The sequence below is a fragment of the Nocardioides imazamoxiresistens genome, from assembly GCF_032378595.1.
Classification (GTDB): Bacteria; Actinomycetota; Actinomycetes; order Propionibacteriales; family Nocardioidaceae; genus Nocardioides; species Nocardioides imazamoxiresistens.
Map to the genome: position 1 here is coordinate 1 of NZ_JAVYII010000008.1, position 174166 is coordinate 174166.

The 174166-nt window shown below is 74.3% G+C and carries 175 protein-coding genes and 1 riboswitch; of the genes, 115 read left to right on the plus strand and 60 right to left on the minus strand.

Features of this window, described 5'->3' with window-relative positions; translation table 11 throughout:
• The first annotated feature begins 45 nt into the window (after positions 1-45).
• Positions 46-149, plus strand: a riboswitch (TPP riboswitch).
• From RDV89_RS16505 to RDV89_RS16525, 5 genes are all read left to right on the plus strand, one after another.
• Complete coding sequence (locus tag RDV89_RS16505) at positions 141-1214, plus strand: thiamine ABC transporter substrate-binding protein (RefSeq protein WP_315734693.1); 1074 nt, start codon at positions 141-143, stop codon at positions 1212-1214. (Overlaps the previous riboswitch by 9 nt.)
• Entirely contained in the window at positions 1193-2857 is a 1665-nt protein-coding gene (locus tag RDV89_RS16510) for an ABC transporter permease (protein WP_315734695.1), read from the plus strand. The genes RDV89_RS16505 and RDV89_RS16510 overlap by 22 nt, the downstream gene beginning before the upstream one ends.
• On the plus strand, positions 2857-3801 hold the full coding sequence (locus RDV89_RS16515; RefSeq protein WP_315734697.1) for an ABC transporter ATP-binding protein: 945 nt from the start codon (positions 2857-2859) through the stop codon (positions 3799-3801). Before RDV89_RS16510 ends, RDV89_RS16515 begins: the two co-directional genes overlap by 1 nt.
• A gap of 10 nt (positions 3802-3811) precedes the next feature.
• Complete coding sequence (locus tag RDV89_RS16520) at positions 3812-4966, plus strand: phosphatase PAP2 family protein (protein ID WP_315734698.1); 1155 nt, start codon at positions 3812-3814, stop codon at positions 4964-4966.
• Positions 4967-5015: 49 nt separating this feature from the next.
• On the plus strand, positions 5016-7094 hold the full coding sequence (locus RDV89_RS16525) for an acyl-CoA dehydrogenase family protein (RefSeq protein ID WP_315734700.1): 2079 nt from the start codon (positions 5016-5018) through the stop codon (positions 7092-7094).
• A gap of 275 nt (positions 7095-7369) precedes the next feature.
• Here the strand turns inward: RDV89_RS16525 and RDV89_RS16530 are convergent, their stop codons facing one another.
• Positions 7370-7867, minus strand: coding sequence for an inorganic diphosphatase (locus RDV89_RS16530; RefSeq protein WP_315734702.1), 498 nt, complete (start codon positions 7865-7867; stop codon positions 7370-7372).
• A gap of 105 nt (positions 7868-7972) precedes the next feature.
• Between RDV89_RS16530 and dacB the strand changes: the two genes are divergently transcribed.
• From dacB to RDV89_RS16625, 19 genes are all read left to right on the plus strand, one after another.
• Positions 7973-9523, plus strand: a complete 1551-nt coding sequence (gene dacB, locus RDV89_RS16535) for a D-alanyl-D-alanine carboxypeptidase/D-alanyl-D-alanine endopeptidase (protein ID WP_315734704.1) — start codon at positions 7973-7975, stop codon at positions 9521-9523.
• 10 nt (positions 9524-9533) lie between these two features.
• Positions 9534-10613, plus strand: a complete 1080-nt coding sequence (locus RDV89_RS16540; protein ID WP_315734706.1) for a zinc-dependent metalloprotease — start codon at positions 9534-9536, stop codon at positions 10611-10613.
• A 29-nt stretch (positions 10614-10642) separates the two neighbouring features.
• Complete coding sequence (gene tilS, locus RDV89_RS16545; protein ID WP_315734708.1) at positions 10643-11659, plus strand: tRNA lysidine(34) synthetase TilS; 1017 nt, start codon at positions 10643-10645, stop codon at positions 11657-11659.
• A 48-nt stretch (positions 11660-11707) separates the two neighbouring features.
• Positions 11708-12259 carry a hypoxanthine phosphoribosyltransferase gene (hpt, locus tag RDV89_RS16550; protein WP_315734710.1) on the plus strand — a complete coding sequence of 184 codons (552 nt, stop codon included), beginning with the start codon at positions 11708-11710 and terminating at the stop codon, positions 12257-12259.
• 173 nt (positions 12260-12432) lie between these two features.
• Entirely contained in the window at positions 12433-14508 is a 2076-nt protein-coding gene (gene ftsH / locus RDV89_RS16555; protein ID WP_315734712.1) for an ATP-dependent zinc metalloprotease FtsH, read from the plus strand.
• Positions 14505-15116 carry a GTP cyclohydrolase I FolE gene (gene folE / locus RDV89_RS16560; RefSeq protein WP_315734714.1) on the plus strand — a complete coding sequence of 204 codons (612 nt, stop codon included), beginning with the start codon at positions 14505-14507 and terminating at the stop codon, positions 15114-15116. The genes ftsH and folE overlap by 4 nt, the downstream gene beginning before the upstream one ends.
• 35 nt (positions 15117-15151) lie before the next feature.
• Positions 15152-16006 carry a dihydropteroate synthase gene (folP, locus tag RDV89_RS16565; protein ID WP_315735115.1) on the plus strand — a complete coding sequence of 285 codons (855 nt, stop codon included), beginning with the start codon at positions 15152-15154 and terminating at the stop codon, positions 16004-16006.
• Positions 16003-16371, plus strand: a complete 369-nt coding sequence (gene folB, locus RDV89_RS16570; RefSeq protein WP_315734715.1) for a dihydroneopterin aldolase — start codon at positions 16003-16005, stop codon at positions 16369-16371. The genes folP and folB overlap by 4 nt, the downstream gene beginning before the upstream one ends.
• The gene (gene folK, locus RDV89_RS16575) at positions 16368-16940 is read left to right on the plus strand and encodes a 2-amino-4-hydroxy-6-hydroxymethyldihydropteridine diphosphokinase (protein ID WP_315734717.1); all 573 of its coding nucleotides are present in this window, start codon (positions 16368-16370) and stop codon (positions 16938-16940) included. The genes folB and folK overlap by 4 nt, the downstream gene beginning before the upstream one ends.
• 22 nt (positions 16941-16962) lie before the next feature.
• Positions 16963-17409, plus strand: a complete 447-nt coding sequence (locus tag RDV89_RS16580; RefSeq protein ID WP_315734719.1) for a DUF3180 domain-containing protein — start codon at positions 16963-16965, stop codon at positions 17407-17409.
• Between the two features lie 10 nt (positions 17410-17419).
• Entirely contained in the window at positions 17420-18025 is a 606-nt protein-coding gene (locus tag RDV89_RS16585) for a hypothetical protein (protein ID WP_315734721.1), read from the plus strand.
• An 82-nt stretch (positions 18026-18107) separates the two neighbouring features.
• Positions 18108-19202 carry a GNAT family N-acetyltransferase gene (locus RDV89_RS16590; RefSeq protein WP_315734723.1) on the plus strand — a complete coding sequence of 365 codons (1095 nt, stop codon included), beginning with the start codon at positions 18108-18110 and terminating at the stop codon, positions 19200-19202.
• A 10-nt stretch (positions 19203-19212) separates the two neighbouring features.
• Positions 19213-19974, plus strand: a complete 762-nt coding sequence (locus RDV89_RS16595; protein WP_315734725.1) for a hypothetical protein — start codon at positions 19213-19215, stop codon at positions 19972-19974.
• 223 nt (positions 19975-20197) lie between these two features.
• On the plus strand, positions 20198-21175 hold the full coding sequence (locus RDV89_RS16600; RefSeq protein WP_315734727.1) for a Rossmann-like and DUF2520 domain-containing protein: 978 nt from the start codon (positions 20198-20200) through the stop codon (positions 21173-21175).
• Complete coding sequence (panC, locus tag RDV89_RS16605; protein WP_315734729.1) at positions 21172-22122, plus strand: pantoate--beta-alanine ligase; 951 nt, start codon at positions 21172-21174, stop codon at positions 22120-22122. Before RDV89_RS16600 ends, panC begins: the two co-directional genes overlap by 4 nt.
• Positions 22122-22541, plus strand: coding sequence for an aspartate 1-decarboxylase (gene panD / locus RDV89_RS16610; RefSeq protein WP_315734731.1), 420 nt, complete (start codon positions 22122-22124; stop codon positions 22539-22541). Before panC ends, panD begins: the two co-directional genes overlap by 1 nt.
• 36 nt (positions 22542-22577) lie before the next feature.
• Positions 22578-24281 (plus strand): L-aspartate oxidase, encoded by a 1704-nt coding sequence (locus RDV89_RS16615; RefSeq protein WP_315734733.1) that lies wholly within the window; start codon positions 22578-22580, stop codon positions 24279-24281.
• On the plus strand, positions 24281-25201 hold the full coding sequence (nadC, locus tag RDV89_RS16620) for a carboxylating nicotinate-nucleotide diphosphorylase (RefSeq protein ID WP_315734734.1): 921 nt from the start codon (positions 24281-24283) through the stop codon (positions 25199-25201). The genes RDV89_RS16615 and nadC overlap by 1 nt, the downstream gene beginning before the upstream one ends.
• Entirely contained in the window at positions 25198-26040 is an 843-nt protein-coding gene (locus RDV89_RS16625) for a type III pantothenate kinase (protein WP_315734736.1), read from the plus strand. The genes nadC and RDV89_RS16625 overlap by 4 nt, the downstream gene beginning before the upstream one ends.
• A 3-nt stretch (positions 26041-26043) precedes the next feature.
• Here the strand turns inward: RDV89_RS16625 and bla are convergent, their stop codons facing one another.
• Entirely contained in the window at positions 26044-27024 is a 981-nt protein-coding gene (gene bla / locus RDV89_RS16630) for a class A beta-lactamase (RefSeq protein WP_315734738.1), read from the minus strand.
• Positions 27025-27105: 81 nt separating this feature from the next.
• On the opposite strand from bla, the gene RDV89_RS16635 reads away from it, so the two are divergent.
• The 4 genes from RDV89_RS16635 (at position 27106) to RDV89_RS16650 (ending at position 32168) form a co-directional block, all read left to right on the plus strand.
• A complete protein-coding gene (locus RDV89_RS16635) occupies positions 27106-28014 on the plus strand; it encodes a LysR family transcriptional regulator (protein ID WP_315734740.1) in 909 nt (302 codons plus the stop codon).
• Positions 28011-28898 carry a serine hydrolase gene (locus tag RDV89_RS16640; protein WP_315734742.1) on the plus strand — a complete coding sequence of 296 codons (888 nt, stop codon included), beginning with the start codon at positions 28011-28013 and terminating at the stop codon, positions 28896-28898. Before RDV89_RS16635 ends, RDV89_RS16640 begins: the two co-directional genes overlap by 4 nt.
• A gap of 137 nt (positions 28899-29035) precedes the next feature.
• Positions 29036-29374 carry a histone-like nucleoid-structuring protein Lsr2 gene (locus RDV89_RS16645; protein ID WP_315734743.1) on the plus strand — a complete coding sequence of 113 codons (339 nt, stop codon included), beginning with the start codon at positions 29036-29038 and terminating at the stop codon, positions 29372-29374.
• Positions 29375-29588: 214 nt separating this feature from the next.
• Positions 29589-32168, plus strand: a complete 2580-nt coding sequence (locus tag RDV89_RS16650; RefSeq protein ID WP_315734745.1) for an ATP-dependent Clp protease ATP-binding subunit — start codon at positions 29589-29591, stop codon at positions 32166-32168.
• Between the two features lie 115 nt (positions 32169-32283).
• Here the strand turns inward: RDV89_RS16650 and RDV89_RS16655 are convergent, their stop codons facing one another.
• Positions 32284-33183: an HhH-GPD family protein gene (locus RDV89_RS16655; protein WP_438823297.1), complete on the minus strand. Its 900-nt coding sequence runs from the start codon at positions 33181-33183 to the stop codon at positions 32284-32286.
• A 104-nt stretch (positions 33184-33287) separates the two neighbouring features.
• Between RDV89_RS16655 and RDV89_RS16660 the strand changes: the two genes are divergently transcribed.
• On the plus strand, positions 33288-34019 hold the full coding sequence (locus tag RDV89_RS16660; RefSeq protein WP_315734747.1) for a hypothetical protein: 732 nt from the start codon (positions 33288-33290) through the stop codon (positions 34017-34019).
• A gap of 11 nt (positions 34020-34030) precedes the next feature.
• On the opposite strand, the gene RDV89_RS16665 is transcribed toward RDV89_RS16660, so the two are convergent.
• Complete coding sequence (locus RDV89_RS16665) at positions 34031-36454, minus strand: transglycosylase domain-containing protein (RefSeq protein WP_315734749.1); 2424 nt, start codon at positions 36452-36454, stop codon at positions 34031-34033.
• A gap of 254 nt (positions 36455-36708) precedes the next feature.
• On the opposite strand from RDV89_RS16665, the gene RDV89_RS16670 reads away from it, so the two are divergent.
• Positions 36709-37005, plus strand: coding sequence for a WhiB family transcriptional regulator (locus RDV89_RS16670; RefSeq protein ID WP_315734751.1), 297 nt, complete (start codon positions 36709-36711; stop codon positions 37003-37005).
• A 93-nt stretch (positions 37006-37098) separates the two neighbouring features.
• Here RDV89_RS16670 and RDV89_RS16675 read toward each other — a convergent pair whose 3' ends face one another.
• From RDV89_RS16675 to bagA, 3 genes are read right to left on the minus strand one after another with little or no spacing between them, the layout of a single operon-like run.
• Entirely contained in the window at positions 37099-37752 is a 654-nt protein-coding gene (locus RDV89_RS16675) for a Pr6Pr family membrane protein (RefSeq protein WP_315734753.1), read from the minus strand.
• A gap of 27 nt (positions 37753-37779) precedes the next feature.
• Complete coding sequence (gene bagB, locus RDV89_RS16680) at positions 37780-38994, minus strand: ArsA family ATPase (protein ID WP_315735119.1); 1215 nt, start codon at positions 38992-38994, stop codon at positions 37780-37782.
• 44 nt (positions 38995-39038) lie between these two features.
• The gene (bagA, locus tag RDV89_RS16685; RefSeq protein WP_438823294.1) at positions 39039-40106 is read right to left on the minus strand and encodes an ATPase BagA; all 1068 of its coding nucleotides are present in this window, start codon (positions 40104-40106) and stop codon (positions 39039-39041) included.
• 74 nt (positions 40107-40180) lie between these two features.
• Between bagA and RDV89_RS16690 the strand changes: the two genes are divergently transcribed.
• Positions 40181-40477 carry a YciI family protein gene (locus RDV89_RS16690; protein WP_315734756.1) on the plus strand — a complete coding sequence of 99 codons (297 nt, stop codon included), beginning with the start codon at positions 40181-40183 and terminating at the stop codon, positions 40475-40477.
• A gap of 276 nt (positions 40478-40753) precedes the next feature.
• Here RDV89_RS16690 and RDV89_RS16695 read toward each other — a convergent pair whose 3' ends face one another.
• The 4 genes from RDV89_RS16695 to RDV89_RS16710 all read right to left on the minus strand — a co-directional run bounded on the left by RDV89_RS16695 (position 40754) and on the right by RDV89_RS16710 (position 46184).
• Entirely contained in the window at positions 40754-43303 is a 2550-nt protein-coding gene (locus tag RDV89_RS16695; protein ID WP_315734758.1) for an FtsX-like permease family protein, read from the minus strand.
• Complete coding sequence (locus RDV89_RS16700) at positions 43300-44085, minus strand: ABC transporter ATP-binding protein (RefSeq protein WP_315734760.1); 786 nt, start codon at positions 44083-44085, stop codon at positions 43300-43302. Before RDV89_RS16700 ends, RDV89_RS16695 begins: the two co-directional genes overlap by 4 nt.
• Positions 44086-44241: 156 nt before the next feature.
• Positions 44242-45000: a response regulator gene (locus tag RDV89_RS16705; RefSeq protein ID WP_315735120.1), complete on the minus strand. Its 759-nt coding sequence runs from the start codon at positions 44998-45000 to the stop codon at positions 44242-44244.
• A 2-nt stretch (positions 45001-45002) separates the two neighbouring features.
• Complete coding sequence (locus RDV89_RS16710; protein ID WP_315734762.1) at positions 45003-46184, minus strand: sensor histidine kinase; 1182 nt, start codon at positions 46182-46184, stop codon at positions 45003-45005.
• A 90-nt stretch (positions 46185-46274) separates the two neighbouring features.
• On the opposite strand from RDV89_RS16710, the gene RDV89_RS16715 reads away from it, so the two are divergent.
• Genes RDV89_RS16715 through RDV89_RS16735 form a run of 5 tightly spaced genes read left to right on the plus strand, consistent with a single transcriptional unit; the run spans position 46275 to position 49983 of the window.
• On the plus strand, positions 46275-47597 hold the full coding sequence (locus tag RDV89_RS16715; RefSeq protein ID WP_315734763.1) for an Nramp family divalent metal transporter: 1323 nt from the start codon (positions 46275-46277) through the stop codon (positions 47595-47597).
• A 51-nt stretch (positions 47598-47648) separates the two neighbouring features.
• Positions 47649-47804: a Sp36 family protein gene (gene sp36 / locus RDV89_RS16720; RefSeq protein WP_315734765.1), complete on the plus strand. Its 156-nt coding sequence runs from the start codon at positions 47649-47651 to the stop codon at positions 47802-47804.
• Between the two features lie 4 nt (positions 47805-47808).
• A complete protein-coding gene (locus RDV89_RS16725) occupies positions 47809-48267 on the plus strand; it encodes a RidA family protein (RefSeq protein ID WP_315734767.1) in 459 nt (152 codons plus the stop codon).
• 4 nt (positions 48268-48271) lie between these two features.
• Positions 48272-49180 carry an NUDIX hydrolase gene (locus RDV89_RS16730; RefSeq protein ID WP_315734769.1) on the plus strand — a complete coding sequence of 303 codons (909 nt, stop codon included), beginning with the start codon at positions 48272-48274 and terminating at the stop codon, positions 49178-49180.
• Positions 49177-49983, plus strand: a complete 807-nt coding sequence (locus tag RDV89_RS16735; protein WP_438823295.1) for an MBL fold metallo-hydrolase — start codon at positions 49177-49179, stop codon at positions 49981-49983. The genes RDV89_RS16730 and RDV89_RS16735 overlap by 4 nt, the downstream gene beginning before the upstream one ends.
• Positions 49984-50061: 78 nt before the next feature.
• On the opposite strand, the gene RDV89_RS16740 is transcribed toward RDV89_RS16735, so the two are convergent.
• Positions 50062-50739 (minus strand): Crp/Fnr family transcriptional regulator, encoded by a 678-nt coding sequence (locus RDV89_RS16740; protein ID WP_315734771.1) that lies wholly within the window; start codon positions 50737-50739, stop codon positions 50062-50064.
• A gap of 144 nt (positions 50740-50883) precedes the next feature.
• Here RDV89_RS16740 and nth point away from each other — a divergent pair, with 144 nt between their 5' ends.
• Genes nth through RDV89_RS16760 form a run of 4 tightly spaced genes read left to right on the plus strand, consistent with a single transcriptional unit; the run spans position 50884 to position 54252 of the window.
• On the plus strand, positions 50884-51579 hold the full coding sequence (gene nth, locus RDV89_RS16745) for an endonuclease III (RefSeq protein ID WP_315734773.1): 696 nt from the start codon (positions 50884-50886) through the stop codon (positions 51577-51579).
• Complete coding sequence (locus RDV89_RS16750) at positions 51576-52274, plus strand: TlpA family protein disulfide reductase (protein WP_315734775.1); 699 nt, start codon at positions 51576-51578, stop codon at positions 52272-52274. Before nth ends, RDV89_RS16750 begins: the two co-directional genes overlap by 4 nt.
• Positions 52271-53056 carry an NUDIX hydrolase gene (locus tag RDV89_RS16755; RefSeq protein ID WP_315734777.1) on the plus strand — a complete coding sequence of 262 codons (786 nt, stop codon included), beginning with the start codon at positions 52271-52273 and terminating at the stop codon, positions 53054-53056. Before RDV89_RS16750 ends, RDV89_RS16755 begins: the two co-directional genes overlap by 4 nt.
• Positions 53053-54252, plus strand: coding sequence for a MarP family serine protease (locus tag RDV89_RS16760; RefSeq protein ID WP_315734779.1), 1200 nt, complete (start codon positions 53053-53055; stop codon positions 54250-54252). The genes RDV89_RS16755 and RDV89_RS16760 overlap by 4 nt, the downstream gene beginning before the upstream one ends.
• Positions 54253-54292: 40 nt before the next feature.
• Here RDV89_RS16760 and RDV89_RS16765 read toward each other — a convergent pair whose 3' ends face one another.
• The 4 genes from RDV89_RS16765 to RDV89_RS16780 all read right to left on the minus strand — a co-directional run bounded on the left by RDV89_RS16765 (position 54293) and on the right by RDV89_RS16780 (position 58956).
• Complete coding sequence (locus RDV89_RS16765) at positions 54293-54703, minus strand: phage holin family protein (RefSeq protein WP_315734781.1); 411 nt, start codon at positions 54701-54703, stop codon at positions 54293-54295.
• Between the two features lie 146 nt (positions 54704-54849).
• Positions 54850-56823: an acetate--CoA ligase gene (gene acs / locus RDV89_RS16770; protein WP_315734783.1), complete on the minus strand. Its 1974-nt coding sequence runs from the start codon at positions 56821-56823 to the stop codon at positions 54850-54852.
• A 190-nt stretch (positions 56824-57013) separates the two neighbouring features.
• Entirely contained in the window at positions 57014-58609 is a 1596-nt protein-coding gene (locus RDV89_RS16775; protein ID WP_315734785.1) for a monocarboxylic acid transporter, read from the minus strand.
• Positions 58606-58956, minus strand: coding sequence for a DUF485 domain-containing protein (locus tag RDV89_RS16780; protein WP_315734787.1), 351 nt, complete (start codon positions 58954-58956; stop codon positions 58606-58608). Before RDV89_RS16780 ends, RDV89_RS16775 begins: the two co-directional genes overlap by 4 nt.
• A 182-nt stretch (positions 58957-59138) precedes the next feature.
• On the opposite strand from RDV89_RS16780, the gene RDV89_RS16785 reads away from it, so the two are divergent.
• Positions 59139-59921, plus strand: a complete 783-nt coding sequence (locus tag RDV89_RS16785) for an MBL fold metallo-hydrolase (protein ID WP_315734789.1) — start codon at positions 59139-59141, stop codon at positions 59919-59921.
• A 46-nt stretch (positions 59922-59967) separates the two neighbouring features.
• Here the strand turns inward: RDV89_RS16785 and RDV89_RS16790 are convergent, their stop codons facing one another.
• The 5 genes from RDV89_RS16790 to RDV89_RS16810 are packed head-to-tail and all read right to left on the minus strand — an operon-like array spanning position 59968 to position 65007.
• Positions 59968-61527 carry a sodium/solute symporter gene (locus RDV89_RS16790; RefSeq protein ID WP_315734791.1) on the minus strand — a complete coding sequence of 520 codons (1560 nt, stop codon included), beginning with the start codon at positions 61525-61527 and terminating at the stop codon, positions 59968-59970.
• A complete protein-coding gene (locus tag RDV89_RS16795; protein WP_315734793.1) occupies positions 61524-61976 on the minus strand; it encodes a DUF485 domain-containing protein in 453 nt (150 codons plus the stop codon). The genes RDV89_RS16790 and RDV89_RS16795 overlap by 4 nt, the downstream gene beginning before the upstream one ends.
• Positions 61960-62718, minus strand: coding sequence for a LytR/AlgR family response regulator transcription factor (locus RDV89_RS16800; RefSeq protein WP_315734795.1), 759 nt, complete (start codon positions 62716-62718; stop codon positions 61960-61962). Before RDV89_RS16800 ends, RDV89_RS16795 begins: the two co-directional genes overlap by 17 nt.
• Positions 62719-62744: 26 nt before the next feature.
• Positions 62745-63908: a sensor histidine kinase gene (locus tag RDV89_RS16805; RefSeq protein ID WP_315734797.1), complete on the minus strand. Its 1164-nt coding sequence runs from the start codon at positions 63906-63908 to the stop codon at positions 62745-62747.
• 7 nt (positions 63909-63915) lie between these two features.
• Positions 63916-65007 (minus strand): hypothetical protein, encoded by a 1092-nt coding sequence (locus RDV89_RS16810; protein WP_315734799.1) that lies wholly within the window; start codon positions 65005-65007, stop codon positions 63916-63918.
• A 133-nt stretch (positions 65008-65140) separates the two neighbouring features.
• Here RDV89_RS16810 and RDV89_RS16815 point away from each other — a divergent pair, with 133 nt between their 5' ends.
• On the plus strand, positions 65141-67486 hold the full coding sequence (locus RDV89_RS16815; protein WP_315734801.1) for a bifunctional metallophosphatase/5'-nucleotidase: 2346 nt from the start codon (positions 65141-65143) through the stop codon (positions 67484-67486).
• Positions 67487-67576: 90 nt separating this feature from the next.
• Here RDV89_RS16815 and RDV89_RS16820 read toward each other — a convergent pair whose 3' ends face one another.
• Positions 67577-67969 carry a hypothetical protein gene (locus RDV89_RS16820; RefSeq protein WP_315734803.1) on the minus strand — a complete coding sequence of 131 codons (393 nt, stop codon included), beginning with the start codon at positions 67967-67969 and terminating at the stop codon, positions 67577-67579.
• Positions 67970-68085: 116 nt separating this feature from the next.
• Between RDV89_RS16820 and RDV89_RS16825 the strand changes: the two genes are divergently transcribed.
• A complete protein-coding gene (locus RDV89_RS16825; protein WP_315734805.1) occupies positions 68086-68850 on the plus strand; it encodes a Fic family protein in 765 nt (254 codons plus the stop codon).
• Positions 68851-69112: 262 nt separating this feature from the next.
• On the opposite strand, the gene RDV89_RS16830 is transcribed toward RDV89_RS16825, so the two are convergent.
• The 4 genes from RDV89_RS16830 to RDV89_RS16845 are packed head-to-tail and all read right to left on the minus strand — an operon-like array spanning position 69113 to position 72280.
• Positions 69113-69907, minus strand: a complete 795-nt coding sequence (locus tag RDV89_RS16830; RefSeq protein ID WP_315734807.1) for an HAD family hydrolase — start codon at positions 69905-69907, stop codon at positions 69113-69115.
• A 23-nt stretch (positions 69908-69930) separates the two neighbouring features.
• The gene (locus RDV89_RS16835; RefSeq protein ID WP_315734809.1) at positions 69931-70287 is read right to left on the minus strand and encodes a hypothetical protein; all 357 of its coding nucleotides are present in this window, start codon (positions 70285-70287) and stop codon (positions 69931-69933) included.
• Positions 70288-70319: 32 nt separating this feature from the next.
• Entirely contained in the window at positions 70320-71729 is a 1410-nt protein-coding gene (locus RDV89_RS16840) for an alpha/beta hydrolase family protein (RefSeq protein WP_315734811.1), read from the minus strand.
• Positions 71729-72280 carry a hypothetical protein gene (locus RDV89_RS16845; RefSeq protein WP_315734813.1) on the minus strand — a complete coding sequence of 184 codons (552 nt, stop codon included), beginning with the start codon at positions 72278-72280 and terminating at the stop codon, positions 71729-71731. Before RDV89_RS16845 ends, RDV89_RS16840 begins: the two co-directional genes overlap by 1 nt.
• Before the next feature lie 167 nt (positions 72281-72447).
• Here RDV89_RS16845 and ssd point away from each other — a divergent pair, with 167 nt between their 5' ends.
• The 7 genes from ssd (at position 72448) to RDV89_RS16880 (ending at position 77537) form a co-directional block, all read left to right on the plus strand.
• Positions 72448-73584, plus strand: coding sequence for a septum site-determining protein Ssd (ssd, locus tag RDV89_RS16850; RefSeq protein WP_315734815.1), 1137 nt, complete (start codon positions 72448-72450; stop codon positions 73582-73584).
• Positions 73581-74768 carry a TadA family conjugal transfer-associated ATPase gene (locus tag RDV89_RS16855; RefSeq protein WP_315734817.1) on the plus strand — a complete coding sequence of 396 codons (1188 nt, stop codon included), beginning with the start codon at positions 73581-73583 and terminating at the stop codon, positions 74766-74768. The genes ssd and RDV89_RS16855 overlap by 4 nt, the downstream gene beginning before the upstream one ends.
• Positions 74765-75634, plus strand: a complete 870-nt coding sequence (locus RDV89_RS16860; RefSeq protein ID WP_315734819.1) for a type II secretion system F family protein — start codon at positions 74765-74767, stop codon at positions 75632-75634. Before RDV89_RS16855 ends, RDV89_RS16860 begins: the two co-directional genes overlap by 4 nt.
• On the plus strand, positions 75631-76407 hold the full coding sequence (locus RDV89_RS16865) for a type II secretion system F family protein (protein ID WP_315734820.1): 777 nt from the start codon (positions 75631-75633) through the stop codon (positions 76405-76407). Before RDV89_RS16860 ends, RDV89_RS16865 begins: the two co-directional genes overlap by 4 nt.
• Positions 76408-76594: 187 nt before the next feature.
• On the plus strand, positions 76595-76798 hold the full coding sequence (locus RDV89_RS16870; RefSeq protein WP_315734821.1) for a DUF4244 domain-containing protein: 204 nt from the start codon (positions 76595-76597) through the stop codon (positions 76796-76798).
• A complete protein-coding gene (locus tag RDV89_RS16875) occupies positions 76798-77181 on the plus strand; it encodes a TadE family type IV pilus minor pilin (protein ID WP_315734822.1) in 384 nt (127 codons plus the stop codon). Before RDV89_RS16870 ends, RDV89_RS16875 begins: the two co-directional genes overlap by 1 nt.
• Positions 77178-77537 (plus strand): Rv3654c family TadE-like protein, encoded by a 360-nt coding sequence (locus RDV89_RS16880; protein ID WP_315734824.1) that lies wholly within the window; start codon positions 77178-77180, stop codon positions 77535-77537. Before RDV89_RS16875 ends, RDV89_RS16880 begins: the two co-directional genes overlap by 4 nt.
• Here RDV89_RS16880 and RDV89_RS16885 read toward each other — a convergent pair.
• A complete protein-coding gene (locus tag RDV89_RS16885) occupies positions 77498-79852 on the minus strand; it encodes a DEAD/DEAH box helicase (protein ID WP_315734825.1) in 2355 nt (784 codons plus the stop codon). The two genes, RDV89_RS16880 and RDV89_RS16885, sit on opposite strands and share 40 nt — an antisense overlap.
• A 187-nt stretch (positions 79853-80039) precedes the next feature.
• Here RDV89_RS16885 and RDV89_RS16890 point away from each other — a divergent pair, with 187 nt between their 5' ends.
• The 7 genes from RDV89_RS16890 to pstB all read left to right on the plus strand — a co-directional run bounded on the left by RDV89_RS16890 (position 80040) and on the right by pstB (position 86011).
• The gene (locus RDV89_RS16890; protein ID WP_315734827.1) at positions 80040-80387 is read left to right on the plus strand and encodes an STAS domain-containing protein; all 348 of its coding nucleotides are present in this window, start codon (positions 80040-80042) and stop codon (positions 80385-80387) included.
• A gap of 167 nt (positions 80388-80554) precedes the next feature.
• Complete coding sequence (locus RDV89_RS16895) at positions 80555-80749, plus strand: hypothetical protein (RefSeq protein WP_315734829.1); 195 nt, start codon at positions 80555-80557, stop codon at positions 80747-80749.
• A 44-nt stretch (positions 80750-80793) separates the two neighbouring features.
• The gene (locus RDV89_RS16900; protein WP_315734831.1) at positions 80794-81744 is read left to right on the plus strand and encodes an NUDIX hydrolase; all 951 of its coding nucleotides are present in this window, start codon (positions 80794-80796) and stop codon (positions 81742-81744) included.
• Between the two features lie 205 nt (positions 81745-81949).
• Entirely contained in the window at positions 81950-83059 is a 1110-nt protein-coding gene (pstS, locus tag RDV89_RS16905) for a phosphate ABC transporter substrate-binding protein PstS (RefSeq protein WP_315734833.1), read from the plus strand.
• Between the two features lie 107 nt (positions 83060-83166).
• Entirely contained in the window at positions 83167-84129 is a 963-nt protein-coding gene (gene pstC / locus RDV89_RS16910) for a phosphate ABC transporter permease subunit PstC (protein ID WP_315734835.1), read from the plus strand.
• The gene (gene pstA / locus RDV89_RS16915; RefSeq protein ID WP_315734837.1) at positions 84126-85205 is read left to right on the plus strand and encodes a phosphate ABC transporter permease PstA; all 1080 of its coding nucleotides are present in this window, start codon (positions 84126-84128) and stop codon (positions 85203-85205) included. Before pstC ends, pstA begins: the two co-directional genes overlap by 4 nt.
• Before the next feature lie 26 nt (positions 85206-85231).
• Positions 85232-86011 carry a phosphate ABC transporter ATP-binding protein PstB gene (gene pstB, locus RDV89_RS16920; protein WP_315734839.1) on the plus strand — a complete coding sequence of 260 codons (780 nt, stop codon included), beginning with the start codon at positions 85232-85234 and terminating at the stop codon, positions 86009-86011.
• A 123-nt stretch (positions 86012-86134) separates the two neighbouring features.
• Here pstB and RDV89_RS16925 read toward each other — a convergent pair whose 3' ends face one another.
• The 5 genes from RDV89_RS16925 to RDV89_RS16945 all read right to left on the minus strand — a co-directional run bounded on the left by RDV89_RS16925 (position 86135) and on the right by RDV89_RS16945 (position 90939).
• A complete protein-coding gene (locus RDV89_RS16925; protein WP_315734841.1) occupies positions 86135-86338 on the minus strand; it encodes a helix-turn-helix domain-containing protein in 204 nt (67 codons plus the stop codon).
• Positions 86338-86823 carry a DUF2975 domain-containing protein gene (locus RDV89_RS16930; RefSeq protein ID WP_315734842.1) on the minus strand — a complete coding sequence of 162 codons (486 nt, stop codon included), beginning with the start codon at positions 86821-86823 and terminating at the stop codon, positions 86338-86340. The genes RDV89_RS16925 and RDV89_RS16930 overlap by 1 nt, the downstream gene beginning before the upstream one ends.
• Before the next feature lie 115 nt (positions 86824-86938).
• On the minus strand, positions 86939-87961 hold the full coding sequence (locus tag RDV89_RS16935) for an inorganic phosphate transporter (protein WP_315734844.1): 1023 nt from the start codon (positions 87959-87961) through the stop codon (positions 86939-86941).
• Between the two features lie 2 nt (positions 87962-87963).
• Complete coding sequence (locus RDV89_RS16940; protein ID WP_315734846.1) at positions 87964-88581, minus strand: DUF47 domain-containing protein; 618 nt, start codon at positions 88579-88581, stop codon at positions 87964-87966.
• A gap of 174 nt (positions 88582-88755) precedes the next feature.
• Complete coding sequence (locus tag RDV89_RS16945) at positions 88756-90939, minus strand: RNA degradosome polyphosphate kinase (protein WP_315734847.1); 2184 nt, start codon at positions 90937-90939, stop codon at positions 88756-88758.
• Positions 90940-91027: 88 nt separating this feature from the next.
• Between RDV89_RS16945 and RDV89_RS16950 the strand changes: the two genes are divergently transcribed.
• Both RDV89_RS16950 and RDV89_RS16955 read left to right on the plus strand, forming a co-directional pair.
• Complete coding sequence (locus RDV89_RS16950; protein WP_315734849.1) at positions 91028-92116, plus strand: alpha/beta hydrolase; 1089 nt, start codon at positions 91028-91030, stop codon at positions 92114-92116.
• Positions 92113-92790 carry an SGNH/GDSL hydrolase family protein gene (locus RDV89_RS16955; RefSeq protein WP_315734851.1) on the plus strand — a complete coding sequence of 226 codons (678 nt, stop codon included), beginning with the start codon at positions 92113-92115 and terminating at the stop codon, positions 92788-92790. The genes RDV89_RS16950 and RDV89_RS16955 overlap by 4 nt, the downstream gene beginning before the upstream one ends.
• Before the next feature lie 4 nt (positions 92791-92794).
• Here the strand turns inward: RDV89_RS16955 and mshD are convergent, their stop codons facing one another.
• Both mshD and RDV89_RS16965 read right to left on the minus strand, forming a co-directional pair.
• Positions 92795-93727, minus strand: a complete 933-nt coding sequence (mshD, locus tag RDV89_RS16960) for a mycothiol synthase (RefSeq protein WP_315734853.1) — start codon at positions 93725-93727, stop codon at positions 92795-92797.
• Between the two features lie 66 nt (positions 93728-93793).
• Positions 93794-94510: a response regulator transcription factor gene (locus tag RDV89_RS16965; protein WP_315734854.1), complete on the minus strand. Its 717-nt coding sequence runs from the start codon at positions 94508-94510 to the stop codon at positions 93794-93796.
• An 86-nt stretch (positions 94511-94596) separates the two neighbouring features.
• Between RDV89_RS16965 and RDV89_RS16970 the strand changes: the two genes are divergently transcribed.
• The gene (locus RDV89_RS16970; RefSeq protein WP_315734856.1) at positions 94597-94896 is read left to right on the plus strand and encodes a MoaD/ThiS family protein; all 300 of its coding nucleotides are present in this window, start codon (positions 94597-94599) and stop codon (positions 94894-94896) included.
• A 35-nt stretch (positions 94897-94931) separates the two neighbouring features.
• Here RDV89_RS16970 and radA read toward each other — a convergent pair whose 3' ends face one another.
• Positions 94932-96332, minus strand: a complete 1401-nt coding sequence (gene radA / locus RDV89_RS16975; RefSeq protein WP_315734858.1) for a DNA repair protein RadA — start codon at positions 96330-96332, stop codon at positions 94932-94934.
• Between the two features lie 191 nt (positions 96333-96523).
• Here radA and RDV89_RS16980 point away from each other — a divergent pair, with 191 nt between their 5' ends.
• Positions 96524-97585 (plus strand): LacI family DNA-binding transcriptional regulator, encoded by a 1062-nt coding sequence (locus tag RDV89_RS16980; protein WP_315734860.1) that lies wholly within the window; start codon positions 96524-96526, stop codon positions 97583-97585.
• Between the two features lie 29 nt (positions 97586-97614).
• On the opposite strand, the gene RDV89_RS16985 is transcribed toward RDV89_RS16980, so the two are convergent.
• The 3 genes from RDV89_RS16985 to RDV89_RS16995 all read right to left on the minus strand — a co-directional run bounded on the left by RDV89_RS16985 (position 97615) and on the right by RDV89_RS16995 (position 99897).
• Positions 97615-98355: a class I SAM-dependent methyltransferase gene (locus tag RDV89_RS16985; protein ID WP_315734862.1), complete on the minus strand. Its 741-nt coding sequence runs from the start codon at positions 98353-98355 to the stop codon at positions 97615-97617.
• A gap of 8 nt (positions 98356-98363) precedes the next feature.
• Positions 98364-99002 (minus strand): VOC family protein, encoded by a 639-nt coding sequence (locus RDV89_RS16990; protein ID WP_315734864.1) that lies wholly within the window; start codon positions 99000-99002, stop codon positions 98364-98366.
• A 100-nt stretch (positions 99003-99102) separates the two neighbouring features.
• Positions 99103-99897: a DUF3109 family protein gene (locus RDV89_RS16995; protein ID WP_315734866.1), complete on the minus strand. Its 795-nt coding sequence runs from the start codon at positions 99895-99897 to the stop codon at positions 99103-99105.
• Positions 99898-99967: 70 nt separating this feature from the next.
• Between RDV89_RS16995 and RDV89_RS17000 the strand changes: the two genes are divergently transcribed.
• From RDV89_RS17000 to proC, 4 genes are all read left to right on the plus strand, one after another.
• Complete coding sequence (locus RDV89_RS17000; protein ID WP_315734868.1) at positions 99968-100903, plus strand: Ppx/GppA family phosphatase; 936 nt, start codon at positions 99968-99970, stop codon at positions 100901-100903.
• Between the two features lie 13 nt (positions 100904-100916).
• Positions 100917-101723: a sugar phosphate isomerase/epimerase family protein gene (locus RDV89_RS17005; protein ID WP_315734870.1), complete on the plus strand. Its 807-nt coding sequence runs from the start codon at positions 100917-100919 to the stop codon at positions 101721-101723.
• Positions 101724-101757: 34 nt separating this feature from the next.
• Positions 101758-102693, plus strand: coding sequence for a proline dehydrogenase family protein (locus RDV89_RS17010; RefSeq protein ID WP_315734872.1), 936 nt, complete (start codon positions 101758-101760; stop codon positions 102691-102693).
• A 78-nt stretch (positions 102694-102771) separates the two neighbouring features.
• A complete protein-coding gene (gene proC, locus RDV89_RS17015; RefSeq protein ID WP_315734873.1) occupies positions 102772-103605 on the plus strand; it encodes a pyrroline-5-carboxylate reductase in 834 nt (277 codons plus the stop codon).
• A 27-nt stretch (positions 103606-103632) separates the two neighbouring features.
• On the opposite strand, the gene RDV89_RS17020 is transcribed toward proC, so the two are convergent.
• Positions 103633-104343: an HAD family hydrolase gene (locus tag RDV89_RS17020; protein ID WP_315734875.1), complete on the minus strand. Its 711-nt coding sequence runs from the start codon at positions 104341-104343 to the stop codon at positions 103633-103635.
• A 249-nt stretch (positions 104344-104592) separates the two neighbouring features.
• Here RDV89_RS17020 and RDV89_RS17025 point away from each other — a divergent pair, with 249 nt between their 5' ends.
• From RDV89_RS17025 to RDV89_RS17040, 4 genes are all read left to right on the plus strand, one after another.
• Positions 104593-104805 (plus strand): helix-turn-helix domain-containing protein, encoded by a 213-nt coding sequence (locus tag RDV89_RS17025; protein WP_315734877.1) that lies wholly within the window; start codon positions 104593-104595, stop codon positions 104803-104805.
• A gap of 141 nt (positions 104806-104946) precedes the next feature.
• Positions 104947-105048 (plus strand): 30S ribosomal protein bS22, encoded by a 102-nt coding sequence (locus RDV89_RS17030; RefSeq protein WP_008356322.1) that lies wholly within the window; start codon positions 104947-104949, stop codon positions 105046-105048.
• Between the two features lie 42 nt (positions 105049-105090).
• Positions 105091-106146, plus strand: a complete 1056-nt coding sequence (locus tag RDV89_RS17035; protein WP_315734926.1) for an NAD-dependent epimerase/dehydratase family protein — start codon at positions 105091-105093, stop codon at positions 106144-106146.
• The gene (locus RDV89_RS17040) at positions 106139-107380 is read left to right on the plus strand and encodes a lysophospholipid acyltransferase family protein (RefSeq protein ID WP_315734928.1); all 1242 of its coding nucleotides are present in this window, start codon (positions 106139-106141) and stop codon (positions 107378-107380) included. Before RDV89_RS17035 ends, RDV89_RS17040 begins: the two co-directional genes overlap by 8 nt.
• Before the next feature lie 20 nt (positions 107381-107400).
• Here RDV89_RS17040 and RDV89_RS17045 read toward each other — a convergent pair whose 3' ends face one another.
• From RDV89_RS17045 to RDV89_RS17055, 3 genes are all read right to left on the minus strand, one after another.
• Complete coding sequence (locus tag RDV89_RS17045) at positions 107401-108651, minus strand: DUF5667 domain-containing protein (RefSeq protein ID WP_315734930.1); 1251 nt, start codon at positions 108649-108651, stop codon at positions 107401-107403.
• A gap of 109 nt (positions 108652-108760) precedes the next feature.
• Positions 108761-109615: a sigma-70 family RNA polymerase sigma factor gene (locus RDV89_RS17050; protein WP_315734932.1), complete on the minus strand. Its 855-nt coding sequence runs from the start codon at positions 109613-109615 to the stop codon at positions 108761-108763.
• Between the two features lie 129 nt (positions 109616-109744).
• Positions 109745-110665: an HAD family hydrolase gene (locus tag RDV89_RS17055; RefSeq protein WP_438823296.1), complete on the minus strand. Its 921-nt coding sequence runs from the start codon at positions 110663-110665 to the stop codon at positions 109745-109747.
• 15 nt (positions 110666-110680) lie between these two features.
• Between RDV89_RS17055 and RDV89_RS17060 the strand changes: the two genes are divergently transcribed.
• The 10 genes from RDV89_RS17060 to hemB all read left to right on the plus strand — a co-directional run bounded on the left by RDV89_RS17060 (position 110681) and on the right by hemB (position 120433).
• Positions 110681-110956 (plus strand): glutaredoxin family protein, encoded by a 276-nt coding sequence (locus RDV89_RS17060; protein ID WP_315734934.1) that lies wholly within the window; start codon positions 110681-110683, stop codon positions 110954-110956.
• Between the two features lie 77 nt (positions 110957-111033).
• Positions 111034-111618: a hypothetical protein gene (locus RDV89_RS17065; RefSeq protein ID WP_315734936.1), complete on the plus strand. Its 585-nt coding sequence runs from the start codon at positions 111034-111036 to the stop codon at positions 111616-111618.
• Positions 111615-113117: a hypothetical protein gene (locus tag RDV89_RS17070; RefSeq protein WP_315734938.1), complete on the plus strand. Its 1503-nt coding sequence runs from the start codon at positions 111615-111617 to the stop codon at positions 113115-113117. The genes RDV89_RS17065 and RDV89_RS17070 overlap by 4 nt, the downstream gene beginning before the upstream one ends.
• Positions 113114-114211 (plus strand): glycosyltransferase family 2 protein, encoded by a 1098-nt coding sequence (locus RDV89_RS17075; RefSeq protein ID WP_315734939.1) that lies wholly within the window; start codon positions 113114-113116, stop codon positions 114209-114211. The genes RDV89_RS17070 and RDV89_RS17075 overlap by 4 nt, the downstream gene beginning before the upstream one ends.
• Positions 114208-114621, plus strand: a complete 414-nt coding sequence (locus tag RDV89_RS17080; protein WP_315734941.1) for a GtrA family protein — start codon at positions 114208-114210, stop codon at positions 114619-114621. Before RDV89_RS17075 ends, RDV89_RS17080 begins: the two co-directional genes overlap by 4 nt.
• 125 nt (positions 114622-114746) lie before the next feature.
• Positions 114747-115472 (plus strand): redox-sensing transcriptional repressor Rex, encoded by a 726-nt coding sequence (locus RDV89_RS17085; protein ID WP_315734943.1) that lies wholly within the window; start codon positions 114747-114749, stop codon positions 115470-115472.
• Positions 115469-116773 carry a glutamyl-tRNA reductase gene (locus RDV89_RS17090; protein ID WP_315734945.1) on the plus strand — a complete coding sequence of 435 codons (1305 nt, stop codon included), beginning with the start codon at positions 115469-115471 and terminating at the stop codon, positions 116771-116773. Before RDV89_RS17085 ends, RDV89_RS17090 begins: the two co-directional genes overlap by 4 nt.
• Complete coding sequence (gene hemC, locus RDV89_RS17095) at positions 116770-117732, plus strand: hydroxymethylbilane synthase (protein WP_315734947.1); 963 nt, start codon at positions 116770-116772, stop codon at positions 117730-117732. The genes RDV89_RS17090 and hemC overlap by 4 nt, the downstream gene beginning before the upstream one ends.
• Positions 117729-119426, plus strand: coding sequence for a bifunctional uroporphyrinogen-III C-methyltransferase/uroporphyrinogen-III synthase (locus RDV89_RS17100; protein ID WP_315734948.1), 1698 nt, complete (start codon positions 117729-117731; stop codon positions 119424-119426). Before hemC ends, RDV89_RS17100 begins: the two co-directional genes overlap by 4 nt.
• Positions 119423-120433: a porphobilinogen synthase gene (hemB, locus tag RDV89_RS17105; RefSeq protein ID WP_315735126.1), complete on the plus strand. Its 1011-nt coding sequence runs from the start codon at positions 119423-119425 to the stop codon at positions 120431-120433. The genes RDV89_RS17100 and hemB overlap by 4 nt, the downstream gene beginning before the upstream one ends.
• Before the next feature lie 91 nt (positions 120434-120524).
• On the opposite strand, the gene RDV89_RS17110 is transcribed toward hemB, so the two are convergent.
• Positions 120525-121850, minus strand: coding sequence for a lytic transglycosylase domain-containing protein (locus tag RDV89_RS17110; protein ID WP_315734949.1), 1326 nt, complete (start codon positions 121848-121850; stop codon positions 120525-120527).
• Positions 121851-122061: 211 nt separating this feature from the next.
• Here RDV89_RS17110 and hemL point away from each other — a divergent pair, with 211 nt between their 5' ends.
• From hemL to ccsB, 6 genes are all read left to right on the plus strand, one after another.
• Entirely contained in the window at positions 122062-123408 is a 1347-nt protein-coding gene (gene hemL, locus RDV89_RS17115) for a glutamate-1-semialdehyde 2,1-aminomutase (RefSeq protein ID WP_315734952.1), read from the plus strand.
• A 29-nt stretch (positions 123409-123437) separates the two neighbouring features.
• Positions 123438-124142 (plus strand): histidine phosphatase family protein, encoded by a 705-nt coding sequence (locus tag RDV89_RS17120; RefSeq protein WP_315734954.1) that lies wholly within the window; start codon positions 123438-123440, stop codon positions 124140-124142.
• Complete coding sequence (locus tag RDV89_RS17125) at positions 124139-124744, plus strand: TlpA family protein disulfide reductase (protein ID WP_315734956.1); 606 nt, start codon at positions 124139-124141, stop codon at positions 124742-124744. Before RDV89_RS17120 ends, RDV89_RS17125 begins: the two co-directional genes overlap by 4 nt.
• A 63-nt stretch (positions 124745-124807) precedes the next feature.
• Complete coding sequence (locus tag RDV89_RS17130) at positions 124808-125566, plus strand: cytochrome c biogenesis CcdA family protein (protein WP_315735128.1); 759 nt, start codon at positions 124808-124810, stop codon at positions 125564-125566.
• A complete protein-coding gene (gene resB, locus RDV89_RS17135) occupies positions 125563-127194 on the plus strand; it encodes a cytochrome c biogenesis protein ResB (RefSeq protein WP_315734958.1) in 1632 nt (543 codons plus the stop codon). The genes RDV89_RS17130 and resB overlap by 4 nt, the downstream gene beginning before the upstream one ends.
• On the plus strand, positions 127191-128234 hold the full coding sequence (gene ccsB, locus RDV89_RS17140; protein WP_315734960.1) for a c-type cytochrome biogenesis protein CcsB: 1044 nt from the start codon (positions 127191-127193) through the stop codon (positions 128232-128234). The genes resB and ccsB overlap by 4 nt, the downstream gene beginning before the upstream one ends.
• Before the next feature lie 93 nt (positions 128235-128327).
• On the opposite strand, the gene RDV89_RS17145 is transcribed toward ccsB, so the two are convergent.
• The gene (locus RDV89_RS17145) at positions 128328-128645 is read right to left on the minus strand and encodes a hypothetical protein (RefSeq protein ID WP_315734962.1); all 318 of its coding nucleotides are present in this window, start codon (positions 128643-128645) and stop codon (positions 128328-128330) included.
• A gap of 57 nt (positions 128646-128702) precedes the next feature.
• Between RDV89_RS17145 and RDV89_RS17150 the strand changes: the two genes are divergently transcribed.
• Complete coding sequence (locus RDV89_RS17150; protein ID WP_315734964.1) at positions 128703-128972, plus strand: DUF4229 domain-containing protein; 270 nt, start codon at positions 128703-128705, stop codon at positions 128970-128972.
• Position 128973: 1 nt separating this feature from the next.
• The gene (gene cds1 / locus RDV89_RS17155) at positions 128974-130074 is read left to right on the plus strand and encodes an L-cysteine desulfhydrase Cds1 (protein WP_315734966.1); all 1101 of its coding nucleotides are present in this window, start codon (positions 128974-128976) and stop codon (positions 130072-130074) included.
• A gap of 7 nt (positions 130075-130081) precedes the next feature.
• Here cds1 and RDV89_RS17160 read toward each other — a convergent pair whose 3' ends face one another.
• The 3 genes from RDV89_RS17160 to RDV89_RS17170 all read right to left on the minus strand — a co-directional run bounded on the left by RDV89_RS17160 (position 130082) and on the right by RDV89_RS17170 (position 131444).
• Positions 130082-130216: a hypothetical protein gene (locus RDV89_RS17160; RefSeq protein ID WP_315734968.1), complete on the minus strand. Its 135-nt coding sequence runs from the start codon at positions 130214-130216 to the stop codon at positions 130082-130084.
• Positions 130217-130280: 64 nt separating this feature from the next.
• On the minus strand, positions 130281-130538 hold the full coding sequence (locus RDV89_RS17165; RefSeq protein WP_315734970.1) for a hypothetical protein: 258 nt from the start codon (positions 130536-130538) through the stop codon (positions 130281-130283).
• A 15-nt stretch (positions 130539-130553) separates the two neighbouring features.
• Entirely contained in the window at positions 130554-131444 is an 891-nt protein-coding gene (locus RDV89_RS17170) for a 1,4-dihydroxy-2-naphthoate polyprenyltransferase (RefSeq protein WP_315734972.1), read from the minus strand.
• A gap of 43 nt (positions 131445-131487) precedes the next feature.
• Here RDV89_RS17170 and RDV89_RS17175 point away from each other — a divergent pair, with 43 nt between their 5' ends.
• Genes RDV89_RS17175 through menD form a run of 3 tightly spaced genes read left to right on the plus strand, consistent with a single transcriptional unit; the run spans position 131488 to position 135232 of the window.
• Positions 131488-132564 (plus strand): AMP-binding protein, encoded by a 1077-nt coding sequence (locus tag RDV89_RS17175; RefSeq protein WP_315734974.1) that lies wholly within the window; start codon positions 131488-131490, stop codon positions 132562-132564.
• The gene (locus tag RDV89_RS17180; protein ID WP_315734976.1) at positions 132561-133544 is read left to right on the plus strand and encodes an o-succinylbenzoate synthase; all 984 of its coding nucleotides are present in this window, start codon (positions 132561-132563) and stop codon (positions 133542-133544) included. Before RDV89_RS17175 ends, RDV89_RS17180 begins: the two co-directional genes overlap by 4 nt.
• Positions 133541-135232 carry a 2-succinyl-5-enolpyruvyl-6-hydroxy-3-cyclohexene-1-carboxylic-acid synthase gene (gene menD / locus RDV89_RS17185; RefSeq protein WP_315734977.1) on the plus strand — a complete coding sequence of 564 codons (1692 nt, stop codon included), beginning with the start codon at positions 133541-133543 and terminating at the stop codon, positions 135230-135232. Before RDV89_RS17180 ends, menD begins: the two co-directional genes overlap by 4 nt.
• Here menD and RDV89_RS17190 read toward each other — a convergent pair.
• Positions 135220-136062, minus strand: coding sequence for a helix-turn-helix domain-containing protein (locus RDV89_RS17190; protein ID WP_315734979.1), 843 nt, complete (start codon positions 136060-136062; stop codon positions 135220-135222). The two genes, menD and RDV89_RS17190, sit on opposite strands and share 13 nt — an antisense overlap.
• Positions 136063-136198: 136 nt before the next feature.
• Between RDV89_RS17190 and RDV89_RS17195 the strand changes: the two genes are divergently transcribed.
• Positions 136199-137251, plus strand: coding sequence for an NAD(P)-dependent alcohol dehydrogenase (locus tag RDV89_RS17195; RefSeq protein WP_315734981.1), 1053 nt, complete (start codon positions 136199-136201; stop codon positions 137249-137251).
• Here RDV89_RS17195 and RDV89_RS17200 read toward each other — a convergent pair.
• Positions 137212-137799: a GNAT family N-acetyltransferase gene (locus RDV89_RS17200; protein WP_315734983.1), complete on the minus strand. Its 588-nt coding sequence runs from the start codon at positions 137797-137799 to the stop codon at positions 137212-137214. The genes RDV89_RS17195 and RDV89_RS17200 overlap by 40 nt on opposite strands.
• Before the next feature lie 63 nt (positions 137800-137862).
• Here RDV89_RS17200 and RDV89_RS17205 point away from each other — a divergent pair, with 63 nt between their 5' ends.
• Positions 137863-138786: a 2-hydroxyacid dehydrogenase gene (locus RDV89_RS17205; RefSeq protein WP_315734985.1), complete on the plus strand. Its 924-nt coding sequence runs from the start codon at positions 137863-137865 to the stop codon at positions 138784-138786.
• A 14-nt stretch (positions 138787-138800) separates the two neighbouring features.
• Here RDV89_RS17205 and RDV89_RS17210 read toward each other — a convergent pair whose 3' ends face one another.
• Positions 138801-139013: a hypothetical protein gene (locus tag RDV89_RS17210; RefSeq protein WP_315734987.1), complete on the minus strand. Its 213-nt coding sequence runs from the start codon at positions 139011-139013 to the stop codon at positions 138801-138803.
• 19 nt (positions 139014-139032) lie between these two features.
• Positions 139033-140307, minus strand: coding sequence for an APC family permease (locus tag RDV89_RS17215; RefSeq protein ID WP_315734989.1), 1275 nt, complete (start codon positions 140305-140307; stop codon positions 139033-139035).
• A 69-nt stretch (positions 140308-140376) separates the two neighbouring features.
• On the opposite strand from RDV89_RS17215, the gene RDV89_RS17220 reads away from it, so the two are divergent.
• Together RDV89_RS17220 and RDV89_RS17225 are read left to right on the plus strand one after the other, a co-directional pair.
• A complete protein-coding gene (locus RDV89_RS17220) occupies positions 140377-141018 on the plus strand; it encodes an MBL fold metallo-hydrolase (RefSeq protein WP_315734991.1) in 642 nt (213 codons plus the stop codon).
• A 130-nt stretch (positions 141019-141148) separates the two neighbouring features.
• Positions 141149-142492, plus strand: coding sequence for an FAD-dependent oxidoreductase (locus RDV89_RS17225; protein WP_315734993.1), 1344 nt, complete (start codon positions 141149-141151; stop codon positions 142490-142492).
• A 79-nt stretch (positions 142493-142571) separates the two neighbouring features.
• Here RDV89_RS17225 and RDV89_RS17230 read toward each other — a convergent pair whose 3' ends face one another.
• Positions 142572-143906 (minus strand): isochorismate synthase, encoded by a 1335-nt coding sequence (locus tag RDV89_RS17230; RefSeq protein ID WP_315734994.1) that lies wholly within the window; start codon positions 143904-143906, stop codon positions 142572-142574.
• 66 nt (positions 143907-143972) lie between these two features.
• Here RDV89_RS17230 and RDV89_RS17235 point away from each other — a divergent pair, with 66 nt between their 5' ends.
• Positions 143973-144641, plus strand: coding sequence for a hypothetical protein (locus RDV89_RS17235; RefSeq protein ID WP_315734996.1), 669 nt, complete (start codon positions 143973-143975; stop codon positions 144639-144641).
• Between the two features lie 10 nt (positions 144642-144651).
• Here the strand turns inward: RDV89_RS17235 and RDV89_RS17240 are convergent, their stop codons facing one another.
• Positions 144652-145524 carry a L,D-transpeptidase family protein gene (locus RDV89_RS17240; protein ID WP_315734998.1) on the minus strand — a complete coding sequence of 291 codons (873 nt, stop codon included), beginning with the start codon at positions 145522-145524 and terminating at the stop codon, positions 144652-144654.
• A gap of 117 nt (positions 145525-145641) precedes the next feature.
• On the opposite strand from RDV89_RS17240, the gene RDV89_RS17245 reads away from it, so the two are divergent.
• On the plus strand, positions 145642-146331 hold the full coding sequence (locus tag RDV89_RS17245; protein WP_315735000.1) for a demethylmenaquinone methyltransferase: 690 nt from the start codon (positions 145642-145644) through the stop codon (positions 146329-146331).
• 169 nt (positions 146332-146500) lie between these two features.
• On the opposite strand, the gene RDV89_RS17250 is transcribed toward RDV89_RS17245, so the two are convergent.
• Positions 146501-146803, minus strand: a complete 303-nt coding sequence (locus RDV89_RS17250) for a hypothetical protein (protein ID WP_315735002.1) — start codon at positions 146801-146803, stop codon at positions 146501-146503.
• A 252-nt stretch (positions 146804-147055) separates the two neighbouring features.
• Here RDV89_RS17250 and RDV89_RS17255 point away from each other — a divergent pair, with 252 nt between their 5' ends.
• The 15 genes from RDV89_RS17255 (at position 147056) to RDV89_RS17325 (ending at position 163915) form a co-directional block, all read left to right on the plus strand.
• On the plus strand, positions 147056-147415 hold the full coding sequence (locus RDV89_RS17255; protein ID WP_315735004.1) for an NADH-quinone oxidoreductase subunit A: 360 nt from the start codon (positions 147056-147058) through the stop codon (positions 147413-147415).
• Between the two features lie 4 nt (positions 147416-147419).
• Positions 147420-147974 carry a NuoB/complex I 20 kDa subunit family protein gene (locus tag RDV89_RS17260; RefSeq protein WP_315735006.1) on the plus strand — a complete coding sequence of 185 codons (555 nt, stop codon included), beginning with the start codon at positions 147420-147422 and terminating at the stop codon, positions 147972-147974.
• Positions 147971-148693 carry an NADH-quinone oxidoreductase subunit C gene (locus tag RDV89_RS17265; RefSeq protein ID WP_315735008.1) on the plus strand — a complete coding sequence of 241 codons (723 nt, stop codon included), beginning with the start codon at positions 147971-147973 and terminating at the stop codon, positions 148691-148693. Before RDV89_RS17260 ends, RDV89_RS17265 begins: the two co-directional genes overlap by 4 nt.
• Positions 148690-150042: an NADH-quinone oxidoreductase subunit D gene (locus tag RDV89_RS17270; RefSeq protein ID WP_315735010.1), complete on the plus strand. Its 1353-nt coding sequence runs from the start codon at positions 148690-148692 to the stop codon at positions 150040-150042. Before RDV89_RS17265 ends, RDV89_RS17270 begins: the two co-directional genes overlap by 4 nt.
• A complete protein-coding gene (nuoE, locus tag RDV89_RS17275; protein ID WP_315735012.1) occupies positions 150039-150839 on the plus strand; it encodes an NADH-quinone oxidoreductase subunit NuoE in 801 nt (266 codons plus the stop codon). Before RDV89_RS17270 ends, nuoE begins: the two co-directional genes overlap by 4 nt.
• Positions 150832-152175, plus strand: coding sequence for an NADH-quinone oxidoreductase subunit NuoF (gene nuoF, locus RDV89_RS17280; protein ID WP_315735014.1), 1344 nt, complete (start codon positions 150832-150834; stop codon positions 152173-152175). The genes nuoE and nuoF overlap by 8 nt, the downstream gene beginning before the upstream one ends.
• Positions 152172-154631 carry an NADH-quinone oxidoreductase subunit G gene (locus RDV89_RS17285; RefSeq protein ID WP_315735016.1) on the plus strand — a complete coding sequence of 820 codons (2460 nt, stop codon included), beginning with the start codon at positions 152172-152174 and terminating at the stop codon, positions 154629-154631. Before nuoF ends, RDV89_RS17285 begins: the two co-directional genes overlap by 4 nt.
• A gap of 5 nt (positions 154632-154636) precedes the next feature.
• The gene (nuoH, locus tag RDV89_RS17290; RefSeq protein WP_438823298.1) at positions 154637-155902 is read left to right on the plus strand and encodes an NADH-quinone oxidoreductase subunit NuoH; all 1266 of its coding nucleotides are present in this window, start codon (positions 154637-154639) and stop codon (positions 155900-155902) included.
• Entirely contained in the window at positions 155899-156498 is a 600-nt protein-coding gene (gene nuoI / locus RDV89_RS17295; RefSeq protein WP_315735019.1) for an NADH-quinone oxidoreductase subunit NuoI, read from the plus strand. The genes nuoH and nuoI overlap by 4 nt, the downstream gene beginning before the upstream one ends.
• On the plus strand, positions 156495-157364 hold the full coding sequence (locus RDV89_RS17300) for an NADH-quinone oxidoreductase subunit J (RefSeq protein ID WP_315735021.1): 870 nt from the start codon (positions 156495-156497) through the stop codon (positions 157362-157364). Before nuoI ends, RDV89_RS17300 begins: the two co-directional genes overlap by 4 nt.
• Entirely contained in the window at positions 157364-157666 is a 303-nt protein-coding gene (gene nuoK, locus RDV89_RS17305) for an NADH-quinone oxidoreductase subunit NuoK (RefSeq protein ID WP_315735023.1), read from the plus strand. The genes RDV89_RS17300 and nuoK overlap by 1 nt, the downstream gene beginning before the upstream one ends.
• 10 nt (positions 157667-157676) lie before the next feature.
• Positions 157677-159617, plus strand: coding sequence for an NADH-quinone oxidoreductase subunit L (nuoL, locus tag RDV89_RS17310; RefSeq protein ID WP_315735025.1), 1941 nt, complete (start codon positions 157677-157679; stop codon positions 159615-159617).
• On the plus strand, positions 159617-161266 hold the full coding sequence (locus RDV89_RS17315) for a complex I subunit 4 family protein (RefSeq protein ID WP_315735027.1): 1650 nt from the start codon (positions 159617-159619) through the stop codon (positions 161264-161266). Before nuoL ends, RDV89_RS17315 begins: the two co-directional genes overlap by 1 nt.
• Before the next feature lies 1 nt (position 161267).
• On the plus strand, positions 161268-162902 hold the full coding sequence (gene nuoN, locus RDV89_RS17320; RefSeq protein ID WP_315735029.1) for an NADH-quinone oxidoreductase subunit NuoN: 1635 nt from the start codon (positions 161268-161270) through the stop codon (positions 162900-162902).
• 68 nt (positions 162903-162970) lie between these two features.
• Complete coding sequence (locus RDV89_RS17325) at positions 162971-163915, plus strand: polyprenyl synthetase family protein (protein ID WP_438823299.1); 945 nt, start codon at positions 162971-162973, stop codon at positions 163913-163915.
• Positions 163916-164096: 181 nt separating this feature from the next.
• Here RDV89_RS17325 and RDV89_RS17330 read toward each other — a convergent pair whose 3' ends face one another.
• On the minus strand, positions 164097-166193 hold the full coding sequence (locus tag RDV89_RS17330) for a PhoX family protein (protein ID WP_315735033.1): 2097 nt from the start codon (positions 166191-166193) through the stop codon (positions 164097-164099).
• A gap of 121 nt (positions 166194-166314) precedes the next feature.
• Entirely contained in the window at positions 166315-167238 is a 924-nt protein-coding gene (gene rarD / locus RDV89_RS17335) for an EamA family transporter RarD (protein ID WP_315735035.1), read from the minus strand.
• Positions 167239-167401: 163 nt separating this feature from the next.
• Between rarD and RDV89_RS17340 the strand changes: the two genes are divergently transcribed.
• From RDV89_RS17340 to RDV89_RS17355, 4 genes are read left to right on the plus strand one after another with little or no spacing between them, the layout of a single operon-like run.
• Complete coding sequence (locus tag RDV89_RS17340) at positions 167402-168430, plus strand: extracellular solute-binding protein (protein WP_315735037.1); 1029 nt, start codon at positions 167402-167404, stop codon at positions 168428-168430.
• Positions 168427-169278 carry a sulfate ABC transporter permease subunit CysT gene (gene cysT / locus RDV89_RS17345; RefSeq protein WP_315735039.1) on the plus strand — a complete coding sequence of 284 codons (852 nt, stop codon included), beginning with the start codon at positions 168427-168429 and terminating at the stop codon, positions 169276-169278. The genes RDV89_RS17340 and cysT overlap by 4 nt, the downstream gene beginning before the upstream one ends.
• A complete protein-coding gene (locus RDV89_RS17350; protein WP_315735041.1) occupies positions 169271-170119 on the plus strand; it encodes a sulfate ABC transporter permease in 849 nt (282 codons plus the stop codon). The genes cysT and RDV89_RS17350 overlap by 8 nt, the downstream gene beginning before the upstream one ends.
• Entirely contained in the window at positions 170116-171138 is a 1023-nt protein-coding gene (locus RDV89_RS17355; protein ID WP_315735043.1) for a sulfate/molybdate ABC transporter ATP-binding protein, read from the plus strand. The genes RDV89_RS17350 and RDV89_RS17355 overlap by 4 nt, the downstream gene beginning before the upstream one ends.
• Before the next feature lie 25 nt (positions 171139-171163).
• Here RDV89_RS17355 and RDV89_RS17360 read toward each other — a convergent pair whose 3' ends face one another.
• From RDV89_RS17360 to RDV89_RS17375, 4 genes are all read right to left on the minus strand, one after another.
• Positions 171164-171505 carry a DUF202 domain-containing protein gene (locus RDV89_RS17360; protein ID WP_315735044.1) on the minus strand — a complete coding sequence of 114 codons (342 nt, stop codon included), beginning with the start codon at positions 171503-171505 and terminating at the stop codon, positions 171164-171166.
• 18 nt (positions 171506-171523) lie between these two features.
• The gene (locus RDV89_RS17365) at positions 171524-171892 is read right to left on the minus strand and encodes a YidH family protein (protein WP_315735046.1); all 369 of its coding nucleotides are present in this window, start codon (positions 171890-171892) and stop codon (positions 171524-171526) included.
• Positions 171893-172014: 122 nt separating this feature from the next.
• Positions 172015-173391, minus strand: a complete 1377-nt coding sequence (locus tag RDV89_RS17370; RefSeq protein ID WP_315735048.1) for an MFS transporter — start codon at positions 173389-173391, stop codon at positions 172015-172017.
• A gap of 166 nt (positions 173392-173557) precedes the next feature.
• Complete coding sequence (locus RDV89_RS17375) at positions 173558-174049, minus strand: YajQ family cyclic di-GMP-binding protein (protein ID WP_315735050.1); 492 nt, start codon at positions 174047-174049, stop codon at positions 173558-173560.
• Positions 174050-174166: the final 117 nt, after the last annotated feature.

The window sequence follows — 174166 nt, forward strand, 5'->3', positions numbered from 1 at the left end:
GCCCGGCCCCGCCCCGCCCCGCCCGGCGCCCCGGCGTAGGGTGGGGGCACACGACAGGGGAGCGCCCAGGCGCTGAGAGTGCGGAACCGCCGCAGACCCTCGAACCTGCTCCGGTTAGCACCGGCGAAGGGAGTCAACCGATGAGGCACACCCATGCCCGCACCACCCGCCTGAGGCTCGCGGCGCCGCTGGTCGCCGCGGCGATCGCCGCCCCGGCCCTGAGCGCCTGCTCGCTGGCGGGCGGCGACGGCGGCGCGGACGACGGGACGCCGACCGTGGTGCTGCTGGCGCACGAGTCGTTCCAGCTGCCCGACGAGCTGGTCGAGGCGTTCGAGTCCGAGCACGACGTCGAGCTGGAGGTCCGCCAGCCCGGCGACGCGGGCGCGATCGTCACCGAGGTCGCGCTCAACCCCGACGACTCGGGCGCCGACGTGATCTTCGGCGTCGACAACACGCTCGCCAGCCGGCTGCTCGACGTCGACGCGGTCGTCGACTTCGAGGGCGAGCTGCCGTCCGGCGCCGAGGCGTACGCCCTCGACGACCCGCGCCTGGTCCCGATCGACAGCGGCGACGTGTGCGTCAACGTGGACACCCAGTGGTTCGCCGACCGCGGCATCGTCGAGCCCACCTCGCTCGACGACCTGCTCGACCCCACCTACGACGAGCTCTTCACGACCCCCGGCCCCGTCGCCTCCAGCCCCGGCCTGGCCTTCCTGCTGGCCACGATCGCGGCGTACGGCGAGGACGGGTGGCAGGAGTACTGGCAGGGCCTGCTCGACAACGGCACCGAGGTCGTGGCCGGCTGGAGCGACGCCTACGAGGGTTCCTTCAGCGCGGGCGGCGGGGGCGGCCAGCGCCCGATCGTGCTGTCGTACGCCTCCTCCCCGGCCTTCACGGTGACCGAGGACGGCTCCGCGACCACGACCCGCGCGCTGCTCGACGCCTGCTTCGCGCAGACCGAGTTCGCCGGCGTCCTCGCCGGCGCCGACGAGCCGGAGCTGGCGCAGGACCTCGTGACCTGGCTGCTGTCGGAGGACGTCCAGGCGGCGCTGCCCGACAGCATGTACGTCTACCCCGTCCGCGACGACGTCGAGCTGCCGGAGGCGTGGGCCGAGTTCGCGCCCCTGCCCGAGGAGACGCTGTCGCTGCCCGCGGACGAGATCGCGGCCAACCGCGAGGAGTGGATCGGCCAGTGGCGGGACCTGGTCGAGTAGTCGCGCCGCGCTGGCCGGCGCTGGCGGCGCTCGCCGCCCTGCCGCTGGCCGTGCTGCTGGTCTTCTTCGTCCTCCCCGTGGGGGCGATGCTCCTGCGTGGGCTCGCCCCCGACGGCCACCTCGACCTGGGGGCCGCGCTCGAGGTGCTCGGTCGCGACCGCACGCGCCGGGTGCTGTGGTTCACGCTCTGGTCGGCCGGTCTGGGCACGCTGCTGGCCCTGCTGCTGGGCCTGCCGGCGGCGTACGCCCTGCACCGCCTGGCCTTCCCGGGGGCCGCGCTGCTGCGCGCCCTGGTCCTGGTGCCCTTCGTGCTGCCCACCGTCGTCGTCGGCGCCGCGTTCCGGGCGCTGCTCGGCGAGGGCGGGTGGCTGGCGTTCCTCGGCTGGGACGGGACGCCGGCGGCGATCGTCGCCGCCCTCGTCTTCTTCAACGTCGCCGTCGTCGTGCGGGTCGTCGGCGGCGCCTGGGCCTCGCTGGACCGGCGCGCGGAGGAGGCGGCGGCGGCCCTCGGCGCCTCGCCGGCGCGGGTGCTGGCGACCGTGACGCTGCCCGCGCTGCGCACCGCGATCACCTCCGCGGCGGTCGTCGTCTTCCTGTTCTGCTCCACCGCGTTCGGCGTCGTGCTCACCCTCGGCGGTCTGCGCCACGCGACGGTGGAGACCGAGATCTACCTGCTGACCCGGGCGTTCGACCTGCCCGCGGCCGCGTGCCTGGCGCTGGTGCAGGTCGTCACGGTCGTGCTCCTGCTGCTCCTCGTGGGCCGGCTGCGGCCTGCCGAGGAGACCGTGGACCGTGCGCCGGTCGCGCCGCGGGGCGTACGCCGGGGCGACCTGCCCGCGCTCGGCGCGACGTTGCTGGTGGCCGCGGGTCTCGTGGTGCCGATGGCCGCCCTCGTGGTGGCGTCGCTGCAGGTGCGCGGGACGTGGACGCTCGGCAACTTCCGGGCGCTGCAGCAGCCGGACGTCAGCACGGCCCTCGTGGTGCCGGTGACCGAGGCCCTGCGCAACTCCCTGCAGGTCGCCGTGGACGCCACCTGGATGGCGCTGCTGCTGGGCGTGCTGGTCAGCCTGGTCGTCACCCGCCGGGCCCGGGGCCGCGGGGAGCGGGTGGTGCGCCGGGTGCTGGACGGGTTCTTCATGCTGCCGCTCGGCGTCTCGGCGGTCGTGCTCGGGTTCGGCCTGCTGGTCACCGTCGCGCGGCCGCCGCTGGCGCTGCGCGACGAGCCCCTGCTGGTGCCGCTCGTGCAGGCGCTGGTGGCGCTGCCGCTGGTGGTGCGCACCCTCGTGCCGGTGCTCGCCGGCATCGACGACCGGCAGCGCCAGGCCGCGGCCTCGCTGGGGGCCTCGCCCGCCCGGACGCTGCTCGTCGTCGACCTGCCGGTGGTGTGGCGACCCCTGCTGGCGGCCGGCGGGTTCGCGTTCGCGGTCTCGCTGGGGGAGTTCGGGGCCACGTCGTTCCTCTCGCGGCCCGACCACCCGACCCTGCCGGTGGTGATCGGCCGGCTGCTCGGCTCGCCCGGCCAGGTGGGGGAGCAGTCGAACGCCGGGATGGCGATGGCCGCGGCCGTCGTGCTGGCGGTGTGCGTGACCGTGGTGATGCTGCTGGTCGAGCGCCTGCGGGTGCCGAGCCTGGGGGAGGTCTGATGACGCTGGTCCTCGACGGGGTGACGGTGGCGTACGACGGGGTGCCCGCCCTGCGCGACGCCTCGCTCGAGCTGCCCCGCGGCGAGGTGCTCGCCGTGCTCGGGCCCTCGGGCAGCGGCAAGTCGACGCTGCTGCGCGCCGTCGCCGGGCTCGAGCCCCTGGCCGCGGGGACCGTGACGTTCGACGGCGCCGACCTGGCGGGCGTACCCGTGCACCGGCGGGGGTTCGCGCTGATGTTCCAGGACGGACAGCTGTTCGGGCACCTCAGCGTCGCACGCAACGTCGCGTACCCCCTGCGTCTGCCGGGCCGGCGCCGCGCCCGCGCCGCGACCCGCGCCCGCGTCGCGGAGCTGCTCGAGCTGGTCGGCCTGGGCGGGTACGCCGACCGCCTGCCCGGCACCCTCTCCGGCGGCGAGCGCCAGCGGGTCGCGCTGGCCCGGGCGCTCGCCTGCGACCCGCGGTTGCTGCTGCTCGACGAGCCGCTGTCCGCGCTCGACCGCGGCCTGCGGGAGCGCCTCGCCGGCGACGTGCGACGGATCCTCGTCGAGGCCGGCACCACCGCGCTGCTGGTCACCCACGACGTGGACGAGGCGTACGCCGTCGCCGACCGGCTCGCGCTCGTGCGCGACGCCGCCGTGGTGCAGTCGGGCACGGTGGCCGTGGTGGACGCCGCGCCCGTCGACGAGCGGGCCGCACGGCAGCTGGGGTACGCCCACGTCCTCGACGGCCGGGCGGTGCGACGGGGAGCCTGGCGCCTGGCCCCGGGGCCGGACGGCCTCGAGGGGGAGTCCGCGGGGGTGGTGCGCACCGGCGTCGGGCCGCGGCTGCGGGTCGTCGTCGCGGGCACCGGGGAGCTCGAGGTCCCGCTGGCCGGCGCCCCGGCCCCGCCGGTCGGGGCGAGGGTGCGCGTGGTGCCCGACCCGGAGGGTGTCGCCTACCTCTAGACTCGCCTGCGTGTATCGCCGCGCCTACGTCCTGCTGATCGGGGTTGCAGCGACGATGGCGGTGCTGGCGTTCGTCACCGCCCTGTCGCTGGGCCGCAGCGTCATCGACCCCGAGGGCTTCCTCGGGCCCGGTTGGCTGCGCTTCCCGCTGCTGGTCGGTCTCGCGCTGTTCGTCGACCTCGTGCCCCGGGCGCTGTGGCGCTCGCGGCTGCGCGTCGGCCAGGTCCCCGAGCTGGTCAAGCAGCGGTGGAAGGAGCACTGGACGCGCGAGCGGTTCACCCTCGTGGCGCTCGGCATCGGCTGCTTCTACGTCACCTACGCCTGCTACCGGAACCTGAAGTCGTTCCTGCCGTTCGTGCTCGGCGACCGGAAGTACGACACCGAGCTGCACGCGCTCGACCGGATCCTGTTCCTGGGCAACGACCCGTCGGCCGTGCTGCACACGCTCTTCGGCTTCACCTGGTTCGAGCAGCTGATCTCCACGATCTACCTGTGGTACCTGCCGATGGTGCCTGTCCTGGTCGCCGTGTGGGTGATCTGGTCGCGCAACATCTCGTTCGGCTACTGGTTCGTGACCTCGCAGGTCATCGCCTGGACCCTCGGCACGGCCAGCTACTACATGCTGCCCGCGCTCGGCCCGAAGTTCGCGTTCCCCTGGCTCTACGCCGACATCGACACCGGCGCGAGCGACCTGGCCGACTCGTTGTTCTACTCCCGCACCAACGTGCTGTGGAACGCCAGCGACGGCCTGCAGTCGACGGCCGCGTTCGCGAGCCTGCACACCGCGATCACCCTGCTGTGGGCGCTGATGGTGCAGTACACGATCCGCAGCCGGATCATCCACTGGATCTTCTGGGGCAACTTCGGCCTCACGATCATCGCCACGCTCTACTTCGGCTGGCACTACGTCGCCGACGACATCGCCGGCGCCATGATCGCGGTGGTCGCCTTCTACGTCGGTGGAGTGGCGAGCGGGCAGAAGTTCGAACGAAGAGGCCTGTCCGGCCTGTCCAGCCACCCCACGACGACCAGCTCCAAGGTGCCGGTCGGCGCCGACGGCAAGGACGTCGACGTGCGGGTCGAGACCGACGAGGAGCGCTCGCCGGAGGCCTCGCGGCTCAACCTGCGCAAGCGGCGCCCCGCCGCGGACCCGCAGCAGGAGTAGCAGCCCACGGGGCCTGGGACCGGCTGGTACCGGCCGGTAGTTTCGGTGCATGGCCACCGACGTCGCGCGCTCGCCGGAGCGCTCCGCACCCCACGACATCGCTCCCGACCCGGTCGCGCTGCAGGCGATCCTGGACGGCCGCTACGCCGAGGTCCGCGACCTCGTCCGCCGCAACCTGGTCGAGCACGCCGGGCTGCTGGACGAGGTCGACGACCTCGACCGCGACACCTACCGCGACCGCGTCCTCGAGGTCGTGCAGAAGGTCGCCGCCACCGGCCAGACCGGGTTCGGCTTCCCGACCGAGCACGGGGGCGGCGGCGACATCGGCGCCTCCGTGGCCGCGTTCGAGACCCTCGCCTACGGCGACCTGTCGGTCCTGGTCAAGGTGGGCGTGCAGTTCGGGCTCTTCGGCGGCGCGGTCCTGCAGCTGGGCACCCGCCGCCACCACGAGGCGTACCTGCGTCGCATCATCGACGGCAGCCTGCTGGGCTCCTTCGCGATGACCGAGTCGGGCCACGGCTCCAACGTGCAGGCGCTCGAGACCACCGCGACGTTCGACCTCGCGACCGACGAGTTCGTCCTGCGCACGCCGCACGACGCGGCGCGCAAGGACTACATCGGCAACGCGGCCCGGCACGCCGAGGTGGCGGTCGTCTTCGCGCAGCTGCACATCGCCGGCGACAGCCAGGGCGTGCACGCGTTCGTCGTGCCGATCCGGGTGCGCGACGAGGACGACCGGCTCGTGCCGGCGCCCGGCGTGCGCATCGAGGACTGCGGTCACAAGATGGGCCTGCAGGGCGTCGACAACGGTCGGATCTGGTTCGACGACGTGCGGATCCCCCGCGAGAACCTGCTGGACCGCTTCGCGACCGTGTCCGAGGCCGGGGTCTACGACTCCGAGATCGAGAGCCCCGGGCGCCGCTTCTTCACCACGATCGGCACGCTGGTCCAGGGCCGCGTCAGCGTCGGCGGGGCCGCGATCAACGCCTCGAAGGTCGCCATGACGCTTGCAGTGCGCTACGCCGAGCGCCGCCGCCAGTTCGAGGCCTCGGGCGAGCAGGAGGAGCTGCTGCTCGACTACGGCCTGCACCAGCGCCGGCTGCTGCCGCTGCTGGCGGCGACGTACGCCCTGCACGCCGCGCAGGAGGAGGTCGCCGGCGACCTGCACGCGGTGTTCTCGGGCGAGCGCACCGACGACCGCTCGCGGCGCGCGCTGGAGTCCGCGGCGGCCGGGCTCAAGGCGTACGGCACCTGGCACGCGACGCGCACCATCCAGGAGTGCCGCGAGGCGTGCGGCGGCGCGGGCTACCTGTCGGCCAGCCGGTTCGCCGCGCTCAAGGCCGACACGGACGTGTTCACGACGTTCGAGGGCGACAACCACGTGCTGCTGCAGCTCGTCGCGAAGGGCCTGCTGACCGACTACGCCAGCGACTTCCAGGACGCCGACCAGCTCGGGATGGTGCGGCTCGTCGGCGGGCTGGCCCTCGACGAGGTCGTCAAGCGCACCCGGGCCCACCAGCTGCTCGAGCGGGTCCGCGGGCTGCTGCCGAGCGGCGACGAGGACGAGGACGAGACCGGCGTGCTGGACACGTCGTACCAGCTCGCCATGCTGCGCTACCGCGAGGAGCAGGTCATCGCCTCGGCCGCGCGGCGCCTGAAGAGCGGCGTGGACGACGGGATCGAGCCCGGCGAGGTGTTCTCGCGGGTGCAGGCGCACGTCATCGCCGCGGCCCGCGCCCACGTCGAGCGCACGGTGCTCGAGGCGTTCGTCGCGAAGGTCGAGTCGCTGCCCGAGGGCGACGAGCGGCGCGTGATGGGCATGCTGCTCGACCTGCACGCGCTGTCGCTGATCGAGGCGGACCGGGCGTGGTTCCTCGAGCACGGCCGGATGTCGTCGGCGCGTGCGAAGCAGGTGCGCCGCGAGGTCGACCACCTGTGCCGGCGGCTGCGGCCGCACGCGCGGGTGCTCGTCGACGCGTTCGCCGTGCCCGAGGAGGTGCTGCGCGCCCCCGACCTGCTCGGCCCCGTCGTCGTCGCGGGCGAGCAGGGCGCCGCCGAGGTCCCCGGCCACCACCCCCTCGGCGAGACCGCCGAGATGGTCGCGGAGAAGGTCCCGGACGACGCCTGACCCGGTCTGCGTCGAGTTGCGGGTTGTGCCGCTGTACGCGCGTCGAGTTGCGGGTTGTGCCTGGGTACGCGCGTCGAGTTGCGGGTTACGCCGCGTCTCGCGGTCCGAGCCGCGCTCGACGGCCAGGGCGCGGCGTAACCCGCAACTCGACGGCCAGGGCGCGGCGCAACCCGCAACTCGACGCAGCCCGAACCGCAGCCCGAACCGCAGCCCGGGACGCGACGAGGGCGGGCACCCGGACCGGGTGCCCGCCCTCGGCGGTGTGCTGACGCGGGTCAGTACTTGCTGCCGTTGTCCTTGAAGCGCTGGAACGAGGCGGCGACCTCGGCCTGCGCGGCCTCGGCGCCGACCCAGTCGGCGCCCTCGACCGACTTGTTGGGCTCGAGGGCCTTGTAGACCTCGAAGAAGTGCTTGATCTCGAGCAGGTCGAAGTTCGAGACGTCGCCGAGGTCCTTGTAGTGCTGGTAGCGCGGGTCGCCCGCGGGCACGCACAGGACCTTGTCGTCGCCGCCGGCCTCGTCGGTCATGCGGAACATGCCGATCGCGCGGGCCTTGATCAGGCAGCCCGGGAAGGTCGGCTGCAGCAGGATCACCATGGCGTCCAGCGGGTCGCCGTCCTGGCCGAGGGTGTCCTCGATGTAGCCGTAGTCGGTCGGGTACTGCGTCGCCGTGAACAGGGTCCGGTCCAGGCGGAGGCGACCGGAGTGGTGGTCCACCTCGTACTTGTTCCGCTCGCCCTTCGGGATCTCCACGAGTACGTCGAACTCGAGCACGCTGTTGCCTTCCGCGTTGCGGCCGCGCCGGCGCGGCCGATGTCTGGGTGGCCCTCGTTCTCGCGCACAATGTCGCCGGACCGATCGAACTAGAGGTGATCCTAGGTGTCACGGAGCAAGCACCGCAGGCGGGGCGGCAAGGTCGCGGCCCTCGCGGTCGTCCTGCTGCTCGTCGTGGCAGCCGCGGGACTGGGCGTCTGGCGCCTCGACCTGGTCGATCGGTGGACCGGCGGCCCCTCCGACGAGGCGGGCGACCCCGCCGACGTCCCGCCGCCGGACGGGCTCGAGCTGCCCGACCCCGCCGAGCCCGACCCGCTGCTGGCGGCGAGCACGGGCGCGGGGACGGTGGTCGACCAGGACGCCGTCGCCGCGGCGCTCGCGCCCTTCGTCGCCGACGAGGACCTCGGCCCCCAGGTGCTGGTCGCCGTCGCGCCGCTGGGCGAGGGGGAGGCGTACGTCTCCGGTCCCGACCGCGTCATGCCCGCCTCCACCACCAAGCTGCTGACCTCGGTCGCGGCGCTCGAGGCCCTCGGCCCCGACCGGACCTTCAGCACCACCGTCGTCGACGGCGGCGACGTCGGCGAGGCCGCCGGGGGTACGCCCTCCGGCGTGCGGCGCGTGGTCCTCGTCGGGGGTGGCGACCCGCTGCTCGTGCGCGAGCCGGTCGCGCCCGACGCGCCGGGCACCTACCCGGCCCGCGCGTCGCTGCGCGAGCTGGCCACCGCGACGGCGGAGGGGCTGCGCGCGCAGGGCGTCACCAGCGTCGAGGTCGCCTACGACGCGGGCCTGTTCACCGGCGCGGGCTACACCCCGGCCTGGCCCGCCAGCTACGGCCCCGACGACGTCGTCGCCCCGATCGGCGCCCTGTGGGCCGACCGGGGCCGCGCGGCCGACGACGAGGACGAGGTCGTCGCGGACCCGGCGCTCGACGCCGCCGCCTGGTACGCCGCCGCGCTCGCCCAGGCGGGGATCCAGGTCGTGGGCGACCCGGTCGCGGGCCTCGGCGGGAACGGCGAGACGCTCGCCGCCGTCGAGAGCGCGCCCGTCGAGGAGATCGTCGAGCGCCTGCTCGCGACCAGTGACAACGAGACCACCGAGGTGCTGGCCCACCACGTCGGCCTGGCGGCCGCGGGAGCCGGGTCCTTCGAGGGCGGCGCCGAGGGCGTGCGCAGCACCCTCGCCGACCTCGGCGTCGACCTGGGCGCCGACGTGCTGCGCGACGGGTCGGGGCTCTCCCGGGAGAACCTGCTCTCCGCGGGCACCCTGCTCGGGGTGCTCGGGCTGGCGGCGTCGGCGGAGCACCCGGAGCTGCGGGCCGCGCTGACCGGGATGCCGGTAGGCGGCTGGAACGGCTCGCTGACCAACCGCTTCGCCGAGCAGCCCGCGGGGCTGGGCACCGTGCGGGCCAAGACGGGGACGCTCACCGGCGTGCAGGGGCTCGCGGGCGTCGTCCAGGACGCCACCGGCACGCCGCTGCGCTTCGTCGTGATCGCCGACCGGGTCGGCGTCGACGACGCGCTCGACGGACGCGAGGCCGTGGACGGCGCCGCCGCGGCGATCGCGGCCTGCACCTGCAGCTCGACCGGGTCGACCGGGTCGACCGGGTCGACCGGCTCGACGACGAGCCCGACGGACGCCCCTTCGGCGTCCCCGTAGGGTCGCCAGCATGTCGTCCGTACGCCCGTCGGTGGACTGGGACCTCGCGGCCCGGCTCGGCGCCCGCCTCGCCCCGCCCCCGCCCCGCATCCCCGCCGACGAGGTCGCCGCCCTGGTCGAGGGCCTGCGTGCCGACGCGATCCGCTCCACCGGCCTGGTGCGCGACTTCACGGGCCTCGACGCCCGCGAGGACGCCGCGCCCGTGCTCGTCGTCGACCGGCCCCGTTGGGTCGAGGCGAACACCCAGAGCTTCGCGGCGCTGCTGCAGCCCTTCCTCGACCGGCTGGGCGAGGGCAAGGAGGGCGACGACGGCCCGATCACGCTGCCGGAGCCGGTGCGCCGGGCCGGCGCCGCCGTCGGCGCCCGGGTGACGGGCACGGAGGTCGGCACGCTGCTGGGCTTCCTCTCGGGCAAGGTGCTCGGCCAGTTCGACCCGTTCGCCCCGACCGACGTGGCGCCCGACGGCCGGCTGCTGCTGGTCGCGCCGAACGTGTGGCAGGTGGCCGAGCAGATCGGCGCCCGCAAGGACGACTTCCGGCTCTGGGTCTGCCTGCACGAGGAGACCCACCGCGTGCAGTTCACGACCGTGCCGTGGCTGGCCGACCACCTGCGCGCCCAGGTGCAGCAGCTGGCCGGGACGCTCGACCCCTCCTCCGCCCTGGAGGACGCGCTGACGCGGGCCGTGGAGGCCGTGCGCGCCGGCGGTCGCGGCTCGCTGGTCGAGATGCTGAGCACCCCGGAGCAGCGCGAGGTGATCGACCGCGTCACGGGCGTGATGTCGCTGCTGGAGGGCCACGCCGACGTCGTGATGGACGGGGTCGGTCCCACGGTGATCCCGACCGTGCGCCGCATCCGCGCCTCGTTCGAGCGCCGCCGTGACGGCATCGGGTTCCTCGACCGCACGGTGCGCCGCCTGCTGGGGCTGGACGCCAAGATGGCGCAGTACCGCGACGGGGCGGCCTTCGTCCGCGCCGTCGTCGACCGGGTCGGCATGGACGAGTTCAACGCCGTCTGGTCCTCGCCCCACACGCTGCCCTCGCGCTCCGAGATCGCCGACCCGCACGCGTGGGTCGACCGCGTGCTGGGCTGAGCGGACGCCCACGCAGTGAGCCGCGCCCGGTGAGCCTCGACCCCGCGCTGGCGGCGGTGCGCGCGGGCGTACGCCGTGACCTCGCGACCGCAGGAGCGCCCGCCACGGTGGTCGTCGCGTGCAGCGGCGGCGCCGACTCGCTCGCGCTGCTCGCGGCCACCGTCTTCGTCTGCTCGCGCTCGCGCGACGCCCTCGGGTCCCGGGTCGTCGGCGCGGTCGTCGACCACGGCCTGCAGGACGGCTCGGGGGAGCACACCGCCCGGGTCGTCGAGCAGATGGCGGCGCTCGGCGCCGACGAGACGCTGTCGGCCCGGGTGCGGGTCGAGGGCGGCGGCCAGGGGGTCGAGGCGGCGGCGCGCGAGGCGCGGTACGCCGTGCTGGGCCAGGTCGCGGAGTCGTACGCGGCGGGCGCGGTGCTGCTGGGCCACACGCTCGACGACCAGGCGGAGACGGTGCTGCTCGGCCTGGCCCGCGGGTCCGGGGGTCGCTCGGTGGCCGGGATGCGGCGCGCGTTCGGCGTGTTCCGCCGGCCGCTGCTCGACGTGACCCGGGAGGAGACCGAGGCGGCCTGCCGCGCCGAGGGTGTCGCGTGGTGGGAGGACCCGCACAACAGCGACCCTCGGTTCACCCGCTCGCGGCTGCGCGAGCGCGTGCTGCCCGTGCTCGCCGAGGAGCTCAACCCCCGGGTGCGGCACAACCTGGCGCGCACCGCGGACCTGCTGCGCGCCGACGCGGAGGCCCTCGACGAGCTCGCGGACCAGGCGTACGCCCGGGCGGCCCGCGGCGCGGGGCAGGACACCGTCGTCGACCTCGCGGCGCTCGACGGCAGCCCGGCCGCGGTCCGGACGCGGGTGCTGCGTCTCGCCGCGCTGGCCGCGGGGGCGGTGGACGCCGAGCTGTTCGCGGTCCACGTGGACGCGCTGGCGCGGCTCGCCGTGGCGCCCGGCGGCTCGCAGGTGCAGCTGCCGGGGCACGTCACGGCGCGGCGGACGCCGGGGGCCGCGACCGTGACCTTCGGGCCCACGGGCCCGGCCCGCGCGGTCTGACCCTGCCGGTCTGACCCCGGGGGCGGACCTGTGGCAGGCTTGCCGACCGTGGACGCCTCCTCCGTAGAGAACGACCTGGTCGACATCCTCTTCACCGAGGAGCAGATCCTCGAGAAGCTGGACGAGATGGCCCGCCGGATCGAGGCGGACTACGAGGGGCAGGAGCTGCTCGTCGTCGGCGTCCTGCGCGGCGCGATCATGGTGATGGCCGACCTGTCCCGGGCGCTGACCCGCCACGTCGAGACCGACTGGATGGCGGTCTCCTCCTACGGCTCCGGCACCAAGTCGAGCGGCGTGGTGCGCATCCTCAAGGACCTCGACACCGACATCTCGGGCAAGCACGTGCTCGTCGTCGACGAGATCATCGACACCGGCCTGACGCTGAGCTGGCTGATCTCCAACCTGACCAGCCGCGGCCCCGCCAGCGTCGAGATCGCCACCCTGCTGCGCAAGCCGGAGGCGCTCGCCATGCCGGTGACCCCGAAGTACGTCGGGTGGGACATCCCCAACGAGTTCGTCGTCGGCTACGGCCTCGACTACCAGGAGCGCTACCGCAACCTGCGCTGCATCGGCACCCTGGCGCCGCACGTCTACTCCTGACCGTCGCCGACCGCCCCGGCCAGCTCCGGCCGGGCCGGCCCGCCGGGCCGTTCGGCCCCCCGAGGTTGCGCCGTGCGGCAGAATCGCCGCAGACAACCCGAGGGGCAGCGCCGTGCGGCTCCGGCCGGCGACCACGTCCCGACCCTCACCCGTCCGTGTAGTGGAAGAAGCCTGTGAAGCGTTTGTTCAAGGGGCCCTGGCTCTGGATCGTCATCGCCGTGGTCGGTGTGCTCCTCGCGCTGCAGTTCCTCGTCTCGGGCGACGCGTCCGACGAGATCAGCACGTCGCGCATGGAGAAGTACGTCGCCGACGGCCAGGTCAGCGAGATCACCTTCGTCGACGGTGAGCAGCGGATCGAGGCGGTGCTCGACGACGACGTCGACCGCGAGGGTGGGCGCGACGTGGTCGCGTACTACGTCCAGGGCCAGCAGGGCGGCATCATCGAGGCCGTCGACGAGCAGGTCGCCGAGGGCACGATCGAGCGGTCCAACTCCGAGAACCCGCAGCCCAGCCTGCTGGGCTCGCTGCTCGTCAGCATCCTGCCGTTCATCATCATCCTCGCCCTCTTCATCTTCCTGATGAACCAGGTGCAGGGCGGCGGCCGCGGCGTCATGCAGTTCGCCAAGTCCAAGGCGAAGCTGATCACCAAGGACATGCCGAAGACGACGTTCGCCGACGTCGCCGGCTGCGACGAGGCGATCGAGGAGCTCGGCGAGATCAAGGAGTTCCTCTCCGAGCCCGCCAAGTTCCAGGCCGTCGGCGCGAAGATCCCCAAGGGCGTGCTGCTCTACGGGCCCCCCGGCACCGGCAAGACCCTCCTCGCACGCGCCGTCGCCGGCGAGGCGGGCGTGCCCTTCTACTCGATCTCCGGCTCCGACTTCGTCGAGATGTTCGTCGGCGTCGGCGCGAGCCGCGTGCGTGATCTGTTCGAGCAGGCGAAGGAGAACGCCCCGGCGATCGTCTTCATCGACGAGATCGACGCCGTCGGTCGCCACCGCGGCGCCGGCATGGGCGGCGGCCACGACGAGCGGGAGCAGACGCTCAACCAGCTGCTCGTCGAGATGGACGGCTTCGACGTGCGCGGCGGCGTCATCCTCATCGCCGCCACGAACCGCCCGGACGTGCTCGACCCGGCGCTGCTGCGCCCGGGCCGCTTCGACCGCCAGATCCAGGTCGACGCCCCGGACCTCTCGGGCCGCCACCGGATCCTGCAGGTGCACTCGCGCGGCAAGCCGCTGGCCGAGGGCATCGACCTGATGTCGGTCGCCCGCCGCACCCCCGGCTTCTCCGGCGCCGACCTCGCCAACGTCCTCAACGAGGCGGCGCTGCTGACCGCCCGTTCCAGCGGGAAGCTGATCACCGCGGCGCACCTCGACGAGGCCATCGACCGCGTGATCGCCGGCCCGCAGCGCCGCACGCGCCTGATGAACGAGCACGAGAAGCTCGTGACGGCCTACCACGAGGGCGGCCACGCGCTCGTCGCCGCGGCCCTCCCGGGCAACGACCCCGTGCACAAGGTGACGATCCTGCCGCGCGGTCGCGCGCTCGGCTACACGATGGTCCTGCCGGACGAGGACAAGTACTCCCAGACGCGCAGCGAGATGCTCGACAAGCTGGCGTACATGCTGGGCGGGCGCGCCGCGGAGGAGCTGATCTTCCACGACCCGACGACCGGCGCCGGCAACGACATCGAGAAGGCGACGAACGTCGCCCGCGCGATGGTCACGCAGTACGGCATGACCGAGCGCCTCGGCGCCATCAAGCTGGGCGAGTCGAACTCCGAGCCGTTCCTCGGCCGCGACCTCGGCCACTCGCGCAACTACTCCGAGGACGTCGCGGCGATCGTCGACGAGGAGACGAAGATCCTCCTCACGACGGCCCACCAGGAGGCCTTCGACATCCTCGAGGAGAACCGGGACGTCCTCGACGCCCTGGTGCTCGCGCTGCTCGAGCGCGAGACCCTCGACAAGGCCGAGATCGCCGCGGTGTTCGAGCCGCTGCGGATGCGTCCGCGCCGTCCCGCGTGGACGGGCTCGCCGACGCGCAACCCCTCCGAGGTCCCGCCCGTCCAGATCCCGCAGGCTGTGCGCGACCGGGCCCGCGAGGGCGCCGTCGACCTCGGCAAGGGCGAGCAGGGCGCCACGATCATCACGCCGCCCGGCTCCGGCGGCGACCTGCACGGCGGCACGCCGGGCCCCGAGGGTCCGGCCTCGCCGGGCCCGTTCCCCCCGGGCACGGGCGCGCCGTGATCTCGCCGATCGGCCTCGAGGACCCGGCCGAGCGGCCGCCGTTCGACCACGACCGCGCCGAGGCCGCGGTGCGCGAGTTGCTGGCGGCGATCGGCGAGGACCCCGACCGCGAGGGCCTGGCGGACACCCCGGCGCGCGTGGCGCGGGCGTACGCCGAGCTCACCGCCGGTCTGCGCCAGCAGCCGGAGGACGTGCTGACCACGACGTTCGACATCGGGCACGACGAGATGGTGCTCGTGCGCGACATCGAGCTGTGGAGCATGTGCGAGCACCACCTGGTGCCGTTCACGGGCGTCGCCCACGTCGGGTACATCCCGTCGGAGTCCGGGAAGATCACCGGCCTGTCGAAGCTGGCCCGCCTCGTCGACGTCTACGCGAAGCGCCCGCAGGTGCAGGAGCGGCTGACCACCCAGGTCGCCGACGCACTGATGAGCATCCTCGAGCCCCGCGGCTGCATCGTCGTGATCGAGGCCGAGCACCTGTGCATGACGATGCGCGGCGTGCGCAAGGCCGGCGCCCGCACGCTCACCTCGGCCGTGCGCGGGATGATGCACAACCCCGCCACGCGCGCCGAGGCGATGGCGCTGATCCACAGCCCGCGGCACTGACCGTCGTGAGCGTGCACCCCGCACGGCCGCTCGTCATGGGCGTCGTCAACGTCACCCCCGACTCGTTCTCGGACGGGGGGCGCTGGGCCGAGGCCGACGCCGCCGTGCGGCACGGTCTCGCGCTGCTCGAGCAGGGCGCCGACCTCCTCGACATCGGGGGCGAGTCGACCCGCCCCGGCGCCACCCGTCCGCTGCTGGCCGAGGAGCTGGACCGCGTCGTGCCGGTGATCCGCGACCTCACGGCCGCCGGCGCCACGGTGTCCGTCGACACCATGCGCGCCGAGGTCGCCGAGGCCGCGCTCGCCGCGGGCGCGACGATCGTCAACGACGTCTCCGGCGGCATCGCCGACCCCCGCATCCTCGACGTCGCCGCGGCTGGCGGGGCGACCTACGTCGCCATGCACTGGCGCGCCCACGCCGCCGAGATGCAGCGCTTCGCGCACTACCCGCGCGGGGTCGTCGTCGAGGTCGTCGACGAGCTGCGGGTACGCCGCGACGCCGCGCTCGCCGCGGGTGTCGCCCCCGAGCGCCTCGTGCTCGACCCCGGTCTCGGCTTCGCGAAGCACGCCGGCCAGAACTGGGAGCTGCTCGCCGGGCTGCCGCAGCTGGCCGCCCTCGGCCACCGGGTGCTGGTCGGCGGGAGCCGCAAGACCTTCCTGGGCCGGTTGCTGGGCGAGGGCGACGGCCTGCGTCCCGTGCCCGAGCGCGAGCACGCGACCGCCGCCCTCAGCCTGTTGCTCGCCGACGCCGACGTGTGGTGCGTTCGGGTCCACGACGTGCGGGCGACCTGCGACGCCCTCGCCGTGCGGGGGGCCTGGCGGGCCGCACAGGCGGGCGTGCCGGCAGCCGCGCAGGCGGGCGTACCCACCGACCAGGAGGAGCAGCGATGACCGACGAGCTCGCCGTGCGCGGCATCGAGTGCTTCGCGCACCACGGCGTCTTCCCCGACGAGCGCCGCGACGGGCAGCGGTTCGTGGTCGACCTCGTGCTGGGTCTCGACACGGGTCCCGCGGCTCGGTCCGACGACTTGCACGACACCGTGGACTACGGAAGTCTCACCATGGCGGTGAAGGCCGCCGTCGAGTCCGACCCCGTCGACCTCGTCGAGACGGTCGCCCAGCGGATCGCTGACGTGTGCCTCTCGGAGGGTCGTGTTGAATGGGTCAGGGTGACCCTCCACAAGCCGGAGGCGCCCATCACCGCGACGTTCTCCGACGTCGCTCTGACGATCGAACGGAAACGAGGCCGAAGGTGACCGAGACCCCGAACCCGCACATCATCGATGCCGACACGCTGACGGGCGAGATGCGCCCGATCCGTCGCACGGTGATCTCGCTGGGATCGAACCTGGGTGACCGCTTCGCGAACCTCCAGGGTGCCGTCGACGCGCTCGCGGACACGCCCGACGTGTGGATCACCGGTGTCTCGGCGGTCTACGAGACGGCGCCGGTCGCGTCCCCCGACGGCTCGGAGGACTTCCTCAACGCGGTCGTCCTCTTCGACACGACGCTGTCGGCGGCCCGCCTGGTGGACCGCGTGCAGGCGATCGAGGACGCGTACGGTCGCGAGCGCGACGGCATCGTCAACGCGCCCCGCACGCTCGACGTCGACCTGATCGTCGTCGGCGACCGCCGCAGCAAGGAGGACTGGCTGCAGCTCCCGCACCCGCGCGCCGCCGAGCGCGCGTTCGTCCTGCAGCCGTGGTTCGACCTCGAGCCCGACGCCGAGATCCCCGACTTCGGCAAGGTGGCCGACCTGCTCGCCGCCGTCGGCGACCAGGGCGTCCGCCGTCGTGACGACCTCGTCCTCTCCACCCCCTCCTGAGCCCGAGCCGCCCGCGGGGCGGTTGCGGCCGCTCGGCCCGGGGGTCCTGACCGGCTGGCTCGTCGTCGGGCTGGTCGGCGGGTGGCTGGTGCGGCGCGCGCTCGGCGCCCTCGACGTGGCGGTGCCGGCGGTGTCGTGGACCCAGGTGCTCGTCCTCGCGTTCGTCGCCGCGGTGCTGGCGGGCACGGCGTACGCCACCCGCCGCAGCGTCGAGCGCACCCGCGCGGAGCTCTCGGCCGACCACGCCGTCAACCGCCTGGTGCTCGCGCGGGCCTCGGCCCTGGTGGGCGCGCTGCTGCTGGGCGGGTACGCCGGCCACGCCGTCAGCTGGATGGGTGCCGCGTCGCAGGTGGCCGACGAACGGATGCTCCGGGCGCTGGTCGCCGCGCTCGCCGGCGCGGCCGTGCTGGTCGCGGCGCTGCTCCTGGAACGCGCGTGTCGCGTCCGATCGGGGCCCCCCGCGGCCTAGGGTTGACACCATGGCTTCCCCCAACGCCCGCCGCCGGCAACGCAGCACGCGTGTCGCTGTCGCCGTCGGCCTCCTCGTTGCCTCCGGGCTGCTCGTCGCAGCCACGGTGCCGACGGGCTCCTTCGCCGCGGTGCTCGCCGCAGCGACCGTCGCCGTGCTCCTCGGTGCCGCCGCCCTCCGCATCGTCCACTCCGAGCTGATGACCTCCCGACGTCTCGCGCAGGCCGACCGGTCCGCGCAGGCGAAGGAGTACGCGGCGCTCGCCTCGGCGCGAGCCGACGAGAACGCCGAGTTCGTCACCTCCATGACCGAGCGCCTCGCCGACCGCGACGCCGACCTCACCGAGCGCCGCAAGGAGGTGACGGACCTCGAGGAGGCCGTCGCCCTCGCGCAGACGAATGTGGTCGAGCTGACCCGTCGCGCCGACGCCGAGACCAAGCGCGCCGACGCCGCCGTCGCCGAGCGGGACGACCTCCGCAAGCGGCTCGCCGCCGCGGAGGAGCGCGCCGCCGAGGCGATCGTCCGGCTCGCCGAGCTGGAGCAGGAGCTCGACGTCGTGCGCGCCGAGCTGGTGGCGTGGGAGAGCACCCACGTGGACATGCGCAAGCACGCCTGAGCGACCCGCTCGCGGCACCACGCGCCCCCGCTCCCGGGACACCGGGGGCGGGGGCGCGAGCCGTTGCGGCACAATCAGGCGGGTGATCCCGCCCGAGAGCAGGTTCGAGTCCGACCCCGAGGAGCTCCTCCCGAGCGACCCGTCGTTGCCGGAGGGGTGGTCGGTCGACACCGTCGACCCGGCCTCCGTCGCCGACGTCGAACGGTTGACGGAGCTGCTGCGCGGCCACGAGACCGCGGGTCGGGGGTATCCCAGCGCCGGCACCGACGACGTCCTGCTGGAGATCTCCGACCTCGGCACCCGCACCCGCGCCAACGTCGTGGTGCGCGACCCCGAGGGGGCGATCCAGGCCTGGGGCAGCGTCCACGACCGGGCGGCCGGCCGGATGCTGTTCGTGCACGTCGTGGCCCGCGGTCTCCTGCACACCGACGCCGCCCGCTGCGCCCGCGTGCTGTTCGCGTGGGCCGACGGCCAGGCCCGGGAGGTCGGGGCGGCGCGCGGCCTCGACGTCCAGCAGATCGACACGGGGGCCTTCGCCGACGACCCCCGCCAGCACGCGTGGCTGGGGGCCGCGGGCTACGAGCGCGTACGCGCCTGGTGGCAGATGACGCGTCCCGTGGACGCCGACGAGTCCGGCCTCGTGCCCGACCCGGAGCGCTGGGAGAAGAACGGAGTCGTGTTCCGCGCGGTCGGTCGCGCGGGCGACGGGATGCCCGCCGACGCCGACCTGCGGGCCGTGCACCAGGTGCTCGAGGGCGCGTTCACCGACCACTTCAACTCCCGCGAGGAGACGTTCGCGGAGTTCGTGCACCGGCTGCGCCAGGACCCCGGCCACCGCTGGGACCACTGGTGGCTGGCCGAGATCGTCGACGGCGAGGGCGGGGACGCCGAGCCCGCGGGCGCGCTGGTCGCGACCGAGAGCGAGTCGGAGGACGGGCCGAGCGGGTCGTACGTCGACTACCTCGGCGTGCTGTCGAACGCCCGGGGCCGCGGCGTCGCGAAGGGCCTGCTGACCACCGTCATCGCGGACGCCGCGCTGCGCGGGCGCGACCGGGTCGGCCTCGAGGTCGACGCGGACTCGCCCACCGGCGCCGACGGCCTCTACACCTCGATGGGGTGGACGACCTCGTACATGACGCAGTCCTGGCACCGCGACGTCCCCGTCGCCGACGTCTGAGCAGCGCCCGGTGAGCCCGACCAGCCTCGGCATGCCGGCGCTGCCGCCGCCGAGCGAGCCCACGTGGAAGAACGCGTGGGACGCGGCGCTGTACGGCGCGGGCGGCGGCTACCTGCGTTCCCACCCGCCGACCCTGCTGCAGGCCACGGACGCCGTCCTCGACCTGCTCACCACGCTGCGTCCCGACGAGCTCGTGCTGCTCGGGTCGGTCGGGGCGCTGACGCCCGCGATCGTGCGAGCGCTGCCCGCGACCGCGATCCGCTTCGACCTCCAGGCGGGGTTCGCCGGCACGGTGCTGGCCGGCGACTGGCTCGCCCACGTGCCGACGCACGTCATCCAGGTCGACCCCGACGGCTACCCGCGCCTGGTGCACGTCGACCCCATCACCGGACGCGAGCGCCTCGGCGCGCGCCTCGCGGAGACGGGCGTGCCCCAGCAGATCGGGCGCTGGCTCCAGGAGTGGTGGCCGGTGGCCGAGCAGGGGCCGGGCGCGCGGGCCGAGGTGGGCACCGCCCGCGACGCCGCGTGGCGCGACGTCGTGCGCAACCTGGGCGTGGGCGGGACGGCGATCGCGCTGGAGCACGGGCACGTACGCTCCGCCCGACCGTCCGCGGGCACCTTGCGCTCGCCGGGTGCGGACGCCGCCGTCCTCGTGCCCGACGGGTCGCGCGACATCGTGGCCGACGTCGCCCTCGACGCGGTCGCGGCGGCCGCCGGCTCCGCGGTGGTGGACCACGACGGCCCGACCCGGATCGTGCACCACGCCCCCTGACCCCCGCGCCCTGCGCGCCCCCCGCTTCCCCCGCGTCCCCTCCGCCCGCTCGGCGCGTGAGCCAGGTCACCCGGGTACCGGTACCGCCGGGGGAAGGGCGGGCGTACCGTTCCGGTTGCACAGAAGCGGGACCACCCGGCCCCGCGCAGTTCGAGATGACGTCCGGTACCCACACCGGCCCCGCGAGGGGTGGTCGGAGGGACGGGAACGAGAGGTTCGGACCATGTCCTCATCCGGGACACCCCTGTCCTGCTCCGGCAGCGACGCTCCGCTGCGGGTCGGCGCCATCGGCGCGGGCCGCGTCGGCGCCGTCCTGACCCGGGCCCTGGCCGACGCCGGCCACCACGTCGTCGCCGTCTCCGGCGAGTCCGACGCCTCCCGCGAGCGCGCGGCCGCGCTGCTGCCGGGCGTACCCCTCGCGAAGCCCTCGGACGTCGCGCGCGCGGCCGACCTGCTGCTGCTCACGGTCCCCGACGACATGCTCGGCAACGTCGTGCAGGTGCTCGCGGCCGCCGGCGCGCTGCGCCCGGGCCAGCTGCTCGCCCACACCTCCGGCGCCCACGGCCTCGCGGTCCTCGCGCCCGCCGCGGCCGTCGGCGCCCGCACGCTCGCGCTGCACCCGGCGCTCACCTTCACCGGCACCGCGACGGACCTGCCGCGGCTGCGCGGCTGCGCGTACGGCGTGACCGTGGCCGCCGCGGAGCGCCCGCTGGCCGAGCGGCTCGTCGCCGACGTCGGCGGCAGGCCGCTCTGGGTGGCCGAGGAGCACCGGGCGCTCTACCACGCCGCACTGGCCCACGGCGCGAACCACCTCGTCACCCTGGTCGCCCAGGCCCGCGAGATCCTCGCCGCCGCCACCGACCGGGGGACCGGCACCCCGGGCGACGCGGCCGAGCTGGAGGCCGTGCTGCGCCCGCTGCTCGGCGCCGCTCTCGACAACGCGCTGCGCCACGGCGACGCCGCCCTCACCGGCCCGGTCGCGCGCGGCGACGTCGCCACGGTCGCGCGCCACGTCGAGGAGCTCGAGGCGCACGCGCCGCAGGCATCGGCGTCCTACGCCGCGCTGGCCCGCGCCACCGTCGACCGCGTCACCACCGACGGCCGGCTCCTGCCGATCCGGGCCCGCCGCCTCCTGGAGGTGCTCGGCGGGCGCCGCAGCGCCGGCCGCGGCGCCCGCCCCGACCACGAGGAGCAGTCGTGACCACCCCGACCACCACCCCGACCACCACCACGGCCCCGGCGCTCGCCCCCACCCGCGAGTCCCTGCGCCGCGAGCTCGCCCTGGCGCGCGGGCGCGGCGGACGCGTCGCCCTGGTGCCCACGATGGGGGCGCTGCACGACGGCCACGCCAGCCTGGTGCGCACGGCCCGCGAGCTCGTCGGACCCGAGGGTGCCGTGGTCGTCTCCGTGTTCGTCAACCCGCTGCAGTTCGGTGCGGGCGAGGACCTCGACCGCTACCCCCGCACGCTGGACGCCGACCTGGCGGTCTGCGCCGAGGCGGGCGCCGACGTGGTGTTCGCGCCGGCGGTCGACGAGGTCTACCCGGGCGGCGACCCCCAGGTCACCGTCGAGCCGGGGCCACTGGGCACCCTGCTGGAGGGTGCGGTGCGTCCCGGACACTTCCGCGGCGTCCTCACGGTGGTGGCCAAGCTGTTCGGCCTGGTCCAGCCCGACGTCGCGGTCTTCGGCGAGAAGGACTACCAGCAGCTGGCGCTGATCCGGCGCATGGCCGCCGACCTGTGCCTGCCGGTCGAGGTCGTCGGCGCACCGACGGTCCGCGAGCCCGACGGCCTCGCGCTCAGCTCCCGCAACCGCTACCTCGACGCCGAGCAGCGTCGCCTCGCCACCACGCTGTCGCGGGCGCTCGACGCGGCGCGCGAGCGGGAGGCGTACGGACCGGGCGCGGCGCGCGAGGCCGCGCTCGAGGTCCTCGCGTCCCAGCCGGCCGTGGAGACCGACTACCTCGTGGTGACCGAGGACGACCTCGGCGAGGTCGACCCCGCCCGGCCCGGGCGCCGCAGCGGCCGGGTGCTCGTCGCGGCCCGGCTCGGCACCACGCGCCTGATCGACAACCTGCCCCTCGAGATCCCCTCCCCGAACCAGATCCGGAACCAGATCCAGCCCGACCCGACCCTGGAGACGCACTGATGCTGCGCACCATGATGAAGAGCAAGATCCACCGCGCGACCGTGACGCAGGCCGACCTGCACTACGTGGGCTCGGTGACCGTCGACGAGGACCTCCTCGACGCCGCCGACCTGCTGCCCGGCGAGCTCGTGCACATCGTCGACATCACCAACGGCGCGCGCCTGGAGACCTACACGATCGCCGGCGAGCGCGGCTCGGGCGTCATCGGCATCAACGGTGCCGCGGCCCGCCTCGTGCAGCCCGGCGACCTGGTCATCCTCATCGCGTACGCCCAGATGACGACCGAGGAGGCCAAGGAGCTCAAGCCCCACGTGGTCTTCGTCGACGCGGACAACAAGGTGCTCGCGACGGGCTTCGACCCGGCCGAGGCGATCGCCGGCTCGGGGCTGGTGCGCGGCGACACGCTCGCGGCGCGCTGAGCCGGCGCCGCGAGCACGCTGCCACACTGAGCGCCCATGAGCACCAGTTCGCCACCGACGCCGGGGACGCCGGGCACCGCGGGCACGCCCGGGCTGCCGCAGCGGCTGCACGCCCCGGCGCCCGGGTGGTCCACCCGGGCCGACGTGGTCGTGGTGGGCTCGGGGATCGCGGGCCTCACCGCGGCGCTGCGGCTGCACGCCGAGGGCGTCGGGCGCGTCATGGTCGTCACGAAGGACGTCCTCGACGCCGGCTCGACGCAGTGGGCGCAGGGCGGCATCGCCGCGGCGCTCGGGCCGGGTGACACCCCGCTCGAGCACGAGGAGGACACCCTGGTCGCGGGCGCCGGCGCCTGCGACCCCGCCGCCGTGCGGGTGCTGGTCTCCGAGGGGCCCGAGGCGGTGCGCGAGCTGATCGCGCTCGGTGCCCGGTTCGACCACGACCCCGACGGCGAGCTGTCCCTGACCCGCGAGGGCGGCCACCACCGCGACCGCATCGCGCACGCGGGCGGCGACGCCACCGGCGCGGAGATCCAGCGGGCCCTGGTCGCGGCGGTCGAGCGGGCCCCCGAGATCGAGGTCATCCAGCACGCGCTGGCCGTCGACGTGCTGCCGGCCGCCGACGGCGGCGTGGCGGGGGTGACGCTGCACGTGATGGGCGAGGGCCAGCGCGACGGCGTGGGCGCCGTCCTGTGCCGGGCGCTGGTGCTCGCCAGCGGCGGGCTGGGCCAGGTCTTCCAGCAGACCACGAACCCCGCGGTCTCGACCGGCGACGGGATGGCGCTGGCGCTACGGGCGGGGGCGACGCTGCGCGACCTGGAGTTCGTGCAGTTCCACCCGACGGTGATGTACCTCGGCCCCGACGCCCGCGGTCAGCAGCCCCTCGTCTCGGAGGCGGTGCGCGGCGAGGGTGCCGTGCTCGTCGACTTCGAGGGCCGCCGGATCATGGACGGCGTCCACGAGCTGGGCGACCTGGCGCCGCGGGACGTGGTCGCCAAGGCGATCACCCGGCGGATGCGCGAGACCGGCCGCCCGCACATGTGGCTCGACGGGCGGGCCCTGGGCCGCGCGTTCTGGGAGCGTCGCTTCCCGACCATCCTCGCCACCTGCGAGCGCCTCGGCATCGACCCGTCGACCGACCTGCTGCCCGTCGCGCCGGCCTGCCACTACGCCTCCGGCGGCGTGCGCACGGACCTCTGGGGCCGCGCGGGGGTGCCGGGGCTGTACGCGACGGGCGAGGTCGCCTGCTCCGGCGTGCACGGCGCCAACCGCCTGGCCTCCAACTCGCTGCTCGAGGGGCTCGTCTTCTCCCGCCGCATCGCCACCGTCCTGCCCGGCGAGCTGCGGCCCTGGAGCGAGCCCGTGGCGGACGACCGGCCCCCGGCTCTGGTCTCCGGCGAGGTGCGCGCCGAGCTGCAGGCCGTGATGACCGAGCGGGTCGGGGTGCTGCGCAACGCCGCCGGCCTGGCCGAGGCGGCGGAGCGGATCACCAAGCTCGCCGCCGCCGGCTCCGAGCGGGTCGACCTCGACGCGTGGCAGGCGACCAACCTGCTGACCGTCGCCGACGCCCTCACCGCCGCGGCCGCCGCGCGCGAGGAGACGCGCGGGTCGCACTGGCGCGAGGACTTCCCCGAGACCGCCCCGACCCCGCCGGGCCGGGGTCCGGGACACTACGACGTCACCGCGAGCCACGGCGTACGCCGCGTGGCCGCCACCAGCACCAGCACCCCGGAGGACTCCTGATGCTCGCGCGCCACCCCCTCGACGCGATGCCGCCGGCGCTGCTGGCCGAGCTGGAGGTCGGCGGCCTCGTGCCCGCGGACCTGTACGCCGCCGTGGTCGCCGCGATCGACGAGGACGTCCCCGGTGAGGACGTCACCAGCGCCGCGACCATCCCGGTCGACGCGCGGGGCACCGCCGACCTGGCCGCCCGGGAGCCCGGGGTCGTCGCCGGCCTGGCGCTGGCGGAGCTGGTCTTCCGCTACGTCCTCGGCGACGCCGTCACCGTCACCGAGCGGCGCCCCGACGGCGCCCGCGTCGCTGCCGGCGACCTCGTGATGCGGGTCGAGGGCCCGACACGGGGCCTGCTGACCGCCGAGCGGGTCGCCCTCAACTACGCCAGCCACCTCTCGGGCGTCGCGACCGCGACGGCCGCGTGGGTCGCGGCCCTCGACGGCACCCGCGCGCGGGTGCTCGACACCCGCAAGACGCTGCCGGGCATGCGGGCGCTGCAGAAGTACGCCGTGCGCTGCGGAGGCGGCGTCAACCACCGGTGGAGCCTCTCCGACGTCGCGATGGTGAAGGACAACCACGTGGTGGCCGCGGGCGGCGTGGTGCCGGCGTACCGCGCCGTGCGGGAGCGGGACCCCGACGTGCGGGTCGTCGTCGAGGTGACCGAGCTCGCCGAGCTGGAGCAGCTGCTCGACGTCGGGTGCCCCTGGGTGCTGCTCGACAACATGGACCCCGCGACCCTGCGGGCCGCCGTCGCCGCCAACGAGGCGCGCGGCGACGGCGCGGCCGTGCTCGAGGCGTCGGGCGGGCTGACCATCGAGCGGGCGCGGGCGGTCGCCGAGACCGGCGTCGACTACATCTCCGTCGGCGCCCTGACCCACTCGGTGACGGTCTTCGACCTCGGCCTGGACCTGCGGGACGCCACGCCGTGAGTGCCCCGCTCCCGGCGCCGACCACGGGCGGTCGCCTGCTCTGCGTCGACATCGGCAACACCCGCACGGTGCTGGGCCTCTTCGACGGCGAGACCCCGCTGGAGCACTGGCGGGTGGCGACCGACGAGCGCCGCACCGCCGACGAGTGGGCCGCCGTGCTGACCTCGCTGTTCGTCGGCGGCGGTCCGGCGGCGAGCCTGCCCGCCGGGCTCGCGTCGCTGACGGGCGTCGCGATCGCGGCGACCGTGCCCGGGGTCCTGCACGAGTGGCGCGCCATGCTGGAGCGGCACCTGCCGGACGTGCCGCACGTGGTCGTCGGGCCGGGGATCAGGACCGGTGTGCCGGTGCTGATGGACAACCCGCGCGAGGTCGGCGCCGACCGGATCGCCAACGCGCTGGCCGCGCTGACCCACCACGCGCAGCCGGGCCGACCCGTCGTGGTGGTCGACCTCGGCACCGCGACGACCGTCGAGGTCGTCAACGCGAAGGGGCAGTACGTCGGTGGGCTCATCGCCCCGGGCATCGAGGTCTCCGCGGACGCCCTGGCCCGCCGCACCGCGCAGCTGCGCCGCGTCGAGCTCGTCCGTCCGCGCACCGTGATCGCCCGCAACACGGTCGAGGCCATCCAGTCGGGGCTGTACTTCGGTGTCCTCGCCCAGGTGGAGGGCCTGCTGGCCCGCGTCGCGCGGGAGATCGGCTCCAGCGTCGAGGAGGTGGTGGTCGTGACGACCGGCTACCTCGCCCCGCTGGTCAGCGACGAGTGCGTCGGGGTCGACGTGCACGACCCGTGGCTGACGCTGCGGGGCCTCGAGCTGATCTTCCGGCGCAACGCGGGCTGAGGCTCAGGCCAGGGCCTCCACGCAGCGCGCGGCGACCTCCGCGAGCGGCGCGTCGATGCTGGGGCTGTCGGCCTCGGGACCGTTGGTCAGGCACGAGATGAGCAGCGGCGTGCCGTCGGGCGCCCAGGCGACGCCGACGTCGTTGCGGGTCCCGCGCGCGCCGGAGCCGGTCTTCGACGCCAGCGTCCAGCCGTCGGGCAGCCCGGCGCGCAGCGTGCCGTCGCCGGTGCGGTTCGCGAGCATCCAGCCGCGCAGCCGGGCGCGGCCCGCGCGGTCGAGACCGTTGCCGACCAGCAGCTGCTCGTGCGAGCGCCCGATCGCCCGCGGCGAGGTGACGTCGAAGGTCTGCCCCGGCTCCCACTCGTTGAGGTCGGGCTCCCAGCGGGTCAGCGTGGTCGTGCGGTCGCCGAGCGCCCGGGCCAGCGCGGTGACGCCCGCGGGCCCCCCGACCAGCTGCAGCAGCAGGTTCGCGCCGGCGTTGTCGCTGTCGGCCACGGTCGCGTCGCACACCTCGGCCACGGTGGGCGCGTACCCCGCGTCCTGCCACGCCTGCAGGCGCGGGGCGTACCCGGCGCCGGCCACCAGCGACGGCGGCCAGTACGCCCGACGCTGCAGCGCCCGCCGGTCGGGCACGGTCAGCCGGCCGGCCAGCACGGCGCCGACCGCGAGGGTCTTGAAGGTGGAGCACGTCGCGAACGTCTCGTCGGGACGGTGCACCAGCTCGGCGCCCGTGCGCAGGTTGCGCGCGTGCACCCCGACCCGGCGGTCGTGGCGCTCCTCGATCGCGCGGATCCCCGCGTCGTCACGGCGTGCGGCGCCACCTCGGCGTCCGCCGGTCGGGTGCTCGCGCGGGTCGAGGACGGGTTGCGCGGCCGTCGCGGTCGCCGCCGACCCGGTGGCGACGAGCGCGGCGGCGCCGAGCGTGCCGGCGAGGACGGCGCGGCGGCCGAGCGAACGGTCGGGGGAGGGAGAGGTCGTCGTCATGGCCACGAGCCTGCGAGCCAGGAGCGGCGGAGCACCAACACACCGATGCGTCGACCCATGCCGGATCCGTATGGTCGGGGCATGGACCTGGTGGAGGCGCTGCGCAGCTTCGAGGCCGTCGCGGCGGAGCGGAGCTTCACCCGCGGCGCGGCCCGCGCCGGTCAGCCGCAGCCCGTCGCGAGCCGTCGCGTGGCCGCGCTGGAGGAGCACCTGGGCGCCCGGCTGCTGGTACGCACGTCGCGCCGCGTGGACCTGAGCCCCGAGGGCGCCCGGCTGCTGCCGGTGGCCCGTGAGCTGCTGGCCCAGGCCGACCGGGTGGAGCACCTGTTCGCCGGCGACGCGCCCCGGACGGTCGTCGCGGTGCCCGCCGCCCTGGACCACCGGGCCCGTGCCGCCGTGCGGCGCGGCCTGCCGCACCTGGCGGTCGTCTTCGCCGACGACCACGCCGCGGCGCGCGCGGCGGCCCTCGCGGAGGGGCGCGCCGACCTCGCGCTCCTGCCCGCCGCGGACGACCGCGCCGAGGTGCGGGTGCCGCTCGGTGTCGCGGCCGCCGACGACCCGCCCGCCCGTTTCGTCGTCGAGGTGCTGCGCGCCGCCGCGCACGAGCGGCGCGGACGCCCGCGCGCCCTGCACGTGCTCGCCGAGGACGACGTGCCGCCGGTGCGCGACCCGCTGCGCCTGGCGTGCTTCGCCGCCGGGCTTCGCCACGACCAGGTGCGGGTCGGCACGCCCGACGCCGAGGCGTGGACGTCGGTCTTCGAGCACGGCGACGTGGTGCTCGCCAGTGCCGCGGAGGCGGCGCGCCAGGGCGTCGGGTGGGCGCCGCTCGTGGGCCCGGTCGACGCCCGGGGCTACCGGTTGGAGGCGCCCGCGTCCACCGCGGGCCCGCTCGCCGGGCCCGAGCGCGCCGGTCTGCTGGCGCGCCTGGCGGCAGGGCTGGGCGGGACGGTGGCGGGGGCAGCCGGGGCCGCCGGCGGGGGCGCGTCGTGAGCGCGGCGGACGACCGGCTCCTCGCGGACGTGCGACGGGAGTGGGCGGCGCTGGGTCTCGACGGCTCGCTGGTGGCGAGGGACCTCGCCACCGGGCGTCAGCTCGGCTTCGGCGTCGACGAGCCGTGGCCGCTGGCCTCCGTGGTGAAGCTGCCGCTCGCGCTGGTGGCGTACGACGCGTTCGAGCGCGGCGACCTCGCGCGCGACCGCCCGTTCGATGTCGATCCGGGGAGCGCGACCAGCGGCCCGACAGGGGTGGCGCTGTTCCGCCACCCGGCGCGGGTCGCGGCGGAGGACCTCGTGCAGCTCGCGCTCGCGGTCAGCGACAACGCGGCGACCGACCTGCTGCTCGACCACCTCGGCACCGCGGCGGTCGACCGGCGCCTGAGCGAGCTCGGGTTCCCCGACCTGGTGGTGCGGCACGAGATGCGCGCGATCTACGGCACCGACGACGCCGTCGGCCGGGTCGGGCTCGGCCTGACCGCCGGTGGCGGCACGCCCGGCGGCGGGCACCTCGTCCCCGAGCTCGACCCGCACCGGGCGAACGTCGGCACCGCCCGTGCGCTGCTCGACCTGCTCGCACGGGTGTGGGCCGACGAGGTCTCGACCCCGCGGGCGTGCGCCGACCTGCGGGCCGCGCTCGGGCGCCAACCGACGCGCCACCGCCTCGCCGCGGAGCTTGCGAGCGACGCCGTGACCGTGCGCTCCAAGACCGGGACCTTCCTCGACCTGCGTCACGAGGTCGGCGTCGTCGAGACCCCGACGCACCGGATAGCGGTGGCCGCGCTGACCCGCTCCGGCGTTCCCGCGAACGTGCAGATCGAGGCGGACCTCGCTATCGGGCACGCCGCGCGAGAACTCGTCGACCATCTCCGCACGACGTAAAAAACGGAAATGGCTGCCGGGCCATTCCGTGAATTGTTTTCCGGAATGCGCCGCCACGTGGTTTTGAAAGCCCGCCGATATGAGAGGCTGTGCCACGCTCCGATCCCAGGGCTAATACAGAAGGAAGAAGTCGAGAAATGGCGCAGAAGGTCCACATCATCCTCGTCGACGACATCGACGGCTCCGAGGCCACCGAGACCGTCTCCTTCGGCCTCGACGGCGCGAGCTACGAGATCGACCTGAACGACGAGCACGCCGAGCAGCTGCGCGAGGCGCTCGCCCCCTACGTCGGGCACGCGCGCAAGGCCGGCGGGCAGCGCCGTCCGCGGGGCGCCGGACGCTCCTCGACCCCGGCGGCGAGCGACGGCCCGTCCACCAAGGAGATCCGCGAGTGGGCCCGCGAGAACGGGCACGACGTGCCCGACCGCGGCCGCGTCGCCGCGGAGATCCGCGAGGCGTACGACGCCGCCCACTGAGCCGGCGGTCGGCCGTCCGTCGACCCGCCCACCACGTGTCGCGACCGGGGTCTGTTCGCTGTGAGCGGACCCCGGTCGTGTCGTCGGGGGGAACACGTAGGCTGGACGCTGAGTTGGTCTAGGTGTACGAGCGGAGCCCCGTCCCGGCGGTGCCTCGCCCGTCCCACCCCCGCGGCACCGGCGTGCCGCGGCTCTGAGAAGGATCGAGGCGCACATGTTCGAGCGGTTCACTGACCGAGCCCGTCGGGTGGTCGTGCTGGCCCAGGAAGAGGCCCGCATGCTCTCCCACAACTACATCGGCACCGAGCACATCCTGCTCGGGCTGATCCACGAGGGCGAGGGTGTCGCGGCGAAGGCGTTGGAGAGCCTCGACATCTCGCTCGAGGCGGTCCGCGCCCAGGTCGAGGAGATCATCGGCCAGGGTCAGCAGGCCCCGAGCGGACACATCCCGTTCACCCCCCGAGCCAAGAAGGTGCTCGAGCTGTCCCTGCGCGAGGCGCTGCAGCTCGGCCACTCCTACATCGGCACCGAGCACATCCTCCTCGGCCTCATCCGCGAGGGCGAGGGCGTGGCCGCCCAGGTGCTGCAGAAGCTCGGCGCCGACCTCAACCGGGTGCGCCAGCAGGTCATCCAGCTGCTGAGCGGCTTCCAGGGCAAGGAGAGCGCCGGAGCGGCCGCGTCGACCGGCGGCAGCGGTGGCGAGGCCCCGTCCTCGTCGCTGGTGCTCGACCAGTTCGGTCGCAACCTGACGCAGGCCGCCCGCGAGGGCAAGCTCGACCCCGTGATCGGTCGGGACACCGAGATCGAGCGGGTCATGCAGATCCTGTCGCGGCGCACGAAGAACAACCCCGTGCTGATCGGTGAGCCCGGCGTCGGCAAGACGACGGTCGTCGAGGGCCTCGCCCAGGACATCGTCAAGGGCAACGTCCCGGAGACGCTGAAGGACAAGCACATCTACACGCTGGACCTCGGCGCCCTCGTGGCGGGCTCGCGCTACCGCGGTGACTTCGAGGAGCGGCTGAAGAAGGTCCTCAAGGAGATCCGCACCCGCGGCGACATCGTGCTGTTCATCGACGAGATCCACACGCTCGTCGGGGCCGGCGCGGCCGAGGGCGCGATCGACGCGGCCAGCATCCTCAAGCCGATGCTGGCGCGCGGCGAGCTGCAGACGATCGGCGCGACGACGCTGGACGAGTACCGCAAGCACCTGGAGAAGGACGCCGCGCTCGAGCGCCGCTTCCAGCCGATCCAGGTCGCCGAGCCGTCCATCGCCCACACGATCGAGATGCTGAAGGGCCTGCGCGACCGCTACGAGGCGCACCACCGCGTCACCATCACCGACGAGGCCCTGGTCTCGGCGGCCACGCTGGCCGACCGCTACATCTCCGACCGGTTCCTGCCGGACAAGGCGATCGACCTCATCGACGAGGCGGGCTCGCGCCTGCGCATCAAGCGCATGACGGCGCCGGCGGACCTGAAGGAGTACGACGACAAGATCGCCGACGTCCGGGTCCGCAAGGAGGCCGCCATCGACGGGCAGGACTTCGAGGCCGCGGCCTCCCTGCGCGACGAGGAGAAGCAGCTCATCCTCAAGAAGGCCGAGCGCGAGAAGCAGTGGCGCTCCGGCGACATGGACGAGGTCGCCGAGGTCGACGAGGAGCTGATCGCCGAGGTGCTCGCCGTCGCGACGGGCATCCCGATCGTGAAGCTGAGCGAGGAGGAGTCCAGCCGCCTGCTCAAGATGGAGGACGAGCTCCACAAGCGCGTCATCGGCCAGGAGGAGGCCGTCAAGGCCCTCTCGCGGGCCATCCGTCGCACGCGCGCCGGCCTAAAGGACCCGAAGCGTCCCGGCGGTTCGTTCATCTTCGCCGGCCCCTCGGGCGTCGGAAAGACGTGGCTGTCGAAGACGCTCGCCGAATTCCTCTTCGGTGACGAGGACGCGCTGATCCAGCTCGACATGAGCGAGTTCGGCGAGAAGCACACCGTCTCCCGCCTGTTCGGTTCTCCCCCCGGCTACGTCGGTTACGAGGAGGGCGGCCAGCTCACGGAGAAGGTGCGTCGCAAGCCGTTCTCGGTGGTTCTCTTCGACGAGGTCGAGAAGGCCCACCCGGACATCTTCAACTCGCTCCTGCAGATCCTCGAGGAGGGTCGACTGACCGATTCCCAGGGTCGTGTCGTCGACTTCAAGAACACGGTCATCATCATGACGACCAACCTCGGCACGCGGGACATCGCGAAGGGCGTCAACCTCGGCTTCTCGCAGGTGGGCGACGCGGCGGGCTCCTACGCCCGGATGAAGACGAAGGTGTCGGAGGAGCTGAAGCAGCACTTCCGCCCGGAGTTCCTCAACCGTGTCGACGAGATCATCGTGTTCCCGCCGCTGAGCCAGGAGCAGATCGTCGCGATGGTCGACAACATGATCACCGCGGTCGACAGCCGACTGAAGGACCGCGACATGTCGGTCGAGCTGACCCAGGCGGCGAAGGACCTGCTGGCGAAGCGGGGCTTCGACCCGGTGCTGGGCGCGCGACCGCTGCGTCGCACGATCCAGCGCGAGATCGAGGACGTGCTGGCCGAGAAGATGCTGTTCGGCGAGGTCGGCCCCGGCCAGATCGTGCTGGTCGACGTCGAGGGCGAGGGGCCGTCCGCGACCTTCTCGTTCGTCGGTCAGAAGGTCGGCAAGATGCCCGACCTGCCGCCCTTCGAGGCGGCCGGCGTGGAGATGACGAAGGGCGAGGTGCTCCCCGAGGACCCCGACGGCCCGGTCGACGTCCCGCGCTCGCCGGAGGAGTGACCCCGGGCTGACCCGGGGCCGGATCCCGGCCCCGGCAGCCCGACCAGCGGCCCGTACGCCACGGCGTACGGGCCGCTGGTGCGTCCCGGGCCGTCTCGGGCGGCCTCAGGCCGCCTCAGTCCGTGGGCAGGGCGTACGTGCTCGGTCCGACCTGCGCGAGCAGGCCGTCGTCGACCAGGCTGCGCAGGCAGCGCTCGCGCTGCTCGGCGCCGGCCCAGGCGGCCTCGAGGGCCGAGATCGGCACGGGGCCGTCGGCGTCGCGCAGCACGGCCATCAGCCGTCCGCGGCACTGCCGGTCGGTGCCGGCCCAGGTCTGCGCGACGCGGGGCGGTCCGTCGTACGCGGGCCGTCCGGCGGCCACCCAGGCGCAGCGATCGACCAGCGGGCAGCGGTCGCAGGCGGGGGAGGCGGCCGTGCAGACCAGCGCGCCGAGCTCCATGAGCCCCACGTTCCAGGTCGCGGCGTCGGAGGAGCCGTCGGCCTCGACCCCCGGGAGCAGCGCGGCCGCCCGGTCCCGCTCGGCGCGGGTCACCGAACGCGCCGGGTGCTCCACGCCTCCGACGGCCCGGGCGATCACGCGTCGCACGTTGGTGTCGAGCACGACGTGGCGCCGGCCGTAGGCGAACGAGGCCACGGCGGCGGCCGTGTAGTCGCCGACGCCGGGCAGGGTCAGGAGGGTCTCGTACGCCTGCGGCACCTCGCCACCGTGGGTGGTCGTGATGGCCGTCGCGGCCGCGTGCAGGCGCAGCGCGCGCCGGGGGTAGCCGAGGCGCCCCCAGGCCCGGACGGCGTCGCCGGTGGTCGCGGCGGCGAGGGCGGCCGGGGTGGGCCACCGCTCGAGCCAGGCCGCGTGCACCGGCAGCACCCGCGCCACCGGCGTCTGCTGGAGCATGAGCTCGGAGACCAGCACCGACCAGGGGCTCGCCTCCGGGCGGCGCCACGGGAGGTCGCGGGCGTGGAGGGCGTACCACTCCAGGACCGTCGCGTGCAGCGCGGCGAGCTCGTCCGGCGGCACCGGCGGCGCCGCGGGGACCTGCGCGGGAGTGGGGTCGGGCACGTCGGTCGAGCCTACGGTGCGCCTGCCCGCGCGGGGGCGGCCGGCTGGCTAGCGTTGGTCGCGTGTCTGCCGTGACCCGTCCCCGAGGACCGCTGCCCCCGCGCGTGTACTGGGTGCGACGCCTGCTCCTGGTCGCCGTCGCGGTGGTCCTGGTCGTCGTCGTCGCCCGCGTCCTGGGTGGCGGCGCGGACGGCGACACTGACGCGCGCGCGACCTCGGGCGACAGCACGCAGGACGCCGGGGCCCGGGAGACGACCGGTGGGACGACCGGGACCCCCACCGACGGAGCCTCCGAGACCGCCGGGGACACCCCGTCCTCGCCGGTCACCTCGACGACGACGCCGCCGGCGCAGCCGACCGGCACCTGCTCGGCGGACGACGTCGTCGTGACCCCGAGCGTCGAGGGTGCCGTGGCCGGGTCGCCGGTCTCCATCACGTTGTCGCTGACGACCCGTGAGGCCGCCGCCTGCTACTGGACCGTCGATCCGGGATCGACCGTGGTGAAGGTGACCGAGGGCGGCGAGGACATCTGGACCACGCAGCACTGCCCCGAGGCGCTGACGACGACCGACCTGGTGGTGCGCAGCGCGAGCCCCGCGACGGTCAGCCTGGACTGGCCGGCGTGGCGCTCGGGCGCGGGCTGCGAGATCCGCGAGTGGTCCCTGCCGGGCGACTACGAGGTCGAGGCGGCCTCGCTCGCGGGCGAGCCGGAGGAGGCGGGCTTCGCGCTGAGCGCGCCGCAGCCCGAGGTCATCGAGCGCACGGTGCCGCCGAGCACCGCGACGACCGACTGACGGGTCCCGGCTCAGCCCTCGGCGGGACCGGTCTCGTCGCCGCGGCCGGGAGGCTGGGCGCCACCAGGCGCGCCGTTGCCGCCACCGTTGCCGCCGCCGTTCTGGCCGCCACCCGTCTGGCCCCCACCGTCGCCACCACCGGTCTGGCCACCGCCCTGGCCACCGCCCTGGCCACCGGCGTTGCCGCCGCCGGTCTGGCCACCGGGGTCGGCCGGGCTGGGCGCGGGCGCCGCGGCGGTGTCACGGCTGTCGCCGTCGTCGTCACCGCCGCCGCCACCGCCGGACCCACGGCCTCCGCCGCCGAGGCCGAGCAGGCCCTGCGGGTTGGGCGGGCCGACCGCCGCGCGCAGGGCGCTGGCGCTGTACGCCGTGAAGTCGTCGCCGGCGAGCCCGTCGCGGACGCCGCGCATCGCGTCGCCCCACATCGGGGCCGCGTACGCGGACGCCGAGATGTTGCCCAGGCGGGTGCCGCCGACGCTGACGCCGCGCAGCGAGATCGGGGTGCCGAACTCGTTGGCGCCGGCGATCATCGCCGCGGTCGACAGGTTCGGGGTGTAGCCGACGAACCAGACCGAGCGACCGTTCTGGGTCGTGCCGGTCTTGCCGGCCGCGTCGATGCCGAGGTTCTGCGCCGAGGCGAAGCCGCCGTTGATGACGCCCTGGAGGATGAAGTTCACCGCGTCGGCCGTCTCCGGCGTCAGCACCTGGTTGCAGGTCGGGGCGTACTCCTTGACCAGGTTGCCCGACGCGTCGCTGATCGTGGTGACGGGCAGCGCGGAGCAGTGGTTGCCGCGGGCGGCGAACGTGGCGTACGCCTCCGCCATCTCGATCGGGCTCACGTCGGCGACGCCGAGCACGAACGACGGCACGCGCTCCGCCTGGCGGCCCGGCTGCTCGGTGCCGGTCGGGTTGTCGAGCTCGACGCCCATGCTCTTCGCGAGCTCGAACGGCGCGCAGATGCCGGTGCGCTGCGTGAGGCGGGCGTAGAAGGTGTTGACCGACTCGCGGGTGCCGGTGATGAGGGTCTTGTAGCCCGAGGTCGTCGAGTTCGACGGCTCCCAGGTCTCCGTGCTCGCGTACCCCTCGCCCGTGCAGTCCTTGAAGGTGGAGTTGCGCACCGCGACCTGGCTGGGCGAGGCGATCCCCCAGGAGATCGGGATGCCCTGCTCGATCGCGGCGGCGAGCACGAACGTCTTGAACGTCGACCCGGCCTGGAACCCGTTGGAGTCGCCGAGGCGCTCGGGCACCGTGTAGTTCAGGTACGTCTGGCCGGCCTCGAGGTTGCGGCCCATCGGGCGCGACTGCGCCACGGCCCGGACGTAGCCCGTGCCGGGCTCGACCATCGCGAGGCCGCCGATGGCGTTGTCGGTGGGGTTGACGGCGTCGGAGACGGCCTCGTCGGCCGAGGCCTGGAACGACAGGTCGAGCGGCGTGCGGATGGTCAGGCCGCCCTCGTTGAGCAGCGCCCGCCGGGCGGTCTCGTCCTCACCGAGGGCGGGGTCGGCGACGAGGTAGCGGAGCACGTAGTCGCAGTAGAACGGCGCGGCCGACGACACGCAGCCGTTGCTGGGCGCGTTGACGTTGAGGCCCAGGTCGGAGCCGCGGGCCTGCTGCTGCTCCTCGGCCGTGATCACGTTCAGCTGCGCCATCCGGTCGATGACGACGTTGCGGCGCTGGATCGCGCGGTCGGGGTTGACCGTGGGGTCGAGCCCGACGGGGTTCTGCACGAGCCCGGCGAGCAGGGCCGCCTGCGGGAGCGTGAGGTCGGAGGCGTTGACGTTGAAGTACGTCCGCGCCGCCGACTGGATGCCGTACGCGCCGTTGCCGAAGTACGCCAGGTTCAGGTAGCGCTGCAGGATCCAGTCCTTGGAGTACGTGTTCTCCACGGCGATCGCGTACCGCAGCTCCTGGATCTTGCGGCTGAACGTGTCCGCGGTGGCCTCGGCCCGCGCCTGCTCGTCGTCGCCGGCCTGCTGGATCAGCGTCAGCTTCACCATCTGCTGGGTGATCGACGAGCCACCCTGGACGACGCCCGAGTTCGCCTGATTGATCACGAACGCGCGCAGAGTGCCGCGCAGGTCGAGCGCGCCGTGCTCGTAGAAGCGGTAGTCCTCGATGGCGATGATCGACTCGCGCATCACCTCGCTGACCTGCACCAGCGGCACGTTCACACGGTTCTCGTCGTAGAGCGTCGCGATCACGTTGTCGTTGCGGTCGAGGATGGTGCTGCGCTCCGGCAGCGCCTCGGTCTCCAGCGCCGCGGGCAGCTCCTTGACGCCGTCCGAGACGTTGCGCGCCGTGACGCCGAACAGGCCCGCGAAGGGCAGGGCCAGGCCGGAGACGATCACCCCGAGCACGATCGATCCCACGCCCATGACGAGCAGGTGGGAGAGGACACGACCCGCCGTGAGGCGCTCGGGTTCGGTGGAGGCCATGCGAGAAGGGTACGTGGTCCGGCTCCCGCGGCGGGCTTCGTGACGCCGGTCACCGGATCGGGCCCGCCCCGGGACCCCGCCGCCGCAGGGGCCCAAGGTCGTCAGGTCCTGGTCCTAGTCATTTGGGACTACCCCGACTGGACCATACGTGTCTGACGCATCTCTCAGGTTCTCTTTACCTTTATCCCCGTTGGGTTGGATCGGGGGGCGCGGCGTGGGGCCGCGGACCTCACGGATGTGAACGGGGACATCACATGTGGGTCGAGGACTGGACGAGCAAGGCCGTGTGCCGGCAGACGACGCCGGACGAGCTGTTCGTGCGTGGAGCCGAGCAGAACCGCGTCAAGCAGATGTGCCAGGGCTGCCCGGTGCGCACCGAGTGCCTCGCCGAGGCCCTGGACAACCAGATCGAGTGGGGCGTGTGGGGCGGCATGACCGAGCGTGAGCGCCGCGCGCTCCTGCGTCGCCGCCCGGCCGCCTCGTGGCGCACGGTCCTCGAGACGGCCCGCGCCAAGCACGCGTCGACCGACCAGGAGGTCGTGGCCGTCTGACGCCACGTCCGAGACGTCGGGCTCCGGAGCCGGCATCCCCACGGGGGGCCGGCTCCGTTCCGTTCCCGGGGCCCGGGGCCCGGGGCGGGTTCCTCAGGCCGGAACCTGCGGACCTCGGCGGAGCAGGGTCCCCCGGAACCGCGACGTCGCCCACACCACGGCGCCCGCGGCGACGAGCGCGACGAGCAGCACGACGCAGTGGACGAGCAGCGACACCAGGCCACGCTCCGGCAGCAGGAATCCGTAGGGCACCCAGCCGTCGGTCGCCCCGCGGACGAGCACCACGGCGAGCCAGACGACGGGGTACGGCAGGACGATCCACCACGAGCGCCACGCGAGCCGGGGGCGGTCGCCGACCAGCACCCAGTCCAGGAACGCGACCAGCGGGAACGCGACGTGCAGCACGGCACTGACCCAGGCTGGCGCCGTGCCCGTGCCGGGGATCAGGCCGTTGTAGATCACCGCCACGACGAGGAGGCAGGCGGTCGCGACACCGCGCGCCGTGGCCAGCCACGGCGGAACCGGGCGCTCCAGCAGGAGCAGCAGCCCCGACGTACCCAGCAACACGCTCACGACGAGGTTCGTCTGGTTCGTGAAGTATCCGAAGTAGTCGAACGGGTTGCCGTCGCCGACGGCGATGCGGTCCAGGTAGGCCAGCCCCAGCAGCGCGACCACCGCCCCGGAGGTCGCGACACGTCCGACGCCGATCGCGACCTCGGCACGGCGGCGCGCGGAACGGGGGGTCACGGACGCCAGCCTAGGACCGGTCCGCGCTCAGTCCTCCCGGGGCGCCGGGGGTGCGGTCAGCAGCGCGCCGACGCGGCGCAGGCCGTCGAGGTCGTGCACGTCGGTGGACAGCGCCGGCACCACCGCGGTCGCGACCTCGGGGTGGGTCGCCGCGAACCGGGCCCGCAGGCCGGTCTCGCGCTCGGTGATCCGCACCTGGTCGGCGTGCAGGCGCAGCAGCCCCCGGGTCAGCTCGGGGTCGTAGAGGTCGCGGCCGGCCGACTCCTCGCGCTCGAGGCGCCGGGTCGCGGCCAGCGCCTCCTCGGCGCTCAGGTCGACGTCGGGCCGCGGGTGCGCCCGGTTGACGACGAGCCCCGCGAGCGGCATCCGGTCGTCGGCGAGGCGCTCGACGAAGTACGCGGCCTCCCGCAGCGCGTCGCGCTCCGGCGCGGCGACCACGAGGAACGCGGTCTGCTCGGCCTGGAGCAGGGAGTACGTCTGCTGGGCGCGCTGGCGGAACCCGCCGAAGACGGTGTCGAAGGCGGCGACGAACGTCTGCAGGTCGGTCAGCACCTGCGCGCCGAGCACCTTGGTGAGGGCGCTCGTGATGATCCCGAAGCCCATCCCCATGATCTTCGCGGGCCCCTTCGCGGGGGCCAGGAGCAGCTTGATGAAGCGCCCGTCGAGGAAGCTGGAGAGCCGCTCGGGGGCGTCGAGGAAGTCGAGCGCCGAGCGCGACGGCGGGGTGTCGACCACGATCAGGTCGTAGGTGCCGTCGACCGCGGCCTGCCGGTGGATCTGGCCGAGCTTCTCCATCGCCATGTACTCCTGCGTGCCCGCGAACGAGCTCGACAGCGCGATGTAGAAGGGGTTCTCCAGGATCGCGCGCGCCTTCTCCGGGCTGGCCTGGCTCTCGACGACCTCGTCGAAGGTCGACTTCATGTCGAGCATCATCGCGTCGAGGCGGCCGCCGGCCGCGGTGTCGATGCCGACCACCGGGCGCGGGGTGTTGTCGAGCTCCTCGATGCCCATCGACTGCGCGAGCCTGCGGGCCGGGTCGATGGTCAGGACGACCACCTTCCGGCCCTGCTCGGCCGCGCGCATGGCGAGGGCCGCGGCGGTGGTCGTCTTGCCGACGCCGCCGGAGCCGCAGCACACGACGATGCCGGTGCCCGGGTCGGAGATCAGCGCGTCGAGGTCGAGGTGCGGGGCAGCGACCGGTTCGGTGGCGAGCGCGCCGACCCGGTGCCGGGCGCGGCGCATGCTCGACGACGACCCGGGGCCGGCGGGCGTGGTGCTGCTGACGCTCATGCCATCCCCTGACGTCGCAGGTGGGCGGCCAGCTCGTACAGGCCGCCGAGGTCCACGCCCCCCGCGAGGCGGGGCAGCTCGTAGGTGGGGACGTCGTACTGCGCCACCAGGCGGCGCTGCGCGTCCTCGAGCGCCTTGCGCTCGGCGTGGTCGCGCCCCTCCGACAGCAGGTGCTCGGCGAGGGCGGCCCGCTCCTCCTCGGTGCCGTCCACGCCGGCCGCCGCGAGGTCCGCCGCGATCCCAGAGGCCTCGGAGGCGCCGGCGGTGACCTCGGCCAGGTCGTCGCCGTCGAGCTCGTCGGGCCGGGTCAGGTTGACGACGACGCCGCCGACGGGCAGCTGGGTGCGGCGCAGGTCGGCGATCCCGTCCGCCGTCTCCTGCACCGGCATCTCCTCGAGCACCGTCACGAAGTGCACCGCCGTGCGCTCGGAGCGGAACAGGGTCATCATCGTGTCCGCCTGCGCCTTGACCGGCCCGACCTTCGCCAGCCCGGCCAGCTCGTCGGAGACGTTGAGGAACTGGGTGATCCGCCCGGTCGGCGGGGCGTCGAGGACCACGGCGTCGTACTGCCGGGCGCCCTTGCCGCGCCGTCCCGGCTTGGCGGCCTCGAAGACCTTCCCGGTCAGCAGCACGTCGCGCACGCCGGGGGCGATGGTCGTCGCGAACTCGATGACGCCGAAGCGGTCGAGCGCGCGGCCCGCCCGGCCGAGGCGGTAGTACATCGCCAGGTAGTCCAGCAGCGCCGACTCGGCGTCGATGTGCAGGGCGTACACCGTCCCCGCCGCGCCGCGCGGCGCGCCGGAGGCCGTGGGCGTGCCGGCACCGGCGGGCAGGCCCTTCGCGATCTGGCGTTCTTCGTAGGGCAGCGGATCGACGTCGAACATCCGGGCGATGCCCTGACGGCCCTCCACCTCGCAGAGCAGGACGTTCTTGCCGGTCGAGGCCAGGGCGAGCGCGAGGGCGGCCGCCACGGTCGACTTCCCGGTGCCGCCCTTGCCCGTCACGACGTGCAGCTGGACGCGCGACCAGTCGGGGGCGGGGGCGTCGGTCGGCACGTCTCGCATGGTAGCCAGGGGGACCGAGGTCCGAGGGTCGAGCCGCGTACGCCCCCGTCGCCCGCGGCTGGGAGGCTGACGCCATGAGCATCTACGCCGTGACCTACACCTACTCCGACGACGTCGCGCTGCGTGACGCCGAGCGCCCGGCCCACCGGGAGTACCTCGCCGGTCTGGGCGAGGCCGGCCAGCTCGTGGTCTCCGGCCCGTGGGGCCCGGACGAGGCCGCCGGCGCGCTGCTCCTGCTGCGCGCCGACTCCGCCGAGGCCGCCCGCGCCCTGACCGCCGCCGACCCGTTCGTGAAGGTCGGCGTCGTCGTCGACCAGACCGTGCGCGAGTTCCTGCCCGTGCTCGGCCCGGGCAAGGACGTCTTCGCCTGAGGGCGCTGCCCCGGCTCCGGATTACCCGGTTCACCGGGTAACGCTCGACCTGGGACCCGTTCGAACGGGGCCCAGGTCGAGCGAACCGGCACGAAGTCCGCCGGTGGCGGCCGCGGGGCTCGTGCAGGAGTTGGTCACGAAGTCGCGGTCGAGCGGACCGGCACGCGGTCCGCGGCGCCGGGGTACGCCCGGGGGCCGGCGTCGCCGGGCACGCACCCCCGCGACGTGCCCGGCGTACCGACCCCGACCGCCCGGCCGCCCGGCCCAGCCCCGACCTCAGTCCAGGCTCAGCCCGGCGGCGGGGGCGGTGCGCGCCGCGCGGCGGGCCGGCAGCACGCAGGCCGCGAGCCCGGCCAGGGCGGAGACCAGCACCACGGCCGCGAGCTGGTCCCACGGGAGCACGAGCGCGGCGTCCGGGATGGACGGCTGCACCATGACGCGCAGCCCGACCACGGCGAAGAGCACGCCGACCGCCGTGCCGATGAGGGTCGCGACCACCGACAGGAGGGCGCCCTCGGCGGCCAGGGTGCGGCGCAGCTGGCGCCGGGTCAGGCCGAGCGCCCGCAGCAGGGCGTTCTCCCGCGACCGCTCGAGCACCGAGAGGCCCAGCGTGTTGCCGATCCCGACGAGCGCGATCAGCACCCCGATCCCGAGCAGTCCGACGACCGCGACCACCACGACGTCGAGCTGCAGGTCGATCCAGCCGCGCTGCTCGATCGAGGCCGTCGCGACGGCACCGCTGCCGGCGACCACGGCGTCGACGTCGGCGAGCAGGTCGTCCACGTCGGCGTCGTCGTCGACGCGCAACCAGGTGGCGTACGGCGCGACGTCGCCGCCCACCAGCGCCTCGAGGGTCGCGGGGGAGACCAGCGCCGCGGTGCCCCAGGCGCCGCTGCCGTAGGTCGCGTCGAGCGTGACGCTGCCCCGCGGGGTGCTCACCTCGACCCGGTCGGCCAGCGCCGCCGCCCCGGCCAGCTCGACGGGGATCACGATCTCCCCGTCGCCCGGCTCCGCGGTGGCGCGGTCGCCGCGCACCACGTCGTCGAGCACGGCCGGGTCGTCGACGGCGCCGGGGGCCATCACCGCGAGCGCGTCGGTCGACCACAGCTCGTCGGCCGGCACGCCGTCGAGGTCCGGGTCCGGGACGGACGCGAGGGCGACCTGCCCGCCCGGCACGACGACCGAGGCCTCGACGCCGGGCAGGGCGACGAGCCGGTCGCTCAGCGCCGCGTCCACGGGCGCGTCCTCCGCGGACACCGCGACGTCGACGGGGTACTGCGCGTCCAGCTCCACGTCGGTCGCCGCCCGCGCGCTCGCCATGCCGGTGAGCACGGCGGTGGTCAGGGTGACGCCGATGAGCAGCGAGGCGGTCGTGGCCGCCGTACGCCGGGGGTTGCGCACCGCGTTGTCGCCCGCAATCCGCACCGACGGGCCCGTGCGGCGCAGCACGAGACCGACCGCGCGCAGGACGGCGGGCACGAGCACCGGGCCGAGCAGGACGACGCCGGCGAAGAAGAGCGTGCCCCCCAGCACCATCACCACCATGTCCTCGACCGCCACCGCGGCGGCCAGGCCGGCGGCACCGGCGCCGAGCACGAGCACGCCGAGCGCGATCCGCACCCGCCCGGCCGTGGTGCGCACCGACGGCGCCGCCTCGGGCCGCAGGGCGGCGAGCGGGCTGACCCGCGTGGCCGTGCGGGTCGGCAGCCAGGCCGACACCACGGTCGTCAGCACGCCGCCGGCGAAGGCGGCGCCCCACCAGACGGGCGACGGGTCGACCGCGCCGAGCGGGAAGTCGACGCTCGCCCGCAGCGCCGCGACACCGGCGTACCCGACCGCGGCCCCCAGGCCGATCCCGACCAGGGAGGCCAGCACGCCGACGGCGAGCGCCTCGACGCGCACCGAGCGGCGCACCTGGCGCCGCGTCGCGCCGACGCAGCGCAGCAGCGCGAGGTCGCGCTGACGCTGGGCGAAGAGGATGGAGAAGGTGTTGGCGATGACCATCACCGAGACGACCGCGGCGATGGCGGCGAACAGCAGCACGACCATGGCGATGACGTCGACCTGCTGGTTGGCCTGCTGCAGGCGCTGGTCGGCGACCTCGGCGGGGGCGTACGTCGTGAGCGGACCCACGACCTCGCCCTCGTCGGCCACCTCGCCGTCGTCCCCCAGGGCGGCGATCGCGTCGGCCGCCGCGGCGACGTCACCGTCGTCGACGGCGTAGGTCACCGTCTCCGCCCACCAGCCCTCGAGCCCGCGCAGGGTCTCGAACGGCGTCCACAGGGCGCTCGACTGCATCGTCGTGCCGTCGGCGAGGCCGACGACGGTCAGCGTGACGTCCCCGCCGCCGTCGCCGACGACGACCTCGTCGCCGATCGCGACGTCGTTGGCCCGGGCCCGCGAGGCGTCGACGACGGCCTCGTCCGGCGCGCTGGCCCCGCGGCCCTCCACGAGGGTCTGCCAGACCAGGTCGGGGTCGGTCGACCAGGTGCCGACCGAGGCCTGCGGGGCGAGGCTGGTGCCGTCGGCGCGGGAGACCGACGTCCACGTCTGGGCCAGCGGCACCGCGCTGTCGCCCTGCTCCTCGGCGTGCGCGAGCACGGCCTCGGTGCCGGCGTTCGTCATCCAGCTGGAGAGGCTGCCACCGGTGACGACCAGGTCGCCCTTCTCGTAGGGCTGGCCGACCTCGCCGGTCAGCCCGCCGCGGGCCGACGAGGCGAGCGCGTCGGTGACGACGACGAAGGCGACCGCGATGCCGACCGCCAGCAGGGCGGAGACGTAGCGGCGCGTGTGCGTGCGCAGGGACGCGAGCAGCACGGTCCTCATCGGGTCGCACCTCCCGGGCGCAGCGTGGCGACGAGCTGCTCGGCGGACGGGTCGACGAGGTGCGCGCGGATCGCGCCGTCGGCGATCACGACCACGTCGTCGGCGTACGCCGCGGCGTCGAGCTCGTGGGTGACCATCACGACCGTCTGCCCCAGCTCGCGGACGCTGCGCCGCAGGAAGCCGAGCACCTCGGCCGAGGCGTCCGAGTCGAGGTTGCCGGTCGGTTCGTCGGCGAAGACGATCGCCGGGCTCGCCACGAGCGCCCGCGCGATGGCGACGCGCTGCTGCTGGCCGCCCGACAGCTCGCCGGGCCGGTGCCCGAGCCGGTCGGTGATGCCGAGGATGGCGGAGACCTCGTCGTAGCGGGCGCGCACGTCGGCGTCGACCTTGCGGCCGGCCAGCTCGTGGGGCAGCAGGATGTTCTGCCCGGCCGTCAGCATCGGCAGCAGGTTGAAGGCCTGGAACACGAAGCCGACGTGGTCGCGGCGGAAGCGGGTGAGGGCGTCGTCGGAGAGCGCCTCCAGGTTCGTGCCGGCGATGCTGACGCTGCCGGCGCTCGGCTGGTCGAGCCCGGCCAGGCAGTGCATGAGGGTCGACTTGCCGGAGCCCGAGGCGCCCATCACGGCGGTGAACCGGCCGGCGGGCAGGTCGAGGTCGACGCCGCGCAGGGCGTGGACCTGGGCGTCACCGCGGCCGTACGTCTTCGTCAGGCCGCGGGCGCTCGCCGCGAGGGGCGGCGTCGTCGGGTGCGGGACGGGGGTCGAGAGCGGTGTCTGCGTCATGTCCCCGACGCTAGGGACCGCGGGCCCCGCGGCGCGTCCGGCCGTCGGCTGATCCGGGACCCGCTGGTCGCGCCGGGGGTACGACGCCGGTGGGACCCCCGGCGGAGCCGGGTCATCCCACGGGTGGACCCCCGCCGGCCGCGGACAGGGGCGGGCTCAGGGCGTGACGACCCCGGCCTCGTAGGCGAGCACCACCAGGTGCACGCGGTCGCGCGAGCCGGTCTTGGCCAGCAGACGGCTGACGTGGGTCTTCACCGTGGCCTCGCCGAGCACCAGCTCGGCGGCGATCTCGCCGTTCGACAGGCCGCGGCCGACGAGCACCAGCACCTCCCGCTCGCGGTCGGTGAGCGGGGCGAGGCGGGGGTCCTCCGCCGGCCCGGCCGCGGAGGCCGCGGAGGCCGCGGGGGACCCGGGGGGCCCGGGAGGTACGCCCGCCGACTCGCCCGGCAGCGTCGCCGCGAAGTGGTCCAGCAGGCGGCGGGTCGTCGACGGCGCCACGACGGCGTCGCCGGCGTGCACCCGGCGCACGGCCTCCAGGAGGTCGGGCGGGGCGGCGTCCTTGAGCAGGAACGCCGAGGCTCCCGCCCGCAGCGCCGCGAAGGCGTACTCGTCGAGGTCGAAGGTGGTCAGCACGATCACCCGCGGCACCCGCTGGCCGGCCGCCTCGAGCGCGCCGATGCGGCGGGTGGCCTCGACGCCGTCGAGGCGCGGCATCCGCACGTCCATCAGCACCACGTCGGCGGCGTCGCTCCCGTCGGCCAGGGCGGCGAGCCGCCGCAGGGCCTCCTCGCCGTCGCCGGCCTCGCCGACGACGCGCAGGTCGTCCTGGCTGTCGACGAGCATCCGGAACCCCGCGCGCACCATCTGCTGGTCGTCGACGAGGAACACGCGGATCTGGTCGTCGGCCCCGCTCACGCTCACACGGGGATCCTCGCACCCACGGCGAACCCGCCGCCGGGGCGCGGTCCGACCTCCAGCTCGCCGCCGGAGGCGAGCACCCGCTCGCGCATCCCGACCAGGCCCAGCCCGCCGGTGCCGTCGGTCCGGCCACCCGCACCGCCGGCTCCCCGTCCGTCGTCGCGCACGTCGACGCGCAGCCCGCCCGGGGCCGTCGCGACCTCGACCTCGACGCGCCGCACGAGCCCGGCGTGGCGGCGCACGTTGGTCAGCGCCTCCTGCACGACGCGGTAGACCACGAGCCCGACGCCGTCGCCCACCGCCGGCAGCGGGTCGGGCAGCGTCACCTCCAGGGGCAGGCCGTCGGCGGCGGCCTGCTCGAGCAGCCACGGCAGGTCCGCGAGCCCCGGCTGGGGCCGCACGCCGGTGTCGTCGGTGCGCAGCACGCCGAGCAGGCGGCGCATCTCGGCGAGCGCCTCGCGGCCGGTCGCCGACACCGTCTCGAGGGCCTCGACGGCGACCGCGGGCTCCTTGGCCGCCGCGTACCGCGCCCCGTCGGCCTGCACGATGATCACCGACAGCCCGTGCGCGACGACGTCGTGCATCTCGCGCGCGATCCGGGTGCGCTCGTCGGAGGCCGCGAGCTCCGCGCGCTGCTCGGCCTCGCGGGCGAGGTCGTCGGCGTGGTCGAGGAGGGCGCCGACGTACGCCTGCCGCGTGCGGCCCAGGGTGCCCAGCGACCAGGCGGCCAGCACGATGACGCCGATCGTGGTGGCGTAGCTGATCACCGGCGCCCAGGGGTAGGGCGAGTCGTAGTAGGGGGAGATCCAGTCGACGGCGGCGGTGACGGCGGCGCAGAGCCCGACCAGCAGCGCCACCGCGCCGGCACGGGCCGAGGCGAAGCGGGCCGCGGAGTAGACGGCGACCGGGTAGGCCAGCTGGGAGACCAGGGGGGTGTCGAGCACCAGCACCTGGGCCGCGCTGGCGACGGCGACGGCGGTGTAGACGAGCACCGGGTGCCCGCGGCGCCACCACAGCGGCACCGTCTGGGCCAGGCCCAGCACCAGCCAGGCCGGCTCGTCGGCGCCGAGGGCGCCCAGGACGGTGAAGGCGACCAGCCCCAGCGTCAGCAACCGGTCGAACCACGCCCGGCCCCGCGGACCCAGGCGGCGGGGCTGCCGGGGCAGGCTGGGCGTGCTCATGGTCGGGGAGCGTACGGCGGTCCCGGCGCGCTCCGCGTCCCCCTCCGGGTGGACTAGGGTCGGGCGATCCGCCGACGAGGAGGTACGCCCGTGTCCGACGTCCCGCTGCAGGAGGAGCCCGGCGAGACGCCCGGCCACGGGCCCGAGCCGCGGTGGAGGATCGTCGGCCCCGGCCTCGTGGTCGCCGCGACCGGTGTCGGTGCCGCGGACCTGGTCGCGACCCTGGTCGCTGGCTCGCGCTACGGCTACACGTTGCTGTGGGTCGCGGTGCTCGGCACGATCATGAAGGTCGTGCTCGTCGAGGGCGCGGGCCGCTACTCGCTGGCCACCGGGCGCTCCATCTTCGACGGCTGGCGCAGCCTCGGGCGGTGGACGACCTTCTACTTCGCGCCCTACATCGTCGTGTGGGGCTTCGTGTACGGCGCCACCGCGATGTCGTCGTCGGCCCTGCCCATCGTCACCGTGTTCCCGGACCTGTCGCTGCGCTGGGTCGCGATCGTCAGCGGACTGCTGGGCCTCGCGCTCGTGTGGTTCGGCAGCTACGCGACCTTCGAGAAGGTCATCACCGTCTTCGTCGGGATCATGTTCGTCACCGTGGTCGGCGCGGCCGTGCTGGCCCTGCCGAACCTCGGCGAGATCGCCCTCGGGATGCGCCCGATCATCCCGGACGGCTCGATCGTCTACGTGCTCGGTCTGGCCGGCGGGGTGGGCGGCACGATCACGCTGGCGGCGTACGGCTACTGGTTGCGCGAGAAGGGCTGGGACACGCCCCGCTTCATGCGGGTGATGCGCCTGGACAACAACGCGGCGTACCTGATGACCGGCATCTTCGTCGTCGCGATGCTGATCGTGGGCGCCGAGCTCCTCTACTCCGCCGGCATCGCGATCAGCACGGGCGAGGACGGGCTGCTCGACCTCGCCGACGTGCTGGCCGACCGCTACGGCGAGGTCTTCGGCTACGTGTTCCTGCTCGGCTTCTGGGCGTCGTCGTTCTCCTCGCTGATCGGGGTCTGGAGCGGCGTCAGCCTGATGTTCGCCGACTTCGTCGGCACGCTGAAGGGCCTCGAGCCCGGCCACCCCGACACGCGCACCGGCGGCAGGTACTTCAAGGCGTACATGCTGTGGCTGACGTTCCCGCCGATGCTGCTGCTCCTGCTCGACCGCCCGGTCGGGCTGATCCTGGCCTACGGCGTGCTCGGTGCGCTGTTCATGCCGTTCCTCGCCGTGACCCTGCTCGTGCTGCTCAACCGCTCGGGCGGCGGCAAGGTGGCGCCCGGCGGCGTCGCCGGGGCGATCGTGCCCCGGCAGTGGCGCAACCGCTGGTTCTCCAACCTCGCGATGGGCGTGTGCGCGGCGCTGTTCGTCGCGCTGGCGGTGAACGAGCTGAAGAAGGCCGTGGAGCCGTACCTGTGACGGGGCCCGGGTCGCTCGGGGCGCTCGGCCCCATGGCCTAGGGTGCGGGTCATGACGAAGTGGGAGTACCAGGTCGCACCGATTCCGCTGCACAACGAGGCGCTGATGCTGAACAACTTCGGCCAGGACGGCTGGGAGCTGGTCACCATCCAGACCAACGCGCAGGGCGGGCTGGTCGCCTTCCTGAAGCGCTCCGTCGAGGCCTGAGCCGATGACGCACCCGGAGGAGCGGCTCGCCGAGCTGGGTCTCGCGGTGCCCGAGGTCGCGAAGCCCGTGGCGGTCTACGTGCCCGCCGTGCGCTCCGGCCAGCACGTCTTCACCTCGGGCCAGCTGCCCATGCGCGGCGGCGAGCTGATCGTGACCGGCAAGGTCGGCGACGCCGTCGGCGCGGACGAGGCCTACGAGTGCGCGCGCCAGTGCGCGCTCAACGCGATCGCGGCCGTCAAGGCCGAGGTCGGTGACCTCGCCGCGGTCAAGCGTGTGGTCAAGGTCGTCGTCTTCGTGGCCTCGACGCCCGACTTCACCGGCCAGCCCCAGGTCGCGAACGGCGCCTCCGAGCTGCTCGGCACCGTGTTCGGCGACGCGGGCGTGCACGCCCGCTCCGCGGTCGGCGTGCCGGTGCTGCCGCTGGACTCGCCGGTCGAGGTCGAGATCGTCGTCGAGGTCTGAGCCCGTGCGCATCCCGGTGCCTCCCTCGCCGCTGCCCGACGAGGTCGTCGCGGTCGCGCAGGAGTACGCGTCGGGCGCGCGCACCCCGGTCGAGCCCCGGGACGCCGCGACCGTCGTGCTGATGCGCGACGGCGGGGCCGGACCGGAGGTCTACCTGCTGCTGCGGCAGACCACCATGGCGTTCGCGGCCGGGATGGCCGTGTTCCCCGGCGGCGGGGTGGACGCCCGCGACTTCGACGCGGACCTCGGCGGGGCCCGCTGGGCGGGCCCGTCGGCCGAGGAGTGGGGCACCCGCCTCGGCGTGGAGCCCGACCGCGCCCGTGCCCTCGTCTGCGCCGCCGTGCGCGAGACCTTCGAGGAGTCCGGCGTGCTGCTCGCGGGCGCCACGCCCGACGAGGTCGTCGCCGACACCACGGGCGAGGACTGGGAGGTCGACCGCGAGGCGCTGGTCGCCCGCGACCTCGCCTTCACCGACTTCCTGGGCCGCCGCGGGCTCGTGCTGCGCAGCGACCTCCTGGGCGTCTGGGACGCCTGGGTGACGCCGCGCTTCGAGCCACGTCGCTACCGCACCTGGTTCTTCGCCGCCGCCGTGCCGCAGGGCCAGCGCACGCGCGACGTGTCGACCGAGTCGTCGTCGGTGACCTGGAAGCCGGCCACCGCGGTGCTCGACGAGGTCGAGGCCGGTCGGCTGGCGATGATGCCGCCGACCTACCTCAACTGCCTCGACGTGGCCGGGCACGCCGACCTGTCCGCGGCCCTGACGAGCGCCGCGGGCCGGCGCGCCGAAATGTTCGAGCCGCGGCTCGAGCCGCTCGGCGAGGCCTGGACGCTGACCATGCCGGAGCGGATGCGGGCACCCGTCGCGGCGCGCCGCGCGGCCCGGGACGCCAGCGCCGCCCGGGACGACGCGTGACGACGCCGGACTGGGCCGGCGGCGCGTTCGGCGAGCGGGCCCGCTGCGTGCTCGCCCCCAACCCCGGCTCGATGACGCTCGACGGCACCAACACCTGGGTGCTGCGCGAGCCGGGCGCGCGGCGCTCGATCGTGGTCGACCCGGGGCCGCCGGACACCGCGCACCTCGACGCCGTGCTCGCCGCGGCCGACGGCGACGTCGGCGCCGTCCTGCTCACCCACCACCACCTCGACCACTCCGAGTCGGCCAAGGCGTTCGCCGAGCGCGTCGGCTGCGGGGTGCGCGCGCTCGACCCCGCGTACCGGCTGGGCTCCGAAGGGCTCGCCGACGGCGACGTCGTCGAGCTCGACGGGCTCGAGGTCCACGTGGTGGCCACCCCCGGCCACACCGCCGACTCGCTGTCGTTCGTGCTGCCCGCGGAGCGGGCGGTGCTGACCGGGGACACCGTGCTCGGGCGCGGCACGACCGTGGTGGCGCACCCGGACGGCCAGCTGGGGGCGTACCTCGACTCCCTCGACCGCCTGCACGCCCTCGCCGAGCGCGAGGAGGCCCGGGTCGTCTGGCCGGGCCACGGGCCGGTCATCGACGACGCCCTCGGTGTCCTCGACACCTACATCGCGCACCGGCGCTCGCGGCTCGAGCAGGTCGAGGCCGCCGTCGCGACCCTGCGGGCCCAGGGGCCCGTCGACGCCGAGACCCTGCCGCGCCGCGTGGTGGAGGTCGTCTACGCCGACGTCGACCCCGTGCTCTGGGGCGCCGCCGAGCTCTCCGTGCGCGCCCAGCTCGCGTACCTCGCGCGCTGAGGCGGGACGCCCAGGACCTCTGGGTTACCCGATACACCGGGTGACCCTCGAGGCATCAGGGCCGAGCAGGTACGCCCGTCAGCGGGCGCGGCGGGAGAGCCGCTCGATGTCCATGATCACGACGGAGCGGGGCTCGAGGCGGAGCCAGCCGCGGGACGTGAAGTCGGCCAGCGCCTTGTTGACGGTCTCGCGGGACGCGCCGACGAGCTGCGCGAGCTCCTCCTGCGTGAGGTCGTGGTGCACGTGCACGCCGTCGTCGGCCGTGCGGCCGAAGCGGTCGGCGAGGTCGATGAGGGCCTTGGCCACACGGCCGGGCACGTCGGAGAAGACCAGGTCGGCGACGACGTCGTTCGCCTTGCGCAGCCGGGCGGCGAGCTGGGCGAGCAGGCCGCGGGCCACCGACGGGCGGCCGTCGAGCCACACCTGGAGGTCCTCGTGGGAGAGCGACGCGAAGGTCGACTCGGTGACGGCGGTGACCGTCGCGGAGCGCGGGCCCGGGTCGAACAGCGAGAGCTCGCCGAACATCTGGCCGGGGCCGAGGATCGCCAGCAGGTTCTCGCGGCCGTCCGCGGAGGTGCGGCCGAGCTTCACCTTGCCGTCGAGCACGACGTACAGCTTGTCGCCGGAGTCGCCCTCGTGGAACAGGACCTCGCCGCGGCGCAGCCGGGTCTCGGCCAGGGTCGTGACGAGCGACTCGATCGCGTCGTCGTCGAGCGCGCTGAAGAGCGACGCCTGACGCAGAACGTCGATGTCCACTGCTGCCTCCAGGAGGAACGTCGTGTCGTCGCCGAGGGTGCACGGCGACCGTCAGGCATCCTAGCGTCGCGCGCCGTGCACGTCGCGCGACCCGCCCGCGACGGGCGGGCGGGAACCGTCGGTCCGGCCCCGTACCCTGTGCGGGTGCCCGACGTCGCCCTCGTCCGTCGCGCCCGGAAGGTGGACCGGGTGCTCGCGGAGACGTACCCGGACGCCCGCTGCGAGCTCGACTTCGACGACCCCTTCCAGCTCCTCGTCGTCACCGTGCTGTCCGCGCAGACGACCGACAAGCGGGTCAACGCGGTGCGCCCGACCCTGTTCGCGGCCTACCCCGACCCGGCCGCGATGGCCGCGGCCGACCGCGCCCACCTCGAGCAGATCCTCGGACCCCTCGGTTTCTTCCGGGCCAAGACCGACGCCCTGCTGAAGCTCGGCCAGGCCCTGGTCGAGCGCTACGACGGCCAGGTGCCCGGCCGGCTGGAGGACCTCGTCACGCTCCCGGGCGTCGGCCGCAAGACCGCGAACGTCGTGCTCGGCAACGCCTTCGACGTCCCCGGCATCACCGTCGACACCCACTTCGGGCGCCTCGCGCGCCGCCTGGGATGGACCGAGCAGACCGACCCCGTCAAGGTCGAGCACGAGATCGCCGCCCTGTTCCCGAAGCGGGACTGGACGATGCTCTCGCACCACCTGATCTGGCACGGCCGGCGTCGCTGTCACGCCCGCCGACCCGCGTGCGGGGCCTGCCCCGTGGCGCGCTGGTGCCCGGCGTACGGCGCCGAGGGCCCCACCGACCCCGTCGAGGCGGCCAAGCTGGTGCGCGCCGAGGGGCGGGCGTGAGGGCACGCCGCCGCTCCCGGGCGGCAGGGCGTACGCGCCACCCCGCGGCCACGGCCGGCGTCACCGCCGCGGCCCTCGCGCTCCTGCTCGGCGCGTGCGCGCCGTCGACGGTCAGCGAGGACCCCGGCGACGGGGGAGCGGCCCCCGAGGGCACGCAGCCGCCGGCGGCCGGCGACGTCGCGGTGGACACCCCGCAGCTGCGCGGGCTGCGGGACGACGCCGGGGTCGAGGCGTGCGTGCCCGGGGAGGCCGAGCCCGGCTCGGGCGGGCTGCCCGAGCTCGCGCTGCCCTGCCTGGGCGGCGGCGAGACCGTGGACCTGTCGACGCTGCGCGGGCCGATGGTCGTCAATGTCTGGGCCAGCTGGTGCGGCCCGTGCCGCGAGGAGATGCCGGTCTTCCAGGAGTTCCACGAGACCTACGGCGACCAGGTGGCGGTGCTGGGCGTCGACTTCGACGACGCCCGGCCGGAGGCCGCCCTCGAGCTCATGGCGGAGACCGGCGCGACCTACCCCTCCCTCGCCGACCCGGGCCGGCAGATGGCGCAGCAGCAGAGCCTGGCCCCGGCGCTGCGGGCGCTGCCCGTGACGATCCTGCTGGACGCGGACGGCCAGGTGGCCTCGGCCCAGGCCATCGCCGTCGACGACCTCGACGAGCTCGTCGGGCTGGTCGAGGAGAACCTCGGGGAGCTGTCGTGACCGGCCCCGACGGCCCCGCGGGCACCGGCGCGCAGGTCGACGACGTCCCGGCGTGGCTGCGTCCGGTCACGGACGCGCTGGGCGACCTCCGTGCCGAGCACCTCACCGGCTTCGCGCCGCCCCCCGGGGCCCGGCCGCGCGCCGGCGCGGTGCTGATGGCGTTCGCCGCCGGCGAGCGCGGCCCCGAGCTGCTGCTCACCGAGCGCGCGCACCACATGCGCTCGCACCCCGGTCAGGTGTCCTTCCCCGGCGGCAAGGTCGAGCCCGGCGAGACCCACGAGCAGGCCGCCCTGCGGGAGGCGTGGGAGGAGATCGGTCTCGAGCCGTCCTCCGTGCGCGTGGTGGGTCGCCTGCCGGAGCTGTGGCTGCCGCCGAGCAACTTCGCGGTCGTGCCCGTCGTCGCGTGGTGGACCGAGCACGCGGAGCGTCCCGTCAGCGTGGTCAGCCCCGACGAGGTCCACGCCATCCACCGCGTCGCGGTCGCCGACCTCGTCGACCCGACCTGGCGGCGCACCGTGCGGGGGCCGTCGGGCTGGTCGTCGCCCGGCTTCCTCATCGGCCCGGATCACGACGTGGTGCTGTGGGGCTTCACCGGCGGCATCGTCGCGCGGCTGCTCGACTTCATCGGCTGGGCCGAACCCTGGGACGAGTCGCGCACGACGGAGCTGCCGCCCTACATGCTGGGCGGTGCCGAGCGCGCCGGACCCCTGCGACCCGGCGACAGCCGGGGTGCCGCGCCCGTCGAGCCGCCCATGGCCGACATCGAGGAGGACGACGCATGAACTGGCTGGACTGGCTGCTCGTCGTCCTCGTGGGCACGTACGCCCTGTCCGGCTACTGGCAGGGCTTCATCACGGGCGCGTTCGCGACCGTCGGCCTGCTCGCCGGGGGCACGGCCGGGATCGTCATCGCCCCGCTGCTGCTCGGCGACGCCGAACCGGGGCTGTGGGTCTCGCTCGGGGCGCTGTTCGTCGTCATCCTCTGCGCCTCGCTGGGCCAGGCCAGCTTCCAGTACCTCGGCGCCCTCGCCCGCTCGCGGGTGACGTGGCAGCCCGCGCGGGCGGTCGACGCCGTCGGCGGCGCCGCCCTCAGCGTCGCGGCGGTGCTGCTGGTCTCGTGGGCGCTGGGTGTCGCCGTGGCCGGCACGCGGATCGGTCCGTTGACGGAGGCGGTGCGCGGCTCGACGGTCCTGGCGCGGGTCGACTCCGTGATGCCGGGGCAGGTCGACCGGCTCCTCGGTGCCTTCAACAACGTGGTCGGTGCGTCCTTCTTCCCGCGCTACCTCGAGCCGTTCGCCCCCGAGCGGATCGTCGAGGTGGACGCGGGCGACCCCGCGACGCTCTCGGCGGGTGGCGTGCAGGCGGCGGCCGGCAGCGTGCTGAAGGTGCGGGGCGAGAGCAGCTGCGGCCGGGGCGTGGAGGGCACGGGCTTCCTGTACGCCATGAACGGCGCGGGCGCCGACGCCCCCGACCGGCTGATGACCAACGCCCACGTCGTCGCCGGGGTGAGCGAGCCCCGGGTGCAGCTCGGCGAGGACACGTGGGTGGACGCGACGGTCGTGCTCTACGACCCGCAGATCGACGTCGCGGTCCTCGCCCTCGACGACCGCGGCCTGCCGCCGCTGTCGTTCGGGGAGGCCGAGGACGAGGAGAGCGTCGCGATCCTGGGCTACCCGCAGGACGGCCCCTACGACGTGCAGCCCGGCCGGGTTCGAGCCGAGCAGCAGCTGCGCTCGCCGGACATCTACGGCCAGGGCAGCGTCGTGCGCGACGTGCTGTCGCTGCGGGGGCTGGTGCGTCCGGGCAACTCGGGCGGCCCGGTGGTCGACGCCGACGGCCAGGTCGTCGGCGTGGTCTTCGCCGCGTCGGTGACCGACGCGGACACGGGCTACGCCCTGACGCCCGGCCAGGTGGCGCAGGCGGCGGCCGACGGCGTGGCCAGCAACGCCGAGGTCGGCACCGGGGACTGCGTCGGCTGACGCGGGGAGGGCGGCCGGTCCGGCCGCCCCGTCCCGAGCGTCAGGCCTTGCCCTTCAGCGCCGCCGGGATCTCCTTGGCCTGCCGGATGCTGCGCTCGGGCGCCCGCACGCGCTTCACCTTCCGCACGCCGAGCAGCACGAAGAGCCCGGCGATCAGCAGGTAGGCGCCCGTGACGATGAGGAACGCCCAGTGCAGGTCGAGGCCCGAGCCGTTCCAGTGGATGAGGTAGACGAACGCCCACGAGAGCAGGACGAGGGCGAGCACCGCGACGAACGCGGCAGTCAGGAAGAAGACGATCCCGGCGCCGCCGTAGCGCACCGACACCTTGAGCTCGGACTTGGCGAGCTCGATCTCCTTCTTGAGCAGCGCCGAGACGTCCCTGCTGGCGTCCGCCACGAGCTGGCCGATGGTGGGCTCGGTGTCCGTGTCCTTGACCGGCTGGGTCGTCATCTCATCCCTCTGCGATACGTCGTCGGTGCGCGGGTGCTGCGCCGCGTCCGACCCTACAACCAGGGCGGACGCGACGGTCCCCGATGCCGGTGGCGGCGTCGGGGACCGTCGTCGGTGCGGTGCGCCGGTTGCCCCGGCGCGCCGTCTCAGTCGCTCTTGTCGCCCGAGAGTCCCTTGGAGATCAGGTCCATCACCGAGGAGTCGGCCAGCGTGGTCACGTCGCCGACCTCGCGGTTCTCCGCGACGTCGCGCAGCAGTCGGCGCATGATCTTGCCGGAGCGCGTCTTGGGCAGCTCGGGCACGACCATGACCTGGCGCGGCTTGGCGATCGGGCCGATCTCGCGGGCCACGTGCGTCCGCAGCTCCTCGACGATGTCCGCGCCGCCGTCCCCGGCCTCCTCGCGGAGGATGACGAAGGCGCACACGGCCTGGCCGGTGGTCTCGTCGGCCGCGCCCACGACGGCGGCCTCGGCGACCTTGGGGTGCGAGACGAGCGCCGACTCGATCTCCGTGGTGGAGAGGCGGTGGCCGGAGACGTTCATGACGTCGTCCACGCGGCCCAGCAGCCAGATCGCGCCGTCGTCGTCGAGCTTCGCGCCGTCCCCGGCGAAGTAGTAGCCCTGCTCGGCGAAGCGCGACCAGTAGGTGTCCTTGTAGCGCTCGTCGTCGCCCCAGATGGTGCGCAGCATCCCCGGCCACGGCTCGGTGACGACCAGCAGGCCGCCCTGGCCGTTGCCGACGGGCCGGCCGTCGTTGTCGACGACCGCGACCTCGATGCCCGGCACGGGGGCCATGGCGGAGCCCGGCTTGGACTCGGTCACGCCCGGCATGGGGGAGATCATGTGGCCGCCGGTCTCGGTCTGCCACCAGGTGTCGACGATCGGGGCGGTGCCGCCGCCGATGTTCTCGCGGTACCAGACGTACGCCTCGGGGTTGATCGACTCCCCGACCGACCCGAGCAGCCGGAGGCTGGACAGGTCGAACTCCGCGGGGATCTCGTCGCCCCACTTCATGAAGGTGCGGATCGCCGTCGGCGCCGTGTAGAGGATCGAGACCTTGTTCTCCTGCACGACCTCCCACCAGCGGCCCTTGTGTGGGGAGTCGGGTGTGCCCTCGTAGAGCACCTGCGTCGCGCCGTTCGCCGTCGGGCCGTAGACGATGTAGGTGTGCCCGGTGACCCAGCCGATGTCGGCGGTGCACCAGTAGACGTCGTCGGGCTTGTGGTCGAAGGTCGCCCAGAACGTGTACGCGGCCTGGGTGAGGTAGCCGCCGGAGGTGTGCAGGATGCCCTTCGGCTTGCCCGTCGTGCCCGAGGTGTACATGACGTAGAGCGGGTGCTCGGCGTCGAACAGCTCGGGGGTGTGCTCGGTCGAGGCCGCCTCGACGACGTCGTGCCACCACACGTCGCGGCCCTCGGCCCAGGAGCCCTCGGGCAGGTCCTGACCGGTGCGGCGCACGACCAGGACGTTCCCGACCGGGCTGGCGTCGCCCAGCTTCGCCAGCGCCTCGTCGACCGCCGGCTTGAGCGCGGAGGCCGACCCGCGGCGGTAGCCGCCGTCCGTGGTGACGACCGCCTTGGCGCCGAAGCCGTCGATGCGGCTCGCCAGGGCGTCGGAGGAGAAGCCGCCGAAGACGACCGTGTGGGGCGCGCCGAGGCGGGCGCAGGCGAGCATCGCGACGACGGCCTCGGGGATCATCGGCATGTAGATGGCCACCGGGTCGCCGGCGCGCACGCCGAGGTCGGTCAGCGCGTTCGCGGCCTGCGACACGAGGTCCTTCAGCTCCGCGTAGGTGATGTCGCGGGTGTCGCCCGGCTCGCCGACGAAGTGGAAGGCGACCTTGTCGCCGAGGCCGTTCTCCACGTGCCGGTCGACGCAGTTGTACGCCACGTTGAGCTTGCCGCCGACGAACCACTTCGCGAAGGGCGGGTTCGTCCAGTCGAGCACCTCGGTGAACGGCTCGCCCCAGGTGAGCCGCTCGGCCTGCTCCGCCCAGAAGCCGAGCCGGTCGTTCGCGGCGGCCTCGTACGTCTCCTGCGTGACGTTGGCGTTCGCCGCCAGCTCGGCGGGCGGCGCGAAGCGGCGGTCCTCCTTGAGCAGGTTGGACAGGTTCTCGCTCACGGCTGTGTCTCCTCCATGGTCGTTCGGCCGGCGGGGCCGGGCAGGTCGGCGGACGTCTGTCGTCGTGGTTCGTGCGGTCGTGCCGTCAGCCTAGGACGGGTGCCGGCCCGGACGAGACCTGAGTCACAGGCCCCGTCCGGGTCAGCGTCGTGCGTCGGGCGTTGCGCCCGCGTTGCGGTCGGCGCCGCGGTCAGTGCTGCGCCGCGCCCTCGGCGCCGGCGCCGGTCAGCGCCCGGACCTCGAGCTCGGTGTAGAGCTCCTCGGCGGCCGTCTCCCGCAGGCTCAGGGTGCCGACGATGCCGAGCAGGAAGCCGACCGGGATCGAGACCAGGCCCGGGTTGTTGAGCGGGAAGATCGCGAAGTCGGCGTTCGGGAACAGCGAGGTCGCCTCACCCGAGGTGACGGGGGAGAGCAGCACCAGGCCGACCGAGCTGATCAGGCCGCCGTAGATGCTCCAGGTCGCGCCGCGGGTGTTGAAGCGCTTCCAGAACATGTTGAACAGGATGGACGGCAGGTTCGCCGACGCGGCCACGGCGAAGGCCAGGGCCACGAGGAAGGCGATGTTGAGCCGCTGCGCGGGGATCGCCAGGGCGATCGAGACCGCGCCGATCGCGATGGCCGAGAGCTTCGCGACCCGCACCTCCTGCTTCTCGGTGACCTCCTGGTCCTTCTTGAACACGCCCTTGTAGAGGTCGTGCGCCATCGACGAGGACGACGCCAGCGTCAGGCCCGCGACCACCGCGAGGATGGTCGCGAACGCGACCGCCGCGATGAGCGCCAGCAGGATCGCGCCGCCGAGCGAGCCGTCCCCGCCGCCGACCTCCTGCGCGAGCAGCGGCGAGGCCAGGTTGCCGGTGGCGCCCGCCTCGTCGGTGTCGATGAGGGCCGCCGCGCCGAAGCCCAGCACGAGGGTCATCAGGTAGAAGGCGCCGATCAGGCCGATGGCCCACAGCACCGACTTCCGGGCGTCCTGCGCCGTGGGGACGGTGTAGAAGCGGATCAGGATGTGCGGCAGGCCGGCCGTGCCGAGCACCAGCGCGATGCCGAGCGAGAGGAAGTCGAGGCGGTCGACGAAGGTGGTGCCGTACTGCAGGCCGGGCTGCAGGAACGCGTCGCCCTGGCCGGAGCGGTCCGCGGCGGTGCCGAGCAGCTCGGAGAGGTTGAAGTTGAACTCGAGCAGCACCAGGAACACGATCAGCGCCGAGCCGGCCATCAGCAGCACGGCCTTGATGATCTGGACGTACGTCGTGCCCTTCATGCCACCGACGGTGACGTAGAAGATCATCAGTGCGCCCACGCCGACGATGACGATGTTCTTCACGGCCTCGCTGTCGACACCGAGCAGCAGCGCGACCAGCGTGCCGGCGCCGACCATCTGCGCGAGCAGGTAGAAGATCGAGACGACCACCGTCGACGTCGCGGCAGCGGTGCGTACCGGCCGTTGCCGCATGCGGAACGCCAGCTGGTCGGCCATCGTGTAGCGGCCCGCGTTGCGCAGCATCTCGGCGACCAGCAGCAGGGCGACGAGCCAGGCGACGAGGAAGCCGATCGAGTACAGGAAACCGTCGTAGCCGTAGAGCGCGATGGCGCCCGAGATGCCGAGGAAGGAGGCGGCGGACATGTAGTCGCCGCCGATCGCGAGGCCGTTCTGGAAGCCCGAGAACGAGCGTCCGCCGGAATAGAAGTCGGCGGCCGTCTTGGTCTGCCGGCTCGCCCACAGCGTCACGCCGATGGTGACGGCGACGACGAACAGGAACAGGGACGTGGTGAGGAACTGCTGGTTCACTGGCCGGCCCTCTCGTGGAAGCGCTTCTCGAGGTCCCGCGCCAGCGGGTCGAGGTGGGTGCGGGAGTGGCGGGCGTAGAGGAACGCGATCCCGAAGGTGGTCACGAACTGCAGCAGCCCGAAGACGAGGAGGAGGTTGACGTTGCCGACGACCTTCGTGTTCATGAAGTCGCCGCCCCAGTTCGAGAGGACGACGTAGCTGAGGTACCAGACCAGGAACGCCGCGGTCCACGGCAGCACGAACGTGCGGTAGCGCCGCCGCAGCTCGGCGAACTGCGGTGTGTCGTGGAGCTCGGCGTAGATCGGCTCCGACTGCGAGCGGTAGTTCCGCTCGGACGCATCAGACATGGGTCCTCCTCGATATGTGAGCGTCGTCACGCTAGGAGTGGCCGGCGTCACGCGGAACCGCGCGGCCGTCGCCGCGCGACGGACGGCGAGCGCGAGGCGGTGAGCGGCCGGTCCGACGCGACGAACGGTCGTGTGCCGGGCCTGCCGCCGCGGCGTCGCCGGGGGTGCCAAGATGGGTGACCATGCGGGTGCACCACGTCGTCGCCGGTCACGTCCGCCCCCGGGTGGGCGTCGCGGCGGTCTGCCACGTGCTCGTCGTCGAGCACCCGGAGGGCCTCGTCCTGGTCGACGCCGGGTTCGGCACCGCGGACCTCGTCGACCCCACCCGCCTCGGCCCGGTCGGTCGCCTGCTGCGGCCCGACCCCGACCCGAGCACGTCTGCGCTTGCCGCGGTGCTCGCGCTCGGCCGCTCCGCGGAGGACGTGCGGCACGTCGTGCTCACCCACCTCGACTTCGACCACGCGGGCGGCCTGTCGGACTTCCCGCACGCGGTGGTGCACACGACCGCCGAGGAGTGGGCGGCCGCGACCGTCGCCACCCACGCGCCCGAGCGCCTGCGCTACCGCCCGATCCAGTGGGCGACCTCCGACGACGTGCGTCGCTACGACGGCGAGGGCGACGAGTGGCGCCACGGCCTGCGGGGCCACGAGGTCCTGCCGGGCATCACGCTCCTGCCGCTGCGCGGCCACACCCGCGGTCACGCCGTCGTCGCCGTCGAGGGCGAGGACGGCGTCGTCGTGCACGCGGGGGACGCCGCCTTCGACGCCAGCTCCTACGGAGCACGTGACCCGCGCACCGGCGAGCCGCTCGGCAAGGCGCCCGCCCTGCGGGCCATGGAGCTCGCCGCCTGCCGCCAGCCGTGGCGCCTGCGCCCCAACCACCAGGTCCTGCGCCGGCTCGCGGCCGACCCGGAGATCACCGTGGTCACGGCGCACGACGACCGGGTCCTGCCCGCCGCGACCTGACGGGCGTACGCCCGCGCCCACCGGCCGCGGTCGTCAGCCGCGGTCGTCAGCCGCGGTCCAGCTCGACGTCCTCCGGGGTGTGCAGGCGCACCATGAAGCGGTCGACGCCCGGTGGCACGCGGCGCGCGGTCGCCAGGCTGACGCCGACCATCACCGCGAACGCCAGCGGCACGCTCCAGGCGGCCGGCTGGGTGAGCAGGGCCGCGCCCCAGCCGACCGAGGCGGGGTCGACGACGAGGGCGGCGACGACGCCGACGCCCGAGCCGGCGCCGCCGGCCACGAGACCGGCGAGCGCCCCGACGTCGGTGAGCCCGCGCCACCAGATCCCGAGCAGCAGCAGGGGGCAGAACGTCGAGGCCGCGACCGCGAAGGCCAGGCCGACGGAGCGGGCCACGGGCAGTCCGGGCGCGGCGAGCGCCGCCGCGCACGGCACCGTCGCCGCGAGCACGGCGCCGACCCGGAACGCGGTGACGGGGTCGGGGCGCCGGGTCGAACCTCGCGGCACGCCTCGCGTCACCGCCTGGCTGAGCACCCCGGCCACGGCGATCGTGAGACCCGACGAGGTGGACAGGAACGCCGCGAACGCGCCGGCGGTGATGACGGCGGTCAGCACGTCGGCGAGGGTGCCGTCGGTCATGAGGCCGGGCAGGCGCAGCACCATGGTGTCGGCCCCGTCGGGGCCCGCGTCGGTGTCGTAGACGCGGCCGAGGGCTCCGTAGACGGGCGGCAGCAGGTAGAAGAGCCCGAGCAGGCCGAGCACCCCGAGGGTCGTGCGTCGCGCCGCCCGCCCGTCGGGGTTGGTGTAGAAGCGCACCACCACGTGCGGCAGCCCCATCGCGCCCAGGAAGGTCGCGACGATGACGGAGTAGGTCAGGTAGAGGCCCACCGGTCCGTCGGCGAGCCCCGCCAGGCCGCCGCCGAACGGCGTCGACCAGGTCGCGTCGCCCGCCCCCTCGTCGAGGTCGGCCGGCAGGGGCCGACCGTCGCCCGCCCACACGACGACCAGCACGGCGAGCGGGGCGAGCAGGGCGGTGAGCTTCAGCCAGTACTGGAACGCCTGCACCACCGTGATCGAGCGCATCCCGCCCGAGGCCACGCCCACGAGCACCACCAGCGCCACCACCGGACCGCCCAGCCAGGTCGGTGCCCCGGTGACGGCGGCGAGGGTGATCCCGGCCCCCTGGAACTGCGGCACCAGGTAGAGCCAGCCGATCGCCACCACCAGCAGGGCGCAGGCGGCGCGCACCGTCGGCGAGACCAGGCGGGCCTCCGCGAAGTCCGGCAGCGTGTACGCCCCCGAGCGGCGCAGCGGGGCCGCCACCAGCGCCAGGAGCACGAGGTAGCCGGCCGTCCAGCCGACGGGGTACCAGAGCATCTCCGCGCCGAACGCCAGCACCAGCCCGGCCACGCCCAGGAAGGACGCGGCCGAGACGTACTCCCCGCCGATCGCGGAGGCGTTCGTGCGCGCCCGCACCCGCCGCGACGCGACGAAGAAGTCGCTGGTCGTCCGCGAGATCCGCAGGCCCCAGGTGCTGATCGCGAGGGTGAGCAGGACGACGGCCGCGACCGCCGCGCCGCCCCAGGTGGGGTCGATGCCGCCGTTCACCGCCGGTCCCCGCCGCCCGGTTCGCCGGCCTCGCGCGCGACCAGCTCGGCGAAGTCGCGCTCGACGGCCTCCGCGCGGCGCACGACCACCCAGCCGATCACGAAGAGGAACGGGTAGACGGCGCCGGCCAGCACGGCCCACGCGAGCGGCACGCCGAGCACGCGTACGCCCGCGAGGTCGGGGGCCAGGTAGAACACGGCGGGCAGCGACCCCACGGTCAGGGCCAGCACCGCGACCGCGACGAGGCCGTTGCGCAGCTGCTCGCGCAGCAGGGAGCGGACGTACGCCTCGCCCAGCGGCGTGCCGGCGTCGATCTCCTCGGTGCGGCTCGGGCGCCGCACCGCGGCGCGCGCGGTCGGCACGACCCGCACCCGCGCGCTCGGCGGCAGCGGGCCGGTCGGGCCGGTCGCGCCGGCGGCCGCGTCGGGCGGGTCAGCCGGCGCCGGCATAGCCCGCCAGCACCTCGCGCAGGGCCCGCGTGTGGCGGCGGCTGACGCCGAGCTCGGCGCCCGCCACGACGACCGTGCAGCGGCCGGCCTCCGTGCGGACCTCCTCGACGTGGGCCAGCGCGACCAGCAGCGAGCGGTGGATCCGGACGAACCCCGCGTCGGCCCACTCGTCGGCGAGGCTGGCCAGCGGGGTGCGCAGCAGGTACGACGCCGGCTCCCCGTCGAGGCGGGCGTGCAGGCGCGCGTAGTCGCCCTGCGCCTCCACGTGGGTGATCGCCGAGCGCGCGATGAAGCGGGTCACGCCACCGCGCTCGACCTTCACCTGCTCGCCGCCGCCGGCGGCCGACGGGGGCGCGCTGCGGGCGAGCACCCGGCGCACCGCCTCGGAGAGACGCTCCTCGCGCAGCGGCTTGAGGAGGTAGTCCACGGCGCTGAGGTCGAAGGCCTCGACGGCGTGGTGCTCGTGGGCGGTGACGAAGACGACGGCGGGCGGCTCGCGGAAGTTCGTCAGCACGCCCGCCAGCTCGAGACCGGTCAGCCCGGGCATCGCGATGTCGAGGAAGACGACGTCGATCCCGCCGCCGGGGCCGCCCTCGTGCAGCAGCCGCAGCGCCTCGGTCGCGGAGGCGGAGGTGCGCACCTCGCCGATGCGCCGGTCCCGCTCCAGCAGCCACGCGAGCTCGTCGCGGGCCGGGCGCTCGTCGTCGACCACGAGGGCGACGAGAGGGGTGGCGGCACTCACGCGCCGACCGTAGCGTGCCGGCGCTCTCACACGTGCACGCCGGGCGCGAACTTCGGGATCCGCACCGTCACCCGCGTGCCGGCCCGCGGCGCGGTCTCGACCTCGAGGCCCGCCTCATCGCCGTAGGTCGCCCGCAGGCGCGCGTCGACGTTGCCCAGCCCGACCGACGGGTGGGGACCCTCGCCGCCCTCCCTGGTCCCGCCGGCCGCCCCGGACGCGGGCGCGGGTGTCTCGCCCGCCAGGATCCGGGCGATCCGCTCGGGGTCCTCGCCCGCGCCGTCGTCCTCGATCTCGATCTCGCACACCCGGTCGAGGTCGCGGGCGACGATCGAGATCGTCGTGACCGGGCGGGGGGAGCCGGCCAGCCCGTGGCGCACCGCGTTCTCCACCAGGGGCTGCAGGCACAGGAACGGCACGGTGACCCCGAGCACCTCCGGCGCGATCCGCAGCCGCACGGCGAGCCGGTCGCCGAAGCGGGCCTCCTCGAGCAGCAGGTAGCGCTCGATGGCGCGCAGCTCCTCGGCCAGGGTCGTGAACTCGCCGTGGCGGCGGAAGGAGTAGCGCGTGAAGTCGGCGAACTCGAGCAGCAGCTCGCGGGCGCGGTCGGGGTCGGTGCGCACGAACGAGGCGATCGCACCGAGCGAGTTGTAGATGAAGTGGGGGCTGATCTGGGCCCGCAGGGCCCGCACCTCCGCCTCGACGAGGCGGTTGCGGGAGGCGTCGAGCTCGGCGAGCTCCAGCTGGCCCGAGACCCAGGTGGCCACCTCGTCCGCGGCCCGCGCGAGCCGGCCGGTGGTCCGCGGGGCCAGCACGACCAGGGTGCCGACGACCTCGTCCTCGACGGCCAGCGGGCTCGCGATGCCGGTGCGCAGCAGGCACCCCGGGACGTCGCAGCGCAGCTCGTGCAGCATCGTCACGCCCGTGCCGACCGCGCGAAGCCCGAGCGCGGCGACGTCCTCGGCGTGGTGGTCGCCGACGCCGTCCCAGGCCAGGACCCCCGTGGCGTCGGTCAGCGCGACGGCGGGGGTGCCCAGCAGCGCACGCAGGTGGCGTACCGCCCGTCCCGCGCTGTCGGCCCGCAGTCCCTCCCGCAGCGCGGGAGCCGCCAGCGAGGCGTTGTGCAGGGTGCGGAACGTCGCGCGGTCGGCCTCGGTGCCGAGCGGGGTACGCCGCCGGCTCCAGCGCAGCACGACGGCCTCAGCGGAAGCGGATCAGCAGGTCGGGGTCGTCCGGGCCCTCGTCCTCGGGGGGCGGTGCCGCCGGACGACCGGGGCGGCCGGGGCGGTCGGGGCGGCCGGGCCGGACCGCCGGCATGGCCTGGGTGGGCTCGTCGGCGCTGTCGCGCAGCGGCGCGCGCACGGGCGGCAGCTCGCCGGTGTCGACGACGTAGGTGATGATCCCCTCCGCCGTGTCGCCGATGTCGAAGGCGGGGCGCGGCGGCGGGGCCGGGGCCTCGTGCGCGCCCTCGGGCTCCTCGTCGCCCGTGGCGGCGGCGTCCGGCTCCGCCGGGTCGACGGGGTCGCTGACCGGCCCGCTGGTCGGCACCACGGCGGCGCGGGCGGCGGCGTCCGCGGCCTCCGCCGCCTCGACGGCGGCGCGGCTGCGCTCCGTGACCGTGGCCCACGCCTCGGCGAGGACGGGCGCCCGGTGGCAGTGGCTGATCCAGGGCAGCTGCATGCCGTCCGGACCGCGGCCGTAGTCGTCGTAGAGCTCGACGGCGGCCGTCACGGCCCGCTCCTGCTCGCTGCTGCCGCGCTCGATGACGGCGGGCAGGGAGCGGACCACCTCGGCGAGGGCGTCGCGGGTGACGACCTCCCAGTGCTTGAAGGTCTCGGAGCCGACGTGGCCGAAGTACGGGCACTCGGCCAGCGGAGCCGTCGGGTCCCCGGCGGCGGGCAGCCGCAGGGCGGCGCCCAGCTTGCGTACCCACGGGATCCGGGCGTCGTGCTCCTGCGTGAGGATCGCGACCTGGCCGCCGGGACGCAGCACGCGGGCGGCGACCTCGAGCTCGGGCGCGTGGTCGATCGCGACGATGGCGTCGACCGAGCGGTCCGGCAGGCTCATCGAGCCGTCGACGCTCGAGCGGACGTCGTAGCCCAGCGCGGCGAGGGCCTCGGCCAGCGGGGCCGTCGTGCGCGGGTCTCCTGCGAGCACCACGGTGCGGCCCGACGTCCCGGCCAGCCAGGCGGCGGCGTCCGGGGGGAAGGGCGAGGTGCGGGTGCGGGTGGACAGCGGGTCCATGGTGCGCGCGACGCTACCGGCGCTGACCTGGTCGGGGGCGCGCGCCACGCCGCAGCGTCGCGCGTACGCCTGTTCGTTACGGATCCTTCATCGCGAATCAGGTGCCTCTCAGGAGATTCTCGGGATAGGTTCGACGGGCCTTTCCGTACCTTTTCCCGAGAATGCTGAAAGAGGCATCCCGTTGTCCAAGAACCCCGCATCCCGCGCCCGCCTGGGCCGGCTGGCGGCGCTCGCGGTCGGCGCGACGCTGGTGGCGACCCCACTGGCGATCACGCCCGCGCAGGCCGAGCCGGTCGAGGCCGCTGCGCCCGTCGAGCTGCAGCTGCTCAACATCAACGACTTCCACGGGGCGCTGCCCTACCAGGTCTCCGACCGCAGCCCCGACAGCGCGCTGCAGTTCGCGACGACCCTCGAGCAGCAGCGTGCGGGCAAGGAGGACAACACCCTCGTCCTCTCCGCCGGTGACAACATCGGGGCCTCGCAGTTCGTCTCCTCGGCGCAGGACGACAAGCCGACCATCGAGGTGCTCAACGCCCTCGACGTCGCCGCGTCGGCCGTCGGCAACCACGAGTTCGACCGCGGCTTCGCCGACCTGTCGGGTCGCGTGAGCGACCTGGCGGACTTCCCGTTCCTCGGTGCGAACGTCTACAACAAGGGCACGACCACCCCGGCGATGCAGGAGTACGCGCTGCTCGAGGCGGCCGGCCTGACCGTCGCCGTCGTCGGCGCCGTCACCCGCGAGACGCCCACGCTGGTCTCCCCGGAGGGCGTCGCGAACCTCGACTTCGGGAACCCGGTCGCCGCGGTCAACCGCGTCGCCGCCCAGCTGACGGACGGCGACCCGGAGAACGGCGAGGCCGACATCGTCATCGCGCAATACCACGAGGGCGCGACCGGTTCCGGCACGCTGGAGCAGGAGCTCGCCTCGAGCGCCGTGCTGCGCTCGATCGTCAACAACACCTCGGCCGAGGTCGACGCCATCTTCACGGCGCACACCCACCAGACCTACGCCTGGGCGGCGCCCGTGCCCGGCGCCGCGAACAAGACCCGCCCCGTGCTGCAGACCGGCAACGGCGGCGCCAACGTGGGCAAGGTCGTCCTGACGGTCGACCCCGCCACGAACGAGGTCACCGCGCACACGCAGCAGAACGTCGCCCGCGGCTCCGCGATCGACCTCAACCTGCCCCGTGTCGCCGCGGCGGCCGAGATCATCTCCGCCGCCCGCGCCTTCGCGAAGCCGATCGGTGACGCGCCGGTGGGCAACGTCCCGGCCGACATCACGACCGCCTACACGGGCGGCTCCTACATCGACGGCGTCTACACCGGCGGCTCGCGCGACGACCGCGCGTCGGAGTCGACGCTGGGCAACTTCGTCGCCACCGCGCTGCGCGAGGGCGTCTCCGAGGTCGGCGGCGCCGACCTCGGCATCGTCAACCCGGGCGGCCTCCGCGCGGAGCTCCTCTTCGCGGGCGACACGGCCGACAACCCGGCCAACACCGACGGTGTCGTGACCTACGCCGAGTCGAACGCCGTCGTGCCGTTCGCCAACAGCGTCTTCCTCGTCGACCTGACCGGTGAGCAGCTCAAGGAGGTCCTCGAGCAGCAGTGGCAGCGCGACGCGGCCGGCAACGTGCCGTCGCGGGCCTTCCTCCACCTGGGCCTCTCCGACAACGTCGAGGTCAACTACGACCCGTCGCTGCCGGAGGGTTCGCGCATCACCGGCATCTGGATCGACGGCGAGTGGGTGGACGCGGACGCGACCTACACGGTCTCGACCTTCAGCTTCCTCGCGCAGGGCGGCGACAACTTCCGCGCCTTCCGCCAGGGCACCTCGACCGACGTCAACCTGCTCGACCGTGACCTGGTGAACTCCTACCTCGGCTCGGCCGACCTGACCGAGGTCGACTTCTCGGAGCGCCAGGTCGCGCTCTCCGAGCTCCCGGAGGAGGTCCTCCCGGGCGAGTCCTTCGAGTTCACCGCCTCGCAGCTGGGACTCACGTCGCAGGGCGCCCCGCAGGTCACCGAGGTCGAGGCGTTCCTCTACGACTCCGAGGAGCTCGTCGGCACGTTCGAGGTCGACGCGAACCGCACCGCCACGGGCACCGTCGAGGTCCCCGAGGACGCCGTCGAGGGCGACGCGGTCGTGCTGGCCACGGCCGACACGCTGCTCGGCTCGGTCGAGGTCGGCGCCGGTGCCCCGGAGCCCGGCTCGATCGGCACCTACCAGAACGTGCGGGCGGCGTACCCCTACCGCTACGGCGGCGTGGGCAAGCCCAAGCGCCTCGCGGTCTGGTACGGCGGTCGCGACGGCGAGCGCACGGCCGGGCAGGTCCTGGTCACGACGCGTCAGCTCGGCTCGTCCGCCTCGATCACGACGTCGTACTGGTACAACGGCTTCGGTCGCAACGTCTGGACCCCGTGGTTCAGCCAGCGCGGCTCGCACCAGGTGACGGTCACCTTCGTGCCGCAGAACCCGGCGTACCAGTCGGTCTCGCACTCCTACTGGATCTGGGTCTCCGCCAGCTGACCGGCGCCTGACCCGCTCCACGACCGGCGCCCCCGGCCCTCGGAACCCCGAGGAGCCGGGGGCGTCGTCGTGCGTGCGGGAGGACGTGCCTCAGCGGCAGTCCATCTGCGCGTCGAAGAGGGCCTCGCGGGCCTCGGCCACGTCGTCGGGCTCCGGCTCGAACGCCTCGGGGTCGAGGCCCTCGAGGTGGGCCACCCAGGTCTCGTGCTCGTCCTCGAGGCCCTCGGGCGCTCCCGCGGCCTCGAGGAACGCGAGCTTCGCGTCGACCGAGCCCTGCCCGGGGATGGCGGGGTTGTACGCCGTGGCCGCGCCCTGGGTGTCGTCGGCGACCGCGTCGCAGTAGTCGCCGGAGCCGCCCGACCCGCCCGACCCGCTCGACCCGCCGTCGCTCGAGCCGGAGTCGTCGGACCCGCAGGCGCTCAGGGTGGCGAGGGCGGCGAGCGTGGCGACGACGGTGGCGGTGGGCCTGGTGCGGCGTGACATGCGGACTCCTCGAGACGGGTGCGGTGCTGCGGCACGCCTGCCCGCTCGCGGGCAGCTTCACGCCTCCCGCGGGACGGTCGTCCGGGGGCGGCAAGGCGGTGAGTAGCCTCCGGGGCGTGCCTGCCGACCGAACGCCACCTGTCGACCCGCCCGTCGACCCGCTCGCGCACCTGGTCGCGCTGGAGGGTGTCGGCTCCGCCTACGCCGCCGCGCGCGACGGCATCGACGTGATGCTGCGCGACCGCGGTCTGCGCCGCACCAGCCCCGAGACGACCGCCGAGTCCCTGCTGCGCGGGGCGCACGCCAGCGCCGTCCTTGAGGGCTCGACGGCCTCGGCGGGCGACGTCCGTGAGGGTCGCGGCGACGAGATCTCCCAGGACGCGCTGCGCGTCTCGACCCAGCTGCTGGGCCTCGCCCCGACGCTCCGTACCTCGCCGCTGCAGGTCTTCGCCCGTCTGCACGCGCTGGCGGCCACCGGCTCCGTCGAGGCGGAGCGGCTCGGCCGACCGCGCGACGCCGAGGCCGCGGCGCGGCTGCGCGGGATCGCGGACCTCGTGCTCGGCTCGCGCGAGGTGCCGGCGCTGGTGCTGGCCGCGGTGGTGCACGCAGAGCTCGCGGCCTCCGCCCCGTTCGGGTCGCACAACGGGATCGTCGCGCGAGCCGCCGAGCGGCTCGTGCTGGTCGCCCGGGGCGTCGACGAGAAGTCCCTCGTCGTGCCCGAGGCGGGGCACCTGCTGTTCCGGCGCGAGTACGAGTCCAACCTGCGCGCCTACCGCGACGGGGGACGCTCCGGCGTCCACGCCTGGCTGCTCTACGGCGCCGAGGCCTTCACGGCCGGCGCCGAGGCGAGCCCGCTGCGGCGCAGCGCCGACGAGGAGTAGGAACGGTCTCGGCGCAGCGAACGGCCCCCGGAATCGCGTAGATCCGGGGGCCGTTGCTGGCACGCATCGCGTGGGCTACCAAGCGTGCATCTCGTCGTGCTGACGCGGGTGTCTCCCGACGACAGGCTCCCTGGTGCGAAGGGTGGATCGCCGCGTGGGTACCCGATGCGATGCGTGGGGTTCCGGTTGTTCTGTTCCGCAGGTGCTGCCTTCTTGTGTACGCCTGTGACCTGCGTCACGCAAGGGGTCCTGGCCGGTAACTTCAGGCCGTCGTCCGACGCCGTCGGGCCTGCGCCCACACCAGGCCGCCGGCGGCGAGCGCCCCGCCCACCGCGAGCGCCGCGAGGGTCGGGCGCGCCGGTGGCAGCCGCGAGCGCAGGGCCACGGGCTTGGTGAACACGAGCACGGGCCAGTCCTGCGCGACCGCGATCCGACGCAGCTCGCGGTCGGGGTTCACGGCGTACGGCCGGCCCACGGCCTCGAGCATCGGCACGTCGGTGATGGAGTCGCTGTAGGCGAAGCAGTGCTCGAGGTCGTAGCCGCGCTCGGCGGCCAGCGCGCGTACCGCGTTCGCCTTCTCCTCGGCGTAGGCGTAGTACGCGATCTCCCCGGTGTAGCGGCCGTCCTCCTCGACCAGGCGCGTCGCCACCACCCGGTCGGCGCCGAGCATCGCCCCGATCGGCTCGACGACCTCGGAGCCCGAGGTCGACACGATGACGACCTCGCGACCGGCACGCTTGTGCTCCTCGATGAGCGTGACGGCCTCGTCGTAGACCAGCGGGTCGACAATGTTGTGCAGCGTGTCGGCGACGATCTCGCGCACCGTCGCCACGTCCCAGCCGGCGCACAGCGACGAGAGGAACTGGCGCATCTTCTCCATCTGGTCGTGGTCCGCGCCGCCGACGAGGTAGACGAACTGCGCGTACGCCGAGCGCAGCACCGCGCGGCGCGAGATCAGGCCGCCGGCCTGGAAGGGCTTGGAGAAGGCGAGGGTGCTCGACTTCGCGATGATCGTCTTGTCGAGGTCGAAGAACGCTGCGGTCCGCGTCGCGGGCATGCGGCCCAGGATAGGCCGAGCGGTCAGCGGGCGTGCGGACCGAAACGCGTCCGCAGCTCCTCGCCCGAGGGGCGGGGTCGCAGTCCGAGGTCGCGCGGGTCGACGACGGTGCCGTCGGGCAGCCGGCCCACGGCGTACACCGCGACCCGGCGTCCGTCGCGCCCCAGCACCTGCCCGACGGTGCCGAGCACCGCCGGCAGGTCCTCGCGGGAGCTCAGCGCCACGTATCCCTTCAACGCCGCGCCGCCGCTCGCATCGGTTCGGTAGGTCAGCGCCACCTCGCGCACGCCCGGCAGCGGCGCCACGGCGGAGCGCAGCTCGGCCTCGACGCGCTCCGGCTCGCGTCCGGAGCCGCCCAGCAGGCGGTGCAGCCATCCCATGGGCCCATCCTGCGTCACGGTCCCAGCGGTCGTCAGGTCCCCGCCGGCACCCGGTGCACCGGCACGTCGACGCCGGTGGCCGAGCCGTTCGGCCCGACGAGGAACGGCAGCATCGAGGCGTCGGACTGGTACGCCCGCAACCGGTCGCCGAGCGCGCCCTCCGCGCCGAGCGCGTCGTGCACGGAGCGGATGTACGCCTCGTGGCTGTGGTTGCCGACCACGTCGTACCAGCTACCCGGGCTCGGCAGCTCGACCTGCTGCCCGCCGGTCGGGCTCGGCAGGCCGGCCCCGCCGAGGTCGAGGCGGGGCGTCGGGTCGAACGAGTGACCCATCTGCAGCACGTTGACCCCGGAGACCTGCAGGTGGTCGACGGGGGAGCCGTAGGTGACCATGTTGGTCACGTTGAACCGCTCCCGGAACGCCTCGTCGGCGGCGAGGTGGCCGGTGATCATGCCGCCCTGCGAGTGGCCCACGAGCAGCACCGGCGCGTCGGCCGGGATGTCCGCGCGCTCCATCGCGAGCCGCACCGACTCGGCGGCCGCCGTCGGGTTCCCGGCCATCAGGGCCACGTTGGCCGTGAGGTCGCGCGGCGCCGAGCCGCCGCCGGGGCTCCAGGTCTCCGTGCCCGGGACGGCGACGATGTACGCCGGGGTGCCCGCGCCGTTGTCGACCCGGACGATCCGCACCTCGCCGTCGCTGCCGTCGGCGGTGCCGTTCGCGTAGGCGTCCGTGACCGACTGCATGATCGTGTCGAGGCTGCGCGGCTGCTCGAGCGCGACCCGGTCGCCCAGACCGGTCTCGACCAGCGGCACCGCGACGGGGTCACCGATGCCGCCGACGCCCTCGGCGAACCAGCGCTGGTCCTCGCCGGTGACCAGGTTCGCGACCACCCCGGCGCCGGCCCCGGCGGCGCCGAGCGCGCTGGCCGCGATGGCGGCGGCGCTCCAGTCGCGTTCGCCGGTCAGGACGTCGAGGATCTTGCCCTGCAGGTCGGCGCCGGCGCCGAGGAAGCGGCCCAGCGCCGCGCCGCCCGCGGTGAGCCGGTCGCCGATCCAGGCGCCGATCCGGTCGAGGAGGCCGGGCGCGGAGGCGGGCACCCGGCCGTCGGCACCGGGCGTACCACCCGCGGCACCCGGCGCGCCCGCCGTGCCGCCCGTGCCGGCACCTGCTCCAGCCCCCGAGGCCTCGTCCTGCGCCCGGGCCTCGGCCTCGAGCCGCGTCGCGAGGTCGGCCAGGTGCTCGGCGGCGAGCACGATCTGCGGCCGGCGGGTGAACGCCCACTCGCCGCGGACGCGCTCGGCGTCGTCGCCGGTCCAGGTGAAGCCCGCGAGGGCTGCGTCGAGGCGGGCGGCGACCGACTCGAGGTCGGCGGCCCCCTGCTGCAGGGTCGCGGCGGCCGCGTGCCCCGCGGCCGTGTCCATCCCGCGCAGGAGCGTGGCCATCAGGCGGCGCCCCGCTCGCGCAGCCGACCGACCAGGTGGTCCATCGCGCCCGCGACGTCCCACTCGAGCGTGGCGGCCAGCGCGCCGGACCCCTCGGTCAGGACCGCCGTCGAGCCGTCCGGCCCGGCGACGACCCCGTGGAGGGTGTCCGGCGAGACGAGCCACGTGCGCACGGCGACGGCGTCCTCCTCGCCCGGCATCCGCGCCGCGACCACCACCGTGATCGCGTGCCCGCAGGTGACGAGCAGTTCGTCGCCCGCGGGACGCCGGTCCTCGGGCCGGCTCACCGCCGGGTCGGCGACGACGTGCGGCAGCGTCGGGAGCAGCCCGCGGACCGTCGGCCAGAGCGCGCCGGAGGCGAAGCCGACGGCGTCGCGGCCCTCCGTGCGCAGCGTCCCGCGGCTGCCCTGCAGCACCAGGTCGCTGCGCGTGGTCGTGCCACCGCTGGTGACGCTGACGCGCACCGCGACGTGCGGCAGCGCCGCGGCGGCCGGGTCGTCGGTCCGGTCGTCGGTCCCGTCGTGCGTGGGGTCGTTCGTGGGCTGGGTCATCGTGCGGGCCTCCCTCTGCTCCGCACCAACCTCCCCGCTGCGGGCCGTCGGCGGGAGATGGAACGTTCCGGCCCGTCTCCCGTCCCCAGGTCGGCCCGGCGACGCGGTCGTCCACAGGTGGCCGGCGGCGAGACGGACGACCGCGTCCGGCGCGCCAGCCTGACCCCATGACACGACGACGGGCGGGACGGGCGGGACGGGCGCGGGGGCGCGAGGAGGCGGGGCGCGAGGTGGGCCGCGGGGGAGCGCCCCCGGTCCTGCTGACGCGTGACGCCGAGCTGGCGCAGGAGGTCGAGCGGCTGGCGGCCGCGGCAGGCGTACGCCTCGGGGTCGCCGCCACCGACGGCGCCGTGCTCGCCGCGTGGCACGACGCCCCGGTCATCCTGGTGGGCGCCGACGTGGTCGACGAGGTCGCTGCCCTGCGGCCCCACCGTCGCGAGGGCGTGCAGGTCGTGGGCGGCGGGCGGGTCGGCGACGGGATCTACCGGGCCGCGGTGGCCGTCGGCGCCAGCGAGGTGCTCGCGCTGCCCGACGCGGCCGGCTGGCTGGTGGAGACCCTCGCGCTGCACGAGGAACCGCACCGCGCCGGGTCGACGGTGGTGGTCGTGGGCGGGTCGGGCGGGGCGGGGGCGTCGACCATCGCCGCGGTCCTCGCGAGGACCGCGGCCGGGCGGGGGCCCGCCCTGGCCCTCGACCTCGATCCCGCCGGCCCCGGGCTCGACCGCCTGCTCGGGCTCCACGAGGCCGACGGCCTGCGCTGGGACGCGTTCGACCACACGGCCGGGCGGCTCAGCGGCCGGGCGCTGCGCGAGGCGGTGCCCCGCGCGGACGGCCTCGGCGTGCTGACCTGGCCCGACGCGGCAACCGCTCCGTCGCCGCCGGCGCCCGGTGCCGTGCGCGAGGTCCTCGGGGCCGCGGTGCGCGGCCACGACACCGTGGTGGTCGACCTGCCCCGCCACGCCGCGTCCGCGGAGGCGGGCGGCAGCGAGGTGGTGGCCCGGGCGGACCTCCTCCTCGTCGCTGTCCGGCCGAGCCTCGCGGGGGTGGCGGCCGCGGCCCGGGTCGTCGCGTCGGCGACCCAGGGGCCCGCCCGGGTCCCGGTCGGTCTGGTGCTGCGGGGGCGGGGCACCGATCCCGCCGCCGTGGCGACGGCGCTGGGTGCGCCGGTCGTCGCCCAGGTGCCGGAGCGCCGACGCGTGGGCGAGCTGGTCGAGCTCGGCGCCGGCGGTGTGACCCTGCCCGGACCGCTCGCCCGCGCCGCGCGCGACGTGCTGGGCCTGCTCGGGCCGGCGGTCGCCGCGTGAACGTCGCGGTGGACGGCTCGTCGAGCAGCCCCGTGCTCGGCGGCCTCGTCGACGAGGTGCGCGCCCGGCTCGCCGGCACCCCGGGCGACGTCTCGCCGCACCGGGTCGCTGCCGCGCTGCGGGAGGTCGGGCGGCCGGTCGGCGACGCGACGGTGCTCGCCGTGCACGAGGCCCTGCGCCGCGAGGTGGTCGGCGCCGGACCGCTCGAGCCCCTGCTGCGCCTCGACGGGGTGACGGACGTGCTCGTCAACGGCCCCGACGAGGTGTACGTCGACACCGGCTCCGGCCTGCGCCGGTCGCCCGAGGTGCGCTTCGCCGACGACGCCGCCGTGCGTCGGCTGGCGCAGCGCCTCGCCGCCCAGGCCGGTCGCCGGCTCGACGACGCGGTCCCGTTCGTGGACTGCCGCCTGCCGGACGGCACCCGCTTCCACGCGGTGCTCGCCCCCGTGGCGCGGCCGGGGACGGCGCTGAGCCTGCGGGTCCCGGTGCCGCAGCGCCTCGGCCTGGACGACCTCCTCGCCCGCCGGGCCGTCACGCCTGAGGGCGCCCGGCTGCTGCGCGGGATCGTCGATCGGCGGCTGGCGTTCGTGGTCAGCGGCGGCACCGGCACGGGGAAGACGACGCTGCTCGGCGCGCTGCTCGGGCTGGTCGGGCCGCACGAGCGGGTCGTACTGGTCGAGGACGCCGGCGAGCTGCGGCCGGACCACCCGCACGTCGTGGCCCTCGAGGCGCGACCGGCGAACGTCGAGGGCGCCGGCGAGGTCACCCTGCGCACCCTGGTGCGCCAGGCGCTGCGGATGCGCCCGGACCGGCTCGTGGTCGGGGAGGTGCGCGGCGCGGAGGTCGTCGACCTGCTGGCGGCCCTCAACACCGGCCACGAGGGCGGCTGCGGCACGGTGCACGCCAACGGCGCCGGTGACGTGGTGGCGCGGATCGAGGCGCTCGCGCAGTCCGCCGGTCTGCCGCGCGCCGCGGCGCACAGCCAGCTCGCCTCGGCGCTCGACGTGGTGCTCCACCTCGTGCGCGACGCGCGGGGCCACCGGCGCCTGGCCGAGGTCGCCGTCCCGGTGCGGGGGGACGACGGTCTGGTCGAGGCCCGCGCCGCGGTCTCGTTCACCGCCGCGGGCGCGACCGTCGTGCACGACGCGGGCGACCGGCTCGCCGACCTGCTGGAGCAGCGGTGAACGCCCCGGACGTGCCGGGGCTGCTCCTCGGCGCCGGTGTGCCCGGCCTCACCGCCGCCGCGCTGGCGGCGCTGGGCGCGGCGCTGCTCGTCGCCCCACCGCCCCGCGCCGTGCGGGTGGTCGGGCCCCGGCACGCACTGGACGACCACCTGGGCGCCTCCGGAGCCCCGGCTCGCCGACGGGGCGGCCGCGGCGGGGCGCTCCTGGCCGTCGTCGTCGCCGCGGTCGCGCTGGTGGGCGGCGCCGGGCTCGTGGTGCTCTGGGTGGGGCTGGCCGTCGCCGTGGTCCTGGCCGGGCGCTCCCTGCTGCTGCGCCGACGCGCGTCCGCGGCCGCCGCCACGAGGCGTACGCGGGTGGTCGCGGCCTGCGACCTGCTCGCCGCCGAGCTGCGGGCGGGCCGCCCGCCCGGTACGGCGCTCGACGCCGCGGCGCAGGACTGGGAGGAGCTGCAGCCGGTCGTGCGGGCCGAGGCGCTGGGCGCCGACGTCGTCGGCGCGTGGCGCGACGTCGCACGGCGCCCGGGAGCGGGTGGGTTGCGGCTCGTCGCCGCCGCCTGGCAGGTCAGCGAGCGCAGCGGCGCCGGGCTGGCGGCCGTGCTCGCCCGGGTCGCGGCCCTGACGCGTGCGACGGAGGCGACCCGGCGCACGGTCGCCTCGGAGCTGGCCTCGGCGCGGGCGACCGCGCGGCTCATGGCCGGTCTGCCGGTGGTCGCACTGCTCCTCGGGGGCACCACCGGAGGGGACCCGGTGGCCTTCCTGCTCGGCACGCCGGTCGGGCTGGCCTGCCTGGTCGGCGGCCTCGCGCTCGGCTGGCTCGGGCTGTGGTGGATGGAGCGCATCGCCGACGACGTGGTGGGGCGGGCATGAGCACCGTCCTGGGGTCCCCCGCCGCCCTGGTCGCCGTCCCCGGCCTGGTGGCGGGCGCGGCGCTCGCCGTGGCGGTGCTGCTCGCTCTGCCGTCGCGACCGGGCCCGGTGCGGACGGTCGGACGCGACGGGGCCGGAGGCGCGCGGGGCGGCTCGAGCCCTCCGGGCGACCGGGTGCAGGCGTACGCACCCCTGTGGTGCCTCGGCGCCGTCGTCGGTGTCGTGTCGTTCGTCGACGGCCCACTGGCCTGGCCCGCGGCGCTGGCGGCCGGGGCCGGTCTGTGGGTGCTGCTGCGTCGCAGCGAGCCCGCCTCGGTGCGGCGGCGCCGTGACCTCCAGCGGCGCGACCTCCCGGCGTTCGTGGAGCTCTACGGCGCGGCGCTCGGCTCGGGTGCGCCCACCGGCGCCGCGCTGGAGACCGTGCGGGCCGCCCTGCCCGGTCCGGTCGCCGACGACCTCGCGCCGGTCGCCGCGCGGCTCGCGCTCGGCGTCGACGCCGGGGTGGTCTGGGGAGCGCTCGTCGCGGAAGCGGGTCCGCTGGCTCCACTCGGGCGCGTGATGGCGCGGGCGCACGAGTCGGGTGCGGCCGTCACCCCGGCCGTGCTCGACCTCGCCGACGCCCTCGCCGCGCAGGGACGCGCGGAGGTGGAGGACCGCGCCCGGACGGTCGGGGTCCGCGCCGCCGTGCCCCTGGGTGTGTGCCTGCTGCCGGCCTTCCTGCTGCTCGGGATCGTGCCGCTGGTCGCGGCCGCCGTGGACGGGCTGGGCTGGTGAGGGGTCTGGCCCTGGGCCCGACTTCGGTCCCCAGCCGGCCCCCGCGACGCGTCGCTCCACAGCCGGCCGCCCAGCCGGCCCGCGACCCGCGCCGACCGACCAGTGTCGACGTCGTCGCCCCGACCGGGGTGGTGCGGCCCGACCGGGCCGCTGTCGTCCCGGCAGGGCCGGGAGAAGGAGGAGCAGGATGCGGACGAGGGACGGGCGCACGGCGCGCCGCGCGGCACGACGTCGCGACCAGCGGGGGATCACCACGGCGGAGTACGCGGTCGGCACGGCCGCCGGGGCGGGACTGGCGGGCCTGGCCTACCAGCTGCTCACCGGGGGCCTCGGCAACCAGATGCTGACCTCGATGTTCGAGCACGTGCTCGGGCTGATCGGGATCGGCTGATGGGCGGGCGCCGCGCGGTCCGTGCCGGGCGGGACCGGCGCGGTCAGCGCGGCGCCGTCACGGCCGAGACCGTCATGGTGCTGCCGCTGCTGGTCGCCGTCACGCTCGCGCTGTGCTGGCTGGTCGGCCTCGGGGTGCAGCAGGCCCGCACCGTCGACGCCGCCCGCGAGACCGCACGCCTGCTGGCCCGTGACGTCGGCGACGCGGAGGCCGTGGCCGCGGGACGCGCGGTCGCCCCGGACGGGGCACGGATCGAGGTGGGGGCGGACGGGGACCGGGTCCGGGTGCGGGTCGTCGCCCCCGTCGCCGGCCCGGACGTGCTCGGCTGGGTCGTGGGTGGCGAGCTGAGCGCCACGGCCGTCGCCGGCCGGGAGGAGCAGTGAGCGCCCGCGACCAGCGCGGCGCCGCCACCCTGGCGGCGCTCGGACTGCTCGGGGTCCTGGTGCTGGTCGCGCTCGGGGCGGCCACGGGCACCGCGGTCTTCGCCGACCACCGTCGGGCCGAGGCCGCGGCCGACCTGGCCGCCCTCGCCGGGGCGAGCGCCGTCGGCGCGGGGGAGGACGCCTGTGCCGGTGCGCGCGAGGTGGCCGCCGCGAACGGCGCCCGCCTCGTCGGGTGCGACCTGCTCGGCGCCGACGTGCTGGTCCGGGTCGAGGTGCGGCGCACCTACCTCGCCGGGCTCGGCGCCGCGCCCGACGCTCAGGCCCGGGCGGGCCCGGCCGGCGTCGCGTCGCCGTGAGCGAGCAGCGTCGCGAGCAGCCGGGCGGCCGCGGCCTTGTCGAGCGGGTTGTTCTGGTTGCCGCACTTCGGCGACTGCACGCACGACGGGCAGCCGTCGGTGCACCCGCAGCCGCGGATCGCCTCGAGGGTGGCGCGCAGCCACGCCGGGGCGGCGGCGTACCCCCGCTCGGCGAAGCCGGCCCCACCCGGGTGCCCGTCGTAGACGAAGACGGTCAGCTCGCCGGTGTCCGGGTGCAGGACGGTCGAGACGCCGCCGATGTCCCAGCGGTCGCAGGTGGCGAAGAGCGGCAGCAGCCCGATCGAGCAGTGCTCGGCCGCGTGCGCGGCGCCGGGGAGGTCCGCCGGGTCGATGCCGGTAGTGGCCAGCACCTCGGCCGGCACCGTCCACCAGACCGCCCGCGTGCGCAGGGTGCGCACGGGCAGGTCGAGCGCCTGCTCGCCCACGACCTCCCCACCCGGTTCGGCCCGCTTGAGGTAGGCCACCACCTGGTGGCTCACGTCGACCGTGCCGAACGCGAGGGCACAGGCCCCCCAGGCCGTGCGCTCCGACTCCTCGACCACCCGGATCTCCGTGGTCTCGCGGGCGCTGGTGGAGTACGGCGGGTCCGCGCGCCGCATCACCGCCACGTGCTCGTCGAGGTCGAGGCTCTCGACCAGCCACGTCTCGCCGAGGTGGAGGTAGACCGCGCCCTCGTGGGCCTCGCCGTGCGCGCGGGCGGCGTCGACCGTGCCGATCACCCGGCCGGTCCCGCCCTCGACCAGCTGGACCGCGGCGCCACCGCTCGAGCGCAGGTCGGCGAGGTCGCTCGCGCGGCCGTGGCCGGTCCAGAACCACCCGCCGCGCCGCCGCCGCACGAGCCGGGCCTCGACGAGCTGGTCGAGCACACCGGCCGCGGCGGGCCCGAACAGCGGGAGGTCCTCGTCGGTGAGCGGCAGCTCGGCCGCGGCGGCGCACAGGTGCGGCGCCAGGACGTACGGGTTGTCCGGGTCGAAGACCGTCGCCTCCACCGGGGCGCCGAAGAGCGTCTCCGGGTGCGCCGCCAGGTAGGTGTCGAGCGGGTCGTCGCGGGCCACCAGCAGCCCCAGCGCGTCCTGCCGGCCCCGCCCCGCCCGCCCGACCTGCTGCCAGAACGCGGCCCGGGTGCCGGGGAAGCCGGCGACCAGGACGGCGTCGAGGCCCGCGACGTCGATGCCGAGCTCGAGGGCGTTGGTCGCGGCCAGGCCCAGCAGGTCGCCGGAGCGCAGCGCGCGCTCGATCTCCCGCCGCTCCTCGGGCAGGTAGCCGCCCCGGTAGCTCGTCACGCGCGTGCCCAGCTCCGGCGCGACCTCCTCGAGCAGCGTCCGGGTCGTGCGCGCGACCTGCTCGGCGCCGCGCCGCGAGCGCACGAACGCGAGCGTGCGCACGCCGGTGGTGACGAGGTCGGCGAGCAGGTCGGCGGTCTCCGACGACGCCGCCCGGCGTACCGGGGCACCGTTCTCGCCGAGGTGGTCGGTCAGCGGCGGCTGCCACAGGCCGATCTCGCGGCGGCCCCGCGGCGACCCGTCGTCGACCACCGGCACGACGGGGAGACCGACCAGGCGCTCACCGGTGGCGGCCGGGTCGGCGACCGTCGCGGACGCGAGCACGAACGTGGGCTCGGCGCCGTAGCGCGCCGCCACACGGCGCACCCGGCGCAGCACCTGCGCGACGTGCGCCCCGAAGACGCCGCGGTAGTGGTGGCACTCGTCGACGACGACGTAGCGCAGCGAGCGCCAGAACGCCGGCCACCGCTCGTGCACGGCGAGCATCGAGTGGTGGAGCATGTCGGGGTTGGTCAGCACCCACTCGGCGTGGTCGCGGGTCCAGGCGCGCAGCTCGGGCGGGCTGTCGCCGTCGTGGGTCACGGCCCGCACCCCCGTGCCGAGCCGCTGCAGGCCGGCGAGCTGGTCGGCGGCCAGCGCCTTGGTGGGGGCCAGGTAGAGCACGCCGGCGCCCCGCTGGCCGCGCGCGCCGCGGGCGGCCAGCACGTCCGCGAGACCCGGCAGCTGGTAGGCCAACGACTTGCCCGACGCCGTGCCCGTCGCGACCACCACGTGGCGGCCCGAGCGGGCGGCCTGCGCCGCCTCCACCTGGTGCGACCACGGCGCGCTCACGCCCTGCGCCGCGTAGGCCGCCACGACGTCGCCGGGCACCCAGGACGGCCACGGCACCGTGCGCGCGGGGCGCTCGGGCAGCGTCTCGACGTGCAGCAGCCGCTCCGCACGCGCCGAGGGTCGGCCCAGCGAGGCCAGGAGCCCGCCTCCCGGCGCCAGCGTCGTCGTCACGTCCTCCACCCGAGCAGTCTGACAACTGCCACCGACAACGCGGCACTCCCCGCAGCGGCCGGGCCGACACGCTGAATCGGTCCGGGTTGGTGGGACCTTCTGCGCGTACTGGCTCGGCGTGGTTTGATAGGTCCCGGCACAGTCGCGGGGGCTGTGCCGAGACCGTGAGTGCACCCCGGTGCCGAGGGAGACCAACGTGGACCTGACTCTTGCGACCAGCGAGGCCGATGGCAAGACCATCGTCGCCGTCGGTGGCGAGATCGACGTCTACACGGCGCCGCGCCTGCGCGACCGGATCACCGAGCTCGTCGCGGCCGGCACCTACGACCTGGTCATCGACATGGAGGCCGTCGAGTTCCTCGACTCCACCGGCCTCGGCGTCCTGGTCGGCGGCCTGAAGAAGGTCCGCGCCCACGACGGCTCGCTGCAGCTGATCTGCAGCCAGGACCGCCTGCTCAAGATCTTCCGCATCACCGGCCTCGCGAAGGTGTTCGTCATCCACGACTCCCTCGCCGCCGCGCTCGCGTCCGCCGACGCCTCCTGAGCGCCCGGCCCGGCCGGCGCAGCGCCTCTTCCGGGCCCACGATTTACCTTTCCCCCTCGTTTGGCCCCGGACCCCCGGGGAACTCTGCTCACCGGCGCCCACGGGTGCGCCGCGACGGGTGCCGAGGGGCACATGACGACGACGGGGACGGCAGGAGGTGACGGTCGGTGAACGACCAGTTCGACGTGACCCTGGAGGACTCGGTGCTCCTGCGCGAGGTCGAGCTGACGACCAACCTGATGGTCGCCGCGAGCCGCTCGGAGTCCCGTCTGTCCACCGCTGAGATCGACGAGATCCTCGGCGTGACGCCCGCTCCGTCCGACGACGACGCCCGGTCCTCCGAGGGCCCCGCCGCCGGCTGAGCCGGCCTCGCCGCGGACTTCGCTCCTCTGTGACACTGGGCGCCATGCCCGCCCCCCGACCGTCGGCCCGGCGCCGCGAGGCGCTGCCCCCGGCCGTGGACAGTCCCGAGTCCTCGGACGACACCGGCTCCCCACGCGCTGTCATCCGAGCGGCCGGTGCCGTGGTGACCCGGCCGGGCCGCGAGGTCCTGCTGGTCCACCGTCCCCGCTACGACGACTGGTCGTTCCCCAAGGGCAAGGTCGACCCCGGGGAGCACGTCGTGACCGCCGCGGCGCGCGAGGTCGCCGAGGAGACCGGGCTGAGGGTCCGCCTCGGCGTGCCCCTGGGGTCGCAGCGCTACCGCGTGGCCGCCCGTGGCGGCGCCCGCGACAAGACGGTCGCCTATTGGTCGGCGCGGGTGGTCGGCGACGACACCGTGGACGGCTACGCACGCCCCGGGGAGATCGACCGGGTCGCCTGGGTGCCGCGCGACGAGGCGCACGACCTGCTGACCTACGACCACGACCGGCGCACGCTCGCGGAGGCGTACGCGTCGCCCCGGCGCACCCGCACGCTCGTCGTGCTGCGCCACGGGCTGGCGCGCCCCCGCTCGCGGTGGGACGGTCCGGACCCCGAGCGTCCGCTGGTGGAGGAGGGGCACGACCAGGCGCGGCGCTGGGTGCCCCTGCTGCAGGCGTACGACGTCGACCGCGTGGTCACCTCGCCGAGCGCGCGCTGCGTGCAGTCGGTGCAGCCCTACCTGGACGCCCGCGGGCTCGAGCCGCGCTTGGTGCCGGAGCTGAGCGAGGAGCTCGCGGACGAGACGGCCGTGGCCGAGCTGGTACGCGGGCTGCTGGAGGCGCCCGGCCGCTCCGTGCTGTGCAGCCACCGGCCGGTGCTGCCCCTGGTGTGGCGGGCGCTCGGGCTGCGGCCGGAGGCCCTCGAGAAGGGCGAGGCCCTGGTGCTGCACGTCAAGGGCGGACGGATCGTGGCGAGCGAGACCCAGGCGGTCTAGACGTCACGGCCCTAGAGTGGCGCGGGTCACTGCGTCAAGCCCGGGCGGCCCTCGTTCACCGAAACGTCGCCGTCCGCCCGCCGCTTCGTGGCGGACCGGGCAGGAGTCGTTCACTGCTCGTTCACCGTCGCCGACGGATCCGTACACCCGCGCTCCCTAACTTCCCTGCGTCAGTTCTTCCACAGACCTCTTCAGGAGACACGCAGTGAAGCGCACTTCCTACAGCCGGTACATCCTGCCCGGCGTGGCCGCCCTGGCTCTCACGCTCTCGGCCTGCGGTGCCGGCAACGAGGGTGGCGACTCGAACGGCGTCACCCAGGAGCAGCAGGACGCCTTCGCGGAGCTCTCCGGCACCCTCAACGGCGCGGGTGCCTCCTCGCAGGAATCGGTGCAGAACGTGTGGCGCGCCAACTTCCAGGGTGCGGCCTCCGACGTGACGGTCAACTACGACCCGGTCGGCTCGGGCGGCGGCCGCGAGCAGTTCATCGACGGCGGCGTCGCGTTCGCCGGCAGCGACGCCTACCTCGACGACGAGGAGCTCGCCACCGCGACCGAGCGCTGCGGCGGCACGTCCCCGATCGAGATCCCGGCCTACGTGGCTCCGATCGGCATCGCGTACAACGTCCCGGGCGTCGAGGACCTGCAGCTCTCCCCGGAGACGCTGGCCCAGATCTTCAACAACCAGATCACCAACTGGAACGACCCGGCCATCGCGACGGACAACCCCGAGGCGACGCTGCCCGACCTGGCGATCAACCCGGTCTACCGCGGCGACGGCTCCGGCACCTCGGAGAACTTCACCGAGTACCTCGCGGCGACCACCTCGTGGCCGCACGAGGCGTCCGAGGACTGGCCGGCCACCGGCGAGGCCGCGACCGGCACGTCCGGTGTGCTCGAGGTCGTCGGTGGCACCGAGGGCTCGATCGGGTACGCCGACGGCGCGCAGGTCACCGAGGCGGGCCTCCCGGCCGCCGCGATCGGCGTCGGCGAGGACTTCGTCGCCCCGACCCCCGAGGCCGCCGGCGCGATCCTCGAGGCGTCCACCCCGGTCGAGGGTCGCGACCCCGAGGTCGACCTCGCCGTCGACATCGACCACACGACGCAGGAGGCGGGCACCTACCCGATCGTCCTCGCCTCGTACCTCATCGCCTGCCAGTCGTACGATGACGCCAACGAGGCGGAGCTGGTCAAGGGCTACCTGACCTACATCCTCTCGGAGGAGGGCCAGACGTCCGGCAACGAGGACGCGGGCGCCGCTCCGCTGCCGGACTCGATCCGGGAGACGGCCGCCGCGGTCGTCGAGCAGATCAGCTGAACATCTCCGTCATGACCGTCTGCTCGGCGGGTCGCCTCGTGCGGCCCGCCGAGCAGCGGTGTGCGGGGATGGGTACCGAAACCCCATCCGAGAGAGTGTGAGTGCGCGTGTCGTCTCCCGATACCGTCAAGGCGCCGAAGCCGTCGTCGAGCCGATCCTCGACGCAGCGGCCGGGTGACCGGATCTTCCGCGGCCTGTCCGTCGGCGCGGCGTGCGTCATCCTCGCCGCCCTCGCCGGCGTGGCCATCTTCCTCACGGTCGAGGGCATCCCCGGCCTCTCGGCCGACCCGCACGCGATGAGCGGCCAGGCCAACTTCTTCGGGTACGCCTGGCGCCTGGTGTTCGGCACGCTGCTGGCGGCCGTCATCGCGCTGGTCGTCGCGACGCCGCTGTCGATCGGCATGGCGCTGGTGATCTCGCACTACGCGCCGCGCAAGATCGCGAGCTCGCTGGGCTACCTGGTCGACCTGCTCGCCGCGGTGCCGAGCGTCGTCTACGGCCTGTGGGGCATCCTCTTCTTCGGCCCGCGCCTCGGTGACCTCTACCGCTGGCTCGAGGCCAACCTCGGCTGGATCCCGCTGTTCGCCGGCCCCGCGGCCGGCAGCGGTCGCACCATCCTCACCGCCGGCCTCGTGCTGGCCATCATGATCCTGCCGATCATCACCGCCATCTGCCGCGAGATCTTCGCGCAGACCCCGACCCTGCACCAGGAGGCGGCGCTCGCGCTCGGCGCGACCCGCTGGGAGATGATCCGCTACGCGGTCTTCCCCTACGCCCGCTCCGGCATGGTGTCCGCCACCATGCTGGGCCTCGGCCGCGCGCTGGGCGAGACGATGGCCGTGGCGATGGTGCTCTCGTCCGCGGGTGTCGGCACGATCACCTGGAACCTCATCTCCACGGAGAACCCGAACACCATCGCGGCGAACATCGCCCGGCAGTTCCCCGAGGCCAGCGGCGACGCCGTGAACGTCCTCATCGCGAGCGGCCTCGTGCTGTTCGTGATCACCTTCATCGTCAACTTCGCGGCGCGTGCCGTCGTCGCCCGGAGCGGGAAGAAGCTCAACGGATGACCATCCTCGAGAAGTCCCCGGCGCCCGAGGCATCGGACTCACTGCCCCTGACCGGACCGCGCCTGCCCGGCTTCGCGCCCGCGCTGGCCGCGGTCGCCGCGCTGGCCGTCGGCGGCGTGGCCGCCATGGTCCTCGGCGCCGGCGTCGTCGCCGCCGCGTTCCTCGCGATCGTCGTCTTCGTCGTCGTGCTCCCGGTGTGGTCCGCCGCCGTCGAGGGTCGCCGCAGCGCGGTCGACCGTCTCGTCGGGGCCCTGGTCTGGGTGGCGCTGCTCGCGGCCGTCGTGCCGCTGTTCTCGCTGCTGTGGACCGTGATCAGCAACGGCGCCCCGGCACTGTCGCCGGAGTTCTTCACCTACTCGATGCGCAGCGTGTTCGGCGACGCGCAGGGCGGCATCTACCACGCGCTCATCGGCACCGTCCTCATCACGCTCGCCGCCACCGTGATCTCCGTGCCGGTGGGCATCTTCACCGCGATCTACCTGGTCGAGTACGGCGTGAAGAACCGGCTCGCCCGCGCGATCACCTTCCTCGTCGACGTGATGACCGGCATCCCGTCCATCGTCGCGGGCCTGTTCGCGTACGCCCTGTTCGTCCTGTTCTTCGGGCCGGGCGTCCGCATGGGCATCGGCGGCGCGGTCGCGCTGTCGCTGCTGATGATCCCGGTGGTGGTCCGCTCGACGGAGGAGATGCTCAAGCTGGTGCCGCACGAGCTGCGGGAGGCGGCGTACGCCCTGGGCGTGCCGAAGTGGCGCACCATCACCAAGGTGGTGCTCCCGACAGCGATGAGTGGCATCGTGACCGGCGTGACCCTCGCGATCGCGCGAGTCATCGGCGAGACCGCGCCGTTGCTCATCATCGCCGGCAAGACCGACTCGGTGAACTTCAACCTGTTCGACGAGCGCATGGCGACGCTGCCGGTGTTCATCTACTACAGCTACACGCAGCCGGGTCTCCCGGCGTCCGCCGGCTACGAGCGGGCCTGGGGCGCGGCCCTGGTGCTCATCGCGATCGTGATGCTGCTCAACGTGCTCGCCCGCGTCATCGGCAAGGCGTTCGCACCCAAGACCGGCCGCTGAGCCGAGAGAAGGAAAGAAACCACCTCATGGCCAAGAGCATCGACGTCTCGGACCTGAACATCTACTACGGCGACTTCCTCGCCGTGGAGGGTGTGAACATGACGATCCGGTCGAAGGCGGTCACCGCGTTCATCGGCCCGTCCGGCTGCGGCAAGTCCACCTTCCTGCGCTCCCTCAACCGCATGCACGAGGTCATCCCCGGTGCGCGCGTCGAGGGCAAGGTGATGGTCGACGGGCAGTCGCTCTACGACTCCGCGGTCGACCCGGTGGCCGTGCGCCGCCAGATCGGCATGGTCTTCCAGCGCCCGAACCCGTTCCCCACGATGTCGATCTACGACAACGTGCTGGCGGGCAACCGGCTGAACGCCAAGAAGCTCAAGAAGGCGGAGGCCGACGACATCGTCGAGCGCTCGCTCAAGGGCGCCAACCTGTGGACCGAGGTCAAGGACCGCCTGGGCCGTCCCGGCATGGGCCTGTCCGGCGGCCAGCAGCAGCGTCTGTGCATCGCCCGCGCCATCGCGGTGGAGCCGCAGGTGCTGCTGATGGACGAGCCGTGCTCCGCGCTCGACCCGATCTCGACCTCCGCGATCGAGGACCTGATCCACGAGCTGAAGTCGCAGTACACGATCGTCATCGTCACCCACAACATGCAGCAGGCGGCGCGCGTCTCCGACGAGACCGGCTTCTTCAACCTCAAGGGCGCCGGCCAGCCGGGCCACCTGGTCGAGTTCAACCCGACCGAGAAGATGTTCGCCAACCCGGACAACGACGCCACCGAGGCGTACATCTCGGGTCGCTTCGGCTGACCCGCACGACGCGACCCGCGTCCCGCAGGACCAGGGGCGCCATCCGCAGGCAGTGGTCGGGGGACCCACGCCGCGGGTGGCGCCCCTCCTGCGTCCGCGTCGGGCTGCCGGTCGTGCCGCGGCTCAGGGCTCCCAGCGCAGGAGGTCGCCCGGCTGGCAGTCGAGGACCTCGCAGAGCGCCTCGAGCGTCGTGAACCGCACGGCCTTCGCCCGACCGTTCTTCAGCACCGCGAGGTTGGCGGGGGTGATCCCGACCCGCTCGGCGAGCTCGCCGACCGCCATCTTGCGGCGCGCGAGCATGACGTCGACGTCGACGACGATCGGCATCAGATGACCACGTCGAGCTCGGTGCGCAGCTCGACGGCCTTCGCGAGCAGGATGCGCAGCACCAGCACGACCAGCGCCACCCCGGCCACCACGAGCGCGAGGCCCAGCATCAGCGCGACGACCCCCGGCGCGACCTCGTCCCCGGCCGTGGTGCGGTTGCGCACGGCCCCGACCACGGCGACCGCCGCGACGAGCACGGAGGCGGAGGCGATCGCCCCGACCACCCCGTCGACGTAGCGGAACGCGCGCGTCGTGAACACCGTGTCGCGCCGCACCATGGTCAGCAGCCGCCACACGCAGACGCCGGCGACCTGCAGGGTGCCGATGCCGAGCACCGCGATGCTCGTGAGCGCGACGCGCACCCAGGTCGCCGTCGAGTCCAGGTCCTGCCAGGCCAGCGGCACGATCACCACCTGCACGCCCACCGCGCCGACGAACGCCACCGCGATCACGGCGCGCAGCGCCGTCACCACCCACCGGTCCACGACCCACCTCCATCGCTCGATCAACGAGAGGAAAGTATCGAAAAACGATAGATGGCGCAACGGGTCGGCACGGCGCGAGCCGCAGCTCGTCGAGGAGGAGGGGTGCGCCCTCAGGTCAGGGCGCGACCTCGAACAGCACGTGGGCGATCCAGTAGCCGCCGGCGCCGACGAGCCCGGCGGCCGGGAAGGTGAGGATCCAGGCCATCACGATCGACTTGGCCACGCCCCAGCGCACGGCCGAGAAGCGCTTGGTCGCGCCGGCGCCCATGACGGCCGAGGTGATCGTGTGGGTCGTCGAGATCGGCGCTTGGAACGCGAAGGCGGTCGTGTAGAGGACGCCGGCCGCGACCGTCTCCGAGGCGAACCCGCGGGCGGGGTCGAGGTCGATGATGCGGCGCCCGAGCGTGCGCATGATGCGCCAGCCACCGGCGTACGTGCCCAGCGAGATCGCCGCCGCCGCTGCGAAGATCACCCACAGCGGCAGCCCGTCGCCCTGCGAGGCGAAGCCGCCGGTGACGAGCGCGAGGAAGATGACGCCCATCGTCTTCTGCGCGTCCTGCAGGCCGTGGCCGAGCGCCATGGCGGCGGCCGAGACGGTCTGCGCGGCGCGGAACCCGCGGTTGGTACGCCCGGGGTTGCGCTTGCGGAAGATCCACATGATCGCCGTCATCAGCACGAACGCCGCCGCGAAGCCGAACAGCGGCGAGGCCAGCATCGGCAGGACGACCTTGTCGATGATGGTGGACCACTGGACGCTGGCGCCGCCGGCGATCGCCGCGCCGACGAGCCCGCCGATGAGGGCGTGGGTCGAGGACGAGGGCAGCCCGAAGTACCAGGTGATGAGGTTCCACGTGATCGCGCCCAGCAGCCCCGCGAGCACGATCACGAGGCCGTGCACGGCCACCGCCGTGGTGTCCGGGGACGGCAGCGTGATCACCTCGGACACGGTCTCGGCCACGCGTTGGCCGAGGAAGGCGCCGATGAAGTTCATGACCGCGGCCATGCCGAGCGCGACCCGCGGCGTGAGCGCGCGGGTCGAGACGGAGGTCGCGATGGCGTTGGCAGCGTCGTGGAAGCCGTTGGTGTAGTCGAAGACGAGCGCGACGACGACCACCACGACGACGATGGTGAGCTCCACGCTCAGGACTCCTTGACGGCGATCGTCTCCACGCGGTTCGCGACGGTCTCGAACGCGTCCACGGCCCGCTCCAGCGCCTCGACGATGTCCTTGAGCTTCAGGACCTCGATCGTCTTGTAGCTGCCGTTGAACAGGCTGGCGAGCGTGCGACGGTGGTTCTTGTCGCCGGCGTTCTCGAGCCGGTTGATCTCGATCCAGTAGTCGGCGAGGTCCTTCATCGTGCGCAGCCGCGGCATCGCCTCGGCGGTCAGCTCCGCGCAGCGCTGCAGCACCTCGACCTGCTGACCGAGCTCGGGCGGCAGCGACTTCACCTCGTAGAGCAGGATCAGGTCGACGGCCTCGTCCATCTCGTCCATGACGTCGTCGAGGCCGGACGCGAGGCCGTAGATGTCCTCGCGGTCGAACGGCGTGACGAAGGTGCTGTTCACCTTGCGCACGATCTCGTGCGTCGTCTCGTCGGCCGCGTGCTCGGCGTCGCGCATGCGTCGGGCGACGTCGTCGCGGTCGGCGCCCTCGGCGAGCATCTGGGCCAGCAGGCCGGCGCCCACCGTCAGGTGCTGCGCCTGCTGCGTGAAGAGCTCGAAGAACGAACCGTCGACGGGACGGAATCGGAAAGCCACAGTGTTCTCCTGCGGTACGGAACCGGGTCGCCTCATGCTAGGGCCCCGTCACCGAGGCGTCACAAACGCGGTGGCCCACCGCGGGCGTGGCGGCACGCACGACGCCCCCGCGGGTACGCCCGGTAGGCGGGCGTACCCGGGGGTCGGGAGCGGGGTCGGCGACCTGCGGCCGGGTCAGGTCCGGCGGCGCCGCTGCTGGTCGATCAGCGTCTCCTGCAGGTGCCGCTCGCCGGGCGTCCGCGTCCAGCGACCGTCGCTGCCGAGCTCCCAGGCGTCCGTCGTCGGGTCGAAGGCGAGGTCGAGCAACCGCGTGATCTCGGCGACCTGGGTCTGGGGCAGCCGCACCAGCACCTCGACGCGGCGGTCGAGGTTGCGGTGCATCATGTCGGCCGAGCCGATCCAGGCGCTCGGCGTGCCGCCGTCGGCGAACCAGAAGACGCGGGAGTGCTCGAGGAAGCGACCCAGCACCGAGCGCACGGTGATGTTCTCCGAGAGGCCCGGCACGCCGGGGCGCAGCGAGCAGATGCCGCGCACGAACAGCTCGACCGGCACGCCGGCCTGCGAGGCCAGGTAGAGCGCGTCGATGACGGCCTCGTCGACGACCGAGTTGGCCTTGATCCGGACCTGCGCCGGCCGCCCGGCCTGGTGGTGCGCGATCTCGGCGTGGATGGCCTCGACGAGACCGGTGCGCACGGAGTCGGGCGCGACCAGCAGCTCCTCGTAGGAGGCGTTGCGCGAGAAGCCGGACAGGTTGTTGAACAGGTGCGCGACGTCCTCGCCGATCCGCGGGTCGGCGGTGAGCAGGCCGAGGTCCTCGTAGATGCGGGCCGTCTTGGGGTTGTAGTTGCCCGTCCCGATGTGCGTGTAGCGACGGATGCCCTCGGGCTCGTCGCGCACGACGAGCGAGAGCTTGCAGTGGGTCTTGAGTCCCACGAGGCCGTAGACCACGTGGCAGCCGGCGTGCTCGAGCTTGCGGGCCCAGCGGATGTTGTTGGTCTCGTCGAAGCGGGCCTTGATCTCGACGATGACCAGCACCTGCTTGCCGGACTCGGCCGCGTCGATGAGGGCGTCGATGATCGGGCTGTCGCCCGAGGTGCGGTAGAGCGTCTGCTTGATCGCCAGCACGTGCGGGTCGGCCGCGGCCTGCTCGATGAAGCGCTGCACGGAGGTGGCGAACGAGTCGTACGGGTGGTGCAGCAGCACGTCGCGGCGGCGCACCGCCTTGAACACGTCGACGGGCGAGCTGGACTCCACCTCCGCGAGCTGGGTGTGGGTCGACGGGACGAACGCGGGGTACTTCAGGTCCTCCCGGTCGAGGTCGGCGATGTCGTTGAGCCCGCGCAGGTCCAGCGGGCCCGCCAGCCGGAAGACCTCCTCGTCGCGCACGTCGAGCTCGGACATGAGCAGCTCGAGCACCTTGTCGTCGATGGACTCCTCGACCTCGAGGCGCACCGCGGGCCCGAAGCGCCGGCGCAGCAGCTCCTTCTCCAGCGCGGCCAGCAGGTTCTCGGCGTCGTCCTCCTCGACCTCCAGGTCCTCGTTGCGGGTGACCCGGAAGGTGTGGACCTGCAGCACCTCCATGCCCGGGAAGAGACGCTTGAGGTGCTCGCCGATCACGTCCTCCAGCGGCACGAACCGCTGGTTGCCGACCGCGACGAAGCGGTCGAAGATCGGCGGCACCTTGACCCGGGCGAACTGCTCCTTGCCGGTCTTCGGGTTGCGCACCAGGACCGCGAGGTTGAGCGAGAGGCCCGAGATGTAGGGGAACGGGTGCGCGGGATCGACCGCCAGCGGCGTGAGCACCGGGAAGACCCGGTCGCGGAAGAGCCGCTTGCAGTGCTTCTGCTCCTCGCGGTCGAGCTGCTCCCAGCGCACGAGCTGGATGCCCTCGGACTCCAGCGCGGGCACGATCTCCTCGCGGAAGACGCGCGCGTGACGGTCCATCAGCTCGCGGGTGGTCGTCCAGATCTCCTTGAGCACCTCTCGCGGCAGCAGGCCCGAGGCTGCCCGCACGGCCACGCCGGCGGCGATGCGGCGCTTGAGGCCGGCGACGCGGACCATGAAGAACTCGTCGAGGTTGCTGGCGAAGATGGCCAGGAAGCGCGTGCGCTCCAGCAGCGGGAGCGAGGGGTCCTCCGCCAGCTCCAGCACCCGCTGGTTGAACTTGAGCCACGAGACCTCGCGGTCGAGGAACCGGTCGCCGTGCTGCTCGACGGCGGCGAGGGCCTCGGGGTCGGGGGCGTAGGGCGGGTCCACGTCGAAGATGTCACCGCCGACCGCCTGCAGCGCCGCCTCGGGGGGCCCGTCCTCCAAGGAGCCGGAGACGTGAGCGGCGAGAGCGGACGGTTCCGTGGTCATGGACGAAGTGTTCCACCCGCCGGTGAACGGACGGTGACCTCGACGAAGGGCGTCGCGCTCGCGGTGACCGGTGGGTAACGTGGCCGTCGTGCCTGCACCCGCCCGCCTCGACGAGCTCGCCGTGACCCTGCGCCGCAGCGCGGTCCAGGGTCTGCTGCGCCTGCCCGAGCCCGCCCGGCGGAGGTTGGCCGGGCCGCCCGTCACCATCGACGGCCTCACCCTCGACCTCGACACCCAGCTGGTCCTGCGGGCCCAGGTGCTCGCCCGCGAGCCCGTGGTGGAGCGCCTGCCGGTGCCGCAGGGCAGGCGGGTGCTGACCGCGCAGGCGCGCCTGGCCGGCGGCGTCCAGCCGATCGGCGAGGTGCAGTCGTGCCGGGTCGCGGGTCGTGCGGCGCGGCTGTACGTCCCCCGCGGTCGGCTCGTGCGCGACGGCTCCGCGGGCGATCCGCTCCTGGTCTTCCTGCACGGCGGCGGTTTCGTCTACGGCGGCCTCGACAGCCACGACGCGCTGTGCCGGTTCCTGGCGGAGCGGGCAGGGGTCCGGGTGCTGTCGGTGACCTACCGGCTCGCGCCCGAGCACCCGTTCCCGGCCGCGTACGAGGACGTCCTCGCCGCCTACCGGTGGGTCTGCGCCAACGCCGGCTGGCTCGGCGCCGACCCCTCGCGGCTCGCGGTCGGCGGCGACTCCGCCGGCGGCAACCTCGCCGCCGTGACGGCGCTCGCGGCCGCGCGCGAGGGCCTGCCGCTGGCGTACCAGCTGCTGATCTACCCCGCGACCGACCTCACCCGGTCGGCGCGCAGCCACCGGCTGTTCGGCGACGGGCTCTACCTGACCACGCAGTTCATGGACCGGGTGGAGGCCGCCTACCTGCCCGACGCGTCGCGGCAGACCGACCCGGCTGCCTCGCCCGCCTACGCCGACGTCCCCGCCGACCTGGCGCCCGCCTACGTCGCGACCGCCGGGTTCGACCCGCTGCGCGACGAGGGGGAGGCGTACGCCCGTGCCCTCGCCGACGCCGGTGTCCCGGTCACGGCGCGGCGCTTCGACGGGCTCATCCACGGGTTCGCCAACTGGGTGGCCCTCGGCGCGGCCAACCGGGCCGCGCTCGACGAGATCGCCGCCGCGCTGGCGACCGGTCTGGGCGCGGTCCCGGACGCGGTCCGGGAGGGAACATGACCACGTCCGACCAGCCGCGGCGCCGGCCGCGCTTCCTGACGGTGTCGACGGCCGCCGTGCTCGCGGTCGGCTTCGCCGGCTACCAGAGCGTGCGGGTCGAGGCGAGCGAGAACGGCGTCCCGACGGTCTTCATCGGCGACTCGATCACCGAGGCCGACACCGCGACGCCGACGGACCTGCCGGGCCGGCGCTCCTGGTTGCGCTACGTCGTGACCGACGACCGCACGCCGTGGCGCTACGTGGCCAACGAGGCCGTCGCCGGCGAGACGCTCGGCGAGATGGCGGCCCGCTTCGAGCGCGACGTGCTCGCCCGCGACCCCCGTGCCGTCGTGATCATGGGCGGCACCAACGACGTGCGTCTCGGGGTCGACGTCGACGACTCCGTCGCGGCCCTGGCCTCGATGGTCCAGCGCGCGCAGGGGGCCGGTGCCGACGTGTGGATCGTGTCGCCGCCGCCGCTGGAGCGCGCCGGGTGGGGCGACGTGGGCGACCTGATCGAGGCCGAGCGCGAGCTGGCCGAGGACCTCGACGTCCCGTTCGTCGACGTCGTCGACTCCCTGGGCGTCGGCGGCGAGGACCGCTGGCGCGAGGGCTACGCCGCCGACGGCGTCCACCCCACGCGCGACGGTGCGCGGGCGCTCGGCGCGGCCGTGCTGGGCGCCGTCTCGCGCTGAGGCCTCAGCCCCGGGCGTACTGCACGTGGGTCGCGGCCACGGTGAAGCCGAGGCCGGCGTACACCGCCCGCGCCGGCGCGTTGTCGCCCTCCACGTACAGCTCGATGCGCTCGACGCCGTGAGCGGCGAGGTGGTGCAGGCCCGCGAGGGTGACGAGCTTGCCCAGCCCGCGCCCCTGCGCCGCGGGCGCGATCCCGACGACGTAGACCTCGCCGGTCGCCCGGGTCCGCTTCGTCCAGTGGAAGCCCAGCACCTCGCCGCTCGCCGCGTCCTGCGCGAGGAGCAGGCCGGCCGGGTCGAACCAGTCCTGCGCCATCCGCTCGGCCAGGTCGCGGGCGTCCATGGCGCCCTGCTCGGGGTGCGCGGCGAACGCGGCCGTGTTGATCGCGAGCACCGCCTCGGCGTCGGCGGGGGAGTCCGGCCGGTACGCCCGCACCGTGACGTCGCTGCGCGCCGGCAGGGGCGGGAGGTCGTGCGGGCCCCGCTCCATCACCAGCAGCTCGCGCACCGGCGCGAAACCTCGTGCCGCCGCCAGGTGGCGCGCCGCGGGGTGGTCCGCGTGCGACCACGCGAGCACGCGACCGCCCGTCGCGACCAGGCCCCGCTCGAGAGCCCCGTCGAGCAGCGCCGTGCCCAGGCCCGCGCCGCGGTGCGTCGGCGCGACCGCGAGCCCCAGGTCGTGCGTCCCGCCGACGCGGCGCAGCAGCGCGAAGCCCGCAGGGGAGCCGTCGGCAGCGGTGGCCGCCCACAGCCGCGCGTCCGTCAGGCCGCGGTGGTCGAGGTCGCGCCACCCGGCCTCGTCCACGACCCCCGCGCCGTCGGCCTCCACGAGCGCCGCGTCGACCTCCCGCACGACGGCGATCGCCGTCGCGGCGTCGGTGACCTCGGTGACCTCGGTGGCCTGGCGGGCGGGGCGGTCGGAGGGTGCGTCAGCCATGCCCCGGACAGTACGACGGCCCCCCGACCACCGGGGTCGGAGGGCCGTCGAGCGCCGTGGGGTCGCTCAGGCGTTGGCCCGGGCGACGTCCTCGCTCTTCTCCTTCGTCGGCAGGACGAAGCGGTAGCCGACGTTGCGCACCGTGCCGATCAGCGTCTCGTGCTCGGGACCGAGCTTGGCGCGCAGGCGACGCACGTGCACGTCGACCGTGCGGGTGCCGCCGAAGTAGTCGTAGCCCCACACCTCCTGCAGCAGCTGCTGGCGGCTGAAGACCCGGCCCGGGTGCTGGGCGAGGAACTTCAGGAGCTCGAACTCCTTGAAGGTCAGGTCGAGCGAGCGGCCGCCGAGCTTGGCGGTGTAGGTCGCGTCGTCCACGACGACCTCGCCGCTGCGGATGACGTGGGCCTCCGGGTCGTCGGCCTCGCGCTGCGCGGCGAGGCGACCGATCGCGAGCCGGATCCGGGCCTCGAGCTCGGCCGGCCCACAGGTGTGCAGGACGACGTCGTCCATGCCCCAGTCGGCCGCGACGACGGCGAGGCCGCCCTCGGTCACGACGAGCAGGACGGGGACGTCGGAGCCGGTGGTGCGGATCAGGCGGCACAGGTCGCGGGCGTGGGCCAGCTCCTGGCGGCCGTCGACCAGGACGAGGTCGGCGTCGGGGGCCTCGAGCAGCGCGCTTCCCTCGGCTGGCAGGATCTTCACGCTGTGGCCCAGGAGTGCGAGCCCCGGCAGGACCTCGACGGAGGGCTGCAGGGCGCTGGTGAGAAGCAGGAGAGTGCTCACGGGTGGTCTCCTCCCGATGGGGCGGGGACCGGAACTCGACGTTGAGCTTCGGCCGACGAAGGTGAACGGGAGGATACAGAAACATCATGGTCACACCACCGGAACCCCCCCGAAGTGAGACGCAGGTCATCGAGGCCCGCTACTGGGCGGGCGCGAAACAGGCGGCCGGGACGGACGCCGACCGACTCGAGGTCGAGGGCCCCGTCACGCTGGCCGACCTGCAGCAACGGCTGCTGGGTCTGCACCCCGGCGCGCGCCTCGGCGACGTGCTCGCCGTCTGCTCGGTGCTGGTCGACGACCGACCGGTCACGACGGAGGACCCGGGCGAGGTGGTGGTCTCCCCGGGCAGCACGGTGCAGTTCCTGCCGCCCTTCGCGGGTGGCTGAGCCCCGCGTACGCCCCCGCTCCTGACCCGGCGCCCCTACTGCGGCAGCAGCCGCATCAGGCGCAGGGCCGAGGCGATGTCGGGCACGTCGACGACCTTCATGCCGTCGACGACCCAGCGCTCGGGGAGGCGGGGCCCGCGCGAGCGCCCGGGCACGATGGCGAGGCGGAAGCCCAGGCGGGCTGCCTCGGCCAGGCGCTGGTCGAGGTCGCGCACGCGGCGCAGCTCGCCGGCGAGGCCGATCTCACCGATCGCGACCGTGCCCAGCGGTGCGGCCTTGTGCTGGGTCGCCGAGGCCAGCGCGACGGCCACGGCCAGGTCGCTGGCCGGCTCGTGCAGGCGGGCGCCTCCGACGGTGGAGGCGAACACGTCCATCTGGTGCAGCCGGAGGCCGCAGTGCTGCGCCAGCACCGCCATGGTCATGGCGACGCGGGAGCCGTCGAGGCCCGACGTCGTGCGGCGGGGCCGCTCGGCCGGGGTCGGGGTGACGAGGGCCTGCACCTCGGCGAGCAGCGGACGACGTCCCTCGAGGGCGACGGCCACGCAGGTGCCGGGCACCTGCTGCTCGTGGTGCTCCACGAACAGGCCCGTCGGGTCGGAGACGGCGACGATGCCCTCGCTCGAGAGCTCGAAGCAGCCGACCTCGTCGATGGGACCGAAGCGGTTCTTCATGGCGCGCACCATGCGCAGCCGCGAGTCCCGGTCGCCCTCGAAGTGCAGCACCACGTCGACGAGGTGCTCGAGCACGCGCGGGCCGGCGATGGTGCCGTCCTTCGTCACGTGCCCGACGAGCACGAGGGTGATGCCCCGGGTCTTGGCCATCCGGATCAGGGCGGCGGCGACCTCCTTGACCTGGGTCACCCCGCCCGGGACGCCGTCGACCCCGGCGGCGTTGATCGTCTGCACCGAGTCGACCACGACCAGGGAGGGCCGCACCGCGTCGACGTGGCCGAGCACCGCGCCCAGGTCCGTCTCGGCGGCCAGGAACAGCTCCTCGGTGATGTTCGCCGTGCGATCGGCCCGCAGCCGCACCTGCGAGGCCGACTCCTCCCCGGAGACGTAGAGCGTGCGGGCCTCGCGCCGGGCGGTCTGCGCAGCGACCTCGAGCAGCAGGGTGGACTTGCCGACCCCGGGCTCGCCGGCGAGCAGCAGCGCCGCGCCGGGCACCAGCCCCCCGCCGAGCACCCGGTCGAGCTCGTCGACGCCCGACGACCGGAAGGCCGCGGTGTCCGTGCGCACCTCCCCGATCCGCACCGCGGGGGAGCTCACCGGTCCGGCGACGGTGGTCGTGCCCGAGGCTGCAGGGGCGACCTCCTCCACGGTGCCCCAGGCCTGGCACTCGCCGCAGCGCCCGACCCACTTCGCGGTCTCCCAGCCGCACTCCGTGCAGCGGTGCACGCTGCGGGGACGGGAGCTGCGCGAGGCGGTTCGACTCATGGGCGGCACGCTAGACGGTGGCTCCGACAACGCGTCGCCCCGCGCACCGACGTCGGTTGACGCTCCGCCCGTCGCCGTCGATGATGCCTCGGCGCGACCCCGGGTGCGAGCGTCGCGCACGCGGCAGGGAGGCTGCGGGCAGGACGGGCCGTCGGACCGGGACCGACGGCGGAGCAGGGACGGGAGCGACGGTGCGTGAGGCGGAGCAGCCGCACGGGGCGGCGGAGCCGACGACGGCGAGCGTCCCGCCGACCCTCGCCGACGTCGCGGCCCTGGCCGGCGTCTCGCGGCAGACCGTCTCCAACGCGCTGAACAACCCCGCGCTGCTGCGCGCCGACACCCTCGAGCGCGTGCGCTCCGCGATCGCCGAGCTCGGCTACTCGCCCAACCGCGCCGCCCGCAACCTGCGCACCCGTGCCTCCCGGCTGATCGGCCTGCGGCTGACCGCCGTCGTCGACGAGACGGCGAACCCGACCACCGACCGGTTCGTCCACTCGCTCGTGCAGGCCTCGCGGGAGGCGGGCTACCACGTGCTCCTCTTCGACGGCGACGACCCGGACGACCCGGCGTCGGGCTACGACGCCCTCGTGCGCTCCACCGCCGTCGACGCCTTCGTCGTCACCGACACCTTCCGCGGCAACCCGCAGGCGGCCCACCTGGAGGCCTCGGGCGTCCCGTTCGTCGCCTTCGGACGGCCGTGGAAGCCCGCGGCGCTGCACCCGTGGGTCGACGTCGACGGCGGCGCGGGCGTCGCCGCCGCGACCCGGCACCTCGTCGAGCGGCGCCACACGCGCATCGCGTGGGTCGGCTGGCGCGCGCAGTCGCACCTGGGGGAGGACCGCCGCGACGGCTGGGCCCGCACCCTGCGCGAGCGCGGACTGCCCGTCGAGGGGCTCGCGGCGCGGGGGGACGACACGCCCGCGAGCGGGTACGCGGCCGCCTCGGCGCTGCTGGACTCCGCCGCGCCGACCGCCTTCGTCTGCGCCTCCGACACGCTCGCCGCGGGCGTGCTGGACCTGCTGCGCGACCGGGGTCTCGGCGCCGGGCGCGACGTCGCCGTCGTGGGCTTCGACGACTCCCCGTTCGCCCAGCTGCTGCCCGGCGGTCTCACCTCGGTGCGCCAGCCGCTCGAGGACGTCGCGGTGCACCTCGTCGCCCAGCTGGGCGAGCTGCTGGCCCGCCGCGCGCCGTACGGCACCGGGACGCTGCTGGAGCCGCGCCTCGTCGTGCGCGGCTCGACCCTGACGCGCTGAGGCCGCCCGGAGGGGGCGCGCTCAGCCGCTCAGAACCGCCGCCACCACAGGTTGACGGCGTAGTCGACGACGAGCCCCTCGTGCTCGGCGAGCACGGCGTCGGCGGTCGCCGGGTCGAGCTCGATCCGCACGACGGCCTCGAGGTCCTCGCGCCGGTCGAACTCCCAGGCGACGAGCAGCGGCTCGCGGGTCCAGCCGTGCGAGGTCCAGAACCGCTCGACGACCGCCGGCGGGTCGACCTTCGGGTAGCCCCGGCGGAACCACGCCCCGAAGGTGGAGCGGGAGGCGTCGTTGTCGATGACGAAGGCGGTGCCGCCGCGCCGCACGACGCGGGAGAGCTCGCGCAGGCCGGGCTCGCAGCCGGGGCCGAAGAAGTACGCCCACCGCGCGTGCACCACGTCCACCGACGCGTCGGGCAGCGGGACCTCCTGCGCCGAGCCCACGGCGACGGACACGTGCGGCAGGCCGCGGGCGCGTCGCCGGGCGAGGGCGGCGAGGGCGGGGTGCGGCTCGACGCCGACGACCCGCGCGGCGGCACCGCCGGGGGCGTGCGCCGGCCCGGGCTCGGCCCAGCGGCGCAGGTGGAAGCCGGAGCCGCAGCCGAGGTCGAGCAGGGTGCGGCCGTCCCAGTCGGCGACGTGGCGCATGGTGCGCTCGAGCAGCAGCCCGCGGTCGACCGCGAGGTTCTCGAGCTCGTACGTGCCGGTGTGCTCCCAGATGTTGGGGCTCGGCACGGTGCCGCGCGGTGCGCCCGGCGGGAGGGCGGCCACGCGCCGGGTCAGATCCGGACGGTGCCGGTCGGCGTCGTGACCTGCACGGCGAGCAGGCCGGGGGTGCCGTGCGGCGCGACCCACTCGACGGTGACGTCGTCGAGGGGCTCCTCGGGCGCCTCGCCCAGCCACTCGGTCACGCGGTTCGGGTCACCGGCGATCTCGAGGCCCGACAGCGAGTACGCCTGGTCGGCACCGGCGCCCGGGTGCAGCTCGCGGGGCGAGTCCCAGTGCACGAAGAAGGGCAGCTGCGGGTCGGCGATGAGGCCGTTGACGCCGATCTGCTTCCAGACCAGCTCGGTGCCGTCGGGACGGTGCCGGCTGCCCTTGACGGCCTCGCGCCCGAGCCGGCGCTCGATGCGGGACAGGTCGCCGACCGCGACGACCCAGCCCAGCCAGCCGCCGCCCAGCTTGGAGCGGGCGCGGACGGCCTGCCCGAACGGCGCCTTGTCCGAGGCCGGGTGGTCGAGCACCTCGACGATCTCGATGTAGGTGTCGCCGGCGAGGCCGAGCGTCATGTTGCGGGTGCCGAAGCGAGGGTGGACACCACCGTCGACGAACTCGCGTCCGAGCAGCTCGCCGATCCGCCGGGCGGTGGCGGCCAGTCCGTCGGGGCCGGCGGCGTAGGAGACGTGGTCGAGGCGCATGGGGAAGATTCTGTGCGAGCCCCCACCGCCCCCTGCACCCGGGGTCGGGTCTCTCGACGTCGAGAGTTCGGCGGGGCCTCAGCGGGGGCTCAGCCGCGCCTCAGCGTGGGTCGGCGGGGTGCAGCGCGAGGGCGGAGCGCGACCGCACGTGCGCCTCGCAGCGGCGCGCCAGCTCGGCGTACCCCGCCTCGCCCATCAGCGCGACCAGCTCGGCCGCGCTGGTGAGGTACAGCGGCTCGGGCGCGACGTGCGCGAGGGGGTTGCCGGTGCAGTACCAGTCGAGGTCGTGGCCGCCCGGGCCCCAGCCGCGGCGGTCGTACTCGCCGATCGAGACCTCGAGGTAGGCGGTGCCGTCGGGCCGCTCGACGTCGCGGTAGGTGCGTCGCAGCGGCAGCTGCCAGCACACGTCGGGCTTGGTCTCCAGCGGCTCGCGGCCTTGGCGCAGCGCCAGCGCGTGCAGGGCGCACCCCTCGCCGCCGGCGAACCCGGGCCGGTTCGCGAACACGCACGCCTCCTGCCCGTCGGTCACGACGGTGAGCGTCTTGCGCTCGCCCTCGTCGTCGGTCGTCACCCAGTGCTTGCGGGTCACGCGGGCGACGCCGGGGTGGTGCTGCCACAGGTCGGCGTCGAGCTGGGCGACGTACGCCGCGACCCGGCGCTCGTCGTCGCGGTCGGAGAAGTGCGCACCGAGCGTGCAGCAGCCGACGTCGGGCGCGCTCGCGTAGATCCCGGCGCAGCCGGAGCCGAAGATGCACGTGTAGGCGGAGGTCAGCCAGGTCAGGTCGCACCGGAAGACCTGGGCGGGGTCGGCCGGGTCGGCGAACTCGACCCAGGCGCGGGCGAAGTCCAGCGGGACCTCGGGAGCGGGCGGGTCGGGGTGCTGCTCGTCCGTCACCGCGCCAGCGTACGGTCCGCCGTCCGGGGCGGCCCCCGCGGCGTTACCGTTGCGCCATGAGGTTGCCCGGATGAGGCTCGGCGTGCTCGACATCGGCTCGAACACCGGCCACCTGCTCGTCGTCGACGCGCACGGTGGGGCGGCGCCCCTGCCGGCGTCCTCCCACAAGCAGCCCCTGCGGCTGGCCGAGCACCTGGACGCCTCGGGTGCGGTGAGCCCCGGCGGCATCGACGCCCTGGCCTCCTTCGCGCTCGAGGCGAAGGCCGTCGCGGAGGACAAGGGCTGCGAGGAGATGCTGGCGTTCGCGACCTCCGCGGTGCGCGACGCGGCCAACTCCGACGCGGTGCTGGCGGAGGTCGAGGCCCGCTCCGGCGTGGCGCTCAGCGTGCTCTCCGGCGAGGACGAGGCGCGGCTGACCTTCCTGTCGGTACGCCGGTGGTTCGGCTGGTCGGCCGGCCGGCTGGCGGTGTTCGACATCGGCGGCGGCTCGCTGGAGATCGCCGGCGGCTGCGACGAGGCGCCCGACGTGGCGTGGTCGCTGCCCCTGGGCGCGGCCCGGCTCGCGCGGGAGTACTTCGCGCACGGCGTGCCCGACGAGGACCACGTCCGCGCCCTGCGCCGCCGCATCCGCGCCGAGATCGCCCGCGACGCCGGGAACCTGCTGCGGGCGGGTGCTCCCGACAAGGCCGCCGCGACCTCCAAGACCTTCCGCTCGCTGGCGCGGATCTGTGGCGCCCCGGCGTCCTCCGAGGGCCACCTGGTGCCCCGGGTGCTGCCCGCCGCGGAGCTGCGGGAGTGGATCCCGAAGCTGATGGGGATGGACCACGACGCCCTGGCCGCGCTGCCGGGGGTCTCCGCGAGCCGCACGCACCAGATCGTCTCCGGCGCCCTGGTGGCGGACGCGGTGATGGACATCTTCGGGCTCGAGGCCCTCGAGATCTGTCCCTGGGCGCTGCGCGAGGGCGTCATCCTGGAACGTTTCGACCAGCTCAGCGTCCTGGGCTGACCCCGCGTCGCCCATGGTCGTCGGTCTCTCCACCTCGTCGGTCTACCCCGAGTCGACGGCGCACGCCTTCCGCTACGCCGCCGACCTCGGCTACGACGCGGTCGAGGTGATGGTCGGCATGGACACGCTGAGCCAGTCGATCGCCGCGGTCGAGCAGCTGGCCGGGCACCACGGCGTACCCGTCTGCGCGGTCCACGCGCCGTGCCTGCTGTTCACGCAGGCGGTCTGGGGCCTCGAGCCGTGGGGCAAGCTCGAGCGCTCGGCCGAGATGGCCCGGGCCCTGGGCGCCGACGTGGTCGTCGTGCACCCCCCGTTCCGCTGGCAGCGGGAGTACGCCCGCGACTTCGTCAACGGCGTCGCGGCGCTCGAGGAGTCGAGCGGCATCGCGTTCGCGGTGGAGAACATGTACCCGTGGAAGGCGACCCCGCGGAAGGGCACGACGCGGGGGATGGAGGTGTACGCCCCGGGCTGGGACCCCTCCACGGAGAACTACGCGAACACCACGATCGACCTCTCCCACGCCGCGATCGCGGGCTCCGACCCGATCGCGATGGCGGACCGGCTGGGCCCGCGGCTGCGCCACCTGCACCTGACCGACGGGACCGGGTCCGCCAAGGACGAGCACCTCGTGCCCGGCCGTGGCACGACCGGCGCCGCCGCGCTGCTGCGCCACCTCGGCGCCGGCGGGTTCGCGGGCCACGTGGTGCTCGAGATCAACACCCGCAAGGCGGCCGACCAGGCCGAGCGGGAGGCCGACCTCGCCGAGTCCCTGGCCTTCGCCCGGGAGCACCTCGGTCGCGCCGCCCCCGAGGGAGCCTGAGGACCACTTCCGGCTCCCGGGTAGCGTGCATCACATGCCGCTGCTGCGCCGTCCGCTACTCGCCCTCGCCCGCAGCGAGCGGGTGCGGCACACCCTCACCACCCTGCCGGTGGCGACGTCGATGGTGCGGCAGTACGTGGCGGGCGAGACCACCGACGATGCGGTGGCGGCCACCCGCAGCCTCGTCGACGACGGGCTCGCGGTCACGATCGACCACCTCGGCGAGGACACGGTCGAGCCCGAGCAGGCCGAGCGCACCACGCGGGTCTACCTCGACCTCCTCGACGCGCTGGCCGCGCACGGGCTCGCCCGCCGGGCCGAGGTCTCGCTGAAGCTCAGCGCGGTGGGCCGCACCCTGCCGCGGGACGGGTACGCCCTGGCGCTGGAGAACGCGCATCGCGTCGTCGAGGCCGCCCGCGCGGTCGGCACCACCGTCACCCTCGACATGGAGGACCACACCGGGGTCGACGACACCCTGGCCATCCTGCGCGAGCTGCGGCGCGACCACCCGTCCACGGGTGCGGTGCTGCAGGCGTACCTGCACCGCACCGAGGGCGACGCCCGCGACCTCGCCTACGAGGGCTCGCGCGTGCGGCTCTGCAAGGGCGCCTACGACGAGCCGGCGAGCGTCGCGATGCGCGACGCCGACGAGATCGACCGCGCGTTCGTCCGCAGCCTGCGCATCCTCATGGCCGGACAGGGCTACCCGATGGTGGCGACCCACGACCCGCGGCTGATCCGGATCGCCTCGTCCCTGGCCAGCCGGCACGGGCGCCACCAGGGCACCTACGAGTTCCAGATGCTGCACGGGATCCGACCGGTCGAGCAGCGTCGGCTGGCGGAGGACGGGGAGACGATGCGCGTCTACCTGCCCTACGGGACGGACTGGTACGCCTACCTGACGCGGCGGCTCGCGGAGCGACCTGCGAACCTGTCACTCTTCCTCACGTCCCTCGTCTCGCAGGACTGAGTCCGCAGGACTGAGTTCGCAGGACGGGGCCGCAGGACCGAGACCCGCAGAGCCAGCCGCACCAGGAGGCGTCCGCCCGTGACCGCACCGACCACCCCCGCGACGCCCGCGAGCACCGGGACCACCGCGATCGTCGGAGCCGGGGTGATGGGGGAGACGCTCCTGTCCGGCCTGCTGCGTGCCGGCCGGTCCCCGGCCGACCTGGTCGTCGGGGAGAAGCGTCCGGAGCGGGCCCGGGAGCTGACGGAGCGCTACGGCGTGGCCGTCGTGGACAACCTCGAGGCGGCCCGCCGCGCCCAGACCGTGGCGCTCGTCGTGAAGCCGCAGGACATGGGCACCGTCCTGGAGCAGATCGCCCCGGAGCTGCGCCCCGGCCAGCTCGTCGTCTCGCTCGCCGCCGGCATCACGACGGCCTTCGTCGAGGCGCTCGTGCCCGCAGGCGTCGCCGTCGTGCGCGTCATGCCCAACACCCCCGCGCTGGTCGACGAGGGCATGGCCGCCGTCTCCGGCGGCACGCACGCGACCGAGGAGAACCTCGCGGAGGTCGAGGCGCTGCTCAGCGCCACCGGCAAGGTGCTGCGGATCCCCGAGGCCCAGCAGGACGCCGTCACCGCGATCTCCGGGTCCGGCCCCGCCTACCTCTTCTTCGTCGTCGAGTCGATGATCGAGGCGGGGGTGCACCTGGGCCTGCCGCGGGCGACCGCGACCGACCTGGTCGTCCAGACGGTCGTCGGGTCGGCCACGATGCTGCGGGAGACGGGCACGCACCCCACCGTCCTGCGCGAGCAGGTCACCTCGCCGGCCGGCACCACCGCTGCGGCGCTGCGCGAGCTCGAGGTGCACAAGGTGCGAGCAGCGTTCCTCGCCGCCATGGAGGCGGCGCGCAACCGCTCCCGCGAGCTCGGCGCCTGAGGTTCGCGCCCCGGCTCCCGCCCCGCCTCAGCCGAACCGCAGGTCGGCCAGCGTGCGCACCCGCTGCGGGCCGCGCCGTGGGTGCTCGTCGTAGCGGTCCAGCAGCACCGCCGCCAGCCCCGCCGACCGGGCGCCGACGACGTCGTTGGCCACCGAGTCCCCGACCATGAGGGCCGCGCCCGTCGGCACGCCCAGGCGCCCGCAGGCCAACGCGTACGCCCGGGGGTCGGGCTTGGCGGCCCGCAGCGTCGAGGAGACGAGCACGGGCGCGCCCAGCGCGTCGAGCAGCCGGGCCAGGCCCGTGCGCTCGACCTTGGCGCGCTGCTGCCGCTCGTCGCCGTTGGTGAGCACGGCGACCCGCAGGCCCGCGGCGGACGCCCGGCGCAGCGCGTCGGCCGCGTCCCCGAAGGCCCGCCAGGCCCGCTCGTAGCCGGCGAGGTATCCGGCGAACTCGGCGTCGGCGAGGGTGTCGTCGCGCAGGTCGAGGTGGGGCAGGAACGCCCGCACCCGCGCCCGGCGTTGTCCGGCGAAGGTCGTCTCGCCCCGCTGGTAGGCCGAGAAGTGCCGCATCTCCAGCGCCGTCCAGCGGGCGGCGAGCTCGTCGGAGGTGCCGCCCAGGCCCAGCCCGGCCGCCCACGACTCGAGCCCCGCGCGCGACGCGCCGCGGTGGTCGACGAGCGTGTCGTCGAGGTCGAAGAGGACGGCCGCGAGGTCGTCCGGCACAGCGAGGGGAGCCACGTCGGCGAGTCTCCCAGCCACCTCCGACAGCGGCCGAACCGTGCCGTCCCTCGCGGGCGGAGCGGGACGAGTTACACCGTTGTCACCCACGTGCACGGCAAACTTTCAAGGCGACACGCCGAGGATTCGGAGATTTCCGGGTCCTCTCCCTCCCCACGAGTCACATCAGGCTCTATTCTCACGCCCATCCCTCCCGTGACGGGGGCGGCGACCCACGCCTGCCCGGTCACCTACGAGAAAGCGGTGCTCATGGCACAGCACGACGGCCCCGCCGGTGCGATCGGCGGCGTCAAGTTCCTCACCGTCGCCGAGGTGGCGGCGATGATGCGGGTCTCGAAGATGACCGTCTACCGCATGGTGCACAACGGCGAGCTCGCCGCGGTGCGCGTCGGTCGGTCGTTCCGGGTGGACGAGAAGGACGTCGACGCCTACCTGCGTCGCAGCTTCTACGACGCCGGCTGAGTCCGGTCCGTCCCGTCCTCGCGGCGGGTGCCGGGGTGGGCGACGAGCCTGGTTTCGTCGTGCCTTCGACCTCCGGCTACGCTGAAGCACTGGTCCGCGCTCGGCGATGGAGCGCGGACGTCCGTACGTGAGAGGTATTCCGTGGGTTCTGTCATCAAGAAGCGGCGCAAGCGCATGGCCAAGAAGAAGCACCGCAAGCTCCTGAAGAAGACGCGCGTCCAGCGCCGCAAGCTCGGCAAGTGACCCCGCGCGCCCTGGCGCGCCACGTCGGTTAGCGAGGTCGGCATGGGGCGGGTCGTGCTCGTCACCGGGGTCTCCCGTGACCTCGGGCGGCGAGTCGCGCTCTCGCTCGTGTCCGACCCCGACGTCGACCGGGTCGTCGGCGTCGACGTCGTCCCCCCGCGGGGCGACATCGGCGCCGTCTCCTTCGTCCGTGCCGACATCCGCACCCCGGTGATCGCCAAGGTGATCGCCCGGGAGGACGTCGACACCGTCGTCCACATGAGCGTCATCGCCTCTCCCGGCGCCTCCGGCGGCCGCGGCGCGATGAAGGAGCTCAACGTCATCGGCACCATGCAGCTGCTCGCCGCCTGCCAGAAGTCCGAGACGGTGCGCCACCTGGTGGTGAAGTCGACGACGGCCGTCTACGGCTCGTCGAGCCGCGACCCCGCGATGTTCACCGAGGACGTCGAGCCGCGCCCGGCGCGCGCCGGCTACGCCAAGGACGCGCAGGAGGTCGAGAGCTACGTGCGCGGGTTCGCCCGCCGTCGGCCCGACGTGCGCGTGTTGATGCTCCGCGCCGCCAACGTCGTCGGTCCGCTCGTCGAGAGCCCGATGACGTCCTACCTGCGCCTGCCCGTCGTGCCCACGGTGATCGGGTTCGACCCCCGGCTGCAGTTCCTGCACGCCGAGGACGTGGTCGAGGTGCTGCACCACGCGGTGCGCAGCGAGGTCGCGGGCACCTTCAACGTCGCCGGGGACGGGGTGCTGACGCTCCGGCAGGTCCTGCGCCGCCTCCAGCGCCCCACCGTGTCGCTCCCGCCCGCCGCCGTCGGCGGCCTCGGCCGGGTCGTGCGCCAGGTGCGTCTCGCCGAGCTGTCACCCGAGCTCGTCACCTTCCTGACCTACGGCCGCGGCGTCGACACGACCCGCTGCCGCACGGAGCTGGGCTTCGTCCCCCGCCGCGACACCGCCGCGGCCCTCGAGGACTTCGCCTCCAACCTCGCGCCGACCCTCACGGCACCCGACCGGGTGCTGGGCGCCGCCGAGCGCCGGCTCGCCGCGGCGGGCCGCGGCGGGGGACACCGACCCTTCGTCGTCCCGGGAGGCCCGCGTGGGTGACGCCGACATCATCCCGATCGGCACGCGAGGCCGTCCCGGCCGCGGCGGCGGTGGCCGCCGCCCGTCCGCGTCCAGCCGCGACCTCGCCGGCCCCCGGGCCGGCGGACGCGAAGCGACCGGTGACGCCGACGAGCCCGGCACGCCCGCTGGCCCGGACAGCGCCGACGTGCCCGGGGCGGCCGGCAGGCCGGGCACGGCTCCCACGGCTCCCACGGCTCCCGCCGGGGCCACCGGCGCCGAGACGCCCGACGCCGGTACGTCCGGCGAGCGGCCGCCGCAGCCCGCCGAGGAGCACCCGACCCGTCCCGCCGCGACCACCCGCGACCGCGGGCCGCTGGCGGGCGTACCCGTTGGGGACTGGCTGCAGGCCTTCCAGACCGCGGCGACGGAGCTGTTCGGCGAGGACGCGGAGCGCCAGCTGGCGCGCTTCCTCGCCTTCCTGCGCCGTCGCGTCACCGGTGACTACGAGGTCGACGAATTCGGGTTCGACGCCGAGCTGACCGAGCGGTTCCTCATCGCGGCGCTGCGCCCGATCGCGGAGAAGTGGTTCCGCGTCGAGGTCCGCGGCATCGAGAACGTGCCGGCCGAGGGCGGCGCGCTGGTCGTCTCGAACCACTCCGGCACGGTCCCGGTCGACGGCCTGATGACCCTCGTCGCGGTGCATGACCACGCCGGCCGCTTCCTGCGCCCGCTCGGGGCGGACCTGGTGTTCCGCCTGCCTATCGTCAGCTCGATGGCACGCAAGAGCGGGACCACGCTGGCCTGCAACGCGGACGCCGAGCGGCTGCTGCGCGGCGGCGAGCTCGTCGGCGTCTGGCCCGAGGGTTTCAAGGGGATCGGCAAGCCGTTCTCCGAGCGCTACAAGCTGCAGCGGTTCGGGCGGGGCGGCTTCGTCGCCGCCGCGATCCGCACGGGGGTGCCGATCGTGCCGCTGTCCGTGGTGGGCGCCGAGGAGATCTACCCGCTGGTGGGCAACGTGCCGTCCCTCGCGCGGCTGCTGGGTCTGCCGTACCTCCCGATCACCCCGACGTTCCCGCTGCTCGGCCCGCTGGGCCTGGTGCCGCTGCCGTCGAAGTGGGTCATGGAGTTCGGCGAGCCGGTGCGCACCGACGAGCTCGACGCCGGCGCGGCGGACGACCCGATGCTGGTCTTCGACGTCACCGACCAGGTGCGCGAGACCATCCAGAGCTCGCTCTACCGGCTGCTCATCGACCGCGGCGGCGCCTTCGGCTGAGGCCCGCCGCCGGCCGGCGCTCAGCCGCGCTTGTTGAGGCCGAGCAGGCTGTCGAGCGCCTCCGTGACGCCGTTCAGGGTGTCGCTGAGCGGGCCGGTGCTGCCGCCCGTGACGCCCTCCGTGACGTCGGAGAGACCGCCGTTGCCGTTCGGGGGCTGCGACGGTGCGGTCACGCCCGGGACGGGCGGCACGACGGTGCTCGGCGTCGAGCCCGACTGCGAGGGCGACGTGCCGCCCCCGTCGGTCGTCCCTCCACCGGTGGAGCTGTTGGAGCCGCCGGAGCCCGCGCCGGGGTCCGGGGCCGTCGTCTCCGGGCTCGCGCCCGGCTGGGCGACGCTGCCGTTGCCCGTGACGCTGCCGGGCGGCAGGTCGGACGCCTCGTCCAACGCCGGGAGCTCGGGCACGTCGGTGCCCATGCCCAGCAGGAACAGGTCCTCGGTCGCCGCCAGCGCCGCCGGCAGGTCCAGGACGGCCGAGCTGCCGCAGGTCGGGCAGACGTCGAGGGCGCGACCGTCGAGCGAGGACAGCGTGCTCACGGCGCGGCCGAGGGCGTCGCGGTCGCGGCCCGCGAGGTCCGGCTCGATCTCGTCGAGCGTGGCGACGCTGCGGCGCACGAAGTCCCGCAGCGCGGTGGCGGGCCGGTCCGAGCCGTCGGAGACCGCGGCCGCCAGCAGCAGGTCGCCGGCCTCCTCGGCCTGCTCGCTGAACGTCGTGAGCGCGTCGGAGACCTGGGCCGCGCTGGCGCTGTCGTCGCGTGCGACGAGGCCCTGCACCTCCGCGAGGCGCTGCTCGGCGTGCCGCAGCGTGACCTGTCCCTTCGACGCGTCGGTGAGCGAGATCGACCCGCGGGCGCCCTCGAGCGTGCGCTTCACGCCGTAGAGCGGGTCGCCGGGCAGGGCGTCCTGCGCGGCGTACGCCATCGTCGTCGACGCGCCGCTGATCACCACGGCCGCCGCCACGGCGGCCACGCGTCGCTGCCGTCGGGTCGCGCTCGGGGCCCGCTCCTGGAGCCGCAGGCGCTGCTCGTCGTCGGCCGTGATCGGCACCAGCACGGTGTCGGCCTCCGCCATCAACCGCGAACGCAGGTCGTCGACGAAGTCGGTGCGTGGCGCCGGCGCGCTGCCGGCCTCCTCGCGCAGGGCGGCGACCAGCGCGAGCAGCTCGCCGTCGGGGCGGGTGGAGGGGGAGCCGGCGGAGGGTCCGCCCGCAGGGGCGGACACGGCAGCGTCGAACTCCTCGGCGCGGCGCCTGGCCGTGGGGAGAGGGATCATGCCGGTGGTCCTGTCGGGTCGGTGGCCCTGCCCGGGGGAGGACCGGGCAGGCGCACTGCCACCCCCAACGAGGTCGGGGCGCAGGAGGTTACGGCACGCGTCGGGATCGTCACTGCTCTCGGATCCCCTCCGGCATCAGCTTCGCCAGGTTCCGCACCCCACGCAGCTGCAGCTGCTTGACGGCGCCCTCGCTGCGCTCGAGCGCGGCGGCGGTCTCGGCGATGCTCATCCCCTGGAGGAAGCGCAGCACGAGGCACTCCTGCTGCTCCGCGGGCAGGCGGCCGAGCGCCTCCATGAGGATCTCGTTCGTCATCGACGTCAGGACCGTCGACTCGGGCCCCTCCTCGTGGCCGTCGTCGTGCACGCCCATGTCCTCGACCGTGGTCTCCAGTCGGGTGCGGCCCGCCTTGAAGTGGTCGGTGGCCAGGTTGCGGGCGATCGTGGTCAGCCAGGCGCCGAAGTCGCGGCCCTGCCAGCGGAAGTCGTTCATGCGACGCAGGGCCCGGAAGAACGTCTCGGAGGTCAGGTCCTCCGCGAGCGTCACCGACCGCGTCCGGTAGTAGAGGAACCGGTACACCGGGCCGTGGTAGTGGTCGTAGAGGAGACCGAAGGCCTCCTTGTCGCCGCCGCGGGCGAGCTCGACCAGCGCGATGAGGCGCTCGCGCTCCTCGGGGCTGTCGCTGGCGGAGTGGGCCTGGGCCCCGTCGTCGGCTTCCGCGTCGGTACCGGCGTCGGGGCCGGCGGAGGGGCCGGTGGTCGTGGTGCCACCGGCGGAGCTCGTCGCCGTGCCCGCCCGGGTGCCGCCCGTGCCCGCGGCGTCGAGGGAGGCGGCGATCGTCAGCGAGGTCGCCCAGCCCGGCCCGCCCGCGGGCGCGACCTGCGGGGCCAGCACGGCAGCCACCTGCAGGCGCAGCGCGTCGAGCCCACGCTCGACGGCGCGCGCACGCGGCGATGACCAGCTCATGGAACCCTCCCCAGATCTCTCCCTGAGCGTCGGCTCAGGGTAGGCCGGACCTGAGAGGTTGTGAACACGGATCGGGCGTTTTTGCCTCCGAGGCCCGGAGGTGACCCGCCCGAGGTGCGCGACGCCGCGTCAGCGCTGCACGCGGCGCACGGCCGCCCCGGCGGCCACGGCACCGCCGACGGCGCCGAGGACGGCTCCGGTCAGCAGCCCGGCGCGGGCGGCCTTGCGGCCGGTGCGGTAGTCCCGGATCCGCCACCCCTGGGCGCGGGCATGGGCCCGCAGCCGCGCGTCGGGGTTGATCGCGCAGGGGTCGCCGACCAGTCCGAGCATGGGCAGGTCGTTGGAGGAGTCGGAGTACGCCGAGCAGCGCGCCAGGTCGAGGCCCTCCCGCGCGGCCAGCGCCTTGACGGCCTCGGCCTTCGCCGGGCCGTGCAGCAGGTCGCCGACCAGGCGGCCCGTGTAGACGCCGTCCACGTGCTCGGCGACCGTGCCCATCGCGCCGGTGAGGCCGAGCCGTCGCGCGATGATCCGCGCGATCTCGATCGGCGCGGCGGTCACGAGCCACACCCGTTGTCCCTCGTCGAGGTGGAGCTGGGCGAGCGCGCGTGTGCCCGGCCAGATCTTCATCGCCATCGCCTCGTCGAAGATCTCCTCGCCGAGCGACTCGAGCTCGCCGACGGTGTGCCCGGCGATGAAGCCCAGTGCCGAGTTGCGGGCCTCCGCGACGTGCTCGGGGTCCTCGACGCCGACGACGCGGAAGTACAGCTGCTTCCACACCGCGCCCGCGATCTCCCGGGTGGTGAAGAACTCGCGGCGGTGCAGGCCGCGCGCGAAGTGGAAGATGCTCGCGCCCTGCATGAGCGTGTTGTCGACGTCGAAGAAGGCGGCCGCGCCGGCGTCGCGCGGCAGCTCGAGGGCGGACTCGACCTCGGCGGCGGACGCGGCGGCCTCTCCCGCCAGGCGGGAGCGGCGGCGCAGGTCGGTCGTGCGCCGTGCCGTGGGGTGGGCGCGGGGACGCCCGTCGGTGTCGTCGTCCTCGAGGTGCGCCACGGGCCTCAGCCTAGGATGCGACGCGTGTCACTGCCACCGTCCCGCACGCCCCGCGTCGAGCTGTTCGTGCGGGAGGGGTGCCACCTGTGCGAGCAGGCCGAGGCGGTCGTCGCGGCCGTCTGCGGGCAGCTGGGCGAGGCGTACGCCCTCGTCGACGTGGACGAGGACGAGGACCGGGCGACCGAGGCCCGCATCGACGTGGACGAGCTGCCGGTGACGTTCGTGGACGGTCGTCAGCACGACTTCTGGCGGGTGGACCCGGTGCGCCTGCGCACGGCCCTCGCCGGCTGACCGGGCCGCGCCGCACGTGAGGTGCGGCACCAGCGGCGAGGCGGTGTTCACTTGGATGTCCGTCTACGTTCGGCGTCATGTCCTCAGTCTCGGGCCGGGGGGAGGCCCGGAAGACCGGCCTGCGTCCCTGGCACGTCCTCGTGCTCCTCGCCGTCGCGCTCGTCGCCCTCTCCGCCGCGGGTGACGCCTTCGGCCGGGCCGAGCCCACCGGCAGCTACCGCCCCGCCCTGCCCGGGGACACCCTGGCCGACGGCTGCTACCCGCTGCCGGGCGGCGCGGTGCCGGACGTGCCCTACGTCGTGCGCACCGACGGTGACGTGGCCACGCCCGACGGCGAGCGCCGCCACCTGGTCCTGCACTGGTCGCTGGTCGACATCGGCGCGGCGCTCGACGGCATCACCGCTCCGCTGGTCGACGTGGGTTACGACCTCACCGAGCAGGCCGTGCGCGGCGACACGGCGACCGCCCGGCTCGTCCTCCCCGGCAGCCCCGACGCGGACGTCGCGGTGACGCTGCGCGCCTTCGGCGACGACCCGGAGGTGCCCGACCCGATCGTCCGCGGTCGTGCCGAGCTCGACCTGCCGAGCACGCCCCGGGTGGGCACCGCCGCCGTGTGCGACTGGCCGAGCACCACGAAGCGCTTCCCCGCGAGCGACGGGTGAGGCCCCTGAGCCGGCTCGCCGGAGCCGACCGGGTCCTCGTCGTCCTGGCCCTGGTCCACCTCGTCGTCCTCGGGTGGGCCTTCTGGCTCGTCGGCGCCTCCCCGCTGCACGGCGACGAGGCGGCGTACGTGGACGGTGGTCGCGCCCTGTCGAACCTGCTGCGCGACCTCGGGAGCCTGCGCGCGCCCGACGTCGCCGAGCTCTCCCGCTCGGTCGTCGCGAGCGGCTGGTTCATGCCGGGCGTCCCGATCCTCCTGGCGCCCTTCTTCCTCGTCGTGCCGGACGGCGACGTCGAGGCCGTCCGGGCGTACCTCGGCCTCGTCTCGACGATCGTGCTGGCCCTGCTCGTCTGGCGCGCCCGCACGGTCCTGGGCCCGCGCTACGCCGCGGCCCTGCTGGTGATGCCCGGCCTGGTGCCGATGGCCGCCGCCTTCGCGTTCGCCGCGTGGGGCGACTACCTCGGCGGCCTGGTGCTGGGACTGCTCGTGGTCGAGCTGGTGGCGGTGTCGCGCCGTGTGCGCGCCGGCGCAGCGCCGTCGCTCGCGCAGGGCGTACGCCTCGGCCTGCTCGCCGTTGCCGTGGTCTACCTGCGCTCGAGTGCGGCGCTCGTGGTGGTCGGCCTCGGCGTCGTGGCCGTGGTCGTGTGCGTCGCGCTGCTGCGCGGCAGCGCCCGCGTCCGCAGCCTCGGCGCGGCCGCCGCGGCGCTCGGGGCGTTCCTGCTGGTGCTCGCCCCGTGGTCGGGGGCGGCCTCCGCCGCCCTCGACGGGCGGGTGGTCACGACGACGTCGGTGCCGACCGTGCTCGCCAGCACCTTCGGCGACCAGGACCGGATCTGCCGCGGGCCCTGCGACCCCGACTCGACCCGCTGGTTCGCCCCGCAGCGCTACGCCCGCGAGACCGCCGCGGCCACCGGTCGCAGCGAGCTCGACGTGCTCACCGAGATGTCGGCGTACGCCCGCGAGGACGTGACGCCCCGCTCCTACAGCCGCGACGTCATCCAGAACGCCTGGAGCTACGTGAAGGCGCCCGACCGGTTCCTGCGCTGGCTCGAGGCGCCCGACGACGCCGCGGGCCTCACCGCCCGCTACCTCAGCCGGGGGCTGGTGTGGGTCGCGTTCGGCGTCGGGGCCGCGGTGCTGCTCGTCGTGGTGCGCGGCGCGCGGGACCTGCAGGTGCTGGCCACCCTGCTGACGCTCTCGCTCGGGGCACTGATGTCGCAGCCGTTCGTGCACGTCTCCGGCCCGCGGTACTGGACCACCGCCGCGCCGCTGCTCGGCCTCGGCGGGGCGATGCTGCTGACGTGGTGGCAGGGGCGCCGCGGAGACGGGCCGCCGGGTGGTGCCGTGGTGGCCGACCCGGTCACGGCCGCTCCGTCCGACCCGGTCCTGGCCGGGCGCGACGCCGCCTTCGGGACCTGGCTGACGCGGGTGCAGGTGCTGCTCGCCGCGGGCACCGTGGCGCTGGCGCTCGGCATCGGCGCCGTGGCGGTGCTGGGATGAGCACCGAGCACCCGACCACGAGCGCCACCACCACCGACCCCGAGGGGGAGCCGACGATGACCGCACCGCAGCGCCGCCGCGTGGCGTACGTCCTGCCCGTCTACGACGAGCAGGACAACGTCGCGACCTTCCAGGCCGCGCTGGCCGAGGCGACGGCGCGCCGCGACGACCTCGACTTCGAGTTCGTCTACGTCGACGACGGCTCGCGCGACGCCTCGCTGGAGCGGCTGCTGGCGCTGCGCGCGGCCGACGAGCGGGTCACGGTGCTGGCGCTCTCGCGCAACCACGGCCACCAGCTGGCCGTGACCGCCGGGCTGGACGCGGTGACCGGGTCGGCCGACGCGGTGGTGGTGATGGACACCGACCTGCAGGACCCGCCGGCGGTCAGCCTGGAGCTGATCGAGGTGTGGGAGCGCGGTGTGGACGTGGTGTACGCCCAGCGGCGCACGCGCCGCGACTCGGCGTTCAAGCGCGCCACGGCGTGGCTGTTCTACTGGCTGCTCGCGCGGCTGGCGGAGATCGAGATCCCCCGCAACACCGGCGACTTCCGGCTGATGGACGCGCGGGTGGTGGCGGAGGTGGGCCGCTACCGCGAGCACAACCGGTTCCTGCGCGGGATCGTGGCGCAGGTGGGGTTCCGCCAGGAGGCCGTGCTGTTCGACCGCGACGAGCGGCTGGCGGGCTCGACGGGCTACCCGCTGCGGAAGATGCTCTCGTTCGCCGGCCACGGGATCATGGGGTTCTCCACGACCCCGCTGCGGATGATCAGCCGGGCGGGGATCCTGATCTCGGTGCTGAGCGTGCTGGGCGCGGTGTACGTCGTGTTCCTGCGCTTCTTCCGGCCCGACGAGGTGGTGCCCGGGTGGGCGTTCATCATGGTCGCGCTGTTCCTGCTCTCGGGCCTGCAGCTGATCATGATGGGCGTGATCGGCTCCTACCTCGGGCGCGTGTTCGTGGAGGTCCAGGGCCGGCCGCTCTACTCGGTGGCGCTGGCCGCTCGCGGGCACGGGGCGCCGCGCGACGAGCCCTCGGACCGGCCGGTCGACCGGCCTTCCGGCCACCCCTCCGACCAGCCCCGGCGAGCGGTGCGGTGACGCGGCCTGCGGCCCTGCTGGCCGCGGTGCCCCGCCCCGTACGCTTCGCCGCCGTCGGCGTCCTCAACACCGGCATCGACGTCGGCCTGTTCTGGCTGCTGCACGTGCCGCTCGGCATCACGCTGGCGAACCTGTGCTCGACCAGCGCGGGCATGGCGTTCAGCTTCGTGGTCAACGGGCTGGTCACCTTCGAGGCCCAGCGCCTCACGCTGCGCCAGGCGCTGCTGTTCGTGTCGACCACCGGCGTCGTGATGTGGGTCTTCCAGCCGGTCGTGATCCACCTGCTCCTGCTGGTGGTGGACCCCGTGATCGTGGCCAAGGTGCTTGCGATAGGTTGCAGCCTCGTTGTCAACTTCGCCGCCTACCGCTTCGTGGTCTGGCCGCGCACGACCGCCGCCGGTCACGACTGAGGCGGGCGGTCCCGCTCGTTTTTGTCCTGCCCCCGCTGAACTCCTACAGTGAGCGGGCCGCGCGCGTCCCCCATGGTGCCGCCTCCCGGTGAGGCGTGCTCGCTCGCGGCTGGAGACGAGAAACGTTGACTGCACGGAGTTCGGCCGAAGCCCCCCGGGGTGTCCCGGAGGCGACCGTCGCGCGACTTCCCCTCTACCTCCGTGCCCTGACGACGCTCGCGGACGCGGGCACCGCGACGTGCTCGAGCGAGGACCTCGCCGCCGCCGCGGGCGTGAACTCGGCGATGCTGCGCAAGGACCTCTCGCACCTCGGCTCCTACGGCACGCGCGGGGTCGGCTACGACGTCGACCACCTGCGCTACGAGATCGCTCGCGAGATCGGTCTGACCACCGACCGCAACGTGGTCGTGGTGGGCCTGGGCAACCTGGGCCAGGCGCTCGCCAACTACGCCGGCTTCCGCTCGCGCGGCTTCCGGGTCGTCGCCCTGCTCGACGCCGACCCCCGCATGGTCGGCTCGACGGTCGCGGGCCTCGAGGTGCGTGACGTCGCCGAGCTGGAGCGCGTGGTCGCCGAGCTCGACGTCGCGATCGGCGTCGTCGCCACCCCTGCCACGGCCGCCCAGGAGGTCGCCGACCGGCTCGTCGGCGCCGGCGTCGCCGCGATCCTGAACTTCGCACCGACCGTGCTCACCGTCCCCGAGGGGGTCGAGGTGCGCAAGGTCGACCTCTCCACCGAGCTGCAGATCCTCGCGTTCCACGAGCAGCGCCGTTCGGGGGAGTACCTGCCGACCGACCCGCCCGGGTCGTCGGTGTCGCCGGCCGTGCTGGCCGGCGGGGAGGAGGTCCGATGAGCGTCCTCGTCGTGGGCGTGTCCCACCACTCCGCACCGGTGGCGGTGCTCGAGCGCCTCGCGCTCGACGCCGACGCGGCGCAGAAGCTGGTCGTCGACGTGGTCGGCGCCGAGCACGTCACCGAGGCGACGGTGATCTCGACGTGCAACCGGCTCGAGGTCTACACCGACGTCGAGCGCTTCCACGGCAGCATCGAGGCGATCTCGCGGATGCTGATCGAGCGGGCCGGCGCCACGACGGACGCGATGCTGCCGCACCTCTACGTGCACTACGACGACGCGGCGGTCTCGCACCTGTTCCGCGTGACGGCCGGGCTCGACTCGATGGTCGTCGGCGAGGGCCAGATCCTCGGCCAGGCCCGTGAGGCCCTGCGCCTGGGCCAGGAGCTCGGCACGGTCGGCCCCGCGCTCAACGTCCTGTTCCAGCAGGCGCTGCGGGTCGGCAAGCGCGCCCACGCGGAGACGGAGATCGACCGTGCGGCGCCCTCGCTGGTCTCGGCCGCGCTCGAGATCGCGGCGCCCGACGTCGGCGGTCTCGCCGGGCGTCGTGCCGTCATCGTCGGTGCCGGGTCGATGGCCTCCCTGGCCGCCGCCTCCCTCTCGCGGGCCGGCGCCTCCGAGATCGTGCTGGTCAACCGCACGCCGGGCAACGCCGAGCGGCTGGCGGGGGAGTACGGCGCCCGCGTGGCGCCCCTGGCCGACCTCGAGCGCGAGCTCGTCGGCGCCGACGTGGTGGTCTCCTGCACGGGCGCGACCGGCACCGTGCTGACCCGCGACCTGCTGGCCCGCGCGCGGACGGCCGAGGCCGACCCGGCGCGCCCGACCACCGTCGTCGACCTGGCGCTCCCGCACGACGTGGAGCCCGCGGTCGCCGACCTGCCCGGCATCACCCTGCGCGGGCTCGCGCGGCTGGCCGAGGAGCTGCGGGTCGCCGACGTCGCGCCGGGCATCGACGCCGTGCGCGACATCGTGACCGAGGAGATCAGCGCCTTCACGAGCGCGCGCCGCCAGGCGAGCGTCACCCCGACCGTCGTCGCGCTGCGCACCATGGCCACGACGGTCGTCGACACCGAGATGGCGCGCCTCGACGGCCGCCTGCCCGACCTCGACCCCGCGGCCCGCGCCGAGGTGCTGCAGACGGTGCGCCGCGTGGCGGACAAGCTGCTCCACCAGCCGACCGTGCGGGTCAAGCAGCTGGCCAACGAGGAGGGGGCGGTGTCGTACGCGGCGGCGCTGGCCGAGCTGTTCGCCCTCGACCCCGACGCCGTCGACGCCGTCACCCGCCCGGGAGGCCGCCCGTGAACGCCCCCCTGCGGCTCGGCACCCGGGCCTCCGCCCTCGCGACCACCCAGTCCGGCCACGTCGCGGCGATGCTGCGCGAGCGCACCGGACGCGAGGTCGAGCTCGTCGAGGTCACGACCCGCGGCGACGTCGACCGCTCGCCGCTGGCGTCGATCGGCGGCACCGGCGTCTTCGTCAGCGCGCTGCGCGACGCCCTGCTCGCGGGCGAGGTGGACCTCGCGGTGCACTCGCTCAAGGACCTCCCGACCGGCGCCGCCGAGGGCATCGCCCTCGCGGCGGTGCCGCCGCGCGAGGACCCACGCGACGCCCTCGTCGCCCGGGACGGCCTCACGCTCGGCGAGCTGCCCGTCGGCAGCCGCGTGGGCACGGGCTCGCCGCGCCGGGCCGCCCAGCTCGCGGCGCTCGGCCTGGGCCTCGAGATCACCGCGATCCGCGGCAACGTCGGCACCCGCATCGGCCACGTCGAGGACGGACGGCTCGACGCCGTCGTGCTCGCGCAGGCCGGGCTCTCGCGGCTGGGCCGCGACGGCGAGGTCACCGAGGTGCTCGACCCGTTCCAGATGCTCCCGGCCCCCGGGCAGGGAGCGCTCGCCGTCGAGTGCCGCGCGGGCGACGAGGACCTCGTCGCCCTGCTCGCCGCGCTCGACCACCCGTCCACCCGGGCCGCCGTCACCGCCGAGCGCGCGGTGCTGTCGACGCTCGAGGCCGGATGCTCCGCCCCCGTGGGTGCGCTCGCCGAGGTCGTCGAGGGCGACGACGGCGAGGAGCTGTGGGTGCGCGCGGTCGTGATGTCGACCGACGGCGCCCTGAGCGTCCGGATGTCCGCCACCGGCTCCCCCGGCGACGCCCACGGCGTCGGGAGCCGCCTCGGCCAGGAGATGCTGGCCGACGGTGCCGCCGATCTGATGGAAGGCCCTCAGCCAGAGGGCTCCGACCGAGTGGGAGAGCAGCACGCATGACGCGACGAACCACGTCCACGACCCCGACGACCGCAGCCGGCGAGACCGGCAGGGCCAACCGCACGGGGTGGGTGTCGTTCGTGGGCAGCGGCCCCGGCGACCCCGGCCTGCTCACGATGCGCGCCGTCGACCTCCTGCGCGCGGCCGACGTCGTGGTCACGGAGGCCCCCGACCACGAGACCATGGTCCGCTCGGTGCTCGGCCTGCCGACGCCGACCGTCGAGACGGACGCCGACGGCAACGAGACCGTCGTCGACGAGGGTCCCCGCTTCGTCGACGGCGGCTTCGGCGAGGACGGCCAGCCGCTGACGCACGCCGCCCGCTCCAAGGTCGTCGTCAAGCACGCCAAGGGCGGCGCCAACGTCGTGCGCCTGATGACCGGCGACCCGTTCCTCTACGCCTCCGGGCCCGAGGAGGCGCAGGCCTGCGTGAAGGCGCAGATCGGCTTCGAGATCGTCCCGGGCGTCTCCGCGGCGACCGCGGTGCCGGCGTACGCGGGCATCCCGCTCACCACCCGCAGCCACCGCGAGGTCACCGTGGTGGCCTGCACGGACAAGGTGGACTGGAGCCAGTACGCCGACGGGCGCACCCTCGTGCTGCTCAGCTCGGTCGGCCCGATCGCCGAGGTCGCGACGGCCCTGGTCGCCGCCGGTCGCTCGGCGTCGACGCCCGTCGCGATGACGCGGGTGGGCACGACGACCGCCCAGCAGACGGTCACCTCGACGCTGGAGAACATCGCGGCCGACGCCCGCGCCGCGAAGATCCAGCCGCCGGCGGTCACCGTCGTCGGCGAGGTCGTCGACCTGCGCGAGACGCTGTCGTGGTTCGAGACCAAGCCGCTGTTCGGCTGGCGCGTGCTGGTGCCCCGGACGAAGGACCAGGCCGGCGCGCTCTCCGAGAGCCTGCGCGGCCACGGCGGCGTGCCGGAGGAGGTGCCGACCATCTCGGTCGAGCCGCCCCGCAACCCGCAGCAGATGGACAAGGCCGTGCGCGGCCTCGTCGAGGGCCGCTACGAGTGGATCGCGTTCACGTCGGTCAACGCGGTGAAGGCCGTGCGCGAGAAGTTCGAGGAGTACGGGCTGGACGCGCGCGCGTTCTCCGGGCTCAAGATCGCCGCCGTCGGCGACAAGACCGCCGAGGCGATCGCGGCCTGGGGCCTGCGCGCCGACCTCGTGCCCGAGGGCGAGCAGTCCGCCGCCGGCCTCCTCGAGGCCTGGCCGGAGTACGACGACGTCCTCGACCCGATCAACCGCGTCTTCCTGCCCCGGGCCGACATCGCGACGGAGAGCCTCGTCGCCGGCCTGATCGACAAGGGCTGGGAGTGCGACGACGTGACGGCGTACCGCACCGTGCGGGCCGCCCCGCCGGCCGCGCCCGTGCGCGACGCGATCAAGACGGGCAAGTTCGACGCGGTCGTCTTCACCTCGTCCTCGACCGTGCGCAACCTCGTCGGCATCGCCGGCAAGCCGCACCCCTCCACGGTGATCGCCGTGATCGGGCCGGCCACGGCGAAGACGGCCGAGGAGCACGGCCTGCGGGTCGACGTCATGGCGTCCTCGCCGTCGGTCGAGGTGCTCGTCGACGCCCTCGCCGACTTCGGTGCCGCGCGCCGTCTCGCTCTGGTCGAGTCGGGCCAGCCGGTCACGAAGCCGTCGGACCGCAAGACCTCGGCGCGACGGAAGGCCTCGAACTGAGCGCCGACGCGGGCAGCCGCGACGACCGGGCCGCGGGCCCGGTCGTCCGGCCCCGCCGGCTGCGTCGCACGGCCGCCCTGCGGGAGCTGGTGGCGGAGACGTCGCTGCGACCGGCCCAGCTGGTGCTGCCCGTGTTCGTGCGCGAGGGCGCCGACGCGCCGGTGCCGATCTCGTCCATGCCGGGCGTCGTGCAGCACACGCGTGACTCCCTGCGCGCGGCCGCCGTGGAGGCGGCGGAGCTGGGGCTCGGCGGCATCATGCTGTTCGGGGTTCCCGAGACGAAGGACGCCCGCGGCTCGGGCGCCGTCGACCCCGGCGGCATCCTCAACCTGGGTATCGCCGACGTCGTCGCCGAGGTGGGCGACGCCCTGCCGGTGATGAGCGACCTGTGCCTCGACGAGTTCACCGACCACGGCCACTGCGGCGTCCTCGACGCCGCCGGTCGCGTCGACAACGACGCGACGCTGGAGGTGTACGCCGAGATGGCGCGCGCCCAGGCCGCCGCCGGCGTCGACGTGGTCGGCCCCAGCGGGATGATGGACGGCCAGGTCGCGGTGATCCGGGCCGCGCTGGACGGCGCGGGGGCCAGCGACGTCGCGGTGCTGGCGTACTCCGCGAAGTACGCCTCGGCCTTCTACGGCCCGTTCCGCGAGGCCGTCGACTCGTCGCTGGTCGGCGACCGGCGCACGTACCAGCAGGACGGGCGCAACGGCCTCGAGGGCGTGCGCGAGGCGCTGCTCGACGTCGCCGAGGGCGCCGACATGGTGATGGTGAAGCCGGCGCTGGCGTACCTCGACGTGCTGCGGCGCGTGCGCGACGCGGTGGACGTGCCGGTCGCGGCCTACAACATCTCGGGCGAGTACGCGATGGTCGAGGCGGCCGCCGCGAAGGGCTGGATCGACCGCGAGCCGGCGATCCTCGAGACGCTGATGTCGATCCGCCGCGCCGGTGCCGACGTCGTCCTGACGTACTGGGCGGCCGAGGCCGCCCGCCTGCTCCGTCCCTGACCTCACGCAGCAGCTCGACGCGGTCGACGCGGACGAACGGCCCCGGACCAGGAGGTCCGGGGCCGTTCGTCGTCGTGTCGGGGATCGGGCGTCAGTAACCGAGCGCCCTCATGCACAGGTCCCACGGGTCGTCGTTGCGGAAGATGTTGTCGAACTTGCCCTGGGCGTTGCACTGGAGGCTGGCGCCGACCCAGGTCAGGGTGTTGCCGACCGTGCCGATGGGGTCCTTGACGGTGTCCTCGATCGTGCCGACCGGGTCCTTGCCGAGGTCGGCCAGGCCGCCGTCCTGCGAGCCGGGCGCCGGGGCCGGGGTGCCGCCGCCGGTGCCGCCGTCGCCGCCGCCGGAGCCCGAGCCACCACCCGATCCGGTGCCGCCGCCGGTGCCGCCACCGGTCGAGCCGTCGCCGCTGCCGGAGCCGCCACCGGTGGAGCCGCCGCCCGAGCCGCCCGTGGAGCCCGAGCCGCCCGTGGAGCCGTTGCCGCCCGCCGCGCCGCCGGCGCCGCCCGTCCCGTTCGAGCCGTTCGCCCCGGGCGTCGCGCCGTTGCCGGACGCCGCACCCGTGGTCGTGCCGGCGTCGTTGGGCCGCGGGGCGACCGGGTCGGGCACGAAGTAGTTGGCGGAGGCGACCGCGTTCGGCACCGAGGTGTACTCGCCCTGGAGGTAGGCCTCCTCGATGGCCAGCACGAGGTCCACGTACGCGTCGCTGTTGTTGTAGCGCTTCACGGCAGCGCGCTTGCCGGCCTCGGTCGAGAGGTCCTCGGCGCCGGAGCAGAGGTAGACGGCCGTCGCCAGCGCGGCGTCGTGGATGTTCTGGGGGTCGCGGACGCCGTCGCGGTCCGCGTCGACGCCGACGACGCGCCAGGTCGAGGGGATGAACTGCATGGGGCCGACCGCGCGGTCGTAGGTCGTGTCGTTGTCGAGCTCGCCCGCGTCGGTGTCGAGGATCCGCGCGGTGTTGTTCGTGCCGTCGAGGGGGACGCCGAAGATGCCGGGGGTCGCGACGCCCTTGTCGTCGAGCTGGCTGCCGCCGAACCGGCCGTGGTCGGACTCCGCGCGACCGATCGCGGCGACCAGCTGCCACGAGATGTTGCAGGTGGTGTCGGCGCCGTTGATGATCGTCTGCGCCCGCTGGTAGGCCCCCAGCGCGGTGGCCGGGATGCCGCTCGTGCTGGACGCGCCGACGATCTCGGCGTTGGTGCTGGGGGAGACCGCGTCGGGGACGGACACGCTCGCCGGGGCCTCGACCGCCTGGTCGGGGACGACGATGGCGCCCTCGGCGACCTGGTCGTCGGCCGCGACCAGCGTGCCCGACGGACCGCCGAGCCCGGCGACGACGACCGTCGCGGCAGCCGACAGCGCGGCGATGGGCGCGAGCGTCGTGGCCCTCTGCCACTGCGCGAAGCGACTCTTGCTCATTCTCGTCTCCCCTGGTGCCGCCGTCGGAGGCACACGCTGGTGTGAGGCTCCCTCAAGCCCGTGTGACGTGGGTAACGCCGGTGTGCCCGACAGGTTACGACCTGACCCGAAACAACGACGATCTTGAAGATACCTTGAGGTAGGAGATGTGTCAGCCGTTTCACGTGCCCCGGTTTTCGCCGGTGTTGGCGACATCGGCGAGACTGGAGCGGTGACCGACCCGACGACCAGCCGTCCCGCACGCACCACGACGAGGTCCGCGGACCTCTTCGCCCGCGCCTCGGCGGTCACCCCTGGTGGCGTCAACTCGCCGGTCCGCGCGTTCGGCGCGGTGGGCGGCACGCCCCGCTTCATCACCAGGGGCGCCGGCGCCCGGATCACCGACGTGGACGGCAACGAGTACGTCGACCTGGTCGGGTCCTGGGGCCCGATGCTGCTCGGCCACGCCCACCCGCAGGTGCAGGAGGCGGTCCTCGCCGCGGTCTCGCGCGGCACCTCGTACGGCACGCCGACCGAGCCCGAGGTCCTCCTCGCCGAGGAGATCGTGTCCCGCACGCCCGTCGAGCGGGTGCGGTTCACGTCGTCGGGCACCGAGGCGACGATGTCGGCGATCCGGCTCGCGCGCGGCTTCACCGGGCGCGACGTCGTCGTGAAGTTCGCCGGCTGCTACCACGGCCACGTCGACGCCCTGCTCGCGAGCGCGGGCTCCGGGCTCGCGACCTTCGCCATCCCCGGCACTCCCGGCGTGCCCGAGTCCGCCACCGACCTCACGCTGGTCCTGCCCTACAACGACCGGGCCGCGGTCGAGAAGGTCTTCGCCGAGCACGGCGACCGGATCGCCTGCCTCATCACGGAGGCGACCCCGGGCAACATGGGCATCGTCCCGCCCGAGCCGGGGTTCAACGCGTTCCTGGCCGAGACCTGTCGAGCCCACGGTGCGCTGTTCGTCTCCGACGAGGTGATGACCGGCTTCCGCGCGACCCGCCTCGGCGGCTGGGGCCTCGACGGCGCGCACGAGGGCTGGGTGCCCGACCTGATGACGTTCGGCAAGGTGATGGGCGGCGGTCTGCCCGCCGCGGCCTTCGGCGGCCGCGCGGACGTGATGGAGCACCTCGCGCCCTCGGGCCCCGTCTACCAGGCCGGCACCCTGGCCGGGAACCCCGTCGCCACGACCGCGGGCCTCACGACGCTGCAGCTCGCGACCGACGAGGTGTACGCCCACGTGGACCGCGTCGCGACCGTGATCCGCGAGGGGGCCTCCGCGGCGCTGACGCAGGCGGGCGTACCCCACGTCGCGCAGAGTGCGGGCACCATGTTCTCCGTGTTCCTCCTCGCCGGTGACGCCCCCGTGGCGCCCGTGCGCGACTTCGACGGTGCGAGCCGGCAGCACCTGCCGGCGTACGCCGCGTTCTTCCACGCCATGCTGGAGGCCGGTGTCCACCTGCCGCCGTCGGCCTACGAGGTGTGGTTCTGCTCCGCCGCCCACGACGACCGAGCCGTGCAGCAGGTGCTCGACGCCCTGCCGGCGGCCGCCCGCGCCGCGGCGGCCACGTACTGACCCCGGCCCCGGCCGGACGAGAGGACCCGATGAGCGACCAGACCGTCGTCCACCTGCTGCGCCACGGTGAGGTGCACAACCCGAACGGCGTGCTCTACGGCCGGATGCCGGGCTACCACCTCTCCGACCTCGGCAAGGAGATGGCGCAGCGCGTCGCGGAGCGGATCGGCGACCGTCCGATCGTGCACGTGCGCGTCTCGCCGCTCGAGCGGGCCCGCGAGACCGCGGCGCCGCTGCTGGCGGCCCGCCGCGTCGAGCCCGTGATCGACCCGCGCATCCTCGAGTCGACGAACGTGTTCGAGGGGTCCCGCTTCGCCCCCGGGGACAACGCCCTGCGCAACCCCCGCACGTGGCGGCACCTGTGGAACCCGTTCCGGCCCTCGTGGGGCGAGCCGTTCACCGAGGTCGCCGCCCGGATGATGGCGGCCGTCCACGACGCCCGGGAGGCCGCGGCCGCGGCGCCCGTCGAGGCCGACGGCAGGCCCAACGAGGCCGTCCTGGTCTCGCACCAGCTGCCGATCTGGACCACCCGGCTGCACGCCGAGGGCCGCTCCTTCCTGCACGACCCGCGCAAGCGGCAGTGCACCCTGTGCTCGCTGACGTCGCTGCACTTCCGCGGCGACGTGCTCACGCAGGTCTCGTACTCCGAGCCCGCCGGCGACCTGATCCCGACCCGTGACAAGGGCGCGCCGTTCTCCGCCGGCGGGGCCCCGGAGGAGCACCGACCCCGATGACCCCGCAGCACCGGCCCGCCCCGCGGGCCACGCGTGTCCGGCGCGCCCTCCTGGGCGCCGCGCTCGGCACGCTCGTCGTCGCCGGCTGCAACGACGTCCAGGGCTCCGGCGACCAGGGCTACGTCACCGACAACGGCCAGGTCTCGGCCGTCGACCCCGGTGACCGTGGGGAGCCGGTCACCCTGGAGGGCGAGGACCTGGAGGGCGAGGACCTCTCGCTGGAGGACTTCCGCGGGGCGCCCGTGGTCGTCAACGTCTGGGGCTCGTGGTGCCCGCCGTGCCGCGCGGAGGCGCCCGACCTGGTGGACGCCGCGAACGAGCTCGAGGGCCGTGCCGCGTTCGTCGGCATCAACAGCCGCGACAACTCCCCGGCCCAGGCCATCGCGTTCGAGGAGACGTACGAGGTGCCGTACCCCTCGTTCTACAGCCGCGACGGGCGCGCCCTGCTGGCCTTCGACGGCGCGCTCGGCCCCCGCACCATCCCCGCGACGCTCGTGCTCGACGCCGAGGGACGGGTCGCGGCCAGCATCGTCGGTCGGGTCCCCTCCGCGCTGACCGTGGTCGAGCTGGTCGAGGACGTTCTCGAGGAGAGCGGTCGGTGAGCGCCGAGCGGGTGCCGGTGCGTCGTGGGTGACTGGTTCCAGGCGACGGCCGGCAGCGGCTCCATGCTGCTGGCGGTCCCGGTCGCGCTCGTCGCCGGGCTGGTGTCGTTCTTCTCGCCGTGCGTGCTGCCGCTGGTGCCCGGCTACCTCTCCTACGCCACCGGCATGTCGGCCACCGAGGTCGCCGACGCGACGGGCGCCCGCCCGGGCGGCACGGCGACCCTGACCCGGCAGCGGCGCGGACGCCTCGTGCTGGGCTCGGTCTTGTTCGTCCTGGGCTTCGCCACCGTCTTCGTCCTGTACGCCGGGGCCACCGCCTCGGTCGCGTTCTGGCTCGAGAGCTACCGCGACACGCTGACCCTGGTGCTGGGGATCCTGACCATCCTGCTCGGCCTCGTCTTCGGCGGCTGGCTGCGCCTGCCGTTCCTCGACCGGGACTGGCGCTTCCACTCCGTGCCGAAGGTGGGGCTGCCGGCCGCGCCCGCGCTGGGCTTCCTGTTCGGCCTCGGCTGGACCCCCTGCATCGGGCCCACCCTCGGCGTGATCCTGACGCTCGGCCTCAACGAGGCCACGGTGGGCCGGGGCGTCGTGCTGTCCGCCGCGTACGCCCTGGGGCTGGGCATCCCGTTCATCCTGCTCGCCCTGGGCTTCGCCTGGTCGATGCGGGCCGTGTCCTGGCTGCGCCGCCACCAGGTCGTGGTGATGCGCGTCGGCGGCGTGATGATGGTCGCGGTCGGCGTGCTGCTCGTGACCGGCTGGTGGGACGTGCTGGTCCAGGAGCTCCAGCGCACCCTGATCTCCGACTTCGAGGTGAGCGTGTGAGCACCCCCGCCGACCCGCCCGAGGCAGAGCGCCGCACCGGCGAGCTGACCTTCGTCGAGCTGCTGCGCTGGTCGTGGCGCCAGCTGACGTCGATGCGCACCGCGCTGGTGCTGCTGCTGCTCGTCGCGCTGGCCGCCGTGCCCGGCTCGATCGTCCCGCAGGACAACGTCGACTCGTTCGAGGTCACGCAGTGGAAGGAGCGGCACCCGGACCTGACGCCCGTCTACGAGCGTCTCGGGCTGTTCTCCGTCTATGACTCGCCCTGGTTCGCGGCCACCTACATCCTGCTGATGATCTCGCTGGTGGGCTGCATCCTGCCGCGGCTCAAGGTCTACGCGCAGGCCGTGCGGGCGCGCCCGCCCCGCGCCCCGCGCAACCTGACCCGCCTGCCCGACCACGCGGCGTACCGCACCGAGGAGACCGCCGAGGACGCCGGCGCGCGGCTCGCGAGCGCCCTGCGGCGCCGGCGCTACCGGGTCGTCGACACCGACGAGGACCCCGGCGGCGACGTGGTGGTCTCGGCCGAGCGCGGCTACCTGCGCGAGGCGGGCAACCTGCTGTTCCACCTCTCCGTGCTGATCGTGCTCGTCGGCTTCGGCGCCGGCAGCATGCTCGGCTACCAGGGCGGCGCGATCGTGCTGGTGGGCAACGGGTTCTCCAACAACCTGACGCAGTACGACGACTTCGACCCCGGCAGCCTGTGGACCTCGGACGACCTCGACCCGTTCGCGTTCACCGTCGACGACTTCGACATCGAGTGGTACGACGACATGACCCAGCCGTCCTACGGCCAGGCCCGGTCGTTCGTCTCGCACCTCACCTACACCGACGACGTGGCCTCGGGGGACTCGGAGGAGTACGACCTGAGGGTCAACCACCCGCTCTCGATCGGCAGCACCGACGTCTTCCTCATCGGTCACGGGTACGCACCGGTGCTGACGGTCCGCGCGCCCGACGGGACGGTGGCGTACTCGGGCCCGACCATCTTCCTGCCCACCGACCTGTCGTTCCGCTCGTTCGGCGTCGTGAAGGTCTCCGACGGGCTCGACACCCAGGTCGGCCTGGAGGGCGAGTTCTACCCCTCCTACGGCTTCGACATGGAGACGGGGCCGTACTCGTACTTCGGGGACGCGCTGGAGCCGGCGATGTCGATGACGATCTACACCGGCGACCTGGGCGTCGACAGCGGCGTCGGGCAGTCCGTCTACTCGCTGGAGAAGGACGGGCTGACGCAGCAGGTGGACGACGAGGGCAACCCGCTGCGCCTCGACCTCGAGATCGGCGAGACGGCGGAGCTGCCGGGCGGGCTGGGCACGGTGACCTTCGACGGGTACGAGCGCTGGAACCGCGTCCAGATCAGCCAGACGCCCGGCAAGCTCGTCGCGCTCGGCGGCGTGGTGCTGGCGCTGGTCGGGCTGCTCGGGTCGCTGTTCATCCGCCCGCGACGGATCTGGGTGCGCGTGCGCGCGGCCGGCGGTGCGGACGACCTGCCCGGGACGGGCGCCACCGTGGTCACGATCGGGCTGCTCGACCGCTCGACCGGGGCCGGTGGTGGCGAGGAGGAGCTGCAGGGCATCCTTGACGAGGTGCGTCCGCAGCCGTCGGACGACGAGAGGGAGAAGCAGTGAGCAACGAGGCGTGGGAGCAGCTGAGCAACCAGGCGGTCGCGATCGGCGGCATCACGTACTTCCTGGCCTTCATCGCCTACCTGTGGCAGTGGGCCTCCCTGCGGCGCGTCCCGCTGGCGACCGACCACCGCGTGGCGGTGGGTGCGGGCGCCGGGGCAGTCGGGGGCACGGCGTCGCGGGCACGGCGACGCGGCGCGACCGACGAGGCGTGGACCGAGGACGAGGTCGTCGCCACCGCCGGTGAGGAGACCCGGCGCCGGGTGGCGATGGCCGAGCGGCTGGCCGTGCTGCTGACCGTGATCGCCACGGCCGTCCACTTCGTCGCCCTGCTCGGGCGCGGTCTCGCTGCCGAGCCGGCCCGCGTGCCCTGGGGCAACATGTACGAGTTCACGCTCTCCGGCACGTTCTTCGTGTCGCTGACCTACCTGGTGCTGCTACGCCGCTTCAACCTCGCGTGGCTGGGCCCGATCGTCGTGGGCTTCGTCGTGACGGTGCTGATGATCGACGTGATCTGGCTGCACGAGCCGGTCGCCCCGCTGACCGAGGCGCTGAACTCGTACTGGCTCGTCATCCACGTCGTCTCCGCCGTGATCGCGACGGCGGCGTTCACGGTCGGCGGCTTCACCGCGGGGCTCTACCTGGTGAAGGAGCGGGCGCAGAAGAAGGTCGCCGCGGGCGGTGACGGGGCCGAGGCGCCGGCGCAGCGCGGCTACCTCGCCCGCGTGCCCGACCTGGTGGGCCTGGACCGGCTGACCTACCGCCTGCACGCGTTCGCGTTCCCGGTGTGGACCTTCGCGGTGCTCATCACCGGACCGATCTGGGCGCACGAGGCGTGGAGCCGGTACTGGAACTGGGACCCCAAGGAGGTCTGGGCGTTCATCACCTGGGTCGTGTACGCCGCGTACCTCCACGCCCGCGCGACCGCCGGGTTCAAAGGCCGCACGGCCGCGATCCTGGCCCTCATCGGTCTGGCCACGCTGTGGTTCAACTTCATCGGGATCAACTTCTTCTCGACGTCGAGCCTGCACAGCTACGCCTGAGCGGCGCGGGCCCGCGACAGGGGCCCGAACCAGGCGGACATGGAACGACCCCGGCCTCGAGGGCCGGGGTCGTTCCGCGTCGGTGGGAGCCGGTCAGGCCGGCGCCGGGGGCTCGTCCTCGGGCTTGTCGCCGCCGGGCTTCTCGGGCGGCGTGCCGCCTCCCGCGCCGCCCGGTGCGCCTCCCGCTCCGCCGGCCGCTCCGCCGGCCGCTCCGCCGGCACCGCCGGGCTTGCGCGGGTCCTTGATCTTGCGGTTCAGGTCCCAGATGAAGTCGGGGTCGTCGTCCGGGGCCACGGGCTTGCGCTTCGCCGGGCCGCCACCGGGCGAGGGGCCTCCCCGCTTCTCCATGGCGCGCACGACGAAGTAGATGCACGCCGCGACGACGACCACGACCAGCACGAACTTCAGCACCCCTCCATCGTAGCCACCCTCACCAGCGGCCGAGGTCGATCGTTAGGCTGGCTCCCCGTGAAGGAGTTCGCGGTCTACACCCTGATGCGTCTCGTGCTGTTCGTCGTGACGTACGGCATCGTCCTGGGTGTCTACGCCCTCATCACCGACATCAAGGCGCCCATCCAGTTCATCCCCCTGGTGATCGCGTTCCTGATCTCGGGGATCCTGTCCTACCTGGTGCTGGACCGGCAGCGCGAGGCGTTCGCGCAGCGCATCGACGACCGCGCCAAGCGGATCTCGGAGGGCTACGAGAAGGCTCGCAGCCGCGAGGACGACGAGGACTGAGATGTCCGCTCTCGTCGCCCGCGGCGACGCCGCCCACCGGGACTGGCTGCGGGAGGCGGTGCGCACGGTCGAGGCCGACGCGAACCGCTCCGCCGACACCCACCTGCACCGCTTCCCTCTGCCGCCGCAGTGGGACGTGGACCTGTACCTCAAGGACGAGTCGGTCCACCCGACCGGCTCGCTGAAGCACCGATTGGCCCGCTCGCTGTTCCTCTACGCGCTCGTCAACGGCTGGGTGCGCGAGGGCACGACGGTGATCGAGGCGTCGTCGGGCTCGACCGCCGTCTCCGAGGCGTACTTCGCGCGGCTCCTGGGCCTGCCGTTCGTCGCCGTGATGCCGGCGCGCACCTCGCCCGAGAAGGTCGCCCTCATCGAGTTCCACGGCGGCCGCTGCCACTTCGTCGACGACCCGGGGGTGGTGTACGCCGAGGCGCGGCGCCTGGCCGCGGAGTCCGGCGGGCACTACATGGACCAGTTCACCTACGCCGAGCGGGCGACGGACTGGCGGGGCAACAACAACATCGCCGACTCGATCTTCGAGCAGATGGCCCTCGAGCGGCACCCGGTGCCCGCCTGGGTCGTCGTGGGCGCCGGCACGGGCGGCACGTCGGCCACGATCGGTCGCTACGTGCGCTACCGCTGCCACGACACCCGGGTGCTCGTCACCGACCCCGAGGGCTCGGCGTTCATCGGCGGCTACGCCGCGGACGACCCCGAGCACGTGGTGGCGGCCAGCTCGCGGATCGAGGGCATCGGGCGACCCCGCGTGGAGCCGTCGTTCGTGCCGGGCGTCGTCGACGCGATGCTCGCCGTGCCCGACGCGGCGTCGGTCGCCGCGGCGCGCTGGTGCTCGCGGGTCACGGGTCGCTCGGCCGGGGGGTCCACGGGCACCGCGCTGTGGGGGGCGCTGCGGATGGTCGCCGACCTGCGTGAGCAGGGCCGCGCGGGGTCCGTGGTGACGCTGTTGTGCGACGGGGGCGAGCGCTACGCGCACACGTACTACGACGACGCCTGGGTCGCGGCGCAGGGCCTCGACGTCGCCGCCTGCACGGCCACGCTCGAGGAGTTCGTCGCCACCGGCCGGTGGCGCGAACCGTTCTGAGGACCGCTCAGCGGCGGCGGCGCTCCAGGTGTCCGCGCACACGGGTCTCGGACTGGCCGAGCACCTTGGCGAGCAGCTTCACCCGGAAGACGTAGGCGAGCACGCCACCGACGACGAGCGCGCAGAAGATGAGGAACCACATGGGGCCGAGGGTACGCCGGTGGCCCTCCACCGAAACCTGCTGACGCGCCCGCCGGGCGGGCGGCTCAGCCGAGCGCCGACGGGATCGCCCAAGCCACGAGCCCGAGGGTGAAGACGAGGACGCCGACCATGCCGGCCCAGGTCAGCGTGGTGAAGGGTCCGACGCCGTGGCGCTCCGAGACCCACGACCACAGGCCCGTGCTGGGGTCGGGACGTTCGAAGCGGGCGCGCAGGCGGACGCCCAGGACCACGGCGAGCATGCTGAGGATCAGGCCGACGACCCAGAAGCCGACGAAGGCCACGGTGAACAGGGAGCCCAGCACGGCCGGACGGTCCCCTCAGGCCCCGATGACGAAACCAGCGAAGAGGCCGACGCCGGCGAGGAGCTCCGCGATGCCGGTGCGGGCCAGCACGGGGACCAGCGCGGGGCCGCGGGCGCCGCGCAGCACGATGCCGGCGGCGCCGCCGGCGGGCAGGACGAAGACGAGGGAGAGCAGCACCCACGGGGTGGTCAGGGCCGCCAGCACGCCGAAGTCGACGGCGGGGGCCAGCACCAGCAGGGCGTAGAACCAGCGCGTGCGCCTTTCGCCGAGGCGTACCGCCAGGGTCCGCTTGCCGGCGACCGTGTCGGTGGGCACGTCGCGCAGGTTGTTCGCCACGAGGATCGCGCAGGCCAGCGCGCCGATGCCGCCGCCGGCGTAGAGCGCCGCGGGCAGCGAGTCGGCGGTGAACGCGCCGACCTGGACGTAGGTGGTGCCGACCGTGGCGACCAGGCCGAAGAACACGAAGACCATGACCTCGCCGAGCCCGAGGTAGCCGTACGGCTTGCGCCCGCCCGTGTAGAACCAGGCGGCGACCACGCACACCGCGCCGAGCGCGACGAGCCACCACGCGGTCGTCGCGGCCAGCACGAGGCCGGCGACGGCCGCGACGCCGAAGGACCCGAAGGCGGCGGCCTTCACGGCGCCGGGGCTCGCGAGGCCGGAGCCGACCAGGCGCAGGGGCCCCACCCGGTCGTCGTCGGTGCCGCGGATCCCGTCGGAGTAGTCGTTCGCGTAGTTCACGCCGACCTGCAGCGCGAGCGCGACCACGGCGGCCAGCACGGCCTTCCAGGCGACCGCGGCGTCGGCGTACGCAGCCACACCGGTGCCCGCGAGCACCGGGGCGACGGCCGCCGGGAGCGTGCGGGGGCGGGCGCCCGCGATCCAGTGGGCCAGAGACGTCGACATGGTCGGTGATTCAAGCACCGCGCCGGGCCAGTAGCCTGCCGGGGTGCCCGTCGACCCGTTGCGCCCCGTCTCCGGGAGCGTCGCCGAGGTGATCGCGGCGACGGAGGCCTGGCTCGGTGCGGCCGACGAGCCGGCACCCCTGGTCGTCGAGACCTCGGGGTCCACCGGCCGGCCCAAGCGCGTGCTGCTCTCGCGCCGGGCGATCCGCGCCTCGGGGGTCGCCACCGCGCAGCACCTCGGCGTCGAGGGCCAGTGGCTGCTGACCCTGCCGGCCACCTACGTCGCGGGCCTGCAGGTCGTGGCCCGCTCGCTGGCCGCCGGCCACGCGCCGGTGGTGCTCGACGAGCACCCCGACCTGACCGCGGCCGTCGCGGCGATGGCGCCCGGCGCGCCGCACCTCGTCTCCCTCGTGCCCACCCAGCTCGCCCGCCTGCTCGACGACCTTGCGGCGACGGCCGCGCTGGCGGGGTTCGCCGCCGTGCTGCTCGGCGGGGGACCGATCGACCCCGCGCTGCGGGCGCGCGCCGAGGCCGCCGGGGTGCGGGTGGTCGCGACGTACGGCTCCGCGGAGACCGCCGGCGGCTGCGTCTACGACGGGTGGCCGCTGGCGGGCGTACGCCTGGAGCTCGAGGCCGACGGCCGCGTGCGGGTCGCGGGCCCCACGCTCTTCGACGGCTACGCCGACGACCCGGACCTGACCGCCGAGGTGCTGGTCGACGGGTGGTTCCGCACCTCCGACGCCGGCCGCTTCGGCCCCGACGGCCGGCTCGAGCTGCTGGGTCGCGTGGACGACGTCGTGGTCTCGGGCGGGGTGAACGTGCCGGGTCCGGCGGTCGCCCGGCGGCTGCGCGAGCACCCGGGCCTCGCCGCGGTCGAGGTGCTCGGCGCCGACGACCCCGAGTGGGGCCGCCGCGTCGTCGCGTTCGTGGTGCCGACCGCCACTGCCGGCACCGGTGCCGGGTCGGGGGCGCCGACGCTGGACGAGCTGCGCGACTGGGTCGCCGCCGCGCACCCCCGCGCGTGGGCACCGCGCCAGCTGCTCGTGCTCGAGGCGCTGCCGCTGCTGGCGAACGGCAAGACCGACCGCCTCGCGCTCCTCGCCCGGGCGGAGCAGTCGTGAGCGCCGCCGGATCGGCGGCCGGTGAGCGTCTGCACGTCGTGTCCCTGCCGCTGCGCACCCGCTTCCGCGGCATCACCGTGCGCGAGGTCGCGCTGGTCGAGCACGACGGCGGCTGGGGGGAGTGGTCGCCGTTCGTGGAGTACGACGCCGCCACCTCCGCACCGTGGCTGGCCTGCGCGCGGGAGGCCGCGGCCGGCGCCTGGCCCGCGCCGGTGCGCGACGCCGTGCCGGTGAACGTGACGGTGCCGGCCTGCGACCCCGCCCGCGCGACGCAGATCGTGGCCGCGGGCGGGTGCTCGACCGCCAAGGTGAAGGTCGCCGAGCGCGGCCAGACGCTGGCCGACGACCTGGCGCGGGTCGAGGCCGTGCGGGCCGCGCTGGACGCGCTGGGCCCGTGCGGGCGCGTCCGCGTCGACGCCAACGGGGCCTGGGACGTCGACGAGGCCGTGCGCGCGATCGCCCTGCTGGACCGTGCGGCGGGCGGGCTGGAGTACGTCGAGCAGCCCGTCGCCTCCGTCGAGGACCTGGCCCGGGTGCGACGCCGTGTCGACGTCCCCGTCGCCGCCGACGAGTCCATCCGACGGGCCGCGGACCCCTACCGGGTGCGCGACCTGGAGGCGGCCGACGTCGCGGTGCTCAAGGTGCAGCCGCTCGGCGGCGTGGCCGCCTGCCTGCGGATCGCGGAGGACATCGGCCTGCCGGTGGTGGTCTCGTCGGCCGTCGAGTCGTCGGTGGGGATCGCGGCCGGCGTCGCGCTCGCCGCCGCGCTGCCCGAGCTGCCGTACGCCTGCGGGCTCGCCACCGTGCAGATGCTTGCGGCGGACGTGCTGGTCGACCCGATGCTGCCCGTGGACGGCCTGCTGCGGGTGCCCGCGTCCGGCTCCCTCGTGCCCGACCGCTCCCTGCTCGCCCGCAACGCCGCCGCCCCCGACCGCGTGGCCTGGTGGGCCGAGCGGCTCGCCGCCGTGGAGGACCTGTGACCGATCCCGCCTCCGTCGTCCTCTCGCGCGCCGTCGTCGACGCCCTGGTCGCCGCCGGGGTGCGCGAGGTGGTGCTGGCGCCCGGCTCGCGCAACGCACCGCTGGCCTTCGCGGCGTACGCCTCGGCTGCCGCCGGCGGCCTGCGGCTGCACACGCGCATCGACGAGCGCTCCGCCGCGTTCCTCGCCCTCGGCCTGACCCGCGGCGGCTCGCGGGCCGCGGTCGTGTGCACCTCGGGCACGGCGGTGGCGAACCTGCACCCCGCGGTGCTGGAGGCGGCCCACAGCGCTGTCGGCCTCGTCGTGGTCTCCGCCGACCGGCCGGCCTCGCTGCGCGGCACCGGGGCGAGCCAGACGACCGACCAGGTCCGGATGTTCGGCGACGCCGCCGCCTTCGCCGACGTCGCGGACGCGACCGACCTGGCGGCGGCCGCGCCGCTGCTCGACGGCGACGGCCCGGTCCACCTCAACGTGCAGCTGACGCCTCCGCTGGTCCCCGCCGTCTCCGGTCGCGGCACCTCCGACAGTCGAGAACTACCGGAGGCACCGCGACCCGGGGGGACCGGGCGCGGGATGCTCGGACGCCGCTACCGCGACGCGGTCGAGCGGGGGGAGGCGTACGCCCTGCCCCGCGGCCCGCGCACCGTCGTCGTCGCGGGCGACGACGCGGGACCGCCCGCCCGGATCCTCGCCGAGACGGCCGGCTGGCCGTTGCTGGCCGAGCCCAGCTCGGGCGCCCGCACGGGCCCCCACGCGCTGCGCTGCTACCGCCTCCTGCTCGACGGGCCCCTGGGGGCGCAGGTCGAGCGGGTCGTCGTCGCGGGCCACCCGACGCTGTCGCGACCGGTCACGCGGCTGCTCGAGCGCGCGGACGTCGAGGTCGTGTCGTGGCGTCACGCCGGCCGCTGGGCCGACCGGCCCTTCCCGGTGGCCTCCGAGCACGACGCCGTCACGGTCGAGGCGGCAGGCGCGGGGCCGGGCGAGCCGGACGGCTGGCTGGCGGCCTGGACCGACGCCGACCGCGAGGCCGCCCGGCGCGTCGACCGTGCGCTCGCGATCGAGCCGGACCTGACGCCGTACGAGGTCGCCGGCGCGGTCGCGCGGGCCCTGCCGCCCGGCGGCCTGCTGGTCGTCGGGGCGTCGAGCCCGATCCGCGATCTCGACCTGATGGCGACGCCGCAGCCGGCCGGGCAGCGCCGCTTCGTGCTGGCGAACCGGGGCCTTGCCGGCATCGACGGCACGGTCTCGACCGCGCTCGGTGCGGCGCTGGCCCGTCCGCGCTCCACGCGCTCGATCGCCCTGCTCGGCGACGTGACGTTCCTCCACGACGCCGGTGGCCTGGTGCTCGGCCCGCGCGAGGAGCGGCCGGACCTGACGCTGGTCGTCGTCAACGACGACGGCGGCTCGATCTTCGCGATGCTGGAGCAGGGGGCGCCCGCGTACGCCGACGCCTTCGACACGCTGTTCGGCACGCCGCACGGCGTCGACCTCGCCGCCCTGTGCGCCGCGACCCGCACGCCGCACTGGCGGGTGGAGTCCCTGCCGGAGCTCGAGCACGCGCTCGCCTCCCCGGCCGGCGGGATCGAGGTGGTCGAGGTGCGGGTGCGCCGCGACAACCGCCGTGAGCTGGACGAGCGCCTGCGCGCGGTGGTCGCCGACGTGCCGGCCGCCGGGCCTCAGGCGGAGTAGCTGGCGATCAGCCGCAGCGCGTCGGCGTCGGGGGAGCCGGGCGCCGCGGTGTAGATCTTCAGCTTGTGCTCCGGCGAGCCCGGCACGTCGAAGGCCTCGAAGCCGACCTCGAACTCGCCGACGGCCGGGTGCCGCAGCCGCTTGGTCCCGAACGCGCAGTCGTGCACGCGGTGCTCCGCCCACAGCGCGGCGAACTCCGGGCTGCGCACGCTGAGCTCGCCGACGAGCTCGTGCAGGGCGCGGTCGTCGGGGTGCAGGCCGGCGTCGGCGCGCAGCACGGCGGCGGTGGTCGAGGCGACCTCCGCCCAGTCGACGTAGCGCTCCCGCGCGGCGGGGTCGAGGAAGGTGAACCGGGCGAGGTTGCGCTCCCGGAACGGCAGCGCCTCGGCGTCGAAGAAGACCTTGCGGGCCAGCTCGTTCATGGCGAGCACCTGCAGCCCGGTGCCGTGCACGATCGCCGGCCGGTCCGGCATCCCGGCGATGAGGTGGTGCACGCCGGCGCGCACCCGCTGCGGCGGCGCGTCGGCCTCGTCGGGCCGGACGGCGGGGAGGTCGCCCGCCAGGGCGAAGAAGTACGCCTGCTCCGTGGCGTTGAGCCGCAACGCCCGGGCGACGCCGGTCAGCACGGTGGACGACACCGCTCCGGCCCGACCCTGCTCGAGGCGCGTGTAGTAGTCGACGCTCACGCCCGCGGCCCGGGCGACCTCCTCACGACGCAGACCCTTCACGCGCCGGGTGCGCACGGCCGCGTCGCCCGCGGTGGCGGCCGGGTCGGGCGCGACGCGGGAGCGGGCGGCCCGCAGGAAGTCGCGGAGGTCGGAGGAGGGCACGCCCGACATCCTGCCAGGGCCCGTGGCCCCGGGCCGCGCCCAAGGTGGCCCTGCCAGGGCCAGCCAGCGACCTCCCCGGCGCGGACCGTGCCTGTTCACTGGAGCAGAAGCGATCCCCCAGCAACAGGAGACACCCATGCCGCAGACCGTCGACGCCCTGGTCACCTCGGGCGCCCGCGAGCCGTTCGAGCGCTCCACGATCGAGCGCCGCGACCCGGGCCCCCACGACGTCGTCATCGACATCGCGTACGCCGGCATCTGCCACTCCGACATCCACACCGCGCGCGAGGAGTGGGGCGAGGCGATCTTCCCGCTCGTCCCCGGCCACGAGATCGCGGGCACCGTCGCCGCCGTCGGCAGCGACGTGACGCGCTACTCCGTCGGCGACCGCGTCGGCGTCGGCTGCTTCGTCGACTCGTGCCGCGAGTGCGAGAACTGCCGGGCGGGCGAGGAGCAGTACTGCCTGCGCGGCGAGGTCGGCACCTACAACTCGCGCCAGTACGCGGACGGCTCGCCGACCCACGGCGGCTACTCGCGCAGCATCGTCGTCGACGAGAACTACGTGCTCGGCATCCCCGAGGGCATCGAGCTCGACGTGGCCGCCCCGCTGCTGTGCGCCGGCATCACGCTGTACTCGCCGCTGCGCCACTGGGGCGCGGGCCCCGGCAAGAAGGTCGCGATCGTCGGCATGGGCGGCCTCGGGCACATGGGCGTGAAGATCGCGTCCGCCCTGGGCGCCGAGGTGACCGTGCTGAGCCAGAGCCTGTCGAAGGAGGAGGACGGCCGCCGGCTCGGCGCGCAGCACTACTACGCCACCTCCGACAAGGCGACGTTCAAGGAGCTGCGCGGCTCCTTCGACCTGATCGTCAACACCGTCGCCGTCAGCCTGCCGCTGGACCGCTACCTGTCCCTGCTGCGGCTCGACGGCGCCATGGTCAACGTCGGCATCCCCGAGACCCCGGACAGCTTCCGCGCGTTCTCGCTCGCCGGCATGCGCCGCAGCCTGGCCGGCTCCAAGATCGGCGGCATCCGCGAGACGCAGGAGATGCTCGACTTCTGCGCCGAGCACGGCCTGGGCGCCGAGATCGAGAAGATCACCGTCGACCAGGTCGACGAGGCGTGGGACCGCGTCGTGAACAGCGACGTGCGCTACCGGTTCGTCATCGACATCGCGTCGTTCGACGCCTGAGCCCGGCCGGCTCCCGCCGGCACCGCACCGGTCCGCCCCGGGCGGACCAGCCGCACCTCGTGGGCGTCGATGTCCGCGTCGTGCAGGGTGGTCCCGTCCGGGGCGAACCCGTGCTTGGCGTAGAAGGCGTGGGCGCGGGGGTTGTCGGCGAGCACCCACAGCGAGCACGCGGCGCCGCCGGTGACCTCGCCGAGCAGGGCGGCGCCGACGCCCGAGCCCCACGCGGAGCGCCGCACGTACAGGGCGTACAGGTGCAGCGGCGCCGGGGCGTCGACCTCCCGCGTGGGCCCGGCCGTGGCGAAGCCGACGAGCTCCTCGGCGCCGCTGAGGCCGGAGCGCACGGCCAGCAGCGGCGGGTGCGCCCCGGTCACCATCCGCTCCCACATCGCCACCCGCTCGTCGTGGGCGGCGACGACGCGCTCGAGGCGCTCAGGGGCGATGAGGTCGGCGTACGCCTCGCTCCAGCAGCGGGCGTGCAGGCGAGCGCCCGCCTCGGCGTCGGCCGGGGCCGCGGGCCGGAGCAGGACGGCGGAGGGGAACGAGCTCACGGGGCCATCCCACCGCGGGGGAGCCGGGACCGCCACGTATTTACCGGTCCCTAGGGTGGGGACATGGCGACGGTGTGGATGGAGTACGAGCGGTCCGAGGTCGAGGAGGTCGTCGGGCCGCTGCCCGACAGCCTGACGTATGCGCGCTACGACGGCGAGCACGAGCCGGAGGGCATCGACGAGGTCGAGGTCTACGTGCCGCCCTACTTCGGCCCCGCCGACCCGGCGATCATCGGCCGGATGCCCGCCCTCAAGCTGGTGCAGGCGCCCAGCGCGGGTGTCGACAACCTGCTGCCCCACGTGCCGGACGACGTGCCGCTGTGCCGGGCCGCGGGCGTCCACGACGCGGGCACGGCGGAGCTCGCCGTCGCCCTGGTGCTGGCCGCGCAGCGCGACCTGCCGCGCTGGTTCGCCCAGCAGCAGCGGCACGAGTGGGACCAGTACAACCACGGCCCCTCGCTCGCCGACCGCCGGGTGCTGCTCGTCGGCTACGGCTCCATCGGCCAGGCCATCCACCGGCGCCTCGACGGCTTCGAGTGCGACGTCGTCCCGGTCGCGACGTCGCCCCGCCAAGGCCCGTTCGGCCACGTCCACGGCATCGACGAGGTGCCCGACCTGCTGCCCGACATCGACATCGTGGTGATCGTGACGCCGCTGACCGAGCGCACCGAGGGCCTGGTCGACGCGGCGTTCCTCGCGGCGTTGCCCGACGGCGCCCTGCTGGTCAACGTGGGCCGCGGCAAGGTCGTCGACACCGACGCGCTGCTCGCCGAGGTCACCGCGGGCCGGCTGCGCGCCGCGCTGGACGTCGTCGACCCCGAGCCGCTGCCCGCCGACCACCCCCTGTGGGAGGCCCCGGGTGTGATCATCACCCCGCACGTCGCCGGCGGCACCACCGCCATGCGGCCGCGGCTGTTCCGGATCATCGCCGACAACCTGCGCCGCCACGTGGCCGGCGAGGAGCCGCTGCACGCCGTGCCGCGCTGACGCGCACGGCGCCCTCAGTGCGGCTGCGTCTCCTCGACCGGGTAGCCGCTGACGAGACCGGCCATCGACGTCGTCAGGACGGGTACGCCGTCCGGCGGCGTGGGTGGGACGGCACCGGGGTCGACCTCGTCGGGCGTGGGGAGGCCCGGCACGTCGTGGGGCGGGGCGGGCTCGGACGCGACGACCGAGAAGTCGATCAGTTGGCCTGCTGTTTCCCTGTCGTTCATCTTCGCCACGATAGCCGGTTCAGCCGACGACACCAGGGGGCCGGGTGCGCGACAGGCGTACCGCCCGCGTCAGCAGGCCCAGCCCCACGACCGCGACGCCGCTCGCCACCGAGGCGAGCGGGAGCGTCGCGACCAGGGCGACGCAGCCCAGCGCGCCGATCACGGCGACGGCCGGGGTCCGGCCCGCGCGGCGGTGCATCGCCAGCGCGGCGAGGTTGGCGACGAGGTAGTAGAGCAGCACCCCGAACGAGCTGAACCCGACCGCCTCGGTCAGGTCGAGGCCGAGCACCAGGAGAGCCACGCAGCCGCCGACGGCCAGCTGCGCGCGGTGGGGGACGTCGTGGCGCGGGTGCAGCGCCGCGAGCCCCCGCGGCAGCTCGCCGTCGCGGGCCATCGCCAGCGCGGTGCGCCCGATCCCGGCCAGCAGGCCGAGCAGCGCGCCGACCGAGGCGGCTCCCGCGCCGACGACGACCAGCGGGACGGCCCACGCGGCTCCGTCGACGAGCTCGCGCAGGGGTGCCGCCGACCCGGCCAGCGCGGTCGGACCGAGGCCCCGGAGCAGGGCGAGGGCCAGCAGCACGTAGACGCCCAGCACGAACGCGAAGGCCAGTCCGATCGCGCGCGGGATCGTCCGCTCCGGGTCGCGCACCTCCTCGCCCAGCGTCGCGACGCGGGCGTACCCCGCGAACGCGAAGAACAGCAGCCCGGCCGCCTGTGCGACGCCGTACGCGTCCGGGCCGACGGAGCCGACGGAGCCGTCGACCGCCGCCCACCACGGCTGCGCGGCCCCGCGCGCCGACAGCCCGACGACGACCGCGGCCAGCAGCCCGGCCAGCGACACCACCACGATCGCTCGGGCCGCCCGCGCGGTGCGGGTCACGCCGACGGTCGTCAGCAGGGTCAGGCCGACCACCACGGCCGCCGCCACCACCCGCCGCAGGGGCTCCGCGGTGCCCTCGGGCAGGGCGTACGCCGCGAACGCGGTCGCCATGGCCGCGCACGACGCGGTCTTGCCCACCACGAAGCACCAGCCGGCGGAGAAGCCCCACCAGGGCCCCAGCTCGGCGCGGCCGTAGACGTAGGTGCCGCCCGAGGACGGGTGGCGGGCCGCCAGGCGGGCCGACGACCAGGCGTTGCACCACGCGACGACGGCGACGACCGCGAGCGCGACGAGCAGGCCGCGGCCCGAACCGGCGGCGTCGGTCGCGGGGCCGAGCACGGTGAAGGCGCCCGCGCCGATCATCGAGGCGACGCCGAGCGTGGTGGCGTCGCGGAGGTCGAGTCGTCGCTGCACGCCCGGACTGTGCCGCAGGCACGTGAACGCGGGGTGTCCGACCACCGCCCCGCCTCTACCGTGGAGGGCATGCGGATCACGAAGTTCGGTCATGCGTGCGTGCGCGTCGAGGCGGGCGGTCGCGCGGTGGTGCTGGACCCCGGGGGGTTCACCGACGTCGCGGCGGTCGAGGGCGCCGACGCCGTGCTCGTCACCCACGAGCACGCGGACCACCTCGACGTGGCCAACCTGCGGGCCGCCGACGCGCCGATCCTCACCATCGCCGCGGTGGCGGACGCCATCGGCGAGCAGGCGCCCGACCTGCGCGAGCGCGTCACGGTCGTCGCCCCGGGGGACGCCTTCGAGGCGGCCGGGCTCGCCGTGCGGGCGGTGGGCGAGCTGCACGCCGTGATCCACCCCGACTACGACCGCATCCACAACTCGGGCTTCCTGCTCGACGTCGAGGGCACCCGGGTCTTCCACCCCGGGGACGCCCTGACGGGCCCCGGTGAGCCCGTGGACCTGCTCCTGGCGCCCGTGTGCGCGCCGTGGCTCAAGATCGGCGAGGCGATCGACTTCGCCCGGGAGGTCGGCGCCCCGCGCAACCTGGCGATCCACGACCGCATCTACTCCGACCTCGGCCTGGGCATGGCCGATGCGCACTTCTCACGGCTGCTGGAGCCGAACGGCCAGTCCTGGGCACGCATCGACGACGGCGTCGAGCTGACCTGAGGCCGGCGGGGTCGGCGCGGGCTCCTCCCGCCATGCGGACGTGACCGGCCTCGCACCCCGTCGTCTGTGACAATGGACGGTCGGTAGTTAGCCTGGCCTAACCCCGTGTGTCGTCTGGAGGAAGAGAACTGTGCGTCCCATCCGTGTAGCCGTCGTCGGTGCCGGTCCTGCTGGCATCTACGCCGCGGACATCCTCACGAAGGAGTACGAGGCCGCGTCGGTCGACGTCTTCGACCGCCTGCCCGCGCCGTACGGGCTCGTGCGGTACGGCGTCGCGCCCGACCACCCGCGGATCAAGGAGATCATCAAGGCGCTGCGCAACGTCCTGTCCAAGGACGCGATCCGCTTCGTCGGCAACGTCGACTTCGGCACCGACGTCAAGCTCGAGGACCTGCGCCAGTTCTACGACGCCGTCGTCTTCGCGACCGGCGCGATCTTCGACCGCGACCTCGACATCCCCGGCATCGACCTCGAGGGCAGCTTCGGCGCCGCCGACTTCGTGTCCTGGTTCGACGGCCACCCCGACTACCCGCGGGACTGGCCGCTGACCGCGACCTCCGTCGCCGTGCTCGGCGCCGGCAACGTGGCGCTCGACGTCGCCCGCATGCTCGCCAAGCCCGCCGACGAGCAGCTCGGCACCGAGATCGCCGACAACGTCTACCAGGGCCTCAAGGCCAACCAGGCCACCGACGTGCACGTGTTCGCGCGCCGAGGCCCGGCGCAGATCAAGTTCTCGCCGATGGAGCTGCGCGAGCTGTCGCACTCCCCGAGCGTCGACGTGGTCGTCCAGGAGGAGGACTTCCAGATCGACGACGCCGGCCAGGCCGCGATCCAGAAGACCAAGAGCGTCCGACTCGTCGTCGACACGCTGCTGAAGTACGCGGAGGCCGAGCCCACCGGGGCGCCCCACCGCATCCACATCCACATGTGCCACAACCCGGTCGAGGTCCTCGGCGAGGACGGCAAGGTCGTCGCGCTGCGCACCGAGCGCACCGAGCTCGACGGCACCGGCAACGCGGTGGGCACCGGCGAGTTCGTCGACACGCCCGTCCAGGCCGTCTACCGCGCGGTCGGCTACCGCAGCTCGCCGCTGCCCGAGGTGCCGTTCGACGACACCGACCACGTGATCCCCAACGCCGGCGGCCGGGTGCTGGACCTCGACGGCCAGCACGTGCCCGGCACGTACTGCACCGGCTGGGTCAAGCGCGGCCCCGTCGGCCTCATCGGCCACACGAAGTCGGACGCCGCCGAGACGATCAGCAACCTGATCGCCGACCTGGAGTCCACCCCGGCCCCGGAGCAGACGGACCCCGAGGCCGTGCTGCGCCACCTCGCGGACCGCGGCGTCGACTTCACGACGTGGGACGACTGGGTCCGCCTCGACGCCCACGAGGTCTCGCTCGGCGAGGCCGCCGGCCGCGAGCGGATCAAGGTCGTCCCCCGCGAGGACATGATCCAGCACTCGCGCGGCTGACGCCCGTCGCCGACGCCGTCGCGAACGCCCCCGGACCCCGCGCGAGCGGGGACGGGGGCGTTCGTCGTGCGGAGTCCGGTCAGCGGTGGCCGAGCGCCTGCCGCACCGGCTGCAGCTTCGCCTGGCTCTCGGCCAGCTCCGCGTCGGGGTCGGAACCCGCCACGATGCCGCAGCCGGCGAAGAGGCGTACGACGCTGCCGTCGCCCTCCGGGACCACCTGGGCGGAGCGCAGCGCGATGCCCCACTCGCCGTCGCCCGCCGCGTCCATCCAGCCCACCGGGCCGGCGTAGCGACCGCGGTCCATGCCCTCGATCTCGGCGATGAGGCGCGTGGCGACGGGGGTGGGGGTGCCGCCGACGGCGGCGGAGGGGTGCAGGGAGGCCGCGAGGCCCAGCGAGGTCGACGTCGCGTGGTCCACGTCGTCCGGGACGACCCCCGTCACGTCGGTGGCCAGGTGCATCACGTTCGGCAGGTGCAGCACGAACGGCGACTCGGGCACGTTCATCGACGAGCAGTGCGGCTCGAGGGCGTCGGCGACCGAGCGCACGGCGTACTCGTGCTCCTCCAGGTCCTTCGACGAGCGCGCCAGCTCGCCCGCGAGACCGGCGTCGCGCACCTCGTCGCCGGTGCGCGAGATGGTGCCCGCGAGCACGCGGGAGGTGACCAGGCCGCGCTCGCGGCGCACCAGCATCTCGGGGGTGGCCCCGAACAGCCCGTCGACGTGGAACGTCCAGCAGGTGGGGTACGCCTCGACCAGGCGCCGCAGGGGCCAGCGCACGTCGAGCGGCGCGTCGGTGCGGGCGACGACGTCGCGGGCGAGGACGACCTTGTCGAGCTCGCCGCCCTCGATCCGCGCGACCGCGTCGGCGACGACGGCGCGCCACGCGTCCTCGTCCACGGCGCCGCGGTCGAACCGCAGGCCGTCGGGCGCCGCGGGCTCGTCGGCCACCCGCAGCCCGGGCATGCCGATGGAGTCGTGGCCGATGGTCGTGAGCCAGCGCTGGCGGCCGCGCTGGCCGACGACGACCCGGGGCACGACCAGCGTGGAGGTGCCGGGCTCGTCCGCGAACGCGAAGGAACCGAAGGCGACCAGGCCGCTGCCGTGCACGCCGACCTCGTCGCGCACCACGGCGCGGGCGGTGGTCGCGGCCCACCACTCCTCGGCGTCGCGGAACCGGTCCGCGCCGGCGGTGCTGACGACGGCCGCGGTGCCCCAACCGACCAGGCCGTCGCCGCCGCGCAGCCACGTCAGGGCTCCGTCGCGCGGCAGGAGGTCCACGAGCGGGGCGCTGCTGGCGTCGTCGGGCACCGGCTCGAGGGGCACCGTGCGCACCACGAGGGGGACCGCCGTGCCTGCGGGGAAGGCGTCGCCGGCGCCGGGGGCGACGCCGGGGGAGGGGGCACGGGTGCTCATCCGTTGCAGCCTACTGCGCGGTACGCGAGGGCCCCGAGCCGACGGACGTTGCTACCGTCACACCTCGTGCCCGCTCCCGATGCCCGCGACGTCGCCCGCCTCGCGACGCCCGACGCCCTCCGCGCCCTCGCCGGCGGCGTCGTCGCGCTGCTGCTCGTCGCCGGTCTGGCGATCGGTCTGCCGAAGGCCGTCGGGGAGGGGTCCGACGACGCGACCGCGTCGCAGCCCACCGACCCCGGCGCGGCGCTCGAGCTGCCCGAGGAGATGGGCAGCTGGATCGCGATCCCGACCCTGCTCGCGCAGGAGGGCGAGGACGAGGCCGCCGAGCAGTACGCCTCCGACTGGGAGTACGTGGACTCCCAGCTCGTCGCCCTGGCGGACGCCCCGGCCGACTCGGAGCGCTACTTCCAGCCCGGCAGCGAGGCGCAGCTGGCCGTCCAGGCGTACCGGGGGCCCGACGGACCGCTGGTGCCCGCCACGCTGATCGACCCGGCCAGCGGTGACGCTCCCGTGGTGCGCTCGACGCACGGCGAGGTCGAGTGCGTGCTCGGCGTGGTGTCCGGCGAGGCCTCCCCGACGCCGCAGGTGCAGGAGATCCTGTGCCGCCGCACGTCGGCGGACCTGACCATCCGCGTCACCGTGCTGGAGAACGCCAGCGACGACGACGTCGCGACCTTCGTCGACAACCTGTGGGACCGCCTCGACGGTGCGGGCACGTCCGCCGAGGACCGGTAGGACCCGCCGCTCAGGAGCGGTGCACCACGACCGCGTCGCCCACCCGGACCTCGTCGAAGAGGGCCTCGACGCCGTCGCGGTCGCGCACGTTGACGCAGCCGTGGGAGGCGCCGGCGTACCCGTTCGCCGCGAAGTCCGCCGAGTAGTGGACCGCCTGGCCGCCCGAGAAGAACATGGCGAACGGCATCGCGGTGTCGTAGAGCGACGAGACGTGGTCGCGGCTCTTGCGCTCCACCGTGAACGCCCCCTCGCGGGTCTCGGTGCCCTCGCCGCCGAAGCGGACCTCGAGCGTGCTCAGCACCGTGCCGTCGACGACCCAGCTCAGCGAACGGGTCGTCTTGTCGACACAGATCACGCGGCCCTCGCGGCAGCGCGGGTCGAGCTCACCGGTCGCCGCCGGCATGCCGTGCAGCTCGCCGTCGCTCGGCGGGCCCGTCATCGCGTGCAGCCGCTCGAGGGTCGTCGCGTCGACCTCCCCGGTGACGGGCAGGCCGCGCTTGGCCTGGAAGCCCTCGACGGCGGCGGTGGTCGCGTCGGCGTACGTCCCGGTCACCTGGGCGGGCGTCAGCCAGTCGATCTGCACGAGCCGGGCCTGGAGGTCGCGGACCTCGTCGCCGGTGTCGCCGGCACGGTGCAGGGCGGGCGGCGGCTCCGGCGCGGGCTCCGGCGTGGGCTCGGGCGTCGGGGCCGGCTCGACCGGTACGCCCGGGGCCTGCGGCAGCGGGGAGGTGGACGTCGGGGCCTGTCCAGCGGCCTCGCCCGGGGCGGCCGCCACGGAGCCGGGCAGCAGCCCTGCGACGGCGCCGGTGGCGACGGCGACCGCGACGGCGGCGGTCAGCAGGGCGGCCAGCAGGCTCAGCACGATGGTGCGCGACGTGGTCATGCGGTTCTCCGATGCTCGGCGGCGCCCGAGCGCCGCGTGCCGGCCACGGTGGTCGACGCACCCAGGACGCGGTGGGCTCCGATCGGGTTGCACGCGACGGCGCCGTAGGCTGCGCCCGTGGCCCGCGCTGAGCTCGACAAGCAACCGTCCGACGTCCGACGCATGTTCGACGCCGTCGCCCAGCGCTACGACGTCACCAACGACGTGCTCTCCCTGGGCCAGGACCGGCGGTGGCGCCGCGACGTGATCCGGGCTGTCGACCCGCGTCCCGGCGACCTGGTGCTCGACCTCGCCGCGGGCACGGGCACCTCGAGCGCCCCCTTCGTGGCCGCCGGCGCGGTCGTCGTGCCCTGCGACTTCTCGATCGGGATGCTCGAGGTCGGCAAGCGCAACCGGCCGCACCTGCCGTTCACGGCCGGTGACGCGACGCGGCTGCCGTTCGCCGACGGCGTGTTCGACGCCGTCACCATCTCCTTCGGCCTGCGCAACGTGGTCGACACCCCGGCCGCCCTGGCCGAGATGCGCCGCGTCACCCGACCCGGCGGCACGCTGGTGGTCTGCGAGTTCTCGCACCCCACGTGGGCGCCGTTCCGCACGGCGTACGTCGAGTACCTGATGCGTGCCCTGCCGCCCGTCGCGACCGCGGTGTCCTCGTCGCCGGACGCGTACGTCTACCTCGCGGAGTCGATCCGCGCCTGGCCCGACCAGGAGGGTCTCGCCGCGCTCATCGGCGAGGCCGGCTGGGGCGGCGTCGAGTGGCGCAACCTCTCCGGCGGCATCGTCGCGCTCCACCGCGCCACGGCCTGACGCTCCACCGACGGCCGCGGGCGCGCGGTCCACCGCCACGCGAGGATCCAGGCGAGGCCCCACAGCAGGAACCACGGGTCCCACAGCAGGGCGTGCCAGCGCAGCGCGCGTGCCCCGTCGGGGTCCACCGTCCCGAATGCTCCCGCCGTCGCGAGCAGTCCCGCGACGCTCAGCACGCCGCCGTAGACCACCAGCAGCCCCGCCCCAGTGCCGAGACGAGGCGGACGATCCGTCGGGGACGCCCGAGCAGGGCCAGGGGGAGGGCGGTGGCGACGAGCTTGGCCGCCGCCGCCGCACCGCCCGCCACGGCCACCGGGCCGCCTGTGCGGGTCAGCCGCTCGAGGTCGCCCCCGACCGTCGACAGCAGCCACGACCCGCCGAGCGCCCGGTGCAGGCTGAGCGCCGCCGAGGTCGTGGCGAGCGTCGCGGCGATCGCGCCCGCGGCGTGCGCGCGGCGTCTTCGGGGGCTCATGCACCCACCCTCGTCCGGGCGCGGGCCCGCGCGCATCCGGGAGATCGCCGGTCGCCCCCCGGTCGTGCACCCTCCTGCAATTACGCAATCGACCCGTGCCCTAAATCTGCAGGTCAACGCGGGTGGACCCGGCGGCCCCCCGGGGGGTCGCGCGCGGTCCGCCGGAGGTCTATGGTGTGACGCAGGACACCTTGTGATCTGATTCACAAACGCACGACCTCGGTCGGGCGCAGCGGGGGAGGGAGGTGCGCGATGGAGCTCTACACGCCGGTGCTCGCGCTGCTCGCCCTGGCCGGCGGGTTCGCCGTCTTCTCCGTCGTCGTCAGCACGATGACCGGGCCGAAGCGCTACAACCGGGCGCGGCTGGACTCCTACGAGTGCGGCATCGAGCCGACCCCGCAGCCGTTCGGCGGCGGCCGGATCCCGGTGAAGTACTACACGGTCGCGATGACCTTCATCATCTTCGACGTCGAGATCATGTTCCTCGTCCCGTGGGCGGTCTACTTCGACCAGCTCTCGTGGTTCGGCCTGCTCGCCGTCGTCCTCTTCCTCTTCAACATCACGCTGGCGTACGCCTACGAGTGGCGCCGCGGCGGCCTGGACTGGGACTGATCACATGGGTATCGAGGAGAAGCTCCCCAGCGGGGTCCTGCTGACCACCGTCGAGGGCGTCGCCGGCTACATGCGCAAGGCGAGCTTCTGGCCGGCGACCTTCGGCCTGGCCTGCTGCGCGATCGAGATGATGACGACCGGTGGCCCGCGCTACGACCTCGCCCGCTACGGGATGGAGGTCTTCCGGGCCAGCCCGCGCCAGGCCGACCTGATGATCGTGGCGGGCCGGGTCAGCCAGAAGATGGCGCCCGTCCTGCGCCAGATCTACGACCAGATGGCCGAGCCGAAGTGGGTCCTGGCCATGGGCGTGTGCGCCAGCTCGGGCGGGATGTTCAACAACTACGCGATCGTGCAGGGCGTCGACCACGTGGTGCCGGTGGACATGTACCTCCCCGGCTGCCCGCCGCGCCCCGAGATGCTCGTCGACGCGATCCTCAAGCTGCACGAGCAGGTGCAGCACACGAAGTTCGGGGCCCAGCGCGCCGCCCAGGTCACCGCGCTCGAGACGGCCGCGCTGGGCGCGACGCCGACCGAGGAGCAGAAGGGCCTGCTGCGATGAGCGGCGCCGAGGGCGGGTCGAACGAGACCAAGGCCGTCGACCGGCCGGGCGGCGAGGACCAGACCGCGACGGTCTCCGGCGACGTCCGGGCGCGGCGTACCGGCATGTTCGGCGTCCGCGGCAGCGGCGACACCTCGGGCTACGGGGGACTCCGGCGCACCGTCGCGTTCCCGGGCGAGGCCGAGCGGCCGTACGGCGGGTGGTTCGACGCCGTCGTCGACGTGGTGGTCGAGCACGTGCCCGACGCGGTCGTCGGCGTCGTGGTGCACCGCGGGGAGCTGACGGTCCACCTGCGCCGCGAGCACCTGCTCGCGGTCGCGCGGCTGATGCGCGACGAGCCGACGCTGCGCTTCGAGCTCTGCTCGAGCGTCAGCGGGGTGCACTACCCCGAGCAGACGGGCGCCGAGCTGCACGTGGCGTACCACCTGCTCTCGATGACCCACAACCGCCGCGTGCGGCTCGAGGTCGCCGCGCCGGACGCCGACCCGCACGTGCCGAGCGTGGTCGCCGTCTACCCGACCGCCGACTGGCACGAGCGCGAGACCTGGGACTTCTTCGGCGTCGTCTTCGACGGCCACCCGGCCCTCACCCGGATCCTCATGCCCGACGACTGGCCCGGCCACCCCCAGCGCAAGGACTACCCGCTCGGCGGGATCGACGTGGAGTACAAGGGCGGGACGATCCCGCCGCCCGACCAGCGGAGGACCTACGGCGCATGACGAGCACGCAGCAGGACCCGTACGCGGCGGGCGCGGGCGCCGCGACCGCCGGCGGCGACGGCCGCGTCTTCACCGTCACCGGCCAGGACTGGGACGAGATCGTCGACCAGCTCGGCGAGGAGACCGAGCGGATCGTCGTGAACATGGGGCCCCAGCACCCCTCGACCCACGGGGTGCTGCGCCTGATCCTCGAGCTCGAGGGCGAGACGGTCACCGAGGCGCGGTGCGGCATCGGCTACCTCCACACCGGCATCGAGAAGAACATGGAGTTCCGCACCTGGACGCAGGGCGTCACGTTCTGCACCCGGATGGACTACCTCTCGCCGTTCTTCAACGAGGCGACCTACGTGCTCGGCGTCGAGCGTCTCCTCGACATCGAGGACGACGTGCCCGAGCGGGCGCAGGTCGTGCGCGTGCTGCTGATGGAGCTCAACCGGATCTCCTCGCACCTCGTCGCGATCGCCACCGGCGGCATGGAGCTCGGGGCCCTGACGGTGATGACCATCGGGTTCCGCGAGCGCGAGCAGGTGCTCGACCTGTTCGAGCTGATCACCGGCCTGCGGATGAACCACGCGTTCGTGCGGCCCGGCGGCATCGCGCAGGACCTGCCCGACGGGTCGCTGGCGGCCGTGCGGGACTTCGTCGCGCTGATGCGCAAGCGGCTGCCGGAGATCGAGGCGCTGTGCAACGCCAACCCGATCTTCCGGGCCCGCCTCGAGGGGGTCGGCCACCTCGACCTCGAGGGCTGCCTCGCGCTGGGCCTGACCGGACCGGTGCTGCGCTCGACCGGATACCCCTGGGACCTGCGCAAGACCCAGCCGGTCTGCGGCTACGAGACCTACGACTTCGACGTGCAGACCTGGGACACCGCCGACTCCTACGGGCGCTTCCGGGTGCGGATGAACGAGATGTTCGAGAGCCTGCGGATCGTCGAGCAGTGCGTCGCCCGCCTCGAGGGCCTCGAGGGCGCGCCCGTGATGGTCGCCGACAAGAAGATCGCCTGGCCCAGCCAGCTCTCCGTCGGCTCCGACGGCCAGGGCAACAGCCTGGAGCACATCCGCTCGATCATGGGCACCTCGATGGAGGCCCTGATCCACCACTTCAAGCTGGTCACCGAGGGTTTCCGCGTGCCGGCGGGGCAGGCGTACGTCCCCCTCGAGTCCCCGCGCGGCGAGCTCGGCGCCCACGTCGTCTCCGACGGCGGCACGCGACCGTTCCGGGTGCACTTCCGAGACCCGTCCTTCACCAACCTGCAGGCGACGAGCGTGATGAGCGAGGGCGGCATGGTCGCCGACGTCATCGTCGCGATCGCCTCCATCGACCCCGTGATGGGAGGCGTGGACCGATGACGGAGACCGCGCGGGGCACGGACCCGCTGACGGAGACGACGATCGCGGAGCTGCGCGAGATCGCGGCCCGCTACCCCCAGGCCCGCTCGGGCCTGCTGCCGATGCTGCACCTCGTGCAGTCGGCCCAGGGGCGGATCACACCGGAGGGGATCGAGGCCTGCGCCGCGGTGCTCGACATCACGCCGGCCGAGGTCAGCGGGGTCGCGACCTTCTACACGATGTACAAGCGTCGCCTCGTCGGCGACTACCACGTCGGGGTCTGCACCAACACGCTGTGCGCCGTGATGGGCGGCGACGAGATCTTCGCCTCGCTCAAGGAGCACCTGGGCATCGGCAACGACGAGACCACCGAGGACGGCACGGTCAGCCTCGAGCACGTCGAGTGCAACGCGGCCTGCGACTACGCGCCGGTCGTGATGGTCAACTGGGAGTTCTTCGACGGCCAGACGCCGGCCTCGGCGCGCGAGCTGGTCGACGAGCTGCGCGCCGGCCGACCGGTGCGGCCCACCCGCGGCGCCGACCGTGTGTGCACGTGGCGCGAGGCCGAGCGGGTGCTCGCGGGCTTCCCCGACGACCGCGCCGACCAGGGTCCCGGCGCGGGCGAGGCCTCGCTGGCCGGTCTGCGGATCGCTCGTGAGCGTGGCTGGAGCGCCCCGTCCGCGACGACGGACGAGCAGCACCACAGCGAGCCGGAGCCGGACAGCTCGTCGGAGGCCGCTGTCGCGGCCGACGAGCAGGCCGACACCTCCCGCGCGGAGTCGGAGGCCAAGGTGGCGGAGGAGAAGAGCGATGACTGACGCGTCGACGAACGTCCCCCCGCTCACCCCGGTCCTCACCGACAACTGGGACGCGGACCGCTCCTGGTCGCTGGAGTCGTACGCGGGGCGCGGCGGCTACGAGGCCCTCGACGTCGCCTTCGCCATGGCGCCCGGCGAGGTCATCGACCTGGTCAAGGACGCCGGGCTCCGCGGCCGCGGCGGCGCGGGCTTCCCCACCGGCATGAAGTGGGGCTTCATCCCGCAGGACCCGGACGCGCTGGGCGGCGACCGCCCCAAGTACCTCGTGGTCAACGCCGACGAGTCGGAGCCGGGCACCTGCAAGGACGTCCCGCTGATGATGGCCAGCCCCCACACCCTCGTCGAGGGCGTGATCCTGGCCGCGTACGCGATCCGGGCCCACCACGCCTTCATCTACGTGCGCGGCGAGGTGCTGCACGTCGTGCGGCGCCTGCAGCACGCCGTCACGGAGGCGTACCTGGCCGGCCACCTGGGCGCCGACATCCACGGCTCGGGCTACGACCTCGAGCTCGTCGTCCACGCCGGCGCGGGGGCGTACATCTGCGGCGAGGAGACCGCGCTGCTCGACTCCCTCGAGGGCCGCCGCGGGCAGCCCCGGCTGCGCCCGCCGTTCCCGGCCGTCGCCGGTCTCTACGCCAGCCCCACCGTGATCAACAACGTCGAGTCGATCGCCTCGGTGCCGGCGATCGTGCGCAACGGCTCGGAGTGGTTCGGGTCGCTGGGCACGGAGAAGTCGAAGGGCTTCGTCATCTACTCGCTCTCGGGCCACGTGCGGAACCCGGGGCAGTACGAGGCGCCCCTGGGGATCACGCTGCGCGAGCTGATCGAGCTGGCCGGCGGCGTCCGCGAGGGCCACCGCCTGAAGTTCTGGACGCCCGGCGGCTCCAGCACGCCGCTGCTGACCGCCGAGCACCTCGACGTGCCGCTCGACTACGAGTCCGTCGGCGCGGCCGGTTCGATGCTCGGCACCCGGGCGCTGCAGATCTTCGACGAGACCGTCTCGGTGGTGCGCTGCGTGCTGCGGTGGACGGAGTTCTACCAGCACGAGTCGTGCGGCAAGTGCACCCCGTGCCGCGAGGGCACGTGGTGGCTGGTGCAGACCCTGACCCGCATCGACGAGGGCCGCGGCGAGGAGGGCGACGTCGAGAAGCTGCTCGACCTCTGCGACAACATCCTCGGCCGCTCGTTCTGCGCGCTGGGCGACGGCGCGACGAGCCCGATCACCTCCGCGATCGCCTACTTCCGCGAGGAGTTCGAGGCCGGCATGCACACCCCGAGCCGCGAGCTGTTCCCGCCCGCGGCCTCCACGGCGTACGCCCAGGAGGTGACGGCATGACGCTGGCCCCCGACCGCAGCGACCTCGTCGCGGTGACCATCGACGGCGTGCGGGTCGAGGTGCCGAAGGGCACCCTCGTGATCCGTGCGGCCGAGCAGGTCGGCATCTCGATCCCCCGGTTCTGCGACCACCCGCTGCTCGAGCCGGTCGGCGCCTGCCGCCAGTGCCTCGTCGACGTCCCCGACGTCGGCAACGGCCGCGGGCTGCCGAAGCCGCAGGCCTCCTGCACCCTCGAGGTCAGCGACGGCATGGTGGTCAACACGCAGGCCACGTCGGGCGTCGCCGACAAGGCACAGCAGGGCGTGATGGAGCTGCTGCTGATCAACCACCCGCTCGACTGCCCGGTGTGCGACAAGGGTGGCGAGTGCCCGCTGCAGAACCAGGCGATGAGCAACGGGCGCGGCGACTCGCGCTTCGAGGGCGTCAAGCGCACCTTCGAGAAGCCGATCCACCTGTCCCCGCAGGTGCTGCTGGACCGCGAGCGCTGCATCGTGTGCCAGCGCTGCACGCGCTTCGCCGAGCAGATCCCGGGCGACCCGTTCATCGCGCTCGTCGAGCGCGGCGCGCGCCAGCAGATCGGGATCGCCGAGGACGCGCCGTTCCTGTCGTACTTCGCGGGCAACACCATCCAGATCTGCCCGGTGGGAGCGCTGACGAGCGAGTCGTACCGCTTCCGCTCGCGGCCCTTCGACCTCGTCTCGGTGCCCAGCGTGGCCGAGCACGACGCCTGCGGCGCGGCGATCCGGGTCGACCACCGCCGCGGCGTCGTCACGCGCCGCCTCGCCGGCGACGACCCCGAGGTCAACGAGGAGTGGATCACCGACAAGGACCGCTTCGCGCACCGCTACGTCACCGCCTCCGACCGGCTCACCTACCCCCAGGTCCGCGACGTCGGTCCCGACGGAAGTCGCGGCGAGCTGCGGCCGGCGTCGTGGCCGGAGGCGTTCGCCGTCGCCGCCCGGGGGCTGGCGGCGGCGCGGGACGCCGCAGGGGTCGGCGTGCTGCCGGGCGGTCGGCTGACCGCGGAGGACGCGTTCGCCTACGCCACCTTCGCGCGCCTGGCCCTCGGCACGAACGACGTCGACTTCCGCGCCCGTCCGCTCAGCGCCGAGGAGACCGGCTTCCTCGCGGCCCACGTGGTCCTGCGCGGCCCCGAGGGCGGCGGGGTCACCTACTCCGACCTCGAGCGGGCGCGCACGGTCGTGCTCGCCGGCCTCGAGCCGGAGGAGGAGGCCGGCGCGATCTTCCTGCGGCTGCGCAAGGCGGTGCGCGCGGGCGGTACGCAGGTGGTCGCGGTCGCTCCGTACCTCACCCGCGGCAACCGCAAGCTGCGCGCCGAGCACGTCCCCGCCGGCCCCGCGGACGAGGCGGCGGCCCTGGACGCGCTGGCCGGCCGGCTCGGTCCCGAGGACGTGCTGCTCGTCGGCGAGCGGCTCGCGACGGCCCCCGGCGCCCTCAGCGCCGCGGCCCGGCTGGCCTCGCGCACCGGCGCCCGCCTGGCCTGGGTGCCCCGACGGGCGGGCGACCGCGGCGCGCTGGAGACCGGCTGCCTGCCGAACCTGCTGCCCGGCGGTCGGCCGGTCGTCGACGCGGAGGCCCGTGTCGACGCCGCGGCGGCCTGGGGCGTCGACGCGCTGCCGGAGCGGCCCGGTCGCGACGCCGAGCAGATCGTCTCCGCGGCGGCCGTGGGCCGGCTCTCGGGACTGGTCGTCGGGGGTGTGGCCGTCGACGACGTGGCCGACCCGGACGCGCTGCGCACGGCGCTCGAGCGCGCGGACTTCGTGGTCAGCCTGGAGCTGCGCGAGACCGAGGTGACCCGCGCGGCCGACGTCGTGCTGCCGGTCGCGGCCGCCGTCGAGAAGGCCGGACTGTTCGTCACCTGGGAGGGCCGACCGCGGCCGTTCCCCGTGGTGCTCGCCGACCGCCGGCGGCTGCCGGACGCGCGGGTGCTCGCCGGGATCGCCGAGGAGCTCGGGCGCCCGCTGGGCTTCCGCACCACCGCGCAGGTGCGCGAGGCGATGGAGTCGATGGGCGCCTGGGACGGCGAGCGCGCCGCCGGCGCGGCCGGCGAGCTGGGGACGCCCCCGGCGACCCAGCCGCTCACCCCCGAGTCGCCCGGGCTGCCGGCCGGCGAGCGGGCCGGGCTCGAGCTGCGGCTCTCCACGTTCCGCCAGATGCTCGACCTGGGCTCGCTCCAGGACGGCGACGAGGCGCTGCGGGCCTCGGCGCGTCCGGCCGTCGCGCGGCTGGGCACCACGGCGTACGAGGCGCTGGGGCGCCCCGGGGTCGTCACGCTCACGGGCCCGCGGGGAGCGCTGAGCCTGCCCGCCGAGCACGAGCCCACCCTCGTCGACGGCGTCGTGTGGGCCCCCCAGGCCTCCGTGGGCCGCGGGCTGCTCAGCGACCTGGCCGAGCCGGGAGCCGTCGTCACCGTGAGCCCGGAGGCGGCGCGGTGAACGGGCTGGACGTGTTCGGATCGGACGCCCTGTGGGTCGTGCTGCTGAAGGCCGTGGCGATCTTCGTCGTCCTCGTCCTGCTCACCCTGTTCAACATCTGGTTCGAGCGCCGGGTCGTGGCCCGCATGCAGCACCGGGTGGGCCCGAACAAGAACGGCCCGTTCGGCCTGCTGCAGAGCCTCGCCGACGGCGTGAAGCTGGCGCTGAAGGAGGACATCATCCCGACGGCCGCCGACAAGGTGGTCTTCGTGCTGGCGCCCGTGATCTGCGTGGTGCCCGCGTTCGTGACCTTCGCCGTCATCCCGTTCGGCCCCGAGGTGACGATCCCGTTCACCGACACGACCACGCCGCTGCAGCTGACCGACATGCCGGTCGCGGTGCTGTTCGTGATGGCGATCGCCTCGATCGGCATCTACGGCATCGTGCTCGGCGGCTGGTCCAGCGGCTCGACCTACTCCCTGCTCGGCGGCCTGCGCTCCAGCGCCCAGATGATCTCCTACGAGGTCGCGATGGGCCTGGCGCTGGTCAGCGTCTTCCTCTACGCGGGGTCGGCGTCGACCTCGGAGATCGTGGCCGCGCAGGACGCGGACGCCTGGTACGCCTTCGTGATGGCGCCGGCGTTCGTCGTCTACGTGATCGCCATGGTCGGCGAGACCAACCGGGCGCCGTTCGACCTCCCCGAGGCCGAGGGGGAGCTGGTCGGCGGCTTCCACACCGAGTACAGCTCGCTGAAGTTCGCCCTGTTCTTCCTCGCCGAGTACATCAACATGGTCACCGTCTCGGCGCTGGCCACGACGCTGTTCCTCGGCGGCTGGCTCGCGCCGTTCGGCCTCGGCCACGTCTGGGAGGGCGCGAACGAGGGCTGGTGGCCGCTGCTGTGGTTCTTCGGCAAGGTCTTCGCCTTCATGTTCCTGTTCGTCTGGCTGCGGGGCACGCTGCCGCGGCTGCGCTACGACCAGTTCATGGACTTCGGCTGGAAGCGGCTCATCCCGGTCGCGCTCGGCTGGGTCGTGATCGCCGCGGTCGCCCGCCTGGCGCTCGCCGACGCGGACCTGTCCGACGGCCAGGTGACCGCCGCGGTCGGCGTCCTGTCCGTGGTGCTGACCGCGGTCGCGGTCGTCGCCTTCACCCGCGGGTTCGGCTCCACCGCCCCGCCGCTGCGCGACGCGGCGGCCGAGACCGGCGCGTACCCCGTGCCCCCGATGCCCGCCGGCGGCGCGGTGCGCGGCGCCGCCGCCCCGCTCGTCTTCGCCGAGGAGGAGACCCGATGACGCTCAAGCAGCAGCTGTGGGACCCGGTCGCCGGGTTCGGCGTGACCTTCCGGACGATGTTCCGCAAGCCCGTCACGGAGGACTACCCGAAGGAGAAGAAGCCCACCGCGCCCCGCTTCCACGGGCGCCACCAGCTCAACCGCTGGCCCGACGGGCTCGAGAAGTGCGTCGGCTGCGAGCTGTGCGCGTGGGCGTGCCCGGCCGACGCGATCTACGTCGAGGGCGCCTCCAACGACGACTCGGCCAACGGCGAGGGGCGCTTCAGCCCGGGGGAGCGCTACGGCCGCGTCTACCAGATCAACTACCTGCGCTGCATCCTGTGCGGCCTGTGCATCGAGGCGTGCCCGACCCGCGCGCTGACGATGACGAACGAGTACGAGCTGGCCGACGACAGCCGCGAGTCGCTGATCTACGAGAAGTCCGACCTGCTCGCCCCGCTCGAGGAGGGCATGGAGCAGCCGCCGCACCCGATGCGGCTCGGCGACGACGAGGGCGCCTACTACCGCGGCGAGTTCTCCTACGCCGCGCCCGAGCCCGGCGAGCGGCTCACCGTGCCGGAGGCGACGACGGGCCCCGACGGGCTGGGGCCGCGATGACCGCGTTCTGGCTGCTCGCGCCGGTGATGGTCGCGGCCGCCCTGGGCGTGCTGTTCGTGCGCCGCGCGGTGCACGCCGCCCTGCTGCTCGCGGTGGTGATGATCGGCCTGGCGGTGATGTACGCCGTGCTGGAGGCGCCGTTCCTGTTCGCCGTGCAGATCATCGTCTACACGGGCGCGATCATGATGCTGTTCCTCTTCGTGCTGATGCTGGTCGGCGTCGACGCCGCCGACGCGGGCGAGGAGACCATCCCCGGGCAGCGCGTGCTGGCCGTGGTGGTCGGCGCCGTCTTCGCCGTGCTCCTCGGCCTGCTGCTCGCGCAGGCCTCGCTGGGCGTGGCCACCGGCCTCGGCGAGGCCAACGCCGGAGGCAACATCGAGGGCCTGGCCGCCGTGCTGTTCTCGACCTACGTCCTCGCCTTCGAGGCGACCGCGGCGCTGCTCATCACCGCAGCGCTCGGTGCGATGGTGCTCGCTCACCGCGAGCGCCTGTCCCCGCGCTCGACGCAGGCGGACCGGGCGCGGGAGCGGGTGCGCTCCTACGGCGAGTCGGGCCTGCACCTCGGCCCGCTGCCGGCCCCCGGCGTGTACGCCCGGCACAACGCCGTGGACACCCCCGCCCTGCTGCCCGACGGCAGCCCCGCGCCGTCCTCGGTGCCGGGGATGATCGCGTCGCGCGGCACCGGCCGGGCGGCCCCGAGCCACCGCGACGTCGACGAGGTCGTCGGCCGCCTGTCGGCCTCGGAGTCCACGGCCGACCCGACGGGCACCGAGACGGGAGCTCCCGCGGCGGACGTGGAGGACGCGTACCGCGGTGGGCCCGGCACCGGACCCGGCACAGGGCCGCAGGACGGGGGGACGCGCTGATGGACGACCTGACCCCCTTCCTCGTGCTCTCGGGGATCCTCTTCAGCATCGGCGCCGTCGGCGTCCTGGTGCGCCGCAACGCCATCGTGGTGTTCATGTGCGTCGAGCTGATGCTCAACGCCTCCAACCTGGCCTTCGTCGTGTTCGCCAAGCAGCACGGCAACCTCGAGGGGCAGGTGGCCGCCTTCTTCGTGATGGTGGTCGCCGCCGCCGAGGTCGTCGTCGGGCTCGCGATCATCATGACGATCTTCCGCTCGCGCCGCTCCGCGTCGGTCGACGCCGCCGCGGCGCTGAGGAACTGAGGAGCCGACGATGACTCCCCTCCTGAGTGCCGCCGAGGGCGGCCACAGCGTCCCGCTGGTCGACCCGGGAGCCGCCGACGGCGTGCTCGGCCTCGCCTGGCTGGTGATCGCGCTGCCGCTGGCCGGCGCGCTGGTGCTGCTGGTCGGCGGACGCCGCACCGACCGCTGGGGTCACCTGCTCGGCACGGCCACCGTGGCCGGGTCGTTCCTGGTCGGCGTGGCCATGTTCGTGGCGCTCCTGGGCCGCGACGGCGGCGACCGGCAGGTCACGCAGCACCTGTGGGACTGGATCTCGGTCGGCGACTTCCAGGTCGGGATGGTCCTGCTCTACGACCCGCTCTCGGCGCTGTTCCTGCTGCTGATCACCGGGGTCGGCGCGCTCATCCACGTCTACTCCATCGGCTACATGGCCCACGACGAGCGGCGGCGCCGGTTCTTCGGCTACCTCAACCTCTTCGTCGCGGCGATGCTGATGCTGGTGCTCGCGGGCGACTACCTGGGCGTCTTCCTCGGCTGGGAGGGCGTCGGCCTGGCCTCCTACCTGCTGATCGGTTTCTGGCAGCACAAGCCGAGCGCGGCGGCCGCGGCGAAGAAGGCGTTCGTCATCAACCGCGTGGGCGACATCGGCATGAGCCTCGCGATCATGCTGATGTTCGTCACCTTCGGCACCACGGCGTTCGCGGGCGTCAGCGCGGCGGCCGGGGAGGCCGCCACGTCGACCATGACCGCGATCGGCCTGCTCCTGCTGCTCGGCGCGTGCGGCAAGTCGGCCCAGGTGCCGCTGCAGGCCTGGCTGCTCGACGCGATGGAGGGCCCGACGCCCGTCTCCGCCCTCATCCACGCGGCGACGATGGTCACGGCCGGCGTCTACCTCGTGACCCGGTCGAACTTCATCTTCGAGAACGCACCCGTCGCCCAGACCGCGGTCGTCGTCGTCGCGTGCGTGACCCTGCTGTGGGGTGCCGTGATCGGCTGCGCGAAGGACGACATCAAGAAGGTGCTGGCCGGCTCCACGATGAGCCAGATCGGCTACATGATGCTGGCCGCCGGCCTGGGCCCGGCCGGCTACGCGTTCGCGATCTTCCACCTCATCACCCACGGCTTCTTCAAGGCCAACATGTTCCTCGGCGCCGGCTCGGTGATGCACGGGACGGGCGACGACGTGGACATGCGGCACTACGGAGCGCTGCGGCGGGCCATGCCGGTCACGTTCCTGACCTTCGCGATGGGCTACCTCGCGATCATCGGCTTCCCGGGCTTCTCCGGCTTCTGGAGCAAGGACAAGATCGTCGAGGCGGCGATCGCGGAGAACTACGTCGTCGGCGCGGCCGCCCTGCTGGGCGCCGGGGTCACCGCTTTCTACATGACCCGGCTGATGCTGATGACCTTCTTCGGCGAGCGCCGCTGGGAGCCGGGGGTGCACCCGCACGAGTCGCCGAGGGTGATGACCGTGCCGCTGGTCGTGCTGGCCGCGCTGAGCGTGCTCGGCGGCGTGCTGCTGCTCGGCGGCTGGATCACCGACTGGCTGACCCCGGTGGTCGGGCCGGTCGAGCACCACGAGCTGCCGGTGCCCGTCATCGTGATCACCGCGCTCGTGACCCTCGTGGTCGCGGTCGGCGTCGCGGTCGCCGTGCTGCTGGTCGGGCGCAGCGAGGTGCCGCGCACGGCACCGACCCAGGTGTCCCTGGCCACGCGCGCGGCCCGCGCGGACCTCTACGGGGACGCGATCAACGAGGGCCTCGTGGTCGCGCCCGGCCGAGCCCTCGTGCGCGGTCTCGTCACCGTCGACGCCCGCGGTGTCGACGGCGTCGTCGAGGGCGGCTCCGGTCTCGTCGGGGCGGCCTCGACCGTCCTGCGCGGGGCCCAGAACGGCTTCGTCCGCACGTACGCGCTCTCGGTGCTCGCCGGCGCCGTGATCGTCGTCCTGGCCATGGTGGCGGTGACCTGGTGATGTCCGACCTGATCCTGACCCTGCTGGTCGTGGTGCCGCTCGTCGGCGCCCTCGCGGCGGCGTTCGCCGGTCGTGGGGACGCCGCGCTGGGGCGCACGGTCACCCTCGCGTTCGCCGGCGCGACCCTCGCGCTCGGCGGCGTCCTCGCGCTGCTGTTCGACTACGGCGCCTCCGGCATGCAGATGACGGTCGAGCAGACCTGGATCGGTCCGCTCGGCGCACACTTCGCGCTCGGCGTCGACGGCCTCGCCCTGGTGATGGTGCTGCTGACCGTGGTGCTCGTGCCCGTGGTGCTCGTCGCGGAGCCGCGGGGCGGGGCGTACGGCGCGTGGGTCCTGGCCCTGGAGGCGGCCGCGATCGCGGTCTTCCTCGCCACCGACGTCTTCCTCTTCTACGTGGTCTTCGAGGCGACGCTGATCCCCGCGTACTTCCTCGTCGGCCGCTACGGCGGCGAGGGGCGCGCGAAGGCCGCCACGAAGTTCCTCGTCTACCAGCTGGCCGGCGGTCTCGTGATGCTGATGAGCGTCATCGGGCTCTACGTCGTCTCCGCGCAGGCGGGCCCGGCGTCCTACCTGCTCGGCGACCTGACCGAGGTGACGACCTCGAGCGTCGCGGTCGAGACCGGCCGCTGGCTGTTCCTCGGCTTCTTCGTGGCGTTCGCGGTCAAGGCCCCGCTGTTCCCCGTGCACACCTGGCTGGCCGACACGACGCAGAGCGCGACGCCGGGCACGAGCGTGCTGCTGATCTGCATCCTCGACAAGATCGGCACCTACGGGATGATCCGGTTCTGCCTGGGGCTCTTCCCGGAGGCGTCGGTGTGGGCGACGCCGGTCGTGGTGACGCTCGCGCTGGTCTCGATCGTCTACGGCGCCCTGCTCGCGATCGGCCAGGACGACCTGCTGCGGCTCGTCGGCCTGACGTCGCTGTCGCACTTCGGGTTCATCGTGCTCGGCATCTTCGTGCTGACCGAGCAGGGCCACACCGGCGCGATCCTCTACATGGTCAACCACGGGCTCGCGACCGCGGCGCTGTTCCTCGCGGCGGGGTACGCGATCCGGCGCTCCGGCACCGCGTCCATCCGCGCCATGGGCGGGATGGAGAAGGCCGCCCCCGTGCTGGCCGGGCTCTTCCTCGTGGCCGGCATGGCGACGCTCGGGCTGCCGGGGCTCTCGCCCTTCGTGTCGGAGTTCCTCGTCATGGTCGCGGCCTTCGACTACGCCTGGTACGTCGGCGCGGTCGCTGTGAGCGGCATCGTGCTGGCCGCGATCTACGTGCTCTGGGCCTACCAGCGGGTGATGACGGGTCCGTCCGTCGACAGCCCCGTCGTGGGCGCGGACCCGGGCGCCGAGCACGGCGCGGGTCCCGCCTCGGAGCACGCAGCGGGCGGCACGGCCACCGCGACCACCACGGCCACGGCCACCGCCACGGCCGCCGCGCCCGCCCCGCGCACGATCACCGACCTGGACCGCCGGGAGGTGGGCGCGATGGTGCCGCTGGTGGTGGCGCTGATCGGGTTCGGCTTCTTCCCGGGCCCGCTGACGCAGGTGATCGAGACGACCACCACGAGCGTGCTGAGCCACGTGACGGACAACGGCGGGCCCGTCGACGACGGCCCGACGGTGACCGCGGACGAGAACGGAGAGCGCTGACATGGGTGGAGAGTTCGCCGCTCCCGACATCGCCTGGGGCGCGCTGAGCCCGGTGCTGGTCGTCTTCGCCGCGTCCCTGGTGGGCGTGGTCGTGGAGGCCTTCACGCCGCGGGCGGCCCGGCGTACCGCCCAGGTGGGCGTCGCCGCGGTCGGTCTCGTCGCGGCGCTGGTCGCCGCGGTCGTCGTGGCGACCCAGCTGCCGGCCCGCGGGCCGGGGGTCGGCGAGTCCACGGTCGCGGGCACGGTGGTGGTCGACGGCCCGGCGGTCTTCAGCTGGGTGCTGCTGCTCGTCGTGGGCGTCGGCGGCCTCGCCCTGTTCGCCGAGCGCCGCGTGGACGCGGGCCTGCCGGTGTTCGCGAGCGCCACGACGGTCGGGGGACCGGCCGAGGGCGGCACGGGGAGCGCGGGGAGCACGGGCGCCGGGTCCGGCTCGGGTGCCGGGGGTCTGGACGCGCCGGAGGAGCCGGTCGAGCAGACCGAGGTCTACCCGCTGCTGACGTTCGCGCTGGCCGGGATGATGCTCTTCGCGGCCTCGGGCGACCTGCTGACGATGTTCATCGCGCTCGAGATCCTGTCGCTGCCGCTCTACCTGCTCTGCGGCCTCGCACGCCGTCGTCGCCTGCTGAGCCAGGAGGCGGCGATGAAGTACTTCCTTCTCGGCGCGTTCAGCTCCGGCTTCTTCGTCTACGGCGCAGCGCTGCTCTACGGGTACGCCGGCACCCTCCACCTCGGCGGGATCGCGGCGGCCGCGAGCGCCGGGGAGGCCTCCCAGGTGCTGCTGCTCGCCGGCGCGGGCCTCGTCCTGGTCGCGCTGCTGTTCAAGGTCGGCGCGGTGCCGTTCCACGCCTGGACCCCCGACGTCTACCAGGGCGCTCCGACCGCGGTCACCGCGTTCATGGCGGCCGCGACCAAGATCGCCGCCTTCCTGGCGATCCTGCGCTTCCTGGCGGTCGGGCTCGGCCCGGTCGCGGAGGACTGGCGCCCGCTGGTGCAGGTCGTCGCGATCCTGACGATGGTCGGCGGCGTGGTGCTCGCCGTGGGCCAGAGCGACATCAAGCGGCTGCTGGCGTACTCCTCCATCGCGCACACGGGCTTCCTGCTCACCGGCGTGCTCGGGCTCGGCGCGAGCAGCACCGTGGGTGGGATCAGCGCCCTGCAGGGCGTGCTGTTCTACCTGGCGACCTACGGCGTCGCGACGGTCGGGATCTTCGCGGTGACCACGCTGGTGCGCGAGCCGGGCGGCGAGGCCGGGGCGGTGGACCGCTGGCGCGGGCTGGGCCGCACGTCGCCGCTGGTCGCGGGCGTGTTCGCCGTGTTCCTGCTGAGCCTGGCCGGCATCCCGCTCACCGCCGGGTTCGTGGGCAAGTGGTCCGTGTTCACCTCGGCGGCCTCGGCCGACGCGTGGGGAGTGGTCGCGGTGGCGATCGGCAGCAGCATCGTGGCGGTCTACTTCTACGTGCGTCACATCGTCACGATGTTCTTCGCGGACCCGCCGGACGACCCGCCGGCGGTCGTCGTGCCCTCCCCGCTGACGTCGGTGACCATCGGGGTCGCGCTGGTCGCGACCGTCGTGCTCGGACTGGTGCCGGGGCCCTTGCTCGACCTCGCGGGGGATGCGGGATCATTCCTCAGGTGACCTCGAACGCACCCGGACTGGCCCTCCCCGTCACCGACGCCGAGCTGGCCGATCGCCTCCGCTCCCGCATGGGCGAGGTGGAGGATGCCCTGGTCGCCCACGTGCAGGGCAGCGCGGCGTACGTGACCGAGGCCGCCAGCCACCTGATGGAGGCCGGCGGCAAGCGGTTCCGCCCCCTGCTGGTGCTGCTCGCCGCGGAGGCGGGCCCGCACCCGGCGGCTCCCGAGGTCCGGACGGCGGCGTGCGTGGTGGAGCTGACGCACCTGGCGTCGCTGTACCACGACGACGTGATGGACGAGGCCCTGCTGCGCCGCGGCGCCGACTCCGCGAACGCGCGGTGGGACAACCACGTCGCGATCCTCACCGGCGACTTCCTGTTCGCCCGCTCCTCCGAGCTGACCGCCGACCTCGGGCCCGAGGCCGTGCGGATCCAGGCGCGCACGTTCGCGCGGCTCGTCGAGGGCCAGATCCTCGAGACGGTGCCGCCGGCGCCCGGGGCCGACCCGGTCGAGCACCACCTCGACGTGGTGGCCGGCAAGACGGGCTCCCTCATCGCCACGTCGGCGCGTTACGGCGCGATGTTCGGCGGGGCGACGCCCGAGGTGGTCGCGGCGCTCACCGCGTACGGCGACATCGTCGGCACCGCGTTCCAGCTCTCCGACGACATCCTCGACATCGCCTCGGAGTCCGACACCTCGGGCAAGACGCCCGGCACGGACCTCAAGGAGGGGGTGCCGACCCTGCCGGTGCTGCTCGTGCAGCGCTCGCAGGACCCGGCCGACGCCCGCCTCCAGCAGCTCCTCGACCCCGCGGTCACCGACCTCGCCGCCGACGACGCCCTCCACGCGGAGGCCCTCGGGCTCCTGCGCGCGCACCCGGCGATGACCGAGGCGCGCGACTACGTCGTCGCCCGCGCCGGCGAGGCCAAGGCCCTGCTCACCGCCCTGCCCGAGGGCCCCGTCCGCGCCGCCCTCGAGGCCTTCGCCGACGTCGTGGCGACCCGCTCCGCCTGATCCCTCCGGATTCCTCGGGATCCCCTCCCGCTTCCTGCGTCGAGTTGCGGGTTGTGCCGCGCCCGGGAGCGTCGAGTTGCGGGTTGTGCCGCGGCGGAACCCGCAAATCGACGCCCACAACGCGGCGGGACCCGCAACTCGACGCCGACCACGCGGCGGAACCCGCAACTCGACGCGCGCGTCAGCGCTTCCAGGTGACGACGACGGCGGGGCGGGGGAAGCGGTCGGTGTGGGGCCAGAGGCTGGTCGGCGCGGCGAACGTGCCGCCCTCGCCCGGGTGCTGCACCGCGAGCCACACGTGCTGGTCGCCGTCGGTGATCAGCGGGCCGCAGGCCTCGGCGCCGATCGGCACGGTGAGGAACTGCTCGACCTTGCCGCGCGAGCGTCCGGCGACCGGCACCCGGAAGATCCCGTCGTGGGAGCCGAGCGCGTTGCCGTCCGTGGAGACCCACAGGTTGCCGACGGAGTCGAAGGCGACGTTGTCGGGGCAGCTGATCGGGCTGACCTGGTCCTTGGGGAACCCGCCGAAGTAGGTCTCGGGCGCCTCCGGGTCGCCGCAGACGAGGAACAGCCGCCACGTGAAGCGGCTCGAGGTGCGGTCGCGGCCGGGCTCGAGCTCGAGGACGTACCCGTTGCGGTTGCCCGTCGCGTCCTCCAGCGGCGCCCCGAGCTCGGGCCGCACCTTCGACGAGGCCAGCGGGTTGGCCTCGTCGGTCGGGTAGGCGGTGCCGCGGTTCGAGTTGTTGGTCAGCGCGGCGTAGACCCGGCCGTTCACCGGGTTGGGCTCGACGTCCTCGGGCCGGTCCATCCGGGTCGGCGCGACCGTGTCGGCGGCCAGACGGGTGTCGACGAGCACGTCGACGACGCTCCAGCCGGGCACGAACGACTCGCGGTCGCTGGTCAGCGGCACCCACTCGCCCGTGCCGTCCCACTCGCCGTCGGCCGTGCCGTCGCCGCTGAGCCGGGCGACGGACAGGGTGCCGCGGGTCAGCAGCTGCTGGTTGTGCCGACGGGCCCACCGGCTGTTCCCGCGCCGCATCCGCTCGGCCGAGACGAACCGGTAGAGGTAGTCGCCGCGCTCGTCGTCGCCCATGTAGACGACCGCGCGACCGTCGTGCGCGAGCTGGACGTTCGCGCCCTCGTGCTTGAAGCGGCCGAGCATCGTGTGCTTCACCGGGGCGGCGTCGCGGTCGTACGGGTCGATCTCGACGATCCAGCCGAACCGGTTGGGCTCGTTCGGCTCCTTCGCGACGTCGAAGCGGTCCCAGGTGAGGTGCCAGCCGCGCTCGCCCTCGGCGGAGATCCCGTAGCGCTCGAACGCCTCCGCCCGGTCGGCGGGGATCTCGCCGGCGGTCCCGAAGTACTGGTTGACGTTCTCCTCGCCCGAGAGCACCGTGCCCCACGGCGTGGTGCCGCCGGCGCAGTTGTTGAGGGTGCCCAGGATCGTGCGGCCGCTCGGGTCGGCGCTGGTGCGCAGCCGCGCGCTGCCGGCGGCGGGTCCGTCGACGGCGAACGGGGTCTCGCCGGTGATCCGGCGGTTGTACGTCCGCCGGTCGCGGCTGGCGGACCAGCCCCCGCGGCGGCCCTTCTCGATCCGCAGCACGCTCATGCCGTGCGAGGCGAGCGCGATGCGGCGCTGCTCGTCGGCGGAGTAGGCGCCGGCGGGGAACATGATCTCCTCGTTCGTGTACTCGTGGTTGCACACGAGCAGGGCGCTGCTGCGGCCCAGCGGGAGGACGCCCACGTAGTCGTTGTTGTAGCCGAACTGCTGCGCGGCCGACTCCGGCGTCTGGCGGTGGACGTCGAACCGGGGTGCGCCCGGCAGCACCGCGTCGCCCCACGCCGCGACGACGGCCGAGGTGTAGCCGGGCGGCACGGTCACGGCGTCGTCGGTGTTCGGCGCCACCGGGCGGAAGCCGTCCGTCGAGACGCGGTCGCCGCGACCGTGGCCGTTCCCGTGGCCGTGCCCGCCGCCGCGACCCTCGGGCGTACCCGCCGCCGCTGCGGAGCCCAGGCCGCCCAGCACCACCGTGCCGACGCCGGCCGCCGCCCCGCCGAGCACGGCGCGCCGCCGCAGGGCGGTGGTGATCACGTCTTGCACGTGGGGGTTGTCGGTGCGGTTCGGCTCCGGCTTGTCGCACGCGTTGCCGCAGCGGTAGAAGCACGTGGCCCAGCTGCGCGAGCCGTGCGGGCCGCCGTCGGCGCGCCAGAGGGGGAGGGTACGCCGGGGGCCCGCGGCGGGCGGGCAGGCGTGGGCGTCGGTCCGAGAGTCCGTCATGAGCCGGGAACCTAGGACCGCTGCGGTGCCACCGCGCGAACGATGGATGGCGGTCCGGTGAACGCCGCGACGCGCGACGGGGCGGTGGTGTAGCGGGCCGGCCGTCGAGGCCGGGCGTTGCTCAGGTCGCCGTCGCGGCCCGGGCGACCCGGCGCAGGTGGCGGCGCCGGTGGCCGTACGCCTCGACCGTGAACAGCACGAGCGCGAGCCACACCAGCACGAACCCGGCCCAGCGGGTGGCCGGCATGTGCTCGCCGAACCAGACGATGCCGAGGACGAACTGGAAGATCGGTGCGAGGTACTGCAGCAGCCCCAGCGTCACCATCGGCACGCGGGTGGCGGCGCCGCCGAAGAGCAGCAGCGGCACGGCGGTGACGAGGCCGAGCAGCGCGAAGACCACAGTGTGGACCGGCCCCTGGGTGCCCAGCACGGGCCCGCCCGAGGCGGCCAGCCACCCGACGTACGCGGCCGCCAGCGGCGTCAGCAGCGCCGTCTCGACCGCCAGGCTCTCGACGGCGCCGACGTCGGCGGTCTTCTTGACCAGGCCGTAGGTGCCGAAGCTAAAGGCGAGCAGCACCGCGATCCACGGCAGGCGCCCGTAGTCGACGGTCAGCACCACCACGGCCGTCGCGGCGATCGCGAGCGCGGCCCACTGCAGCCGCCGCAGGCGCTCGCCGAGCACGAGCACGCCGAGCAGCACCGTGACCAGCGGGTTCACGAAGTAGCCCAGCGACGTCTCGAGCACGTGCCCGGTGGTCACGCCGTAGATGAAGGTCACCCAGTTGACGCTGATCGTGGCCGCGGCGACCGCGAGGAGCGCGAGCGTACGCCGGGAGCGCAGCAGGGCGCGCAGCTGCGGGGTACGCCGCAGCGCGAGGACCAGGACCGCCATCGTGAGCACCGACCACAGCACGCGCTGGGCGAGGATCTCGACGGGCCCCGCCGGCTCGAGGAGCGGGAAGTACAGGGGAAAGACGCCCCACAGCGTGTAGGCGCCGACGCCCATGGTGAAGCCCGCGCCGGCGCGGGACAGACGTCCGCTCACCGACGGATCGTAGGGCCGGGCGGGGGCGGGCACGGCATCGGCAGACGCGTGAGACACAGGTCCACATGCTGAACGCATCCGATCAACAACCGTAATGCTTCCTAATCTTCTCGACATTGTCCGAGTCGGCACCCGAGAGCCGGCCCGTCGAAAGGTCCCCGAGATGTTCCAGCGTCCCCTCCGTCCTCGCGCCCTGGCCGCCGGCGCCGTCGTGTCATCCCTGGCCCTGACGCTGTCCGCGTGCGCCAGCGCGGGCGGCAGCGGCAACAGCGAGGACCGCTTCGACATCGTCGGCTTCGCCGTCCCCGAGGCCGCCAACGACGCGATCATCACCGAGTTCGTGAAGACCGACGGCGCCGAGGGCCTCACCGAGGCCGACTTCTCCGGCTCCTACGGCGCCTCCGGCGACCAGAGCCGCGCGGTCGTCAACGGCACGGACGCCGACTACGTGCACTTCTCGCTCGAGGGCGACGTCACCCGCCTCGTCGACGAGGGCCTCGTCGCGGACGACTGGAACGAGGGCCCGAACGCGGGCATCGTGTCGAGCTCGGTCGCCGTGCTCGTCGTCGAGGAGGGCAACCCGCTGGGCATCACCGGCTGGGAGGACCTCACCCGCGACGACGTCGAGCTGGTCACCGCCGACCCCGACTCCTCCGGCGCCGCGCGCTGGAACATCCTGGCCGCCTACGGGTCCGCGATCGCGGGCGGCGCGTCGGAGACCGAGGCCGAGGACTACCTCGTGGACGTCTTCGACAACGTCACCACCTGGGCGACCAGCGGCCGCGAGGCCACCGAGGCGTTCGAGAACGGCCTCGGCAACGTGCTCATCAGCTACGAGAACGAGGCGATCCTGACCCGCCAGCAGGGCCGCACCTACGACTACGTCGTCCCGGACTCGACGCTGCTGATCGAGAACCCCGGCGCGATCCTGGAGGACGCCCACCCGGCCGCCGAGGCCTGGCTCGACTTCGTCCTCTCGGACGCCGGCCAGACCGAGTTCGTGCGCAAGGGCTTCCGTCCGGTCGGCGACGTCGAGGTCGACGTCGAGGTCGAGGGCGCCAACGACCCGTCCAACCCGTTCCCCGAGCCCACCACGCTGCTGACCATCGCCGACGACTTCGGCGGCTGGGACGCGGTGAACGAGAAGTGGTGGGCCGAGGGCGCGCTCTACCAGCAGCTGCGCGAGCGGTGAGCGCCACCGACACCGTCGCCCGCCCGAAGCCGCCGCGGCAGCCGCGGCAGCTCCGGGCGGCCGACCGCCTCGGGCCGGCCTCGGGCCTGGGCCTCGGGGTGCTGCTGCTGTGGTTCAGCGTGCTGGTCCTGCTGCCCCTCTCGGCGGTGGTCGTCACGGCCACCGAGGGCGGCTGGTCCACGTTCGTCGACGTCGTCTCGCAGCGCGACACCCGCGCCGCGCTGCTCCTGACGGTCGGCGAGGCCCTGCTCGTGGCGCTGGTCAACGCCGTCGTCGGCACCGTGATCGCCTGGGTGCTGGTGCGCGACGACTTCCGCGGCAAGCGCCTGCTCGAGATCGTCATCGACATCCCGTTCGCGCTGCCCACGATCGTGGCGGGCCTGGTGCTCGTGAGCCTCTACGGCCCCCGCAGCCCCATCGGGGTGGACGTGGTGGGCACCCGCACGGGCATCTTCCTCGCCCTGCTCTTCGTCACGCTGCCCTTCGTGGTGCGCACCGTCCAGCCCGTGCTGGAGGAGCTGGACGGCGAGGTCGAGGAGGCGGCCGCCTCCCTGGGCGCCAGCCAGGCCACGATCCTGCGCCGGATCATCCTGCCGAGCCTGGTCCCCGCCATCACGGCCGGGACGTCGCTCGCCTTCGCCCGCGCCATCAGCGAGTTCGGCTCCCTGGTGCTGATCGCCGGCAACCGGGCCGGCGAGACCGAGGTCGCCTCGGTGCGGATCCTCAAGTTCATCGAGCGCGACCAGTTCGAGAGCGCCGCCGTCGTCGCCTTCATCCTGCTGCTGGTCTCGGCGCTCGTCATCGTCGCCCTCGACCTGCTCTCGCGGAAGGTGGCCGTCCGTGGCTGACACCCGGCTGATCCGGCGCCGCCGCGGCCCCGTCACGCTCGTGCTGCGGGTCGCCGTCGTCGTCTACCTCTTCCTGCTCGTCGCCTGGCCGGTCTCGCTGGTCTTCGACCGGGCCTTCCGGGCCAGCGGCCCGCACGAGGGCGGCGTGGGGGCGTTCCTGGAGCGCCTCGGCGACCCCGCCGCGGTGTACGCCTTCAACCTCACGCTGACGGTCGCGCTCTACGCCGTCATCGCCAACACGGTCTTCGGCGTCGGCATCTCGCTGCTGCTCGTGCGCTACCGCTTCGTCGGTCGTCGGGTGCTCTCGGTGCTGGTCGACCTCCCGCTCAGCGTCTCGCCGGTGGTCGTCGGACTCGCCCTGGTGCTGGCGTACAGCTCCACCACCGGCTGGCTCGGCGGCACGCTGCAGAGCGTCGGCTTCCAGGTGATCTTCTCGACGCCCGGCCTCGTGCTGGCCACCGCGTTCGTCAGCCTGCCGCTCGTCGTGCGGGAGGTGGTGCCGGTGCTGGAGGAGATCGGCACCGAGGCCGAGCAGGCTGCCCGCAGCCTCGGCGCGAACGGCCGCCAGGTGTTCTGGCGGATCACGCTGCCGTCCATCAAGTGGGCGCTGGTGTACGGCGTGGTGCTCACGACCGCACGCTCGCTCGGCGAGTTCGGCGCCGTGAAGATCGTCAGCTCCGGCGCCGAGTTCCGCGGCGAGACCGCGACGCTCTTCGTCCACAACCACTACCAGAACTTCGACGAGCCGGCGGCGTACGCGGTCGCCATGGTGCTCGTCCTCGTCTCGGTGGTCGCGCTCGCCGTGGTCACCTACGTCCGCCCCCGGGAGGAGCGCGCATGAGCATCGAGGTCCGTGGCGTCACCAAGTCCTACGGCGACTTCGTCGCCCTCGACGACGTCAGCGTCTCCATCCCGACGGGTCGCCTCACGGCCCTGCTGGGACCCTCGGGCGGCGGCAAGTCGACCCTCCTGCGGATCATCGCCGGGCTGGAGACCGCCGACGGCGGCCAGGTCGAGATCGAGGGCACGGACGCGACCGCCCTGCCGCCGCAGCGACGCAACGTCGGGTTCGTGTTCCAGCACTACGCGGCGTTCAAGCACATGAGCGTGGAGAAGAACGTCGCGTTCGGCCTGGAGATCCGCAAGCGGCCCAAGGCGGAGGTCAAGCGGCGCGTGCACGAGCTGCTCGAGCTCGTCCACCTCGAGCAGTTCGCCAAGCGCCTGCCCTCCCAGCTCTCGGGCGGCCAGCGCCAGCGGATGGCCCTGGCCCGCGCGCTCGCGGTCGAGCCGTCGGTGCTGCTGCTCGACGAGCCGTTCGGCGCCCTGGACGCCAAGGTCCGCAAGGAGCTGCGCGACTGGCTGCGCCGGCTGCACGACGAGGTGCACGTGACGACGGTGTTCGTGACGCACGACCAGGAGGAGGCCCTCGAGGTCGCCGACGAGATCGTCGTCATCAACCAGGGCCGGATCGAGCAGATCGGCTCGCCCGAGGACCTCTACGACGAGCCGGCGAACGACTTCGTGATGGGCTTCCTCGGCGAGGTCACGACCCTCGACCACCACCTCGTGCGGCCCCACGACATCCAGGTGCGCACGACGCCGGCCGACGGCGGCGTGGCCGGCACCGTGGCGCGGGTCCTGCGCGTCGGCTTCGAGGTGCGGATCTTCGTGCGGCCGGAGGGCGCGGCCGACGACGGCACCGACGTCGTCGTGACGATGACGCGCACCTTCGCCCGGTCCCTGGGCCTCGAGGTCGGCACCCGGGTCTGGCTCTCGCCCGAGCAGGGCGCGCGTCGGGTGCCGGTCGTCGGCGCCCCGACGGTCCCGGGGGACCAGCCGGTCGACGCGGTCAAGGTCTGAGTCAGGGGCGGAGTCACGGACCGTGTCAGGGGCGGAGCAGCACCGCGGCCAGCTCGAGCGCGCAGACCACGACGACCGCGGCCGTCAGGGCGGTGACGGGCACGGCGCCCTGCACCGAGGGCGTACGCGGCCGCACCAGCACCACGCCGGCGGCCACGGCGGCCGCGGCCCCGCCGGCCAGCGCGACGGGGCCGAGGTCGCCGACCGTGAGGCGGGCGACGATCGCCGCCGCGACGACGAGGGCCAGGGCCGTGCGCTGCCAGGCCAGTGCGGTGCGCTCGGGGGCGGCGGAGTCGGCGCGGTACGCGTCCGGCGGGCCGTAGCCGGTCGCGTCCGGGTGGGGCCCCTCCGGCCGCGGACTGCTCATCGTGGGCTCACCGCAAGCTCATCGCAGGGCGACGAGCAGCAGCACCGCCAGCACCGGCAGCGCCACCGCGACGAGCACGCTCAGGGGCGAGGACGGCAGCGGGCGCGAGGAGCGCAGCGCCCGCTCGACGCGGGCCCAGCGCACCCATGCGCCGAGGGCGCAGACCACACCCAGCGCGACCAGGCCCGCGGCCAGCGCTCGCCGGGAGCCCCCGGTGATGCCGAGGTCGACGACGTCGACCGCGACCCCGGCGGCGACCAGCGCCAGCGACGTGCGGATCCAGGCGAGGAACGTGCGCTCGTTGGCCAGGGTGAAGCGGGGATCGGGCTCGGTGCCCTCCGCGTACACCCATCGAGGGCGACGTGCGTCGGAGGGCGTGGGGGCCATGGGGGCACCGTAGCGCCGCCCGGCGGCAGCGACGGCGAGACCCCGGGTCCGACGCTCTCGCGCCGGGCCCGGGGTCCCGGTGGCCGGTGGTCCCGGCCGGTCGTGCTCCGCCTCGCGGCGCCTCAGCGCTCGATGTCGAGCGTGCGGGTGTCGCGCCCGACCGCCAGCGCGGTCAGGGTCAGCAGGCCCATCGCGGAGAGGTAGACGCCCACGAGGAACGGGCTGCCGTCGGCGAGGCCCCACAGCCACACGGCGATGAACGGCGCGACGGCCGCGCCGAGGATCGAGCTGACGTTGTAGGACAGGCCCGAGCCCGTGTAGCGGACGTTCGTGGCGAACAGCTCGGGCAGCAGCGCGCCCATCGGGCCGAACGTCAGGCCCATCAGGCTGAAGCCGAGGATCAGCCAGGCCATCACGCCGACGTCGCCGGCCTCGAGCAGCGGCACCCAGCACAGGCCGAAGACGATGATCGCGGTGGTCACGACCAGCAGGTGCGCGCGGCGGCCGTACCGGTCGGCGATCGGCCCGGAGACCATCGTGAAGATCCCGAAGAAGACCACGCCGACGATCATCATCAGCACGAAGCCGGTGTAGGTGTAGCCCAGGCCCGGCACCTCGGCGTCGACCGCGGCGCGGCCGTAGCTGAGGGAGTACGTCGTCATCAGGTAGAAGAGGACGTAGGTCGCCAGCATGTAGAAGGTGCCGAGGACCAGCTCGCGCCCGTGCGTACGCACGACCTCGCCGAGCGGCAGGCGGGTGACCTTGCCCTTCTCCACGGTGCGCTGGAAGGCCGCGCTCTCGACCAGGCGCAGGCGCACGTAGAGGCCGACGATCACCATGACGGCGGAGAACAGGAACGGGATCCGCCAGCCCCACGACAGGAACATGTCGGACGGCGTCGACGGGTCGTCCGACGGCATCAGCGCGGCGATCAGCAGGAACAGGCCGTTGGCCAGGATGAAGCCGAGCGGGGCGCCGAGCTGCGGGAAGGTGCCGTACCAGGCGCGCTTGCCCTCCGGCGCGTTCTCGGTCGCGACGAGCGCGGCGCCGCTCCACTCGCCGCCGATGGCGAAGCCCTGGGCCAGGCGCATCACCACGAGCAGGAGGGGCGCGAGCCAGCCGACGAGGGCGTACGTCGGCAGCAGGCCGATGAGGAAGGTCGCGATGCCCATCGTCAGCAGCGAGGCGACGAGGGTGACCTTGCGGCCGCGGCGGTCGCCGAGGTGGCCGAAGAACACGGCGCCGAGCGGGCGGGCGACCATCGCCGCGCCGAAGACCGCGAACGACGCGAGCAGGGCGGTGGTGTCGTTGCCGGCCGGGAAGAACAGGTGCGGGAAGACCAGCACCGCCGCGGTGGCGTAGATGTAGAAGTCGTAGAACTCGATCGTGGTGCCGACGAGGCTCGCGACCAGCACGCGGGAGCGCGGGTTCGCGGGGGCCTCGGTGGGGGCGCCGGTCGGGTCGGGGGCGGGCGTTGCGGACTGCTGGGCCGTGGACATGGTTCTTTCCGGTGACGGGGTGGGGAACCCGCGCAGGCTACGCCGGTCGTCTCAGCAAGTGGGAATCGAGTCTCACTAAATGGCGTACGCCGCCCTGCCGCGGCGAGCGGCGGGGCGGCGTACGGAGCTGGGTTGGTCGGCGTACGGGCCGGTGCGACCGGCGGGCTCAGCGGTAGTTGGTGAACTGCACCGCGAACTCGTAGTCCTGGTCGCGCACGAGCGCCTGGACGGCCTGGAGGTCGTCGCGCTTCTTCGACGACACCCGCAGCTCGTCGCCCTGGATCTGCGCCTTGACGCCCTTGGGGCCCTCGTCGCGGATCAGCTTGGAGATCTTCTTCGCGTCCTCGGAGCTGATGCCCTCCTTGAGCGCGATGCCGATCTTCGACGTCTGGCCGGACGGGCGGGGGTCGGAGGCGTCGAGCACCTTCAGCGACACGTTGCGCTTGACCAGCTTGCCCTTGAAGACGTCGAGCACCGCGGTGGCGCGCTCGTCGGCCGACGCGGTGATCTCGATGGCCTCCTCGCCCTTCCACTCGATGGTGGCCCCGGTGCCCTTGAAGTCGTAGCGCGTCGCGATCTCCTTCGCGGTCTGCCCCAGGGCGTTGTCCACCTCCTGGCGGTCGAACTTGCTCACGATGTCGAACGACGAGTCGGCCATGGCTGCGCTCCTGCGGATCGGGTACGGCGGGTGGTCGCGGCGGTTTCGGCAGTCGCGACCGCGTGCGCTATTGTTTCGTGCTGTTGTCGCCCGGCCAAGTCGGGCGCTCGACATGGC

Coding starts and splice junctions, on each gene's coding strand:
- RDV89_RS16505 (WP_315734693.1), top strand. CDS start 141: ATGAGGCACACCCATGCCCGCACCACCCGCCTGAGGCTCGCGGCGCCG.
- RDV89_RS16515 (WP_315734697.1), top strand. CDS start 2,857: ATGACGCTGGTCCTCGACGGGGTGACGGTGGCGTACGACGGGGTGCCC.
- RDV89_RS16525 (WP_315734700.1), top strand. CDS start 5,016: ATGGCCACCGACGTCGCGCGCTCGCCGGAGCGCTCCGCACCCCACGAC.
- RDV89_RS16540 (WP_315734706.1), top strand. CDS start 9,534: ATGTCGTCCGTACGCCCGTCGGTGGACTGGGACCTCGCGGCCCGGCTC.
- folP (WP_315735115.1), top strand. CDS start 15,152: ATGGGCGTCGTCAACGTCACCCCCGACTCGTTCTCGGACGGGGGGCGC.
- folB (WP_315734715.1), top strand. CDS start 16,003: ATGACCGACGAGCTCGCCGTGCGCGGCATCGAGTGCTTCGCGCACCAC.
- RDV89_RS16585 (WP_315734721.1), top strand. CDS start 17,420: ATGGCTTCCCCCAACGCCCGCCGCCGGCAACGCAGCACGCGTGTCGCT.
- RDV89_RS16600 (WP_315734727.1), top strand. CDS start 20,198: ATGTCCTCATCCGGGACACCCCTGTCCTGCTCCGGCAGCGACGCTCCG.
- panD (WP_315734731.1), top strand. CDS start 22,122: ATGCTGCGCACCATGATGAAGAGCAAGATCCACCGCGCGACCGTGACG.
- RDV89_RS16615 (WP_315734733.1), top strand. CDS start 22,578: ATGAGCACCAGTTCGCCACCGACGCCGGGGACGCCGGGCACCGCGGGC.
- nadC (WP_315734734.1), top strand. CDS start 24,281: ATGCTCGCGCGCCACCCCCTCGACGCGATGCCGCCGGCGCTGCTGGCC.
- bla (WP_315734738.1), bottom strand. CDS start 27,024: ATGACGACGACCTCTCCCTCCCCCGACCGTTCGCTCGGCCGCCGCGCC.
- RDV89_RS16635 (WP_315734740.1), top strand. CDS start 27,106: ATGGACCTGGTGGAGGCGCTGCGCAGCTTCGAGGCCGTCGCGGCGGAG.
- RDV89_RS16645 (WP_315734743.1), top strand. CDS start 29,036: ATGGCGCAGAAGGTCCACATCATCCTCGTCGACGACATCGACGGCTCC.
- RDV89_RS16650 (WP_315734745.1), top strand. CDS start 29,589: ATGTTCGAGCGGTTCACTGACCGAGCCCGTCGGGTGGTCGTGCTGGCC.
- RDV89_RS16665 (WP_315734749.1), bottom strand. CDS start 36,454: ATGGCCTCCACCGAACCCGAGCGCCTCACGGCGGGTCGTGTCCTCTCC.
- RDV89_RS16670 (WP_315734751.1), top strand. CDS start 36,709: ATGTGGGTCGAGGACTGGACGAGCAAGGCCGTGTGCCGGCAGACGACG.
- bagB (WP_315735119.1), bottom strand. CDS start 38,994: ATGCGCCGCGCCCGGCACCGGGTCGGCGCGCTCGCCACCGAACCGGTC.
- bagA (WP_438823294.1), bottom strand. CDS start 40,106: ATGCGAGACGTGCCGACCGACGCCCCCGCCCCCGACTGGTCGCGCGTC.
- RDV89_RS16690 (WP_315734756.1), top strand. CDS start 40,181: ATGAGCATCTACGCCGTGACCTACACCTACTCCGACGACGTCGCGCTG.
- RDV89_RS16695 (WP_315734758.1), bottom strand. CDS start 43,303: ATGAGGACCGTGCTGCTCGCGTCCCTGCGCACGCACACGCGCCGCTAC.
- RDV89_RS16700 (WP_315734760.1), bottom strand. CDS start 44,085: ATGACGCAGACACCGCTCTCGACCCCCGTCCCGCACCCGACGACGCCG.
- RDV89_RS16710 (WP_315734762.1), bottom strand. CDS start 46,184: ATGAGCACGCCCAGCCTGCCCCGGCAGCCCCGCCGCCTGGGTCCGCGG.
- sp36 (WP_315734765.1), top strand. CDS start 47,649: ATGACGAAGTGGGAGTACCAGGTCGCACCGATTCCGCTGCACAACGAG.
- RDV89_RS16725 (WP_315734767.1), top strand. CDS start 47,809: ATGACGCACCCGGAGGAGCGGCTCGCCGAGCTGGGTCTCGCGGTGCCC.
- RDV89_RS16760 (WP_315734779.1), top strand. CDS start 53,053: ATGAACTGGCTGGACTGGCTGCTCGTCGTCCTCGTGGGCACGTACGCC.
- RDV89_RS16765 (WP_315734781.1), bottom strand. CDS start 54,703: ATGACGACCCAGCCGGTCAAGGACACGGACACCGAGCCCACCATCGGC.
- RDV89_RS16780 (WP_315734787.1), bottom strand. CDS start 58,956: ATGTCTGATGCGTCCGAGCGGAACTACCGCTCGCAGTCGGAGCCGATC.
- RDV89_RS16785 (WP_315734789.1), top strand. CDS start 59,139: ATGCGGGTGCACCACGTCGTCGCCGGTCACGTCCGCCCCCGGGTGGGC.
- RDV89_RS16795 (WP_315734793.1), bottom strand. CDS start 61,976: ATGCCGGCGCCGGCTGACCCGCCCGACGCGGCCGCCGGCGCGACCGGC.
- RDV89_RS16820 (WP_315734803.1), bottom strand. CDS start 67,969: ATGTCACGCCGCACCAGGCCCACCGCCACCGTCGTCGCCACGCTCGCC.
- RDV89_RS16830 (WP_315734807.1), bottom strand. CDS start 69,907: ATGCCCGCGACGCGGACCGCAGCGTTCTTCGACCTCGACAAGACGATC.
- RDV89_RS16835 (WP_315734809.1), bottom strand. CDS start 70,287: ATGGGATGGCTGCACCGCCTGCTGGGCGGCTCCGGACGCGAGCCGGAG.
- RDV89_RS16840 (WP_315734811.1), bottom strand. CDS start 71,729: ATGGCCACGCTCCTGCGCGGGATGGACACGGCCGCGGGGCACGCGGCC.
- RDV89_RS16845 (WP_315734813.1), bottom strand. CDS start 72,280: ATGACCCAGCCCACGAACGACCCCACGCACGACGGGACCGACGACCGG.
- ssd (WP_315734815.1), top strand. CDS start 72,448: ATGACACGACGACGGGCGGGACGGGCGGGACGGGCGCGGGGGCGCGAG.
- RDV89_RS16865 (WP_315734820.1), top strand. CDS start 75,631: ATGAGCACCGTCCTGGGGTCCCCCGCCGCCCTGGTCGCCGTCCCCGGC.
- RDV89_RS16870 (WP_315734821.1), top strand. CDS start 76,595: ATGCGGACGAGGGACGGGCGCACGGCGCGCCGCGCGGCACGACGTCGC.
- RDV89_RS16875 (WP_315734822.1), top strand. CDS start 76,798: ATGGGCGGGCGCCGCGCGGTCCGTGCCGGGCGGGACCGGCGCGGTCAG.
- RDV89_RS16900 (WP_315734831.1), top strand. CDS start 80,794: ATGCCCGCCCCCCGACCGTCGGCCCGGCGCCGCGAGGCGCTGCCCCCG.
- pstA (WP_315734837.1), top strand. CDS start 84,126: ATGACCATCCTCGAGAAGTCCCCGGCGCCCGAGGCATCGGACTCACTG.
- pstB (WP_315734839.1), top strand. CDS start 85,232: ATGGCCAAGAGCATCGACGTCTCGGACCTGAACATCTACTACGGCGAC.
- RDV89_RS16925 (WP_315734841.1), bottom strand. CDS start 86,338: ATGCCGATCGTCGTCGACGTCGACGTCATGCTCGCGCGCCGCAAGATG.
- RDV89_RS16945 (WP_315734847.1), bottom strand. CDS start 90,939: ATGACCACGGAACCGTCCGCTCTCGCCGCTCACGTCTCCGGCTCCTTG.
- RDV89_RS16955 (WP_315734851.1), top strand. CDS start 92,113: ATGACCACGTCCGACCAGCCGCGGCGCCGGCCGCGCTTCCTGACGGTG.
- mshD (WP_315734853.1), bottom strand. CDS start 93,727: ATGGCTGACGCACCCTCCGACCGCCCCGCCCGCCAGGCCACCGAGGTC.
- RDV89_RS16970 (WP_315734856.1), top strand. CDS start 94,597: ATGGTCACACCACCGGAACCCCCCCGAAGTGAGACGCAGGTCATCGAG.
- radA (WP_315734858.1), bottom strand. CDS start 96,332: ATGAGTCGAACCGCCTCGCGCAGCTCCCGTCCCCGCAGCGTGCACCGC.
- RDV89_RS16990 (WP_315734864.1), bottom strand. CDS start 99,002: ATGCGCCTCGACCACGTCTCCTACGCCGCCGGCCCCGACGGACTGGCC.
- RDV89_RS17000 (WP_315734868.1), top strand. CDS start 99,968: ATGAGGCTCGGCGTGCTCGACATCGGCTCGAACACCGGCCACCTGCTC.
- RDV89_RS17005 (WP_315734870.1), top strand. CDS start 100,917: ATGGTCGTCGGTCTCTCCACCTCGTCGGTCTACCCCGAGTCGACGGCG.
- RDV89_RS17010 (WP_315734872.1), top strand. CDS start 101,758: ATGCCGCTGCTGCGCCGTCCGCTACTCGCCCTCGCCCGCAGCGAGCGG.
- RDV89_RS17025 (WP_315734877.1), top strand. CDS start 104,593: ATGGCACAGCACGACGGCCCCGCCGGTGCGATCGGCGGCGTCAAGTTC.
- RDV89_RS17035 (WP_315734926.1), top strand. CDS start 105,091: ATGGGGCGGGTCGTGCTCGTCACCGGGGTCTCCCGTGACCTCGGGCGG.
- RDV89_RS17045 (WP_315734930.1), bottom strand. CDS start 108,651: ATGATCCCTCTCCCCACGGCCAGGCGCCGCGCCGAGGAGTTCGACGCT.
- RDV89_RS17050 (WP_315734932.1), bottom strand. CDS start 109,615: ATGAGCTGGTCATCGCCGCGTGCGCGCGCCGTCGAGCGTGGGCTCGAC.
- RDV89_RS17060 (WP_315734934.1), top strand. CDS start 110,681: ATGCGACGCGTGTCACTGCCACCGTCCCGCACGCCCCGCGTCGAGCTG.
- RDV89_RS17065 (WP_315734936.1), top strand. CDS start 111,034: ATGTCCTCAGTCTCGGGCCGGGGGGAGGCCCGGAAGACCGGCCTGCGT.
- RDV89_RS17075 (WP_315734939.1), top strand. CDS start 113,114: ATGAGCACCGAGCACCCGACCACGAGCGCCACCACCACCGACCCCGAG.
- RDV89_RS17090 (WP_315734945.1), top strand. CDS start 115,469: ATGAGCGTCCTCGTCGTGGGCGTGTCCCACCACTCCGCACCGGTGGCG.
- RDV89_RS17100 (WP_315734948.1), top strand. CDS start 117,729: ATGACGCGACGAACCACGTCCACGACCCCGACGACCGCAGCCGGCGAG.
- RDV89_RS17110 (WP_315734949.1), bottom strand. CDS start 121,850: ATGAGCAAGAGTCGCTTCGCGCAGTGGCAGAGGGCCACGACGCTCGCG.
- RDV89_RS17120 (WP_315734954.1), top strand. CDS start 123,438: ATGAGCGACCAGACCGTCGTCCACCTGCTGCGCCACGGTGAGGTGCAC.
- RDV89_RS17125 (WP_315734956.1), top strand. CDS start 124,139: ATGACCCCGCAGCACCGGCCCGCCCCGCGGGCCACGCGTGTCCGGCGC.
- RDV89_RS17130 (WP_315735128.1), top strand. CDS start 124,808: ATGCTGCTGGCGGTCCCGGTCGCGCTCGTCGCCGGGCTGGTGTCGTTC.
- cds1 (WP_315734966.1), top strand. CDS start 128,974: ATGTCCGCTCTCGTCGCCCGCGGCGACGCCGCCCACCGGGACTGGCTG.
- RDV89_RS17160 (WP_315734968.1), bottom strand. CDS start 130,216: ATGTGGTTCCTCATCTTCTGCGCGCTCGTCGTCGGTGGCGTGCTCGCC.
- RDV89_RS17170 (WP_315734972.1), bottom strand. CDS start 131,444: ATGTCGACGTCTCTGGCCCACTGGATCGCGGGCGCCCGCCCCCGCACG.
- RDV89_RS17195 (WP_315734981.1), top strand. CDS start 136,199: ATGCCGCAGACCGTCGACGCCCTGGTCACCTCGGGCGCCCGCGAGCCG.
- RDV89_RS17205 (WP_315734985.1), top strand. CDS start 137,863: ATGGCGACGGTGTGGATGGAGTACGAGCGGTCCGAGGTCGAGGAGGTC.
- RDV89_RS17210 (WP_315734987.1), bottom strand. CDS start 139,013: ATGAACGACAGGGAAACAGCAGGCCAACTGATCGACTTCTCGGTCGTC.
- RDV89_RS17220 (WP_315734991.1), top strand. CDS start 140,377: ATGCGGATCACGAAGTTCGGTCATGCGTGCGTGCGCGTCGAGGCGGGC.
- RDV89_RS17230 (WP_315734994.1), bottom strand. CDS start 143,906: ATGAGCACCCGTGCCCCCTCCCCCGGCGTCGCCCCCGGCGCCGGCGAC.
- RDV89_RS17240 (WP_315734998.1), bottom strand. CDS start 145,524: ATGACCACGTCGCGCACCATCGTGCTGAGCCTGCTGGCCGCCCTGCTG.
- RDV89_RS17250 (WP_315735002.1), bottom strand. CDS start 146,803: ATGAGCCCCCGAAGACGCCGCGCGCACGCCGCGGGCGCGATCGCCGCG.
- RDV89_RS17255 (WP_315735004.1), top strand. CDS start 147,056: ATGGAGCTCTACACGCCGGTGCTCGCGCTGCTCGCCCTGGCCGGCGGG.
- RDV89_RS17260 (WP_315735006.1), top strand. CDS start 147,420: ATGGGTATCGAGGAGAAGCTCCCCAGCGGGGTCCTGCTGACCACCGTC.
- RDV89_RS17265 (WP_315735008.1), top strand. CDS start 147,971: ATGAGCGGCGCCGAGGGCGGGTCGAACGAGACCAAGGCCGTCGACCGG.
- RDV89_RS17270 (WP_315735010.1), top strand. CDS start 148,690: ATGACGAGCACGCAGCAGGACCCGTACGCGGCGGGCGCGGGCGCCGCG.
- nuoE (WP_315735012.1), top strand. CDS start 150,039: ATGACGGAGACCGCGCGGGGCACGGACCCGCTGACGGAGACGACGATC.
- nuoF (WP_315735014.1), top strand. CDS start 150,832: ATGACTGACGCGTCGACGAACGTCCCCCCGCTCACCCCGGTCCTCACC.
- RDV89_RS17285 (WP_315735016.1), top strand. CDS start 152,172: ATGACGCTGGCCCCCGACCGCAGCGACCTCGTCGCGGTGACCATCGAC.
- nuoI (WP_315735019.1), top strand. CDS start 155,899: ATGACGCTCAAGCAGCAGCTGTGGGACCCGGTCGCCGGGTTCGGCGTG.
- RDV89_RS17300 (WP_315735021.1), top strand. CDS start 156,495: ATGACCGCGTTCTGGCTGCTCGCGCCGGTGATGGTCGCGGCCGCCCTG.
- nuoK (WP_315735023.1), top strand. CDS start 157,364: ATGGACGACCTGACCCCCTTCCTCGTGCTCTCGGGGATCCTCTTCAGC.
- nuoL (WP_315735025.1), top strand. CDS start 157,677: ATGACTCCCCTCCTGAGTGCCGCCGAGGGCGGCCACAGCGTCCCGCTG.
- RDV89_RS17315 (WP_315735027.1), top strand. CDS start 159,617: ATGTCCGACCTGATCCTGACCCTGCTGGTCGTGGTGCCGCTCGTCGGC.
- nuoN (WP_315735029.1), top strand. CDS start 161,268: ATGGGTGGAGAGTTCGCCGCTCCCGACATCGCCTGGGGCGCGCTGAGC.
- RDV89_RS17325 (WP_438823299.1), top strand. CDS start 162,971: ATGGGCGAGGTGGAGGATGCCCTGGTCGCCCACGTGCAGGGCAGCGCG.
- RDV89_RS17330 (WP_315735033.1), bottom strand. CDS start 166,193: ATGACGGACTCTCGGACCGACGCCCACGCCTGCCCGCCCGCCGCGGGC.
- RDV89_RS17340 (WP_315735037.1), top strand. CDS start 167,402: ATGTTCCAGCGTCCCCTCCGTCCTCGCGCCCTGGCCGCCGGCGCCGTC.
- RDV89_RS17355 (WP_315735043.1), top strand. CDS start 170,116: ATGAGCATCGAGGTCCGTGGCGTCACCAAGTCCTACGGCGACTTCGTC.
- RDV89_RS17360 (WP_315735044.1), bottom strand. CDS start 171,505: ATGAGCAGTCCGCGGCCGGAGGGGCCCCACCCGGACGCGACCGGCTAC.
- RDV89_RS17365 (WP_315735046.1), bottom strand. CDS start 171,892: ATGGCCCCCACGCCCTCCGACGCACGTCGCCCTCGATGGGTGTACGCG.
- RDV89_RS17370 (WP_315735048.1), bottom strand. CDS start 173,391: ATGTCCACGGCCCAGCAGTCCGCAACGCCCGCCCCCGACCCGACCGGC.
- RDV89_RS17375 (WP_315735050.1), bottom strand. CDS start 174,049: ATGGCCGACTCGTCGTTCGACATCGTGAGCAAGTTCGACCGCCAGGAG.